The organism is Buttiauxella sp. JUb87, assembly GCF_004361975.1.
Classification (GTDB): Bacteria; Pseudomonadota; Gammaproteobacteria; order Enterobacterales; family Enterobacteriaceae; genus Buttiauxella; species Buttiauxella ferragutiae.
Window position 1 is genome coordinate 1 of record NZ_SNVY01000004.1, and the last position, 230,189, is coordinate 230,189.

Genomic DNA, 230,189 nt, shown 5'->3' on the forward strand with positions numbered 1-230,189 from the left:
AGAGGGTAATCGCGTTGTGTGCGTTTAACATATTGGTTCATCACATTTTCCTCTGCCTGCGAGTTAAATGTGTCAACGCTATTTAGGACGGGTCACAGCAAAGAAAAAGGCCGCATAAGCGGCCTTTTTGGTTTATTCAGGTTACTCGTCTTTTGGCGACGCGTTTTCAACCCTACTCTTCAACTTCTGACCAGGTCGGAAGGTCACTACACGGCGTGCCGTAATAGGAATATCTTCACCAGTCTTCGGGTTACGCCCGGGACGTTGGTTTTTATCGCGTAAGTCAAAATTACCAAAGCCTGATAGTTTAACCTGCTCACCGTTCTCCAGAGCGCGACGGATCTCTTCGAAAAACAGCTCTACCAACTCTTTAGCATCACGTTTGCTAAGCCCTAGCTTATCAAACAGATATTCTGACATTTCAGCTTTTGTAAGCGCCATACGTTCAATCCCTCAATGATGCCTGGAATCGCTCTTTTAATGCCACTACACATTTTGCAACGGTAGCGGCAATCTCCTCTTCTTCGAGTGTACGGCCCGTATCCTGGAGGATAAGGCTTATGGCAAGGCTCTTATAACCTTCGGCTACACCCTTACCACGGTACACATCAAATAAGTTTACGCCAACTACCTGATTTGCGCCAACTTTCTTACATTCGACCAAAATATCTGCTGCGGGAACGTTTTCAGCGACAACAACCGCGATGTCACGACGGTTCGCCGGGAATCGAGAAATCTCTTTCGACTCAGGCACAGCGCGGTCTGCAAGCTTGTTCCACAGTACTTCGAACACCAGTGTACGGCCATTGAGAGAAAGCTTACGCTCAAGCTCAGGATGCACAACACCAATGAAACCAACGTATTCGCCACGTAAATAAATTGCGGCACTTTGACCTGGATGCAAAGCTGGGTTGCTGGCGACTCTAAATTCAATGTCAGAAAGCTGACCAGTCAGATCCAGTACCGCTTCCAGATCGCCCTTCAAATCATAGAAGTCGACGGTGTTACGCGCCAGATCCCAATGCTCTTCGTAGCGATTACCGCAGATGGCACCAGCCAGCATAAGATCCTGACGGATACCCAGGTCTGCCTGTGTATCAGGAACAAAGCGTAAACCTGATTCAAAGATGCGTACGCGGCTCTGCTGGCGGTTTTGGTTGTAAACCACAGTATTGAGCAAGCCGGTCAGCAAGGACAAACGCATCGCTGACATTTCAATGGAAATTGGGCTTGGCAGAATCAGGTGTTCTTCACCAGGGTGCAGCAGTTGCTGAACTTTAGGGTCAACAAAGCTATAGGTGATCACTTCCTGGTAACCTTTATCGACCAGCATGGTTTTCACACGCTTAAGAGAAAGGTCTGCTTCGCGATGGCTGCCCATGATAAGACCCGCTTGTACAGGCTCATCAGGAATGCTGTTATAGCCATAAACGCGCGCCACTTCTTCGACCAGATCTTCTTCAATCTGCATATCAAAGCGCCAGCTTGGTGCCACCGCGGTCCACTGGTTGTCGCCTTCAGTGACTTCACAACCCAGACGACGCAAAATATCGCTAACCTGCGCATCTTCAATATGATGGCCGATCAAACGATCCAGCTTGCTACGACGCAGAGTAATTGTGGCAGCTTTTGGCAAATGTGCTTCGCTGGAAACGTCAATAACCGGACCGGCTTCACCGCCGCAGATGTCAGTCAACAGACGAGTTGCTCGTTCCATTGCTTTGTACTGCAACGCAGAATCCACGCCACGCTCATAACGATGGGATGCGTCAGTATGCAGACCATGACGGCGCGCACGCCCAGTGATAGACAGTGGGCTGAAGAATGCGCACTCCAGCAGCACATTCTGGGTTTCATCATTCACACCAGAATGTTCGCCACCAAAGATACCGCCCATTGCCAGCGCTTTAGTGTGGTCGGCGATTACCAGGGTATCAGCTTTCAACTTCGCTTCATTGCCATCAAGCAGCGTCAGGGTTTCACCTTCTTCTGCCATACGCACCACGATGCCACCGTCAATGCGGTCCATATCGAACGCGTGCATCGGTTGGCCAAGTTCAAGCAATACGTAGTTCGTCACGTCAACGACCGCGTCGATAGAACGAATACCGCAACGACGCAGTTTCTCTTTCATCCACAGTGGGGTTGGCGCTTTAACGTTGATGCCTTTAACCACGCGGCCCAGATAACGCGGGCAAGCTTCTGGCGCATCAACACGAATTGGCAACGTGTCGGTGATTGTCGCAGCAACCGCAACCATTTCTGGCTCATGCAATGGCAGCTTGTTAACGACAGCGACATCACGAGCGACACCGATGATACCGAGACAGTCGGCACGGTTTGGCGTCACGCTAATTTCGATAGTGTTGTCATCAAGCTTCAGGTATTCGCGGATATCGGTGCCAATCGGTGCATCTTGTGGCAGCTCAATAATGCCGTCGTGATCGTCGGAAATACCCAGCTCAGAGAATGAGCACAGCATGCCTTCTGATGGTTCGCCACGCAGTTTGGCCGCTTTAATTTTGAAATCGCCAGGCAGGACAGCGCCAACAGTTGCAACGGCAACTCTCAGGCCCTGACGGCAATTTGGTGCGCCACAAACGATGTCTAACAGGCGTTCGCCACCGACATTCACTTTTGTTACACGCAGTTTGTCAGCATTGGGGTGTTGGCCGCACTCAACCACTTCACCCACAACTACGCCATTAAATGCACCCGCAACGGCATCAACACCATCAACTTCAAGACCAGCCATCGTGATTTGGCTGGAAAGCTCTTCACTGCTGTTGGCTGGATTTACCCATTCGCGTAACCAGAGTTCACTGAATTTCATTGGATATCCCGCCCTTATTTGAACTGTTTGAGGAAACGTAAATCATTTTCGAAGAATGCACGCAAATCGGTAACGCCGTAACGCAGCATGGTCAGACGCTCCATGCCCATACCAAATGCGAAGCCTGAGTAGACTTCTGGGTCAATACCGACATTACGCAGGACATTTGGGTGCACCATGCCACAGCCTAAAACTTCCAGCCATTTGCCGTTTTTGCCCATCACGTCCACTTCTGCGGAAGGCTCAGTGAATGGGAAATAGGACGGACGGAAACGAATCTGCAAATCAGCTTCGAAGAAGTTGTTCAAGAAATCGTGCAATGTGCCTTTCAGGTTGGTGAAGCTGATGTTGGTATCAACAATCAAACCTTCCATCTGATGGAACATTGGCGTGTGCGTCTGGTCGTAGTCGTTACGATACACACGGCCAGGCGCGATAATACGAATCGGCGGCTGCTTATCCTTCATGGTACGAATCTGTACGCCAGAAGTCTGAGTGCGCAGTAGACGGGTTGCATCGAACCAGAAAGTATCGTGGTCAGCACGAGCTGGGTGGTGCCCTGGAATGTTCAGCGCATCGAAGTTGTGGTAGTCATCTTCGATTTCAGGGCCTGTCGCCACGGTGAAGCCCAGTTCACCGAAGAAGCTTTCGATACGGTCAATGGTGCGCGTAACCGGGTGCAAACCGCCGTTTTCAACACGACGTCCAGGCAGAGAGACATCAATGGTTTCTTCTGCCAAACGAGCATTCAGAGCGGCACTTTCCAGTGCATTCTTGCGAGCGTTCAGTGCTTCCTGCACTTTCTCTTTAGCTTCGTTGATCACCGCACCTGCAGCTGGGCGCTCTTCCGGTGGCAATTCACGCAGGGTGGTCATCTGGAGGGTCAGATGGCCCTTCTTCCCTAAATATTCGACGCGTACGTTGTCTAACGCGGCAACATCCGGGGCCTCGTTTATGGCGGCCGTTGCGTTGGCAACCAGCTCTGCGAGATGTGGCATGGTATTCCTCTTATGCCGGCATAATTGCCGGGGTAGTTGATCCGTATACAAAAAGCGGAATGCAAAAAAAAAGCCTCCATAGTGGAGGCTTTCGGCGCTATTTTTCGTTTCTTTTCTTACGCGCAAAGCCCCCTGATTCAGGTGCTAAAGTAAAAAAAGAAACGGAAAATAGCAGCATTCATGCTTGCAGTTACCTTATTTGCTCAGTGTTAAACATTAGAAATTAAAAGAGGGAGACAAGCTCCCTCTAATAACTGGCTTACGCCAGAGCTGCTTTCGCTTTCTCAACCAGTGCAGTAAATGCCACTTTGTCGAATACGGCGATGTCAGCCAGGATCTTACGGTCGATTTCAACAGAAGCTTTTTTCAAGCCATTGATGAATTTGCTGTAAGAGATCCCGTTCTGACGAGCTGCAGCGTTGATACGTGCAATCCACAGCTGACGGAATTGACGCTTACGTTGACGACGGTCACGGTAAGCATATTGGCCAGCTTTGATAACAGCCTGGAAAGCAACGCGGTAAACGCGTGAACGCGCACCGTAGTAGCCTTTGGCTTGTTTAAGGATTTTTTTGTGACGAGCACGTGCGATAACACCACGTTTTACGCGAGCCATATTAGCTCTCCTGTTCTATATTCTGAATTAATTAAAAAAGTGCTACTTATGCGTACGGCAGGCAAGCGATGACCAGGCCCAGATCCCCTTTGGAGACCATACCTTTCGGACGCAGGTGACGTTTACGCTTAGTAGACTTTTTAGTCAGAATATGACGCAGGTTAGCGTGCTTACGCTTAAAACCACCACCGGCGGTCTTTTTGAAGCGCTTAGCGGCGCCGCGTACAGTTTTAATCTTTGGCATTTAATAACTTTCCACTTCGCATTGTTAATAAAACGAACCAGAAGGCGAACAAATCTCACGAGGCCGAAACCTCGCGAGAACTGTTACTTGATGGCCTTACTGTTTCTTCTTCGGAGCGAGCACCATGATCATCTGACGGCCTTCGATCTTCGATGGGAAGGATTCGACGACTGCCAGTTCACTCAGATCGTCACGGACGCGGTTAAGCACTTCCATACCAATCTGTTGGTGAGCCATTTCACGACCGCGGAAACGCAGTGTGATTTTAGCTTTATCACCCTCTTCCAGAAAGCGAACCAGGCTGCGGAGTTTTACCTGATAGTCGCCATCATCGGTACCAGGTCGGAATTTGATTTCCTTGACCTGAATAACTTTTTGCTTTTTCTTCTGTTCCTTAGAAGATTTGCTTTTTTCGTAGAGGAATTTGCCGTAATCCATAATTCGACAAACAGGCGGTTCGGCATTAGGACTGATTTCAACTAAATCAACCCCAGCTTCCTCGGCTTTTTCTAAAGCTTCATTCAGACTGACAATACCTAGCTGCTCGCCTTCAATACCTGTCAGACGAACCTCAGTGGCACGAATTTCTCTGTTTATGCGATTAGGACGCGCCGGTTGAACTCTTTTTCCGCCTTTAATAACTCTATTCCTCTAGTTGATTAAGATTGCGACTGCGAATTTCATTCTGCAGTTTTTCAATCAATTCGTTGACGTCCATGCTACCCAAGTCTTTGCCACGACGGGTACGAACGGCTACTTTGCCTGCTTCGACCTCTTTATCGCCACAAACTAACATGTAAGGGACACGACGCAACGTGTGTTCACGGATTTTAAAGCCAATCTTCTCATTTCTCAAGTCTGCTTTTACACGAATGCCTGCATTTTGCAGTTTACGGGTCAATTCGTTAACGTATTCAGACTGTCCATCAGTGATATTCATCACCACTGCTTGTACTGGCGCAAGCCAGGTTGGGAAGAAACCCGCAAATTCTTCGGTCAGGATACCAATAAAACGTTCCATTGACCCGAGAATTGCACGGTGAATCATTACCGGCACCAGGCGTTCATTACTTTCACCAATATAAGACGCATTCAAACGCGATGGCAAAGAGAAGTCTAACTGTACTGTCCCGCACTGCCATGCACGATCCAGGCAGTCATACAGGGTAAATTCAATTTTAGGGCCATAGAATGCACCCTCTCCCGGTTGATAATCAAACGGAATATTATTTTCTTGCAATGCTACGGCCAAATCCGCCTCTGCACGATCCCACATTTCGTCGGTACCGATGCGTTTTTCAGGGCGAGTTGACAGCTTCACAACGATTTTTTCAAAACCGAAGGTGCTGTACATGTCGTAGACCATGCGGATGCAGCTATTCACTTCGTCACGCACTTGTTCTTCAGTACAGAATACGTGAGCATCATCCTGAGTAAAGCCACGAACGCGCATCAAGCCATGTAACGCACCTGACGGCTCATTACGGTGGCAGCTACCAAACTCAGCCATACGCAATGGCAAGTCACGGTAGGATTTCAGGCCCTGGTTAAAGATCTGCACATGGCCTGGGCAGTTCATTGGTTTGATGCAATATTCACGGTTTTCTGAAGAAGTGGTAAACATCGCATCTTTGTAGTTGTCCCAGTGGCCGGTTTTTTCCCACAGCACACGGTCCATCATGAACGGGCCTTTCACTTCCTGATACTGGTACTCTTTGAGCTTGGAGCGTACAAACACTTCCAGTTCACGGAAGATAGTCCAGCCGTCGTTGTGCCAGAACACCATACCAGGTGCCTCTTCCTGCATATGATACAGGTCGAGTTGCTTACCGATTTTACGGTGGTCACGCTTGGACGCCTCTTCCAGGCGTTGCAAGTAAGCATTCAATTGCTTCTTATCAGCCCAGGCTGTGCCATAAATACGTTGCAACATTTTGTTGCTGCTATCGCCACGCCAGTAAGCACCGGAAGTTTTCTGCAACTTGAAATGATGGCAGAAACGCATGTTCGGTACGTGCGGACCGCGGCACATATCAACGTATTCTTCATGATGATACAAACCAGGCTTATCATCCTGGCTAATGTTTTCATCAAGAATCGCGACTTTGTAGCTTTCACCACGGTTCACGAAGGTTTCGCGGGCTTCATGCCAGCTCACTTTTTTCTTGATGACGTCGTAATCTTTCTCAGCCAACTCGTGCATACGCTTTTCGAGCAGCTCAAGATCTTCCTGCGTCAGCGTGTGGTCAATGTCAACGTCGTAGTAAAAACCGTTATCAATAACCGGGCCAATCGCCATTTTAGTGTGCGGCCACAGTTGTTTGATGGCATGACCCAATAAGTGGGCGCACGAGTGGCGGAGGATCTCCAGGCCAGCTTCATCTTTAACGGTGATAATTGCGAGTTTAGCATCGTGCTCAATAACATCAGACGCATCAACCAGTTCGCCATCTACACGGCCTGCAATACAGGCTTTCGCAAGGCCAGGACCGATGTCCAGAGCGACATCCAATGGGCTAACAGCGTGGTCGTAATGGCGTTGGCTGCCATCAGGAAGAGTAATAACAGGCATTATAAGTCCTTATTCGCAGTGGTGACCCATACGCAAGATCACATGCAACTTTATATAGTTTAAATAAATCAGTAAGTTAGGAGTGGTTGAATGCTTCACCTCGCAAACTGTGTACATGAATCTAAAATGTACCCACTTCAACCTGCTGATTAGACGAGGCAATAGTACACGTCATTGAGGTGAGGATAAAGGCAGAACTTAAGAAGTTGTGGATAACATGCTGAAAAAAAAGGAAGAAAAATGAACAATACGTCTGTACTAAATATTTTTATTAAGATCCATGTATTAATCAAATGTGTTAATCAATAGCGCCATGGCTTTCGCCATGACGCAAATATTTAATTTTCAGTTATTCAGGCGGGTAGAGAATAAGAACTGGAACTATTTAGAACTGATAAACAACACCTACAGCAGCAACATTATCGTTGTTAAGTTGCAAAGCATTATCGTCGCTTAACAGGTTAATTTTGTAATCAATAAAAGCAGACATGTTTTTAGTAAAAAAATAGGTAGCAGAGACATCGACATATTTTACTAACTCCACGTCACCTACGCCCTCAATATCCTTACCCTTCGAGTAAACGTAGCCTATTGAAGGCCGGAAGCCAAAATCGAACAGATATTGTGCAACAAGTTCAAATGCCTGATTCCTATTCGCAAACCCACTAATACTTTGGTTCTCACCATTAATTGTTGCGGTACCAGAAATCGGTGTCATATTGCTCGTCTCAGCATAAATTGCTGCCAGATAAATGTTATTGGCATCATATTTCACTCCCGCATTCCATGCTTCCGCATTATCACCCTGACCATAAGTCAGGTCTCTCTGTGCCAGAGTACGGTTAGAGTTGCTATAGCCCATCCCCATACTCATCCCGGTATCGCTAATGTCATAAGTCAACGATGTCCCTACACCTTCACCGTTTTGCTTACTGGTAGACCGACCGTCATTCTCGTTTTTCCCTTGAAACTGAACGGTCAGTTTTAAGCCATCAACTAAACCGAAGAAAGTAGTATTACGATACGTTGCCACACTATTAGTACGGGTAGTCATGAAATTATCAGTTTTAGCATAAGATTCAGTCGTAAATTCAGGCATGACATCGGTATATGATCCAATATTATAAAGCACACCATAGTTTCGACCGTAATCAAATGACCCAAAATCACCAGCTTTTAGACCTGCGAATGCCAAACGCGTTTTTGCCGTATTGCTATCACCTTCGACTTTGTTGGCTGCAACCTGATACTCCCACTGACCAAAACCAGTGAGTTGACTATTAATTTCAGTCTGGCCTTTAATACCAAATCGAATATAAGACTGATCACCATCAACGCTATTATTGTCGCTCAGATAGATTTCTGGTTTTACTCTTCCATAAATGTCTAATTTATTTCCATCCTTATTATAAACTTCTGCTGCATGCATAGACGTTGATGTCAGCAGTAAACTTAATGTCACTCCTGCGAATGTAAAATTTTTCATGTTTGCTCCTAAACCCCTTTCTAATACGCGATAATTAATCAAGAGACACCTTGTCAAAAACGCAGAGATTATTATCGGCATGAGGTTATAGAAATATTACAGAATGGTTTAAAGTTTAAAAATAAACAAAGAAACTACCAACCCTAATTTAGAAACTAGTTTCATAGATATATCTCAAGCGATGATGACACTTGGTTTTTTAACAGACCAGTAATGACGAGGGAATTAGTTTGCGGGGGTATAAATAAAAAACCGGGCATTATGCTCGGTTTTTTATTTATGTAACTTTTAGCACGAATGATAGGTTATCAAACCTGCGCAGAAATATAATTAAACAATGCACGTGACTATGACCAGTCCCCGGCAACCAGTGTATGGACATTAAAAGCGTCATCCATTGACTGTCCCGTAGACAGCTCGCCCGGTTGAATATTGGAGCCCGCTTCAACATCGGCAACATTCCAGACAGGTGATGGTGCTGTTTGTGTGCCTGTGGTTGCAGAAGATTGTGCAGCAGAGGCACCAAATGAAAGCATGGAAAGAGTAACAACTACAGCGGCATATTTGATATTTTTCATATTCATTTTTCTCTTATTTAATGGATCAGCAAGCTATTAACCTGCCACAAAATAAGAGTAGATCTAGATCACATTTCTGACAAGACCAATACTTTATCAATTCGTGTCAAATATACCAAAAATATGAATAAAGAGAGAATTAAGGAGAGATTGTGAAGAATTTAAAATTCTTAATTAATTTTATTATAAATAAAACTACGGACCAAAATAATATTAGCGACATGGATAAAAATAAAACAATTCGCTCCAAAACATTCCAGTGCAATGAATGATAGCAGCAAAGAAGCACATCAACAGAAGCTAAACTTAAGTAAGTGATGGGTTTAAAGCCGGGAATGACCCGGCTTAATCAATTACATCTTATAACCAAGAGTCACTGCAGTACGTCTGTCGGTATGTTCAGGTGCAGAATCTGGTGGATTTGAGTTCCAGGTGACGTTATAGCCAACCCGCAAACCAAAGTGCTCATTGATTGCAACTTCAAGCGCAGTTTCAGAGTTTACCGTCGTATCTTCGCTACCCAGTACAGACACGCCCTGGATAAATTTGGCGTTATCGGTCAACTGCCAATTATAAATACCTGATGCGTAGCCCAACGGCTGAGTCTTATGACCACCATCGGTATACTCGTCATAACGTACACCAGGACCAAATTCCAAACGCAGACTGTGCACTGGGCCATTAAGGAACTGGCGACCATAACCAGCAGTCAGTACATCCCTTGAGTCATAACCGTTATACCGATCAGTTAACCAACTCGCCTGACCGAACAGGTAATCGCTGTCAGTCATGTTGTAACGGCTACGGCCCCCGATGGAATAAGTCTCAGAAGAGCGTTCATCATTAGACGAGGTATTGTTTGCATTGCCCCACAGTGACCATGCGGTTGCCGTTTGGTACCAGGTCAAGTTGGAGTTAGCGGTCAGCGAGGAGCTGGTGGTGTTACCTGATTGTGCAAGGTAGCCTGCATTCAGATTACCTTCGAACGGTTTCTTTGCGGTGGCTGGGTCATCCATGACAGTGAAAACCGAATTATCTGCAATTGCAAAGTGACTCAATAGCGCACTTCCGGTCAGCAAAATTGCAGCCGGTACTGTCTTAACAAAATTCATTTAATCGTCCGTACAACATAAAAAGAAACCATCAAGGTTCCGGAATCTTTTCTGTGGATCAAATATTTATGAGCCAAGAAAGGTAACAAATTATAAAAAAGCTCGAATAACATAGCAATGAATTCTTCTTTCATTTTTTGAATAAGAGAGCTCTTAAAACATCTTAATTTTCATAAACATAGTGCGTAGGGTTATTTTACAAATTATTTGATAAATCATGGTGTTAATTGACATTCTCTTGTCTAAACAGTGCTACGCTTTATCCCAATGCTAAATTAAGGAGGATATATGACACGCATTTACACACTGACACTTGCCCCTTCTCTGGACAGCGCAACACTGACGGCACAAATTTATCCCGAAGGTAAACTACGTTGCACCGCTCCGGTATTTGAACCAGGCGGTGGTGGAATTAACGTTGCGCGAGCAATTGCCCACCTCGGCGGGCAAGCAACTGCCATTTTTCCTTCCGGTGGTGCGACAGGCGAACACCTTAGCAATCTGCTTTTAGATGAACATGTTGCCATTGATACCGTAGATGCTCACGACTGGACGCGGCAAAACTTGCACGTTCACGCCGAGTCTACCGGTGAGCAGTATCGCTTTGTGATGCCAGGTGCGGCCCTTACCGATGATGAGTTTCGCCGCCTGGAAGAAAAAGTCCTCACTATTGAAGCGGGCTCCATTCTGGTTATCAGCGGCAGTCTTCCACCAGGTATTGATGTTTCGAAACTCTGCGGGTTAGTCAAAGCGGCCCAAAAATCCGGGATACGCTGCATCGTTGATAGTTCAGGCGAAGCGCTCAAAGCGACTCTGGAAATCGGCAATATTGAGTTGGTGAAGCCTAACCAAAAAGAGCTCAGTGCATTAGTCAATCGCGACCTCACACAACCTGACGATGTGCGTAAGGCCGCTCAGGAAATCGTTGATAGCGGCAAAGCCAAACGCGTGGTCGTTTCGCTTGGTCCGCAGGGCGCATTGGGCGTAGATGCTAATGGTTCTGTTCAGGTGGTACCACCGCCAGTGAAAAGCCAAAGTACAGTGGGTGCCGGAGACAGTATGGTTGGGGCGATGACGCTGAAACTAGCTGAAAATGCCCCACTACTTGATATGGTCCGATTCGGTGTCGCCGCCGGGAGTGCCGCCACACTCAATCACGGCACCCGTTTGTGCTCCATGGAAAATACCCAAAAAATCTACGACTACTTATGCAGTTAACAAGACTGAGTTAACAGGCCGCCCTGCTCGGGGCGGTTCGCCACGACGGCAAATGTCGCCATTTTGTGCAGATCAACTATGCTAAAACCTTCGGGATAACAATGGGGTGAACCATGAGTAGCGGAGACATTGAGCGTTATGTTGTCACATTAAAGTTCAAGGAGCACAATCTCACGGACCTTAACGAACTGAATAACACGCTGACTCGTGGAGGTTTTTTACTCACCTTTACCGATGACGAAGGGAAAATTCACGAATTAGGCAGCAACTCATTCGGCTTGATAAGTACATTAGAGCAGACTGAAGTTGAAGAGCTTGCCCGTGGGCTCGCTAAACTGGCGCTGGGAATAGAGCCAGAAGTTTCAATCACCACCTGGGATAGCTGGCGACAAGAGAGTCAATAGCCTGGTTTAAAACTCCTGACCGGGGATGTGCGTTAGTTCGAAGTTTGACCCGGTTAACAGCGATAAACTAATGATCTACCAGATAACCTGGAGAGAAGCATTATGTGGCAAGCCATAAGTCGTCTGTTAAGTGAACAACTCGGTAGCGCTGAAATTGAACAACGCACTGAATTACCCGGAGGGGAAATTCATGCTGCCTGGCGAATTCACTATGCCGGTCAGGAGATTTTTGTCAAAAGCGACACTCGCGAGCTGTTACCCATCTTCACCGCCGAAGCCGATCAACTTGAACTACTCGCACGCAGCAACACAGTGCGCGTACCGAAAGTCTGGGCGGTAGGCAGCGATAGGGATTACAGTTTCCTGCTCCTTGAATATATGCCCGCTAAACCCCTGGATGCCCACAACGCCTTCTTGTTGGGGCAACAACTCGCGCGCCTGCATCAGTGGAGTGAACAGCCGCAATTTGGGCTCGATTTTGATAATGATCTTTCCACCACTCCGCAGCCCAATGCCTGGCAACGCCGCTGGTCAACATTCTTTGCAGAGCAACGCATTGGCTGGCAGCTTGAACTGGCGGCTGAAAAAGGGATTCAGTTTGGCGACATCGACCTGATCGTCGATTTTGTGCATCAGGTTCTTGCCTCCCATCAACCGCAGCCTTCATTACTGCATGGCGATTTGTGGTCAGGAAATTGCGCGATGGGTACCGATGGGCCATTTATCTACGATCCGGCCTGTTACTGGGGTGACAGAGAGTGCGACCTGGCAATGTTACCGTTGCATCCGGATCAACCACCGCAAATCTACGACGGTTACCAGTCAGTTTCCCCTCTTCCTACAGATTTCCTTGAGCGCCAGCCTATTTATCAACTCTATACTTTGCTTAACCGCGCGATTCTATTCGGCGGTCAACATCTAGTCACCGCGCAAAAAGCGCTGGAACGCGTTCTGGCAGCATGAATAATTCGCCACTCCCTATTGGAGTGGCGTTTTTCTAGATGAAGCCGAGCAAAGAAAAGAAGAAATAACCGATAACGATAATAATGATGGGTAAAATATAGAGCGGGAATATTTGCAGGAAAATGGTGTGTCGCGGCACCACGATTTTCGCGTCGATTTGTTCCTTGGTTAACCCTTCGGGGCCTTTGGCTTGTTCCAGTATCAACTGATCCTCTACCCCTTCACGCAAAAACTTCGCCTGGCGGCTCATTCGCGCGCCAGATCCCTGCAATGCCAGACCGACAAAGATCAGCATGTAGATCACCCAAAACAGAATATTGGCCTGTTGATGGAAGTCAGGTTGTGGCGAGTTGTACCAGAAGAAATTTAAGAATGGCGTATTAAAACGCATCATCTCAATCATGACATGTGCGAAGTCCAGCATGACAGCATTAATCCCCGCCTGCTTTTCGCTGTGTTCATACATGAACTTAAGAATTGATATCAGTGTTGAAATCATCGCCGGGATGAAAATTACCCAGCCAGCCACACGTTTGAGTACGGCAATGCGTCCAGCTTGTTGATACGTCATTCGTTCCCCTTGGTTAAGACGTTACTAACTTAGCATGTTGATATACATGCAGTTATTATAAAAAACAATTAGTTAAGTGTATCATTAGTGCAACTGAGTGCTATCACAAACCATCTGGATGGACACTATCTGGACACGTAACCGGCCAATGGATTTAAAGTTACAGCTTCTTCTAAGTGGTCAGGTGCAAAATGGGCATAGCGCATAGTTTCACGAATATTTGAATGCCCAAGTACTTTTTGTAGTACCAAAATATTTCCACCATTCATCATAAAATGACTAGCAAACGTATGTCTTAGTACGTGGGTTTTTTGCCCTTCTACCAGTTGTATATCTGTTAAAGCCAACGCTTTTTTAAATTCATGATAGCAATAACGGAACATCTTGCCCTGCAATGGTGATAGTTCATTATATAACCACTGGGGAATTGGAACTGTTCTGTTCTTCCTGCCTTTGGTTTTGGTAAACGTCAGCTTATGGGGAGAAAGCTGTGACCGTGTGAGCCTAGCCGCCTCACTCCATCTGGCACCAGTAACCAGGCAAACCTTAACGATGCGCGTTAAATTAATATTGCCGTGAGTTTCGCAAGCTTTTAACAGCTCATGGATTTGTGGCAACGTTAACCATGACATTTCTTTTTCTGCTTCTTTAAACACCCTGACGGTTTCTAATGGATTAGGTAACGTCCATTCACCTAAGCGTTTTAATTCATTGAAAACAGCATCAAGGTATTGTTGTTCGCGGTTAACTGTAATCGGCTTGGCTATCCATTTTTGAGGGTCGGTGTGATAACCATTATCAATTTCACCTTTTAGTCTGCGGTCACGATAATGCGCAAAATCCCGGGCCGTCAAATGAGCGGCGACGGGATCATTCAAACCACTACATACAATCTGAAGTTTTGCCAGCCTAGACTTACCAGCCACTAACGCTTGGCCATGGAGGTTATACCAAAGCTCAATCAGTTCACTGAGTTTGCGGCGGTCCTCTTTCTCACCTAACCATGGCTTATTTTTAGCTTCACCACGATAATGTTGCTCGAAAGCAACAGCCTCGCCTTTGGTAGTGAACTTTTTTCGGACACGGCGGCTTTCAGCACCATCAACTCTGAAATCACAGAGCCAATCGCCGGTGGTAAGTTTTTTTATTGCCATTAATGATGCTCTATTTTTGGTGGGTTAAGTCTTTTACGAATTGGTTTAACCCTGGGGTACCAGTGTCAGTAAAACAGCATTCTTTAAACTTACCGTTCCACTCATAGCCATCCTCACCAATTAGCAAATTAGTTTTTGATATTCCTGAATTTTTTTTAGCAAGTGCCATTGCTTGAACCCGATTTATTTTGAAACTAAATTTATATGCTTCCAGATATTCCTTATTCATAGTCTGCATATTTATTGAAAGAGGGATTACTTTAATAGCAACGCTATCATTTGGTGTTTGAAGCAAAATTCTATAAGCTCCATACACGGCTGCTTTATTTGAAGCATTTATTATTGATTCCTCACTATCACCATTCATTACTTTTGGTGAAATTTGGATTGAGAGCGGTTTTTCTTTTAATACTTTAAATGCCCCAAAATCTGACGGATAGTCATTATATTCATCCATCATTGTGGTAACGTTTTCAAACTGCTTTGGTGCAGCAAAAACAAACACAGGAATTGTTAGAGCCATAGACAACATATACTTGAACATTTTATTTGCTCTTATATTAATTTTTTATAATCGTAACAATGACCATGCCAACACATTGAACATCACCCATTGCACATGTGAACTCAGAGGTAGATTCATGGTTTTTAACTATAATTTTATTCCCGGGAATGCGAATGACATCATATACATTATGATCCCCATCAATGCTTAGTAGCCACCGTCCATTGGAAATATCATTGCTACTGAAATCCACAATCCAAGAAAATTTATTATTTGTAACATAATTCAAATCTTCGGTGGGGTCATCTAATAACTCTGTATCAACAACCCATTTTCCACTTTCTATAAGATTGCCAGTATTTATTACAAATTTAGTAAGCTGTTTGAAACTTTCATTACTGTGCTCTTCTTTATACTTATCACCTTGACCTGTAGCCAGCCAAAGCAATGAAACGCCAGTATCAAGCGCACAAGCTACAACCACGTCACCAGGGAAGAAATCCCTTCTTACCCATGCACTCATTGTCCCTGATGAGATATCTAATAAGTCACCAAGCTGCTTTTGTGTAGTGAAGCCGTAAGCGTCAAGAATCCTTCTCAAAACACTCTTTCCACCAGACGACATCATTAAATCAAAGAGGTCTTTTCCTTGAAGTTCGTGCCGCCGAACCGAATCAAAACTTACTTTTTTAAGTTCGCCTTTAACTAGCCAATTAACGTCAGCCCCAGTATCTAAAGCGCACTGAAGAATAACACTGGCAGGAATACTGTTCCGCTGCAGCCAGCCGCTAATATTATTTCTAGCAATATCAAGCTTTTCACTCAACTCTTTTTGCATCGTAAAGCCATAAGAGGAAAGGATTCTTTGTAGCACCGCTTCTGCTCTTTCGTCTTCAGTTCCCATAAAATCACCATTTTCTAAAAATTTATATTTACAGGTAACCAAATCGGATCTAGAGTTCACCCATAAACACCAGTGCACTCCAATGCACCAGAACAACAGCTAACCGGAGATAATCACTTATGACTCCTCAAATTGCAATCCCATCAGGTGCAGACCTGATGACCTATGAAGAGTTCGCATCCCTGTACGGGTATGGTTTACGCACTGTAAAACAAATGGTTGCTGATGGTGACCTGCTTCTGATGCCACGTAAGAAAGATGGTGGTGCTGCTCGTATCAACATGGTGGCCTTTCGTGCCCGTCTCTTAGCTCAAGGCATCAACTGTAAATACGTTGCCGCCTAGTTAACTTAATTATGCAAGTTAAGGGATCTAACTCAATGTTTGATTTTCAAGTTTCCATACATCCTCACTTTGATGAAGCGTGTCGCTTATTCGCCAGTCGCCATAACATGGCTGAACTGGCCAAGCTGGCAAACATTAAAGAGCAGACTCTGCGTAACAAACTGAACCCGGAGCAACCACACCAGTTAACAGCGCCAGAAATCATGGTTCTTACTGACCTGACCGAAGATGCAACGCTGGTTGATGGTTTCCTGGCTCAGATACATTGCCTGCCATGTGTGCCGGTAAACGAACTGGTAACAGAAAAATTGCCTGATTACGTTATGGGTGCAACTGCATCTGTGGGTCAGATTGCTGGCAGCGCTATGTCAAAAGAGCGAATGACGCCAAGCCATAAACATTCACTAGTTGAGAGCGCCAACGCCGGAATGCGTTTCCTTGCGCTGGCTGCTTTATCTGTTGATGCACGTCTGAAAACCAACCCAGCCATGACCAGTGCGGTAGATACCATGACAGGTATCGGCGCAACGTTCGGTTTGCTCTGAGGTGGCCATGCTGAAATGTGAACCTTCTTTTGCATCACTGCTGGTAAAGCAAAGCCCATCCATGCACTTCGGCCACGGCTGGATTGTTGGTGAAGATGGTCAGCGCTGGCATCCATGCAACTCACAAAGTGAATTACTGAATGGGTTGTCCTGCAAAAAACGGAGAACGCTATGGCCATTGAAGGTGCTGCGGCAGCTGTTTCATTGAGTCCAGGTGAACGTGTCCATGGGCTGAACCATATAGCGGAATTAAGAGCGAAGGTATTTGGCGTGAATATTGAACCAGAACTGGAACGCTTTATTTCTGATATGCGGAACCCACGGGACAAAAACCATGAACAGAATACCCGCGCACTGGCGGCAATTTTCTTTATGGCGAATATTCCGGCCAAACGTCAAAGCGTCAATGTTAATGACCTGACGACTGACGAAAAGCGGGAACTGGTTAAAGCAATGAATCATTTTCGTGCAGTCGTGAGTTTATTTCCCAAACGGCTAACCATGCCGGTTTAACCCCCAAACAGAAATTAATGGCGTCAACTCGCCGGGCATTCTTTTGCCCAAATTCAGGAGAAAGACAAATGCGAAATATCGAAAAGCGCAATTTCGAAATTAACCAAACAGCACTGGTTTCATTGCTGAACAAAGCAAAGGTTGAAGAACGCAAAGACCGGGCAATGGACGCTTCAATCCGGATGGAGTCACTGGCCGTTCACATTCTGAATGAAGGGATGAGTGGTGTTGAAGCCGCAGACCTTCTGCGCCGTGAAGCCGCTCGCTACGAAAACGAATCTCAGGAGCTGCACTGATGGCCGATTCAATGGACCTGGTACAGAGGAACAGGCCGCTGTCACCCGTGCACTGGCGCTGGAATCCGATCCGGTGGTGAAGCTGTTACAGGAAAATACCTACCGTGAAATTCTGCTGCGCCAGCGCGTCAATGAAGCCGCGCAGGCGGTAATGGTAGCGTACTCGATGAAGTCTGACCTCGACCAGCTCGCCGCCAATAATAATGTTCAGCGTCTGGTGATAACCCCGGAGGACCTGAACGCGGTACCGCCGGTTGCTGCCGTTATGGAATCTGACAGCGATTTACGCCAGCGTATTCCGGCGGCGATGGAGGGGCTGAGTGTTGCAGGTCCGTCTGCGGCCTATGAATTCCATGCCCGCAGTGCCGATGGCCGTGTGGCTGATGCATCTGCTGTCAGCCCGACACCGGCGAATGTCACCATCACGGTGCTGTCGCGGGAAGGTGACGGCACGGCATCCACGGACCTGATTGCCGCTGTAAATAAGGCGCTCAATGATGAAAGCGTGCGCCCGGTGGCTGACCGGGTGACGGTGCAATCTGCCACCATCGTGAATTACACCATTGAGGCAAAGCTCTATCTCTATCCGGGGCCGGAAGCCGAACCCATCAAAGCGGCGGCCATCGAACGGTTACAGGCGTACATCAAAGCTCAGTCCCGGCTGGGGCGTGATATCCGCATGTCGGCGATTTACGGCGCACTGCATGTTGAAGGGGTGCAGCGGGTGGAGCAAACCGCGCCAGTTGCTGATGTGGTGCTGGACAAATCTAAGGCCGCTTACTGCACCGCCTTCACTGTCACCATCGGCGGTACCGATGAATAGCCTGTTACCGCCGGGGTCGTCAGCGCTTGAGCGTCGGCTGGCGCAGGCCTGTAGCGACATCAGCACGCTTGATGTGCCGCTGCGTGATTTGTGGAACCCGCAGACCTGCCCGGTGAAGTTTCTGCCGTATCTGGCCTGGGCTTTTTCGGTTGACCGCTGGGATGAGGCGTGGACTGAGAACGTCAAGCGCAAGGCCGTCAGCGATGCTTTCTTTATTCACCGTCGTAAAGGCACGCTTGCTGCTATCCGCAGTGCGGTGGGTCCACTTGGTCGGGTTATCGGGATTACGGAGTGGTGGGAAAACAACGCTACGCCCGGCACGTTCGAGCTGGACATCGGGGTGCCTGATGGCGGCATGACTCCGGGCATGAATACCGAAATGGACCGACTCATCAGTGACGCCAGACCCGTCAGTCGTCACTGCTCCATCAACATCGTCCAGGAGGTGCCGGGTTATCTGTACACCGGCGGCATCATTTATGACGGCGACATTATTACGGTTTATCCAGGGTAACTATCATGGCGAAATTTAAAACCATTATCACCACCGCAGGGGCGGCAAAAATTGCCGCCGTGCTGGCGGGCACCGGCAGTATCGTCCTGGACAATACTGCGAAAATGGCCGTGGGTGATGGCAGCGGCACCTTGCCCACACCGAACCCGGCGCAGACCAAACTGGTTAATGAGGTACACCGTGCTTCTATCAACAAAGCCAGTATTGATGCCAGCGACCCGAAAAACATCATTGCCGAACTGGTTATTCCACCGGAAACCGGCGGTTTCTGGCTGCGTGAAATGGCGCTGTATGATGCGGCGGGTACGTTGCTGGCCGTGGGCAATATGGCTGAAACCTACAAGCCGTCATTAAGTGAAGGTGCCGGTCGAAAGATGGTCATTCGCATGGTGATTGCGGTCAGTGAAGTATCAGCGGTCACCATCACCATGGACACCTCAACCGTGATGGCGACACAGGACTATGTCGATACTGAAATTGATAAACATGCCAAATCCCGCAACCATCCCGATGCGACACTGACAGCTAAGGGGTTTACGCAACTTAACAGCGCAACGGACAGCGCCTCTGAAACACAGGCCGCCACACCAAAAGCGGTGAAAACCGTCATGGATGCGACCAGTCTCAAAGCTCCACTGGCCAGTCCCGCGCTGAGTGGTGTGCCTACTGCACCCACCGCGCCACCTGGCACAAATAACCAGCAACTGGCAAATACCCAATTTGTGCTGGCGGCGATTGCCTCCCTGATTAACTCCGCTCCCGGCGTGCTGGATACGCTGGGCGAACTGGCCGCCGCCCTGGGCAATGATGCTAACTTTGCCGCCACAATGACGGCAGCACTTGCCGCAAAAGCGCCGCTGGCCAGTCCTGCACTGAGCGGTTTACCCACTGCGCCGACCGCAGCTCCTGGCACCAGTACGTTACAGCTGGCAAACACCGCATTTGTCATGACCGCCGTTGCCTCGCTGGTTAACTCCTCACCGGCGGCGCTCGATACGCTCAAAGAACTGGCCGATGCCCTGGGCAATGATGCGAATTTTGCCGCCACGATGACGAACGCGCTGGCAGGTAAACAACCCAAAGACACCACGCTGACTAATATCAGCGGGAAAGATGTTGCAGGACTTCTCCAATACCTTGGACTTAAAACAGCAGCACAGCGTGATGTGGGGACGGCTGCGAATCAAATCCCGGACATGTCTTCATTTGCAGGGGCATGGACAGGTGGTGGTGGGGGGCCATTAATCACTGGTGCCGGCTGGCGTAAGGGACCGGATGGGGTTATTGAGCAATGGGGTGTTTTTGGGTTTTCGCCTAATGCTACTGGAACTGACGTGGTATTTCCCACTCCGTTCCCTAGTCGGGTTGAATCAATTGTTCTGACATTTGCTGATATTCAAGAGGCGCAAATATCAACTACTACTATGCCAGCTATCGGGGTTAACTCTGTAGGGACATTGCGTACTGGGTTTACGGCGCGAATGTCAGGTGTTGGCGGCTTTAACTTATTTTATAGGGCAATTGGGAGGTAATATGGGAGTGGTAATCTGTAGTGTATATAGCCCATCAGAAAACGCTATTTATCAATTGACCCTCTACAGTGAGTATATTGCAGCGGGAACGTGGCCGATGGACGGTATTGATATTACCGATGAGGATGCGAATAGATTCAATGGCGGAAATAAACCACTAGGGAAAATGCTTGGTATGGTGAATGGCAATCTGGCATGGATTGATGAACCTCCCATGACGCAGGAACAATTAATCGCTCATGCTGACGTGAAAAAACAATCTCTGATTAACGCTGCAATGCAATCAATCAATGTGCTACAACTGAAATTACAAACTGGGCGAACACTGACTGACGCAGAGAATGTAAAATTAAACACCATTATGGATTATATCGATGCGGTGACAGCGATAGATGTCAGCGATATCCCTAATGTCAACTTGCCAGATTATTGGGCTGAATAGGTCTTCGATGTTGGGTGCTATTGACGATATTTAATAGCACCCAATATATTTTTACTACATAAACCCGCTCAGTCTCAATGGTTGTGGTTTTTACAACCAATCATAAGAAAAAATCACTAATTGGGTGTGTTTTTAGCTATCATTGTTTTGGGTTTGGAGTTCCCATTTATAATTCGTAAGGCTTTGTCACAAATGAGTTTATTGATAATGAACGCAGCTCCATTTGCTATGATGAAAACAAGTGAGGTAGTCGACAGTGAATAAATGACAATATGCTCAGCACTCCAAGATGTATCTAAATGCTTAGTTAATTGCTGAAGTACTAGCACATGAATTAAATACACACCATAAGTATTTGCAGAAAGCCATAGTGTTGTTTTTTTTATTTTATCTCCGACATTAAAGAACTCATTTTTGAATAAAATGCATAAAGAGATTGTAAAAATAAACATATTTAACCCTGCATCATAAACAGGGTAATTTATTTTTACTCCCTTGATTCCATAAAGCTGCATGTAACCAAGTATACATGTGAGTAGATAGCCAGAAAAAACCCCAAAAAGGCTCCAGTGTTTATTAACTTCAGGTAATTTATGAAGTAGTCCGCCAATCATAAAGTACACCAACCACACAGGAAAGTCCGGCACATCAATAAAAGGTATAAAAGGTTTTATGCTTAACGTATATGCCTTTAATGCAATCAAGAAAACAATCGCGAACATAGCTTTGCTTGAATCAATTTTCGATACAAAAAGAGATAGCAAAGGAGCGACCAAGTACAACCCTAACATAGAATATACAAACCAAAAATGCACAGAAATACCTGTGCTACTGGTGAGGTTTTTTAAATATGTAAGTGGGATGTCACTTACATTACTCGTACCATCCTGAAGTTTATTGGCAAGGAAGTGTAAAAATGAATACACCAAAAATGGAATGATGATTGCTGAAATTCTTTTCTTATAGAAAACGATGATGTTATCTATTTTTTCATTAAGTAAAAATATCCCGCTAATAACGAAAAAAACAGGAAGCCCAACCCGAACCAGCGCCTGAATAAGTAAGGATAAAATATTTTCAAGCTGGCTGACCCCTGTGTTTTCATACCACGCAAACATCGGCGTTACATGTATGCCAATAACTAAAAAACAACAAATAACTCTCAATAAATCCAAGGATGTATTTCTTTGCTTGCTCACAATGATTCCATTTTACATTGAAAATTAGATGCGTGATTATACAAAAGTTGGCTGGCTAAATCTAATCTTTAAAAGAATGCAGCTTTATATTTTCATCTGTTCAGTAATAAGGTGGTGTATTCAGGCTTTGACGCTAAAATAATGAAATATCATCTAACCAGATGTACCTCGCAGAGAATCTTAAACGAAAGGCTGTTGGGATTGTTCATCAATGAGGATGACAAGTATCAGTTTGCTGCTTCGGTTGAACCAGAGGTGCCACTACCTGTGGAATCTTGCCAGACGAACCTTTAATCGAGACATAATGTATGATTGTCAGCGGCTGGGCATCAGCAATAGTTCCCACTGATAACCTGACAGAAACTTACGCGAGGTTGTGATGAGTAAAAAGTTTAACGATGAGTTTATTGCTCTTCTCGATGAGTTGATAGAAAACGGTGATTTTTTCACCTCTGCGATTGAAAGCAATAACTATGAATTCGATTGCGAAGAGTGGAAGGCCAGAGCATTAAAGCTTCTTAACGAAGCGAAATCAAATGTCAGCCAGGCTGGAGATGATGCAACCGATGGCGGGTGACAAAACCTGACTAGCTGCATGGCATCGAGTCTGCTAATCCAGCACGGTTCGAAAACCAGCATAGGAACCTTTTGTAGAATTGCCTGACGGCCTCCATTGTGGGGCCGTTTTTTATGGCTGTTGTGTGAGCGCTGACACAATGGCGGGAAAGTGCCTGTTGTTTGCGTTCACTTCATGATGTGGCAGAACCTCATGAGGAGAGCTGCAACATGCAAGATTATCATCATGGTGCCCGCGTCACCGAGATTAACGAAGGTACGCGCACCATCCGCACGATTTCAACGGGCATCATCGGTCTGGTCTGTACCGCTGAAGATGCAGACGCTGAAACATTCCCGTTAAATAAAGTCGCACTGATTACCAATATCCAGAGCGCTATGGCAAAAGCAGGCCGCAGCGGCACGTTGTATAACGCCCTCAGTGCCATTGCGGACCAGACCAGCCCGGTTGTTGTTGTGGTGCGCGTTGAAGAAGGTCAGGACGCTGCCGAAACCACCAGTAATGTGATTGGTGCTGCGGTTTCCGGTGTTGCCACGCCAGCCACATCAGCCTCACTTACTGGTGCAGCATTGACCCCGCAGGAACTGATTCTTGCCAGCTTCAAAGCCGTAAAAAGCGGCATTTTGAAAATCAGCGTTGATGGCCAGACGCAGACCTTTGCGGATGTTGATTTGTCAGGTATTGCTGCCGGAACGGATGCCGCCAACATGGCCGCAGTTGCCGCTGCCATTACGGCAAAACTGTCCGGTGCCACCCTGGCCTGGAACGGGGCCAGTTTTATCATGTCCTCGGCATCAACTGGCATTGCGTCCATGTTGGGTGTGGCCATGGCCGTCAATGTGGTGACCGACGCCGGTCCGTTGCTGGGACTGGACGCCGCACATAATCCGGTAGCCGTGACGGGTGCAGCGATTGATGGTAGCAACCCTGCCACCTCCGGCACGCTGACCAGCCCCGCACTGACCTCAAATGAAAAACTGATCGCCCGGTTCAATGCGGTCAAAAATGGCTCGCTGAAAATCACCATTGATAGCGCACTGAAAAACGTCACCGGGCTGGATTTCTCCGGTGCCGCTGACCTTGTCGCTGTTGCCGCAGCGGTAACCGCCAAACTGACCGGAGCCACCGTATCGTGGGACCAGTCAGCCGGGAAATTCATTGTCACGTCTGTATCCACTGGTGTGAACTCCAAAGTGGCCGCCGCACAGCCGGTGACCAGTGAAACCGATTTAGGCCCGTTACTGGGTCTGGATACTGTACACACGCCGGTCGTGAAAAATGGCACCGCCGCATCGGCAGCCGTCAGTTCACCCACCGGGCTGAAAGCGCTGCTGACCGCCCAGCAAAAACTGGGCGTGAAACCGCGCATTCTGGGTGTGCCGGGTCTGGACAGTCAGCCAGTGGCAGCGGAACTGATTTCTGTCGCCAAAAAACTGCGCGGATTTACCTACATTTCAGCATGGAATTGCGCCAATTTCGTGGAGGCCATGAACTACCGCGATAATTTCGGTGACCGTGAAGCCATGATTATCTGGCCTGACTTCATCAACTGGGATACGGCAAAGAACGCCGAAACCATTGCGTGGGCAACCGCCCGTGCATTGGGGTTGCGTGCGCTGATTGATGAGCAGACCGGATGGCATAAGTGCCTGTCAAACGTCACGGTGCAGGGGGTAACCGGCATTTCCGAAGATGTGTTCTGGGATTTGCAGGACCCGAACACCGACGCCGGTCTGCTCAACGGTAAAGATGTGACCACGCTGATTCGCCGCGACGGTTTCCGCTTCTGGGGTGTGCGCACGCTCAGTGCTGATCCACTTTTCCAGTTTGAGTGTTACACCCGAACTGCGCAGGTGCTGGCAGATACCATGGCCGAGGCCCATTTCTGGGCGATTGACCAGACACTCACCCCATCACTGGCCCGCGACATTATCGAAGGTATCAACGCCAAACTGCGCGAACTGGTCAGCCAGGGTTATCTGCTGGGTGGTCAGGCGTGGATTAGTGATGATGCCAACAGCAAAGACACGCTGAAAGCCGGGAAACTCACCATTGATTATGACTACACGCCGGTTCCACCGCTGGAAAACCTGATGTTACGCCAGCGCATTACCGACTCCTATCTGATGGACTTCACCAGCCAGGCGAAAGGCTAAGGGGGATTAAATGGCACTGCCACGCAAAGTTAAATATCTGAACCTGTTTAATGCAGGCATTAACTGGGTGGGGATTGTGGAATCCCTGACCCTGCCGAAACTGACGGAAAAATTTGAGAAGTACCGGGGCGGCGGGATGCCGGGTGCAGTGGATATCAGCCTGGGTCTGGATGATGGTGCACTGGATACAGAATTCACCATTGGTGGTACCGAAGCGCTGCTGTTTAAGCAGATGGGTACCGTCACCGCTGATGGCGTGATGCTGCGTTTTACCGCATCCATCCAACGTGATGATACCGGTGAAATTCAGGCGCTTGAGCTGGTGACCCGTGGCCGACATAAGGAACTGGATTCCGGTGAGTTTAAACAGGGTGACAGCTCTACCACCAAAGTGTCCGGCACCAACACCTACGCCAAACTGACCATTGATGGTGAGGTGCTCTATGAAGTGGACCTTATCAACATGATCTGGATTGTGGACGGCAAGGACCTGCTGGAAGAACATCGCGCAGCCATTGGCCTGTAATCATCAAAGGCGCGGTTACCGCGCCTGAACCCTTTTTCTACGTAACCGGATAACACCATGAAAGACGACGCTATCACTACCGAAAACACCGAACTGCCAAAAACTGAGTCAACCGTCAAACTGGATAACCCGCTTCTGCGCGGCGCTAACACCATCACTGAAATCATTGTCCGCAAACCGCAGTCAGGCGCATTGCGCGGCACGCGCTTGCAGGCGCTGATGGATATGGATGTGGATTCCATGATGATTGTGCTGCCCCGTGTCACCACGCCGACACTGACCAAAACCGAAATCATGCTGATGGAGCCTGCCGACCTGTTGCAGCTGTCCGTGGAGTTAGTCACTTTTTTGTTGCCGAAGTCGGTGACGTCGGATTCCCCACAGAACTGACGGTTGATGACCTGGTGGCTGACATTGCCACCATCTTTCACTGGCCGCCCGCTGTAACCGGTGAAATGTCACTGACGGAGGTTCTGGCGTGGCGGCACAAAGCCATTATGCGAAGCGGAGCCGCCACAGATGAATGACCGTAACCTGCGCTTGCAGGTCGTGATGAGTGCCATCGACAAACTTACCCGCCCTTTCAAACAGGCACGTGCCAGCACCCAGGAGCTGGCCGCGTCGGTCAAAAAATCCCGTGATGCCTTAACCCAGCTGAACCAGACCAGCGCCAAACTCGACGGCTTCAAAAAACTCCAGGCAGAAAACCAGAAGTTGGGTGACCGCCTCAACTACGCCCGCCAGAAAGCCAGCCTGATGAATCAGGAACTGGGCGCGTCCGGTCCACCTTCACAGCGTCAGGTGCTGGCACTGGAAAAGCAGCGCCTTGCGGTCCAGCGGCTGGAAGAACGTCAGGGCAAACTCCAGACTAAAACCGCGCAGGTGCGTGCCGAGCTTTACCGCGCTGGTATTTCGGCAAACGATGGCGCCAGCGCCACCGCCCGTATAACCCGTGAAACCGAGCGCTATAACCGCCAGTTGTCTGAGCAGGAAGCTCGGCTCAGACGTGCCGGTGAGCAGCAGCGTAAAATGACCAATGCCCGTAACCAGTACAGTAAAACGCTGGAAGTCCGTGACCGTGTAGCCGGTGCAGGTGTTGCTATGACGGGGGCGGGGGCGGCAATGGGTGTGCCGGTCGTGTCAGCGGTGAAAGACTATGCCAGCCTTGAAGATGCCATGAAGGGAGTAGCCAAACAGGTTAATGGCCTGCGCGATAACAACGGCAACCGCACAGCCCAATTTTATGAAATGCAGGCAGCCATTAAAACAGCCAGCGAACAACTGCCGATGCAGAACGGCGCAGTGGATTATGCCGCGCTGGTTGAAGGTGGTGCCCGCATGGGGATCGGCGCTAATGCGACATCGTGGGCCGAGCAGAAAAAACAACTGCTGGATTTTGCCTCCACATCTGCGAAAGCGGCCACGGCATTTGAATTACCCGCAGACCAGCTGGCTGAAAATCTCGGCAAGATTGCCCAGCTGTATCAAGTGCCCATCAGTAACATTGAGCAATTGGGTGACGTTATCAACTATCTGGATGATAACGCCATGTCAAAAGGTGCGGACATTATTGATGTACTGCAACGAATGGGCGATACCGCCAACCGTCTGGACTATCAGAAAGCTGCTGCGCTCGGTTCTACATTCCTGACGTTAGGTTCTGCACCTGAAGTGGCCGCCAGTGCCGCAAAAGCCATGGTGCGTGAATTATCCATTGCATCTATTCAGGGTAAGCGCTTTCAGGAAGGGCTAGCCACGTTAAAACTTGATCCACTCAAGTTGCAGAAATCCATGGTCACCGATTCCATGGGCACCATTATGCAGGTGCTGGAACAAGTTAATAAACTGAAGCCGGAAGAGCAGACACCACTGCTCACGCAACTGTTTGGTAAAGAATACGGCGATGATGCTACTAAGCTGGCGAACAACCTTACTGAGCTGCGCCGCCAACTGGGGCTAACACAGGGATCCGGTGCTAAAGGCTCCATGCAGAAAGAATCCGACATTAATAAAGACTCTCTGTCTGCGCAATATATGCTGGTCAAAGCAGGAACCCAAAACGCCATGAGCGGATTGGGTGAAGCTCTGAGGCCGCAATTAATGGCAATCATGATTAGCGTACAGAAGGTGACGAGAACTATCCGAGGCTGGGTGGAACGCAATCCAGAACTGGCGGGCACCATCATGAAAGTGGTCGCCGCTGTTGCTGCCATTACTACAACATTGGGTGCGCTGGGGCTTGCCGTTGCTGCCATCCTTGGGCCGCTTGCCATCATGCGGTTCGGTTTCAAGTTTCTGGGCGGTGGTGGTATCTCACGATTACTGCCATCACTGGGTGGACTGTCTACAATAATTGCCAAACTGGCACCGGGTCTTGCAGGTGCCGGTGGCGGTATTCAGGCATTCATGGATAGTCTGAAAAATACCGATGCAGCTTCCTTGATAGAGAAAATAAAAACCGCCATCAGTTCGCTGGGTGATAACAACGATGAAGACGAGGGTGGGATTTTAGACTCACTTAAAAGCGGAGCATTAAATAAACTCAAAGAGCAGGCAGAAAATGCAGGTAGTGCAATCGTTACTGCATTCCGCAACCCAGTAACATCATTGTCAGCATTACGTTCACGCGTCGGCAGCCTCGCCGCAACGGGATTTGGCGGGCTGGGGTTAGCGGCGGGAAAGCTCGGCAATGGACTGGTATGGCTTGCAAAGTCACCTTTAACTCTGATGCGCGGAGCGTTGTCTTTTCTGCTATCACCACTCAGCCTGGTTCGCACCGGTTTGATGTTTATCGGTAGCGTCATGGGGGTTTTGTTATCACCTGTCGGTCTGGTTGTCGCCGCTCTGGCTGGTGTGGCACTGGTTATCTGGAAATACTGGCAACCTATCACCGCTTTCCTCGGCGGCGTGGTTGAAGGCTTCAGGGCCGCCGCAGCTCCAATAATGGTTGCTTTTGCGCCGCTACAACCCGTGTTTGGATGGTTAGGCGATAAGGTGAAAGCCCTGTTTGGCTGGTTCGCAGATTTGCTGACACCGGTTAAGTCAACAGCCACAGAACTGGATAATGCCGCAGCCATGGGTAAACGGTTTGGTCAGTTTCTTGCTGATGGTCTGGCTATGGTGATGAGTCCACTGGAGACACTCAAATCTGGTGTGTCCTGGTTACTGGAAAAGTTAGGTATCGTTAATGCACAGGCCGCGTCTGCGAAATTGCCTGATGTGCCAATGGTGGGTGGTGGGGGTGCACCTGTAGCATGGAGTGCGCGACCTTCCGGTATTCCAATGTATGACACTGGCGGTTTTATCCCGCGTGGCCAGCTCGGTATCGTGGGTGAAAATGGCCCGGAACTGGTGAACGGTCCGGCAAATATTACCAGCCGCCGCCGTACAGCTGCGCTGGCCGGAGCCACTGCACTGGCATTTGGCAGCCTGGCAACCCCTGTTGCAGCAAAACCACTGCACCCGTTCAGTCTGCCAGTTCAGGAATATCGTGAAAGTGTACTGCCGTCACGACAGAGCGGTGCGACAGCGGCGGCTGCAATCCCGCCGCCGGCCATTATTAACATTCATCCAGCGCCCAGCCAAAGCCCGGCAGATATTGCCCGTGAAGTGGCTCGCCTGCTGGATGAGCATAACCGCAAAGCGGCGGCACGTACCCGCAGTAGTTTCAAAGACCAGGGGGATTTTGAGTCATGATGATGACACTGGGGATGTTTGTTTTTACCCTGAAAACGGTGCCGTATCAGGAATTGCAGTACCAGCAACAATGGCGACATGCCAGCAACAGCCGGGTGGGTTTACGCCCAACGTTGCAGTTTCTGGGGCCGGATACCGACACCATTACACTTTCAGGCGTGTTAATGCCATTCATTACAGGCGGCAGCATTTCTATGTTGACTCTGCAACTAATGGCTGCAACGGGTAAAGGCTGGCCGCTGATTGAAGGGTCTGGAACCATATATGGAATGTATGTGATCGAAAGCATCAGCCAGACCAAAAGCGAGTTTTTCAGTGATGGTGCGCCCAGGAAGATTGAATTTACTGTCACCCTGAAACGTATAGATGAATCACTGGCTTCCATGCTGGGTGATATGTCAGGGCAACTCACTGAACTGAAAGATAGCGCAATAAATATGACAGGAGGCCTGTTGTCATGACTGATTATAGCTTTGTGACCGGCACAGCCCTGATACCCGCTTTTCGGGTGACGCTTGATGATAAGGACATTACCACTTCACTGGAAGAACGCCTGATTTCGTTGACGCATACCGATAACCGGGGGTTTGAAGCTGACCAGCTGGATCTTGAACTGGATGATACTGACGGTCAGCTACAGCTGCCACGCCGTGGTGCGGTGTTGTCGCTGGCGCTAGGCTGGAAGGATGAACCATTAATCGTAAAAGGTAAATTTACCGTTGATGAGATAGAGCACAGCGGCGCACCGGACAGGTTAACCGTTCGCGCCCGCAGTGCAGATTTCAGAGAAACACTGAACATCAAGCGGGAGCGTTCATGGCATGAAACCACCGTTGGCGCGGTGGTGAATGAAATAGCCACCCGCCATAAACTCACCGCAGCGCTGGGTAAAGAACTGGAAGCGCAGGCGGTGGAACATTTCGACCAGACCAATGAATCTGACGGTAGTTTCCTGATGCGCCTGGCGAAAGAGTATGGCGCCATAGCGGCCATCAAAAATGGCAATCTGCTTTTCATCCGTCAGGGTCAGGGAAAAACGGCCAGTGGTAAACCACTACCGCTAATGACCATTACCCGTTCTGTTGGTGATGGTCATCGTTTCAGCCTGGCCGACCGTGGAGCTTATACTGGGGTTACGGCAAGCTGGTTACATACCCGAGAACCAAAGCAAAAGCCCGAAGTAAAGGTGAAGCGCCACCGCAAGAAAACAACCACTAAACCCACCAGTGCACCGGAACCTAAGCAAGGTGAATACCTGGTGGGTACCGATGAAAACGTGCTGGTATTAAGCCGGACCTATGCGAACCGGGCAAACGCCGAGCGGGCAGCTAAAACAACATGGGAGCGCATTCAGCGTGGTGCGGCGTCGTTCTCAATTCAGCTCGCAAAAGGCCGCGCTGATTTATTCCCGGAATTACCCTTAAGGGTGAACGGTTTCAAAAGTCAGATTGATGAAGTTGACTGGATTATCACTACAGTGACGAACAGCATCAGTGATAACGGATTCACGACATCACTGGAACTTGAGGTGAAAATTACTGATTTAGAAATGGAATGATGATTTTTTTAGTTTTAGTACAACAAAAAGACAATTTTGGTTATGATATCTTAAATATTTAAGATTAAGGTACTGGAAAATGATGAACTGTCCGCTGTGTAGCCATGCTGCCCACACTCGTAGCAGCTATCAGGTTTCAACTAACACAAAAGAGCGTTTCAACCAGTGCCAAAATATTAACTGTGGTCATACTTTCATCACGCATGAAACGTTTGTACGGTCTATTGCTTCCCCAAAAGTTGATTCTCCAGTCCTGCCACACCCTGAAAAATCGGGCCAAGTTCTTTTAGGAATTTAGCCCAGACCATTATGATTGGCTGGGCATAGTTTAAAGAGAAAATTGTCTAATCTTTAGGCGGTAACTTGAAGGGAATGACACTATATTCATGCGTATCTGTAATTGCTGGACGAGTTTTCTCAAAATGATGTAAGAAAAACCGTGCCTCTGTAGAGTCCTCATTCACATTAACATGTTGATTTACGTGAGGATGCAATGCTATTCCTGCATTTAGAGATAATGGGACGTAATTTATAAAAATGTCCTCTTTCTGGAAACCTAATTTTGTAGCCTCTTCTTCAAATTTATCTGCATTAACATAATTACGGATTCGCTCCCTAGCGTCAGGTCTTAACCTAGATTCTGCGCGAGGTAATGAAAGCATGTTATCTATATCGCTCCATGACATATGCACATCAAAACAGTCGCCTCCTTCTTCTTCTGGGGGAGAAGGGAAATCCACATAAAAATAGTTTTTAACAGTTGTCGGGTTCTCGACAACATTCCGATGAAAATTATATAGCGTACGAATCCGGTTCGCCTTGTTGTGATGTCTGGCATTGCGTATGACTAAAAGCATCAAAAGCTGTGGTTCTAAATACCACATGGGGCCAATATCATTTTGAAGCATGTTGTCATAAATATTATGGAACGCGTTTAGCTGTGTGTTCAAACCTGATTCCAAATTTCCAATCGCTTCTGCTCTATCTACTTCCAATAATCTTCGACATGACCACTCCGATTCTAACAATACTCGGAACGCCTGGGCTAAATCCTCAAATGAATGTGTTAACACGAATTTTCCCCTATGTTGAAATTTGTCTTCATTATTATCATGCAAGGGTGTGTCAATTTCTATCTAAGGATCTGACTACCAACTTCACCTAATCTTTTAGATTTACTGAACACTGACCAAGCATCGTCTATAGAACGTGCTTAACTGGAAATAAAAAACATTACCCACATGGTCATTTTGTGGACCGCAAAATACTTAACCTTAATACAAATGAAAGCATGTAGTTGTTTTATAATGGTTTTATTCTTAATCCATATCCTTACACTTAGTAAAGACGTAACTTACACGCACAAAGTTTACCTCTTCCGGGGGGATTTCGCCTGAGCTTTACGGGCGATTCTCACAAAGCAGTGGCAACAAGCGAAAATTCCAGCTATTGATAAGTAATCTTAACTGTAATGCACACCGACAGGAGTCGAAACATGGCTGTGACTCGCCAAATTTTAGCTGCGATTTTTGATATGGACGGTTTACTGATTGATTCTGAACCATTATGGGACAAAGCCGAGCTGGAAGTGTTGGCTAGCGTTGGTGTGGATATTTCCCGCCGCTCTGAACTCCCTGACACGCTGGGTTTGCGTATCGACCTGGTTGTTGACCTGTGGTTTGCCAAACAACCGTGGAACGGCCCATCTCGTGAGGAAGTGACAAACCGCGTGATTACTCGCGCCATTGCCCTGATTGAAGAGACGCGTCCGATTTTGCCTGGTGTGCGTGAAGCTGTCGCTTTATGTAAAGCGCAAGGTCTGAAAGTGGGTTTAGCGTCTGCTTCACCTGCGCATATGCTTGAGCGTGTGCTGGAAATGTTCGACTTACGTTCCCAGTTTGATGCCATCGCCTCGGCAGAACATCTGCCTTACAGCAAGCCCCATCCGCAGGTTTATCTGGATGCCGCTGCTAAATTGGCTGTTGACCCGCTCGCCTGTGTAACGCTTGAAGACTCCGTGAATGGCATGGTTGCCACCAAAGCCGCACGCATGCGTTCTATTGTGGTTCCCGCAGAAGAAAACCGTGACGACGTGCGCTGGAGCCTGGCAAATGTGAAGTTGTCTTCGCTGAGTGAATTACGCGCCGAACACCTGATTGGCTAATTTATTACGATGCGGGGCTCCCCGCATCATTCTCAAAACCATACCGACATCTAATTTTTTAAAACAGTATTTCAAAAATATTTGAGTTTCCCCCCTCCCGTATCTACTCTTTACAGACACGCGCAAATGCGCTTTTCCGGATACCGGAGTAACTATGATTCTCGATGCTTTTAATCTGCAAGGCAAAGTCGCTGTTGTCACGGGATGCGATACAGGACTGGGTCAGGGAATGGCGATTGGCCTTGCCGAGGCTGGTTGTGACATCGTCAGCGTAAACCGCAAAATCCCGCATGAAACGGCGCAAAAAGTGCGAGATTTGGATCGCCGTTTTCTCGCCATCCAGGCAGATTTAAGCCAACAAGACGCGATCCCTGACATCATTGCGCAGGCCGTGGCAGGAATGGGGAAAATAGATATCCTTGTAAATAACGCAGGCACCATTCGCCGGGAAGATGCGCTGGAATTTAGCGAGAAAAACTGGGACGACGTAATGAACCTGAACATTAAATCAGTATTCTTTCTCTCTCAGGCGGTGGCAAAACAGTTCATTAAACAAGGCACTGGCGGCAAGATTATTAATATCGCCTCCATGTTGTCCTTCCAGGGCGGTATCAGAGTCCCGTCTTACACCGCATCTAAAAGTGCCGTGCTTGGCATAACGCGCCTGCTGGCAAATGAATGGGCGCAACATAATATCAATGTCAACGCGATCGCGCCGGGATACATGGCAACCAACAACACTCAACAACTGCGTGATGATGAAGTCCGCAGCCATGAAATCCTCGAGCGAATTCCCGCGGGTCGTTGGGGTGTTCCTGCCGATCTGCAAGGCCCGGTGGTGTTTCTTGCCTCCAGTGCTTCCGATTATGTCAACGGTTACACCATTGCCGTCGACGGAGGCTGGTTAGCCCGCTAAACAACACGCCGCCGGGGAATCCGGCGGTTGCAAAATGTTACGCCGTCACCTCTTCCGTCTACTGTATAAAAACCCTATACTGTATGAATCGACAGTTTTCATCCAGGTAGTATCATGACGGCGGAAGGTCACCTTCTTTTTTCCATTGCCTGTGCAGTATTCGCTAAAAACGCCGAACTCACGCCTGTGCTTGCTCAAGGAGACTGGTGGCATATTGTGCCTTCAGCCATCCTGACCTGTTTGCTGCCTGATATTGACCACCCAAAGTCATTTCTCGGTCAACGCTTGCCGTGGTTTTCCAAACCCATTGCCCGCGCCTGCGGCCATCGGGGCTTTACCCACAGCTTATTTGCCGTCTTCGCAAGCCTTGCACTGTTCTATCTCAAAGTCCCCGAAAGTTGGGTGATTCCCGCCGATGCCCTTCAAGGCATGGTGTTGGGTTACTTAAGCCATATTTTGGCAGATATGCTCACTCCTGCGGGTGTCCCACTCCTTTGGCCCTGCCGTTGGCGCTTTCGCTTTCCCATCATCAGGCCGCAAAAAGGTAATCAACTGGAACGTGCCTTGTGCATGGTGTTGTTTGGTCTGGCCGTGTGGATGCCGCAAAGTGTGCCCGATAACAGCGCGGTGCGCTGGTCATCGCACATGATAATTTCGCTGCAAATGACCTTTAATAGTTTTTTAAATAACCACCTGGAACAATAATTAAACGAAATAGCTCAAATTGTAATAATCAATTCCTTTTGAATATAAGAGTAACTCCAGGGTTCTGGTACGATTTACAGAATAAAGGTGGCAATCAGTCCATCTGTTTAAAATATACTCAGGAGATACGGGGATGAATTTTCCACTCATAGCGAACGTTATCGTGTTCGTTATTCTATTGCTGTTGCTGGCACAAACTCGCCACAAACAGTGGAGTCTGGCAAAAAAAGTACTGCTTGGTCTGGTGATCGGTGTGGTCTTTGGCCTTGCATTACACACCATTTATGGCGAAGACAGTCCGGTACTGAAACAGTCTATTCAGTGGTTTAACGTTGTCGGTAACGGCTATGTTCAATTACTGCAAATGATCGTCATGCCGCTGGTATTTGCCTCTATCCTGAGCGCGGTGGCACGTCTGCATAACGCCTCTTCTCTGGGCAAAATCAGCGTTCTGACCATCGGGACATTGCTGTTTACCACGCTGATTTCAGCGCTGGTCGGCGTGCTAGTCACCAACTTGTTTGGTTTGACGGCTGAAGGCCTGGTGCAAGGCACCGCTGAAACCGCTCGTCTGAGCGCAATCGAAACCACTTATGTGGGTAAAGTGGCTGACCTCAGCGTACCGCAACTGATTCTGTCATTCGTGCCGAAGAACCCGTTTGCTGACCTGACAGGGGCTAACCCAACGTCGATCATCAGCGTGGTGATTTTCGCCGCGTTCCTCGGTGTAGCAGCTCTTAAACTACTGAAAGACGATGCGCCAAAAGGCGAGCGTGTTCTGGTTGCGATTGACACGCTGCAAAGCTGGGTCATGAAACTGGTGCGTCTGGTCATGCAACTGACGCCGTACGGTGTTCTTGCGCTGATGACCAAAGTTGTTGCTGGTTCAAACCTGCAAGACATCATCAAACTCGGTAGTTTCGTGGTGGCCTCTTACCTCGGTCTGGCAATTATGTTCGGCGTGCACGCGGTTCTGTTGGCTGTCAACGGTGTGAGCCCGCTGAAATACTTCCGCAAAGTCTGGCCTGTGCTGACCTTTGCCTTCACCAGCCGCTCCAGTGCAGCCAGTATTCCATTGAACGTTGAAGCTCAAACTCGCCGTCTGGGTGTGCCTGAGTCCATCGCCAGCTTTGCCGCGTCGTTTGGGGCCACTATCGGTCAGAACGGTTGTGCGGGTCTGTATCCAGCGATGCTGGCCGTGATGGTCGCGCCAACCGTCGGTATCAACCCATTGGATCCAGTCTGGATTGCCACACTGGTCGGGATTGTCACCGTAAGCTCCGCAGGCGTTGCGGGTGTCGGTGGTGGTGCAACATTCGCTGCCCTGATTGTCCTGCCAGCCATGGGCTTGCCGGTCACGCTGGTGGCATTGCTGATTTCGGTTGAACCGCTTATCGACATGGGCCGTACCGCGCTGAACGTCAGCGGTTCCATGACGGCAGGTACCATCACCAGCCAGTTGATGAAACAAACCGATAAAGAAATACTCAATAGCGACGAAGAAGCCGAACTGGCACATCGCTAAGCAGTAGCTAAACCACCGTAGAATCTGCGACAATACAACGGCTCCTTGAAAAGGGAGCCGTTTTTTATTGATAAAATAGAGCGCCCCAAAAGGGTGCCAAAATAAAATTGTCTCCTACGGACCCCTTCTTTCTATGAAACGACTCTATTTTTTATTGCTGTTGTGTGTCTCATCGGCGTGGGCTGAAACACCGGACAGCCCCTACCTGCAACATGCGCAGGAAGGTGACAGCCGCGCCCAGTTTTACCTTGCCGATACCCTTTTCAGTGCGGGCGAATATCAGCAAGCGGAAAGCTGGGCGGCAAAATCAGCGGCCCAGGGTGACGCCGATGCTATGGCTCTGCTGGCCCAACTCAAAATCCATGATCCTGCAAATGGCGATTACCAGCAGGCAAAATCGTTAGCCGAACAGGCCGTCGCCCACGGCAGTAAACCAGGAAGCGTGGTTCTGGCGCGTATTCTGGTGAACACCCAGGCGGGCAAGCCCGATTATTCGAAAGCCATGCAGTTACTGGAAAGCGCCTCACAGGACATTGAGAGTGACTCAGCGGTCGATGCCCAAATGTTTTACGGCATGCTGTACGCAAATGGCGTGGGTGTGGTGCAAGACGATGACAAAGCGGCATTCTGGTTCAAGCGCAGCTCGGCACTTTCCCGCACGGGTTATGCCGAATACTGGGCAGGAATGCTGTTTTTAAATGGTGAAAAAGGCTTTATCGCGACCAATAAACAGAAAGCATTGCATTGGCTGAACGTCAGTTGCACGGAAGGGTTTGATACCGGCTGCGAAGAGTTTGAAGAAATCAGTAACGGCGGGTAAAACCGCCGTCATTCGATACCCGTTAGCATTCGAGTTGCAGCCAACACCCCTGCAACTTGAAGGATGATGGATAGATCAGCCTACATCATTCTCACTTCTTACCTGCATCGCCCAACGCTGCGCTGACTCTGGTAATGTAAATGGCGGCGACTGACGGAACGCATCTCCCACCAGCACAAAAGCCACATAGCGATTACGCAGCATCCACACGTCTTTAAATCCTTCAACTCGCCACGCATGAGCCGGTGGTACGGGTTCAACGCGTGGTTGATACGTAAGAACAGGGCGAGTATTCGGTTGGCGCAAAGGTTTCATAGGCAATGGAATCAAAACTAAATTGAGGAGTAACTTCGCTATGATAACGGAGAACGCCCCTCCACGTCTCGCGTTGAGATGACCTTGTTCTATAGTTAAAGCTGTTTTGCCCGACAAAACAGCTTTAACTAAAGGGGTAATATTCAATGTCGACGCACAATAAACATCCTTTAACTCACAGTGCACCAATACATGACGCCAATGAATCAAAGCCCGGTATGGATTCTCTGGCACCTGAAGATGGTTCTCACCGTCCTTCCACCGACCCCAGTTCACCAGGAGCGCAACCTACCGCTGCAGGAAGTTATAAAAGCCCAGATACCTCCAACGAAAAACTGAAATCCCTCGATGTACATCGCAAAGATGGAGAAAACTTCCCGCTTACCACCAATCAAGGTGTGCGCATTGCCGATGACCAAAACTCACTGCGTGCCGGTACGCGCGGGCCTACGCTTCTGGAAGATTTTATCCTGCGGGAAAAAATTACCCACTTCGACCATGAGCGTATCCCCGAGCGCATCGTCCATGCTCGTGGTTCTGCGGCTCACGGTTACTTCCAGCCCTACAAGAATATGGCAGAAATTACCAAAGCAGATTTCCTTTCAGACCCCGACAAAATCACCCCGGTCTTTGTGCGATTTTCTACCGTGCAGGGCGGTGCAGGTTCAGCCGATACCGTGCGTGATATCCGCGGATTCGCCACCAAGTTTTACACCGACGAAGGTATTTTCGATTTAGTCGGCAACAACACGCCGGTATTCTTTATTCAGGATGCACATAAATTCCCCGATTTCGTCCACGCGGTAAAACCAGAGCCACACTGGGCAATCCCGCAAGGTGGCAGCGCCCACGACACCTTCTGGGATTATGTTTCCCTGCAACCTGAAACCCTGCATAACGTCATGTGGGCGATGTCTGACCGCGGCCTGCCGCGCAGCTATCGCACCATGGAAGGTTTCGGGATTCATACTTTCCGCATGATTAATGCCGAAGGCAAAGCGACGTTCGTGCGCTTCCACTGGAAACCGACCGCCGGTAAAGCCTCGCTGGTGTGGGATGAATCGCAAAAACTAACGGGCCGCGACCCTGACTTCCACCGCCGTGATTTATGGGAATCTATTGAAGCCGGCGATTTTCCGGAATACGAACTGGGGCTGCAATTAATCCCTGAAGAAGACGAATTCAAATATGATTTTGACTTGTTAGACCCGACCAAACTAATTCCGGAAGAACTGGTTCCAGTCCATCTGGTGGGCAAAATGACGCTCAACCGTAATCCGGATAACTTCTTTGCCGAAAACGAACAAGCGGCATTCCATCCGGGGCATATCGTTCCGGGGCTTGATTTCAGTAATGACCCGTTGTTGCAGGGGCGCTTATTCTCCTACACCGATACACAAATCAGCCGCCTGGGTGGCCCGAATTTCCATGAAATCCCGATAAACCGCCCCACCTGCCCGTATCACAATTTCCAGCGTGATGGCATGCACCGCATGGATATTGACAGCAATCCTGCCAATTACGAACCGAACTCCATTAACGATAACTGGCCGCGCGAAACGCCTCCGGGGCCGAAACGTGGCGGCTTTGAGAGTTATCAAACGCGGGTTGAAGGACATAAGATTCGCGAACGCAGCCCATCGTTTGGTGAATATTACTCGCAGCCGCGGCTGTTCTGGCAAAGCCAAACGCCAGTCGAACAGCAACATATTATCAGCGCCTTTAGCTTTGAATTGTCCAAAGTGGCAAGACCGTATATCCGCGAAAGAGTGCTGGATCACCTGACGCACATTGATATTTCACTCGCCCAACCGGTTGCTGAAAATCTCGGAATTGAGCTTTCCGACGAGCAAATGCACGTTGCACCACCGAAAGATGTCAACGGCCTGAAGAAAGACCCCAGCCTGAGTCTGTATGCGGTGCCAAGTGGTTCGGTGAAAGGCCGCGTGGTGGCGATTCTACTCAGTGAAAAAGCCAATGCGGCAGATGTTCTGGCGGTGATGCAGGCGCTGAAAGCTCAGGGTGTGCATAGCAAACTGCTGTTCTCGCGCATGGGCGAAGTAAGCGCGGACGACGGTTCTTTACTGCCGATTGGCGCTACCTTTGCCGGTTCGCCATCGGTCAGTGTCGACGCCGTGATAGTGCCGGGAGGCGATCTGCAAACCATTCTGAGCAATGGCGACGCGACATATTATTTACTGGAAGCCTATAAACACTTGAAGGTGATTGGCCTTGCCGGAGATGCCCGCCAGTTTAAAACCAAACTGGGCATTGATAGCCAGGGCGAGGAAGGCGTCATAGAAGGTGACAGTGTCACGAATTTATTTACCGATGAATTCCTGACACTACTCGCCGCACATCGGGTTTGGTCCCGCCATAATAAGGTTGGGCATATTCCGGCTTAACCCAAAAAAAAGGTGGATAACGCTTGCGCTTATCCACCCTACAACTGCATTTCGTAGGTCGGATAAGCGTTAGCGCCATCCGACAAAACTACAATATTATTTCTTGGTCTGTGGGTCAGTATCGTACTCGGCACAAGTCTGATAGCCGGAGTTGATCACATGCCCGGTGTCATCCAATGCAACAAAGTAAGTCTCGGTTTTGCCTGCACGTTCGCCAAGAATATAAGTCTGGCAAGTCCCACGCGCATGAATCATGGTTACTTCTGACGAAGGTTTACCGGCAATCTGCTGCACTTGCTCACGACTCATGCCTTTTTTCACGTCTTTCACGACCGGCGTGGCGACCTGATCTTTGGTACGGTCGTAGGCAGTACAACCCGCAAGCATAGTCATAACCGCTGCTGCACATAAAAAACCCGCAAAATTCTTGTTCATATTTTATCCTCGTTTTTCAGGGAATTGCTTAAACGTGTTAGATAAGCCTGGAATATAAAAGCGGTTTTTTCAACTATTCAGACCAAATGAACAAAATTTAGGATTACCCGACATAACATCAGGTTAGCGCCAAATCGCTCTAAATCGCGTCAAATGATTCCGGAGCGATCGCATGAGTCTTGTCGTTTTACCGACAAACGGGTAGTTTTAACAAATATGACTATGGCTGCCTGCGCGCGCAGGCACACCGCAACCGGAGGGTTAAATGGCTCTGCAACAAGAGATTATCCAGGCACTAGGGGTTAAACCACAGATCGATGCCGAACACGAAATTCGTGTCAGTGTCGATTTTCTGAAATCGTATCTGAAAACCTATCCGTTTATTAAGTCTCTGGTTCTGGGTATTAGCGGCGGCCAGGATTCCACGTTGACCGGCAAACTGTGCCAACTCGCCATTAGCGAATTGCGCCAGGAAACCGCTGACGACAGCTATCAGTTTATCGCCGTCCGTTTGCCATTCGGCGTGCAGGCTGATGAGCAAGACTGCCAGGACGCCATCACCTTTATCCAGCCCGATCGCGTATTAACCGTGAACATTAAAGGTGCGGTGCTGGCAAGCGAACAGGCGCTGCGTGAAGCGGGTATTGAACTGAGCGATTTCATCCGTGGCAACGAAAAAGCCCGTGAGCGCATGAAAGCCCAGTACAGCATTGCGGGAATGACCAAAGGCGTAGTGGTGGGAACGGATCATGGCGCTGAAGCGGTGACCGGTTTCTTCACCAAATACGGCGATGGTGGCACTGACATCAACCCAATTTTCCGCCTCAACAAGCGCCAGGGCAAAGCGCTGCTGAAAACACTCGGTTGCCCGGAACACTTGTATCAGAAAGCGCCAACCGCCGATCTGGAAGACGACCGCCCTTCTCTGCCGGACGAAGCCGCACTGGGCGTGACTTACGAACAGATTGACGATTATCTGGAAGGTAAAACTCTGGACGATGCCACCAGCAAAATCATCGAAGGCTGGTATCTGAAAACCGAACACAAACGCCGCACACCCATCACGGTGTTTGACGATTTCTGGAAATAGCCATTTCTGAAAATAGCGTCGGGTGACGCTGCGATCCGACCTACAACGGGTTTTCCCAGCGCAGCGCCATCCGCCAATACCACTCTGGATACACATGGACAGCTCTGCAAAACGCGCCACCGCCTTTGGGCTGCTGGCGATCCTCCTCTGGAGCACCTCGGTTGGTTTATTACGCAGCATCAGCGAACACTTTGGCCCGGTTGGCGGTGCCGCGCTAATTTATACCGTTAGCGCGGTCTGCTTGTGCCTGGCGCGTGGTTTACCGAAAATCCGCGAAATCCCGACTCGTTATTTGTGGATTGGCGGCGGGTTATTCGTCAGCTATGAAATCTGCCTCGCGCTGGCTATCGGGCTGGCGCACAACCGCAGCCAGTCGCTGGAACTGGGGATGATTAACTATTTGTGGCCGAGCCTGACCATTTTACTGGCGCTGTTTATCAATCAACAACGCAGCAATTTATGGTTATGGCCAGGACTTGCGCTTTCCCTTGCGGGCATCGTTCAGGTGATGAAAGGCGATGGCGACTGGTCGGTGCTACAGATGTGGCACAACATTCTCGACAACCCGCTGGCTTACAGCCTCGCTTTCGCCGCCGCGCTAATCTGGGCGTTGTACTGCAATATTACGCGCCGCTGGAGTGACGGGAAAAATGGCGTGTCGCTGTTTTTCTGCGCCACCGCGCTGGTGCTGTGGGTGAAGTTTGCCTTCGTTAACGAAGCGCCGATTCACTTTACGCTGCCTGCCACGCTGCAATTGCTATTTATGGGTGCATCGACTGCACTGGCCTATTCGGCATGGAACCATGGCATTCAGCGCGGCAATATGACGTTGCTGGCAACCGCATCGTATTTCACGCCAGTGCTTTCGGCGTTAATCGCCAGTTTGTGGTTGGGGTTACATCCGGGTTGGGGATTCTGGCAGGGAGTCATTATGGTGGTTGGCGGGTCACTGCTGTGTTGGCTAGCAACCCGCCGTTATGGTTAACGCGTTATTTCACCATCGGTAGCTTCAAATCATGCTGCTTCGCACACTCAATGGCACTCTCATAACCGGCATCGGCGTGACGCATCACGCCCGTTGCCGGGTCATTCCACAATACGCGACCTAAGCGCACTTCCGCTTCCGGTGTGCCATCAGCAACAATCACCACTCCGGCGTGTTGCGAGAAGCCCATCCCCACGCCACCGCCGTGGTGCAGGCTGACCCATGTCGCACCACCAGCCGTATTTAATAATGCGTTGAGCAACGGCCAGTCGGAAACCGCATCAGAGCCATCTTTCATCGACTCGGTTTCACGGTTTGGTGACGCCACCGAACCGCAGTCCAGATGGTCACGGCCAATCACCACCGGCGCTTTCAACTCACCGTTACGCACCATTTCGTTAAACGCCAGCCCTGCACGATGGCGCTCTCCCAGCCCCAGCCAGCAAATACGCGCCGGTAATCCCTGGAAGGCAATACGCTCTTGCGCCATATCCAGCCAGCGATGCAGATTCTGGTTATCCGGGAACAGCTCTTTGAGTTTGGCATCGGTTTTTGCAATATCTTGCGGATCGCCCGACAGCGCCACCCAGCGGAATGGACCTTTTCCTTCGCAGAACAGCGGGCGAATGTAGGCCGGAACAAAGCCTGGGAAATCAAAGGCATTTTCTACACCTTCATCGAATGCCACCTGACGGATATTGTTGCCGTAATCCACCGTCGGCACGCCCATCTCCCAGAAATCGAGCATGGCCTGAACGTGCACCGCCATCGATTCACGCGCCGCTTTCTCGACCACTTTTGGCTGTGTGGTGCGCTCGCTCTGCCAGCGTTCAACTGTCCAGCCCAGCGGCAAATAGCCGTTGACCGGGTCATGAGCCGAAGTTTGATCGGTGACGATGTCTGGTTTAATGCCGCCCGCCTTGGCGCGTTTAACCAGTTCAGGCACCAGTTCTGCTGCATTACCCAGCAGCCCAACCGAGATCGCTTTTTTCTGCGCATTGGCTTGCTCGATCATTGCCAGCGCTTCGTCAAGATTGGTTGCTTTGTAATCCAGGTAACGGGTACGCAGACGGAAATCAATACGTGACTCCTGGCATTCGATAGCCAGCACCGAAGCGCCCGCTAACACGCCTGCCAGCGGTTGTGCGCCCCCCATACCACCGAGTCCCGCAGTCAAGATCCACTTGCCGCGCAAATCGCCACCGTAATGCTGGCGTCCAGCTTCCGCGAAGGTTTCAAACGTCCCCTGCACGATGCCCTGCGCACCGATGTAAATCCACGAGCCAGCAGTCATCTGGCCGTACATCATCAGCCCGGCTTTATCGAGTTCGTGGAAATGATCCCAGTTCGCCCAGTGTGGCACCAGGTTGGAGTTGGCGATTAGCACACGTGGTGCGTCGGCGTGGGTGCGGAAAATCCCTACCGGTTTCCCGGACTGCACCAACAGCGTTTCATCGGCTTTCAGGCTGCGTAGCGAAGCGAGGATCTGCTCAAAACACTCCCAGTTTCGTGCCGCTTTGCCGATCCCACCGTACACCACCAGATCTTCCGGACGCTCTGCCACATCAGGATCAAGGTTGTTCTGGATCATGCGGTAAGCCGCTTCGATCAACCAGTTTTCGCAATGTAATGTGTTGCCATGTGGAGCGCGTACCGTGCGGGCTACCGCCTGTTTTACAGATTCAGTCATTGTAGTGGCTCCCGGCTTCAGGCCGATGTAGAAGGAAACAGTTGAGTAATCACAGCAGGCAACTCACCGCTGGCACCCCACTGGCGCATGCTTTCAATATCAGGCGCCAGTAAGCGATCTTTCTCGAGGAAGGCGACGCGCTCACGCACACCGTTGAACACCTGCTCCATGAGTGGTGAGCTGCGCAGCGGGCGCGAAAACTCGATGCCCTGCGCGGCTGCCATCGCTTCAATGCCCACCACAGCGGCGGTGTTGAAGCACATGTCACCCAAGCGGCGAGCAGCGTAAGTCGCCATCGAAACGTGGTCTTCCTGGTTGGCCGAGGTTGGCAAGCTGTCAACGCTGCCAGGATGCGCCAGCGATTTGTTTTCCGATGCCAGTGCGGCGGCGGTGACCTGGGCAATCATAAAGCCGGAGTTAATTCCGCCCTCTTTCACCAGGAATGGCGGCAAGCCAGAAAGCCCGGTATCCAGCAACAATGCCAGACGGCGCTCGGAAATCGCGCCGATTTCAGCTACCGCTAGCGCGATAATATCGGCGGCAAAGGCCACCGGCTCGGCGTGGAAATTGCCGCCAGAAATCACTTCACCGGTTTCGCTAAACACCAGCGGGTTATCGGATGCGGCATTGGCTTCGATTTGCAGCACTCGTGCCGCGTGGCGCAGGTTATCGAGGCATGCGCCCATCACTTGCGGCACACAGCGAATGGAATACGGGTCTTGCACACGCCCGCAGTGTTGATGGGAATCGACAATCTCGCTGTCTGCCAGCAACGCTCTGACAGCGGCAGCAACATCAATTTGCCCGGTTTGCCCACGCGCTTCGTGAATGCGCGCATCAAACGGTTTTACCGAACCTTTAATCGCTTCGAGCGATAACGCCCCCGCCACCAGCCCTGCACCAAAGACTTTCTCGCCTTCGAACAAGCCGCGCAGCGCAAGCGCCGTCGAAACCTGGGTGCCGTTGAGTAACGCCAGCCCCTCTTTTGGCCCGAGCACTAACGGCTCGACGCCCGCCATTTTTAGCCCGGCAACGGCTGGTATTTCTTCGCCGTTAATACGCACATTTCCTTCGCCCAGTAACATCAGCGAAAGATGGGCCAGCGGGGCGAGATCGCCCGATGCGCCAACCGAACCCTTTTCCGGAATAACCGGCATCACACCGGCATTAAACAGGCGCAATAAGCTGTCGATAACGTTCATACGCACACCGGAATGGCCGCGCGCCAGGCTGATAATTTTGCTCGCCATCACCAGGCGTACCACGTCATCTGGCAACGGTTTCCCTAACCCAACGCTGTGCGAAAGCACCAGATTGCGTTGCAGTTCAGCCAAATGGTCTTTGGCAATGGTGGTTTGCGCCAGTTTGCCAAAACCCGTATTAATGCCGTAAACCACATCGCCTTGGTTGACGATGGCTTCAACGGTTTGTTGTGACTTCACGACAGCATCAACCGCCTGCGGATCAAGGCTTAGAGTGACGCTTCCGTGGTAGATTTCACGCAGAGTGGCGAGCGTTACGCGCCCTGGAGTAAGACAACACAGCTTTTTTTGCAGTGACATAGCGACATCCTGATGGCATCAATTCATATGAACGTATATGGTTGTATAGACAACCTAACGAATAAACCCAAATGACCGCCAGCAGGTAATAGGTAATTTTTATTGAACAGTGAGCGAGATCCCGCTTTCACCGCAAAATGCCATTTTTAAGGAACCGTTGATGTCAGATACGCAGCCTCTTGCCCAACTACGCGCCGCTATCAGTGATTTGCCCGCGCCGATTTACTTGCGGGTTAAGCAGGCGATTATTAGCCAGATTCGCAGCGGCAGCTGGCTTGCTCATCAGCGCGTGCCGTCGGAAACTGAGTTGGTGAATGCGCTCAATGTCAGCAGAATGACCATCAACCGCGCGCTTCGCGAGCTGACCGGAGAAGGTTGGCTGGTGCGGATGCAGGGCGTCGGGACGTTTGTGGCCGAGCAAAAAGGCCATACCGCAATGCTGGAAGTGGGCAGCATTGCCGAGGAGATCGCCGCGCGCGGTCACCATTATCGCAATCAGGTCGTGGTACTTGAACAAGTGCAAGCCGATGAAAAACTGGCACACGCCTTTTCAGTGAACATTGGCGAGCCGCTGTTTTATTCGCAACTGGTTCATTACGATAACGATATGGCGGTACAGCTTGAAACGCGGTATGTGAATCCGGCGCTGGCCGCAGATTATTTACAGCAAGATTTCCGCACCATCACCCCGCACCATTATTTGAGCAAGGTTGCGCCGTTAACCTCGGGCGAACATATCGTCGAAGCGGTGCTGGCGGATGAAACACAGCAAGGGCTGCTCGAAGTGACTGCCAGCCAGCCTTGCCTGTTGATTCAACGGCGAACCTGGCATCATTCGCAGGTGGTGACGGTGGCCCGGCTGTTGTATCCGGGCACGCGTTATCAGTTAGTGGGGAGTTTCAGCAGTAGTCAGAGGTAAGTGATTTCGCTAAACAGCAATTTCCCTTCGGTTTTCAGCAAGCGCAAAGTGTGGCGGCCATCTTGCCACCACGCGCCTTGCTCCGGCGTCAGCAGTTTGTCACCCAGTTGCCATTCACCACTCAACACATACACAATGCCGCCACGCGGGGCGAAAGTGGTGAATGTGCGGTCGGCAACGCGCACTTTGGCGCGGCAACGGTCACGATGGGTCATGATATTAAAATCCATCGACATCCCCTGTTTCAGCTCGGCTTTTACGGTGTAATCCCCGGCAAAGGCAAACGGCTGAAAGTGCTTAAGGGTGTGACGAAACGCCTTTCCGGCATCCAGAACGACTTCGCCGCCTTCAAGCAAAGTGATAACACGGTCGACCTGCGGGAAAGCCGAAAACTCGCCGCTACTGGCGATTGAGGCAATACTGGCGCGCCAGTTGAAATCACGCGTTGCAGGCGGAAAGCAGCAAATTTCTCGGGTTTCTCCGGCCCCGTTTCGCCACAAGCTGACGGGCACTTTCCGTATATCAAAGAATTCCATCACCACTCCTGAAGGGTGCGCATTACCTGCGCAAACTGTGTGTTGCTTTGTTCATCGAGCGGGTGCTGCCGGTCAGAAATTATCTGTTTTCCAGCCACCCACACATCTCTAATTTGGTCACTGCGTCCAGCAAACAACCAGCGGTTAATCAGCGCGTAATCGGCAATATTTGCCAGCCAGGAATCGCGTTCGAGCACTAACCAGTCGGCACGTTGCCCAGGCGCTATCATCCCCATGGTCACCCCGCATGCTTGCGCTCCGCCTACTGCCGCCTGGCGCCAGAGCACTTCTCCAACCTGCGGTAGTTCCGGCAACACGATGCGATTACGACGTTTGTCGCGCAGACGCTGCGCGTACTCGAGCCAGCGTAATTCTTCCAGCGCATTCACTGAAACATGGCTGTCGGAACCAATCCCCCAATGCCCGCCCTGGGCGATGAAATTCGTCGCCGGGAAGATACCATCGCCGAGATTCGCTTCGGTAGTCGGACACAAGCCCGCCACCGCGCGGCTTTCGACAATTTGGGTCAACTCTTCAGCCGACAAATGCGTGGCGTGAACCAGGCACCAGCGGTCATCGACGGCAAAGCGGTTAAACAGCCATTCCACCGGGCGTTCACCACTCCAGGCCACGCAATCATTCACTTCTTTTTCTTGCTCGGCAATATGGATATGCACCGGCAAGCGATAGTCGCTCGCTTCCAGGACATCTTCCATTTGCTCTTGCGTCACCGCCCGCAACGAGTGGAAACACAGGCCGTGATTAATATGCGGATAGCGACGTAATGCGGTGCCCAGTGCTTGTTGCTGGCGCAAATAACGGTCGACATCCTGAATAAATCTTTTCTGACCGGGTTGTGGTGGCTGCGCCCCAAAGCCCGCATGGCTATACAGCACCGGCAATAGCGTTTGCCCTATTCCGCTGTTATCGGCAGCAAGCAGCAATTGCTGTAGCATCAAATCACCAGACGCGTACGGTTTTCCGTTAATGTCATGATGTAAATAATGAAATTCAGCGACCTGCGTGTAACCGCCCTTGAGCATATCGATATATAAATGCGTGGCAATCGCACCGACTTGCTCTGGGGACAATTTCTGCACCATGCGGTACATCATGTCGCGCCACGTCCAGAAACTGTCCTGCGGGTCGCCCGCCACTTCAGTCAGCCCGGCCATCACCCGCTGAAAAGCGTGCGAATGTAAATTCGAGATAGAAGGAATCACCACGCCCGCCAGCAGCGTGGCATTCTCACCAGACGCGCCAACCTCGACATGAGTAATCGTCCCTTGTTCATTGACGCTAATACGCACGTTGTGCCCCCAACCTTGCGGGAGCATGACCACTGGAGCAAAAAATGCTGGCATAGTTTTAATTCCTTCTTTTGCGATGACAATGATTTAGCGATTAATTCATGCCGACGCAATCCAAATTCATCGTTTGCTAAAAAATTGTGTGACGGACAACAAAATGAGCAGTTGCCCGGTGCTTTAGTCGCAACCTGGTTGCTCAACTTAATATGCTGCGCTAGGTTGTAGTCAATTGTCTATACAACCTGACGTGGAGAATGTCATGACCTACCCTCGCATCTGCGACAGCCTGTGGAGTGGCGCATCGCTTGTCACTATGAAAGACGGGCAGTACCACACGATTGAAGACGGTGTCATCGCGGTGCATCAAGGGAAAATCGTCTGGTTGGGTGCACGTCACGAACTCCTTGCCATTAAGGCGCAGGAACATCACCATTTTGATGGCGGGATTGTGACCCCTGGTTTTATTGATTGTCATACCCATCTGGTGTTCGGTGGCGATCGCAGTGCTGAATTTGAAATGCGTTTAAATGGCGTGAGCTATGCAGAAATTGCCGCAAAAGGTGGTGGGATCCTCTCCACGGTGCGCCACACGCGCGAAGCTGGCGAAGATGAACTGCTGAATTCGGCTCGTCAGCGTTTGCACCAGCTTTTGCAAGAAGGAGTGACGACAGTCGAAATTAAGTCAGGCTATGGGCTGGATATCGACAACGAAATCAAAATGCTGCGCGTGATTCGCAAACTTGGCGAAACATTGCCGGTCGAAGTGTATGCCACTTGTCTTGCCGCACATGCCATTCCACCGGAGTTCAGCGGCGATGGCGACAAATGGGTTGAAGTAGTCTGCGAACAACTTCTGCCGCGAGTCGCCGCCGAAAAGCTGGCGGATGCGGTGGATGCGTTTTGCGAGCATCTGGCTTTTAGCCCCGCGCAAACTGAAACCGTTTTTGCTACCGCCCGCGCTTTAGGCATGCCGGTAAAACTTCATGCCGAACAACTTTCCGCTCTCGCGGGCAGTAGCCTGGCGGCGCGTTACCAGGCGTTATCTGCCGATCATCTGGAATACGCCACCGAGGCTGACGCACAAGCAATGGCCGCAGCCAATACCGTTGCGGTGCTGTTGCCGGGGGCATTTTATCTGTTACGGGAAAAACAGCAGCCACCAGTGGCATCATTTCGAAAATATGGCGTGCCGATGGCGGTCGCCAGTGATATGAATCCAGGCACCTCTCCGGCGCTCTCATTACGTTTAATGTTGAATATGGCCTGCACCCTGTTTGGCTTAACGCCTGAAGAAGCGCTGGCGGGTGTGACGTTGCATGCCGCGCAGGCTTTGGGGATTCGTGAAAGCCACGGCAGTCTTGAGTGCGGGAAAGTTGCTAACTTTGTGCACTGGCCCGTGGCGCGTCCTGCAGAACTGGTCTATTGGTTAGGGGGGCAACTGCCCTGCACCGTGATTTATCAGGGAGAGAAACGTGACAGCACCTTTTAATTTCAGCCGAGGGAAACTGCCGATCCTTATCAGCATTCCTCACGCAGGCACGGCTCTAACGCCAGAAGTTGAGTCGGCGTTAAGCGATGCAGCAAAACCATTGCCAGATACCGACTGGCATATCCCAAAACTTTATGACTTCATCCATACGTTGGGCGGCAGCGTGATTAGCGGTAACTATTCGCGCATGGTTATCGATTTAAACCGCCCCGCCGATGATAAACCGCTCTACACCACCGCCACTACCGGGTTGTATCCTGAAACGTTGTTTGATGGAACGCCGGTTTTTATCCCCGGTAAAGAACCCAGCCAGCAGTCGCGCAAAGCAGCGCTGGACAATATCTGGCAGCCTTATCATCTGCAATTACAAAGCGAGCTGGAAAGAATGAAAGCCGAGCATGGCTACGCGCTGTTGTTTGACGCGCATTCTATTGCCAGCCAGATTCCGCGTTTGTTTGAAGGGAAACTACCGGATCTCAATTTCGGGACCAACGGTGGCAAGAGTTGTGATGAGCTGATTGAAGAGCATCTGGTGGCTTGCGCGGCTTCGCAGAAACAGTTTAGTTGGGTAGCGAATGGGCGTTTCAAAGGGGGCTACATTACCCGTGCTTACGGGCAACCCGCTCAAGGGGTCCACGCGGTGCAACTGGAACTGGCGCAGTGCAATTATATGGATGAACAGCCGCCATTCGCATGGCGCGGCGATCGTGCGCAGCAACTGCAACCGTTGCTCGAACAGCTTATTCGTTCGATGTTGAGTAGTGCGCAGCAAATAGCCTGAGTGGCGAGTCGTTAATGGTGGATGACGCTGCGCTTATCCACCCTACAAAAAATTTGAAGATTAAGATATTTACCCTAAATAATTCGAGTTGCAGGACGGGTAAAAGAAAACCGCCGGTTCTGCCCACTGCGATAACGCTTTGTGGACAAAACCGGCGGTCTTAAGTCAATCGATCAGTTATTCCTGATCTGCAGGCATTTTACCTTCATGTTGAGGGCGTTCTGTCAGACGCTTCTCAAAATTGGCATTAAATTGTTTTTTCTGCTCCGGCGTCAGAATGTTGTAGATCTTATTCTGCGCTTCCATATGAGCCATCATGCGAGCTTTGTTCTGTTCAGCCATTTTATCGACTTGCGCCTGTGCTTTGGCTTTATCGAAGCTGTCGCTGGTGATGATGTTGTGCGCCGCACGACGTTCTTCTACTGAAGGACGCTCCATTTTACCGCGCTGTTCTTTCATGATGTCACGCACTTGCTGTTTCTGCGCGTCGGTCAGGTTCAGGTCCTTAAACATCATATCGTGGTTGCCGCCACGCATACCTTTATGGTGCATCATTGGTGCATCCGTTTTGGCCGCCGTGGTGGTGTCAGCTGCATGAGCCAGATTTGCCGCGCCCAGAGCCAGAGTTGAAGCAACAAAGAGAGCTGTTAGTTTACGCATATTGTTTATTCCTGTTCTGATTTCTATTACGACAAGGTTTGCCGCGTTGACGAAATTAAGTCTACGGTGTTCTGCGTCAAGTAATAGTCCGCATCGGTAAAGCATTGCAAGGGTAAAAAACAAATTTGCAGCAATTATGGAGAGAATAAGGATAAAGCAGGCAGGAATTGCAACAGAATATAACAAAGCGATGATTTTAAAGGAATTATGAAGAGAGTGTAGCGTAATTAGAATGTTGAATAAAGCATCGAATAAGAATTATCTGCATCTTATTGTCAGCAAGGGTGATTATTTATTGGCCTCAGAATTCGAGGCCAGAAATAATCATATCTCGCGCAGCATTAAACCGGCTCGCAATCCAATTGCCACCTTCGGATTCGGGAATAAAACAAACTCGATATCCTCTTTCACGACATAGCGCGTGTCGCCATCTTCAGCCAGCAAAGTGCCTTTTGGGAACCCGGTGAAGTTTTGCGTTTGCGCTGACATATGCAGCGCAAAGTCATCGCTCAGGCGCGTGATCTGCTGCGCCACTTTGTAACGTAGCGGTTTGCTCTCGGCACAAGGAGATGTTTCACCGCTCAACAACGCCTGCAACGCCTGGCGGGTCACTTCAAACTGGCTAAGATCGTTTTCACCAAACGGTTGTGCTTTCCCCAGCTCCAGCGTGCAGCTCTGCGCATTAAAATGCTCGCTACTGAAATGGGTAAATGTGCCGCCCGGTTCCTGATGAAACACCAGCGCTTGCAAACCGGCACAGCCTAACCACGTGAGAAACTCCTCATCGTAAGGCAAAGCGCGCGCCGGTAACACGCCAAAACGCGGGTGGTACGAGCTGCGGATCGCAGTGTGCATATCCAGATGCCAGCAAGTCGTCTCTTCGCACTCGGCCAGAAACAGATCTAACGCATGCTCCAGGCGACAGGCACGCTGCGTTTCCACGCTTTCCGGGAACTGCTGCCAGCCGCCGCCAAACATGCGATTCATATCACTGTGTTGATAACGCTGGTTGCTTCGCAACGCCGCAGGGTTGCCGAGGATCACCAACACCCGCCACTGCAAAGCCATCTTGCCTGCCAGAAGGCTGTCCACTAACTGCGCGAGGATTTCCACCGGTGCAGTTTCGTTACCATGAATGCCCGCCGATAACACCAGCGTTTTTTCCACGCTTTGATGTGGAATAAGGGTCAAAATCCCTTCATCCCACCATTGCCAATGCAGATGAGTATTCTTACCTGCGCTATGAGTTGGCACTTTCCCTGCCAGGGTTTGCGCCAGAAAATCCAACATTGTGCCTCCAGCTATTGCTGAAACGGATAAACAGAACCTAAGTCTAGTATACGCGTCAGTTCATCGAGTGCTTCGCGACCTTCACGCAGTAATTGCGGATCGGCTAAATCGGCCTGCGTTAACTGGTCACGATACCAGCGATCTACCCAGTTATTGAGCGTGACAAACAAAGTGTCGTTCATCATGACCGCAGGATTAACCGCTTGTTGCTCGGCATCGTTGAGCACCACGCGTAAGCGTAAACACGCAGGCCCACCGCCATTCGCCATGCTTTCACGCAGATCAAACACTTTCAGTTCACTGATTGGGTTATCTGCCGCCAGCACTTCATTAAGGTAGCGCCACACACCCGCGTGCTGGCGTGACTCTTCCGGCAACACCAACGTCATGCTGCCATCGTCACGGCTGAGCAACTGGCTGTTAAACAGGTAGGTTGCCACCGCATCCGCCACCGATACTTTATCGCCCGGAACTTCAATGGCGCTAAAACCAGGCACTCTTTCACGCAACTGTTGGTAAAGCGCCTCTTGATGCAAAAATGCCTGCTCGTGGCAGAACAGCACCTCGCGATTAGATACCGCAATTACGTCGTTGTGGAAAACGCCCTGGTCGATAACCGCTGGGTTTTGTTGTGCGTAGACTGCTAATTCAGGTTTGACCTGATTCAGGCGCGCCACCGCCAGGCTTGCTTCTAACGTCTGGCGAGCGGGGTAACGTGCCGGAGCCTGTCCGGCTTTGGCCTCTTCCCTGCCGTAAACAAACAGTTGGGTGGATGGCTCACCATACGCACCGCCAAGGCGGTTATGGTTAGCCGCCCCTTCATCGCCAAACATCGCCACTTGCGGCAATGCAGCGTGTACAGAAAAATGCTGCTGGTTACGGAAGATGGCGCGCAGTACGTTTTCAGTAGTGGGCGCTTCACTGGCACGATGGAATTTGTTGTTAAGATTCGCCACCGTGAAATGCACTTTGCCATCTAAGCTGTCCGCCGACGGGCAAACCGTTGCTGCGTTCGCCACCCACATAGATGAAGCGGAACTGACTGCCGATAACAGTTGCGGCGCTTGCTTTGCCACTCGCTCAATAATTTGCGCGTCAGTGCCGCTAAAACCTAACTGGCGCAGCAAAGGAATATTGGGTCTTTCTTGTGGCGCAATCACCCCTTGTGCAAAACCAGCATCCGCCAGCGCTTTCATCTTCAGCAAGCCTTGTTTCGCGGCAAGCTTCGGGTTGGAGACACGGAACTGGTGCTTCGTGGAAGCTTCGTTGCCGAAAGACAGCCCTGCGTAATGGTGGGTCAAGCCCACCAGTCCATCGAAATTAACTTCACGCGCTTTCATGATTATTCCTTACCGCTAAAATCAAGCCCAGGGCTGAGGGTGGCAGGCAGCGGGAATGACGGGCTTTCCAGTGTAGCCATTGGCCACGCGCAGTAATCTGCCGCATACCAGGCACTGGCACGATGGTTGCCAGATGCACCAACGCCGCCAAAGGGTGCCGCGCTGGAAGCTCCGGTTAACGGTTTATTCCAGTTCACAATCCCGGCTCGCGCTTCCAGTAACAGTTGCTCGAATTGCTCACGATGTGGCGAAATCAACCCGCTCGCCAGCCCATAACGAGTGTCATTGGCCATGGCAATCGCCTGGTCGAAATCGGTATAACGATAAACGGTCAGCAACGGGCCAAACACTTCTTCGTCTGGCACATTGGCGACACCCGTTAGTTCGACAATTCCCGGCGTTAGCAACGAGGTTCCGGCTTTCAGTAGCTTCGGCTCAAGCAACGCTTTGCCGCCGCGCGCGATATGCTCCTGCCAGCCGCTCAGCACGCGTTCAGCGGCCTGAACTGAAATTAGCCCGCCAATAAAGGGTTGCGGTACGGCGTCCCAGGCATCAGGGCGAATACGCGCCGCCACTTCTACCAGACGCTTCAGGAATACATCGCCCTGCGCGCCCTGTTTAACCAGCAAACGGCGCGCACAGGTACAACGCTGCCCGGCGGTGACAAATGCCGACTGAATCACCAGATGAACAGCTCCGTCGATATCCTGAGGATCTTCGACGATCAGCGGATTGTTTCCGCCCATTTCGAGCGCGAGAATTTTCTCCGGCTGCCCGGCAAACTGGCGGTGAAGTTGATAACCGGTATTCGCGCTGCCGGTAAACAACAAACCGTCGAGCGTTGGCTGTTGCGCTAACGCCTGCCCGGTTTCACGCCCGCCCTGCACCAGGTTCAGCACGCCATCCGGCACCCCTGCCTGTTGCCAAAGTTTCATCACCTGTTCGCCAATCAGCGGCGTCAGTTCACTTGGTTTAAAGACAATCGTGTTACCCGCCAACAAACCCGGCACGATATGCCCGTTTGGCAAATGCCCTGGGAAGTTATACGGGCCAAACACCGCTAACACGCCGTGCGGACGGTGGCGTAATGTAGCCGCGCCGTCTGGCATTTCGGTGTGAGTTTCGCCAGTACGCGTGTGGTAAGCCTTAATCGAGATGGCGATTTTGTTGATCATCGCCGTGATTTCGGTGGCCGCTTCCCAGCGCGGTTTGCCGGTTTCCTGAGAAATGGTGACGGTTAATGCTTCTTTGTTGGCCTCAAGCAGCGTGGCAAATTTCTCAACAATTGCCTGACGATGGGAAAACGGGCGTTTCGCCCATGCCGGAAATGCAACACGCGCCGCATCACACGCTTGCCCGACTTGCTGCGCATCCGCAGCAATGCCTTCCCACAGCAACTCGCCATTCACCGGATTATGCTTTTGCAGTGATTCACCCTGCCCGGAAAGCCATTGTCCATTAATCCACTGAGTCATACTTTTTTCTCCTCGGGGCACAAACGCACCAAACGAATCCGATCACCGGAGCTGCATTTCAGGGCATCAGCGGTTTGGGCATCAACAATCAGGCGGTCACCTTTTGGGTTCGCCTTAATCAACATGGCACGAAAATCATTATATTTTTCATTGGCGACCAGACACATTGGCAGCTCTTCGGTTGCCGGTTGTCCAATCACCAGTTCCACCAGGTGGCTTTTACGAATCGCGCGAACCCTGTCGATGTCGCATTCCAGCGTTGGCCCGCCGTCGAAAATATCCACGTAATTGCGGTAGCGGAAACCTTCCGCTTCGAGAACCGCTCGCGCTGGGGCCGTTTGCGGATGCACTTTACCAATCACCGCCCGTGCTTCGGCCGACAGGAAATCGGTATAAATAGGATGCTTTGGCATTAACTCGGCGATAAACGCTTTCTGCCCGGTGCCGCACAAGTAATCTGCACGGCTAAACTCCATTGAGAAGAAGCGGTTGCCGAGGCTTTCCCAAAACGGTGAATGGCCATGTTCATCAATCACGCCGCGCATCTCAGCGACCACTTTGTCGTTAAAACGATCGCGAAACGCTGCCATAAAGAGGAAGCGCGATTTAGACAGTAAGTAACCGTTGCCCTCTTTGCGCCAGTCAGCATCAAGGAATAACGTACAAAGCTCGCTGCTGCCGGTGTGATCGTGGCTGAGAAACAGCGTCGGCAACGCGTTGTAAATGTTCAGCTCTTTGGAAGCGTGAACATGTGTGCCAACGTGGTAATTGTACCAGGGGTCGTTTAACCCGACGGCAACTTCAATGGCGCAAATACCTACCACGCGTTCGGTTGAGGAATCTTCCAGGACGAAAACATAGCCCTGTTCGCCTTTTGGCAGGCCACCCTGCCAGGTATGAATGGAGCGTTCGATACGTGCCGACAGCGTTTTTTCATCCGCAGGCAGCGAGGTCAACCCGCCGCCTGTTTTACCCGCCAACGCCAGCAGCCCGGATATATCACCGCGCTCAACCGGACGGATAACCATCATGATTGCTCTCCCGCTAAGAAGCGTTCACAGGCGCGCTCAAAACGATCCAACCCTTGTTGCACTTCGCCTTCGCTGACAATTAATGCCGGTGCAAAACGCACCACATTCGCGCCAGCGATCAGCATCATCAAACCTTCATTCGCGGCAGCCTGTAAGATAAGTTTAGCTTTTCCGTTGTACTGTGGTTGCAATACGCAGCCAATTAACAACCCCAGGCCGCGCACTTCACTGAACAACTGATGCTTCTGGTTAATGTTGTTTAAACGCTCCACAAACCAGGCGTGACGCTGTTTCACGCCATTAAGCACTTCAGGCGTATTGATGATTTCCATTACTCGCCCGGCAACCGCACCCGCCAGCGGGTTACCGCCGTAAGTGGTGCCGTGGGTGCCCACCACCATCACTTTGGCGAATTTATCAGTCGTCAGCATGGCACCGATCGGGAAGCCGCCACCTAATGCTTTGGCGGTTGAAAGCACATCCGGCGTAATGCCGTAGTGCATGTAAGCGTACAGCTCGCCGGTACGGCCCACACCAGTTTGTACTTCATCGAAAATCAGCACTGCGTTGTGACGATCACACAGTTCGCGCAAGCCTTGCAGGAATGTTGGGTCAGCTGGCACCACGCCGCCTTCACCCTGCATCGGTTCCACAATCACCGCGCAGGTATTTTCATTAATCAGTTCACTGGCAGATTGCAGGTCGTTATAAATCGCGTGGCTGATTTGCGGTGGTAACGGGGCAAAATCTTGTGAATAAGCCGGTTGTCCACCAGCGGAAACAGTAAATAGCGTGCGGCCATGGAAGGCATTTTTGAAAGCAACGATGCCGCTTTTCTGCGGGCCAAAGTTGTCATGTGCGTATTTACGCGCCAGCTTTAAAGCCGCTTCATTGGCTTCAGCGCCGGAGTTGCAGAAGAACACTTTCTCGGCAAAAGTGGCATCAATCAGCTGTTTTGCGAGACGCAAAATCGGCTCGTTAGTGTAGCCATTGCCGGTATGCCAGAATTTTGCCGCCTGTTCTTCCAGCGCTTTGCGCAGTTCAGGATTGGCATGACCGAGAGCGTTCACTGCGATGCCGCCCGCGAAGTCGATGTAATCTTTGCCTTGCTGGTCCCATAACGTCGACCCTTCACCACGTACCGGAATAAAAGAAGCTGGGGCATAAACGGGCATCATCCAATCGTCGAAATTCTGGCGGGTAATTGACTGCGACATAGCGACCTCTTCCGGTAAATAAAAAGTTATTTGAATGTTAAATAATTGGGTGTTTGCGCTGTAAATGTAGATTGCACGCTTCGTGCCAGCCAGCGATATAAATGAATAGCACAGAGGTGTGATTGAAAAATCAATGAGTTACAAATACACACTATTCACATAAAGTGAATAATTAGTGCATAGTTTTATGGCAGTGTATGGATCGCAACACGAAAACAAGAAATATTATGCAGTAGTAAAATTTAATACTGGATTTGTGATCAATGCTGGGGTTTGCACTAAGTTTGTTGCACCAAAAAACCGCATACGCCCTTAAACAGGGCATAGCTGCTCCCGGAAGATTTGTCGGGTGAATGAATACAGCCAACGTGCATGAACTTGAAATATGGCGAGTGGTAGGTGTATTCCCATTTTTTTTATGCGTATGTATAATAAAAACCTAAATGCCCACCATTATAAATATAACATATATATTATTTATATACATGCCGTAAATATATAAACACTACACATCATTGGATGATGAAATAATGTTAACAAGCAAAGAGATAAAAATCGGAGAGAAACTGTTGCGTATAACACGCAACAGATGGTCAAATAAAGCCAGTGAATATATGCTCAGTCGTGGCTCACTATGGTATAGCAATGAGAGTTATCTGGCACAAAAAATGGTTCACGCACTAAGGGTGTCTGCCGGAGTTCGCTTTTCTTCCGCAAGCCATCTCTCTTTAAGTAATTACCATTTTTTACGGGAAATGCTCCACCCATTAAGCAGTCGTGAGAAAGTCTTTTTAAGCTATTTCATGGCTACACCTTTTTATGCTTTGCATGCCACAAACAATAATCGTGTCATTAATGACAAAGGAGATTTAGTCCTTTATTCACGCAAACAACTGATGGCTAAAGGAATCCCCTTCCCCTCAGAAAATAGTCATCCATTAGATGTCCACGGACTGGCAAATACAGACTATGTTTTCTTTTCGCTTGAAGCAGGATGTAGTCTTAAAAAAAACAGAAGCCGTTTTGGTAAAACATTCTTTAAAATTAATTACCAGCACTCACAATTTAGTAACTCATCAATGGTTTTACTTGATCAATTAACACTGGAAACACCGAGTTGTAAAATAAACGATCTCAGTGATTACTGTAAAAGCATGCTCGCCGATCGGGAAATACCCAGGACAGATATATTTTTCCAGGGCAGACAGTTTTCACTGCAAGGGTTAGCTCATTACATTATCGCTACCATTCGCTTATTGCCTGATGAAGATCAAAATATCCTCTTTGAAATGGTTAGCACCAACCAAATGAATAACTTAATCAATAGTTTTTTCCGCCCAGAAATCCGAGTTCCACGCATGGCAGCATTCAAAAAGGGGCAATTTACCGTCTATAAAAACTGATATTTTGTATAAAAATAACATCCCTGTTTTCTTTCCAGTTACAGCATTAGGCATGTAACTGGAATTCCAACAAAATCAATGCCCAAACCACTTGATTCAGCCATCGCGTAAATAATCCAAAGATGTCATCCTGTCCGGCATTTCTATCGATTTTCTGCTACCATCCTGCAACATTGTTAAGTAACCACGGCAGCGACTTATGAAATTCGTCTCTTTTAATATCAACGGCCTGCGCGCCCGTCCGCATCAACTTGAAGCCATTGTTGAACAGCATCAGCCTGACGTTATCGGTTTGCAGGAAACCAAAGTCCATGACGACATGTTCCCGCTCGAAGATGTCGCAAAGCTTGGCTACAACGTCTTTTATCATGGTCAGAAAGGCCATTACGGTGTGGCGCTGCTCACCAAAGAGACACCGATTTCGGTGCGCCGTGGCTTCCCTGGTGACGATGAAGAAGCACAACGCCGCCTGATCATGGCTGAAATCCCTTCGCCATTAGGTAACCTGACAGTGATTAACGGTTACTTCCCGCAGGGCGAAAGCCGCGACCATCCGACCAAATTCCCGGCCAAAGCGAAGTTCTACCAGGATCTGCAAAACTATCTCGACAGTTCTTTGAAGAAAGACAGTCCGGTGCTGATTATGGGTGATGTGAATATCAGCCCAACCGATCTCGACATCGGCATCGGCGAAGAGAATCGCAAACGCTGGTTGCGCACTGGTAAATGTTCCTTCCTGCCGGAAGAACGCGAGTGGATGGACCGCCTGATTAGCTGGGGCCTGGTCGACACCTTCCGTCATGCCAATCCGGATGCACAAGACAAGTTCTCATGGTTTGATTACCGCTCAAAAGGCTTCGATGACAACCGTGGTCTGCGTATCGACCTGCTGCTGGCGAGCCATCCGCTGGCTGAACGCTGTGTTGCGACCGGCATTGATTACGATATTCGTAGCATGGAAAAACCTTCAGACCACGCCCCCGTTTGGGCTGAATTTAAGCTGTAAGGGAAAACACCACATCCGATGCGTAAGTTACTGTTTGCCACGCTGGTTGTGGTTTTTGTCCTGCTCATCTTCTTTTTGCCGCCAGGCAGCCTGGCGGCACTGCAACACTATCAGGCACAGTTTTCTGACTGGCATCAGCAGCACCCGCTACAAACGGCGCTGGCTTTCTTTCTGATTTATGTGCTCGTCACTACCCTTTCAATTCCTGGCGCAACACTCTTAACGCTGTTGGCTGGCTCGCAGTTTGGGCTATTCCAGGGCACCGTACTGGTGGCGCTGGCGGCGACCTGTGGCGCAACGCTTGCCATGCTGATTAGCCGCTATTTATTACGCGCCTGGGTACGCCTTCGTTTCGCCACACCGATGGCTGCAATCAATAGCGGTGTGGAACGCGAAGGCTTGTACTATCTTTTTGCATTACGACTGACGCCCATTTTCCCGTTCTTTCTTATCAATTTGCTGATGGGCCTGACATCGGTCAAAACGCTGGGTTATTTTGCCGTTAGCCTTGTCGGGATGCTGCCGGCGATTGTGGTTTATCTCAATGCTGGCCGCCAATTGAGCCAGTTGCGTAGTCTTAGCGATATTCTTTCACCCGGTATGATGTTGATGTTCGCTCTGCTCGGCTTCCTGCCGTTGTTCTCGCGCTGGATAGTCCGCTTGCTGCGAAAATCATAAGGATCCCATTTTGCGTCTTTTAACGCTTTTGCTGTCGCTGGTTGCGATCGGCTTTTCATGCTTTGCACAGCCTACTGACTGGGATAGCCTGCGCCAGCAGGCAAAAGGCCAGACGGTTTACTTCAACGCCTGGGGCGGCGACCCTGCGGTAAACAGCTATCTCGACTGGGTCGCCGGAGAAATGAAGCAACACTATGGCGTGACGCTCAAAGTCGTGCGCCTGGCGGATGCTGCCGACGCGGTAAAACGTATTCAGAGCGAAGACAGCGCAGGGCGCAAAGATAATGGCTCGGTCGATTTGCTGTGGGTGAATGGTGAAAACTTCCATACTCTGAAACAGGCCGGTTTGCTAAAAGATGGCTGGGCGTGGGAATTACCCAACTGGCGCTATGTCGACCAGAAAAAACCAGTACGTGAGGATTTCTCGCAACCGACTGACGGTGCCGAGGCACCGTGGGGCAGCGCTCAATTGATGTTGATCGGCAATGCGCAAACGGGTGTGAAATTCCCGCGCAGTGCACCTGAACTGCTGGCATTTGCCAAAGCACATCCTGGCAAATTGAGCTACCCTCGCCCACCTGATTTCACTGGCACCGCGTTTATTGAACAACTGCTGATTGTGCTGACTCGAGAGCCGCAAGCGCTGCGCCTGCCGCCTGATCCGGCCACCTTTAAGCAGGTGACTGCGCCACTGTGGGATTATCTCGACCAACTGCATCCGCTATTATGGCGCGGGGGAAAAACCTTCCCACCAACGCCTGCACGCATGGACCGCATGCTGGCGGATGGCGAACTGTTGATGTCGGTAACGTTTAATCCGGCGCATGTCGATAACCTTATTGACCGCAAACAACTGCCGCATACCGCAAGGGCATTTGGCTTTGCGCAAGGCATGCTGGGCAACGTTCACTTTGTGACGATCCCCGCCAATGCCCGCGCGCAGGCTGGTGCACAAGTGGTGGCTAATTTCCTGATGTCACCGCAAGCGCAAATCCGTAAGGCTAATCCGGCAATTTGGGGCGATACCACCATTCTGGATAGCGCAACGCTGCCCGCACCTTTGGGCGAACAACTTGATGCCCAAAAACCTGCCCATCTGCAAGCGGTACCGTATCTGCCAGAGCCGCATGCCGCCTGGGTAAACGCGCTGGAAAAAGAGTGGTTACAACGCTACGGGGCGAAATGAGTCTACGTTTATTAGCCTGGTTTGCCGTGGGTTGCGTTTTTGCCCCACTGCTTCCGGGCTTGCTAATGATGGCAACCCCCGCGCTGGAGCCAGGAATCTGGCAGGCACTATGGGCTGACAACCAATGGTCTGGTGCTTTACTGGCAACACTCAACTCGACGGTGATTAGCGTCGCGGGTTCGCTGGTGTTATGTCTGGTGCTGCTTTGTGGCCTGTGGCCTGGCGCTCGCTGGCGGCGTTATGCCGCGCAACTGCCGCTTTTATTAGCGCTACCGCACGTCGCATTCGCCAGCGGTTTTTTGTTCCTGTTCGCCGATAACGGTTGGCTCGCTCGCTTATGCGGCATCTCATTTCATCTTGATGAATATGGCATGGGTCTGGGTATTTTGCTGGCGCTCAAAGAGAGCTGGTTTTTATTATGGATAGCCAACACCCAGCTCAATTACCAAACCCTTTCCCAACAGCTCACCGTCGCACGCAGCCTGGGCTATGGCCCGCTACAATGCCGCATTCGCGTGCTGGTTCCGTCATTGTTGCCGCGTCTGAAATGGGCATTACTGGCGGTGGTGGCCTACAGCCTGTCCGTGGTGGATGTGTCCATTATTCTCGGTCCGAACAACCCACCGACGCTGGCGGTACTGGCGTGGCAGTGGTTGAACGATGCCGACCCGCAGCGCGTGGCGATGGGCATGTTGACCTCACTGTTATTAGTCGGGCTGTTAGGTTGTTTTATCGTGTTGGGCTGGATTTTATGGCGCGTGTTTCGCCGCGCAGTCGGGCGTTTTTCAGGTCAAAGACATCTACTTAATATCCAGCCACTGGCATCAAGTTTAGGGTTGGTGATGACGGCAACCTGCATCGCGGCGCTGGCAATGCTGGTTATCTGGTCGATGGCCGAGGGTTGGTTTTATCCTGCTATTTTGCCGGATGGCTGGGCGTTTTCAGGATGGCAAGCGGCTGAGTTGTCGCCATTGGGCACCACGCTGCTACTGGCGCTGGCAAGCAGTTTCACTGGCTTGCTGGTGATTATTCTGTGGCTTGAGGGTGGCAATCCCCGTTTTGATCTGTGGCTAGCGCTACCGCTATTTTTGCCTGCTTTACCGCTGGTCGCCGGGCAATATCGTATGCTGTTAATTTTGCAACAAGACGGCGGCTGGCCCGGTGTTATCTGGAGCCATTTACTGTGGGTTGTGCCGTATATGCTTTTGGTAGCGCGGCCCGCCTGGCAGCAGATAGATCCGCGTCTGGTTATCACCGCCCGCACCTTTGGCTGGTCATCGTGGAAAATTGTCTGTTTGGTTAAATTACCGCTGCTGGCACGCCCTCTTCTGGCGGCGCTAGCGGTCGGGTTTTCAGTCAGCATCGCGCAATATTTACCGACGCTGTACGCGGGGGCTGGGCGTTTTACCACTGTCACCACCCAAACTGTGGCACTGAGCAGCGGTGTCGATCCGCAACAACAGGCGATTCAGGCGTTGTTGCAGATGCTGCTGCCATTCATCATGTTTATCATCACGCTTCAGGTTGGCCGCCTGCTCGGGCGTTTTCGACAAGGATTACGCTAATGCTGTGTGTTCAGGATTGCACCATTACCAGGAATTCCCGCTCGCTGATTCACGCGCTTAATTTCACCGTTTCTGCGGGGGAAGTGCTGACGCTGATGGGACCATCAGGAGCGGGTAAATCAACGTTTTTAAGTTGGATAATTGGCGCATTACCCGCTGAATTTACGGTGACCGGCGAGTTATGGCTAAACCAACAGCGTCGCGATACGCTGCCGACCGAACGGCGAAACATCGGTATTCTGTTTCAGGATGCGCTGTTATTTGACCATCTTAATGTCGGGCAAAATCTGGCAATGGCGATTCCGGCCGCGGTTAAAAGTCGCGAACAACGGCAGCATTGCGTTGAACAAGCGCTGGAAAATGCGCAGTTAGCGGGCTTTTCACGTCGTGACCCGGCGACTCTTTCTGGCGGGGAACATGCACGGATTAGTGTGTTAAGGGCATTGTTAGCGAAGCCAGAAGCTCTGTTGCTCGACGAGCCTTTCTCGCGCCTTGATCAAACCTTGCGCGAGCAATTTCGCCAGTTCGTCTGGCAACAGGTTGAGCAACAAGCTATTCCGGTGGTGCTGGTCACCCATGACCCGCAGGATATTCCGCCTGATGGGCAGATTATTACGCTGTGAATCAAATATGCGGTAACGCAAGGAATCACTCACGTGAATGGCGCAAGATAGCGCCTCTTTTTTCTCTCTTTTTCAGGTTATAAGATGAAACGTGTTTCTCAACTAACCGCCGCCTTGATGTTATCTGGGTTGGCGCACATGGCAATCGCTGCAGACAAGCCTTCCCAAATGACTTTATCCAACCTTCAGGCGCAGCACGGCGTGGTGATTGATACCCGTCCCAGTGCTTTTTATAACGGCTGGCCGCAAACCCTGAACGGTGTTGGTGGCCACGAGCCTGCCGCGCTTAATTTATCGGCCAGTTGGTTAGGCATGATGAATGACGAGCAACTGCAACTGTGGGCAAAACAACACAATCTGGCATCAGATAGTTTGATTGCGCTGTACGGTCAAAGTGATGAGACAAAAGCGGTAAAAGTGCGGCTGTCCAAACTGGGTTATCAGCACATCGCTCTGCTGTCTGATGCCCTGCAACAACCGGCACGTTTGCAGAAAATGGCCCACTTCGAGCAGCTTGTTTATCCGCAGTGGCTACATAACCTGATGCAGAATAAAGACGTTGTGGCAAAACCTGCGGGCGAAGTCAAAATCATCGAAGCCGCCTGGGGTGCACCGAAACAGTATCTGTTAAGCCATATTCCTGGTGCGGATTACATCGATACCAACGATATCGAAAGCGAGCCGTTATGGAATAAAGTGTCTGACGACCAACTCAAAGCTTTGCTGGCAAAACACGGTATCCGTCATGACACCACGGTGGTGATGTACGGACGTGATGTCTATGCTGCAGCGCGTGTCGCACAAATACTGCTGTATGCCGGCGTGAAAGACGTGCGTTTGCTGGATGGTGGCTGGCAGAGTTGGGCTGACGCCAAATTACCTGTAGAGCGCGGTTTGCCAAACGAGGTTAAACCGGCAGCCGATTTTGGTGCGCCATTCCCAGGCCAACCACAGCTGATGCTCGACACCGAGCAAGCGCGCGGGTTGTTAGGCCGCAAAGATGCCTCGCTGGTCAGTATCCGTTCGTGGCCGGAGTTTATCGGCACTACCAGTGGTTATAGCTACATCAAGCCAAAAGGTGAGATTGCCGGTGCGCGCTGGGGCCATGCGGGTTCTGACTCGACGCATATGGAAGATTTCCATAATCCGGACGGCACCATGCGTTCTGCTGATGACATCGCCGCCATGTGGAAGAGCTGGAATATTACGCCGGATCAGCAAGTGGCCTTTTACTGTGGTACTGGCTGGCGCGCATCAGAAACCTTCATGTATGCCCGTGCGATGGGCTGGAAGAATGTCGGCGTGTACGACGGCGGCTGGTATGAGTGGAGTAGTAATCCGCAGAATCCGGTAGCTACGGGTGAGCGTAAGCCTCTGTAAGATGTTTTAAGTTTTCCCCTCACCCCGACCCTCTCCCTCAGGAGAGGGGGAAAACACGCGCGGTGAGGGAGAAACCGCTCTATCCCCTCTCCTTGTGGGAGAGGGTTAGGGTGAGGGCTCTTCTTCAACCACCCACGCGCTTTAACGTCTGATAGCCACTCCACACCCGCGTCAATGTCGTCATCCAGCACAATGCTCCAAACACCCACGCAAACCAAACGAACCACTGCGGGAACAGGCAACTCAGCACAAACAACGCGATAGTTTCCGTGCCTTCCGTCAAGCCGCCGAGGTAATAAAACGATTTGTGCGCATAGCCGGGGTTATCAAGTTGATGCTTTTGCGCCACCGCAGCAAAGGCCAGGAAACTGCTGCCGGTGCCAATAAATGCGAACAGTAGCCAACCACCCGCCAGCGCATTTTGTGCAGGGTCGGCAAGAATAAAACCAAACGGCACCAGCGCGTAAAACAGAAAATCCAGCGCAATATCCAGAAACCCGCCCGCATCGGTCAGGCCGCGTCGTCGCGCCAGCGCACCGTCTAAACCATCAAACAAGCGGTTGAGCACAATCGCCACCAGTGCTGCGCTATACCACTGCAATGCCAGAAACGGTAATGCCAGCACGCCGATAGCAAAACCAAACAGCGTCAGCCCGTCTGGCGTGATAGTCGGTTTATCCAGGGTTTGCGCCACACGCTCAAGCAACGGTTTAACACGGGGATGAAGGTAACTATCAAACATGTGGCGGCTTCTCAGTCGGGGTGACGCATAACCCTTGCGCCGGAATATCCAGTGCAGCATTAAAGCGGGCTGACAGGTTTTGAAACGCAACTAGTGCTGTTAATTCAGTGATAGCTTTGTCATCGAAATGGACTTTCAATTCATCTTTCAACGCATCACTGATATTCGGCGGAGTGGCTGTCATCGCATCTGCGTAGGCCAGTGCTGCCTGTTCTTTGGCAGTGAATAACGTTTCTTCACGCCAGTTGGCGACCGCCAGCACTTTGTCCATCGAACCGCTGCGTTCAGCCAGTCGCAGGCTATTGGCATCAATACAGAATTCGCAGCAGCATTGTTGGGAAACGCGCGTCATCACCAGCGAACGGACGATGGGATCGATGCCGGAACGCCGTCTTTCAAGGAACCCGACAAACAGTGCCACCAGCCAGAATAAATACGGGAAACGTCCCCACCAGCGTGTGGGGTTCAGCACCGAGCCGAAATGTTTTTTTTGCATGGCAACAATGGGCCGTAAACTGGCGGGCAGCGCATCAAGTGGCGGTACCCATGGGGATCTGTTTTTATTCATCATTCGGGAAGAGCTTCAGATAATCTTTGGTGGCGCGTATTATGCCACGCCCATAGATAAAGAACGGACCGGTATCATGAAAACCATTGATGTTGTTGCGGCAATCATCGAGCAGGACGGTAAAATTTTGCTCGCACGTCGCCCGGAAAGTGGCGACCAAGCCGGTTTATGGGAATTTCCTGGCGGCAAGGTGGATGCCAATGAATCACAACCGGCGGCGCTTGCGCGGGAACTGGAAGAAGAGTTGGCGATTAAAGCGGTGGTGGGCAATTACGTTGCCAGCCACCAGCGAGAAGTGTCCGGGCGAATCATTCATCTTCATGCGTGGCATGTAAGCGAATTCAGCGGTGAATTGACCGCGCTTTGCCACAGTGAACTGGTCTGGTGTTTACCTGCCGAGGCGTTTGATTACCCGCTTGCCCCGGCAGATATCCCATTACTTAAAGCGTTTATGGCCTTACGCGATGCCAGACTAAAGGATTCGTGCTAAGCGTTTTTTCATCACGCTGGCATTGCAGTAAAACGCCGCCCTCGGCTTTTACCACCGCCCCTTCAGAATAATTTTGATCCTGGTAGATGCAGCACTGGCTGCACGGTGCTGCTCGTTGGCCCTGAGTACTGAAGACTTCCGGAGGTACCGAGATATCTACCTGTGGATCAAGACGCTGCGCCATCCCCGGCAGGCTTATCATCAGCAGCACGGCGGCGGCGAGCAGGCTTTTTAGTCGCATCATCACTTCCCTCTTTTTTCGCCCATTGTTTACGCGGTTTTTTCTGCTCGTCAGGGGCTTTAACCCCTTTAAAAGCATGATGCACTGGTTTGGTTCGCGCCTGATGAATCAGGTCATATAGCGTTTGCACCAGCGGCTGCATGAAGTCCTGGTAACGACACTGTTTTTCACTGATTTGCGTCAGCGTCGATTCCCACTGCGCCGTCATATCTGGCCGTGCCGCCAGTTCAGGGAGCGAGTGAATCAAGGCCCGTCCGGCATCCGAAGAGTGGATATAACGCCCTTTCTTCACCAGGAAGGTGCGTTTAAACAGCAATTCGATAATCCCCGCACGGGTCGCTTCAGTGCCTAGTCCGTCCGTCGCGCGCAGGATCTTTTTAAGATCTTTATCCTGCACAAAACGAGCAATCCCGGTCATCGCTGAGAGCAACGTCGCATCCGTGAAATGGCGCGGCGGTTGAGTCTGGCGTTCTATCACTTCGCCTTTTTCACACAGCAATTCATCGCCTTTAGCGACCACTGGCAACGGCGTACCGTCGTTCTCTTCATCGCGCTCTTTACCACCCAGCAACGTGCGCCAGCCAGCTTCCGCCAGGAAACGCGCTTTGGCGTTAAACTTGCCGCCAGCAATATCGAGATCGATAGTGCATTTGCGGAACACCGCATCGGCACAGAACTGCATTAAGTATTGTCGGGCGATCAGGTTGTAAACTTTAGCTTCATTTTCAGAAAGCGAAATTTTGGAGCTGCGCGCGGTGGGAATAATCGCGTGGTGCGCGTCGACTTTTTTGTCGTCCCAGCAGCGGTTGCGCAGGTCAGTATTCAGCGCTGGTTGCGGCAGCAAATCGGGCTGATGAATGCTTATCGCATTCAGTACCGCATGGCGGCCAGCAAAATGCTCTTCCGGTAAGTAGCGGCAATCCGAACGCGGATAAGTGATAAGTTTGTGCGTTTCGTAGAGTTTCTGGCAGATATCCAGCACGTTCTGCGCACTGACACCAAACCGTTTGGCCGCCTCAATTTGCAAGGTCGAGAGCGAAAACGGTAACGGGGCGACTTCTGATTCCCGTTTATCATTATACGCCGTGACGATGGCTGGCTGTCCGCCGATGCGGTTGACCACATGATCTGCCAGCGGGCGATGCAGCAAGCGCCCTTCTTCATCCTGATAGGGTTCACAAGACTCGCTCGGCTGCCATGTCGCGACAAAACGTTCATCGGCTGGCGTGACGATGTGCGCTTTCACTTCAAAGAAGTCTTTGGCGACGAAATTCTCGATTTCTTCATCACGACGCACCACTAAACCCAGTACTGGGGTTTGTACACGCCCGACCGAAAGCACGCCTTGATAACCCGCGTTACGCCCCAGAATGGTGTAGGCGCGGGTCATATTGATGCCGTAAAGCCAGTCAGCTCGTGCTCGCGCCAGTGCTGAAACACACAGCGGGATGAACTCGCTATTGGAACGCAGGCGAGTAATTGCACGTTCAACTGCCTGCGGGTTAAGGTCGTTAATCAGGCAGCGCTGTACTTGCTGGCGCTTTTCCGGCGCCAGTTGCAAGTAGTCGAGAACCTCATCCACCAGCAGTTGCCCTTCGCGATCCGGGTCACCTGCGTGAACCACTTCGTCGGCTTGCACCAACAGTTTTTTGATAGCGTTGAGCTGTTTGGTGACCGATGGGCGCGGCTGCAATTGCCATTTTTCCGGCACAATCGGCAAGTCAGCCAGATTCCAGCGTGCGTAACGCCCGTCGTAAGCATCCGGCTGAGCCTGTTCCAACAAGTGACCGATGCACCAGGTCACGACTTGCCCATTACCACACTCAATGAAGCCATCACCCCGACGATGAGGTTTAGGCAGCACGTCAGCAATAGCGCGAGCGAGGCTGGGTTTTTCGGCAATAAACAGACGCATCCGACTAGCAAATCTCAATCATCGGGCGGCCGCCACGAGCGGTTTTTAGCTCGCCAATGGCAGTCAGCGTGATGCCATTTTTTTCAGCAACTGCCGCCACCGCAGCTTCAGCATCCGCCTCAACAGCCAGCAACAAGCCACCGGAAGTTTGCGGGTCACAAAGCAAATCACGCTGCGCTTCGCTCATTTCACCCATTAAGTAGCCATAGCTGGCGAAGTTACGCGAGGTGCCACCGGGTACGCAGCCCTGGGCGATATAGGCTTCAACGTCTGGCAATTTAGGGACTTTATCGAACCAGATTTCGGCCTGGACACCCGCACCACGGCACATTTCGCTCAGGTGGCCCAGCAGGCCAAAACCCGTGACGTCAGTCATCGCCGTGACGCCTTCGATATCAGCAAACTCAGCGCCAGGTTTGTTGAGCTGGCACATGATTTCTGCCGCGAGGCCGTAATGTTCTGGTTTGAGCAGCGATTTTTTCTCAGCGGTAGTCAACACGCCGATGCCGAGTGGCTTGGTGAGGAAGAGTTTGCAACCTGGTGTCGCGGAGCTGTTTTTCTTCACACGATCGGTTGGCACAATGCCGGTGACGGCAAGGCCAAAGATAGGTTCTGGCGCGTCGATTGAGTGGCCGCCCGCCAGAGAAATCCCGGCTTGCTGGCAAACAAAACGCCCGCCTTCAATCACTTTACGGGCGATTTCAGGAGCCAGGGTGTTGATCGGCCAGCCCAGAATAGCGATAGCCATAATCGGTTTGCCGCCCATCGCGTAGATGTCGCTAATAGCGTTAGTGGCGGCAATGCGCCCAAAGTCAAAAGGATCGTCGACGATCGGCATAAAGAAGTCGGTGGTGCTGATGACACAAGTGCCGTTGCCGAGATCGTAAACCGCCGCGTCATCACTGGTTTCGTTTCCAACCAGCAAGTTTGGGTCGACAAATTTGCTCTGCTCAGATTGCAGAATAGTTTGCAGGACTTTCGGGGAAATTTTGCAGCCGCAACCAGCTCCGTGGCTGTACTGCGTCAAACGAACGGTTTGCTCACTCATAGACTACTCCTGTCATTGGCAATCGCTCTATGGTAGCGCTCAATTCAACGAGTAGTAAGACCGCATGTCTGAATTGCCCCATTCCTGGTCACAATCCAGACAGGTTTTGATTGTTTGCTTAGAATTTGCGCACAAACGGAGTGATGTCTGGCACGCTGACCGTAGTAGAGGCTTTGAGTTGCGGGGTACCCAAATACAAGAAACCGACCACTTCATCTTGCTCACGGCAATGAAGTGCTTCACGAACCGCTTCGCTTTCAGTCCAGATACCGGTGCGCCAGATGCCGTTGTAGCCCTGAGCGACTGCTGCCATCTGCATTGCCATCACCGCGCAACCCGCAGAAACCACTTGCTCCCAGACCGGGACTTTATGGTTGTCATCACAATATGCCACCACAGCGATAATCATCGGTGCGCGGAATGGTGCGGTACGTGCCTTTTCAATGCCCTTCTCGTCAAGCTCTTCAGCAATAGCGGCTTGTTCCAGCACGTGGCTGAAGCGGTCGCGGCCTTCGCCTTCAATCACAATGAAGCGCCACGGCTGCAAGGTTCCGTGGTCAGGCGCGCGCATACCGGCACGAATAATGTTTTCCAGAATTTCGCCCGCAGGAGCGGGTTCCACCAGGCGCGAAGCACTGCGACGGTGAAGAAGTAGTTCAAGTGCATCCATTTGATAACTCCTGTCATGATTTTAATCAGCGAAACTAACACGACTGTAGATTTTGTTACAGCACACGGCAGATTTCCTACTGACATTTGCCCTGGGGGTATTTAGGATAGCAATCACTTTAGCTATACCTCAGCTAAAACTGGGTAATTCGGAGAATACATGCGCACTATCGGGCGGTTTATTGCCGGTTTCTTTAAGTGGACCTGGCGTCTGCTTAACTTTATTCGAGAGTTTATTCTCAATCTCTTTTTTGTACTGCTGGTGTTGGTTGGCGTTGGGATCTGGGCACAGATTAATAGTGCCCCAGCAGAGCCTGCACGCGGCGCGTTATTGATGGATATCACCGGTGTGGTGGTCGATAAGCCGTCGGTCAGTAATAAATTAGGTGTCATTGGCCGTCAGTTGCTCGGCGCCAGTTCTGACCGCTTGCAAGAAAACTCGCTGTTTGATGTGGTCGATACCATTCGTCAGGCGAAAGACGACCGCAATATCACTGGTATTGTGCTGGATTTAAAAGATTTTGCCGGTGGTGATCAGCCGTCTATGCAGTACATCGGTAAGGCGCTGCGCGAATTCCGCGACAGTGGTAAGCCGGTTTATGCCGTAGGTGATAGCTACAACCAGGGGCAATATTATCTGGCAAGCTTCGCTAATAAAATCTGGATGTCGCCACAAGGCGTGGTGGATTTACACGGCTTTGCTACGAATTCGCTGTATTACAAAACGCTGCTCGATAAGCTGAAAGTGTCCACGCATATCTTCCGCGTTGGGACTTATAAGTCTGCTGTCGAACCGTTTATTCGTGACGATATGTCCCCTGCGGCGCGTGAAGCCGATAGCCGCTGGATTGGTGAACTTTGGCAAAACTACCTGGGCACCATTGCGGCTAACCGCCAGATTACGGCACAGCAGGTGTTCCCTGGGGCGCAAGGTTTGCTCGATAACCTGCAAAAACTCGGCGGCGACACCGCAAAATACGCGCTGGATAACAAACTGGTTGATCAACTGGCGAGTAGCGCGGCGGTAGATAAAGCGATGATCAAGCAGTTCGGCTGGAACAAAGAAAGCAAAGATTTCAGCTACACCAGCATGTATGACTATGTGGTGAAAAAGCCTGAGGATAAAGGTGACGCGATTGCGGTGATCCTCGCAGATGGCGCCATCATGGACGGCCAGGAAACTCCGGGTCAGGTCGGCGGTGATACCACGGCGTTGCAAATCCGCGAAGCGCGTCTTGATCCTAAAGTGAAGGCGATTGTACTGCGCGTCAACAGCCCTGGTGGCAGTGTGAGCGCGTCAGAAGTGATTCGTGATGAACTGGAAGCCGCACGTGAAGCCGGTAAGCCGATTGTCGTTTCGATGGGCGGTATGGCGGCATCTGGCGGTTACTGGATTTCCACGCCAGCCAATTATATTGTCGCAAGCCCCAATACCTTGACCGGTTCAATCGGTATCTTTGGGGTGATTAATACCGTGGAAAACAGCCTGGATTCGATTGGTGTTCACACGGATGGCGTGGCGACTTCGGCCCTGGCCGACGTTGCGGTGACGAAGTCGTTACCACCGGAAGTCCAGCAGATGATGCAGTTGACCATCGAGAATGGCTATAAGCGTTTTATCAATCTGGTGGCTGATTCTCGTAAGAAAACGCCAGAGCAAATTGATGAAATCGCGCAGGGTCATGTCTGGACTGGGCAGGATGCCAAAGCTAACGGCCTGGTCGATAGCCTGGGTGATTTCGACGATGCGGTGGCAAAAGCCGCTGAACTGGCGAAGCTGAAAACCTGGCATCTGGATTTCTGGAAAGATGATCCAAGCTTCCTGGATATGGTGTTCGAGAGCATGAGCGGCTCGGTACGCGCCATGTTGCCGCAAGCGTTACAAGCGTATTTGCCTGCACCACTGGCGGATGCGGCTCTGGCGGTGAAAGCGCAAAACGATAAGTTTGGCACCATGAATGATCCGCAGAATCGCTATGCCTTCTGCCTCACCTGTGGTGATGTGCGATAATAATATCAACATCAGCCCGGTATTCACCGGGCTGATTTTTTTGCCCTGCCGTCTTATACTGCGCCCCATTGTGTAAAAGCCCTGAGTTCACTCATGCAAAAGAAATCCATCTACGTTGCCTACACCGGCGGTACTATCGGTATGCAGCGCTCAGAACACGGTTACATTCCTGTCTCCGGTCACTTACAACGCCAGCTGGCTTTGATGCCAGAATTCCATCGCCCGGAAATGCCTGATTTCACCATTCATGAATATCAGCCGCTAATGGACTCTTCCGATATGACACCGGAAGACTGGCAGCACATTGCTGATGACATCAAAGCACATTACGACGAGTACGATGGTTTCGTGATCCTTCATGGTACCGACACCATGGCATTCACCGCCTCGGCGTTGTCGTTTATGCTGGAAAACCTCGGTAAACCGGTCATTGTAACTGGCTCACAGATTCCATTGGCCGAGCTGCGTTCTGATGGGCAAATTAACCTGCTCAACTCACTTTATGTTGCGGCAAACTTCCCGATAAACGAAGTGACGCTGTTCTTCAACAATCGTCTGTACCGTGGCAACCGCACCACCAAAGCCCATGCAGACGGTTTTGATGCATTCGCCTCACCGAATCTTGCACCGTTGCTTGAAGCCGGGATTCACATTCGCCGTCTGAATACTCCTGCCGCACCACACGGTGAAGGCGAGTTAATCGTTCATCCGATCACTCCACAACCGATTGGCGTGGTGACGATTTACCCGGGTATTTCTGCGGATGTGGTCGGTAATTTCTTACGCCAGCCTGTGAAAGCGTTGATTCTGCGCTCTTATGGTGTGGGCAATGCTCCACAACACGGGGCGTTCCTCAAAGAGTTACAAGAGGCCTGTTCACGCGGCATTGTGGTGGTCAACCTGACGCAATGTATGTCCGGTAAAGTGAATATGGGTGGCTACGCGACCGGTAATGCATTGGCTCAAGCAGGTGTTATTAGCGGCTACGATATGACGGTAGAGGCGACACTGACTAAACTGCACTATCTACTCAGCCAAAATCTGGATGCTCAGACTATTCGTGAGGCGATGTCACGCAACTTACGCGGCGAACTCACCCCTGACGAGTAAGGAGAAGCCATGCAACGCGCGTTAGTGATAGTCGATTTACAAAATGATTTTTGCGCCGGTGGGGCGCTTGCTGTGCCTGAGGGTGACAGCACGATTGATGTGGCGAACGCGTTAATCGCGCATTGTAAAGCCCGTGGTGACGCGGTGCTTGCCACACAAGACTGGCATCCGGCAGATCACGGTAGTTTTGCCAGCGTGCAAAAAGCTGAGCCTTATACGCAGGGGAAACTCGACGGGCTGAAACAAACCTGGTGGCCGGATCATTGTGTTCAGAACAGTGAAGGCGCGGAACTTCACCCCTTGCTTAATGCGCAGGAAATCGACGCTATTTTTCAAAAGGGCGAAAATCACCTCGTTGATAGCTACAGTGGTTTTTTCGACAATGGACATCGCCAGAAAACCCAGCTCGACGATTGGTTATTCCGCCACGAGATTAAACAGCTGATTGTGGTTGGGCTAGCGACGGATTATTGCGTCAAGTTCACGGTGCTGGATGCGTTGTCGTTGGGTTATGAAGTTACGGTTATCACTGATGGTTGCCGTGGCGTGAATCTGCATCCGCAAGACAGCCTGCGGGCGTTCCAGGATATGTCGGCGGCTGGCGCTACGCTGATGACACTCGCTGATTTTACTTACTAATTTTCTCCAGGGCGTAAACGCGCCCTTTCCCCTTTTTTCGATTCCGCTCTCATTCTGAACTTTTAGTGCTCGCTCATTTATGAGAGCGCTCTCATAATAAAGTTGCTTATTTATACAGCATTTTAGCTGTATTTCTTATTTGTCCGTCAAAGAGGAACTCCCCAATGGTTTTCACGCGTAAGCTGCTGCCGTTGCTGGCAGTGATGCAAATCGCTTGTGCTGGTGTGGCTCAGGCAAGCTCTTACCTCTCGGTAGGTTATTTCAACGGTGGCGGTGATGTCACTGCCGGGCCCGGTGGTGATATCGATAAACTCGATGTCCGCCAGATTACCCATCTCAACTACTCGTTTGGCCTGATCTATAACGATGAAAAAGATGAGACTAATCCTGCGTTAAAAGATGCCTCTAAACTTCACCAAATCTGGCTTTCACCAAAAGTGATGTCTGACCTTGAGAAAATCCCTGCGCTGCGTAAACAGAATCCACAACTGAAAGTCCTGCTTTCGGTCGGCGGCTGGGGCGCGCGTGGTTTCTCTGGGGCGGCGGCTACACCTGAAAATCGCACCGTTTTTATCCGTTCGGTACAGGATGTGATCAAGCGTTACGGTCTGGATGGTATCGATCTGGACTGGGAGTATCCGGTGAATGGCGCGTGGGGGCTGGTGGCAAGCCTTCCAGAAGATCGCGCTAATTTCACCGCATTGCTAAATGAACTGCGTGCAGCACTTGGCAAAGAGAAACTGCTGACAATTGCTGTCGGCGCGAACGTGAAAAGCCCAACCGAATGGGTGGATGTGAAAGCCATTGCGCCTGCGCTGGATTACATCAACCTGATGACTTACGACATGGCGTATGGCACTCAGTACTTCAACGCCAATCTGTATGATTCGAAAACCTGGCCAACCGTGGCGGCTGCTGACAAATATAACGTGAATTTCGTGGTCGATAATTATATTAAAGCTGGCTTAAAACCCGCGCAGATGAACCTCGGCATCGGTTTCTATGGCCGCATTCCTAAACGCGCCACCGAGCCAGGTATTGACTGGGATAAACCAGACGCGGCTAAAAACCCGGTCACTCAACCCTATTTCGGCGATAGCGAGAAAGCGCTGTTTATGTCCTTAGGCGTTGACCTGACTAAAGACAGTTACATGAAATATAACGATATTGTTAGCAAAATGCTTAACGACCCGCAAAAGCGCTTCACTGAAAACTGGGATGATGACGCGCATGTCCCCTACTTGACCGTCAAGTCAGCCGAAGGGAAGCCGTTGTTCGCCATCTCTTATGAGAACCCACGTTCTGTGGCAATCAAAGCAGAGTACATCAAAGCGAAAGGCTTAGGTGGCGCGATGTTCTGGGAGTATGGCGCGGATGACAACAACCGCCTGGCAAAAGAGTTAGCCAAAGATTTAGGGATTAAAACGGAGCATTAACGTCGTTATTCGGTGGGTGACGCAAGCTTACCCACCCTACTCGCTCTGTCCCCTCTCCCATTGGGAGAGGGTCAGGGAGAGGGAGAAAAAACAACTCGTTACAGCTTCACGGTCAAAATCGGCGCGGGTTCGATACCAAACTCGGCTTTCAGTTGCTGCTTACTCTTCATCACGATATTGCCATCGGTGCCGATGGTCATATGTTGCGGGTCAGTGTTATGACGCGTCTGCCACATCATCACTAATTGCAAACTGTTCTCTTTTTGGTCGGGTGTCAGTGCCACACCGTCTGGCCATTTCCCCAGCTCAACGGCGGTCACCAGACGTTGATAAACTTCCGGTGTCATTGCTTCTAACATTTCATCCAGGTTCATCATGCGGCAAGTTCCTGTGGAATAATTTGCTGAATCGATTTTTCAGCCTTCGATTTGCTCACCGTTTTTATCATCGGTGAAGTTCAACGAAGCTGAATTTACGCAGTATCGCTCACCCGTTGGCTGAGGGCCATCCGGGAAGACATGACCTAAATGGGCTTCGCAATTGTTACAACGGATTTCTACCCGCTCCATGCCGTGTGAAAAGTCCTTGATATAACGGATTGCGTTGTCACTCACCGGCTCATAGAAGCTAGGCCAGCCGCAGCCTGAGTCATACTTGGACTCTGACATAAACAACGGTGCGTCGCAGACCAGACAGTGATAGACACCTTCCCGCTTGTTATGCAGCAGACGACCGGAAAACGGTGGCTCAGTGCCATGCTTCTGGGTGACATACAACTGCATCTCAGAAAGGTTTTTTTTCGATAAATCAGGAGGTAATTGGTTAGCCATATGCGTACATCTCGGGCAGTGGGTACTGTAACTGATAACAGCATGATTCTAACAAAAAATTAACAACACCGTGCGGTTTTTTGTTCTAAACTTAGCCCTGAATTTCTGGCTCAGTGCCATTTGTGATCGGTGTCACATTCTTGTTGGAATTGATCTTTAAAATTCCTTGTATCATCCCCATTTGGATATAGAGCCAAAAGGGGAGCGCGAGGCGGTTCAGTCGTTCAAATGATGTCCATAGGATTGATTTGTCGCAATGATTGACACGATTCCGCTTGACGCTGAGTAAGGTTTTTGTAATTTTACAGGCAACTTTTATTCACTAACAAATAGCTGGTGGAATATATGACTATCAAAGTAGGTATCAACGGTTTTGGCCGTATCGGCCGTATTGTTTTCCGTGCTGCTCAGGAACGTTCTGACATCGAGATCGTTGCAATCAACGACCTGTTAGACGCTGAATACATGGCTTACATGCTGAAGTACGACTCAACTCACGGTCGTTTCAACGGCACTGTAGAAGTCAAAGACGGCCACCTGGTTGTTAACGGCAAAACTATCCGTGTTACCGCAGAACGTGACCCGGCTAACCTGAAGTGGAACGAAGTCAACGTTGATGTAGTTGCTGAAGCAACTGGTCTGTTCCTGACTGACGAAACCGCTCGTAAGCACATCACTGCTGGCGCGAAAAAGGTTGTTCTGACTGGTCCTTCTAAAGACAGCACTCCTATGTTCGTTCGTGGTGCTAACTTCGAAAAATATGCTGGCCAGGATATCGTTTCTAACGCATCTTGCACCACTAACTGCCTGGCTCCACTGGCTAAAGTTATCAACGACAACTTCGGTATCGTTGAAGGCCTGATGACCACTGTTCACGCAACTACTGCTACTCAGAAAACTGTTGATGGCCCGTCTCATAAAGACTGGCGCGGCGGTCGTGGCGCAGCTCAGAACATCATCCCTTCTTCTACCGGTGCTGCTAAAGCTGTAGGCGTTGTACTGCCAGAGCTGAACGGTAAAATCACTGGTATGGCGTTCCGTGTTCCAACTCCAAACGTGTCTGTTGTTGACCTGACCGTTCGTCTGGAAAAAGCGGCTACCTACGAAGAAATCAAGAAAGCAATGAAAGCGGCTTCTGAAGGCGCAATGAAAGGCGTTCTGGGTTACACCGAAGACGACGTTGTTTCTACTGATTTCAACGGCGAAATCTGCACTTCCGTGTTCGATGCTAAAGCTGGTATCGCACTGAACGACAAATTTGTGAAACTGGTTTCCTGGTACGACAACGAAACTGGCTACTCTCACAAAGTACTGGATCTGATTGCTCACATCTCCAAATAAGTTGAGATGAGTGATTAATCCTGAAGGGCGACTGTGGTCGCCCTTTTTTTTCGCCTTTGATCGATAGGTTGAACAAATGATTAATAAAATTTTTGCCCTTCCGGTTATTGAACAAATCACCTCTTCTGTGTCTCGCCGCCAAATTGACGAGCTGGAAGTTATCGTTGTTGACCATCCACAAGCTCGCGGTTCTGTGACATTGCAAGGCGCGCACCTGCTGTCATGGAAACCTGCTGGTGAAGAAGAAGTGCTTTGGCTGAGCGACAACACCCCATTCCAGGACGGTAAAGCCATTCGTGGTGGTGTGCCAATCTGCTGGCCATGGTTTGGCCCTGCCGCGCAATCAGACTTACCCGCGCACGGTTTTGCCCGTAACTTGCCATGGGCTTTGAGCGCACATAACGAAGATGAAAGCGGCGTTTCTCTGACTTTCGAATTACAAAGCAGCGATGCAACTCGTAAATTCTGGCCACACGATTTCACCCTGTATGCACGTTACAAACTCGGTAAAACCTGTGAGATGGAACTGGAAGCGCACGGCGAATTCGAGGTTAACTCCGCACTACACACTTACTTTAATGTTGGCGATATTGCTGATGTGAAAGTGAGCGGGCTGGGTAAAAAATATATCGATAAAGTGCTTAATGCTTCTGAAGGCCAGTTAACTGACGGCGTGCAGACCTTCCCGGACCGTACTGACCGTGTGTATCTGGAACCAGAAGAGTGCAGCGTTATCCATGATGCAAGCCTGAACCGCGCTATCAATGTTGTACATCACCATCACGTTAACGTGGTTGGCTGGAACCCTGGCCCGGCATTGTCTGCTTCTATGGCAGATATGCCAGACGATGGTTACAAGACTTTCGTTTGTGTCGAAACGGCCTGCGCAAGCGCACCGCAGAAAGCAGCTGCAGATAAACCTGCACGCTTAGCGGCGACACTGAGCGTCGCGAAAAAAGCTTAAACCATATCTAAAGGCGTTTTGCGGCCCGGTGCCGGGAACGCCTTTTCCATCAAAGTGATTTCTTCCTGCTTCAATGTAATCTCAAGCGCCAGGGCATTTTCTTTGACATGCGCCACACTGCCTGCTTTTGGAATTGCGACCACACCTTCATGATGAATGACCCACGCCAGCAGTAACTGCGCAACCGTCACCCCTTTTTGCTGTGCAAGATCATTAAGCACAGGATGGTTCATCAACCCGCTACGCAACCGGCCTGCTTGTGCTAACGGGCAATAAGCCATCACCGGCATTTTTTGCTGCTGGCACCAGGGAAGTAAATCATGCTCAACGCCACGTGAGGCAAGATGATAAAGCACCTGATTGGTGGCACATTCGCGCCCACCCGTAACACTCCACAACTCCTGCATATCTGCATAGTCGAGGTTTGAAACACCCCAACGACGAATTTTGCCCTGTTGCACCAGTTGCTGCATAACGCTGACCGTATCTTCCAGTGCAATATCCCCGCGCCAGTGCAGCAAATAAAGATCGAGATAATCCGTTTTTAGCCGTTTCAGGCTCTGCTCGCAGGCCTGAATAGCGCTCGGCCCAGCGGCATTCCAGGGGTAGACTTTCGAAACGAGGTAAACCTCATCACGCCTGCCGCTAATAGCTTCACCCACAACTTTTTCTGCCCCACCATTGGCATACATTTCTGCCGTGTCGATGAGAGTCAGGCCGAGATCGATGCCCGCTCTTAGTGCATTCACCTCTTCGACATATTGCGCAGACTTTTCCCCCATATACCAGGTGCCTTGCCCAATTGCCGGTAACGGTTGTGTTCCAGAAAAGATTATTTGTTTTGCCATCACATCCCCCTTAACTCGTTGCACCACCATAATGCAAACGGGGCGCAAGCGCCCCGGATAAGTGCATAAATTGCACTGCGTTAGTGCGCGACTAAAAACTATACGTAATGCCTGTCATCAAAATTCCCGTCCACTCTTTATCAATCATCGGGCTATCAGTGACTTCATTAGCCAGGTGCACGTAGCGACCCATACCGAAGACGTTCCAGCTATCTGTCAGCCTATAGTTTACAGACAGTTCAACGTACGGTGCCCAGCTGCTATCCGGGTCATAGGAATCTAAACCGCTGCGCTGCGACTCACTCTTAGTGATGCCATAGTAATATTCATTCTGGTTTTCGCTGCTCAAGGTTATCCCGATACCCGGCGTAAACGTCAATCTGTCGCTGTTGTAGCGATACAACCAGGCGGTATCCCAGTTTACGCCGTTGCTATTGCCCAACGTGTCACCCGCCAGCACAGTGCGCAAGAAACCATATTGCGTGTTATGTACATAAGAAAGCCCGGCCATCAGAGTCGCTTTGCGATTATCCAACTGGCGCATGCTTTTAGAGTCGCTGTCTTTCGCTCGGAAGAAGATAGGCGAATAGTAGGTAATGATGGAAAGCTTGTCAGCCTGGTCATTCCACAAGTAGTAACCTGCGGTTAAGCCACGCAGGTAGAAACTCTCCCCCTCATAACCCACCATTGGGATCGGATACAAACGGTCTTGATCGCCTTTGTACATGTTAGGCGTTACCAGAGCTGCCGCCCCTACAGACCAGGGGCCATCTGCTGCTTGCGCCGCAGGAAAAGTTGATGCAATGAGTACACCCAATGTAATAATTTTGAATTTGCTCACAATCCTTTAAGTCCTTTAATCAAATAATTAGCAATTAGAGTGTAACTCCCTTGCTTTCTCACCCCAACTTTTTTACCAATTTGATACATCAGAGCAACTGAACAACATCTCGCAAACAGGTTTCATCTTCTTTTCAGTTTTATGAATCACATGTGATACCAACCACTTCCCTTTACAACAAAAGGAGAATTATTTGGATGAGTTATTGATATGTCATTGAAATTGGCTTGTGGCCGTATGCAAGTTTTGCAAATGCCATCTACGCTTTATTTTAGGAAGATGAAATACGCTGAACGCGGCAATGAAAATGCCACGCTACCCTGAAACATTCGAGTTGCAGTAAACGCGCTTACAACTTGAATATTGACGGGTAAGAGAAGTTGGCATAAGGGTTGCTCGAGATTCAGGAGACGTCTTCCGGGAGCCTCCATTACTCATACGAACGGCTCTCTAACCTGTGCTAAATACGAAAGGACGGCATACCATGAATATATTCGATCACTATCGCCAGCGTTATGAAGCTGCCAAGGACGAAGAGTTCACACTGCAGGAGTTTCTTGCAATCTGTAAGCAAGATCGCAGTGCCTATGCCAATGCGGCAGAACGGCTATTGATGGCCATTGGTGAGCCAGTGATGGTGGATACTGCCACAGAGCCCCGGCTGTCCCGTCTCTTTTCGAATCGGGTAATTTCCCGTTATCCGGCGTTTGAAGAGTTCTATGGCATGGAAGAAGCCATTGAACAAATTGTTGCCTACCTGAAACACGCAGCCCAGGGACTGGAAGAGAAGAAACAGATTCTCTATTTATTGGGGCCTGTGGGTGGTGGTAAATCATCACTCGCTGAACGCCTGAAAGCGTTAATGCAGCGCGTACCAATTTACACGCTGAGTGCTAATGGCGAACGCAGCCCGGTGAATGACCACCCGCTGTGCCTGTTTAATCCACAAGAAGATGCTTCTATTCTTGAAAAAGAGTACGGCGTCCCTACCCGCTATCTGGGCACTATTATGTCGCCGTGGGCGGCAAAACGTCTGCATGAGTTTGGCGGCGACATCACAAAATTCCGTGTAGTGAAAGTCTGGCCATCGATTCTGGCGCAGATTGCGATTGCCAAAACTGAACCGGGTGATGAGAACAACCAGGATATCTCAGCGCTGGTCGGTAAAGTGGATATTCGTAAACTGGAAAACCACGCGCAAAACGATCCTGATGCTTATGGCTATTCTGGTGCACTGTGCCGTGCAAACCAGGGCATCATGGAATTTGTCGAGATGTTCAAAGCACCGATTAAAGTGCTCCACCCGTTGCTGACCGCAACCCAGGAAGGCAACTATAACGGGACCGAAGGCATCTCTGCCCTGCCGTTTAACGGTATTATTCTTGCGCACTCCAACGAATCTGAGTGGGTGACGTTCCGTAACAACAAAAATAACGAGGCCTTCCTTGACCGTGTTTACATTGTCAAAGTGCCTTATTGCCTGCGGATTTCCGAAGAGATAAAAATCTACGAAAAACTGCTCACGCACAGTGAATTGTTACATGCACCATGCGCCCCGGGTACCCTGGAAACGCTGGCACGCTTCTCGATCCTTTCGCGTTTGAAAGAGCCAGAAAACTCAAGCATGTACTCCAAAATGCGGGTGTACGATGGTGAAAGTTTGAAAGACACCGATCCAAAAGCGAAATCGTACCAGGAGTACCGCGATTACGCTGGTGTAGACGAAGGCATGAACGGGCTGTCTACACGTTTTGCATTCAAAATCCTCTCTCGCGTGTTCAACTTTGACCACGTTGAAGTGGCAGCAAACCCGGTGCATTTGTTCTATGTGCTGGAGCAGCAGATCGAACGAGAGCAGTTCCCGCAGGAGATGGCCGAGAAATACCTTGAGCATCTGAAAGGCTACCTGATCCCGAAATACGCTGAATTTATCGGTAAAGAGATTCAGACCGCGTATCTCGAATCTTACTCAGAGTACGGGCAAAACATTTTCGACCGTTATGTTACCTACGCTGACTTCTGGATTCAGGATCAGGAATACCGCGACCCGGATACCGGCCAGCTGTTTGACCGTGAATCCCTGAATGCGGAGCTGGAAAAAATTGAAAAACCTGCTGGCATCAGCAATCCGAAAGATTTCCGTAATGAAATCGTCAACTTTGTACTGCGTGCCCGCGCCCATAACAATGGTCGTAATCCTAACTGGACGAGCTACGAGAAGCTGCGCACGGTTATCGAGAAGAAAATGTTCTCGAACACCGAGGAATTGCTGCCGGTTATTTCGTTCAATGCCAAAACCTCTACCGACGAGCAGAAAAAACACGATGACTTTGTCGATCGTATGATGGAGAAAGGCTATACGCGCAAACAAGTTCGCCTGCTGTGCGAATGGTATCTGCGGGTACGTAAATCTTCATAACGGCTGAGTCAAAGATGGGGCCACACAGTGTGGCCCCCCTGCGCAGTTGGCAAAGAAGTTTGGGGGAACTATGGCCTATTTTATTGACAGGCGACTGAACGGCAAAAATAAAAGTGCGGTTAACCGCCAGCGCTTTTTGCGCCGATATAAGGCACAGATTAAACAGTCGATTTCCGAGGCCATCAACAAGCGTTCGGTCACCGACGTGGATAGCGGCGAATCGGTCTCGATCCCAAGTGAAGATATCAGCGAACCGATGTTTCATCAGGGTCGTGGCGGTCTGCGCCATCGTGTTCATCCGGGCAACGATCACTTCGTGCAAAATGACCGCATTGAACGCCCGCAAGGGGGTGGCGGAGGGGGCGGTGCGGGTCAAGGCCAGGCAAGCCAGGATGGTGAAGGCCAGGATGAGTTCGTCTTTCAAATTTCGAAAGACGAATATCTCGACTTATTGTTTGAAGATTTAGCCTTGCCGAATCTGAAGAAGAATCAGCATCGCCAAATTACTGAGTTTAAATCCCATCGAGCGGGTTACACATCGAATGGCGTACCCGCCAATATCAGCGTGGTTCGTTCGTTACAAAACTCGCTGGCCCGCCGCACCGCGATGACTGCGGGTAAACGTCGTCAGTTACATGAGTTAGAAGACTGTCTTGAAACGGTAAGCAACAGCGAACCTGCGCAGTTGCTTGAAGAAGAACGCTTGCGCAAAGAGATTGCTGAACTGCGCGAGAAAATTGCCCGCGTACCGTTTATCGATACCTTCGATTTACGCTACAAAAATTATGAAAAACGCCCTGAGCCTTCAAGCCAGGCAGTTATGTTCTGCTTAATGGATGTCTCCGGTTCGATGGACCAGGCCACCAAAGATATGGCTAAACGCTTTTATATTCTGCTCTATTTGTTCCTGAGTCGGACGTATAAAAACGTGGATGTGGTTTATATCCGCCACCACACCCAGGCCAAGGAAGTCGATGAGCACGAGTTCTTTTACTCACAGGAAACCGGTGGCACGATTGTTTCAAGCGCCCTGAAATTGATGGATGAAGTGGTGAAAGAGCGCTACGACCCGGCATTGTGGAATATCTATGCTGCACAGGCTTCAGATGGTGATAACTGGGCAGACGATTCGCCGTTGTGTCATGAATTACTGGCGAAGAAATTACTGCCGATGGTGCGTTATTACAGCTACATTGAAATCACCCGCCGCGCCCACCAGACTCTGTGGCGCGAATACGAAGACTTACAGTCAACGTTTGATAACTTCGCCATGCAGCATATTCGCGATCAGGATGATATTTATCCGGTATTCCGTGAGCTGTTCCATAAGCAGGCGAGTAATAGTTTCAGCTAACACCACAAGTCAGCCAGTTTTATTCTGGCTGACTTTTTAATCCCTCCCGCTTAATTGCAAAATCTTAATTTTTATCATGCAATTGCACAAAATCCTCTGTATCGACTTAAAAAGGCTGACGTCACAGCACACCTGCGCGTAAAGTTATTAATAACAATAAAAACAGCCTTCTCTTTATATTTCGCAAGGAACAGCTATGATCTTCGACTCTACGCTATTAATCCTGTTGGCGCTTGCCGGACTGGGTTTTGTCAGCCATAACACTACCGTTGCGGTATCCATTCTGGTGCTCATTATTGTCCGAGTTACCCCACTGAGTCAGTTTTTCCCGTGGATTGAAAAGCAGGGGCTGACCGTGGGGATTATTATTCTGACCATTGGCGTTATGGCTCCGATTGCTAGCGGTACTTTACCTGCAAGTACACTGTTGCACTCGTTTACCAACTGGAAATCACTGGTTGCGATCGCAGTCGGCGTGTTCGTCTCATGGCTCGGCGGTCGTGGTGTGACCTTAATGAGCAGCCAGCCGAGTTTAGTCGCCGGTTTGCTGGTAGGAACGGTTTTAGGTGTCGCATTATTCCGCGGAGTGCCCGTCGGCCCGCTGATTGCCGCAGGGCTTGTGTCGCTCGTCATTGGTAAACAGTGAATCAGCTACTGTGGTTCTAGCGAGGCTAGATAGCGCCCAGGTGTATTACCGAGCGCTTTTTTGAACATCGTAATAAACGCATTGGTCGAGTCATAGCCGAGTTCGCTGGCCACCTTTTGCACCGAAGCACCACCAATTAATAGCTGCAGCGCGACAATCAGTTGTAACTGTTGTCGCCAACGGCGAAAACTGAGCCCCGTTTCTTTCACCACCAGCCGGGCAAGGTTGCGCTCGCTCATCGCCAGTTGTGAAGCCCATTGCTCCAGCGTCTGACGTTGCTGTGGATCCGCAGCCATTCGTTCAGCAATAAAGCGAATTTTAGGATGCCCCGACATCGGCAAATGCAATTGCTCTACAGCCTGGCGCGGCAATTCATCGAACAAAACCTGAACCAGCCGGTGCGTCTCCGGTTGCGCTAAATTGCGTTCATTTTGCTGTGTCAGATGCAGGATCAATTCACGCACTAGCGGAGTAATTCGCAACGTGCAGCATTGTGATGGCATCTCCACAACATCGGGTTCGATAAACAGAAAACAAAGTCTGGCGTTCGCGGTCGCACGATTACTGTGTGGCATTTCACCGGGGATCCAGACTGCATGCTGTGTGGGAACCATCCACCTCGCCTGTTCAACTTCACAAGTAATCCCGCCATGCAAAGCCAGAATCAGTTGGCCTTTGCGATGCTGATGGAAGGCAATTTCGTTCTCACTTTCAGAAACCAGGATGCTAAACGCCTGAGCAGGATGTCGATTGCTATCAGGGTCGAATCCTTCCAGGGCTAAGCCACGCTCCATAATATTGTCCGATTTTAGGGATAAGCTGGCATTTTACGTTGATTTCTTCCATTCCCAAAACATGTATCTTGTGCGCATCGTCTTACGAGGTATGTGTATGTCTTCAATTTCAACTTCAAATGTGAAAAAAAACGGTCTGCTGCTGCTCGGCATTTTAATGATAGCCACCACGCTGCGCGTGACGTTTACCGGCACGGCGCCATTGCTGGATATGATTCGCGCATCCTTCAGCCTCACAACTGCACAAACGGGCGTGCTTACCACCCTGCCACTTTTAGCCTTTGCGATTGTTTCTCCACTGGCGGCAGGGATTGCACGCCGGTTCGGTATCGAACGTAGCTTGTTTGCAGCTATGCTGATTATCTGTGTAGGAATTGCTGTACGTTCGATGGGAAACACGGTGCTGCTCTATAGTGGCACCGCGATTATTGGCTGTGGGATCGCCATGGGGAATGTGCTTTTGCCCGGATTGATTAAGCGCGATTTCCCAGGGCAAGTGGCGCGACTCACTGGTGCGTATTCACTGACCATGGGCGTTGCTGCAGCTATCGGCTCAATGATGGTGGTTCCCATCGCGCAACACGGTTACGGCTGGCCTGGCGCACTGATGGCGCTGATGGTTTTCCCCGTGGTGGCATTGCTAGTTTGGCTGCCGCAGTTGTCGAATCACAACATATCGACCTTAAGCAACAGTAATGCCTTACATAACCGGGGGATCTGGAAATCTGCGCTTGCCTGGCAAGTGACTCTGTTTTTGGGGATCAACTCGCTCATTTATTATGTGGTGATTGGCTGGCTGCCTTCGATACTGATAAGTCACGGTTATAGTGAAGCGCAGGCAGGTTCGTTGCATGGCCTGATGCAATTAGCCACCGCCGCCCCCGGTTTATTTATCGGCATGATTTTAGGCCGAATGAAAGACCATCGCGGCATCGCCATCCTCATGGCCTTGTTGTGTGGACTGAGCGCAATTGGTTTACTGTTAATTCCAGACTTCGCCAGTGTTTGGGTCGTGATATTTGGCTTTGGCTCTGGTGCGACGATGATTCTTGGCCTGACGTTTATCGGCCTGCGGGCAAATAGTGCGCATCAGGCCGCCGCATTGTCTGGTATGGCGCAATGTATGGGATATTTATTAGCGGCTTTCGGGCCGCCGATGATGGGGAAAGTACACGATCTCTCTGGCCAGTGGAGCTTGCCACTGCTTGGGTGCGCAGTGTTGGCGTGCGTGATGGCGGTATTTGGTGGTTTTGCCGGGCGTGATGCACAGATCATCAGCCCAGCACAACCTGGCCACCCTTCCTGATTAACGCTGCGCCGCTTTTAGCAACGCTTCAACTAGCGGCGCAGGTTTATCCTTCAATGCATTACGTTCGTGCTGGAAAAGTGTTCCGACAAAAAAAGGATGTCCACGAAGCTCAACTACGCGGATTTCACCTTGATTATCCCACCCGGTTGGCTGCAATTGAGATGTCTCCAGTTGCCCGGCAAAAAAGTCGGCAATACCGTAATTGCAATGGTAGCCTTCTTCAATTATCGAACGCCCATAGGCCTCAGCGATCAGTGACCCAGGTTTTAGCTCAATAGCATCGGATTTCTCCACCAGTGAGCAACTCAATGGCCCAATGACCAGGCTTCCCTGTTGACTCGTTTCTGCATGAACCGCATCTCCCAAATCCAGGACATTGCGCGCATATTCAATAACGGCGTGCTGGAAGCCACCGCATGTGCCAAGAAACGGAATTTGGTTCTCACGAGCGTAACGGATTGCCAGAAAGGCACCGTCTTCATTTTGATAGGGGCTAGCAGGAACACACCAGATGGCGTCATACCCCACCAGATCCTCCGGACTTGTTACTTCAGGTGTAGGCAGCCAGTCATAGTCAACAGTTACGTCAAGGTATTCAGCTGCATTATCTAAAGCCAGAGGAATTGCCTTGTGTGCGATCACCGCAGGGTTGTAATCACCCACCAGCGCAACACGCAGCGTTTCTTTCAAAGGTAATGGAGGCATTTATTTGATTATCCTTATGTTTAACAGCAGCTACTACATAAGGAATAATAGAGTATGCCACTACCTTTTGCCTTGCAACGCCCAAAATTAGCAGGGTGGCGCAGCACCATCACAGTAGTGTACCGTACTTTTCTCACCCGACTTTACGTGGCGAAATGAAAACAAAAATACTGATTAGTGCTTGCCTGATGGGCTTTAAAGTTCGCTATAACGGGCAGGATAAACCTCTCATAAATAGTGTGTTAGCACGCTGGCAACAAGAACAACGGCTCATCGTCCATTGCCCTGAATTGGCCGCAGGCCTCACGACGCCGCGTTTGCCTGCCGAACTAGTGGGTGGTAGTGGCCCTGCTGCGCTTAATGGCGATGCAAAAATTCAGGAAAGTGATGGTTCAGATGTGAGTCAGGCATATCTATTGGCAGCTTTCCTGGCATTAAAAACGGCTCAAGACTCTGGATGTCGCCTGGCATTAATGACCGATGGCAGCCCAACTTGCGGCAGTACGAAGATTTACCACGGAACTTTTCAGGGAGTCACACAACCTGGAATGGGAGTGGCTGCGGCATTACTACGACAAAATGGTATCGAGGTTTACGCTGAAGGTGAGCTTCCTGCGTTAATTGCCCGCATTGAGGCTTTAGACGGAGAGTTAACGCATGAAGAAGATAGCTATCGCGAATGAAGCCCAACAGTCGATCACTGCACAACCTGCTGTTGTTCGCTCTCTGGCAATAATGTCTTGTCGAGTGGCATCAGATATTCTGCCCGAACAAAGGTATAACCTTCGCGCCCATCGAACGCCACCACATTACCCGTCACCAACCATAGCGGATGATTTGCATCATGAGGAAGTTGCGTTACTACACCAGTAACCGGATTAACAAAACTTTCGCCAGGCTCGCACAGGCCAAAAAGCTCGACTGATTTACCGATGTTCACACGCCCTGCGGCAGTACGGGAACCAATAATCATTGCCAGCATTCCCGGCTTTAACTGAAACATAAAACGACTCTGTAGCTCATCAAATAATTGGCTATATCAGAACATTCTTAGGTGTAAAAGTAAACAGAGGGCAGATAAATCCAGCCGGGCACCTCTGGCGAGCGACTCATGTTGTCACCCGCCCCGCCAGCTTTTAAACAATGAATAGGTTTTATTTTATTAATCGCGGGTTTGCACCCAAAACGCGTGGATTAATCCAGGAATATAGCCCAACAGTGTCAGTACAATATTCAGAATAAATGCCCAACCGAATCCTTTAGCCAGCAATACACCAAGCGGTGGTAAAATAATCGTAAAAACAATACGCCAAAAGCCCATAAAAAAACTCCAGTTATTAATGTTATATACATATAAAAAAGTATATTCCGCTACAAGCATAGTCTACTCAGCGTAAACCAACTGAAGGTATATCGTTAATTAATGTAAAGAACAGCGATAACCTTATTAATATTATGTGATTAATAATAAGGAAAAAAGCGGGGTTTAGTGGATTTTAGATAACAAAAAACCCGCACATGGCGGGTTTATTCACTTTGACTTCCGGCTCGGGTTATTCACCGTCTTCGCATGCGTCAGTCGCAGTTATGCGTTAGCAGTCTTACAGAGCAACAACGTTAGTTGCTGATGGACCTTTAGCGCCGTTCTCAACAGAGAACTCAACTTTCTGACCTTCGTCCAGAGTTTTGAAATCATTGCTCTGAATGGCAGAGAAGTGAACGAACACATCTTTGCTACCATTGTCAGGAGTGATGAAACCAAAACCTTTTTCTGGGTTGAACCATTTTACTAAACCAGTCATTTTAGACATAGATACTTCCTCAATATTTTATAGCCATTTTATATGGCGAACGTGGTCTGTATTGCAGAACGTTTCTTATTTAGGCACTTAGGAGGAGACTCACGAAGAAGGGTATCTGATGACTTGATAGCGCTTGAACTGAGGACTGCTTTACTAAAACTGCTTTCATAAGGTCTGTCTTCCAAACCGATGACGCATTAACGCACGGCAGCGTTCTGGAAGCAAGAATTATTTTCAAATAATAATTTTCTCATTAACATAAACCCCCTTCCGTACCCATTTCTGTAACGCTGCATATGGAGTATTTTTCAATCAAAACATCATCGCGCGAGCTATAGTTAAACGGTACGCAACCAGAATTTTTAGGTGATGTCACCATGGTGCGCTTAATGTGGGTGTTACTCTTACTTTCCTCATTTTTGCCGATGACGCATGCAGCCACCGATGACCAGCCTTTGAAGTTTGATACTCAAATCAATACGGTTTTTGGTGACTATGATGTGATGAAACAGCGGCGCATCATTCGCGTTTTGATTCCTTATAGTAAAACTTTTTACTTTATTGATAACAATGGGACTCAGCGGGGCATCATGTTGGAGTTGATGCAACAGTTTGATAAACAAATCAATAAAGGTCTTAAACCTTCACAAAAAACACATCTTGTTTTTATACCAACAGCACGGGACCAACTTATTCCTCAGCTTATCGCCGGACGTGGCGATGTCATCGCTGCTAACTTGACGATCACTCCTGAACGCGAAAAACTGGTCGATTTCAGTACGCCGTTAGTAACCAATGTCCCTGAGTTGGTCATTGCGAGTAATAAGGCACCCGAGCTCAAAAATGCCGATTCGCTTTCGGGGCAATCCGTGTTTGTCAATCCGTCGACGAGTTATGTCTCCAGCATTGAAACACTGAATAAGAGCCTGGCCGAGAAAAAACTGCCACCCGTAGTCGTTATCAAAGCCCCTGGTAATTTCGAGCCGGAAGACATTCTGGAGATGGTGAATGCCAATCTTGCCGATTACACCGTAGTCGATCGTTACCTGGCCATATTGTGGACACAGATTTATCCAAACCTGGTCGTTTATGAAAATATTACACTCCGTGATGATAGCTCTATCGCATTGGCAATGCGTAAGAACTCCCCTCTTCTGAAAGCACAGCTCGATGAATTTACTGCCGCGCATAAAATTGGCACTTCTTTTGGTAATCAGCAGGTTTATAAATATTTGCGCAACACCAAATGGGTAAAAGATGCACGTTCACAAGCTGAATTAGAGAAGTTTCATCAGGTTACAGAAATTTTCCGCAAATACGGCGAGCAATACAATGTCGACTGGCTGATGATGGCCGCACAAGGGTATCAAGAGTCACGCCTTGACCAAACAGTTCGTAGCAAAAGTGGCGCAATTGGAGTGATGCAGGTACTGCCAACAACCGGCAAAGAGTTAAAAGTCGGCGATATTAGGTTGATCGACCCTAATATTAATGCAGGGGTAAAATATATCCGTTTTATGCGTGATCGTTATTTTGCTGATGAGAAAATGACCGATCTAAATAAATTACTTTTCACTTTCGCCTCTTATAATGCTGGCCCAGCCAAAATAGCCCGTCTACGCAAAGAGGCAGCAACCAAAGGACTTGACCCTAATATCTGGTTTAACAATGTCGAACGTATTGCACAACTACGTATCGGCAATGAAACTGTTCAATATGTAAGCAACATCTTCAAGTATTACGTAGCCTACCAACTCATAATGGAACAGGCGAAAGCACGTAAGGCTGACACCCCACCTGATGCCAGTAAAGTGGAATAGGCAGCGCAATTTTTTTATTGAGTTTCTTTTTTGGGTAACTCCACTTGCCTTGAATGCAGAGATTTATTACTGTACAAAAACACAGCTTTAAGAGGGTAGTATTAATGTTCGTTGAATTGGTTTACGACAAACGAAATGTGGCGGGACTTCCCGGTGCAAATGAAAAGATTCTTGCAGAATTAACAAGGCGAGTTCACGGCCTCTTCCCTGATGCGCAAGTCAGGGTGAAACCAATGCAAGCTAATGCAGTAAACAGTGATTGCACCAAGAATGAAAAAGAGAAAATTAACCGTCTGGTTGAAGAAATGTTCGACGAAGCAGATTTTTGGCTGGTTTCTGAAGAGTAAATATCATCCGAGGTATTGCTGAAACGAGGATTTTCACGAGTTTTCTCCTGTTCTGAGCTACGCAATACTATGCCCAAAATCTTTTAAACAGGTCGAGAAAGCATGAGAAAAACAACGGTGATATTAATTGTGGTGGCAATTGTAGTTTGGTTTGCAAGCCATCAGGGGTGGATCTAACCCCAGAGTCATTGAGGAAGTGTTTGCCGTTAAGCTTCCTCTCAATCACTTCACATTGGCTAAGGCACAGACGAAAAAAAACCACCTGAAAGGTGGTTTTTTTAAATATGGTGCCGACTACCGGAATCGAACTGGTGACCTACTGATTACAAGTCAGTTGCTCTACCTACTGAGCTAAGTCGGCGTGGAGAACACTCTACACAAAGCCGATCAGCTATGCAATTCCCTGCGAATCGTTCGCTTAAAAATTCAACTTATTGTTTTTAAAACAACCAGCCATAAATGAAAATTCGCGATTTTGCATAAATTTTAACCAACAATCACCCAAGGTTAAGTTCTTTGGTAAGACATGTTACCCTTGCATTACAATACATTACAAAATGAGGTGTTTTATGAAACTCATTCTCTTCATTAGCCTTTTAGGCTTCATTCAATCATCCGCCTTTGCCGCCACTGCGACCAAACTGTCATGCCCAATGCGCGAAAATGTTGTCATATCACGGTTTAGCCATAACCTTTCGACAATGAAGTGGGATGATCACTTTCTGGTTGCTTCAGGCGTGAAGAAAACCAAAACAAGGAATGACGTTCCTTTTCGTGTCACCAGTTTTCAGAATGGAGATGACCTGGTTTTCTTCCCTGAAAAGCAGCAGTACTACTTGTTTTATTCGGGGAACCCGAATCCAGATCGCTGCACCATACAAAGCACAAGCACTTATGAGATAACCCAATTACCACGGTATGAAAAACCTGACACGTAATCTGGCTAAAGGCCGCAGGCAGGATATGGCAAATCGGTGAGTGTTAAGAAGGGCTTGTCATCCACCAATAAAAGCGGGGGTAGAATCTTCCCGCTCTTACGTATTTTAGGTAAACACAATCTAATAAATATTTCACGCCCTCTCTTTTTCCCTTTCTCAACTCAAATCAATTGATTCCCACCTTCAACATTGTCCTTCTTTTCCGTGCTACATCATTTTGGTTATATTCTCATGACGATATATTTACGGTTTATTAACACCACAACTCTTGAGCAACTCCAATGCTGTAGAAAAAATCAATAATTATTTTATTTAATAACGAACAAAACAATTGAAACATGATTTCATTTTCTTGATCAAACTATCTCTTTCTGAAAGCAAAATTAATTAGCATCGTCACCAGTCCGATGACTGATTTTTTAATTCACAACAGGGAAAGACTAAATGAAATGTCTCTTTAAACTTAGTGCTTTAGCTACATTATTAGTTTCAGTTTCTTCAGGTGCGGTTACACTGGATTATCGTCATGAATTTAAACCAGAAAGCGGCACCAACGCTGACAGGATTAAAATAGGCCACACTACTGAAGATGGCTATTTTGCGAGCGTTGAAGGCAAAGTATCTGAAAAAACAGAAGTTGATAAAGAAGGCTACAAAAACGGCATTGAGAAATACAGTGGCAATGGTAGCGAATTTGAATTTGGTAAGAACTTCATCATCAATGATCAGTTAACAATTGCGCCAGCAGTTAACCTTGATGTTGGTGATACCTATATTGGTTACCGCGTGCAGGTTAAAGCCATCTACAATATTAACGATAACTGGATGACATCTCTGCGTTGGCGTCCAGGTATTGAGGTGAGTGAAAACGCCGGTGTTGAGGACAAAAACTATAACCAATTTAACTGGGAACTTGGTTATACCTATCAACAATTCTCTATTGTCGGTGATTTTGAATATCGCTTCACAAATTATGAAGATTATGAAGGCGAGCATAATTATTGGCTCTATAACGTTGTAGCCAGCTATAGCATTGATAAACACTGGAAACCATATACTGAAATCGGATATGTTCCACGTTACAATCAAGACCATGAGAAAGACGAAATGGAAGTTCGTTATCGTATGGGTATCAAATATACTTTCTAAATCCAGATAATAAAAATCCCGCTGACATGGCGGGATTTTTACTGCACTAACCAGGAGTAACTCTTACCCCTTATTGATATCAGTGTTTGATATCACGCTTTTCCTGACGGCAATCGGCATTGCCAACAAGACCGTCACGACATTCTTGCTTGGCTTCGCGCCCATCTTGGCGCTCTTGAGCCTGCTCCGTTGCCAGTACAGATACTGAAGCCATCAGAGTGGAAGCTGCAAGCAGCATTAAAGCATATTTTTTCATGGGAAATTCCTTACGTGGGTTAGCACACCATTATGGCGGGCACAAATCATACACTTCAGTTGCTTAGCCCGTCGTGCCAGAATAAATACAATTTTAAACTAATATTTATGCACTAATCCCTTCTCAGCACACCTCAGTACTTGATATCACGAGCTTTATCACGACCTTCCTGCTTATGTTGACGGTGGTCCTGTCGGCAATCAGCATTACCAACAAGGCCATCGCGACACTCCTGCTTGACGTTACGTGATGCCTCGCGAGTGGTCTGCCTTACATCACGGCCATCCTGGCGCTGCCGTGACTGCTCAGTGGCCTGTGCGGGTATTGTGGCTATCAGGGTAGAAGCGGCCAGCAGGATCAATGCGTATTTCTTCATAGTAGGTCCCCAGAATTGGCAAGTCGCGCCAATATGACGTAGCTAAATTATAGACCCCTCGGGGGTTGCTGCTTAAATCAATACACATTTTCGATTAGGCTGTTGATAAGCCAATCAATATGAACCACCGTGTATTCGTTTCATATAGTTTATTTTTAATGTAAACAAAGACTCCAGTCGATTTTCGCTCCGGCATATCGATATATTTTTTAGATTACCTCTTAAAGAAACACCATGAGAAATCGTTCATAAATCGATAATTTATCCACTGTTTATCTTCTCCCTGCATCTACACTTTAAAGTGCCGATAGATTTCGAACGCTCATCCACTTGAGAGTTACGAGGATGTGAAGATGAAAAGATTGATCTATTTATCTATGACGGCGGCTCTTCTGGTACTTCCTGTAACCGCCATAGCAGCGGCCATAGAGACTCCAGCCCAAGAGTTAGCTCATGGAACGACACATCTACAAGAGATGGGTACCATCTCTGCCTGGGGAGATTCCGCTAATGATGTAAAGGTTTTCCTTGGTACAGAGGCAACTCAAAAAGGGGCGACCCGTTATAAAATAATTTCTGAACGCGATATTGAAGGGCAAGTATACGGAACAGCAATACTCTACAAATAGTATTCATCCGCATGCTTTATATGTAACGGCTCCTCCGCAAGGAGCCGTATTAGTAAGGTCAGCAGTTGTTTTTTTTAATCTAAAAGTATCTCTCAGACTGTAATTTCGCACTAACTTCTCACATGGTGATATAGCTCAGTTGATAGAGCAGCACTACAATTTGAATATGCTGATTTCTTATTCAGCACATCCAGTTCCGATCCACTCTTTGTGTTAACCATAAAGTGAGTGCTGTCAATGAACCAATCCCGTTTCTCCCCGTTAGACCCAATATCCCGTCACTCCGAGATCCTATTCGGTCTGCTGATGGTGCTCACCTTCACGGGCTGTTTTAACGCCTTCGAAGCGGGAAAAGCAGAGGTCAAGGATCTGCTTATCGCCGGTATCGGCTGTAACATCGCATGGGGGATAATCGATGCCATTGTTTACCTCATCACAACTCTGGCTGAGCGAGGACGTTTAGTGCGCCTGGAGAAAAAACTACGCCAGTTACCGGAAGGTGATTCAGCCGCACTGGAAGCCATGCGCGATGCCCTGCCCCCATTTCTGGCAGAGAATTGCTCTGATGCTGAACTTAAAAGCTGGCAGACGCGATTTAAAGAGTCCCATAGTGTGACGATGGGTCGCATGCTCACCTGGAACGATCTGCGTAACTGCCTGGGGGTTTTCTTACTGGTGTTTCTCTCCACTTTTCCCGTTTTACTGCCATTTATGTTCCTCGACGACACCGTACTGGCTTTGCGTCTTTCCCACGCTATCGCTCTCCTGATGCTGGTGTTACTCGGTCGTGGCCTGGCTCGCTATGCCAGTTCAAGCCGTCCCTGGTTTATCGGCTTTATCTTCGCAGCGGTGGGTACTGTGATCGTCGCCATCACGATTGCTCTGGGGGGGTGAACTCCACCTGCCTGCAACAAGGAAAGAAGAGGTTGCTGAATGATTGGCGCTAAATGTGTAAAGGCCCACCGAAGTGAGCCTTTTCACATTTATTGCTGATAAGTTAGACAGCGTTATGAGTTCGTCGGAGTAAAAAAACGGCCCATTATCATGAGCCAACGACTCATTGCTATCACTCTTATTATGGTAAATCTATTACCTGTCACCCTGGTGATGGCTGACGGAGAGAAGGATAAACAGTTACCTTGCGTGATTATTAGGTTTTTGTGCCAAATCACCTAACTTACCAAAAACACGAATGAAAAAGTCCCGGCTCATGCCGAGGCTAAGTGATCTCAGACACTTCAAGTCTATAGTTTGAAATCTAATGGCACATTTTTGAAAACTTCACACACAGCCTTACTTGGCTGTGCGGGTATATGAACCTGTTTGGCTGCAGCCAGTCAGTTGCTTAACTGACTGGCATTACTGCATAAACAACTCAGCTTTTTCTAAAACTATTTGCTTTTTAGTGTTGAAATATAATGCTTAACCACTTCATAAACATAATCCTGGTTTCCTTCCGCTGTTGCCGGGTTATATTTACCACCATTGCTTTTATTATTGGACAGAACTCTTATACCCAAGAATTTCACACCATAAGCGCTTGCAATTTGTGCACCTGCAGCACCTTCCATTTCTTCTACAGATGAACCGTAATTCACATGAAACCAATTAATTCGATCAATTTCATCATTCCAAAAATCTGATGAAGCAATAGTCCCTTCCACAACCTTACCTTTTGTATAGGTATTTTTCACCGCAATAGCAGATGCCAGTAAGTCCTTATCACCTTCGTAATAACGAATTTTTTTAGCATTAGGATCTGATCCACTACCTTCAGAAGCCATTAAGTCCATTGGCCCCCAGGTCATTGGGTTGCTTCCCTGATTTTTACCTAAATCACCTGATTTCAGAGAACCCGTATTTACCGTTCTTTTTCCCAGGACAATGTCACCCACATTTAAATCAGGATCATGCCCACCGGATGTCCCCTGGTTAATAATAGCAATAGGGTGATATTTCTCAATTGCTATAGCGGTATTAGCAGCTGTATTCTCCATCCCTTTACCGGTTTTAGAAACTATAACTGGGTAATTATCCAGCGTACCTATATAAAATACAAAGCTCCCTGATTTCTCAATTTTTACATCAGTTAATTTTTTGGCGAATTTTTCAGCTTCAATAGGCATTGGCCCTTGAATAAGGATTGGCCTTTCCTCAATTTTTTCTTTTTCTGCCGCTAACACCGTTGCAGGAACCCATCCAGCAATACATGCGACGACTAAGCCAGATGTCGCAAACGAAGCTATTTTCTTAACATACTCTCTCATAAATTAATATCCGTTAGTTGTTATTTAATTACCTAAATACTGTCCCACTGAAAAACCTGGTAACCCTGGCTGAAACTCAATGTCATAGCTTTCATTAACGAAACAATGCGCATCCGCATTGTAGAAATATTTTAGCCGCACTCAACTGGAGATTCGTTTTTTAATAAATATAATTTCACAACAGGAACCGGTTGCCGCCATTTTCAGCTAACCCCCATTGATATAGTAATATTACTCTGAGGGGAATTATTTCGTTATGCCATAGTGTGTTGGTCAGTAGAAATATGGTGCAGTTTGGGGTTCTTGTGAAAGCATAAAAAACGGGAGCACCAGGCTCCCGTTTTGAAATCAGAGAAATCGTAAGTTACGGTCTTAGCGTTAATCGCGCCTTCCATACCTTTAACGATCAGGTCAGCCGCTTCGAACCATTCCATATGACTGAACATTACATTCAGGGAAATAACTCAACTATTTGAAAATATTGAAAAATACAATCTCAAGTTTGTACTCTGCTTACTAAAACCACCCTTCGTTAAGTTACTGTTTCTCAAATAGTTAATTTTAGTTTTGGGGATGATTGGTCGTGGAGCGCTTTTATCATGAACATGAAGACGGGGAGTTATTGTCATTGATACGGATACAGTTGACCTCTGCACTCATCAATCCGGCATCGACTGTAGTAATTGGACCACCCGATTTTGTACTTCCGAGCGACGGAGAGTTGATCAATGCCCGCCATGCCAACCCATTCTTAACACGGAAAGCCTCTGCATCCATACCGTTGCCACTAATTAATATGGCAAAGAGAAATGTTCTTGCAAACCGGACACTACTTTGGCAAGGAACGGACTGTTCAGTGCGCTTTTGTTGTACACCATATATATCGGCACTGATGGCAGGAGAAATTCAGTTTCCAGCATCTTTAGGTTGTAACACTCTTTATATTTATTGAACGCGCTTAAAGGGGCAAAAGTCACCGCATCCGACTGCTCAACAAAACTCAGGGCAGCCATAGTGGATGTAGCCTGAAAACGAAATTTTCTCTGCATATTAATCGCATTTTCTATTTCGGTTTTAGCCGCGCTTATTTCGGTGCTATCCGATGTGATACTGACAAATCGTTCGTTGGGTACATCACTGAACATGAGTGTACTTTTAAGCCGGGGATGCGATTGCGAACAGACAGCGACAAATTGTTCCTCGTAAATCTTGTAAGTATTTCGTGACATATTACTATGCGGGCTGACATCAAAAACAATATCCGCCTTTCTGAAAGTCAACACATCATCTACCGACTCTACAGAATTATTATTATTGTCATGAACCAAATGACTTTCTGGGGATATTTTATCCATGATTTTTATTAACGGACCGAGAATTCTTGTTGCTAAAAAAAGAGAACAGTTGATCACCAACTTGTTCTTATTCTCGTTATCATTCTCATTTTTTAAATCGTGAAACTGAGAAACCAAATCGTCATAGGTCCCACCCAATTTTTCATGAATATAGGTAGCATTTATGGTGGGTTTCAACCCTTGACCCTGGCGAATAAAAAGCGGGTCGCCAAAATAAACGCGTAATCGACCTAAAGCCTGGCTTATGGCCGCAGGGGTAGTGCTCAGCACATTTGCGGTGGTGGTCACACTGCCATACAAATAAACAGCTTCAAAAACATTCAGGAGGTTAAGGTCGAATCCCTTCATGGTGATAAAACCATCAACAGCATGACTTTTTTTCATGGAAAAGCTCTCATCTTAGAATATTCCTTAAGTATAGCTTTGATATTGAAACCATAGTGTAAACCCGCATTTGTACGCGAGTTTACACATTTATGCTGTTACCCAAAGCTCTTAAAGATAAATCAAGCTAAAAGTCAGCTGACCATCAATCGGCGTATTATCGATAAGTCCAAGAGTATCCGTTGCCTGAATCCCCGCAGTGACCCCCATCGGGAATTCTGCTGTTGTAAATGCAATAGGGTCCAGGCCAGTCCCTACCGTCATAATACGCCAGTTGTCTTGCTGAAGTGACTGCGCATAGAAGCCACCGCAATCTGTCCATGATCTATCAGGGTTCGAGAAGTTATCTTTCTGTATATAAATTAGATTCGCATTCACGCCATCTGCAGTTACTGCGCTGTTATTAAGCTGCACGGCATAAGATCCAATATTCACGCCCGTGGCTGTTTTTCCCAGACCAAAATTATAGGCGGGGTCAACATTAATGTTATACAATGCCGCATCACTATCCTGACGATCGTCATTAGAGCTGAATCCTACTTTCGTCGGAGAAACACAATTTATGGTTAGTGTGATGTTTTTCGTCTCAAGCTTAGTTGCAGAAGTAGGGTTTAAAGTACTGGCAACTATATTCCCGTAATCAATAACGCCACCGTTACTGAATGTGGGTGTGCAAGACGCGGTTAATATTTTCCCCTCAACCTTAAGCGGAATGCTCCCTGCAGCATAAGAAGAATTAGCCAGGCTAAGAATGACACTGGCCATCATTATGTTCCGCATAAATATCCTTTCATTTTGTTAATTAATAAAAAAAACGTGATTCGTTTTTCGTACCACTAGAGGTAAAAGAGGCTAATTGTCATTTCACCATCCAACGATGTTGTGTCAGTAATAGCCAGTGTATCAGTCGGCTGCACCGTCGCTGCAACTTCCAGAGAAAATGTTGCGCTGTTAAAAGCTACTGGTTCATTAAAACTGCCGAAAGAGGTCACTATGGAGTCACTGCCCCTTAAGACACCCATACTTGTATTCCAGTCACCTGGATTACTGCCAGTCCCCCTGGACATCAGCTGTGCTGTCGAACCATCAACGTTTATTGAAGAGGCGTCAACCCACACACCATAAGAACCGATTCCGATATTCTCTGCGGTTTTTCCTAAACCAAAGAGGTTGTCGTGGTTGGTCACAACATTTCCATTGCTGAACTCGACACTATTATAAGGATTACCCTCTTCATGATTGGAGATAACGGTAAAACCAACCTTGGTGGCTGAATCACACGTAATACTGAGGCTAATATCTTTTTGGCCCAAACTATTGGGTTGCGTCGAGCTTAGGGAGCTAACTTGAATCGTGCCAAAATCCACAATCCCGCCATTGCTCAGCGTGGGAGTGCAGGCTGAAGTGGTCAATGTCCCCTGCACCTTAAGAGTGGTGCTGGTTTCACCCGCAAAAGCGGAGCTGGTTGCCATGGTAAGTAAAGTGGCGAAAAGTAATTTATTCATTTCGATGATCTTCAATTTGGAATGGAGCTAAGTGAGAAATACCCTTTAAAAGAAAACGAGAATTCCTCTCCCGCCGCAGTCATTTATTGATCGTCGATCATCACCAGACCGATATCCGAAGTCAGTGTTGTACGGTCAGACACCTTAAACTCACTCTCTTTCAATACCGGAGTTAGTGTCAGCCTGAAATTCATTTGCTGCCCTTGCACCGCAGAGTTGCCATTAACGGCCATAATCCCTTCACGGTTATGAACCAGCAGTTCTTCCGCGGCGCTGCCGTCCGGCAAAAAGCTGCCGGGATTAACGGTTTTCGCCATCGGGTAGTGTTGCCCGTCAACCATCAGCTGCGACACTTTGCCGCTAAGGCCGCTCTGGCTGCCAAACCTGAAATAGCCTTTATCCCCTGCGTTACCGTGGAAGAACACCGCCATTTTGCGAGGCGTGGTACAGAACACGTTGACGTTAATGTCCTTCTCCTGCATCACGCTCCAGCCTTGCCCGGTCTTTACCGCCTCGTCCTGGCGCAATACCTGTAAATCCACTTCGGGTTGCGAAAGCGTCATCTGGCAATCGCTGTTTGCAAAGCTGGCGGGTACGGCCATAAAGCTACTGATAACCGCCAGCGCGCCGATCGTTGTGATTCGGGAAAATGTTCTCATCGGCATACGCCCTCTGTTTCTTCGTAAAAGGCTTCCTTGTCCTGTTTGTCTGCCAGCTTCCAGTCGATTTGGCACTGTCGTTTACCGTCATCATTGGTGACATAAAGTGCAGAAATCCCTTCTACATCGTTCAGGAAGACATGACCATCATCCACCACGGTAACCACGTAATTGCCCTTCTCATCCACCACTGAGCTCCCTTTACTTAACAACTGACCATCCGGATGTTTCACCTGAATCATGACCCTGCGCGAGTTCATCACTTTGAAACCGACTTTCCCGACCGAACCATGCCCCGCTGCAACCATCTTGGTGCCGTTTGCCAGATCCATGCTCTGAGGCAATGTGTTGCCGTTAATTTCGATACGCGCATTGCGATACAGCGGCATACCCGGTATTACCGCCTGCCCCCAGGCATCCGTCCAGACCGTGCCTTGTGGGGTGGAAATTTCAATGCCGCTCACAGGCTCGCTCAAGCTGGCAATCGCAAAGGTGTCTTTCACCGCATAAGGCGAGAAGGTTACACCGTCGTCGTGCATCACGATTCCCCCGCTGAGGCTCATGTTGTAATTGCTTTGATGATCGTTACTGCCACCCGCCCCGACACTCAGTTGCGTGTAGTGGAGGTTGGAATTGATGTTGCCATTGAAGCTGGTGTTGTTGTCGTTCTGATCTTGATCGACGGAAATCGAGTAATTGCTGTTCTTCGTGATCTCGCCGCTGGTGGAGACACCGTACGAGGTGTCATCCCCTTGTTTACGCATGTGCGTACTAATGCTTTGCGAGCCAATCGGGATACTGACGTTGACATAAAAGAGATCTTCATCTTCCTGGTCTTCATCGGTACTCCCCACCTGGCTTTGCCAGTTAACCTGGACCGAGGCGTATTTGAACGTCTTTCCCCAGGAGGCATTCACATAGCGGGAATCTTCATTATCATCAGTGCCTTTGTTCAGGCTGTAACCGAGGGAAAATGTCCCGAGCGGCCCCTGGCTCCAGCTCACGGAGGAGCTGTAGCTGCTCTGATAACTGTTGTAATCGTCATTCATGGCATCAGTAAGCTCGCGGTAATCCGCGGAATATTTTGCCGCAGCAAACGACACCGACAACGAATCCACCGGCGAAAAGCTGGTCGATAGCTCGCTTTTTGTCCCCTGGCTTGAATCACCAAAAGACTCTTTACTGGCAAGCAAACTGGCACCCACCGTCCAGTTGTTCGACGGCAGATAATCGAGCATGGCACCCGCCGCCTGGTAATCAGCGGCCAACACACCCGACGCGGTCAGGTTAAACTGGGGGCTCAGGCTCCAGCCATCTGACAAATTAACTACCGTCGGGTCACTGTAATCAGAATCGGTATCCCTGACTCTCCCCATCGACATCGAAAAACCCAATGGTCGGGAAAGCCGCTTTGCGTTCAGGCTCGATGAAGGAATAACGAAATGGTTAGTGGAGCCGTCAGTCTCCACCACGGTAATGTCCAGATCGGTATTGGTGCGCACAATCGGCACGTTATCCAGCGAGAACGGACCTGCCGGGACCAGCGTTGAGTAAATCAGCTGGCCCGTCTGGCGGATTTCAACACGCGCCTGAGGCATACGCGCAATCCCGCTTACCGTCACACCAGAATCACCGGCAATTAAGGCGCTTTCCGGCGTTAACAGGAAACCGTTAATTGGCGCTCCGGCAAACAGACCGGAATTAGCGTTAACCTGCCCTATCTGCAACTGCATTTTTTGGTCGACAAAAGTGTGCGCTGCGTAGGTGTACAGGCTGTTGGCAGAAACGTTGCCATCGCTATCGGTAAAGACATAATTGCTGCGTACAAACCAGTCGGCGATATTCACGCCCGCTTCCAGCTGTGCCTGGCTGTAATCAGAACGGCCACCGTCATAACGGCTAGTGGTGCTGAACAAGTTGTAGTTCAACATCCCTGCCGTGCCGCCGTGAATAACATTCGCCGGCGTATTATCCAGCGAGTCATTCACCGCTTCCGGGGGGACCACCAGATCCAGCCTTTCCGCATTTGGTACAGGCGTTATCGTGGCACCTGGATATTCTTCGTGATAATCATGACAAGACTGCGGGTTGGGATCTTTTATGGTTTGCAGCCCGGCTGCCGATAAAAATTCATTATCAACACACAGCTCGCCCTGCGGTCCAAAACGGACCGCCAGCGTGCCTTTATCTTTACCATTAACTTTCAGAGAAACCGAATGCATACCCGGTAAGAATTTTGCTTCATTAGCAAAATAGTTATTAACACTGGAATCGACTCCACGTTGTTTCAGGATATTGGTATCAAAAGTATATTCTCGTGCGTAAGCATGCGTACTTATTAATATCACCACGGGTAGCGCACTTTTAAGCAATGCGTTTACGTAGAGAGATACTGTTGATAATTTAAGCATTGAGTTTTCTCAGTAGGTCAATTATTTATTAAGTGGCGCGGTATAACTCGGCACATCAATGCCGTAACGGCTGGCCGGAGTGAATTTCAACTGGTTGTCACTGCCTGGTGATTTATTCAGTGTGGCGGTCATCGTTTCGCCAGGCAGAATATAACTTTTCGCCAGTTTCGCGCGGGAAGAAGAAGGCAGTGTTTCAACGCCTTGCCCCATGCGCACGACATATGGGCTCGGGTTTTTCACCGTCAACGTGTTGCCTGCAGTGGACCATTTAAGCAACGTCCAGGCATCTTTCACTACCGGCAAGTTTTTCGGATGGATCAGAACCGGAATATCCTGGCGCAGGTTAAAACCTATCTTCATATTTTTAGACGGGTCTTTCGGCGGAATACCCTCAAATACCACGCGTTTTAAATGCTCGGTGGTCAGCGGTGCATCCGTGCGCAAAATAAAGCGCAGTTGCTGAGTCTGGCCGGGTTCAACACGCACAACGGGCTGCGTCACCGTCAGATGTGTGCCTTTATCGTCCGGTAAATCGTTAATCGTGGTGTAAAGCAAATTAGGTAAAGAGTCGGTATTGGTGAGGTTAATTGTTCCGCCATTCTCAGACTCTTCAATCAGCAGCAACGATGTTTCAGGCACCAAACCTGCTGCTATTGTCGGAGTCATATGCGTTGCGGCAAAAAACAAAGGCAGACTCAACATCACAGCACGAGATAATTTAGAAGGTGAAAACATATTCAGTTAATCCTGTAATAATGCCCAGAATGTTGGGCAATTAGTTGGTTACTGAAGCAAATAACAATGAGTCGCTTCAGACTGGGAATAAAATAAAACCACTTTTATCAGCCTTATTTTCACAAAAATAAATACCAGCCAGTCCGTGCGGCAGTAACAAAGTCATTTTTAATTAATGGTGTTTGTCAGATGAAAATATATGCTGCTTATAAATCAATATTAAAACTAGCAGGGGCTGATTGCCCCCGCTAAAGCTTGAGAAACAACGGTGTTATTAGAGGTAAACCAAGCTAAATGTCATTTCACCATCCAACGCAGTTTCATCAGTCAAACTCAGTGTTTCGGTTGGCTGAATTGCTGCTGCTATCGTCATAGGGAAAACACCAGTGATGAAAGCTTTAGGTGTTGTAGGGTCACCAACGGTGATCGTACGGAAATCACTGTCCTGCAAAGTACCAGCACTCACGGTCCATCCTGCTCCATCCGCATGATCCTTTTGCTGATAAATAATCGGTGTCACAATGCCATCGGCGGTAACGTTATTTGAATCAACGCGAATACCATAAGAGCCAATGCCTACACCCTCTGCTGTCTGACCCAGGCCGAAGATATTACCTGGATTACCCAGAACAACACCGTTATCAAATTTCACTGAGATATTCGGGTCGATATCTTTACGGGTATCTTCATTGGTAAAACCAACTTTGGTAGCTGAATCACACTCAATAGTCAGCGTAATATGCTTGTCACCCATTTGGTTTACTTCTGTTGCGCTCAGTGCACTTACAGAGATATCGCCGTAATCAACCGCACCACCATCACTTAAAGAAGGGGTACAGGCTGCAGCAACCAATTTACCCTGTACTTTAAGCTGGGTTGTTTCCGCCGCATAAGAAGAGCAAGTAGCAGCTGCCACTAATGTAGCCAGAATTATTTTCTTCATGTAAAACCTCATTTTGAATGTGAATATTAGAGGGTGGCTAATACGAACCTTAAATTAAGGCTCTATCCTTCCATCATAATTTTTAACATAGAGGGCATTAAGCCCTCTGAAATACGTAGATTAAATAACTAATGAATATCAGAGGTAAACCAGGCTGATAGTTGTCTGGCCATCCAGAATGGTTTCATCAGTAATGGCCAGGTTAGTACTGTTATCAACCGCAGCGGTCACTAACAATGGGAATGAAGCCTGGGTGAAGGCGACTGGAGCCAGTGAACCACTCTCAGCCACAGTCATATTACGGATAAAGCCGCCGTTGCCATTCAACATGCTACCGGTTGCTGATTTGCTCCATACGGTGCCGTCATCGGTGCTGATTGCGTCTTTAGCTGCGCCGTCAGCCGTCACAGAAGGGACGTTTACAGTAACTGCATAAGCACCGATATTCACGCCTTCTGCGGTTTTGCCCAGGCCATATTGCGCTGCTGCTTCAGCAGTATTCCCGCCGATGGCATCAGCATTCACAATTTCAATATTGTTGAGAGAATCATTTCTGTCATCAGATGTTGTCCATGCAACTTTAGCCGCAGAATCACAAGTGATAGAAAGGGTAATATTTTTCTGACCCAATTGAGTCACGTCAGTAGCAGATAATTCGCCAAGGCTAATTGCGCCAAAATCTACAACGCCGCCATTGCTCAGGTTTGGCGTACAGGCAGCGGTAATGATCTTGCCTTGTACTTTAAGTGTTGTAGTTTCTGCAGCATAAGAGGAAGATGCCGCAGCAGCAATCAAACTCGCCAGAATAATTTTTTTCATGAGTAGTCCTTTCATTCATATTGGTGGGGAATTTAAAAAGGTAGTTAAATAAAACATTCATATATTCGCTGCCTTTCGATGGGAAGCATTATCCCCACAAATGAATGAACAGAATAGCACCCTGGACGATAATCAGGTTTTAATGCTTTCTTAATTATCTATGCATGTTGTTGTTTTTTAACAAAAAAATCACCATTCATTATTTGAAAATCCAAATAAACGACTCTATTTAAAGAATATAAATAACACCAATTATTTGAGTTAATGCACATATATCATTTATCACGCTGGCGTATTGAGATATAACTCATTCGAGATCCAGACTGACTAAAAAACCCTGATTCATCAGGTCTATGTTTAATCGCGAGATATGCCAGTCTTTGTCTTCCGTGCTGCCAAATCCCTGTGTCGTAATCAGGTTCATTAGCTCGGGTGTCGCGACCAAACCAATATTCATGCCCATCAACCTCTTTTTACTAGCTGTCGAAAAACCTGCTGCGATTTCACGGACAGACTGTAGATCTGGCTGCGGCCAGGAATACTGGACCACTGGCTCTCCACTGCCAATTCTGAGTATTTTGGTTTTACCGCCGACCGTCGTGACAGATTCACGTGGAATGATAACCCAGCGGTCGTGTGTCACTTTACTCAGCGCACCGTAGCGCTCTGCCAGTCGCGTTAGCAGATTCATATCGCTCCCACCCAACTGATCAATGTGCTCAATCCGGATGTTGGCCAGCTCCTCAGGTATACCCACCGTTAACTGGTGCTCAGCGGAAATGGATTTGACGATATCCCCAGGCTGACGCCTGACCAGGATCGCGTTTTTTGAGACGGCAGCGTACTGTGGCCACGGGAATTGGTTTTTGAATAGGCGCGCGCCGTGACCTTAAAAATATGAGGCGAAGTGGCTGAACCGCCAGAAGCCAACGCGTCCACAATGTAGGTCCCTTTACCCAAAGACTGCTTGGCCACCGCTCCAGGAAAATGACTGATAAATACAACGATGATCGCGGCAAAGACTGGACCATAGTAGAGGTAAAAACAGGATAAAAAAGCCGGAGTTTGGGGAAAAGTTTTGGGGAATGTTTTGGGGAAGATATTTTGTGAAGGTATAAAAAACGGGAGCACCAGGCTCCCGCTTCGAAATCAGCGAAATCGCTAATTACATATGTTCGATCATCGCGTCGCCAAACTCTGAACATTTCAGCAGCTTAGCGCCATCCATCAGGCGTTCGAAATCGTAAGTTACGGTTTTGGCGTTAATCGCGCCTTCCATACCTTTAACAATTAAGTCAGCCGCTTCGAACCATTCCATATGACGGAGCAGCAGAGAAAAAAATTAACCATATTTGATTGAATTAACTAATAAATATCATCACTACTACGAGTATTTTACTATCAAATATCAGCTTTTTAACTAACTGAATTTATTGAAAAATAAATGAGTTTTGCAGAAGCGTTTTCAGTCACATTTTTAGTTTGCTACCAATCATGGGGTGTCAGGTGCGGAAGTTCATATCCTGTCATGGCTGTTCTTTATGTCTGCAAATTGAACAAGTAAACGATGGGAATTACGAGGAGAAAACGTTGTCATTCTGTCGTCATCTATACTTTCAGTTTTACTGGAGGTGACCATGTGTGGACGCTTCACCCAGATCAAATCTCGTGACGACTATTTGGCGTTTCTGGTCGAAGAGGCCGAAAACGACATCCCGTACGACCCTGAGCCCATTAGCCGCTACAACGTTGCGCCTGGCACCAAAGTTCTTCTGCTAAATAACCGCGATAATTCATTACACCTCGACCCGGTGCTCTGGTCATATTCACCAGGATGGTGGGACAAACCACCATTGATAAACGCCAGGGTAGAAACTGCGGCCACCAGCCGAATGTTTCAGTCACTATGGAATCATGGCCGGGCGATTGTGTTCGCAGATGGATGGTTTGAGTGGAAGAAGGAAGGAGATATAAAACAGCCGTACTACATCTACCTGAAGAACAGGAAGCCACTGTTCTTTGCAACTGTTGGCAAACAGCCGTTTGATATGGGAGATGAAGCTGAGGGATTTTTGATTGTGACGGCGGCGGCTGACTCTGGCCTGGCCGATATTCACGACCGTAGACCTCTAGTTTTTACGCCCGAAGCAGCCATGGAATGGATGAATCCAGAAACCACCGGTGCTCAGGCCAGCGAGCTGGCCCGTGATATAGTATTTCCAGCAGACGACTTTACCTGGCACCCAGTTGGCCAGGAGGTTGGTAATGTGAACAACCAAAGCCCTGAGCTGATAAGAAATATCGATATTTAAATATGCACTTCAGCTTAGAGCTCAACCGAGAGATGAGAGAATAAATGCAAGTTATAATGAAGTCTTATGTCAAATTATCTGATTTGATTATTGCCATAAAAAACACTAATTTTAACCAAGGCTCCTATTTTTGCTTATACTCTAAGGACTCTATGGAGCCACTTGCTTCCAGTTCAGTTTGTTTTGTTGATGAGTATCCAAAAGAGAGGGGGGGAGAGGATGTTTTTCCAGAGGACGTTGTCAATAATGATCTGGAGTTATGTTATTATGGCGAACAGTTCGTTGATGTCATAAATAATGTGGTTTCACAAGTCAATGACCCTCCAATATCTGTTTTCATAGATGCCCTTAATTATTACATGGACAATGATGATTTCCTAGATACCAAATAATAAAGGCAATGTGTACATGTCTAGTTTGTACAGATCTAGTTATCACCTTACACCGGCATACAGTCGGTGTTTTTTTGTTCAGTTGAAATTTCACGATTCTGGCAAGTTAAAGAGGATGGTAGTAACTCAAGGCAATCATCGCGCCGATGCGGTGCCACAACTGCTCATACGCTTCCTAGGGGATGCTCCAACGAAGAGACCGACTGCGAGCTGCGCTATCCCTACAACCGGCACCGTTACTTTAACCCTGCGTTGGGGCTAAGTCAGAAACGAAGATCAATTCAGGTAAAGATGCGCCTTCTGATAGTGGTATATATAGGTTTACTGATACAAACGGTAATGTATACACTGGATCGATAAATGACTACAGTACACGTATGAATCTACATAGCGCGGATGGTAGTTGGCTCCTGGATCCAAAGTAGAATTTACCCCGATTGATGCGCCAGGAAGAAGCTAAAACAGTGCTAGACGCGTAAGACGCTTTTAGGGCATCGGCTTCGATAGTAATCGTATACCGCTACCGAATAAGTCATCAGGGGTTAGAGCTGTTTCTCTGGAAAAATGGAAAAATATACCGGAAGTGATGGACCTCCTGGCTTCAATAACCCATATTTTAAGTAAGTGATAGCATGGATATCTCATCTTTTAAAAAATATATAAAATTGGCGCCAGAAAATGTATCAGAGTGGCAGCGGTGGGAAGATTCATTGCCTACCTTCGATTCTATATTGCCGGCTTTGGATTGTGTTTATAACTCTGAGTGGCAGCGTGATGATTGGAAAGCCATAAGAGCATTCATTCGTAAAGGTTATTTAGAACAAAATAAATCATCTGAATTAGTTGATGGAGTTAAGCATGTTAATATATTCAACTCTAAAATAAATAATGTAAGAGTAGATGTGGCTATTTCATTGAACTGCTCCATCGTTCGTTCATTGGAGTCAATAGATTTATGTTCGAATTCAGTAGAGTCATTAAGTGTGACCCATGCAAGAAAACTCTCTGAGATTACCGGGAATATCCAGGGCTTAAGCTATTTATCTTTAAATAAATGTCAGAAATTAGATGTTGGCCCTATCATTACAATGCTTGATAGCGTAAGAATTCTAGATCTCAGTGGGAACCCACAGTTGTCCAGTATTAGCGAGTTACGTGGAAATAGAAATATTTTTGCGTTATATCTAGTTGAAACGAATGTAATTAAGGCTGAAGAAACAGTAGATGTCTTGGCTTCGATGCCAAACTTGAAAAAACTTTGGATTAAAGCAAACAAAAAAGAGTTGGAGATTTTGAGAGAAGCTCTACCAGGGATTGTAAATTAAGCATGGAAAAAGGAAGGGGACAAAAAGCTGCCGTATTACATCTACAGGAAAGATAGGAAGCCGCTCTACTTTGCCGCGATTGGCAAACAGCCGTTTGATTCAGGGGATGAAGCAGAGGGATTTTTGATTGTGACTGCGGCGGCCGATAAAGGTCTGGTCGATATTCACGACCGCAGGCCGCTGGTATTTACACCAGAAGCTGCACTGGAATGGATGAATCCTGAAACAACAGCGGCACAGGCCAGCGAACTTGCGCTTGATACAGCTGTGCCATCAGATGAATTTACCTGGCATCCTGTAACTCGAGCTGTGGGTAATGTGAAAAATCAGAGTAAGGATTTGATCAGTAATATTGACCATTAATAAGGGCTGTCAGCTGCGAGCGATCAGCGGAAATTAGCCTCGCACGCACAAAATCAGTTTGTCGGAAGGTCTCTAAAAGTGAATGGTCCGGAATTCAGGAAGGAGTGTCAGTTAAACTCAGGCTATCCGCGTCAGACACAATACACCTGTTGTCTTTGTCCTGTTTTATTAAACACAGCGTCATAAATTTACTGGCTTCTAAAATAATGAGTGGGTACGTACTATTCAGTTAGCAACTCGCTTACATTTTACGGAGCAATAAATCTCAACATTTAATCTAAAACCTTCGCTCAGTGAATTGTCGGTGCATTGTTCATCGCATTCTGATTATGCCTCAGCCTAAGAATCAAAAATAAGCACAGGAGTTTAAATGAGCACTCAACTATCAAATGTCATTACGGCAACGACGCACCCGGTAGGTACAGGGTGCACCATCACCCAATTTCGACATGATTTGTTCCCTGCTGCAATGATGTCACCTTTTGTTATGGTTGATCATTTTCACATGTGGGAACCTACGTTTGAGGTTCACCCCCACGCAGGTTTCTCTGCCGTAACGCTGGTTTTTGAAGATGCGAAAGGCACGATGGTGAGCCAGGATTCTCTTGGCAATAATGCGATATTTGGTGCAGGTGACCTCCACTGGACCATGGCTGGTCGGGGAATTATGCACACACAGATTCCTGTTGGAACGCAATCCCATATTCATGCCCTGCAAATTTTTGTCAATTTACCGGCAGCACAGAAAAATTTGCCCGCAGATTCCTTCCACATCAGCAGCGATAAGATGCCGATCATCGAAAACGAAGGGAGTCGAGTGCGTGTCGTAGCCGGGGACTTTCAGGGACATCGTTCTTTAACCCGGGCTCCCCGTCCAATACTGATGCTTGACGTACAATTTCAAAAAAAGAATGTCGATATTGAAGTGCCTATGCCGGGTAAATGGAATGCGTGGATTCATGTGATTAAGGGGCATATCACAATTGATAACAACCGTGAAATTGGAGTAGATCAGGCGATCTGCATCAGTGCCGATGACCAGGGTGGCACTATCAAGCTGAAGGGAAGTGAAGGTGCTCATTGTGTTATTTTGTCTGCTGAACGGATCGATGAACCGGTAATTGCCCGCGGCCCGTTTGTCTTCGAAAGCGAAACTTCACTTGAGAAAGCGGTGAATGATTTTCACGCTGGTAAGTTCGGTTCTGTTGTCTCTAAACCGTATTGATCGAGTAACAGGCCCCATTAAATGGGGTCCCTGCGACTGGCGAGGGCATGAGGTAACGCATCAACCAAATAATCTAATAACTCGCGAACCGATGACAACCACCCCTGTTGAACAGGAGCCACGGCTGTCAGTTGTGAATCACCTGCACACCATAGCGGTAATACGCGGGCCAACCTGCCTTCAGCCATATCTTCACGGCACACATAATCCGGCAGGGCGACCAACCCCAAACCCGCTTCAGCGAACTGTTTAAGCGCAACCATGTTGTTGCTCACAAAGCGTGCGGTATAAGGCACGATAACCGCTGATCCGTCCTGGTGTCGCAGTGACCAACGCTGAGCCGTGCCGCGGCCAAAAGCGATGGCATTGTGAGCCAAAAGATCATCGGGATGTTGTGGTGCCCCTTTCTGCGTTAGGTAGCTCTCAGAAGCAAATAAATGCCAGGAAACCTTCACCAGGGGACGTTGTATCAGCGACGAATCAGGAAGAGGCCCCGAATGACCACGAATGGCCAGATCATACCCCTCACCAATGATATCTGTAATGATATCTGTAGCATGATGTTCAATACTGACTTTCGGAAATTTGTCCATAAAACCGGGAAGTACTGTGCGTAACGCAAATTGTGCCACTGTTACGGACGATGTGATCCGAATGGTACCACTGGGTTCCGATTGTCGTTGACGGCCCACATTTTCTGCCGCCTCAACCTCCCGAAGCAAGGACTGCGCTTGATGATAAAACTCGCCACCTACATTCGTGAGTCCAAGCTTTCGTGTGTTTCGGTTAAGCAACTGCACCCCAAGCTCACTCTCAAGCTGTTGAACACGCAGACTTAACGTTGACTTTGATATATGTAGAACCCGTGCTGCGGCAGTAAAACCCTCATGGTTCACCACCTGTACGAAAGAGAATACATTGATCAGATTTAACATTTGAGAGGCTCCCCTGGATACCCAAACAAGCTCAGGCAGCGACAACGGTTAACGTGCGACGTCACAAACATCCGACGCGCAGCTATCCCACACGCGCATAACCTGGCTGATAGCCGCATTCAGTTGGGAAAGCGGCACGCCATCCCGTGCCTGCATGGAAATCCCGGTCAGGAAGGTATAGAACACCGCGCCAAGCACGGCCGGATCAGTTGCAGGAGCCAACTCGCCCGCAGTGATGGCGCGCTGCACGCAAGCGTTCAGACCCGCTCGTGACCTGGAGCGCTCGTTGGCCATCGCTTTCTGGATATGTCTATTTTCTGGTGAACAGGTGCTGGCTGAAAGCACCAGCAGGCAACCCAGAGGGTGGCTGCGGTCTGTCTGCATCCTTGCCGAACGCCGCAATGATTGCTCAATGGCCTCTTTCGGTGGCAACGATTCATCCCAAAGGCTGGCAACAACCTGCCCATACATCCCGATATAACGCCCCACCACTTCCTGGAACAACAACTCCTTTGAGCCGAAGGCCGCATAAAAACTCGGCGCGGAAATTCCCCCCATCCCCTCCTTAAGCAGGGTGAGCGTGGTGGATTCGTAGCCGTGTTCCCAAAAGAGAAGCATGGCTTGATTGATCGCTTCATCTCGATCGAAGTTGCGGGGGCGCCCCATTTTTGCCATGGAAGTTTCTTTCTAAGACAGAATACTTAAATACTAACCGATACAAAAGTGATTGACCAGTCGGGACGAATATCATTATATTTATACCAATCGATATAAATGTGTATAAGAGATCGACAATGAATAAAACGGTTTCATCGCCAGTTCCGGGCATCGTTTGCGCTCCTACAGCCGAAAAGCTTCCCCGTGCGGGTTTGCTCGCTCTGGCAATGACCGGTTTCGTGGCTATGCTGACCGAAATCCTTCCGGCTGGCTTGCTACCACAGATAAGTGAGGGGCTACGCGTGTCAGATGCCATGGGAGGGCAACTCATGACCGTCTTCTCCCTCGGGTCACTTCTGACAGCCATCCCGTTGACCGCCGCAACCAGAGGCTGGCGTAGACGGTCAGTTCTGCTGCTGGCAATCATCGGCTTTCTCATTTTCAACACTGTAACCGCGCTATCAACCAGCTATCCATTGACATTAATCGCACGTTTCCTGGCGGGTGTCGCTGCAGGGCTGGCGTGGGGGTTGCTGGCTGGATATGCACGACGCATGGTGAATGCCCCCTTGCAAGGACAGGCCATGGCGATTGCGATGGTGGGAGTGCCTTTGGCGCTGTCGTTGGGTATGCCTTTAGGGACCTCGGTTGGAACGATGGTTGGTTGGCGCTGCACCTTCGGGATCATCTCGGGCCTGACGTTAGCGCTGGTGTTTTGGGTACTGCTCAAGGTACCTGATTATCCGGGGCAAGAAGCAGACCAACGCATGCCAATACGCGAGGTCTTCACAACCCCAGGCGTGCGTCCAGTACTGATTGTGATTCTGGCATGGATGCTGGCGCATAACATTCTCTACACCTATATCGTGCCCTTCCTGGCATCTGCCGGACTTTCCAGTCGAGTGGATGTTGTACTGCTGGTGTTCGGCATCGCCTCGTTGCTTGGAATTTGGCTCGTGGGCTTGTTGGTCAATCGATGGCTACGCTTACTGGTGATGAGCAGCTTAGGCACTTTTGCTCTCGTCGCTGCGGTACTCCAGATCGGCGGCACGGTGCCGATGGTGGTTTACCTTAGCGTTGCAGTTTGGGGGCTGACTTTTGGTGGTGCGCCGACATTATTACAGACGGCTTCAGCCGATACGGCTGGAGAGAATTCTGATGTTGCGCAGTCGATGGTAGTGACGGCCTGGAACCTGGCTATCGCTGGCGGCGGTTTAGTTGGCGGGCTATTGCTCGAAACAAACGGCGTTGCATCTTTTCCATGGATATTGTTGGCCTTACTTCTGGCCGCTCTTGTCGTGGTCTGGCTTGCCAAAGAGCACGGTTTTAGATTAGGACCGCGAGACTCAACAAGATGACTTTTTACCTACCCACACCGGCAAATTGTTGCCCGGTATTTTTCAAAAACGTGATGACAAAGGAGTACAAATGAACACAGGTTCTCTCAACGGAAAAAATGCCCTGGTCACTGGAGCCGGTTCTGGTATCGGTCGACATGTTGCCATTGCTTTAGCGGCGGAAGGCGCCCGCGTGGTACTAGTTGGTCGGCGTATCGCCGAACTTCAGCAAACCGGCGTGGAAATCGAGCGTAAGGGAGGAAGCTATTTGGCGGTAGAAGCTGATATCACGAATGAAGTGAGCGTGCAGACACTTCTGGATAAAGCGCTCGCTGGCCGCGAGCGACTGGACATCGCGGTCAACGGTGCAGGTATGTTTAGTGCCGGTACCATTGACGAGACAGAGCTTGATACCTTCCAGAAAATCCTGACAACCAATACTGTCGGTACATGGCTATGTCTGAAGCATGAAATCCTCGCAATGAAGCGTCAAGGCGGTAACGGCGTCATTATCAACATTGCCTCGAATGTCGGTTATCACCTCACTCGACCAGGAACAGGTGCCTATGCCGCCTCCAAAGCAGCAGTGACCGTCCTTACGCGAACCGCAGCGCTGGAAGCTATTAGTCATGGTATCCGTATTAACAGTGTCAGCCCCGGCCCTGTTGATACATCGATGTCTTACCGCGTGGGAGAAGACAAAGCGGCACGCGATACGCGCGTCGCAGCGACCAATCCGTCCAGGCGTGTCGCAAGCCTGGACGAAGTTTCTTCTGCCGTACTTTGGTTGTGCTCCGACGGAGCCGCCTACACGGTCGGCCAGGATCTGGTCGTGGACGGGGGCGCCTCAGTCTAACGGGTGACTTAATAAGAACGACTGTGTTTGCCATGCCGCTTCTCAGTCAGCCATGAGTGGCTACTTTTGGCTGACCGGGAGTGGAGTGTTGTGACTGTCAACACCAAAAGCTGGGCGTACTGTAACTGGCTCTGTTGCAAACAGGATCGCAAACCAGGTGTTCTCATTGAAAAAAAGACCTAAATCCCAAATACTTTGTTCACCAGACGCTCCTCTCCCTGGGGATGTCCATAATAAAATGACGCAGCCTGTCCTTTACGCAACATGGGTGATGTAAGCTGCAGAGCAGCTAAAGGGCTTTACTGATGAAAGGATTACTCGCTGTGTAAATTTTTCGGGATTAGCCTCCCGAATAGTTTGTGATTACTTCTTCAGTTCGATACTTACCAACATTCCCTCATAGGGTGACAAAATAAAAGCAACATTATCGACAACCCACCTGCAGTCTGCCTGTGGATCAAAACCCTCAGTGGTGACGGTGCACTCCGGGGTCAGTGCCAGTAGTTCAGGCGTGGCAGGCTGCGTGATGGACATCGACATAAGGTAGTCAGGTTCGGGCTTTGACTTTGTCTGGCTGGTGTTCGCGGCGACTCGCTCTGCATCTTGCTGTCGTGACCGTATAAACGCCTCTGCAGCCTGACGACTTGGCTGAGTAAAACCAGACGGTATTTCGGGCATCCCGGAGCCATGCCTCAGTACTTTGTGTTCGCCTGTCTGCGCATCGATATAAGGTACCAGCAGAGTGCCACCATTTCCTGCCGCCGTCTTTGAAGGAGTACTGGCTTTACTGCGGTGCGCAAACTGCCAGTATGTCCTCCCTGAGGGTGTTACGGTCACTTCTGGTAGTGGGTTACCACTGGCTGACCTTCCTGTCCCCTGCACCATAAAGACCTGATATCCGCCAGTCGCTTTACTGATGGCGTTGTATTGCCGCGCCAGTTTTGCCAGGAATTCAGCATCGTTTTCATAGAGCTGATCAAGATGCCCGGGCATCAGGTTGTTAAGCTCCGGTGATATGCTGGATAAAAGTCCATTTTCTGCCGCAATGGTTCTGACAATCTCACCAATACTGACATTCTCCCATGAGCGAGTTTTCTGGCTCTGCATATTATACGGATGCAGTGTGTTGCTACTGGGCACAGCCAGCGCGCTGATAGTGATGGCTCGCGGCGGTCCCTGTAGAGAGACTGAATCAACAACAAAAGTCCCCTTTTCCACCAGAAACTCATCGAACCCGATAGCCAGTTTTAATTTTGCACCTTTTGATGGCAGCATCATCGTCGGCGAAACCAGGTTGATAGTCAGCTTGTCTGATTGAGGATCGTCTCCGGTTGCCCCGTAATCAGTCAATGTCAGGTCGGTGAGATATTTTGCGACCTCTTGAGTAATATTTTTATCTTCAGCGACTAATGAAAATGTGGGCAAACTGGGATTAACGTTATTCATGGGATCACCATAACGACGGGGTATATATTGTGGGTTCTTCAGCAATGACAGGGAGTTTTATTTCAATGCCAGCCTCGTAATAATTACCGAGCTCAGAAAGTCCGGGGTTAGCATTGAATACATCAATTAAGTTTTTCGTATCGCCGTAAAACCGCCAGCATATTTCATCAAGAATATCACCATCACGGGTTATATATATTGTCACCATAATATTTTATCGCCATCGTAAATTGCTGATGTTTTGGTATTCCGGCCATTAAAAACCTGTCTGCCGTATCGGAGAACTCAGATACCACCCAATACCCCAGAATCTCACCTGTACCGGATATCAGGAGTTTTGGTGTGGTCACATCACCCAGCAGGCTCAGTTCATTGACCGGTTGAGTACCTACAAACATCTTACTTACTTTGGGGGATATCCGGCGATTATCCGTATACACCTCACCTGAAAAAGAGATTGTCGGTGTGGACTTTCCTGTGTATTGAAGGCTGTCACGCTGGCCAAAACGCTGCTGCTCCACCCAGCGCCAGGACAATGACCGCTGGATGCTCTGATAGGTCGCATCATCGATATTGAAATTAAAATCACCGAGGGTCATCATCGTCTTAAAATTATGCTTTACGCCAATATCAAGAAGGGCAAAAGCGTCACCGGTCGCGACCTTTGCCAGGCCAAAAATATCCATCAAAAACCCTCCCCGATCAAATCAGATAGCGTCAAATTCCTGAAGTCGATGCCATCAATACCGCCAGGAACTGAACTCAGATAAACCATTAATGAAACGATATTAAGCGTATCGATCCCATTTATCCGCCTTACGCCTTCGCCTGGTATTAACAGTACCTTCTCTTTTCCGTTTACTGAGCGCCTGTAATAACTAAGTGCTATTTCTATTGAGGTTGATTTATTCGCACGCCCAGCACTTCCCGTTGGGTCGGAAGAACTTCTTGATATAAATCCCTCGACTTCATCTTCAATACCCGAAACCCCGCCGGAACCAAGATAACCTTCACGAATAACAAGTCTTGTGCTGATAAAAAGTCTGAATCCTATGGCGGCAAGATCATCAAAATTAGCGCCACGGATCTTCAGGCCGGCGATTAATGGCTGTATACCATCATCAGTAATTCGTGGGCCGTCCATGTGACCCGCAAAATACTCCGATGTTTTAATCACTAAATCGGGTGCCCGATATTCCACGGCATTAGTGATATGCCGTCCACGATGCCAGACAGACCAGCTTTTTAATTGTGACGACATATCACCCTCCGAGGGTTGGTGGTGTCATGATGCCGCTGTCACCAAGGCTTAATTTGAAGACATTAATGGCAGCCTCTCCCACTTTTTTCCCGATGGTCATGGCATCATCGCCTGATGCAGCCTGAACGGTGATGTTGAAGGGGAATTGTTGAAGAGTAGGCATCCCGCGTTCAGCATTCTTCGATGCATTGGCATCATTTAAAATATTCAGAAGAGCGCTATCTGCCGCGTTTTGGGTCCTTTCTTGACCATTCAGATCATAGTTTTCATATGCCGTACCCATACCTGTCTGTTGTGCTGATTGTTTAGTAATTTGCGCAGCCTGCCAGCGAGCTGTTTCCTTCTTCGCAAAATTTTGCACAAACTCATCGGTATCCAGCCAATTAATTCCCTGTTTTTCGGCTAGTCTTTCTCCCTCTTCAACTGCCGCCCTTCCTACTTCTGTGAGATTATTCGCCTTTTCAAACTTAGTTTCATAATCAGCAAAATATTCACCGATGAAATCAGCGAGCACCTGAAGTCCACGCCATAAGGCAGACAGAACCGGTTTTAACTGACTTTCCCAAAAATCACTGATTGATGTTGCGAAACCAGAAATCCCTTCAACCAGAATGTCTTTCCCGCCAGTCCTAAACCAACTGGAAAACTCATCAGCATATTTCGTGATGGATGGTGCCAGGTCACCAGCCAGTGTGCCTATAACTTCTTGTGCTGCACTGCTTAATGCTGTCCACATACTGGACATAGCCATCTGGCCACGAACAGCTCCTTCTTCACCCTTTTTGGTCGTCAGGATGTACTTTTCCTGTGCAGACATCAGCTCTTCGTACGTTTTGCCTGACATTTTCATGTACGCGAGTATTTTGTTGCCCTCACCACCCATTACCATGTCAATCATTGAGCGGGCGACCTGCTCATCCTTCACTTCGAGCGCCCGGTTCAGGATGAGCGCCATCTGCTCTTCGTTTGTCTTTCCAGTGAGTGAACTACTGGTTATCCCCAACCCTGTAAAAGCGTCACTGACGGAAGACTGCTCACCGAGAGCCTTGAATTCACCGATTTTATTGGATAGCTCTTCAGCAAGATCGCCGAATGCCTCTCCATTCATCCCAATCTGTTTTCCTACCGCATCCCAGGCTTTGAACTTATTCAGGCTGACGCCATATCCCTTCGCCACACCAGCCTGTTCTGCTGTAGTAGCATTGATGGCCAGCGCTCCTCCGACTAATCCTGTAGCTACCCCGAAAAGTGGACCAGCCCCAGACATGGCTGCTCCAAGCCCTGCTTTACCAATTCCGGCAGCACCTCTCAGCGGCGCGGTCAAGACCTGACGAATTCTCAGCGTACGATTGAGCTGTTCCGCATCCCTGTTCGCCTCTTCAATACTTTTTCCAAGCTCTGTATATTCTCTTTTCAGCCGGCTCACATCCTTGCCTGCCAGCGTGCCTTTTTTGATTTTCTGTGCCAGGACTTCTTGCTTTTTAGTCAGTCTGGCAACTGCCATTTCAGCGTCAGTGATCCCTTCCGTGAGCGTTTTTGAAGAACTTTTGAAACTATTTGAGACGACACCACCGAAAGTCACGGTAGCTTTGAAATTACTCGACACTACACCCATATTACTTTTTCCTTGTCAGAGATAAGAAATCAACAAATACGCGGAAAGGTAAATTGCTAATTTCAGAGGGTTGCCATCCCTGCATGGTCAGGGACAATTTAATTATTGCCCGCTGGATTTCTCTTTCTGATATCCCATTTTTTTCAGCAATGCCGCCCGTTTTTGTGGCGGAACCATAAAAACGACAAACTGATCCTCAAGCTGTTTGTAATCGGCAATCGTCAATCCTTTTAGAACATCCACGTCCTGTCCGCATAAATCAGAAATCATGATTAAATCCTTTTCATCTTCGGAGCATGTCAGATAGCTGAACTTCAGACGGTCAAATACTTTCGGCTCACGCATAGAAAGGCATTTCAGTTCATTTCCCTGTTGATCCTTGATGGGGGTATACAGCGTAATAATTTTCACTTCTGCCGGATATGTCATTAAAAAACCCTTAAATATAAAAAGGGCGCCTGAGCGCCCATTAATTATTGATAGCTGGAATGAATTACAGGTTTTTGCCCATTACAAAATCGGTAATTTCTTTAAACTGATCGACACCGTTAATGCGCCGCACGCCATTGATAGCATCAATATAAACCACTTCTTTCCCGTCAATGGTTCGTGAATATAATGAGGGGCGCAGTGTTATGGTTACACCGCTTTTGGCACGATCAGTCTCCGTTCTGGCATCGGATTCATATCGCGTAATTAACCCCTCCATCTTGTCCTCGATGAGATTTTTATTTTTTCCTGAGACATACCCTTCACGGACAACAAAACGAGGATTGCCACCAGACTGGAAGCCAAACAATGACAGGATTCGCTCATCAGCCCCCACCAGCTTTATCGCGACGCTCATCGCCTCCATGCCATCATCGAGAACCAATGGCATATCCATGTGGCCAGCGCGAAACTCAGCTTCAGTGATACCGAGTGCCGGCGGTGTGTATTCGGACGCATTGGCTACGTGAGAGCCCTCAGAATAAAGCGCCCAGCGGGTTAAAAATGTTTTTGTCATTGCGCGCCACCTTTAGCGTAATTAGTGTTCAGACGGACACGGCAGGTAATACGCTCAGTCGGCGATTTGAAACCGTAGTCATAATCGATATACAAATGACCCGCCACGATGGTTTCCGCCGTATTAATTTCTTCATCGAGCCACGCCTTGCCGCCATGAATCGCCCCAAGATCTGTCTGTTCCTTCAAATAGGCACTCACAGATGCCACAGCATCATTGGCGAGCATGATGTCCAGCGGTCTATCAAGGTATGGGAATAACCCAGACTGGATGGAATCGCGCAGGATGTCATCGGTTCGCACCGCCACCTCAAACCAGCGTAATGGATCAATGCTGCAATTTCGGTTACCCCAGTGCCGGAATCCGCCGTAATTGATGATGGTGCTGACGCCGTTCATGTTGAGCTGGTTGGCGACGGTGTTTTCATCACCGATTGACCAGCTGTCAATTTGCTCAAGCCCTTCAAAACCATACATCGCCTGGTTTGACTTTGACCACCACCAACCCAGAACATCATCAATACGCGATCGAAGTCCGGCGGCGTAAGCTGAAGCGGGACGATAAATTTTCTCACCTTTTTCATTTGTGACTTTTACGCGTGGCCGCAGAATTTCAACTCGTTCGCCATAAAGTGTATGACGCTGAATGACATCGGCTGGCGTGGCCATCGAGAGGCTGTCCAGATAAGTCACCGCACGAAGTTGCGTGGCCACGGATTCCAGCTTCTTACCCACGCCATCATCTTCAGAAAATTCAGGTGTGATTAAAATTTTCGGCGTTACTGAAACCGCAGCCTGTGCAGACAGTAGAATATCAATGCCCGCGATGATGTTGGCCAACCTCAGCAGCTGTTGATGTTGATGCGCCGCTTGTGGCCACGAGCGTAATCGTCAATTCCTGGTTCGCAAATGTCGCGGCGACTGTTGTCACAGAGTCATCACCCAGCACGGCCACCACACTTAACGCATTCCCCTGCATGCCAGGAAAGAGCTCAGTGGCAGAATAAGTAATAACGTTATCGAGAATCGACGTTCCCGTGACAAGTGATGCCGCCACCGTTCCCGCTGAATCCGGCGCGGTACCCACGATACCAATCGCCGCCGTTTGCACTGTTGCAATCGGGTAGATATTGCCACCCGTTGTTTGCATATCGATGCCATGCAATCCCATATTTTCCCCTTATAAAAAAACCACCCGAAGGTGGTTGTGGTTAATTCATGCCTTGCGGCGGCGAATGCCTTTGGTTTGCTGTTTCTTAAATCATTTTTTTCTAATCATGGCCTTTAGCTCTGCAACTTCTTCTCGTAGAGCTTCAACATCTGTTTTTTTATGCTGCACTGGTGCGGGAATGACTGTTATGTTCTCGCCGTCAAATTTAAAAGCACCCACTTTAAAGCCAGGTGGAAGCGCTTCAACCTCTGCCACGCTCTTTCCCAATGGATTAAACATTGATACGGCAAAGATATTGCCGCGCTGTGGTACAGGAGCATCTACGACGGAAACAATCACACCGTTTTTGTCATACATGATTTTTATTGTATCGTCCGCAAATAGCTCCTGGCATTCATACCAATCCTGGCCATCCTCAGAAATAAGAAATGGAATTGAATTAACGTTCTCACCGAATTTTTTTGCATCCACTGCAAATGGCAGTGTCGATTTGAAATTTTTAATATTTTGCATTATTCATCCCACCACGTTTACCCAGGCACCACTAATGAATTTTTGCTGCGGCTTGTAATAAATGCCCGTAACAGTATCAGAACTGTCAAAGGGGCTTGTTGCCAGCCCAGCTTGCACACAACCAGACGGCACTTGTTGGTCACTTCCGCTATCATCGCCAGTTGTACGGGGTTGCCAGACCATTGCACCAAATTGAATATCATTAACCAGGCTATCTAAATGCGATACCAGGTTCCCGCTCCTGAATACCCCACCAAGTATATTTCCGTTGGATGTGAATCTTGTTGTGTTGGTTCCTATCGCGTAATTAGGGTCAAAAATCCATTGATGAACTTCACCTCTGTCATTAACCGAAGTGATGCATGGTGAAGGCCACTTATCCGCACCATCGACCAATACACCGAAATCACTTGATGCCAGATAACCAATCCCAGTTGTTTGCACTACCGCTTTTGTCAGCGGTAAATACATATTTCCAGCTGCTGAATAGATATGGCTAACAAATGGTGCCATTCCGCTAGTTAACTGGCTCGCTGTCGACCCGCCACCAGGCCAACCAGTGGTATTAAATTCCATCCCCAGCGCACCTGTCATGGTGTCGCCAGTTTTGGATACTACGTTCAATTCTCCTGCCGTTGGCTTGTTTAATGGGCCATATAGGTTTTGTGCATTTCGCAATACTATTGCACCCGTCGCCTTGTCAATTATCAGCCATTCAGCTGTTAAATGACCTGCACTAGAAACAAACATATTTGCCGTGTGTACAACGGTAGCGTCACTACCGTATAAAATGTGAGTTCCCGCACCAAACGCGCCAAAATGAGAATCGGGAGCGCCACCACCCTGTTTAAATAGCGCGGTTTGCATTCCTAATGGGCTAAGAATCTCACCATCAGTCATATCAATGGCAATACTACCCAAGCCCCAACCGCCATTTATCAGCAATCTGCCAGGTGTGGCGTCAATTACCGTTTCTTGAGCGTCATGCGTTGAGCCACTACCCAGCCCAAGATGATCGCGGGATAACTGCTGTGCCTCTGCACCGGCTGCGGCTATTTCTGAAAGATTGTTACCAATTCGCAAATAAAGCGTATTAGCCCGCTCTTCCGTTAAATAATCCTGGGGGCTAACTATCAATGTGATATCGCTAGTGCTTGAGACTTGCAGTAAATATTCGATACCCAATTTTGCTGCATAACCACTATCAGGCGCAGGTTTGACCTGGTCGGGATAATTACTGACGCTATATCGTTTCTTTCGCGGAGACAGCATTCTCAAAAGTCACTTTACCTTTAAAAACCCAGCCATCAGGCGACGCGGTCAAGCTTATTTCACCGCCTGCCAGCTCGATGGCCAGTACGGTAACTGTTTTTCCGTAAACGCTGGCTCCCTTGATTGGGATGACGCGAAAGATGCCATGCTTGCGTGAGCGTTTATGGACAATGGAGGGGTCAATGCCACCCGTATCCCAGCAAGTACGCCCAATGGTCATTTACCTGAGTTCTATTCCGTAGCGCAACACTCAGTATTGTGCAGTCAATTGGTAGCGCCTGAATTCGCATTTGAAGCGTTGATGCATGATGCGGCTGAGGCATATTGCCAGGACATTCCCGCGCCACTTAAAACCCTGCTGCCAGACTACCAACGGATCGAAACTTTCGTAGATGGGCTTATCCGCTTTAAGTACAACTTGCCGCCGAAACAGTCCGCCGTTGTGAAATATGCCGACCTGACAATGCTGGCCACTGAACGTCGAGATCTGGACATTGATGACGGTATGGCAGAGAACGCAATACTGCGTGAGGGAAAAGCTCATGAACACTAAACCCAACGTGCCACCTTCAATTATTGACATGTGCTGCGGGTCTCGCATGTTCTGGTTCGATAAGCAGGATGAACGCGCTTTATTCAGCGATGTCCGCACCGAGCAGCACACCCTTTGTGATGGCCGTAAGCTGATTATCACCCCAGATTTGATTGCCGACTTCCGCGCGCTGCCATTCGCCAGTGACTCGTTCCCAGTTGTCGTGTTTGACCCGCCACACCTTGAGCGTGTCGGTGAAAATGCGTGGATGCGCAAAAAGTATGGTGCCCTGAACAAAAATACATGGCGCGATGACCTGCGCGCTGGTTTCCATGAAGCATTCCGAGTGCTACGGCCACAAGGAGTTCTCATCTTCAAATGGAACGAAACGCAGGTGCCGGTTAGCCATATTCTTGCGCTAACCGACGAGAAGCCGATTATCTGGCAACGTACTGGAAAATCCGACAAAACCTACTGGATTATTTTTGTGAAGAGAGCTGTGTAATGGCGAATACATTACAACCACTCGCAGACTCAGCTCGCTGGATGATACTAAACACTAGGCTAAATACGTGTCTGCTATCTGGAGGATAATTAATCCAGACCACTAATACTGACTAGTAAACGCGCCCTGGTGCAGCCGGGTGTATGGAGGACTTATGGCCAGAACATTAACGTTAGATGCATGGGCTCTTGATGAATTTACCGCTCCTGTACCCAGCAAACCTACACTGCTGAAGTATGCGAAAAACGGCATGATATCTCCCCCACCTTTTAAAGCTGGGCGATGCTGGCGTGTTGAAGCTACGGCTCGCTTTATTGGCATGACAGATAAACCAGTGATAAAGAAAGATGACAATCCACGTTTAATGAGGATTCTCGAAGATGGCGCGCCCCCGTAAATACAACGTGAATATCCCCGGTCTGTCCTGCTACACCGACGCCAGAACCAAAAAAGTTTACTGGCGTTATAAGCATCCTGTAACCGGAAAATTTCACGGTTTAGGTGATAACGAAGAGGAAGCTAGAGGTATTGCCATCGAAGCCAACACTCGCTTGGCTGAGCAAAAGATGAAGCAACTGTTCTCTATACGCGAAAAAATCAGCACTAAACTCGGACTTTCAATCACGGTAACCAGTTGGCTCGATAGCTACATGAAATTTCAAAACGAAAGGCTGAGTGCTGGAGAAATTAAACTCAACACCTTTAAACAAAAATCAGCGCCCGTAGAAGTATTCCGCCGAGAATGCGGCTCAATGGAATTGCAGTCAGTTGGTGCTCGAGATATCGCGACCATTATTGAAGAGTATAAAATTCGCGGACAACGGCGTATGGCCCAGATTGTTCGAATGGTTCTGGTCGATGTTTATAAAGAAGCTCAGCATGCCGGTGAGGTCGAACCGGGTTATAACCCGGCGCTGGCCACAAGAAAACCAATCAATAAAGTTCAGCGTGAGAGGTTTAGCATTGATGAGTGGCGGATAATATTCAACACCGCCGAAAACAGTCAAAACTATGTACAGAATTCTATGCTGCTTGCCGTCGTAACAGGGCAACGCCTGGGGGATATTTCTCGGATGAGGTTTTCAGATATCTGGGATGATCACCTGCATGTAGAACAGGAGAAAACAGGGATGAAACTAGCAATCCCCCTTTCTTTACGCTGCAACGAACTGGATATAACGCTGCGCGAAGTGATAGCCAGATGCCGTGACATGATTATCAGTCCGCATATTTTGCATATTCATCACACAACAGGGAAAGCTAAGCGTGGCGGACCAGTTTCAACTGCATCGATAACCACTTCTTTTTCTCGCGTCAGGGATAACAGTGGTCTGAAATGGAAAGAAGGAACGCCCCCCACCTTCCATGAACAACGATCCTTATCAGAACGACTTTACCGGGCACAAGGAATCGACACACAAAAATTATTGGGCCATAAAAATCAGGCAATGACTGATCGGTATAACGATGATCGAGGAAAAGACTGGATTGTTTTAGCTATTTAACCAGTACAAATTTCACCCAGTTTTGCAGAAGAGTTTTGCAGGGGTTTTGCAGAGAGCTTTTCAGAGTGACCATAAAAAACGGGAGCACCAGGCTCCCGCTTCGAAATCAGCGAAATCGCTAATTACATATGCTTGATCATTGCATCGCCAAACTCTGAACATTTCAGCAGCTTAGCGCCATCCATCAGGCGTTCGAAATCGTAAGTTACGGTTTTAGCGTTAATCGCGCCTTCCATACCTTTAACAATTAAGTCAGCCGCTTCGAACCATTCCATATGACGGAGCATCATTTCTGCGGAAAGGATGATGGAACCTGGGTTCACTTTATCCTGGCCAGCATATTTTGGTGCAGTGCCGTGGGTCGCTTCGAACAGTGCGCATTCGTCACCGATGTTAGCGCCTGGTGCAATACCGATACCGCCAACCTGAGCTGCCAGGGCGTCGGAGATGTAGTCACCGTTCAGGTTCATACAAGCGATAACATCATATTCAGCAGGGCGCAGCAGGATCTGTTGCAGGAACGCATCGGCGATCACGTCTTTCACAACGATCTCTTTGCCGGTGTTAGGGTTTTTCAGTTTCACCCATGGGCCGCCATCAATCAGTTCGCCGCCGAACTCTTCACGCGCCAGTTGGTAGCCCCAGTCTTTGAAAGCACCTTCGGTGAATTTCATGATGTTGCCTTTGTGAACCAGGGTCACAGAATCACGGTCGTTGGTGATTGCGTATTCGATGGCTGCACGAACCAGACGTTTGGTGCCTTCTTCTGAGCACGGCTTGATGCCGATACCGCAATGTTCAGGGAAACGAATTTTCGTTACGCCCATTTCATCACGCAGGAATTTGATGACTTTTTCAGCTTCAGCGCTGTCAGCCTTCCACTCGATACCGGCATAAATATCTTCTGAGTTTTCACGGAAGATAACCATGTTGGTCAGCTCTGGGTGTTTAACCGGGCTAGGAGTGCCCTGGTAGTAACGCACCGGGCGCAGGCACACGTACAGGTCAAGCTGCTGACGCAGAGCAACGTTCAGGGAACGAATGCCGCCGCCAACTGGCGTGGTCAGTGGCCCTTTAATCGCCACGCGGTAATCACGAATCAGGTCCAGAGTTTCTTCTGGCAGCCAGACATCCTGGCCATAAAGTTGGGTAGATTTTTCGCCGGTATAGATTTCCATCCAGGAAATTTTCCGCTCGCCTTTGTAGGCCTTCTGCACGGCAGCATCAACCACCTTAATCATCGCTGGCGTCACGTCCACACCGATACCATCACCTTCAATGAAAGGAATGATTGGGTTGTGAGGAACATTCAGTTTGCCATCTTGCAGGGTGATCTTTTTACCTTCCGCCGGAACAACTACTTTGCTTTCCATTAACCTTCTCCTTCGAGCGCTTCTTTTTGTTAATGATTTGTAATGTGCGTGTCAATACTACTTGAATATCAGGCCCGCGCCAATCACTGGTGATTTCCGTTATAATGCGTTAATCCCTGACGTCTGAAAACACTATGAATAAAACTTCTTTTAGAAATCCAACAGTTAAACGATTCAGCACGCGACGCCCAGTCAAAAAGCCCGCAACAAGTGGACCGAAGCGGCTGGTTATCTTCAATAAACCCTACGATGTGCTACCGCAATTTACCGATGAAGCGGGTCGCAGCACGCTGAAAGATTACATACCGTTACAAGGAATTTACGCGGCAGGTCGTTTAGATCGCGATAGCGAAGGTTTGCTGGTATTAACCAACGATGGCGCATTACAGGCGCAACTGACTCAGCCTGGCAAGCGCACCGGTAAGATTTATTTCGTGCAGGTTGAAGGTTTACCGACGCAAGAAGCACTGGAATCACTGCGTAACGGAATCACGCTAAACGACGGTCCTACCCTGCCCGCTGGCGCTGAACTGGTTTGCGAGCCGGAGTGGATATGGGCGAGAAATCCGCCTATTCGTGAGCGTAAAGCGATTCCAACAAGTTGGTTGAAAATCACCTTATACGAAGGGCGAAACAGACAGGTGCGAAGGATGACGGCGCATGTCGGATATCCAACGCTACGCCTGATACGTTTTTCTATGGGCAATCTTGAGCTTGCCGGTTTGGCACCGGGTGAATGGCGGGAGATTCCGCTGGATTCGCTATAAAAGCTGCTGCGTATTAACACCATGTTGCGTAACGTGAGAAACCCGGCTGCTGAGGAAAGCATCACCATCCGGGACGGTAATTTCCAGAGCTTGTTCAAATAAAGATGAATGAATCAGGAAGTTCGCGCTACAGGCATTGCTGGCAATCGGTATATTCCAGGCCGTTGCCAGCCGCATTAACGCTTTTACGTCAGAGTGATGGGGCACGGCACTCAGCGGGTCCCAGAAGAAGATAAGCACATCAATCTGGCCCGAGGCAATCAAGTAACCAAGCTGTTGATCGCCGCCAATTGAACCGCTCATTAATGCCAGAACGGACAAACGAGTGTGGGATTGCAACAGGTTCCCCGTGGTACCGGTTGCATAAATGATATGGTTGCTAAGCGCCATTTGGTTATCAACGGCCCAGTTGAGAAGGTCAGGTTTGCAAGGATCGTGTGCCACTAAAGCGATACGTTTGCTCTGCGGCATAATGCGCGTGGTAAGTTGCATCGAAGTACCCTCGTGGAAAGTGCCAAACCTCACGAGTATATGGCACAAGACAAAAATGTGATCCAGATCACTTTAAAATGATCATGCTAATGAATTTGAGACAGGGAGAATAACGATGTTTAAACCGCACGTTACCGTCGCTTGCGTCGTTCAGGCGCAGGGGAAATTTTTAGTTGTTGAAGAAACAATCAATGGCAAAGCCACGTGGAATCAGCCTGCCGGGCATCTGGAAGCTGACGAAACGTTAGTTGAAGCCGCTACGCGCGAATTATATGAAGAAACCGGTATTTCTGCGCAACCGCAAACGTTTATCCGCATGCACCAATGGATAGCCCCGGATAACACCCCTTTTCTGCGATTTCTGTTTGCCATCGATCTTGAAGAACAACTCCCTACCTCGCCGCATGACAGCGACATCGATCGTTGTTTATGGCTGGATCCGCAACAAATTGTTAACGCTGAAAATTTACGCTCACCTTTAGTCGCTGAGAGTATTCGCTGCTATCAACGCGCTGAACGTTATCCGCTCAGCATGCTGGGTGCATTTAATTGGCCCTTTAGTTAAGGGTGCCAGGCCCGGTGATGCGTGCTAGAATACGCCGCCTTTAAGTTCAATGTCGTGAGTGACTCCATGTCTGATAACAGCCAGAAAAAAGTGATCGTCGGGATGTCCGGCGGTGTCGATTCCTCCGTTTCCGCTTACTTGTTACAACAACAGGGTTACAAGGTGGAAGGCCTGTTCATGAAGAACTGGGAAGAGGACGATGGCGAGGAGTACTGCACCGCAGCCGCTGATTTAGCAGACGCACAAGCCGTTTGTGACAAACTCGGCATTGAACTGCACACCGTAAACTTTGCCGCAGAATACTGGGATAACGTGTTTGAACACTTCCTGGAAGAGTACAAAGCCGGGCGCACACCCAACCCGGATATTCTGTGCAACAAAGAAATCAAATTTAAAGCCTTCCTCGAATTTGCCGCTGAAGATTTAGGTGCCGACTACATCGCCACCGGTCACTACGTGCGTCGCGAAGACGTGGACGGAAAAAGCCGCCTGCTGCGCGGTTTAGACAGCAATAAAGATCAAAGCTACTTCCTCTATACACTTGGCCATGAACAAATTGCGCAAAGCCTGTTCCCGGTCGGCGAACTGGAAAAGCCAGAAGTGCGCCGTATTGCGGAAGAGTTAGACTTGATCACCGCGAAGAAAAAAGACTCTACCGGTATCTGCTTTATTGGCGAGCGCAAATTCCGCGAATTCCTCGGCCGTTACTTGCCTGCACAGCCGGGTAAAATCATCACCGTTGATGGTGAAGCTATTGGTGAGCATCAGGGGTTGATGTACCACACGCTGGGTCAGCGTAAAGGTCTGGGCATCGGTGGTACCAAAGAAGGTAGCGAAGATCCGTGGTATGTGGTCGATAAAGACGTTGAGAACAATATTCTGGTGGTCGCCCAGGGTCACGAGCACCCGCGCTTGATGTCCGTGGGTCTGATTGCCCAGCAGCTGCATTGGGTTGACCGTGAAACGATAACTGAACCGCTGAAATGCACGGTGAAAACGCGTTATCGTCAGACCGATCTTCCTTGCACCATTACGCCGCTTGATGCGGATCGTATTGAAGTGCGTTTTGACGAGCCCGTTGCCGCCGTCACCCCAGGCCAGTCAGCCGTGTTCTATCTCGGTGAAGTGTGCCTCGGTGGTGGTGTTATTGAGCAGCGTCTGCCGCTTGTTGTTTAATCGCAAAGTTTAATCGCAAACATCGCAAACAAGGACGAATACCTTCGTGGCCAAAAATTACTATGACATCACTATCGCGCTGGCAGGGATCTGCCAGTCTGCCCGTCTGGTTCAGCAATTGGCTCACCAGGGGCATTGTGATAACGATGCGCTGCATGTTTCGTTGAACAGCGTTATCGACCAAAACCCAAGCTCCACGCTGGACGTTTTTGGTGGAAATGAAGCCAACCTGAAATTGGGCCTCGAAACCTTGCTGGGCGTGTTGAACGCCAGCAATCGCCAGGGCATGAACGCTGAATTAACGCGTTATACCCTGAGCCTGATGGTGCTGGAGCGTAAACTTCACGGCAGCAAAGGCGCGATGGATAAGCTCGGTTCCAGTATTTCTGGCTTACAACGTCAGCTTGAACATTTTGATCTTGAGTCCGATACGCTGCTGAGCGCCATGGCGGGTATTTATGTTGATGTCATCAGCCCACTAGGCCCACGGATTCAGGTCACCGGTTCCCCTGCCGTGCTGCAAAGCCCGCAGGTACAAAGCAAAGTCCGCGCCTCGTTGCTGGCCGGTATTCGCGCCGCTGTGCTCTGGCACCAGGTTGGCGGTGGACGTTTGCAGTTAATGTTTTCTCGTAGTCGCCTGTGTGCTCAGGCCAAACAAATTCTTGCTCATTGTTAACCTCTTTGGAGTTGTAACTTATGGAATTATCCTCACTGACCGCCGTATCCCCCGTTGATGGACGTTACGGTGACAAAGTCAGCGCTCTGCGCGCTATTTTCAGCGAATTTGGTCTGCTGAAATTTCGCGTACAAGTCGAAGTACGTTGGCTGCAAAAACTGGCCACGCACACAGCGATCAAGGAAGTTCCTGCTTTTGACGCAGACGCAATCGGTTACCTTGATAAAATTGTCGCTGAGTTTAGTGTAGAAGATGCCGCACGCATCAAAACCATTGAACGCACCACCAATCACGACGTAAAAGCCGTTGAGTACTTTCTGAAAGAAAAAGTAGCGGCTATCCCTGCCCTGCATGCGGTATCTGAATTTATCCACTTCGCCTGTACTTCAGAAGACATCAACAACCTGTCCCATGCTTTGATGCTGGAAACAGCCCGCAAAGATGTGGTACTGCCGTACTGGCGTAAAGTTATCGATGCGGTGAAAGACCTGTCGGTTCAGTATCGCGACATCCCACTGCTTTCCCGTACCCACGGCCAGCCTGCTACCCCATCGACCATGGGTAAAGAGATGGCAAACGTGGCATACCGTATGGAGCGCCAGTTCCGTCAGTTAGAGAAAGTGGACATCCTCGGTAAAATCAACGGTGCGGTCGGCAACTATAACGCGCACATGGTGGCTTACCCGGAAGTTGACTGGCACCAGTTCAGCGAGGAGTTCGTGACTTCTCTGGGCATCCAGTGGAACCCGTACACCACGCAGATCGAACCACACGATTACATCGCTGAATTGTTCGACTGCATCGCGCGTTTCAACACCATTCTGATCGACTTTGATCGTGATGTTTGGGGTTACATCGCCCTGAATCACTTCAAGCAGAAAACCATAGCAGGCGAAATCGGTTCTTCCACCATGCCGCACAAGGTTAACCCAATTGACTTCGAAAACTCCGAAGGCAACCTGGGCTTGTCCAACGCAATGCTGCAACACCTGGCGAGCAAACTGCCGGTTTCCCGCTGGCAGCGTGACCTGACTGACTCCACCGTACTGCGTAACCTGGGCGTGGGTATTGGCTATGCGCTGATTGCCTACCAGTCCACCCTGAAAGGTGTGAGTAAACTGGAAGTGAACCGCGACCGTCTGCTGGCAGAGCTGGATCTCAACTGGGAAGTGCTGGCTGAGCCGATTCAAACCGTGATGCGCCGTTACGGAATTGAAAAGCCGTACGAGAAACTGAAAGAGCTGACTCGCGGTAAACGCGTCGATGCTGAAGGCATGAAACAGTTTATCGACAGCCTCGAACTGCCAGAAGAAGAGAAAGTTCGCCTGAAAGAGCTGACGCCAGCTAACTATATTGGCCGCGCTATTACTATGGTTGATGAGTTGAAATAATTGTAAGCCTGGACGCCCTCACCCTAACCCTCTCCCCCTGGAGAGGGTTAGGGTGAGGGCGTCCTAAACTCAACACCAATCCAACTGTTTACCCAAGGTTTATCCCCTCCCCGTCATAATTAGCGTTAAACTATCAATGCCATTTATAGACTGGGGAAATCGAATGCGTGTACTCGTTGTGGAAGATAATGCTCTGTTACGCCACCACCTCAAGGTTCAGTTGCGTGAGTCCGGCCATCAGGTTGATGCCGCTGAAGATGCCAAAGAAGCAGACTATTTCCTGAGTGAACATACCCCCGATATTGCCATTGTCGATTTAGGGCTGCCCGATGAAGATGGCCTGAGCCTGATTCGCCGCTGGCGCAGTCACGACGTGACGATTCCTATTCTGGTGCTTACCGCGCGTGAAGGCTGGCAGGATAAGGTCGAAGTGCTGGGTGCCGGTGCCGATGATTACGTGACCAAACCGTTTCATCTTGAAGAAGTGGTTGCCCGCATGCAGGTGTTAATGCGCCGCAACAGTGGCCTGGCTTCACAGGTAATTTCTCTGCCCCCCTTCCAGGTTGATTTGTCACGCCGCGAACTGCTCATTAATGACAACCTCATCAAGCTGACCGCGTTCGAATACACCATTATGGAAACGCTGATTCGCAACCATGGCAAAGTCGTCAGCAAAGATTCATTAATGCTCCAGCTTTACCCCGATGCCGAACTGCGCGAAAGCCACACCATTGATGTGCTGATGGGCCGCCTGCGCAAAAAGATTCTGGCTGAGTATCAGCATGAAGCTATCACCACAGTACGTGGTCAGGGCTACCGTTTCGACCTGCGTTAACCATGAAATTAAGCCGACATTTTTTACCGTTATCGCTACGGGTTCGCTTTTTACTGGCGACCGCCGTGGTCGTCATGGTGCTGTCACTGGCCTACGGTTTAGTGGCGCTGGTGGGTTACAACATCAGTTTTGATAAAACAACTTTCCGTTTACTGCGCGGGGAGAGCAACCTGTTTTATACCCTCTCAACCTACGAGAACGGTAAAATTAATGTCGTTATTCCTGAAAATCTTAATCTGAAAACCCCGACGATGGCCCTTATCTATGATGAAAAAGGTAACCTGATGTGGGCTCAACGTGATTTGCCGCATGTGGTGCAACAGATAAAGAAAGAGTGGCTGGTCAGCGATGGTTTTCACGATCTGGACGCGAATTTTGATACCAGTCACGCCTTGCTGGGTAACGATGAAAAGCTCCAGAACCAACTCAAAGATTTTTATGATGGCGATTACAGCGATGAAGTCAGCCACTCAGTTGCAGTCAACAAATACCCAGCCATGGGTAAAATGCCCGCCTTAACCATTGTGGTTGTCGACACCATTCCTATCGAATTAAAACGTTCGTATACGGTGTGGAGCCTGTTTACCTGCGTTTTCCTCGCCAACCTGTTGTTAGTGATCCCGTTGCTTTGGTTCGCCGCGCGCTGGAGTTTGCGCCCAATTGAAGCGCTGGCGAAAGAAGTGCGCGAGCTTGAAAAACATGACCGCGACAGCCTGAACCCCGAAACGACTCGCGAGTTGACCAGCCTTGTGCGCAATCTTAATCGCCTGTTGCGTACCGAGCGCGACCGCTATGACAAATACCGCACCACATTGACGGATTTAACCCACAGCCTGAAAACACCGTTGGCGGTACTGCAAACCACCCTGCGTTCGTTACGAACCAATAAACAGAATATCGAAGAAGCGGAGCCGGTAATGCTTGAGCAAATCAGCCGTATTTCGCAGCAAATTGGCTACTATTTGCATCGCGCCAGTATGCGTGGCGACAGCCCGTTACTTAGCCGGGAGCTTCATTCCGTCGCCCCATTACTCGACAGCCTCTGTTCGGCGCTCAATAAGGTGTATCAGCGTAAAGGCGTGAATATCACGCTGGATATCTCGCCGGAGATCACCTTCGTCGGTGAGAAAAATGACTTCATGGAAGTGATGGGCAACGTGCTGGATAACGCCTGTAAATACTGCCTTGAGTTTGTTGAGATTTCAGGCCGCCAACTGGACGACACGCTGCATTTATTCGTTGATGACGATGGCCCGGGCATCCCGGAAAGCAAACGCAGCCTGGTGTTTGACCGTGGGCAACGTGCCGATACCTTACGGCCGGGCCAGGGTGTGGGTTTATCGGTCGCTCGCGAAATCGTCGAACAGTACGATGGTCAAATCAAGGCCTCGAGCTGCGAACTGGGCGGCACACGGATGGAAGTGATTTTTGCGCGCCAGCGTCCAGACCGAGAAGAAGATTGAAAATACTCCCGTAACCGGCAGCACCATCCGTTATAATCCTCGGCAGGCTCCTTCACCTGCCGGATAATAATATGGACTATCAACTCGACCTAAATTGGCCCGATTTCATCGCGAACTACTGGCAAAAACGCCCGGTGGTTCTAAAACGTGGCTTCAAAAACTTCATCGACCCAATCTCCCCGGATGAACTGGCAGGCCTTGCCATGGAAAACGAGGTGGACAGCCGCCTGGTCAGCCATAACGACGGCAGATGGCAAGTCAGCCACGGCCCATTCCAGAGCTACGATCATCTGGGCGAAAACAACTGGTCTTTACTGGTGCAGGCGGTTAACCACTGGCACGAACAAAGTGCGCGGTTAATGCGCCCGTTCCGCGCGCTGCCGGACTGGCGAATTGACGATTTAATGATTTCGTTCTCGGTGCCTGGCGGCGGCGTTGGCCCGCATTACGACCAGTACGACGTATTTATCATTCAGGGTGTTGGCCGCCGTCGCTGGCGTGTCGGGGAAAAAGTCGCCCTGAAACAGCACTGCCCGCATCCTGATTTGCTGCAAGTTGAACCGTTCGACGCCATCATCGACGAAGAGATGGAGCCGGGCGATATTCTCTATATCCCACCAGGTTTCCCACACGAAGGCTACTCGCTGGAAAACTCGATGAACTACTCTGTCGGTTTCCGCGCGCCAAGTGGCCGCGAGCTGATCAGTGGTTTTGCCGATTATGTGCTGCAACGTGAACTGGGCAGCCAGCGTTATACCGACCCTGACGTGCCTGCGCGCCAGCATCCTGCGGATGTTCTGCCGCAGGAAATGGATAAGTTACGCGAGATGATGCTTGAACTGATCAATCAGCCTGAGCACTTCAAAACCTGGTTCGGTGAGTTCGTATCCCAGTCACGACATGAACTGGATGTGGCTCCGCCAGAACCGCCATATCAGCCCGATGAGATTTACGACGCGCTGAAACAGGGTGACGCGATTACTCGTTTGGGTGGCTTACGCGTGCTGCGCATTGCCGATGAGATTTACGTCAACGGCGAGAAAATTGACAGCCCACACCGCCCGGCTCTTGAAGCACTGGCGAGCAATATCACTCTCAAAGCAGAAATGTTTGGTGATGCACTGGAAGACCCGTCGTTCCTGGCGATGTTAGCCGCGCTGGTCAACAGCGGATACTGGTACTTCGAGGATTGATCCCTCTCTTCTAGCTCTCAGCCACTTTCTGGCTGAGAGCCAGGAACACCGGGTGGTAATACCCAAGCTACTTCAAGATGCAGGTAGGCGGCAATCGAGTAAATCCCGATGAGCTTACTCAAGTAAGTGATTCGGGTGAATGAGAGCAGCCAACAACCCTGCATCTTGAAGGGCGACGGGTATTTAATGAATGCCTGGTATAGCCTCACCATCTATCATTGCCAGCCCTGTCGTCGTACGAATAAAACGCGGCACCTTCAAATCCTCAGCCAGCATAGTCAGTAATTCAAATAACAATTCGCTGATCTGTTCCTGCTGCTCAGGCATTATTTGCTGGTTCAATAAAACCATGGTTAATGCGGAACAATATTCACAGGTGGTCTCTGAATCTGTTGAAAGTGGATTGCGACATTCAGCAAAATTATTTTCATTCACCGTTAATTGTTCAATTAGATGTTTTGGCAACGGCGACTTTAAAACTACTTTCAGTACATTCAACCCCGCCAGTAAACGCCCGCACAACGCTATATATTCAGCGTGATTATGAACTTCGATTAATTCATCAGCATAACGTTGGCAAATATCCACTACCTGAAATAAATCATGCGTGACACCCAACGGTATTTTTAATAAAGCTGCGATATCTCCCGCAATAATGGATTGAGTAGCAGTGATTTCAGGACGAGCGAATGTGTTACTATCGGCGATAGCCATAACGTTAGTCTCCATAACGATTGTGGTTAGCCCTCGTTTGGTGTTACAGCACCAGGCGGGGGCGATTCATTTAATACCCTTCATACTTCGAACTGCACCGGTGTTGGCTTGCCACCTCAATGCAACTCGAATTATTTTGGATAATATCTTTCCATCTGCTTACTCTCTGCCAAAAGCACTGTACAAGTCAACAGTGGAACTGTGCTTAATTATTGGAAACCGAAAATTTTCGGCGTGGGTCACAATTAAATGAAAACTGGCATTTGGGATTTCAAGAGTTATTAGCAGTTACTTTAAACGTTATTTATTTTATATAAATACTGAGTTACTGAATTATATTTAGTTATGGTGTAATTATTTTTTGATGGTGGCTATTTAGAATGTATTTTTTAATTATGGTGAAAAAATACATAGCTCTAGCCACTACCAAGATTTATTGCCAAAGGGAATACTATATGTATGGAAGGCGTTTTAGTGGCCTGGAGTTCGCCTAAGCGAGACTTCCTGAAAGCCATGAACGAACGTCAGCTATGAGCGAAGAGTGGAAATTATATTGCTCGCCTGAATAACGTCTCATGCCCCAAAAAGCATCTATCTTTCTAGTTTCAATAGATGTGTAGAAATTCCCCATCGAAGCCCTGTACATTTCCCGTCAACGAGTTCAAAAACAGAGTAACTCGCGTTTGGTTGGGCATAACGAGGAAAATTATCGATAACCCCTTCTTTTAGCTGCGCCAGAACACCTTGGCTAACATGCCCATGAGAAACAATACATACCGTCTGATATTCTTTAGCTTCTTGCAGATTATGTAAGAAATGTATTATTCGGTGAGAAGCCTGAGCCAGTGTCTCCCCCGCTGGGGGGCAATAATTTGCATCGCGCTCGAATAACGCATTTGCATCATCCGGATTACAGCGTGTTAGTCGCTCTGATGCGATCCCTTCAAAAAGACCAAAAGCCTGTTCTTTAAGGGACGGTTCCATGATTAATGGGCAGTGAAGACCTTCCGCCAAACTCACGCCCATCAGCCATGCACGCTCAAGTGGTGAACTGTAAATACACTCTATTGGATATGCTCTTTCAACAAGCGTTGTCACTAATGCAGATGTTTCTCTCATACCCCGAGGAGTTATGATGCTATCGCTATGCCCCTGAATAATCCTGTTCAGATTCCACTCGGTTTCTGCATGCCTCACCAGTATCACTTTCATCGTAATTTTAATCCGTAAGCTCTCATGATTACTCGCACGCCTGATTTCGCAAAATACTTGTATCAATTCTGGGCAAAGTGTATGCGAATAAGGTTGTTATGATGAAATCTAGAGATGGTGACAATCGAGTTACATCGTTAGATAACGTCCGCACCTGGCACTAAACAGACTGTCATATTATTCATAAGCTAATAATAAAGGGGCTTCCGCCCCTTTATTATCTACCGCCCCACCAGCAATTGGTTATATCACCCCTGCTCTGCCGTCAGCTCCGCAATCCTGACAATCACCGCTACCGCTTTTTCCATCCCTTCCAGCGTCACAAACTCGTGTTTGCCGTGGTAGTTATAGCCGCCGGTAAACAGGTTCGGGCAAGGCAAACCTTTAAATGACAACTGTGCGCCATCGGTGCCGCCGCGAATTGGTTTCAGAATAGGTTCTATATCGCAATCGCGCATCGCCTGCTGTGCCACGTCCACAATGTAAGGGTGCTCAGCAACTTTCTCGCGCATGTTGTAATAACTGTCGTCGATAACCAACTCAATGTAACAATCCGGATGTAATCCTTTACCCACTTTTTTGGCGATATCCATCATCTTGCGTTTACGCGCTTCGAACTGTTCGCGGTCAAAATCGCGGATGATGTAGTGCATTTCTGCGCGGTCAACCGACCCTTTCATGCCATGAAGATGATAAAAACCTTCGTAGCCTTCAGTGCATTCAGGGCTTTCATTAGCCGGCACTTCAGCATGAATGCGGGCGGCAAGCGAAAGCGCGTTGACCATCACCCCTTTCGCAGAACCAGGGTGAACATTGTTGCCGACGATCTTGATAGTCACTGAGGCTGCGTTGAAGTTCTCACACTCCAGCTCACCGACTCCACCGCCATCTACGGTATATGCCCACTGAGCATCGAATGCTTCAACGTCAAAGTGTTTAGCACCTTTGCCGACTTCTTCATCTGGCGTGAAAGCCACTCGAATATCACCGTGCGGAACATTTTTCTCTTTCATTACCGCAAGTGCCGTCATGATTTCGGCAACACCGGCTTTATCGTCAGCGCCAAGTAGCGTTTTACCATCGGTGGTAATCAGCGTTTGCCCCAGCAACTGGTGCAGCACAGGGAACATCACTGGTGACAGCACTTCATCACCAATCCCCAGCGCGATGTCGCCACCGCGATAATTTTCTACAATTTGTGGATTGACGTTTTTACCTGAAAAATCAGGCGCGGTATCTACGTGGGAGATAAAGCCGATGGCAGGGACTTTTTTATCCACATTAGACGGTAGCGTCCCCATCACGGTGCCATGATCGCCTAGCGTCACATTCACCAAACCCATCTCTTCCATTTGCTCTTTCAGTAACCGCAACAACTTCCACTGCCCTTCGGTGCTGGGAACTTGTTTTACGCCGGATTTGGACTGTGTATCCAAAGAGACATAATGTAAGAATCGGTCAAGTAATTTATCCATGTCGCTATCCTCAATTTTTGTGACTTCATTATCAGTAAGCCACAAATGCAAATATTGCGTCAGGTCACTTTTAACCTACCAGAGATGAAAATAGTCACGAATGTAATGCAATGCGAGCGGATTTGGTGTTTGCTGCTTGAATACCAATCAAATTCAAACGGCTGAAAGGCAGCAAGCATTGGCGATTTCAATGCTTTGCCGTAGAATGCTTGCCCTTACTCAACGTGCAAAAACCGCAAGGTGGTTAATCACAAACCCCGCATCAGCCCGAAATTTGATGCGTCTTATATGGGACAGCGTAAAAAATTGAAGACACTGCAATGTTCGCTCTCGCCGCTGGTAGAACTGGCAGGCGTAGATAAGAGCTTTGAGGGTAAAACCGTTATTTCTGATTTATCCCTCACCATCAATAATGGTGAATTTCTGACACTCCTTGGCCCTTCCGGCTGCGGCAAAACCACGGTGCTGCGCATCATCGCCGGACTGGAAAGCGCGGATTCTGGCACGATCTCACTTGATGGCCAGGATATCACGCAGGTTCCAGCCGAGCACCGCCACGTCAATACCGTCTTCCAGAGCTACGCGCTGTTTCCTCATATGACCGTTTTTGAAAACGTCGCTTTCGGTTTACGGATGCAGAAAACACCCGCCGCCGAGATTACCCCACGCGTGACCGAAGCGTTGAAAATGGTGCAGTTAGAGGAATATGCACGACGTTTACCGCATCAGCTTTCTGGTGGCCAGCAACAGCGTGTGGCCATTGCGCGGGCGGTGGTCAATAAACCGCGTCTATTATTGCTTGATGAGTCGCTTTCCGCGCTTGATTACAAATTACGCAAGCAGATGCAGAACGAATTAAAAGCGCTGCAACGCAAACTCGGCATTACTTTCGTATTCGTCACTCACGACCAGGAAGAAGCGTTAACTATGTCCGACCGGATTGTGGTGATGCGTAATGGCCGCATTGAGCAAGACGGCACGCCACGCGAAATTTACGAAGAACCGAAAAACCTGTTCGTGGCGAGCTTTATCGGTGAAATCAACATTTTTGATGCGACTGTTATCGAACGAGTCGATGAACAGCGCGTTCGGGCCTTCGTTGAAGGTCGCGAATGCCACATTTACGCGAGCATGCCGGTTACGGTCGGCCAGCATTTGAAAGTGTTGTTGCGCCCTGAAGATCTGCGTGTGGAAGAAATAAACGAGAATCATGTGGCCGATGGTTTAATCGGCTATGTGCGAGAACGTAACTATAAAGGCATGACGCTGGAATCTAATGTCGAGCTGGAAAACGGCAAAATGGTGATGGTCAGCGAATTCTTCAATGAAGATGACCCTGATTTTGACCACACGCTCGACCAGAAAATGTCGATAAACTGGGTTGAAAGTTGGGAGGTCGTGCTGGCAGATGAAGAGCTCGCGTAAATTCCAGAACGTTGTGATCGCCACTGTCGTCGGTTGGCTGGTGCTGTTCGTGTTCCTGCCCAATCTGATGATCATCGGCACCAGTTTCCTGACCCGTGATGACGCTAATTTCGTCAGCATGGTTTTCACTCTGGATAATTACACCCGGCTTGCTGACCCTTTATATGCACAGGTGTTGCTGCACTCGCTCAATATGGCGGTGATTGCTACCCTCGCCTGCCTGGTGTTGGGTTATCCGTTTGCCTGGTTCCTTGCGCGATTACCGGAACGTGTGCGCCCTTTATTGTTGTTTTTGCTGATCGTTCCCTTCTGGACCAACTCATTAATTCGTATCTACGGGCTGAAAATTTTCCTCAGCACCAAAGGGGTTATGAATGAGTTTTTGCTGTGGCTTGGGGTGATTGATACGCCGATTCGTATCATGTACACCGAAAGCGCCGTCATCCTTGGCCTGGTGTATATCCTGCTACCATTTATGGTAATGCCACTGTACTCGAGCATTGAAAAGCTCGATAAACCGCTGCTGGAAGCGGCGCGTGATTTAGGTGCCAGCAAACTACAAACCTTTATCCGCATTATTATTCCGCTCACCATGCCGGGCATTATTGCCGGGTGCTTGTTAGTGATGCTGCCCGCGATGGGGCTGTTTTACGTTTCCGACTTAATGGGTGGCGCGAAAAACCTGCTGATTGGTAACGTCATAAAAAGCCAGTTCCTGAACATCCGCGACTGGCCATTTGGCGCGGCGACCAGCATTACCCTCACGCTGGTGATGGGCCTGATGCTGCTGATTTACTGGCGTGCCGCCAGTTTGCTGAATAAGAAGGTGGAATTAGAATGATCGGTCGCCTGCTCCGTGGCGGCTTTATGAGCGCCATCTACGCGTATTTGTACATCCCGATTATCATTTTGATCGTCAATTCGTTTAACAGTTCGCGTTTCGGTATTAACTGGCAAGGCTTTACGGGCAAGTGGTATAGCCTGCTGATGAACAACGACAGTCTGCTGCAAGCCGCTCAACACTCGCTGACGATGGCGGTGGTTTCCGCCACGGTGGCAACGCTGATTGGCTCGCTGACTGCCGTGGCGCTGTATCGCTACCGTTTTCGCGGCAAGCCATTCGTCAGCGGTATGCTATTTGTGGTGATGATGTCGCCTGATATCGTGATGGCGATTTCACTGCTGGTGTTGTTTATGCTGCTCGGCGTTTCGCTTGGCTTTTGGTCGCTGCTGTTTTCACACATCACTTTCTGCCTGCCATTTGTGGTTGTCACCGTCTATTCGCGACTCAAAGGGTTTGATGTACGGATGCTGGAAGCTGCGAAAGATTTAGGTGCCAGCGAAATTACGATTTTGCGCAAGATCCTGATGCCGCTGGCGATGCCTGCGGTAGCCGCGGGTTGGTTGCTTAGTTTTACCCTGTCGATGGATGATGTGGTGGTTTCCTCATTCGTCACTGGGCCAAGTTATGAAATTTTGCCATTGAAAATTTACTCAATGGTGAAGGTCGGCGTTTCACCTGAGGTGAACGCGCTGGCTACTATTCTGTTGGTACTCTCGCTGGTCCTGGTGGTTGCCAGTCAGCTTATTCTTCGTGATAAAACCAAAATTCAGGGGACGTTAAAATGACCAAATGGCCACGCCACCTGCTAGCTGCTAGCGCACTGGTACTGAGTTTCGGCGCTGCACATGCCGATGACAGCAAGACGCTCTATTTCTATAACTGGACCGAGTATGTGCCGCCAGGCCTGCTTGAACAGTTCACTAAAGAAACCGGCATCAAAGTGATTTATTCGACTTACGAGTCGAATGAAACCATGTACGCCAAGCTCAAAACTTATAAAGACGGTGCCTATGATTTAGTGGTGCCATCAACTTACTTTGTGGCGAAAATGCGCAAAGAAGGCATGATCCAAAAGATCGATAAAAGCAAGCTGAGCAATTTCAAAAATCTCGCCCCTGAGATGCTCAACAAGCCGTTCGATCCCAATAACGATTACTCCATTCCCTACATCTGGGGTGCTACGGCAATTGGCGTAAACAGCGATGCCATCGACCCGAAAACGGTCACCAGTTGGGCAGATTTGTGGAAGCCAGAATACAAACAAAGTTTGCTGTTGACTGATGATGCACGTGAAGTGTTCCAGGTCGCATTACGCAAACTGGGTTATTCCGGCAACACCACTGACCCGAAAGAGATTGAAGCGGCTTATCACGAACTGCAAAAGCTGATGCCAAACGTGGCAGCTTTCAACTCGGATAACCCAGCCAACCCATTTATGGAAGGCGAAGTGAATCTCGGCATGGTGTGGAATGGTTCTGCGTTTGTTGCCCGCCAGGCTGGCACGCCGCTGGAAATCGTCTGGCCGAAAGAAGGTGGGATTTTCTGGATGGATAACCTTTCCATTCCGGCCAATGCCAAAAACGTCGACGGTGCGCTGAAACTGATTAACTTCCTGCTGCGCCCGGATGTGGCAAAACAGGTCGCAGAAACGATCGGTTACCCGACGCCAAACCTCGAAGCACGTAAGCTGCTGCCAAAAGAAATATCAGGCGATAAGACGCTCTATCCGGATGAAGCAGTGTTGAAAAATGGCGAGTGGCAGAACGATGTCGGCGATGCCAGTGCGATTTATGAGAATTACTTTCAGAAGTTGAAGGCGGGACGCTGAGTTTAGCGTTGATGTATCCCCTCACCCCGGCCCTCTCCCAAAGGAGAGGGAGCACACCCGACGGTCCCACCGGAGTATCCCCTCTCCTTCAAGGCTGTCTCTTATACATAACTCACCCGGGCATTTTGTCAGGGTGAGACCTGTATGCCTCGTTGATTTTCCGTTCACGCGTGCGTTCTGTTATCTCTGTAATTCCCGAAAACGGTGAACGTATCAAGGGGTTAACGCCAACCCCTTGATAATCCAGGCACCCGGTCATTAAATTGCCGCTGCGCGGTAAACCCCAGCTTATCCCCAACATCAGCGTCGTTCGCGACTCCCGGCAGCTCAACCCTGACTTATGGGGAACACTGGGGCAATTTATACCGGGAACAAGGTCAAAACCGGCTCGGTGTGGTCTTTGGGTTTTGACGTTGACCTTGTGTTCCGGCTTCAATCGCGCCGTTTTTTACCCTTCAGTTGGGGTCACGTGGTCGGGAACCACGTGAGAGAGCGATCGTCGGGAACGCGTCGCGAACGACCCCGAATGTTGGGTGAAAAACGGTGTTTACCGCTTGCGGCGATTGATTTGCCGGGAGTCCGGGTTCTTAGGGTGACGACGGTGGTCACCCTAAGACGTTCACCGGTTCAGTGGCGACATTAACACGCTGTCGCCTGGTGAACGGAACCGTCTCCGAATCGGCAGGAACCGTCTCACAAAGATGTGACTAAGAGACAGCCCAAAGGAGAGGGTTAGGGTGAGGATGGTTTTAAGAAAGCCCTTTCAACAATCTATCCACATACTCCGGCACCACTTCACTGGCTAAACCATAAAACTTCTCTTCGAACTCGCTGCCAACCTGGCTCGGTTCAAGATTCAGTTCAACGGTATGAGCGCCTTGCAAGCGGGCTTCGTGGACAAAACCGGCAGCCGGATAGACGTGCCCGGACGTGCCGATGGCAATAAAGTAATCTGCCGTCGCCAGCGCCTGATAAATGTTATCCATACCGAGCGGCATTTCACCAAACCAGACAACATGTGGGCGCAGCGGCGCAGAAAGCTGGCAGCAATGGCAGCGATCCTGCGGGGTGATGTCACCTTTCCACTCAATAACTTGTCCGCTTTGCGCACAACGTACTTTCAGCAGCTCGCCATGCATATGGATAATATTTTTATTACCGGCACGCTCATGCAGGTTATCGATATTTTGCGTCACTAACAGGAAGTGGTCGCCTAGCTCTTCCTCAAGCCGCGCCAATGCAAGATGAGCCGCATTAGGTTTAATTTCTGCCTGCTGAAGCTGCTGGCGGCGCGCATTATAAAACGCTTGCACTAATTGCGGGTCACGGGCGAAGCCTTCCGGCGTTGCCACGTCTTCTACCCGATGTTCTTCCCACAAGCCATCGGTTGCACGGAAAGTCCTAATCCCTGACTCGGCGGAAATACCCGCGCCGGTCAGTACCACTACTCTGGGTTTTTCCATCGCTTCAGGTCCAGGAATGTCTCTGAAAAAAGCACGCTGACGCAAACGCTGCCTGAGCAAGCGTTTGGTTTTTCTGAACCGGCTGAGCCGATGTTGACGACGCGATAACATAAGTTACTCCGTGAGATGGAGGAATGCCGCACCACGCATGCCACCGGCATCACCATGACGAGCCGGTTCAATGCGCGGTACTTTTGCTACGGGCAAAAGATACTTAGGTAAACGCTCAGGCAGTAGCTGGTACAGCTCAGTAAAGTTAGATAACCCACCGCCGATGACCACCAGATGCGCATCGATTGCCGTTAACAGGCTGCCCAGGCAGCAAGCCAACAGCTCTACGAAACGTTCGACGTGCGCCACAGCGTTCTCATCACCCGCACGATAGCGAGCAACGATTTCTTTGGAATCCAGTGCTTCAGAGTAGAAGTGTTGGTAAACCCACGCAAATCCACGGCCTGAAAGATAGTTTTCGATACAGCCATGCTGACCACAACCACAACGCGTAAGCGGAATATCACGCCCCAGCACGTTGAGCGCATCAACCGGCAGACGGGTATGGCCGAACTCGCCAGTAATGTAGTTACGCCCGGTAATGGATTTGCCGTTGACGATGATGCCACCACCGACACCAGTGCCGAGGATTAAGCCCATCACCACCGGATAATCACGGAACTCGTCATCCCAGGCTTCGGACAGCGCAAAGCAGTTAGCGTCGTTATCCATCCGCACGTCACGCTCAAGCATCGCGCTCAAGTCGGCCTGCACAGGTTTGCCGCTGGCTGCGGGCACGTTTGCCGCATACAACGTGCCATCGTCGGTGACCGGCATACCCGGAATACCGATGCCTACCGACCCTTTAGTACCAAAACGGCTATCGGCTTCCTGTACCATGGAAACGATAGCCGCCAGGAAGTTCTCGTAGCTATCGTGTGGCGTAGGAACGCGCTTTTCCCACTGTAACCGGCGTTCAGTATCATAAACTCCAAGAGCCATTTTCGTGCCGCCAATGTCAAATCCGTAGTACATCGATTTGCCGCTCCCCTCAGTTTTTAGAATTTATTGTCCGCTTAATACCCGAGCTGGATCGATATTACTGGCACGGCGAGCCGGATACCAACTGGCGAGCAAACTCAGTAACAAGGCTGTGATCAGTACATAGAATACGTCCAGCCAGTGAAGTTCTGATGGCAAGAAATCAATAAAGTAGATATCGCCTGACAGGAATTGATGGCCGATTAGTTTTTCAATCACGCGGATAATATTGGTTAATTGCCAGGAGGCTAACACGCCGACAATCACCCCGCTTACGCTACCGAACAACCCCGCTAGCAGACCGTACCAGACGAAAATCGCGCGAATCAAACCGTCTTTCGCCCCCAACGTTCGCAACACGGCGATATCACTACTTTTGTCTTTCACCGCCATCACCAGCGTAGAGACGATATTAAAACAGGCCACGCCGATCACCAGCACCATCGCCAGATACATGATGGCGCGAATCATCTGGATATCGCGGTACATGTAACCGTAGGTGCCAATCCAGCTTTTGATGTACACGTAAGCGTTGGTCACTTCACCGGCATCACGCACCAGTTGGTTGGCGTTAAACACATCATTCACTTTGATGGCAATACCTGTGACGCTGTCGCCCATATCTAAATAGCTCTGCGCATCCGCCATGGGCACCATCGCAAAACTATGATCAAGCTGGCCGCTGAGCGCCAAAATACCTGCAACTTGCAGGCGCACACGCTTCGGTTGCAGCAGTTTGGTGCCACCATCGCTGTTCGGGATCATGATCGAGATCCAGTCGCCCTGTTTCACTTTCAGGGCATCGGCAACACCTTTACCGATAATAATCTGTTGCTGACCGGCTTTAAAATTCTGCCACGCGTTGTTTTGCACATATTGAGGCAAAGCACTAAGGCGAACTTCCTGAGCGGGATCAACACCTTTTACCTGAATAGCGCGCAGATTCGGCCCGTTTTCTACCAGGCCTGTAAAGTTGATATACGGTGCCGCTGCTGCAATGCCTTTCACTTTCTCAACGCGCTGTAATACGCCGCTCCAGTCATGGAATGGCTGATTAACCGGCTCGATTTCACCGTGCGGCACCACCGCCAGAATGCGGTTGTTCAGCTCACGCTCAAAACCATTCATCGCACTTAAACCGACAATCAGCACCGCCACACCCAAAGCAATACCCAGAGTAGAGATGACAGAAATCAATGACACCATGCCGCTGCGACGACGCCCGCGGCTAAAACGCAAACCAATAAGCAGTGACAGTGGCGAAGCCATTAATGGGCTCCCATCAAAGTCAGTTCGCTGGTCAAGCGGCCATCGCGCATTTCAAGCTGACGAGACATTCGACGTGCCAGTTGCAAGTCGTGGGTCACCACCAGGAATGCAGTTCCCTGGCGCACATTCAATTCGCCAAGCAGTTCAAAAATGCTGTCTGCGTTACGCGCATCGAGGTTACCCGTCGGCTCATCCGCCAGCACCAGGCGTGGGTTATTCACCAGCGCGCGGGCAATCGCTACACGCTGGCGCTCACCGCCGGACAGCTCGGAAGGACGGTGATTACTGCGATGGTCAAGCCCCACAGCTTTGAGCATTTCCAGCGCGCGTTGCTTTGTTTCATCAGGGTATTTTTTGCCGATAAGCAGCGGCATGGCGACGTTTTCCATCGCGGTAAAATCAGGCAGCAAATGGTGGAACTGGTAGATGAAACCGAGTTCGCGGTTACGCAATTCTGCTTTGGCGGCAGACGACATCGCACTCATCGCCTTGCCATTGAAAATCACATCGCCAGAAGTGGGGGTATCCAGCCCGCCCAGCAGATGCAGCAAGGTACTTTTGCCGGAACCAGAGCTACCGACAATCGCCATTAACTCGCCGGTATTGATGCTGAAGCTGACATCATGCAACACGTCCGTTTGCACTTTGCCTTCCTGATAGCGTTTGCACAGCTTGTCACACTGCAACAGGACAGAATTACTCATAACGTAAAGCCTCAGCGGGAAGTGTAGCGGCAGCGCGCCACGAAGGATAAAGCGTGGATAACAGAGCGACCGCCATAGCGATAATCGCAATCACAATAACTTGTACAGGGTCGATGGCGACGGGCAGCGCGGCACCATCCAGCAACGCGCCAATAATCGGCATTAAATTGTTCAACTGGCTGGCAAGTAACGCGCCTAATAGCGCCCCCAGCAGAGCGCCAATCACGCCCGCACTCGCCCCTTGCACCATAAACACCGCCATAATTTGGCGACGTGTTAGCCCCTGAGTCTGAAGAATGGCAACTTCACCTTGTTTCTCCATCACCAGCAAACCGAGCGACGTAATGATGTTAAAGGCGGCAACCGCCACAATCAGGCTTAATAGCAACCCCATCATATTTTTTTCCATGCGCACCGCCTGGAACAGCTCGCCTTTACGTTCGCGCCAGTCTTTCCATTCGGTGCCTTGCGGCAAGGTTTGTTGGCTCAGCACATCAACTTTCAGCGGTTCGGCCAGCCATAAACGCCAGCCGGTAATATTGCCCGCCGGATAACGCATCAGGCGCGAGGCGTCTTGCTGGTTGACCAACATTTGGTAACCGTCGACTTCACTGTTTGCCGCGAAGGTGCCAATCACGGTGAACAGACGCTGGCTTGGCAAGCGCCCCATCGGCGTAAACTGGCTGGCAGATGGCACCATAACGCGGATGCTGTCACCACGTTTTATACCCAGTTGCCCGGCAAGTTGTTCGCCCAGAATGATGTTGTACTTCCCGGCGACCAGGTCGGTCTGCTTAACGTTGACCAGAAATGGCGAAAGTGGATCTTTCTCTTCTGGCTTCACGCCCAGCATCACCCCGACGGCGACGCTACGTGCGCTTTGCAGCACTACATCACCCGTGGTAATGGGGGCAACTCGCGTGACGCCTTCAAGGTTGAGGTCTTTTGCTGGAAGCGTTTCAGGATTAATCGAGCCGCCAGGCGAGGTGATGATCGCTTGCGGCATTAGCCCAAGAATGTTGTTTTGCAGCTCACGCTCAAAACCGTTCATCACGGAAAGCACGGTGACTAACGCCATCACGCCAAGCGTAATGCCGATAGTTGACAGCCAGGAGACGAAGCGACCGAAGCGGTCAGCTGCTCGCCCACGCATGTAGCGCAGGCCTATAAATAACGCGACAGGTTGATACATGTATTCCGTCTTGTTGCAGTTGCGGATGCAAAGTTGCCGAGAAGTATATAAGCGATAACGTATCAAGTAAATGAAACATAACGTTTTTTTGTTTTTTCAGAACAAGTGAAATACCTTTTAAATCAATCTCCTAACATCTTGTTTTCGCAGCAATGCTGCGCAGAAATGGTCATTAATTGTCCCTGCGGAATTTCCGAAATTTTCCAGATTATTACAAAAACAGACAAATCAGATAATAAAAAGCCCGCCATTCTTCCACCCTAAAAACAAATAAAAGCCAACTGAAGGTATTCCTGGCACATGAAAGACAAACAATTGTGGATCAACCATATCAAGGGATTGTGCATCTGCCTTGTCGTTATATATCACTCGGTCATCACCTTTTACCCGCATCTGGTGCAGCAACAGACCGGGCTTGCGGAGGTCATCGCCAAAAGCTGGATTTACCTGAATTTATATCTCGCCCCTTTCCGCATGCCGGTTTTCTTCTTTATTTCCGGCTTTCTCATCACCCGCTACATTGAGAAGGTAAAATGGCGCGACTGCATTGATAAACGCATCTGGAATATCTTTTATGTCCTGCTGTTATGGGGCGTGTTGCAGTGGCTGGGCATCTCGTTAATTAACCAATGGCTGGCACCGGAACTGGTGCGTAACCCGGCGTCCAACGCGGTCTACTCAGAAAATCTGCTGCAATTTGCCACCAGCATGGCAAAAGCCAGTACCAGCCTTTGGTATCTCTACGCGCTACTGCTCTATTTTGTGATTTTCAAAAGCCTGCGCCGCTACAAAGTCCCGGTCATCATGTTGCTGCTGGCAGTGAATGTGGTGATTAGCTTTATGCCGCTACCGTGGTGGGGAATGAACAGCGTGGTGCGCAATATGTGTTACTACGGGCTTGGCGCGTGGTTTGGCCCGCAACTGATGAGCGCAATGAAAGCGTTTAATCTTCGCCAGCATCCTTTGATGTTCGCAGCCACTGCCCTGCTCTCTGCTGCGTTGTATCTGGTTAACATTCCAGTGATGATTTCCGTATTGTCGATTTTTGTCATTATGAAGCTGTTTTATCTACTGGATAGCTGGCGTGAATGCCGTTCCGATGCATTTCTGAATATTGTAGGTTCCAATACCATCGCGATTTACACCACTCACCGCATCGTGATTGAAGCGTTGAGCTTGTTTATGCTGGGGCAAATTAGCGCAGGGCGAATTTCGGGTAACCTGTTGCTCGCCATCTTGTTGGTTTATCCGTTTGCCAGCCTGGCGATATGTACCTTGTTGGGCTTAGGATTCAGAAAATTATCGCGCACCCTGTGCGGTGATATGTTCTTTTCACCGCCAGCGAAAATGGTGGTAGCGACCGACACACGTTAAGCGAGCTTTGGCTGGAAGGACGAAATCTCCGCAGGCTTTGCGATTGGCTAAACGATCGCGGATAATACAAGGCAACTTCTTGACGCGTCTGCGAACTATAGCCCCACAAAAAAGATGCAACCTGAGAGATATTGATATCTTCTATGCCTGAAAATTATCGCTATTCCTTACCTGTTAAAGCTGGCGATCAACGCCAGCTTGGTGAACTCACCGGTTCTGCCTGTGCAACTGAAGTAGCCGAAATCGTCGAGCGCCATAATGGCCCGGTAGTGCTTATCGCGCCGGATATGCAGAACGCCTTGCGCCTGCATGACGAGATAACTCAGTTTACGGAAAGCCTGGTGGTGAATCTTGCCGACTGGGAAACGCTGCCGTACGACAGTTTCTCGCCGCATCAGGAAATTATTTCTTCGCGTTTATCCACGCTCTATCAGTTGCCAACCATGCAGCGCGGCGTGTTGATTCTGCCGGTGAACACCCTGATGCAGCGCGTTTGCCCGCACAATTTTTTGCACGGCCATGCGCTAGTGATGAACAAAGGGCAGCAATTATCACGTGATAATTTGCGCAGCCAGTTAGAACAAGCAGGTTATCGCAGCGTCGATCAGGTAATGGAACACGGTGAATTTGCCACCCGTGGCGCGTTGCTTGATCTCTACCCGATGGGTAGTGACCAGCCTTATCGCATCGACTTCTTTGATGACGAAATCGACAGTCTGCGCGTGTTTGATGTCGACACCCAGCGCACGCTCGAAGAAGTCGACGCCATTAATTTACTTCCCGCACACGAATTCCCGACCGATAAAAACGCCATCGAGCTGTTCCGTAGCCAGTGGCGCGACAAGTTTGACGTGAAGCGTGAACCTGAGCATATCTATCAGCAAGTCAGCAAAGGCACGCTCCCGGCGGGGATTGAGTACTGGCAGCCGTTATTCTTTAGCGAGCCATTACCAGCGCTGTTTAGTTACTTCCCCAAAAATACTCTGCTGATTAATACCGGCGATATCGAAACCAGCGCCGATCGTTTCTGGCAGGATACGTTTGCCCGTTTCGAAAATCGCGGCGTCGACCCGATGCGCCCGTTGCTGCCGCCAGAAAGCCTGTGGCTGCGCGTGGACGAACTGTTCAGCGAGTTAAAAGCCTGGCCGCGTATTCAGCTCAAAACCGAATCGTTAGCGGACAAAGCCGCGTTCACCAATCTGGGTTATCGCGCCCTGCCTGACCTTTCTGTTCAGGCACAGCAAAAAGCCCCGCTCGATAACCTGCGTAGATTCCTTGAGTCGTTCGCCGGCCCGGTGGTGTTTTCCGTAGAAAGTGAAGGCCGACGTGAAGCACTGGGTGAGCTGCTATCACGGATAAAAGTGGCGCCAAAGCGCATCTATCGTCTTGATGAAGCCGCCGATAATGGCCGTTATTTGATGCAGGGTTCCAGCGAGCATGGGTTTATCGATACCCTGCGCAACCGTGCATTGATTTGCGAAAGCGACCTGTTGGGTGAACGCGTCAGCCGCCGCCGTCAGGATAGCCGCCGTACCATCAACCCGGATACCTTGATTCGTAACCTGGCTGAGCTACATACCGGCCAGCCGGTGGTGCATCTTGAACATGGCGTTGGGCGTTATGCTGGATTAACCACGCTTGAAGCGGGCGGCATAACAGCTGAATACCTGATGCTGACCTATCACGGCGACGCCAAACTTTACGTGCCGGTTTCATCGCTGCATTTGATCAGCCGCTATGCGGGCGGTGCCGAAGAAAATGCGCCGCTGCATAAACTTGGCAGCGATGCCTGGTCACGCGCCCGTCAAAAAGCCGCCGAGAAAGTGCGCGATGTGGCTGCAGAATTACTGGATATTTATGCGCAGCGTGCCGCAAAACAAGGTTTTGCGTTTAAGCATGACCGCGAACAGTATCAGCTGTTCTGTGATGCTTTCCCGTTTGAAACCACACCGGATCAGGCCCAGGCTATTAATGCGGTATTGAGCGACATGTGCCAGCCGCTGGCAATGGACAGACTGGTGTGCGGTGATGTGGGCTTTGGTAAAACCGAAGTGGCGATGCGCGCCGCCTTCCTCGCGGTGGAAAACCACAAACAAGTTGCTGTGTTAGTGCCGACCACCCTGCTCGCTCAACAGCATCTGGATAACTTCCGTGACCGCTTCGCCAACTGGCCTGTGCGTATCGAAATGTTATCGCGTTTCCGCACGGCCAAAGAGCAAGCGCAAATTCTGCAGGAAGCCAGCGAAGGGAAAGTCGATATTCTTATCGGCACCCATAAGCTGCTGCAAAATGATGTGAAGATGAAAGATCTCGGCCTGCTGATTGTCGATGAAGAGCATCGTTTTGGCGTGCGCCATAAAGAACGGATTAAAGCGATGCGCGCCGATGTCGACATCCTGACGCTAACTGCAACACCGATTCCACGCACGCTGAATATGGCAATGAGCGGAATGCGCGATTTGTCGATTATCGCCACCCCTCCGGCACGCCGCCTGGCGGTGAAAACCTTCGTTCGCCAGTACGATGAACTGGTCGTCCGTGAAGCCATACTGCGTGAAGTGCTGCGTGGCGGCCAGGTTTACTATCTTTATAACGATGTGGAAAACATCCAGAAGGCGGCAGACCGCCTCGCGGTATTAGTGCCTGAAGCACGTATCACCATTGGTCACGGGCAAATGCGTGAACGCGAACTGGAACGAGTGATGAACGACTTCCACCACCAGCGTTTTAACGTGTTGGTGTGTACCACGATTATTGAAACGGGTATCGATATTCCGACTGCCAATACCATTATCATCGAACGTGCCGATCATTTCGGCCTTGCGCAGTTACACCAGTTACGTGGCCGCGTCGGGCGTTCGCATCACCAGGCTTACGCATGGTTGTTAACCCCGCACCCAAAAGCAATGACCACCGACGCACAGAAACGCCTGGAGGCTATCGCTTCTCTCGAAGATTTAGGTGCCGGTTTTGCGCTTGCGACTCATGACCTGGAGATTCGTGGTGCGGGTGAGTTACTTGGCGAAGGCCAAAGCGGCTCGATGGAAACCATCGGTTTCTCGCTGTATATGGAGATGCTGGAAAATGCGGTCGATGCGCTTAAAGATGGCCGCGAGCCGTCACTGGAAGATTTGACCAGCAGCCAGACCGAAGTTGAACTGCGCATGCCTGCCCTGTTGCCTGATGATTTTATCCCGGACGTCAATACCCGACTGTCATTCTATAAACGCATTGCCAGTGCAAAAACCGGGCATGAACTGGACGAGTTAAAAGTCGAGTTAATTGACCGCTTTGGCCTGCTGCCGGATCCCGCACGTAACCTGCTGGATATTGCCGCGTTGCGCCAGCAGGCGCAGAAACTCGGGGTGCGTAAAATTGAAGGCAACGAAAAAGGTGGCGTGATTGAGTTTGCCGAGAAGAACCATGTCAATCCGGTTTGGCTGATTGGCTTGCTGCAAAAACAGCCTCAGCACTACCGTCTGGATGGGCCAACTCGCCTGAAATTTATTGAAGATCTCGCCGACCGCAAAGCCCGGATGGAATGGGTGCGTAACTTTATGCAGCAGCTCGCGCAGAACGCAGCGGCTTAATCTGCCAGCAGTGCCTTAGAGCTTTCTATCTAAGGCACTCTCTTTGTAACATTTACACATCCTTTCAATCCGCCAGGACTTCCCTACACGCACTCCCGTCATAATCATCAATTAACCTTTTTATAACATGCATACTATTCATAGGGTTTATTGTGATTACCTCTCAGAGCATTTCATCATCTCGCAAAGCACGCGTCGTTCGCTGGCTGGCGTCGATCATGCTGGTTAGCGCAACGCTGGTCTCATTTCAGGCAGTAGCCAACTCTTATCCTTTGCCACCAGAAGGAAGCCGATTAATCGGCAAGAACTTTTTCCATGTCGTGAAGGATGACGGCGGTTCGCTGGAAGAGATTGCGAAAAAATACAATGTCGGCTTCCTGGCTTTGCTCCAGGCAAACCCTGGGGTTGACCCTTATGTCCCTCGCGCTGGAAGTGTGCTGACAATTCCGCGCCAAATGCTGTTACCTGATGCACCACGCCAGGGGTTGGTACTCAACCTGGCTGAATTGCGTGTTTATTATTATCCGGCAGGAAAAAACAGCGTGACCGTTTACCCGATTGGTATTGGCCAACTCGGTGGAGATACCGTGACGCCAACCATGGTGACAACCGTTTCAGACAAACGCGCCAACCCAACCTGGACACCAACCGCCAATATTCGCGCACGCTACCTGGCAAATGGCATTAAACTCCCGGCGGTAGTGCCTGCCGGCCCGGATAACCCGATGGGCCACCATGCGATTCGCCTTGCGGCCTATGGCGGGGTCTACTTGTTACACGGCACAAATGCTGATTTTGGTATCGGTATGCGCGTCAGTTCTGGCTGTATTCGTCTGCGCGATGGCGACATCAAAGCTCTGTATAAAGAGATGCCGGTCGGGACGCAGGTGCGCATCATTAATACCGCGATTAAGACCTCAATTGAACCCGACGGCAGCCGTTTAGTTGAAGTCCATCAGCCGCTGTCGAAAGATATTAATGACAATCCGCAAGTGCTGCCGATTGTGCTCAATGAGCAGATGAAACAGTTCCAGTCCGCACCAGAAACGGACGCGGTGGTGATGGAAAAAGCCATGCAGCACCGTTCTGGCATGCCGGTAATGGTCAATGCAGACCCTGCGACAACGACCGAAATTTAGATTTTCCCCAATAGAAAAGGCCCTGTGTTTCAACAGGGCCTGAGACTGATGACAAACTTCTTCGTAGGTCGGATAAGCGCAGCGTCATCCGACACCACTGGCGTAAATGGTGGATGACGCTAACGCTTATCCACCCTACAAAACACATTTATCACCCTTTGTCAGCAATCTGAGGCCCTGGTTTTCAACAGGGCCCGAGACTGATGACAAACTTCTTCGTAGGTCGGATAAGCGCAGCGTCATCCGACACAACGGGCGTAAATGGTGGATGACGCTAACGCTTATCCACCCTACAAAACACATTTATCACCCTTTGTCAGCAATCTGAGGCCCTGGTTTTCAACAGGGTCTGAGACTGATGACAAACTTCTTCGTAGGTCGGATAAGCGCAGCGTCATCCGACACCACTGGCGTAAATGGTGGATGACGCTAACGCTTAGCCACCCTACAAAACACATTTATCACCCTTTGTCAGCAATCTGAGGCCCTGTTTTCCAACAGGGCCTTTTTTTTAGATTCGGAGTTAATGCTCAGAGGGCAGCGTCTTATTTATAAATAACCGCGGTACCGTGCAAAGTGTTTGGACCGGTGACTGAAGTAATACGGTATGAGCTTGCACCCATTTGATCTGCTTTTTCTGCCAGTTGATCTTCCAGAGAACCCAGGTTTGTCCCCCCAGTTGCCGTGATGGTACCGACTTTCTGTTGGCCATTTGGTGTTGCCTGAACTTCAACAGCGGCAAAGCTTGCGAAAGAGATTGAACTAAGAACCACAGCAGCGATGAGAGTTTTAACGTTTTTCATGATTTTTTACCTTGAGCAGATGATTTGTAAGGTCGTTAAGTTATTTACTTAACGATCGATAGGTAAATCATAAACGTGATCTTCATCACACGTCAAATTATTTTTATAACGCTCGTTAATTATTTTATAAACATACTATTTTTCATTACGATAGGATTAATTTATTTTTATCCTAAATGCCTATAGCTACTGAGTGTTATTATTTTTATAATGATCGTTCATTAAACAGACAAAGGTTAAACGGCACATATGTCATCTGATATAAGTTGCATCAAAAAAAGCCGTGGCCGTCCGAAGGTGTTTGACAGGGAAGCAGCACTCGACAAGGCCATGGCTTTGTTCTGGCAACACGGCTACGAAGCCACTTCTATGGCGCATTTAGTGGAAGCTACCGGCGCGAAAGCCCCGACGCTGTACGCCGAATTCACCAATAAAGAGGGGTTATTTCGCGCCGTGCTGGATCGTTATATCGCCCGTTTTGCGCAAAAACACGAAGCGTGTTTATTCTGCGAAGAACGCAGTCTCGAAGAGGCTCTGGAAGATTATCTGTCTCATGTTGCGAAACTTTTCACCGACAAAGACACACCTGCGGGCTGCTTTATCATCTGTACTTCATCAGTGCTGGCGACCTCTTCGGATGATATTTCAGCCGTGATCAAAGCCCGCCATGCCATGCAGGAAGAAACGCTGATACGTTTTCTGAGCAAACGCCAGGCAAGAGGCGAGATTCCGTCTGAAAGCTGTGTCCGAAAACTGGCGAAGTATCTGTGTTGTATCGTTCAGGGGATGTCAGTCAGTGCGCGTGAAAATGCCAGTTATGAAGAGCTGTTGCAGATAGTGAATACCACGATGCGGCTGCTGCCAGAATTGAAGAAAGTTTAAACTGCGCAAAGGCGGATAACGCAAACTTATCCGCCTTAGCTAAAACACTGCTTTACCGTTGCCGCCCTTTACTCCAGTAAGCCATAAAGTTGATAGCATCATGGTTCACGCCACATTCTCCTATCAAATATCGCCGCAGCATTTTCACCACCGTCGACTCTGCCGCAACCCAGCCATAAAACGTATTGCTGGCGGTCGTGGCTTTATCCCACAGTAATTCACCTTCGGCTTCCTCATTGACCGTTTCAGCAACGCCCGCCGTTTTAGGCAGTTGTGCGTCGGCTCTGACTGCTTTTAGCAAGCACTCCCCGTGTCTCGCGTTAGAGGTTTTACGCGGCAACCAGTGAATGCTGGCAAAGCTATATGCGCTTAAATCCACACAATCGCCCTGCTCTGGCACCTCGAAAAATGCCTGTATTTGTGGTGGATTTGGCTGCGTCGCCAGCAGTTCAAGAATGCCTCGTGCCGCAGGCAATGCGGTTTCATCGGCAATAATCAGTGCCTGACGCAGGCCCTGAGGCGGCGTCCATTCATATCCACCACTGTCACCAGAATAAGCAGCATTCGGGGCGACAATTTGTATTTTGTCGCCAGCTTCAGCGGCAATCGCCCACGCAGAAGCCGGGCCTTCGGTACCATGGCTGACGAATTCAACCGTCACTTCCTGGCGCGCAGCATCGACGTGGCGCAAGGTATAAGTGCGCACAATCGGCCGCTTCTCTTTGGGCAATTCTTGCAGTAGCTGATACCACTGTGCTTGCTCTGGCAACGTTGGGATTGAACCGTCCTCTGACGGAAAAAGCATTTTGATGCGCTGATCGGGTGCATCACATTTCATGTTTGCAATGTCCGGACCGCCAAACACCAGGCTCAACAACGAAGGTGAAACTTGTGATTTATGCACTAGCTGCACATTAAACAATCGATAGCCTTGCCCCCCTGCCATTTCGACTCCTCTGCCGTCTCCGGCTACATCCACAAAAAGTAAACCACAGAAATCATGTGATTATTCATGAGATTAATTTGAGAAATACTATCAATTGAGATTGATAATGAGAACCGTTATCGGCAAAATCCAGCTCGTTCTTATTTCAAAACATTTATAAATGTTAATATTTTCCATCTAAGGAATGATGATGATGCATAAAAACGCGCGCTGGGTGCTTAACCCGTTGCTTCTGGCGATGATGGCTCCGGCTGTCGCGCAGCAAACTTCCGAAGAAAACATTCTGGTTTCTGCCAACCGTACACACCGTACTGTGGCTGAAATGGCACAGACCACCTGGGTCATAGAAGGCGCTGAGCTTGAACAGCAGATTCAGGGAGGAAAGGAGCTGAAAGACGCACTTGCACAGTTAATTCCCGGTCTGGATGTCAGCAGCCAAAGCCGCACCAACTACGGCATGAATATGCGTGGCCGCTCTATCGTGGTGTTAGTGGATGGCGTGCGCATGAACTCGTCCCGTACCGATAGCCGCCAGCTAGATTCCATTGACCCGTTTAACATCGAGCATATTGAAGTGATCTCCGGTGCGACATCACTGTATGGCGGCGGCAGTACCGGCGGCTTGATTAATATCGTGACGAAGAAAGGCCAGCCTGAAACACAGCTGGAATTTGAAAGCGGGATTAAATCAGGTTTCAACAGTAGCAAAGATCACGACGAGCGCGTCGCAGGCGCGATTTCTGGCGGTAACGATCATGCATCAGGGCGTTTATCGGTGGCGTATCAAAAATTTGGTGGCTGGTATGACGGCAACGGCGACCAAACCCTGCTCGACAATACACAGACCGGTTTGCAGTATTCTGACCGTCTGGATGTCATGGGTACGGGCACATTAAATATTGATGAAACCCAACAGCTGCAACTGGTGACACAGTATTACAAAAGCCAGGGTGATGATGATTACGGCCTGGATTTAGGGAATAATTTCTCGGCGGTAACCGGCAATGGCAAGGCGTATGTCAGTGACCAGCTTAATTCAGACCGTATTCCTGGCACCGAGCGCCATCTCATTAGCCTGCAATATTCCAACAGCGATTTCCTCGGGCAGGAATTGGTGGGGCAGATTTATTATCGCGATGAGTCCCTGACGTTCTATCCGTTCCCGACGCTGACACGTAACACAGTCACCAGTTTCTCCGCCTCGCAACAAGATACCGATCAGTACGGTGCGAAACTGGCAATGACCAGCCAACCGCTCGACGGCTGGCAGATTACCTATGGTGTGGACGCCGATCACGAGAGCTTTACCTCGAACCAAATGTTCTTTGATTTAGCAAAAGCGAACGCCTCAGGTGGCCTGAATAACCAAAGCATTTACACCACCGGTCGCTACCCTGGCTACACCATTACTAACCTCGCGCCGTTCTTGCAAACCAGCTATGACATCAACGACCTGTTTACCGTAAGCGGCGGTGTGCGCTACCAGTGGACCGAGAATAAAGTTGATGACTTTGTTGGGTTTACTCAGCAGCAAGGTATTGCGAACGGTATCGCAAAATCGGCCGATGCCATCCCTGGTGGCAGCACCGATTACGACAACGCGTTATTCAATGCTGGCTTACTGATGCACATTACCGAGCGCCAACAAGCGTGGTTCAACTTCTCGCAAGGCGTTGAATTGCCTGATCCTGGCAAATATTACGGCAACGGGACTTACCGCCTGGTTAATGGCCATTACCAGCTCGTGAACAGCGTTAACGTTGGGCAGTCAAAACTTCAGGGCATTAAGGTCGATTCTTATGAGTTAGGCTGGCGCTATACCGGTGATAGCCTGCGCAGCCAGATTGCGGCGTATTACTCGTTGTCCGACAAATCTATCGCCATCAACCGTGCAGATATGACCATCAATGTTCAGGATGATAAGCGTCGTATTTACGGTGTTGAAGGTGCGGTGGATTACTTCATTCCGGATTCAACCTGGAGCACCGGGATTAACTTCAACGTGCTGAAATCCGAAACCAAAGTTGACGGAAAATGGCAGAAATGGGACGTGATTTACGCCAGCCCATCGAAAGCCACCGCCTACGTTGGCTGGGCGCCAGATCCATGGAGCCTGCGTGTTCAAAGCCAGCAGACGTTTGATTTGACTGATGCCAGCGACAATAAAATCAACGGTTACAACACTATCGACTTTATTGGTAGCTATGCGTTACCCGTGGGTAAACTCAGCTTCAGCATCGAAAACTTACTGGATAAAGATTACACCACCGTATGGGGCCAGCGCGCACCACTGCTGTATAGCCCAACTTACGGCAGCCCATCGCTGTATGAATACAAGGGCCGTGGACGCACTTACGGTGTGAACTACTCTCTGCTGTTCTAAGGTGGTTTCTACAGGCCGGTCAAAAACCGGTCTGTTTTTACGCCCACAAACAAATTGGTACTCGACCCGAAATCGATAGTCATTTAAAACATAGGGACTCTAATTATAGGTACTATGAATATGTTGGCAGGTATCATTGGTTTAGGTTCGGTCATCGAAACCGCTTATCTTCCGGCTTTACGCCGTATGTCCCTTCCCGCTCTCGAACTTTATGGTTATGACGCTGACCCAGCGCGCCAGCTTGAGGGAATTAGCCGTTGTGATTCGCTTGATACGCTGCTGGCTAAACCGCTCGACGTGGTGCTAATCACCACTTCTTCGCTTCATCATTTACCCGTGCTCGAAAGGGTTTTGCAAAGCCGTGTTCCCGCAATCGTCGTTGAAAAGCCGGTTGCCGCCACGCTCACGCAACTTAAGAAACTCGAAACATTACTCGAGCAACCGCAAGCTGCCGCTCGTGTTCTGGCGCTGGATCACTGGATGATTCGCACTCAAGCTAGCGACTGCATTCACAACATCAGTGAAATAAGCCGCATCGAAGGTTTTTTGCAGGAACCCAGTGGGTTTAATGCCGCTGGTGAGCCTGCCGCGTTGAATTTTGCCACCGGTGAGGCGGATACCCGCCAGCTACGTCATCCTGACGGCGTGATTGTTGATATCGGCACGCATGTCCTCGCCATGATGCGCGAAACACTCTATCAGTTAGGTGGTAACCATCGGTTAGAGATTGAGTTGAGCTACGCACGTGACCGTCTGGGAAATGAGATTGCAGCAAGCGATTTTACCACCGCAGAAGGTGAAGCCCTGCTGACCGGCACCCTCAGCGATATTCCGTTCACTCTCCATCTTAATAAATATGCTGGCCCTGCGGGTGGGCAAAAAGGCATGCGTATCTATCTGCATGATGGGCGAGTCATCAATATCGACCGTGAAGGCCAGAATGAAGTGATTGAACGGACGACTGAGCACGAAACCAGGCGTCAAACCCTTGCAGGGCCGTTATATGACCGTTGTTTACATGACGTTGTGTTTGGTGAGAACAGGCTGTTTTTACGCTTACCCGAGGAGATCCCTGCTTACACTCAGCGACGGATAGCCGAAGTGACGGCGCTGCTGGAATTACAGCAGCAGTTACGTGGCCGCCATTAACAAAAAACCCATCTTTGCAGATGGGTTTACATTTTTTGGTGGATGACGCTATCGCTTATCCACCCTATGATACCGGCATGTTATCGGTTAGATTTTAGTCAAAACCAACTGGCCATTGTTATCCAGCGGGATCTGGTTGCCAGGGTCTTTATCCATGCGGATTTTCCCTTGCTGATCGCCGATGCGGTATGTGACGTCATAACCGAGCATTTTTTCTGACTTCTCGTACACGGTTTTACATTTTTGCTGTGTCGTGGTGTAGGTGTCGCGGTCCTGCATATTGCCTTGCACCTGGTTACCTGCGTAACCCCCACCTAATGCGCCCACCACTGTGGCAACATCTTTACCGCGTCCGCCGCCAAACTGATGACCAATCACGCCACCGGCAACCGCACCCAGTGCTGAACCGATGATACGGTTTTCATCTTGTACCGGTCGGCGATGAGTCACCGCGACGTTCTGGCACTCTTTACGTGGCGTTTTTACCGTTTCCTTAATAGGTGTCGCTGACACCACCTGTGCGAACTGAGGACCACGGTCGAAAACGTTCATGCTGGCAACCGCCGCCACACCCAGTGCTGCGGCCACACCGATACCTATACCCGCTAACATTGATTTATTCACAGGACATCCTCCTGACTTTGCTATTGCTTACAATTTTGCAACCAGAGTAGGACCAGGCAAATCAGACAACGGATGAAAAACGCAGATTCTTACGGAGAAAACAGCTGTTTGAGAGAATTCCTAAGCAAGAAAAACCCGACGCGTGGTCGGGTTTGAATTTCATGCTGGCCAGACGATTAGTGCAGTTTCAGACGCGGACGGATCACGCGGTTGATGCTACCCACCAGCATCATCAGGCCGGTTTTGAAGTAACCATGAAGTGCAACCTGGTGCATACGGTACAGCGAGATATAGACGAAACGCGCCATGCGCCCTTCTACCATCATCGAGCCACGCATCAGGTTACCCATCAGGCTGCCAACGGTGGAAAACTTAGACAGCGACACCAGCGAACCGTGGTCTTTATAGATGTAAGATTTCAGAGGCTTATCTTTCATCTGCGCAAGAATGTTGGTTAAAACCAGTGACGCCATCTGGTGCGCCGCTTGCGCACGTGGCGGCACAAAGCCACCTTCAGGGCGCGCACATGAAGCACAGTCGCCAATCGCGTAAATATCAGGGTCACGCGTGGTTTGCAGCGTAGGCTCAGTCACTAACTGATTGATACGGTTAGTTTCAAGGCCACCGATATCTTTCATAAAGTCTGGTGCTTTAATCCCTGCCGCCCAGACCATCAAATCCGCTGCGATGTATTCGCCGTCTTTGGTATTCAGGCCGCCCGCGTCTGCGGAAGTCACCATGGTTTGCGTCAGAACACGCACGCCCAGTTTGGTCAGCTCGCTGTGTGCCGCCGCAGAAATACGTGGCGGCAATGCAGGCAGAATTCGTTCACCGGCTTCGACCAGCGTTACGTTTAGCGCTTCGTTAGTCAGGCCTTTATAACCGTAACTGTGCAGTTGTTTCACCGCGTTATGCAGCTCAGCAGACAGCTCAACCCCCGTCGCCCCACCGCCAACAATAGCGATGTTAACTTTGCCGCTGGCACCGAGGTTTGCAGAATACTTGAGGAACAGATTCAGCATTTCGGAATGGAAACGGCGCGCCTGATGCGGGTTATCGAGGAAGATACAGTTGTCTTTAACGCCTGGGGTGTTGAAGTCGTTGGAGGTACTACCCAACGCTATCACCAGCGTGTCATAAGGAATTTTACGTTCAGGGACCAGCAGCTCGCCTTTGTCGTCACGCAGTTCTGCGAGCGTCAGAGTTTTGCTTTCGCGGTTAATGTCGACCACGGAACCGAGCTGGAACTGGAAATGATGGTTACGAGCATGTGCCAGATAGCTCAGCGCGTCTACACCTTCGTCCAGTGAACCGGTTGCCACTTCGTGCAGCAGCGGTTTCCATAAATGGCTGTGGTTACGGTCGATAAGCGTAACCTTAGCTTTTTTACCACGACCCAGTTTTTTACCTAACTGAGTGGCCAGTTCAAGTCCGCCAGCACCACCACCGACAATGACAATCTTTCTTAATGGCGTAGTCAAAGTGACCCCCTTAAAATATTAACCAATTGTTAATTAAAGGTTATGTAAATAACATTTAATTAACAACAAGTTAGCTAAACAAACTCACGAATATGACCAAAGAATAACATGGATGGTGTATTGGTCATACCAAAATTGATGTGCGTCAAATTTTTATGCCGAAAAGATAAACAAAAAGGGCCAGCACCTGGCTGACCCTTTCACTTTTTGCTTATTTAGCCCGCGGCTAGCCGAGAGTCTTGAACGCTTTAATCCGCTGCAAATGTGGTGAGATATTTTTGAATTTATGGGTCTGTTCCTGATCCCATACGATCTCATAGTAATGGTGCAGCAGTTCTGCGGCTCGTGCGTTATCCAGCGCTTCGTCATTACGCGACAAAATGGCCAGGCAACGGTCACGGTTTTTCTCGCGGAAATTCTGCACGCACTTGGTGGCAATATCGGTGTATTCCTCAGGACGGTCGATTTTCCCTTCCATATTCTCTTGCGGGAACAGATTTGGGTTAAAAATCACCTGGCGAATATCACACAAGAAACCAATACGCTCGGCCCAGAAACCGCCAAGCCCGACACCGCAAATCAGTGGCCGCTCATCGACACTGAGTTGCAACATTTTGTCTACTTCTTTGAGCAGATGCTGCATATCGTGTTTCGGATGCCGCGTGCTGTAACTGATAAGGCGGACGTCCGGATCGATAAACTGGAGTTGCAGCACCTTTTCATGGTTACCAGGACTATTAGAGTCGAAACCGTGTAAATAGATAATCATTGCATCCTCACCACACGAATTCAGGCCATTTGGCCTGATGAGTTAAAGACCCGCCTTGTGGGCTTCCCACTGCTCATGCAGCGCCTCAAGTTGCTGGTTTGCTTGCTTCCAGCGCGCTGACGACATCAGCTCCTGGCGGGTAAATGAACCTTTATGATACAAACCTGTAACACGCTCTGCTTTGACCGGAGACAGGTTATCTAACACGCTAACCGCACCATTACGATTATTGCAGACCAGGATCATATCGCAACCTGCATCCAAAGAAGCTTGCCCGCGTTCAGCGTAGCTCCCCATGATGGCAGCGCCTTCCATCGATAAATCATCCGAGAAAATAACGCCATTAAAGCCCAGTTCACCACGCAAAACGGTTTTCAGCCAGTGCGGAGAACCACTCGCCGGAAGCGGATCGACGTCGGTATAGATAACGTGCGCCGGCATAATGGCGTCGAGTTTGTTATCAGTAATCAGAGTGCGGAAAATCTGCATGTCGTGTTCACGGATCAGCGCTTCATCACGCGGGTCACGCGGGGTTTCTTTATGGGAATCAGCCGTTACCGCACCGTGGCCTGGGAAATGTTTACCGGTGGTTTTCATACCTGCGGCGTGCATGCCGTCGATAAAGCGAGTCGCCATCGCCAGCGCTTTACGCGGTTCTTCATGGTAGGAACGCTCGCCGATGGCGGCACTGATATGGCCGATATCCAATACTGGCGCGAAACTGATGTCGATATCCATGGCAATCATTTCGCTGGCCATCAACCAGCCAGCTTCTTGTGCCAGTTTCCCACCCAACTCCAGGCCATGTATTGCGGCAAAAGATTGTGCTGCTGGCAAACGGGTAAAGCCTTCACGGAAACGTTGAACTCGCCCACCTTCCTGGTCAACCGCAACCACCAGACGATTGTGAGAAGCTTCACGGATTTGACGAACCAGCTCACGGAGTTGCTCAGGATCGTGATAGTTGCGGGTAAAAATAATCAGCCCACCGACCAGTGGGTGCTTTAGAATTTCACGCTCTTCGGCATCCAGCTCAAAGCCTGCCACATCTAACATTACCGGACCCACATCAACCTCTCTTAATTAATCAAACGCTCGCAGACGGCACCATGCTTCGTCTGCAAGGGTTATAAATGTTCTGTCTTGCGTTTGTTGCCAGCGGCATTCATACCAGGATGCCATCAGCAAAATAACCCACGGTTGCCAGCGGCTGACCTGTCGGCGTAATTTATCCACCTGAATATGGTTCAATTGAGCATAAGCGCGAACCAAAGACTCGCCATCAATATTATTGGCCGCAATAATAGCCGCCAGCTCCAGCGCCACATCCCCATCACCGGCGTATTCCCAGTCGATGAGTTTGATACTTTGCGCCTGATGCACCAGGTTACCGGCATGAATATCCATATGCAGCGCAGCAAGGCGCAGCGGTTTTGGCTCGCCCTGCTTGTTCATCTTTTTAAGCCAACGCAACCAGGCCAGGCTTCTTCGCTCAGGCCCGGCCATTTGCCAATAGTGTTCCAGTAAAGGCAACAAATTGATTCGCCAGCCGAAACAAGGTTGATGATGTAAATCATACAGTAAGGAATTGAGCGAATGCAGTGAGGGCAGTTCCGATTTTACCTCCCCAGCCAGCCATTCGACGATTAACCAGCCATTCGCGAAGCAAACTGGACGTGACCCGATTCCTTGCGATATTCGAGTTAACGCCCGATATTGCCGGGCGAGAGAAACACCCGGCATCGGGGTTTCAAGCTGTTGTCGCGCGACATACTCCCGCGTGCCAATGGTGAAATGCAGGCTCCCGCCGCTCAATCCTTCAAGAGGAGAAAAGCAACCGGCGGCCTGAGCCGCCGGAAGATACTTTTCAATCACACTTTGCAGTGTCGAATTATTGGGTTTGTTGAACAGCACTGCTGCCTGACCAAATAATTTCGCCGGTCTGTACCAGCATCAACTGCATTTTCAGCGTTGGTGCATTCACGTTGCCACTGGCATTGCTATACAGCACATATTGCGCACCAACGTTACGGGCAATACCAATCGCTTTAGTACGAGAACCCAGGCTGTCTTGTGGCGATAACCCGAGTTGTTGTTTTGCCAGCGAAAGCTGTTGTGGCGACACAAGGGTAAATTTGCCGTTGTTTGCCAACGCACCGTGCAGCGCTTCGGTCGCTTTACCAGTTTGCAGCGAACCATTGGTGTGATTGTTCACGCTATCCACCAGCAGAACGCCGCCGGCTGTCACGCCATCGGCTTGTAACATTTTGCCAACCATCGGCTGCATCGCGCTGCCCCAATCGTAGCTACGAACTTTAGGTGTGGCAGGAATAGTCGGCTGTGGCTGTTCAATTGGGCCTGGCTGAGTTGGCACAGTCGGCACCGTTGGAACAGTCGGTGGCGGTTCAACTGGCTGCTGCGGAACTGGCTTCACTTCTTCCACAGGAGCAGGAGCTTCACCACGGTTAATACACCCGGATAAAATCATCGCCGCGGCGATAATTACCAGGTAACGATGGATTCCCTTAATCAAAATTCACCCCTTATAAAGAGAGAGATAGACGAACTTGACGTGCGTCTGGATAACTGGCTATGGATGACACCGAAACGCTAGATTTTGCAGGTATCGTAATCGTGCGCGGCTGCTCGAGAGGATGAATTTCCAGCCCTTTGTCGTCATACCAATAAAAACGATAGCTGATGATGACTGGTTTAGACTGCTCATTATACAACTGGCTACGTGAAACAGTGGCACCGCTATCACTTGAAATATCAGGTTTTTCAGCACTAATCCCCGCCGCAAGCACCGAGGTTTCCATCACCAGCGTTTGATCATCGCTGACAGGAATCGCGGGTTTGGAACTGCATCCCACCATAAAAATGATGGCCAGTAGCGTTAACAGCGAGTTCGCTTTCATCAATTTATCCTTTATGCGCCAGCATCGGCCCAAGCACACGGCCACCCAGCAGGTGCATGTGAATGTGGTAAACCTCCTGTCCACCATGGCGATTGCAGTTCATGATCAGACGATAGCCGTCTTCTGCAATCCCTTCTTGTTCAGCAATTTTTGCTGCTGCGATCAACATGCGCCCTAGTGCCAGTTCATGCTCAGTAGTTACGTCGTTAACCGTTGGGATCAGCACATTAGGAATGATAAGGATGTGGGTTGGAGCCTGTGGCGATATGTCACGGAATGCAGTGACTAACTCATCTTGATAAACGATATCAGCCGGAATTTCCCGGCGGATAATTTTACTGAAAATGGTTTCTTCGGCCATGACGTTACCTTTTATTCATGTGTGGCGAACTTTATGTGACATAGCCCAAGAGTATGAGCGAGTTACACCTACTCTTTCAACCTTAACCTGTGAATTGTAGACGTAAAAAAGGGAGGCCAATGGCCTCCCTCAGTCTCCCCAACTTCTTATTAGCTGTTACGGATCCACTCATCCATTTCAGTTTTCAGGTTATCGGATTTAGTACCGAAGATTGCCTGAACACCTGAACCAGCTACAACTACACCTGCTGCACCCAATTTCTTCAGGCCAGCCTGGTCGACTTTAGAAATGTCGGCCACGCTAACACGCAGACGGGTAATACACGCATCCAGGTTAGTGATGTTTTCTTTACCGCCGAAAGCGCTAACCAGAGCTGGTGCCATTTCGCTTGTGGAAGTGGTAGTCGTCTCAGATGTTGCGTCTTCACGACCTGGAGTTTTCAGGTCAAGCGCTTTAATCAGCACACGGAACACGGTGTAGTAAATCGCCGCGTAGCACAGGCCAACAATTGGGAACAACCACAATTTGCTGCTGTTACCGCTCAGCACGATGAAGTCAATCAGACCGTGAGAGAAGGAAGTCCCGTCACGCATACCCAGAAGGATACAGATTGGGAATGCCAGGCCTGCCAACACCGCGTGGATGATGTACAGGATTGGAGCAACGAACATGAAGGAGAACTCGATTGGCTCGGTAATACCGGTCAGGAACGAGGTCAACGCAGCGGAGATCATGATACCGCCGACTTTTGCACGGTTCTCAGGTTTAGCTGAGTGCCAGATTGCGATAGCCGCAGCAGGCAGACCGTACATTTTAAACAGGAAGCCACCAGACAGTTTGCCCGCAGTTGGGTCACCTGCCATGTAACGTGGGATATCGCCGTGGAAGACCTGACCTGCAGCGTTGGTGTATTCACCAATTTGCATCTGGAATGGAACGTTCCAGATGTGGTGCAGACCGAATGGTACCAGGCAGCGCTCTACGAAACCGTAGATGCCGAATGCCACAACCGGGTTCTGGTAAGCAGCCCACTGAGAGAAGGTCTGAATAGCCGTACCGATTGGAGGCCAGATGAAGGACAGCACAACACCCATGAAGATCGCAGCCAGACCGGAGATGATCGGTACGAAACGTTTACCCGCGAAGAAGCCCAGGTATTCTGGCAACTTGATGCGGTAGAAACGGTTAAACATGTAGGCTGCAATGGCACCAGAGATGATACCGCCCAGAACACCGGTATCAGCCAGGTGTTTTGCCGCGATCTCTTCAGCAGGAATATGCAGAACCAAAGGTGCAACAACCGCCATGGTCTTAACCATGATGCCGTATGCAACCACAGAGGCTAATGCAGAAACGCCATCGTTATTCGTGAAGCCTAATGCCACACCGATAGCAAAAATCAGCGGCATATTGGCGAATACTGAACCGCCCGCTTCCGCCATTACATGAGAAACGACTGCTGGCAGCCAGCTGAAGTTTGCAGAACCGACGCCCAGCAGGATACCTGCGATTGGCAGTACGGATACTGGCAGCATCAGCGATTTACCCACCTTTTGCAGGTTAGCAAATGCATTCTTAAACATATTGAGAGTGCTCCTGAGTATTTGTGCTTTTTTTACGCGTTATGCGCATCGGACTGGGGGGAGATCCGGTCCATATACAGGCATCTTAAGTGCCCTTTGATTTATTACGCAGAGTAAAATAAATCGAAGATTTTTTGTTTGACGGCTATCACGTTTCTCTAAAAGCCATATGAAAAACTTTCATTAATTTACAAAACACGTTTCTAAACGTTACAAAAAGAGTCTGCACCACCTTTTTTGGGGTGGTGCACTGTACTCGCTTCGATCATTAATTACGAGCTTTAAAATAACTTAGACTTATCAAACGGATTGCAGGCGGGAGTCAGGAATATGGAACAAAGTGGCGAAGTTTTTTGTCGTCACAACGGCCAATTCCTCAAGTGAAACACCTTTCAGTACCGCCATATATTCCGCCACATCACGCGTCATTGCCGGTTGGTTTTCCTTACCACGATGCGGCACCGGAGCAAGATAAGGTGAGTCGGTTTCCACCAGTATGCGATCCAGTGGCACATAGCGCGCCGCTTCCCTGAGTTGTTCGGCATTGCGGAAAGTCACAATACCGGAGAAAGAGATGTAAAAACCCATATCGAGCAATTTTGCAGCAGTTTCTCTGTCTTCTGTAAAACAGTGTAGTACCCCACCGCAGTCTGTCACTTTCTCTTCATGCAGAATGGCCAGGGTATCGGCGCGTGCATCTCGGGTATGAACAATCACCGGTTTGTTAAGTTCACGACCAATCTGGATATGATGGCGGAAAGATTCCTGCTGGCGGGGTTTGGTTTCCGGGGTATAGAAGTAATCTAATCCCGTTTCCCCCAGCGCGACGACGCCAGGATCGGCGGCCAGGCGGCGAAGTTCCTCGACGTCATATTCTTCGTCCTGATTCAGCGGGTGTACACCGCATGAATAAGCGACATTCTGACGCTCACCAACTAATTGGCGCATATTGCGATAACCGTCGAGCGTAGTGGCAACCGCAAGGCAGAATTTCACATCACGTGCCGCCGCTTTTTCCAGGACGTCATCGACGCTTTTATGCAGGGATTGATAATCCAGGCCATCAAGATGGCAATGTGAGTCAACCAGGAACATACAGATACTCTTAAAGATGGAAGGAAGGAAGGACAGCACCTGGTTGCATTAAACGCTCCCAGGTGAGCAATTGTTCAGTCAGTAATAATTCGCGGTTCACACCTACGACACTCAGCAATGCTTCGCGGCAGGAAAACCAGCTATGCAAAATAGCTTGTAGCATCGCGGGGCTTGCGCTGTTGGCAATATTTGCCACCAATGTATGTTGATCATCATTGGTCAACCACGGCGTAGCACCCTGCTGCCATTTTAGTGCATCAACCAACAGTGAGCATAACCAATGGACGCGAACGGTCGCATCATCACTGTTCAAAGCAGGCAATAACGCCAGCATGTTCTTTGTGGCGCAAGCTTCGTTGAGTTTCTGGCACAGTGTCTGGCGGTGCTTCCACTGCTCAGGTTGCAACAGAGCCAGCGCACCGGCGGGAGCGCCAGAACTCAGGCGCAATGCGGCGCGCAGCTGCGCGTTATCCAGCGTGATTTCCCGGGCCAGCCAGGCGAGAGCAAAGTTTTCGTCTGGGGGAGTCAGATACCAGTACAGGCAGCGACTACGCAGTGTGGCGGGTAAACGCGCAGGTTCACGGCACCCCAGAAAGAACCAGGTATTGGATGGCGGTTCTTCGAGTGTTTTCAACAACGCATTGGCCGCCGCCTCGGTAAGTAAACCGGCATCTTCCAGCCAGACCACTTTTGCTCCACCCTGCTGAGCGTGGCTGTAAAGCTTTTCAGTTATTTCACGAATAGCATCAATGCCAAGACTGGATTTGCCCTTTTCTGGCGCGACCACGTAGCTGTCAGGATGTGTTCCCGCCTGCATCAACTGGCAACTGCGGCACTGGCCACAGCTTTTCGTTCCTTGCGGTTTCTGGCACATCAACCAGCGTGTGAGAGCGTAGATTAATGCGTCGTCCCCCATGCCAGACAATGAATGTAACAACAGTGCATGGTGCCCGCGCCCAGCCTGATACTGGCTGAGGATTTGCTCAAACGGCGCGCGTAACCATGGATACCATTTCATTACGCCAGCCCCTTAGCCCACTCAAGCACGGCGTTACGCACGTCTAGTGAAACTTTATCCAGGGTTTGTGTCGCATCAATGGTACGGATACGGCTGTCGCTTGCAGCGAGTTCCAGATAACGGGCGCGGGTGCGGTTAAAGAAGTCGATAGACTCCTGTTCGATGCGATCCAGTTCACCACGCGCACGGGCGCGAGTCAGGCCAACTTCCGGCGTGACATCAAGATAAATGGTCAGATCAGGATAAAAATCACCCAGCACGGTATTACGCAGTGCCATCAGTAATTGCTGGTCAATACAACGGCCACCGCCCTGATATGCTTGCGTCGAGAGGTCATGACGGTCGCCAATTACCCACGCGCCGCGTGACAGCGCCGGTTTGATGACCGTTTCAACAAGCTGTACGCGTGCTGCGTAGAACATCAACACTTCAGCTTTATCCGTTACGATCTCATCGCCGATACCTTTGTTGTTCAGCGTCAACTCACGCAATCTTTCCGCAAGAGGCGTGCCGCCGGGTTCACGCGTGAAGACCAGATCGGTCACCCCCAGCTCTTTTAAAGTCGCAACCACCACATTATGTGCGTTAGTTTTCCCTGCCCCTTCGAGCCCTTCGATGACGATAAATTTACTGACCATTCTTGTCCTTCAGTGCTTTGAGATACACCTGCACAGCCTGATTATGGCCTGCAAGGTTGGTATTAAATGTATGACCGCCCTTTCCATCAGCGACAAAATAGAGATACGGTGTTTTCGCGGGGTTTGCCGCGGCTTGCAACGAAGCGTTACCAGGAATCGCGATTGGGCCTGGCGGCATGCCACTAATCACATAGGTGTTATATGGCGTCGGCGTTTCCAGATCTTTGCGCGACAGCTTACCATTATAGCTCTCACCCATACCGTAAATTACCGTTGGGTCGGTTTGCAAACGCATGCCGATGCGTAAACGGTTGATGAACACCGAGGCGACTTGATCTCTTTCTGCTGCCACAGCGGTTTCTTTCTCGATTATCGAGGCCATGGTGACCAAATCGTTTTGCGTTTTGTACGGCAATCCGTCTTTTTTGCCATCCCATGCAGTCTGAACGGCTTTGACCATGCGCTCATGGGCGCGTTTTAACAGCGCAATATCGGTGGTGTTAGCAGTGTAAAGCCAGGTATCGGGGAAGAACCACCCTTCAACCCAATCTGGATGCTCAAGCTTTAAAGCTTCGGCAACGGTGGCGTAGTTATCGTCTTTAAGGGTGTGCTGAATGAACGGTGCTTCGCGCAATTGTTTTAGCCAGTCACTTAAACGAGTCCCTTCGACAAATCGAATAGGAAATTGAGCTTCTTTGCCACTGGCTAACAGTTTGAGCATATCTCGAACCGTCATTTGCGGGGTAAAGCGATAAGTGCCCGCTTTAAATTTAGCGAGGTCTGGCTCAACTTTTAACAGCCACTGGAATACTCGTGGGCGATTCAGTAATTTTTCTTCATATAACTGCTTACCCAACGCCAGGCGACCCGTGCCCGGCTTGAGCATAAATATGGTGTCTTGCTTGATGGTCAGATGGCTGTCGGCGAGTTGACGGACTTTATATAAGCCAACACCTGCCGCCACGCCAAGCACCACTAACAACAGCAGGAAGAAACGTAGCATCTTTTTCATTGATAATTGGTTACTCACAAAGTGGTGCTAAAAATTGATAAAGCTCATGCGATTTATATCGCCAGGATTCAGCCTGGTTCACAGGGATAATCGGCATCAATGCGTTACAAATTAGCACTTCATCAGCCGTCGCCAGGCTGTCTAATCTTTCGCGCACTTCAGTCACCTGCCATGATGAATCAGCCAGACAGGCGATAATATGCTGACGCATGGTGCCGTTCACACCAGATTTATCTACATACGGCGTAAATACCTGTGTTCCTTTACGCCAGAATAAATTTGCGGCACAGCATTCCGTAAGCCACCCATCGCTGTCAAGAACCAGCGCCTCCTGGGCTGGCATCTGTTCAAGATGCGTACGAATCATTACTTGTTCGAGCCGATTCAGGTGTTTAATTCCGGCGAGATGTGGGTTGATACCCATCCGAATTGGGCTAAGCGCCAGGGAGATACCGTGTGCGCGCCACTGAGGATAAAAAGCAGGGTAAGCAGAAACCGACAATAAGCGAGTCGGCTGCACGCAATTTGCGGCGCTATAACCACGCCCACCGCTGCCTCTGGTAATGATCACCTTCAACACGGCTTGTTGTTCAACCGCCGCCATTTGCTGCATTTCATTTTCCAGCAGTGACCAATCGACAAATGGAATCAGGAGTTTTTCACAGGCTTGCTGCAATCGAGCGAGGTGTTGTTCTAAAAAACGAATGCTGCCGTTGCAAGCACGCGCCGTGGTGAAGCAGCCATCACCAAACTGCACAGCGCGATCGTTCGCCGCCAGACTTTCCGTTAACTCACCATTGATTAAATACATTACAACTCCTCAATGTTCTGTGAGTTAAGAGTGCCAGTGCGAAGGGTTTGCAGCAAGAGGGGACATTTCAGATGTATAAAGGGCCCGCAAGCGAGCCCTTTATAAGTAACGACTTAGATCTTTTTAAAGATCAATGAGCCGTTGGTACCACCAAACCCGAATGAATTACACAGAGTGTATTCCATCCCTTTCACCTGGCGAGCAACATGAGGAACAAAGTCCAAATCGCAACCTTCGTCAGGGTTATCAAGGTTAATTGTTGGTGGAATCGCCTGATCGCGCAGTGCGAGGACGGAGTAGATTGACTCTACAGCCCCTGCAGCACCTAACAGGTGACCGGTCATAGACTTAGTTGAGCTCACCAGAACACGCCTGGCATCTTCACCAAAAATAGTCTTAACCGCTTGTGTTTCAGCTTTATCGCCAGCTGGCGTTGAAGTGCCATGCGCATTCACATAGCCCACCATACCAGGGGTAATACCTGCATCACGCAGAGCATTTTCCATCGCCAGTGCAGCACCTGCACCTGACTCCGGCGGAGAAGTCATGTGATAAGCATCGCTGCTCATACCAAAACCAACGACTTCTGCATAGATTTTCGCGCCACGTTTCTTAGCATGTTCGTACTCTTCGAGTACCATCATGCCTGCGCCATCACCCAGTACAAAACCATCACGGTCTTTATCCCACGGACGGCTTGCCGCTTGTGGGTTTTCGTTACGGGTAGAAAGTGCACGTGCCGCACCAAAGCCACCCACGCCCAGCGGAGTACTCGCCTTCTCTGCGCCACCTGCCAGCATAGCGTCTGCATCGCCGTAAGCGATCATACGTGCTGCCTGACCGATGTTATGCACACCAGAAGTACAAGCTGTAGCAATGGAAATGCTTGGGCCGCGCAGGCCAAACATAATGGTCAAATGACCTGCTACCATATTCACAATAGTGGATGGTACAAAGAATGGGCTGATCTTACGTGGACCACCGTTGACCAACGAGGAGTGGTTCTCTTCGATAAGACCCAGACCACCAATACCAGAACCAATTGCGGCACCGATACGGATTGCATTCTCTTCTGTTACTTCCAGACCAGAATCCAGCATGGCCTGGTGGCCAGCAACAATTCCATATTGAATGAAGGCATCCATTTTGCGCTGTTCTTTGCGCGAAATGATGTCGTCACAGTTAAAATCCTTTACTAAGCCAGCAAATTTCGTTGCATAGGCGGTAGTATCGAAATGGTCGATTAGGCTGATGCCACTCTGACCGGCAAGGAGAGCTTTCCAGCTAGACTCTACGGTATTGCCGACAGGAGACAACATGCCCAGTCCGGTCACAACTACACGACGCTTAGACACGTTTGTCCTCCAGGGAGGGAAAAAATAATACTAGTGGGACAATTAGATAAAACTCAGGCGGTCGAATGACCGCCTGGAGATGTTCACTTACGCCTGGTGACCGTTGATGTAATCAATGGCAGCCTGAACAGTGGTGATTTTCTCAGCTTCTTCGTCCGGAATCTCAGTATCAAACTCTTCTTCCAGAGCCATTACCAGCTCAACGGTGTCAAGAGAATCAGCGCCCAGGTCCTCTACGAAGGAAGCGGAGTTGATAACTTCTTCCTGCTTAACGCCCAGTTGTTCGCCAATAATTTTCTTAACGCGTTCTTCGATAGTGCTCATACTCTTAAATTTCCTATCAAAACTCGCTTTCGCGATGGTTTTCGTAGTGTATAAAATGTTGAAAAAGATGCAACTAAATCCCGGCAGGTCATACCACGATTTTACGCTATTTTGCGGGCATTCGCCCAAATAACGCAAATATTTTGTATCGTGGTTAAACCATATACATTCCGCCATTGACGTGCAGGGTTTCACCAGAGATGTAACCCGCCTCGTCAGAGGCTAAAAATGCAACAGCACTGGCGATTTCTTTTGCGTCGCCTAAACGACCCGCTGGAACTTCCGCCAGTATACCCGCACGCTGTTCTTCAGAAAGCGCACGCGTCATGTCCGTTTCAATAAAGCCCGGAGCAACAACGTTTACAGTAATACCACGAGACGCAACTTCACGCGCCAGTGATTTACTGAAACCAATCAGACCCGCTTTCGCCGCAGCGTAGTTTGCCTGACCAGCATTTCCCATGGTACCAACCACGGAACCAATAGTGATAATACGACCATGACGCTTTTTCATCATAGCGCGCATTACCGCTTTTGACAGACGGAAAACTGATGACAGATTGGTTTCGATGATATCGTTCCATTCGTCATCTTTCATGCGCATTAACAGATTATCACGAGTGATACCGGCATTATTGACCAGAATGTCAACTTCACCAAATTCTGCGCGAATATTTCCTAAAACAGCTTCAATCGAAGCAGGATCGGTCACATTCAGCATATAGCCTTTGCCGTTATCGCCCAGATAATCACTGATCGCCTGCGCACCGCTTTCGCTGGTCGCAGTACCGATAACTTTCGCACCACGGGCCACTAGGGTTTCCGCGATTGCGCGGCCAATACCGCGGCTTGCACCGGTTACCAGCGCAATTTTTCCTTCAAAACTCATGGTCATCCTCGTCTTATTGCTCGAGCGCCGCTGACAGAGCTACCGGCTCGTTAATCGCCGATGCTGTCAGTGTGTCAACAATACGCTTTGTCAGGCCAGTCAATACTTTACCAGGCCCTACTTCCAGCAACTGGGTCACACCCTGTGCTGCCATAAATTCAACTGATTTAGTCCATTGTACTGGGCTGTACAATTGGCGCACCAGCGCGCTACGAATAGCTTCTGGTGATGTTTCGCACTTCACGTCCACATTGTTCACAACCGGAACAGTTGGCGCATTGAAAGTAATATTTTCCAGCGCGACTGCCAGTTTATCTGCCGCTGGTTTCATCAGCGCACAGTGAGAAGGCACACTGACAGGCAATGGCAGTGCACGTTTTGCACCGGCGGCTTTACAAGCTGCACCTGCACGCTCAACTGCGTCTTTATTACCCGCGATCACGACCTGGCCTGGTGAGTTATAGTTCACCGGAGAGACTACTTCGCCTTGAGCCGCTTCTTCACAAGCTTTGGCAATTGATACATCATCAAGACCGATGATGGCATACATTGCACCTGTGCCAGCAGGAACCGCTTCCTGCATCAATTTGCCACGTAATTCAACCAGACGCACAGCGTCAGCAAAATCAATCACACCAGCACAAACCAGAGCAGAATATTCGCCCAGACTGTGGCCTGCCATCATAACAGGCGTTTTGCCACCTTGCTGCTGCCAGACACGCCATAAAGCAACAGATGCGGTAAGCAAAGCAGGTTGAGTCTGCCAGGTTTTGTTCAACTCTTCCGCAGGACCTTGTTGGGTCAATGCCCACAAATCATAGCCCAGAGCAGCAGAAGCTTCACGGAAGGTCGCTTCTACAACAGGGTTTGCTGCTGCGATTTCTGCCAGCATACCTGGTGCTTGCGAACCCTGGCCTGGGAAAACAAAAGCAAATTGAGTCATGGTTAAATCCCTAATAATCAAAAACGAACCAGTGCTGAACCCCAGGTAAAGCCGCCACCGAAGGCTTCGAGCAATACCAGTTGGCCACGTTGAATTCGACCATCACGAACAGCTTCGTCAAACGCTGCCGGTACAGAGGCCGCAGAGGTGTTGCCGTGGCGATCAAGAGTCACAACCACATTATCTAATGACATGCCAAGTTTCTTGGCCGTGGCACTGATAATGCGTAAGTTAGCCTGATGCGGCACCAACCAATCGAGATCCGAACGATCCAGATTATTCGCCTCAAGGGTCTCATCAACAATGTGTGCAAGCTCTGTAACCGCGACTTTAAAGACTTCATTGCCGGCCATCGACAGGTGAATCGAATTTTCAGGATTCACGCGATCGACATTCGGTAGCATCAGCAGTTCACCATAGCGACCGTCAGCATGCAGGTGGGTTGAAATGATACCAGGCTCTTCAGAAGCACTCAGTACAACCGCCCCTGCACCATCACCAAAAATAATAATTGTGCCACGATCGGTAGGATCGCAAGTACGAGCCAGCACATCAGAACCAATAACCAGCGCATGTTTTACTGCACCAGACTTCACATATAGGTCTGCCACGCTCAGGGCGTAGGTAAAACCTGCGCAAGCGGCTGCAACATCAAATGCAGGGCAGCCTTTAATCCCTAACATTGCCTGCACCTGGCAGGCAGCACTTGGGAAAGCGTGCGTTGAAGAAGTTGTGGCAACGATAATCAGCCCAATTTCAGACTTATCGATTTCTGCCATTTCAAGCGCACGCGTAGCCGCAGCAAAAGCCATTGTTGCAACGGTTTCATCTGGCCCAGCAATTCGACGTTCACGAATACCTGTACGGGTGACAATCCACTCGTCAGAAGTATCCACCATTTTTTCCAGGTCGGCGTTGGTACGCACGTGTTCGGGCAAATAGCTGCCCGTACCAATAATCTTCGTATACATGTACGTCAGTCACTCTTGGGTAATACAGATTCCAGGCGGGCAGCAATCCGTGTAGGGACTTGCCGCACCACCGCCTGCACTGCCTGTTCAATAGCGACAACAAACGCTCGCTGATTGGCCGCTCCGTGACTCTTAATCACTGTGCCGCGCAATCCTAACAGACAGGCGCCATTATACTGGTCGGGGTTGAGGTGACTGAATCGCCTGGTCAGGCTCTTTTGTAACCAATGCTTCAATATAATTAGCCACCACGACCTTTTTTTCCCTTCACCTTGAGATTTCAAAAGCGAAAGGAACATTCTGGCAACCCCTTCCATCGTCTTGAGGGTGACGTTACCGACAAAGCCATCACACACCAGCACATCGGTTTTTCCCGTCAACAGCTCGTTCGCTTCAAGATAGCCAATATAGTTGATAGAAGGCATTGTTTTTAATAAAGCTGAGGCATCACGAATACTATCGAGACCTTTAGTCTCCTCTTCGCCGATGTTCAGCAAAGCGACTCGCGGGGAGTTGATGCCGAGTACTTCTTCAGCCATCACAGAACCCATTATCGCGAATTGCACCAACATATTACTGTCACAATCAACGTTCGCACCGAGATCCAGCACGACAGTTTTACCCTTTTGTTGATGCGGTAAAACCGTCATCAACGCTGGGCGCTCAATCCCTTCAATCGGTTTGAGCAATAATTTAGCCAGGCCCATCAGCGCACCAGTATTTCCTGCACTGACACAAGCCTCCGCTCGCCCTTCTTTTACTAACTCAAGCGCCACTCGCATTGAGGTTCCGCGACTGTTACGAATCGCTTGCGAAACTCTTGCATCACTGGCAATAACCGATTCCGCAGGAACTATCTGCGCTCGTGAACGTTTTTCAAAATCAGCTTTGGCAAGTAATGGCGTGATGGCGTCGGGGTCGCCGACTAATAGAAGGTTTAGCTGAGAGTTAGAGTCCAGTGCCTGCAAAGCTGCAGGCACTGTCACGGAAGGACCGAAGTCCCCACCCATGGCATCTAACGCAAGGGTTAGACGTCTCAAGGTATCGCCAATTACTTAGCGATAACCTTGCGACCGCGGTAGAAACCGTCGGCGGTGATGTGGTGACGCAGATGAGTTTCGCCAGAAACTTTGTCCACGGACACTGCTGCTGTGGTCAGCGCGTCATGGGAACGACGCATGCCACGTTTAGAACGGGTTGGTTTATTCTGTTGTACGGCCATGGACCTTACTCCTCAATTACTTATGCTTTAAACTGGCTAATACGGCAAATGGGTTTGGTTTCTCCGCCTCGGAAGGCAGTTTGCCAAATACCATGTCCGCCTCGGACACTTCACAGTGTTCAGAATCATGCACCGGAACAACTGGCAAGGAGAGGATAATTTCATCTTCAACCAACGCCAGAAGATCGATTTCACCAAATTCGTTGACCTGAACTGGTTCATATCCTTCCGGGAGTGCTTCAGCCTGCTCGTCTTTGACGATCGGGCTAAAACAATACTGTGTGTAGACCTGATGGGCAAACGGCTTTCCGCAACGCTGACATGCCAATGTTACCGAAACCTTCGCATCACCGGTAAGAACCGCGAGGCGTTGGTTATCGATGGCAAATGACATATCGCATTCCACATCACTGTCTACACTGACTACAAATTCGGCGACACGCTCAACCTGAATAGGGGTGTAAACACCCGTGTAATCAAGGCGTTTTTGAGCCGTACGAACCGGATCGAGAGTCAGGGGTAATTTTACTTTTTGCATAGGGCGCGCATATTAACTTTGTAACGTCATAGAGTCAAAGAAAAAGCCTGTAAACAGCGCCTTTTCTACTTATTCGCACACATTGCGGTGGCATAGTTTAAAATGCCTTTTCTCGGATCGCTATCATTAATGAAAAAAATATGACGCAAATTGTTCTGGCTTCAACTTCGCCGTACCGTCGAGAGCTACTAGAAAAGCTCGGTATCCCCTTTACTACCGCGTCTCCACAGGTCGATGAAACGCCGATTCCCGGTGAGAATGCCCGCCAACTGGTCGTGCGACTGGCGCAAGCAAAAGCACAGGCGTTGAGCAAGGAATATCCAAATCATCTGATTATCGGTTCAGATCAGGTCTGCGTTTTAGAGGGAAAAATCGTCGGAAAGCCGCACACCGAAGAAAAAGCAGTGGAACAATTGCTGACTGCCCGCAACAGTATTGTCACTTTTTATACCGGGTTGGCGCTGTATAATTCAGCATCAGGAAATTTACAGGTGATTTGCGAACCTTTTGATGTTCATTTTCGTCATCTGAGTGAACAAGAAATCCGCAATTACGTGCGAAAAGAACAGCCGTTACAGTGCGCTGGAAGTTTTAAGAGTGAAGGTTTGGGGATCACATTATTCGACAGACTGTCCGGTAAGGATCCGAACACCCTGGTTGGGCTGCCGTTAATTAGCTTGTGCGAGATGCTCAACAACGAGGGATGTAACCCTTTACTCATATAGCTGACTTAGAGTGGAGACACCTTCGCGCCTCCACTCTAAACGGTTAGCCCGCGTTGCGTAACACCGTAAGACAGCGTTTCAATTGCTCATCCAGCGGCGCTTCAACACGCATAATTTCACCGGTATTGGGATGGGTGAAACGCAATGCTGCGGCATGCAAGAACAAGCGATTCAGGCCAGTGCCTGCGAGTTGCTTATCAAATTCGCGATCGCCATAGCGATCATCGAACGCAATGGGATGCCCGGCATGCAGCGTGTGCACGCGAATCTGATGGGTTCGCCCGGTGATTGGGCTGCAACGTACTAATGTGGCAAAAGCATAACGCTCTTCCACTTTAAAACGTGTTTCTGACGGTTTGCCTTCACTGTTGACGCGTACAATACGCTCACCGCTCTGCAAAATATTTTTTAGCAACGGAGCCTGCACCGCTTTGACATGCGACTGCCATTGGCCACGTACCAGCGCCAGGTAATCCTTCTGCATACCCTTTTCACGCAACTGCTCGTGCAGTGAACGCAGGGCGGAGCGTTTCTTCGCCACCAGCAAAATGCCCGATGTATCACGGTCAAGACGATGCACAAGTTCAAGGAAACGCGCTTCCGGGCGCAACGCACGCAAGCCTTCAATCACACCAAAGCTCAAGCCACTGCCACCGTGAACCGCAGTACCTGAAGGTTTATTCAATACCAGGATGTGATCATCTTCATAAATAATCGCATCCGTCAGCGCGGCGACTTTTTGTAGATGTGGCGATACGGCTTGTTCTTCACGTTCGGCGACGCGAACCGGCGGAATACGAATTTCGTCGCCATCCTGGATTTTATATTCAGGCTTAATGCGTTTTTTATTCACGCGCACTTCGCCTTTACGCAAAATGCGATAAATCATACTTTTCGGCACGCCCTTCAGGCGGGAGAGCAAAAAGTTATCGATACGCTGCCCAGCTTCATCAGAAGAAATGGCAACGATTTGTACTGAAGGTGTCGGAGTTTTCATGGTCGGCGATTCTAAATAGCGTGCGCGCATAGCGCCACTCATTTTTATGTGCTTAACTGAGAATCTGCCTGGTTTTAAGTCGCCTGACTGCCCTTTTTCAGATTTCTGCGACATGCAGCGAAAAAGTGAGTTAAAAAACTGTAAGAAACGAGGCATCAAAGGCAAAAGTCATCTTGCTATAATAAGGTTAGCAATGGAATAATGTTGCGGTTTTCCGTGTTGATACTTGTTAGAACAAGGAATTTTGCGGAATTACCAGTTTTGCCTGAACGTCCATCCACGCAGCAATGGCGTAAGACGTATTGTACCTTCAGGCAGTTAGCGGGCTGCGGGTTGCAGCCTGACCGGTAAATTGGAATCAACTCTTAAGAAATATTCTAAGGTTATTCCCACGATAATTGCGCTGTATTTCCGTATGAAATACAGGCTACCGACACTTTGCGCCTCTCAGCAAGCGACAACCGTGAGGTTGGCGACTTAGCGTTTAGTCACGAGGCCATCGGTTCACTCCCGGTCAGCGTCACCATGCCCGTAGCTTTGTCACCAATGTAAGAATAATGAGTAAGTTACGATGAAAAGAATGCTAATAAACGCGACTCAGCAAGAAGAGTTGCGTGTCGCCCTTGTAGATGGGCAACGTCTGTACGATCTGGATATTGAAAGTCCTGGACACGAACAGAAAAAAGCCAACATCTATAAAGGCAAAATCACCCGTATTGAACCAAGTCTGGAAGCGGCATTTGTAGATTACGGCGCGGAACGTCATGGTTTCCTTCCTCTTAAAGAAATTGCCCGCGAATACTTCCCGTCTAATTATTCATCACATGGTCGTCCGAACATTAAAGATGTTCTGCGTGAAGGCCAGGAAGTGATTGTCCAGATTGATAAAGAAGAACGTGGTAATAAAGGCGCAGCCTTAACCACCTTTATTAGTCTGGCAGGAAGTTATTTAGTACTGATGCCAAATAACCCACGTGCTGGTGGTATTTCCCGCCGCATCGAAGGTGACGATCGTACTGAATTGAAAGAAGCCCTTTCCTCTCTGGAACTACCAGATGGCATGGGTCTGATTGTACGTACTGCTGGCGTGGGTAAATCCGCTGAAGCACTGCAATGGGATTTAAGCTTCCGTCTGAAGCACTGGGAAGCGATTCAAAAAGCGGCAGAAAATCGCCCTGCTCCATTCCTTATCCATCAGGAAAGCAACGTTATTGTACGTGCTTTCCGCGATTACCTGCGTCAGGACATCGGTGAAATTCTTATCGATAACCCGAAAGTACTCGAACTGGCTCGCCAGCATATCGGTGCTCTGGGTCGCCCTGATTTCAGCAGCAAAATTAAGCTCTACACCGGTGAAATCCCGCTGTTTAGCCACTACCAAATTGAGTCGCAGATTGAATCCGCTTTCCAGCGCGAAGTTCGTCTGCCATCCGGTGGTTCGATTGTTATCGACTCCACTGAAGCGTTAACCGCCATCGACATCAACTCCGCGCGCGCAACTCGCGGTGGTGACATCGAAGAAACGGCGTTCAATACCAACCTTGAAGCGGCTGATGAAATCGCGCGCCAACTGCGTCTTCGTGACCTCGGTGGTTTGATTGTTATCGACTTCATCGACATGACGCCTGTGCGCCACCAGCGTGCGGTAGAAAACCGTCTGCGTGAAGCTGTTCGTCAGGACAGGGCTCGTATCCAGATTAGCCATATCTCTCGCTTTGGCCTGCTGGAAATGTCACGTCAGCGTCTCTCCCCTTCTCTGGGCGAGTCCAGCCACCACGTCTGCCCGCGTTGTAGCGGCACAGGTACGGTGCGTGACAACGAATCCATGGCACTCTCCATTCTGCGTCTGATTGAAGAAGAAGCGCTGAAAGAGAATACCCAGGAAGTTCATGCGATTGTTCCGGTGCCGATTGCTTCTTACCTGCTGAACGAAAAACGTGATGCGGTAAGCGCGATTGAAACCCGTCAGGGCGGCGTGAAAGCCATCATCGTTCCTAACGATCAGATGGAAACTCCCCACTACTCTGTACTGCGCGTGCGCAAAGGCGAAGAAACTAAAACTCTGAGCTACATGCTGCCTAAGCTGCATGAAGAAGAGATGGCGATGCCTTCTGATGAAGAGTACGCCGAGCGTAAACGCCCAGAGCAACCTGCGCTCGCGACCTTCGTGATGCCAGACGTGCCGCCAGCACCGCCAGAATCTGCACCGGTAGCCACACCAGCTCCTGCTGCTAAACCTGCGGTCGCGAAAACGGCAACAGCCGAGCAACCTGGCTTGATTAGCCGCTTCTTCGGTGCGCTGAAAAACCTGTTCGCAGGCGAAGCGACTACTGAAAGCAAAGAAGTTCAGGAAGCGAAACCGGCTGAGACTGAAGGCCAGCGTCAGGGTCAGGATCGTCGTAATAACCGTCGCCAGAACAACCGTCGTGACCGTAACGATCGTGGCGATCGCAACAACCGCGATCGTGATAACCGTGGCGAAAGCCGTGGTGAAAGCCGTGGTGAAAGCCGTGGTGAAAATCGCAGCGAAAATCGTGATAATCGTGATAATCGTGAGCCGCGCGAAAACCGCGATCGCGACGATAACCGCCGTAATCGCCGCCAGGGTCAGCAGCAAAATGCTGAAGTCCGTGAAAACCGCCCGGCCGTTGCTGAAGAAGCTGAAAAGCCTAAAGCACGCGACGAGCAGCAGCCACGTCGTGAACGCAACCGTCGTCGTAGCGATGACAAACGCCAGGCACAGCAGGAAGTTAAAGTTCTGCAGCGCGATGAACCGGTAGAAGTTGAAGCTGATACCGAGCAGGAAGAACGCGTCCAGGTGATGCCTCGCCGTAAGCAACGTCAATTGAGCCAGAAAATTCGTTTCGAATCTGCAGCAGATTCCGTAACTGAAACTGTGGCAACTCCAGACGTAGCCGAAGTGACCGCTGCACCTGCTGCACGTACCGAACTGGCGACGATTCCGTTACCAGCAGTTATCGAGAAACCCGTTGTTGAGCATGATGACAACAACGATTCACGTAACGATTCTAACGGTATGCCGCGTCGCTCTCGCCGTTCCCCACGTCACTTGCGTGTCAGTGGTCAACGTCGCCGTCGTTATCGTGATGAGCGTTACCCAACGCAGTCACCGATGCCATTGATCGTTGCTTGTGCTTCTCCTGAACTTGCTTCTGGTAAAGCCTGGATCAGCTACCCGGTTGCCCGTTCCCAGGAAGATTCGCAGTACGAGAATCACGTTGATCATGCTCCAGTCTTTGTTTCTCACGAGCAAGAGCCTGTAGAAGTGGTTATTGTTCCGCCAGTCGTTCAGGCAGCAGCGCAACCTGTAGCGGTTGAACCGGCACACGTTGAAACCACTCATCCAGAAGTGATTGCGGCTTCGGTCACTGAGCAGCCACATCTGATTGCCACTGAAGACGACGTTGTTGCTGAACAAGTGATTGACGAAGTTACGCCAGCTCAGGATGACGTTGCCGTTGAAACGCATCAACAGCAGGCAGCAGCAGTGGCTGAAGTTGCTCCAGTCGTAGTTGAAGAAACTACGCCAGAGGCTCCGGTAGAAGAAGTTAAGCCGGCAGTGACAGAGACTAAAGCTGAAGAGACTCCTGTTGCAGAAACCAAAGCTGAAGAGACGCCAGTTGAGAAAACTGTTGTAGCAGAAACTGTGGTTCCTGAAGTGAAAGCTGCACAGCCTGTTGTTGCTCATGTGACTAAACATGCAGCCGCGCCGATGACTAAAGCTCCGGCACCGGAATATACTCCGGAAGCACCACGCCAGAGCGATTGGGTACGCCCAACATATGAGTTCAGTGGCCGCGGTTCTGCTGGCGGAAACAGCGCAACTCACCAGGCAACAGCTCCAGCTACACGCCCGCAAAGCGCTGAATAATCGCTAAGCGTTGCGAAAAAGCCGGTCAGGAAACTGACCGGCTTTTTTATTTCTGAGAGTCTGGTCGGATAAGGCAAAAAAAAACCCACTTCGGGGTGATGAAGTGGGCACATAAAGCGCACCCAGTTTCATGGCACGCCCCAAACGGTAAAGCTACTATTTATTCAGCTGGAACAAAGACATCCCCTGCATATCACTGAATGCTTTGTAAGACGCCTGAAGTGCTGCCTGCTGCATCACATAGGAAGAGATCGCCGAGTTCCAGTCTACATCCACCAAATCACTCATTTGCTGCGACTGTCCCAACGCACGGTCATTACCTAAATCATCAAGCTTATCCAGCTCATTAAGCTGTGTGCCTAACTCTGCACGCACGGTCAGAACGTTATTAAGGGAGTTTTTCAGCCCACGGTTGGTTTTATCGATAGCCGCGGTTAAAAGATCTTTGTCGGCATCATCCAGGCCTTCAGCGGGTTTTCTCAGAGTGGCAATCGCAGAGTCAAGCATGTTGAACAAATTGGTTTCCGAGTCACTGCCATCGGGTTCCGGCACCGCATTACTGGTCAGTGAGTTGAACACTTGCGTGCCTGTGTGGCCAATCGTCATGCTGCGTGCGGCATCAACAGACTGGGTCACAGCAGTACCACCGCCCGTATAAACGATGCTGTTTGCCCCACCGCTAAACGGTGCAGAATCCGTTTTATAGCCCGCAAAAATAAAACGCCCGTTGCCATCTGTGCTGTTGGCAAGGTTGAGGATCTGATTGCGGACACCTTCCAGATCGGTAGCCAGTGAAGCACGATCGTCATCGCTTAACGTACCGTTACCGGCGTTAACGATTTTCTCCTGCGCAGACTGAATCGCCGTGGTCACCTGCCCCAGTACGTTCTCTTCCAGCGACACTTTCTGTGTCGCAAAAGTACGAGCCAGCGCGTACTGGCTGTTTTGAGCCTGAGCCTGAGACAACACCACCGCTTGCGATGCGGCAATCGGGTCATCAGAAGGTTTAGTGACACGTTTACCCGTCGACATTTGCTCGCCGTAGCGCAGCCACTCACTTTGTGCGTTGGTCACGCCACGCATGTTTTGCTGGTACATCATTGCGGTACTGATACGCATACGCCAGATTCCTTAATTAACGGATGGACAGTAACGCATCAAACAGAGTTGATGCCGTCTGAAGAACCTGGGCATTCGCCAGGTAATACTGTTGGAAACGCTGCAAGTTACCGTACTCTTCGTCAAGGTTGACACCAGAGATGGACTGCTGTTGGTTACTCAACTGCGTGACCACATTATCTTGCGTGGTACTGGTGACTTTCAGCGTGCTGGTTTTGTTACCCACATCACTCACCAGGCTGGCATAGGCATCGTTAAACGATTTGTTGCCGTTGACGACTTTACTGCTCTGCAAATCCAACAGCGCCTGAGCATTACGGTTGTCGCTATCGCCACCCGAAGGATTGGCCGCTAATGCCAATTCACTTTCGTCGCTAATTAAGACGTTCATATTCACCACAACATCTGAAACCGGCTTAATAACGAAACTGTCATTCTTGGTCGCTGGCGTACCGCTAATGTCGATTTTTAAGCCGTCGAAACTCAGGCTCTTGTTGCCACTGCCATCAACGGCCTCGGTTGCGGTGAATTTCTTATTGTCCGACAAGCGAGTGATTTCCCAGTCAGGATCGTTAAACACAGCTTTATAGTCGCTGGCCTGAACCGCTTTGCTGTCAGTGACTTGTGCAGTCAGTACTGTCGATTGAGAGGCATTTTTACTGTTGCTTAAAACAGACGGGCCGCCGTAATCAAAGAAATCTTTCCCCACCGCGCCATTGGCATCAATGCCCGCGCTGTGCTGCTGATTAATCGCATCAGAGAACGCTAAAGCTAACTGCCCGAGGCGGTTACGCGCGCTGTCCAAATCCTGAGAACGGAAAGTCAACATGCCGCCAAGCGAGCCATTCTTCAGCTGGCTTTCAGGGATTTCAGTGGTGCCAGAAACCGGGTCAACATATGCAACAGTAATGCGTGACGGGTCAGAACTGGAGCCGACAGCCGCCAGTTGATTAGCTTTGTCGCCTTGCACCAGGGTTAAACCGTTGGCGATCGACACGTTATACGAGCCACCGTCCTGCACACTGACTTCAACACCGACAATCTGGTTAAGCTGGCTGACCAACTGGTCGCGCTGATCGAGCAAATCGTTTGGTGATGCGCCCGCGCCCACACCGGTAAGGCGTGAAATCTGATTATTCAGATTCGCAATCTGGCTTGCGTAATTATTGATTTGTTCCACGCTGCTCTGGATAGCGGTATTCACCTGCTTATCCTGGTCGCGCAGATACTGATCCGTCACCTTAAACTGGTTTACCAGGCCGCTGGCATTGCCAAGCAACGCCTGGCGAGCAGCCGGGTCTTCAGAATTACTGACCAGCGTTTGCAGGCCAGTAAAGAAACTTTGCATGGTGGTGGCGAGGGTGTTGGTGCTACCCGACAGCATATTGTCGATTTTCGACATTTGCTGATACTGAGTACTCAGACCACTGCTTTGCGTCTGTGCCGCGCGCAGTTGGTTAGTGATGAACGCATCATATTCACGTTGCACACCGCTGACTTGCACACCGTTGCCAATCCATCCTCCAGCACCCAGCGTACTTTTCGACTGAGATAACACGGTAGTCTGGCGGGTATAGCCTGTGACGTTGTAGTTAGAAATGTTGTTACTGACAGTATTCAGTGCCGCCTGGGCAGCACCCAGGCCACTCATGGCACTGTTAATCAGGCTACTGGACATGAAATTTCCTTAGCGCATTAATCACGGTTCCTGTCAGTAAGTATCGGCAGTTCCCGGCAGGACTTGAGTATTTAATAGTGAGAACTTAGAAGAGATTAGACAGGTCGTTGCTATACGCTTTCGCCACTTTCTCACCCATCGCTTTCATCTGCTGAATCATGCCCGTCAGCTTACGGGCATAGTTCGGATCGGTGGCGTACCCCGCATTTTGCAACGCTTGTGCGCCCTGTTCTGCGGTATTGGCATTAGTCACGGCGGCGTAACGCGGGTTGCGCGTCAACAAGCCGACGTAATCAGAAAGCGCCTCCAGATAAGAGCTATACACGCGGAACTTGGCTTTTACCTTTTTCGCTTCACCGTTTTCATATTCGGTGGTGGTGATTTCAGTCACCTCACCTTTCCAGCTACTGCTGGCTTTGACGCCAAACAGGTTAAAACTCGGCTCACCTTTTTCAGTCAGAATTTGCCGTTGCCCCCAGCCTGACTCCAGCGCCGCTTGCGCCAGAATCAAGTGATGAGGAATGCCGCTCTGTTCACTGGCAAGGCGTGCGGGTAACGAAAGCTGCGCCAGGAAGTCTTTGCTATCACCGGTTAGCGGTTCTTCGTTAGACGGTGCTTTCGGGATGGCCTGGCGCACCATTTGTGTGATGGTCTGGTTCTGGAAGCTGGTCACCGTCTGCATATCAAACTTCATCGGCATTTTGCCAGCCTCTTCCGATGGGTCAGCATTGCCGCCCATTTGCTCCACCATCATGTCCGCCAGCCCAAGGCCTTTTGCGCTGAGCTGTTGGGCAATTTGCTGATCATAGATGCTGGTGTACATCCGCGTTTGCTCGCTGCTGAACAAGCCATCTTTCGGCAGCGCCTCGCGCATGCTTTTCAGCATCATCTGCACGAACATCCCTTCCACCTGGCGGGCAACCGACTTCATGTTGCCTTTCGGATCTTGCCCGGTTTTGGCTTTTAACTCGTTAAGAGAGTTAGCATCCCACGCCGCATTCGCCAGTGATTGGGACTCGTTAAGCATCAGATAATTTCCACTTTGGCCCGCAAACAACCCGCGGTTTGCATAGATTGCAGAATCGACATCAACTCCATTGGTGATGCGCCCAGCGTGTTCAAAGCACGAACCACGGTGTTCAGGTTGGCACTGGCGTTAACCCGTTGCAGCGCCCCGCCATTCTGGCGCAAGTCGATTTGCGTTTGCGGGGTGACAACAGTTTGACCGCCACCAAATGGTGTATCCGGCTGGCTCACCTGTGCCTGGCGGTTGACCGTCACCGACAAGTTGCCCTGCGCCACCGCACAAGTATTCAGTGTCACTTCCTGGTTCATCACCACCGAACCGGTACGTGAGTTGATAATCACTTTGGCGTCCTGTGCTGGCAGGTTCACTTCCAGGTTCTGAATATCGGCCAGCAAACGCACTTGCGAGCTGTTGCCGGTTGGGACACGAATCTGGATGGTGCGAGCATCAATCGCCGACGCGCTGCCAAAGCCACGCGAACGGTTAATGGTGTCGGTAATTTGCTGCGCCAGCGTGAAATCATCATTGTTCAGTTGCAGGCTGATGAGATTGCCTGAACCAAACGTTCCCGGTAATTCACGTTCGATGATCGCGCCATTGGTGATACGCCCGCCATTCAGTTGGTTCACCTGAACGCTGCTGCCACCCGCAGAAGCCCCCGCACCGCCGACCAGAATATTGCCTTGCGCCAGGGCATAAACCTGGTTGTCGACCCCTTTCATTGGCGTCATCAGCAATGTGCCGCCGCGCAAGCTTTTGGCGTTACCCATTGAAGAAACCACCACATCAATATTTTGCCCCGAGCGAGCAAACGCCGGGTACTTAGCCGTCACCATGACCGCAGCCACGTTTTTGAGCTGCATATTGGTGCCCGCAGGAACGGTAATCCCCAACTGCGAAAGCATGTTGTTCATGGTTTGCGTGGTGAACGGCGTTTGTGTGGTCTGGTCACCCGTTCCGTCAAGGCCAACCACCAGGCCATAACCAATCAGGGAGTTTTCACGCACACCCTGAACCGTGGTCAGGTCGCGGATACGGTCAGCCTGCGCTAGCGTTGCCACCAGCATCAGCAATCCGAATAAATATCTGGTCATAAATCCCTCGCTTACATCGGCGATAAATTAAGGAAGAAGCGTTGCATCCAGCCCATGTTCTGCGCTTCGTTGATATAGCCGTTACCGACATATTCGATGCGCGCATCCGCCACTTGTGTGGACGGCACGGTGTTGGAGCCACTGATGGTGCGAGGATTGACCACACCGGAGAAACGAATAAATTCGGTGCCCTGGTTAATGGCTATCTGTTTTTCACCCACGACGTGCAGGTTGCCGTTTGCCAGCACCTGATCGACCGTCACGGTTAAGGTTCCGCTAAAGGTGTTACTGGCATTCGCCCCACCTTTACCGTTGAAACTGTTGCCGCCTTCCACATCCACATCGGCGCGGTTATTACCGAACAGACCTTCGAGATAGCGCGGCGTGACGTTAAAGCCAAAATTAGTTTTGCCATCACGGCTGGCATTCGCCGACGAACTCTTACTGGCACTGACATTTTCCTGAAGCTGGATCGTCAACGTATCGCCAACGTTACGTGGGCGGCGGTCTTCAAACAGCGGTTGGTAGCCATAGTTCAGCGGTTGCGCCGTCTGGAAAATAGAGCCATTAACCACAGGTGCTGGGCCAGGCACAGGTTGGGCCGATGTTGCCCCTTCCACCAGCGGTTTAGTTGGCACCAGTGCACAGCCACTTGTGGAGAGCACCAGAAACATCACGATAGGACGAAGAACCATTGGGTTTTGCATTGCTTTCATCTTCAGGTCATTCAGATAACGACAGCCGGTGCAAAACACTCACACCGGCAAACGTCTTACAACTGCGTCAGCTTTTGCAGCATCTGGTCAGTGGTTGAAACGGCTTTAGAGTTGATTTCGTAAGCGCGCTGAACCTGGATCATATTCACCAGTTCTTCAGCCACGTTCACGTTAGAGGTCTCAACATACCCCTGATACAAAAGCCCTGCGCCATTCAGCCCAGGTGTGCTTTCGTTTGGCGTACCGGAAGACTGGGTTTCGGCATACAAGTTTTCACCCAGGCTTTCCAGACCCGTGTCATTCATAAAGGTGGTCAAATTCAGCTGCCCCACCTGAACCGGCTGTGCCTGCCCTTGTTGCGTCACGCTGACAATACCGTCACGTCCAACGGTAATGGTGAGTGCATTAGCAGGGATAGTGATCGCTGGCTGAACCTGGAAACCGCCCGCGGTGACCAACTGGCCGTTCTGGTCGACCTGGAAAGAACCATCGCGAGTATAGGCGCTGGTGCCGTCCGGCAATTGCACCTGGAAAAAGCCCTGGCCTTTAATCGCCACATCTTTGCTGTTGTTGGTCTGCGACAGGTTGCCCTGGCTGTGCAGGCGTTCGGTAGCCACCGGACGCACACCTGTACCAATCTGCAAACCGGACGGTAATGTGGTCTGTTCAGAAGATTGCGCACCAGGCTGGCGAATCGTCTGGTAAAGCAAGTCTTCAAACACCGCGCGTTGACGCTTAAAACCATTGGTGGAGACGTTTGCCAGGTTGTTGGCAATCACATCCATGTTGGTTTGCTGGGCATCAAGACCGGTTTTAGCGATCCATAAAGAACTGATCATTTTTGATTCCTGTTAGATCTGTATTTCGTTTGTCGGATGAGGCTTCGCTTATCCGACCTACAAAAACCGTTCGGCTATCAGCTCATCGCCAACAACTGATTGGCGCGCTGCTCGTTTTCATCAACGCTTGAAATAATCTTCATTTGCATCTCAAAACGGCGGGCGTTCTCAATCATGTCGGTCATGGCTTCGACGGGCTTAACGTTGCTGCCTTCCAGCACGCCAGGCATCAACGAGATGCTGGCATCCGCCTGCAACGTGGCACCACGCGTAGCTTGCGCCAGCGCACTCGGGCGGAAGAAACCGTCATCACCGCGCACCACTTCCTGGCCGGTGGCTTTCACCAGTTTCAGGCGGCCAATCGGTGCCACAGTATTCGGCTGGTCACCCGCGTTCAGTGCAGAAATAGTGCCATCTGCCGCGATAGTCAGTTGCGCGCCCTGAGGCACAGCAATCGGGCCACCTTCTCCCATCACCGGTTGCCCACCGATGGTCAGTTGCCCGGCAGGGCTAACCTGCATATTGCCGTTACGGGTATAAGCTTCAGTACCATCAGCACTTTGTACCGCCAGCCAGCCATCTTGTTGCAAGGCAACATCCAGCGGGCGTTGGGTGTAATCAAGCTGACCTTGCGACATATCCACGCCAGGCGTTGAAGCCGTCACCAGGGTGCGCGTCGGCAACGAAAGCCCTTCTATTGGCACCGAACGCAATGCGGTTAGCTGTGCGCGAAAGCCCGGTGTTGAAGCATTTGCCAGGTTGCTGGCAGTCACCGCTTGTTGGTTCAGCGTCTGACTGGCCGCACCCATGGCGGTATAAATTGCGTGATCCATTAAGCTATCCCGTCAGTGCTTAACGCAGGTTAACCAGGGTGTTGAGGATCTGATCCTGGGTTTTGATGGTCTGCGCATTCGACTGGTAGTTACGCTGCGCGACAATCATGTTGACCAGTTCTTTACTCAGGTCGACGTTCGAAGACTCCAGCGCACCGTTGGTCAGGGTGCCGAAGTTACCGGAACCCGCCGTTCCCAGCAGCGCCACGCCAGAAGAATTGGACGCAGACCACACGTTGTTGCCCTCAGAGGACAAACCTTCCGGGTTGGCAAAATTCGATAGCACAATCTGGCCTAACAATTGGGTTTGCTCGTTGGAGTAATTGCCAACAAGGGTGCCGTCTTCGTTAATCTGGTAGCTCACCAGGTCGCCTGGCTTATAGCCATTTTGATTCGCGGCAACAATGTTGTTGGAGCCGGTGTTTTGCTGCATCGAGTTCAGGAAGCTCAGATCAAATGTCGCCGGAGTCGCACCATTGATAGTCCCGGTGGTCAGGGAGTTAGTGCCACCTGAAATCAGCGTGCCATTTGGGCTAAATACCATCGATGCGCCTTTGGTCGCTGGGCTACCCGCCACGCTGCTATCCTGGGTATATACATCCCAGGTGTTCGCCGTCGTCGATTTCACAAAAAAGACGTTCATATCATGGGCGTTACCCTGGCTGTCATAGACAGTGATAGAACCTTTCTTGTTGTAGGTATCGGAATCTGTCGCGCTGAACGGGGTTTTCGTTGGCGTTGGGTCGGTAGAGTTCAGGTTGATCTGCATCGACGCCGTGGTGGTGGTTTTCGCCGCCATCAAGGTATTTGGCACAGCCAGCCCAACTGGGTTTGCGCCTTCCTGAATCGTTGGCGGCGTACCGGTTGCCGGGTAACCGGTCAACTGCATCCCCTGCATGTTCACCAGATTGCGATTCTCGTCCAGTTTGAACTGGCCGTTACGGCTGTAATACACCGAGCCATTGGTATCGACCAGGCGGAAGAAACCATTCTGGCTAATCGCCACATCCAGGCCACGGCCGGTGTTAGTGGTGGTGCCGTCGTTAAAGTCCTGGGTAATGCCCGCAACTTTTACGCCGAGGCCCACTTTGGAGCCGGCAAACATATCGGCAAAAGAAACGGTGCCGGATTTAAAACCGTAAGTGGCGGAGTTGGCAATGTTGTTACCAATCACGTCGAGGTTGGTGGCCGCAGCATTCAAGCCGCTGACCGCTTGAGAAAAGCCCATGTTTTACTCCTGCAAGGGTTGAAGGCTTAAATAATCTGCCTGATGTCGTCGAGGGTGGAGGTGCCGTAAGTTCCGAGGTCGAGCAAGGTCGTACCATTACTGAGTGTCACTCCATTGACCAACGCAAAATTCAGCGGTTGAGCCACCAGTTGTGTCCCGCCATTACTGGCGTTGATAGCGACGTTATAGGCCCCGTCCGGTGCGGTGGTGCCGTCCGTCATGCTGCCATCCCAGGTAAAGGTATGGACGCCTGCGCTAAGCGCCCCCACATCGAGAGTACGCACCACTTTGCCGCTACTGTCGGTAATGGTGGCGGTGACTTTATCGGCGGCCTGTTGCAGCTCAACACCAAATGGCGTGGTCGCTTCGCTGCCTGCCAGAATTTTGCTGCCAGGGATCATCACTCCGTGGCCAATCAAGGCGCTGGCCTGCACAGACTGGTTATTGGTCAACTGACCGGAAACCGAACCGAGCGTGGTATTGAGTTTTTCAATGCCGCTCACGGTGCTGATTTGCGCCAGTTGCGTAGTCAATTCATTGTTTTGCAGAGGGTTGGTTGGGTCCTGGTTTTTCAGCTGCGCGACCAACAGCGTCAAAAAACTACTTTGCAGGTCAGCGGCGTTGCTGCCTGTCAGATTATTGTTACCCGAAGTCGCACTGACACCACTGGTGGTGGTGTCATTCATATTAACGGCGATGCCCATCAATCACTCCTTATTGACCCAGCGTCAGGGTTTTCAACATCATGCTTTTCACGGTGTTGAGGACTTCGACGTTGGCCTGATAGCTGCGTGACGCCGACATGCTGTTGACCATTTCAGCCACCACATCCACATTCGGCATCCGCACATAACCTTTGGCATCAGCCAACGGGTTACCCGGCTGGAACACCAGTTTGTCCGGTGCCTGGCTCTCTTCAACGCCCGTCACTTTTACGCCACCCGTTTCAGCCCCCGGAGCGGCATCAACCTGGAAAATAACCTGCTTAGCGCGATAAGGCTGTCCGTCAGGGCCGGTGGCACTATCGGCGTTAGCCAGGTTACTCGCCGCCACGTTCATCCGCTTGGATTGGGCCGTCATCGCAGAGCCTGCGATATCAAAAATATTCAGTAATGCCATCTATTAGCCACCCTGTTGCAGCACCGACATCATGCCCTTGATTTGGCCACCGAGAACCGTAAGGTCGGACTGGTATTTCAGGCTGTTATCGGCAAATTGTGTACGCTCGCGGTCCATATCGACGGTGTTACCATCCATCGATGGCTGGTCCGGAACGCGGTAAAGAAGATCAAGCGAAGGTGCTGAGTGTGTTGCCGCAGGGATATGGCGCGCGGACGTGAGCGCAAGCGCAACACCGCTGCCTTCGGCACGACCCCGTTCCATCACTTTTTTCATTTCACTGGCAAAATCAATATCGCGAGCCTGATAGCCCGGGGTATCCGCATTGGCGATATTTGCTGCCAGAATTTCCTGACGCTGGGCGCGCAAATTTATCGCTTCTTGCTGAAATCGCAGCGCGGCATCCAGTTTGTCTAGCATGTTCCCTCCGCATAATTAGGATTTGTCCGACAGCTTAAAGCTCCTTACGCGTGCGTTATCGTTGGAATAGACGCAAAATGCGTCGCTATTTGTCGCCTTGATCATTTCGCTGTGCAGTTAAAATCACTGCCACCTGAACAAGGAGAAACGTCATGACCGGTCTGAAAACCTGGAGCACCATTGCCCTTTTGCTGGCTTGCCCGCAGGCATTAGCCAGCATTCTGGATGCGCCGTTGAGCCAGTTTTTCCAGCAGCGCCTGGCGGGCATGAGTGATGAAGTGTCGGTAATAGTCAAAACGCCTGATGCGCAATTACCTCCCTGCCCACTCCCTGATTTTTCTATGCCGGGGAATAGCCGCCTGTGGGGAAACGTGAGCGTGATGGCGCGCTGCGGTAACGACAAACGCTACATACAGGCCCAGGTGCAGGCCACCGGAAATTACGTTGTAGCCGCGCAGCCATTACCGCGCGGTAGCGTCATAGATGCAGGCCAGCTTCAGCTCAAACGTGGGCGGCTCGATCAACTGCCACCACGCGCTATGCTCGATATCAACCAGGCCAGCAGTGCCGTGACGCTGCGCGACATCGCCGCAGATCAACCGATTCTGCTGTCAATGGTGCGCCAGACATGGCGAGTCAAAGCCGGGCAGCAGGTGCAAGTGGTCGCCGCTGGTGAAGGATTTAGCGTCAATAGCCAGGGCAAGGCACTGAATAATGCCGCCGTGGCACAGAATGCACGGGTACGAATGAGTTCGGGTCAGATAGTCAGCGGAGTCGTCGACACGGATGGGAATATTCTGATTAACTTATAAAATTCCGTTAGGGATTAAGAAGGTTTTAAAGGTTCCGTGATGTCTGCCGATAGTGTATTAACAGATGATAGATATTACCCCTCGATGAGGAATTAATAATGAGCATTGATCGCACGTCGCCTTTGAAACCGGTAAGCACTGTACAACCACGCGAAACGCCAGAAGCGCCGATTCAAAAGAGCCAACTGGAAAAAAGCACCACCCCGAAAAGCACCAATGTGACACTCAGTGACGCACAGGCTAAGTTAATTCAGCCGGGTAGCGGGGATATCAATATGGAACGCGTTGAAGCACTCAAAACAGCGATCCGTAACGGTGAGCTGAAAATGGATACCGGCAAGATCGCCGATGCGTTAATCCAGGAAGCTCAAAGCTCTATCTTGAGTAAATAATGGCATGAATCGTCTGTTAGAAGTGATGGATCAAATGACTGCGGTACTCAACTCTCTTAAAGAGGTGATGGACGCTGAGCAACAACAATTATCAGCAGGCCATGTGAATGGCAGTGCATTACAACGTATCACTGAAGATAAAAGCTCATTGTTAGCGACGCTTGATTATCTTGAGCAGCAGCGTCGTGCCGCACAGAAAGTCGAAAGTATCGGCAGCACTGATATTAGCCAACGTTGGCAGACGATTACGCAAAAAACACAGCACTTACGTGATATTAACCAGCATAACGGTTGGTTATTAGAGGACCAGTTAGCGCGCAATGAACAAGCGCTTGCGGTACTCAAACCACATCAGGAACCGAACCTCTACGGTGCCGATGGACAAGCAACGACAGTCAGTCGCGGTGGCAAAAAAATAACGATTTAGCCCCGGTCAAAATTTGAGTGATGGACTGCCAGAAAGGTGAGTCCACACTAAACATATCGTCGATTTATCATAATGATCATTACCTATCATTGTGAGAAAAAAATTTCTTCTTCCTGGCACCATCCCCTTCCTGAACAACAGCTTATTTTCCGATGACTATCACAGTTTGATGATAAGAAATGGCCATTAGCGATGACTGGCGTACATCTTGCTTCACTCAGGAGCTAAACGAAGCGTGACCTTATTCCTGAGGATGGAGACAAAACCATGTCAGAAAGAATGGGTAAAGCACCATTAGGATTGCCCTGCTTGCGGGTGGATGCGCTTGCCAAAATCACCGGGCAAGCCAGATATACCGACGATATACTGATGGCTGGCATGTGCTATGCCAAATACGTTCGCAGCCCAATCGCCCACGGATATGCCCGTGCCATTGATTACCGCGCCACGCTTGAAATTCCCGGTGTTGTCGCCGTCTTTACCTGGGAAGATGTGCCGGATACCCTCTTTGCCACCGCAGGACATGCCTGGACGCTCGACCCCACAAAACAGGATATTGCCGACCGCCGTTTGCTGACGCAACATGTCCGGCATTTCGGCGATGCTGTGGCAATTGTCGTGGCACGAGATGAACTCACGGCGGAAAAAGCTGCTGAAACGGTGGTGGTCACCTGGGAAGAGTTACCCGTTATCACCTCACCCGAAGCCGCCCTCACCGCTGATGCCACCGCGATTCATGAAGGGGGCAATCTGCTCAAACGCAGCGAAGCCGCCACCAACAACCCCATCGCAGCGATGCAAGCGGCAGATCACCAGTACTCCGGGCGCTTTAAAACCCCTGTCGTGCAGCACTGCCATATGGAAGGCGTCACCTGCTTTGCCTGGATGGAACAACCCGGCCGCATCACCATAATTTCCAGCACCCAAATTCCGCACATCGTGCGCCGCGTGACTGCGCAAGCGCTCAATATGTCCTGGTCAAAAATCCGCGTGATAAAGCCATATATTGGCGGCGGTTTTGGCAATAAACAGGATGTGCTGGAAGAGCCGATGGCGGCCTTTCTGACGCTGAAACTGGGCGGTATTCCGGTCAAAGTGTTAATCAGTCGTGAAGAGTGTTTCTACGCCTCACGCACCCGTCATGCCTTCCAGATTGATGCGCAATTGGGTATCTCGTCTGAAGGTGAGTTAAAAGGGTTTCAGCTCGATATTCTCTCCAACACGGGCGCTTACGCCTCGCACGGGCATTCGATTGCCGCCGCCGCGGGCAGTAAAATTTCCTGGCTCTATCCGCGCAGTGCCTATGGCTTCAAGGCGACTACCGCCTACACCAACCTTCCTTCAGCGGGGGCGATGCGCGGCTACGGCGCGCCACAAGTGATCTTTGCGCTGGAATCATTACTGGATGATGCCGCCGTTGCTTTAAACATCGACCCGGTAGACATCCGTTTACTCAATGCCGCCCGCGAAGGCGATATCAACAGCTTGTACAACAGGCCAATATACAGCGCCGGTTTACTTGAATGCCTGAAACAAGGGCGCGAAAGTTTCGGCTGGGATGAACGTAAAGCGCTCTGTTTACAAACTCAGGGCGACGTTCGTCGTGGCGTAGGTGTCGCCTGTTTTAGCTATACCTCAAACACCTGGCCAGTTGGCGTCGAAATTGCCAGCGTGCGCCTGGTGCTCAACCAGGACGGAATCATCAATCTGCAAAGCGGCGCCACCGAAGTCGGGCAAGGTGCCGATACCGTGTTTGCACAAATGGTCGCACAAACCATCGGCATGCCTTTCGAGATGGTCCATACCATTTCCACGCAGGACACCGACATCACGCCTTTTGACCCCGGTGCATTTGCCTCGCGCCAAAGCTATGTCACCGCACCGGCTTTGCGCGAAGCCGCGCAAATTTTACGGCAAAAAATCCTCCAGCACGCGGCACTAATGCTACATCTTCCCGAAATGAACCTGACGATTATCAATGGCAATATCGTACTGGAAACTCGTCCTGAACAGGTGCTACTGAGCGTGGCTGAGCTTGCGATGCACACTTTCTACCATCCAGAGTTGGGCGGGCAACTTTCGGCAGAAACTTCCTTTAAAACCCAGACCAACCCGCCGACTTACGGCTGCACATTTGTGGATGTCACCGTGGATATACCGCTGTGCAAAGTCACCATCAACCGTATCTTAAATCTGCATGATTCGGGGCAAATCCTTAACCCTACGCTGGCTGAAGGGCAAGTTCATGGCGGTATGGGAATGGGCATTGGCTGGGCATTGTTTGAAGAAATCATTGTCGATGAGCAAAGCGGCGTGGTGCGTAACCCTAACCTGCTGGATTACAAAATGCCGACCATGCCCGACCTGCCGACGCTGGAGTGCGCCTTTGTGGAAACTGACGAACCGCAGTCAGCCTACGGTCACAAAGCGCTGGGCGAACCGCCGATTATCTCCCCTGCCGCAGCGATTCGCAACGCGGTGCGCATGGCGACAGGTGTTGCCATCAACACGCTTCCCCTGACGCCAAAACGCCTGTACCAGGAGTTTGTCGAGGCCGGGCTGATAAAAGGATAATGCTATGTATGACATTGAACGTTACCACCATGCCGAGAGCGTCGCGCACGCGGTCGCCCTGCTGATGGAAGATGACCAGGCCCGCTTGCTGGCGGGTGGAACCGACGTATTAATTCAGCTCCATCATCTCAACCCACGTTTTCGCCATATCGTCGACATTCATGATTTAGCCGAATTGCGCGGCGTGACATGCAACGCCCACGGCGCAATTCGCATCGGCTCCGGCACCACCTTTAGCGAACTTATCGAACATCCGCTAGTGCAGCAACACCTTCCGGCGCTGGCAGCATCCGCTGCCGTCATCGCCGGGCCGCAAATCCGTAATGTCGCCACTTACGGCGGTAATATTTGCAATGGCGCAACCAGTGCCGACTCTGCCTGCCCGTCGCTGATTTACGAAGCCGAGCTGGAAATTGCCACCCCGCAGGGGACGCGCTTTACCTCGATTAACGGTTTCCACACCGGGCCAGGTAAAGTGGCATTAACCGCCGGAGAAGTGCTGGTAGCCTTCCATTTCAAGCCAGAAAATTACCGTAATAAAGGAGCTGCGAGTTTCAAATACGCGATGCGCGATGCGATGGATATTTCCACCATTGGTTGTAGCGCATTATGTGAATTAGATGCGGGCCGCTTCCGGGAAATCAAACTCGCCTTCGGGGTTGCCGCCCCCACGCCGGTACGTTGTGCTCATGCCGAACAAGCCGCGGCTGGGCAGCCTTTAACCCGACAAACCCTGGCGGCAATTGCGGAAGCGGTCGCGCAGGATGTGTCACCCAGAACGTCCTGGCGTGCTGAAAAATCGTTCCGTTTGCACCTGATCAGCACGCTAACCAAACGCGTTATCGAACAGGCGGTGAAACAGGCTGGAGGGGAAATTAATGAATAGCGACATCGCAATGAACAGCAAAACCATCAACTGCCGGATTAATGGCGCCAACTATCAGTTGAATGTCTCCCCGGCGATGCCGTTATCCGATGTATTACGCGCCCAGGGTTTTCTCAGTATTAAACAGGGTTGCTGCGTCGGGGAATGCGGAGCCTGCACGGTGCTGGTTGACGGCACCGCGATTGATAGCTGCCTTTATCTGGCGGTATGGGCGCACGGTAAAACGATTCGTACCAGCGAAGGGGAATCATTGCACGGGAAGCCGTCCGCCATTCAGCAAGCCTTTGCCGAAAGCGGCGCGGTACAATGCGGGTTTTGCACCCCTGGGTTTATCATGGCCACCAGCGCATTACTGGCAAAACCGCGCAGCCAGCCCATGACAGTGCTACAAATTCGCCAGGGATTGGCGGGCAATTTATGCCGCTGCACCGGTTACCAGATGATTGTCGATGCGGTGCGCAAATGTGATGCCGGGAGCAGCCATTAGCCACAGGTGTCGGATGACGCTAACGCTTATCCGACCCGTGAATGGGTTTTGTAGGGGGGATAAGCCGCAGGCGTCATCCACCTTTTGCGTCATCCGACCTGTGATTGGGTTTTGTAGGGGGGATAAGCCGCAGGCGTCATCCACCTTTTACGTCATCCGACCTGTGATTGGGTTTTGTTGGGGGGATAAGCCGCAGGCGTCATCCACCTTTTGCGTCATCCGACCCGTGAATGGGTTTTGTAGGGGGGATAAGCCGCAGGCGTCATCCACCTTTTGCGTCATCCGATCTACGAAAGAGGCTTATCGTCAGTACCATACTTCTTTATTTTGCGGTACAGGGTCGCAATCCCTATCCCCAATTCATCCGCCGCCAGTTTCTTATTACCGTGGCGCACCAACGCTTCGGCAATAAGCTGCTTTTCCATCTCCTCTAGCGCATGTGCGCCATGTTCAGGTAATTCGCTGATTTCTTGAGGTTGCTCGGTACGCGCACGGCTGAAATCAACCACAATATGCCGCTGATTGACGATGTTCGGCGGCAACAGCGACGTGGTGATCACTTCGCCGGAAGGAACCACATTCACCAAATACTCCATCATGTTGCTTAACTCACGCAGATTTCCCGGCCATTGATACGCTGCCAGCAGCGCCATAACATCAGCTGCAATCCCCGGATAAACCAGCCCAATACGCTTAGTGTGCAAATTGAGAAAATAGTGGATCAGTAAAGACAAATCCTCTTTGCGATCGCGCAGCGGCGGCAGTATCACCGGAATGACATTCAGACGGTAATAGAGATCTTCGCGAAACTTCCCTTCGGAAACATACTTTTCCAGATTCTGATTGGTGGCAGAAATAATGCGGATATCAACCGGGATGGGGCGGCTTGAGCCAATAGGCTGAACTTCGCGTGCTTCAATGGCACGCAGCAATTTAGCCTGAATGACTAATGGCATATCACCAATTTCATCAAGGAACAGCGTCCCCTGATCGGCGGCCTGAATCAACCCTTGCTTACCGTTGGTCGACGCACCTGTAAATGCACCTTTGACGTAACCAAACAGTTCGCTTTCCAGCAGTTGTTCAGGGATGGCGGCGCAGTTAATCGCGATAAAGGGTTTGTCATTACGGTTGCTAAGTTTATGAATCGCCCAGGCGACCACCTCTTTACCCGTGCCACTTTCACCGGTAATCATCACACTCGACGGGCCAGGTGCGATGCGGCCTATCAAACGCTTTAACGCCTGCATAGGCTGGCATTCGCCAATAAGATGTTCGATCTGCGGAACTTCGTTACTTGAATCAGTATTAATAACCGTGTGTGATTGATGAAATGCCATTAAAAAAATCTGGTTTTCCTGCACCGTAAGCAACTGGCCAATAATTATTTCGCTACGATTATCGAGGGAAATAATATATTGCATATTTCCGCTAGTAAAAGAATTCTGAAAAGTCAGCGCGCGTGCAGAAATCGTTTTCCCCAGCAACTGCTCGTGATTGGATTTTAATATTTTTAATGCGACGGGGTTCGCAAATTTCAGCTGATTATTTTTATCAAAGATCAACACCCCCTGATCCATATTATCGATCAGGCTTAACAGTATCCCGCTGGCGTTACTCTCACCGCTTTGGTCTTCGAGGAGTTTGGATATAAAGATATTGGAAATATGCTGCACGTAATCTGAAAATTCGCGCAAATTGTCTTTTATGCGTTCTTGCTGTTCGCAATTAAGTGCCACCAGGCTAATCACACCAACGCAGGAGTTCTGAAACATGACCGGTGTACCAAGGAAGGCTTTTTCCCGGCAATTTTGCTTATCTGTACATCCTTCACAAATAGGGTCAACACCAGACTGGGTGACGACTTTTTCCTTCTTTGATTCAATGACATGTTTCAACAAACGTGAATTAGCATTTAGCTTGCGTCCCAAAGACTTAGCATAAGGGCCGGTGCCTGCTACACGAACCAGGTTGATATCAACAATCTCAATTTCCAGTTGCAACACACTTGCCAGCATCTTCGCAAAACGGATGATCGTCGGTTGAATCTGCATCAGCACCGACTGAGTATTCACAGCCATCATGATCGATAATTTCCCTTTGCAATTATTGATAGTCTAACTATCCCTTACTGAACTCCTGGTGACCTTAAAACAAGGTTCATAATACTAATCTGGCAAATGAAAACAGTGATAATAATCGGCCTATTTTCATTTACTCACAAATTAACACCCCGATGCTTTCACCGTTAATTTATCAAATTGATAATCCACCATGTGCTGTTATCAATTTGGGGAGTGAGCTTATGATAATCCTGCAATGTGCCGTCAGCCCGCTAAATTTTATTTTTATTTGATTTATCCCGACATGAAATAATCGACACTCAATTCATTAAGAAAGCATGATTTTAGCGATTGCGTTCACACATTTAATTCACCTGTCCCGCTCAATCGGCCATTTCCCCGCACCTGGCATAATTATTGTTAATCAATAAATAGCTCACACATACCCGTTAGCATTCAAGTTGCAGATAGGCGGCAAGGGAGCAAGTCCCCAGGAGCTTATTTAGGTAAGTGACTGGGGTTTGTTAGTGCAGCCAACACCCCAGTAGCTTGAAGGATGACGAGTATAGATTTGTTGGGTTAATCCTGCACAGTGCAGCCGTCCTGTGACCAGTCATAACAAAGGGTGTTTTGATGAAAACGATTAATGATTTAATTAAAGATCTCAGCAAACTTAACTCTCATCTTCATGAAAAGGATTTCCTGTTAACCTGGGAACAGAGTCCGGATGAGCTTAAACAAGTCCTCGACGTCGCGGCCGCACTGAAATCCATGCGTGCCGATAACATTGCCACCAACGTCTTTACCAATGGTTTAGGCATCTCCGTTTTCCGTGATAACTCGACCCGTACCCGTTTCTCTTACGCATCTGCTTTAAACATGCTGGGCCTGGCGCAACAAGACCTCGACGAAGGCAAATCACAAATTGCCCACGGCGAAACGGTGCGCGAAACCGCCAATATGATCTCCTTCTGTGCTGACGCCATCGGTATTCGCGATGACATGTTCCTTGGTGCAGGCAATGCTTATATGCGTGAAGTGGGGGCCGCGCTGGACGAAGGTTACGAAGAAGGTGTTCTGCCGCAACGCCCTGCGCTGGTCAACCTGCAATGCGACATTGACCACCCAACGCAATCTATGGCCGATCTGGCCTGGCTGCGTGAGCATTTCGGTTCGCTGGAAAATCTAAAAGGCAAAAAAATCGCCATGACCTGGGCCTATTCACCAAGCTACGGCAAACCGCTGTCCGTACCGCAAGGCATCATTGGCCTGATGACCCGCTTTGGAATGGACGTCACGCTGGCATATCCCGACGGTTATGAGTTGATTCCTGATGTCGTGGAAGTAGCAAAAAACAATGCCAAATCTTCCGGCGGCAGCTTCCGCCAGGTTAACTCAATGGAAGAGGCATTTAAAGACGCCGATATCGTCTATCCAAAATCCTGGGCGCCTTACAAAGTCATGGAAGAGCGCACCACCCTGCTGCGCGCCAATGACCACGACGGCCTGAAAGCGCTGGAAAAACAGTGCCTGGCACAAAACGCTAACCACAAAAATTGGCACTGCACCGAAGAGATGATGAAGCTGACCCGCGACGGCGAAGCCCTTTATATGCACTGCCTGCCTGCGGATATTTCCGGCGTGTCTTGTAAAGAAGGTGAAGTCACCGAAGGCGTGTTCGAAAAATACCGCATCGAAACCTACAAAGAAGCCAGCTGGAAGCCGTACATCATCGCCGCAATGATCCTGTCGCGTAAATATGCGAACCCGGGTCAAATCCTTGAAAAACTGCTTAAAGATGCTGTGAAACGTGTCAAATAAAAGGGTCTCTGGCCTACAGGCCAGAGCCTCCTTCAGCAAAACATCTTTTGCTAAATGAGGTTGGGTTATGTCTGTTTTCTCATTGAAGTTAGCTATCGAACAAAACCGTTTATTCAATGGTGAAATATCTCCGCTGTTCACCAGCGAACAAACCCGCAAAGCCCGCGCTTTTCACCAGAAGATTGCCGGTTACCAACCGACCCCGTTGTGTGAGCTTAATGAGCTCGCCAGCTTGTTCGGTATTGGCAAAATTCTGGTGAAAGATGAGTCCCAGCGTTTTGGCCTCAATGCCTTCAAAATGCTGGGTGGCACCTACGCCATTGCACAGTTGCTGTGTGAAAAATACCAGATGGATATCAACGATTTCTCGTTTGAGAAAATCAAAAACACCATCAAAGAAAAAATGACCTTCGCCACCACCACCGATGGCAACCACGGGCGCGGCGTGGCCTGGGCTGCGCGGCAATTAGGGCAGCATGCGGTGGTTTATATGCCGAAAGGGTCGGCGCAAGAACGTGTAGACCACATTTTGAATCTCGGCGCGGAATGTATCGTCACCGACATGAATTACGACGACACCGTGCGTATGACCATGCAAACCGCCAAAGAACGCGGCTGGGAAGTGGTGCAGGACACCGCCTGGGAAGGTTACACCAAAATCCCGACCTGGATTATGCAGGGTTATTCGACTCTGGCCGACGAAGCCGTTGAACAGATGAAACAGCTGGGCATCAAGCGGCCAACACACGTCTTTTTACAGGCGGGTGTCGGCGCAATGGCCGGTGGCGTGCTCGGTTATCTGGCCGATGTTTATGGGGCGCAGCACTTGCACTCCGTAGTGGTTGAGCCAGAACTGGCTGACTGCATTTACCGCTCGGGTGTGAAAGGCGACATCGTCAACGTTGGCGGTGATATGGCCACCATCATGGCAGGTCTTGCCTGTGGTGAACCTAACCCGCTCGGCTGGACGGTGCTGCGCAACTGCGCCACGCAATTTATCTCCTGCCAGGACTCGGTTGCCGCACTTGGGATGCGCGTGCTGGGCAACCCGTTAGGCAACGATCCGCGCATTATTTCTGGCGAATCGGGAGCCGTTGGCCTCGGCGTGCTGGCCGCCGTTCATTACCACCCACAACGCGAAACACTGATGGCAAAACTGGGGCTGAACCGCGATTCCGTCGTACTGGTTATCAGTACCGAAGGTGATACCGACGTGAAGCACTACCGCGAAGTGGTCTGGGAAGGCGCGTACCCGACAACTGCGTGAACCCTGGCGGTTCACAGATGAGTTTCATTAAGGGAGTTAAAGAAATGACTAAGCAGGTTCCATTCAAATTAGTATTAGAAAAAGCAGAACACTACAAAGCCGATATGACACGCTTCCTGCGCGACATGATTGCCATCCCAAGCGAAAGCTGCGACGAAAAACGCGTCGTGCATCGCATCAAAGAAGAGATGGAAAAAGTCGGCTTCGATAAAATCGTCATCGACCCGATGGGCAATATTCTTGGTTACATCGGCCACGGCCCACACCTGATTGCCATGGACGCCCACATTGATACCGTTGGTGTCGGCAACATGAAAAACTGGTCATTCGACCCGTATCAGGGCATGGAAACCGAGGAGTTGATTGGTGGACGTGGCGCATCGGACCAGGAAGGTGGCATGGCTTCAATGGTCTACGCCGGTAAAATTATCAAAGATTTAGGGCTGGAAGATCAGTACACCCTGCTGGTGACCGGCACCGTTCAGGAAGAAGACTGCGATGGGCTGTGCTGGCAGTACATCATTGAACAATCCGGCATTCGCCCGGAATTCGTGGTCAGTACCGAACCGACTGATTGCCAGATTTATCGCGGCCAACGCGGGCGCATGGAAATCCGCATTGATGTGCAGGGCGTGAGCTGCCACGGTTCCGCACCAGAGCGCGGCGATAACGCCATCTTCAAAATGGGGCCAATCCTCAACGAGTTGCAGCAACTGGCCACCCGTCTGGGTAATGACGACTTCCTCGGCAAAGGGACGCTAACCGTTTCGGAAATTTTCTTCACCTCGCCAAGCCGTTGCGCAGTGGCAGACAGTTGCGCGGTTTCCATTGACCGACGCTTAACCTGGGGCGAATCCTGGGAAGGTGCGCTGGAAGAGATCCGCGCACTCGACTCGGTCAAAGCCGTTAACGCCACGGTGTCGATGTACGAATATGACCGCCCATCATGGACCGGCCTGGTGTATCCAACCGAATGTTACTTCCCGACCTGGAAAGTGGAAGAAGACCACATCACGGTGAAAACCCTCAGCAAAGCCTACCAGGGCTTGTTCCACAAAGATCCGGTGGTGGATAAGTGGACGTTCTCGACCAACGGCGTTTCCATCATGGGCCGCCACGGTATTCCGGTGATCGGCTTTGGCCCAGGTAAAGAGCCTGAAGCCCACGCGCCGAACGAAAAAACCTGGAAAGACCATCTGGTGACTTGTGCTGCGCTGTATGCCTCGATTCCTTTGGCCTACCTGTCTGAACTGAAAAAATAATTGTTACTGGCGATGCTCCGTTGGGCCACCAACGGAGCCTGTTGTTGACGGAGTTTCCAACATGATTCCTTCCCAAATGCCGCCTAAAAAAGTGCTGATTAAAAACGGCTGCGTGGTGAATACCACAGGCCAGGCACAACATGACGTACTCATCGCCAACGGTTTGTTCGAACGCATTGCTGCGGATATTCCCGTGCCAGACAACTGCGAAGTTATTGATGCCGCTGGCTGCTACGTGATGCCAGGTGGAGTCGATGTGCACACGCATTTTAATATTGATGTCGGAATAGCCCGTAGCTGTGATGATTTTTTTACCGGCACCCGCGCCGCCGCGTGTGGCGGTACAACAACCATTATTGACCATATGGGATTTGGCCCGGCAGGTTGCAACCTGCACCACCAGCTCGAGGCTTATCACGGTTATGCGCGTGGCAAAGCGGTTGTCGACTATAGCTTTCATGGTGTTATCCAGCACATTGATGATGCCATCATCGACGAGATCCCCTCGATGGTCGATGCGGGTATCAGCAGTTTTAAACTCTATCTGACCTATCTCTACAAGCTGAACGACAGCGATGTGCTGCGTGCTTTGCAACGGCTTAACGAAGCCGGGGCGCTGACCACCGTCCACCCGGAAAATGATGCGGTGATTGCCCAACGGCGTGCTGATTTCCTGGCAGCCAACCTCACCGCCCCGCTCTACCACGCCCGCAGCCGCCCGCCAGAATGTGAAGCCGAGGCCATCGCACGCATGATTAACCTCGCGCGGCTTTCGGGTAATGCACCGCTGTATATCGTCCATCTTTCTAATGGCCTTGGGCTTGACTACCTACGGCTGGCAAAAGCGCGCCATCAGCCGGTGTGGGTGGAAACCTGCCCGCAATATTTAATGCTGGATGAACGTCTGTATTCACGCGAAGACGCATTGAAATTTATTCTCAGCCCACCGTTGCGTGATGTCCGCGAACAAGACGCCTTGTGGTGTGGAATCAACGACGGTGCGATTGATGTCGTCGCGACCGACCACTGCACTTTCCCTTACCAACAACGGGTAGCACTTTCCGGCGGTGATTTCAGCCGCTGCCCGAACGGGCTTCCGGGTGTGGAAAACCGCTTACTGCTGCTGTTTTCCGCCGCGGTCATGAGCGGGCGTATTTCACCCGAACGCTTTGTTTCACTGACCAGTGCCATGCCCGCGCAGCTATTCGGGCTATGGCCACAAAAAGGCTGTATTGCCCCAGGCTTCGACGCGGATGTGGTGATTATCGACCCCAAAACCCGCACCACGATTCTCCACAGCGAACTGCACGACAATGCCGATTACAGCCCGTATGAAGGCATGGTTTGCGAGGGGCAAATACGCCACACCTTGTCACGCGGCAAAAAGGTTTTCAGTCTCGGAAAATTTACCGGAATAGCAGGAGATGGACGTTTCCTGAAGCGCCAGCCTTTTAACTATTCAGATACTTAACAATAAGTTGCTGATGTCGGATGACGCTACGCTTATCCGACCTACCCGTTCCAGACAGCTCTGGTTTTGTAGGGTGGATAAGCCGCAGGCGTCATCCACCATTGAGGTTTGTCACTAATCTACGAATAAGGTAAGGATGATGAAAAAGACAATTGTACTGGCTCTGGGGGGTAACGCTTTAGGCGATGGCCTGGCAGAGCAAATGGTCGCTGTGAAAATCACCGCTCGCGCTATTGTCGATTTGGTTGAACAGGGACATAAAGTTGTCCTGACGCACGGCAACGGCCCACAGGTTGGTATGATCAACCGGGCGTTTGAGGCAGCCGCCAAAACCGAAGCCCATACACCGATGTTGCCGATGTCGGTCTGTGTGGCGTTAAGCCAGGGTTATATCGGTTATGACCTGCAAAACGCCCTTCGTGAGGAGCTTCATCTGCGCGGGCTGGCAACGCCCGTGGCGACGATTATCACCCAGGTGGAAGTCGACAAAAACGACCCTGCGTTCCTCTCCCCGACTAAACCTATTGGCTCGTTCTTCACCCACGAAGAAGCCAGAGTGCTGATGGCTAACGGGCATCAAATGATGGAAGACGCCGGACGCGGCTGGCGGCGCGTGGTCGCCTCACCGAAACCGGTTGATATTATCGAAAAAGAGACAGTGAAAGCGATGCTCAGTGCCGGACAACTGGTGATCACCGTTGGCGGCGGCGGCATCCCGGTGACTCGCGAAGGAAGCCACCTACGCGGCGCTAACGCGGTTATTGATAAAGACTGGGCCAGCGCCAAACTCGCCGAGATGATCAACGCCGATATGTTAATTATTCTCACCGCGGTGGAAAAAGTGGCGATTAACTACGGCAAGCCGGCCGAACAATGGCTGGATAACCTGAGCCTGAGCGATGCTGAGCGTTTTATTGCCGAGGGGCATTTTGCCAAAGGCTCAATGTTACCGAAAGTGGAAGCCGCCGTGGCGTTTGCCGCCAGCCGCCCAGGGCGTAAGACGCTGATTACGGTGCTGGAAAAAGCCAAAGAAGGTATTGAGGGGAAAACGGGGACGGTGATTTGCCAGTAGCCAATGGTGGATGACGCCTGCGAAACCAAACCGCCCAATCGGTTTTCGTAGGGCGGATAAGCGAAGCGTCATCCGCCAAAACCCTAATCCACCAGATCAACTTCACGCACTGGCTTCTGCTGCATTTGTTGCGGCTTTTTTGGTAACGCCATCATCGCTTCCAGCACCGCACCGCCAATTGCGCGGGCTTTATCCGACACCGTGGTAAAATCTGCCGCCAGTCCTCGCGGGTCTACATCACCAATTTTAAAACCGACGGTGACGCTTAACCCCTCATTGAGCAGCCCGCGCACCATGCCGCCTAACGGCGCAATCACCGGTGTGTCATCAATCCACGCCACCGTGTCCCCTTCATTCACCACATCACCGAGCTTCACACAACAGCGTATTTTCCCGGCGACCGTCGCACGCATCACCCGACGGGTGGTTTCGCCCTTAATATTCCCCGGTATGCCGGTGTTAGCCTGAGCTTCCCCCTGGTAAATCACCCGCCCCAGATAATGCCCACGATTGGTTTCAATCACTGCGTCACAATCTTTTCCGGCCTCAAACCCTGGCCCGAGAGCGATGGTGACCGGAGCCATTGCGCGATGGGTACCTTTGTTCACTTTTGCCAGAATGGCATCCACTACGCCATTAGGTTGCAATACCGACAACAAACTCGCCTTTTCATCGGCTAACACCGGAATAATCCCCGCTTGTAACACCGCCGGGACTTCATCAACATCCGCGACATAGCGCGCTTTAACCCCTTCGACCGTCACTTCGCCGTCAAACATCGCCTGAGCAAAAGCGACCGAACAGCGGATCACCGTAGGTTTTGCCATTTCCAGCATCACCACGCGGAAACCGGAGTGCCAGAGGCGCAATGCCACGCCGGTCGCAATATCCCCCGCACCGCGAATAACCACCAACCGCCCCGCTGTTTCCTGCGTTTTCATTGGGCCACCGGGCGCCTGATGACGGTGCTGGACGATTTCTGCCAGAATACTGATGGCAATTTCTTGCGGTGTTTCAGCGCCAATATTAAAACCAATCGGCGCATGTAAACGCGCAAGCTTCGCTTCGGGGATTCGATGGCTACGCAATTGCTGGAGGAAAGTCTGCGTTTTGCGGCGGCTGGCTAGCAGACCCAGATATTTCACCGGTCGTTGAATCAGGCAATCCAGCGCTTCTTTGTCCTGGCTATTGGTGGCAATCACCACATAATCTTCAGCGTCGATTTGCAGGGCTTCGATGGCTTCAGTGAAGCTTGCCGCCTGGAGCAAACGGGTCGCTGGCGGAAAATAGTCAGGATTAAGATTGTCGGCATACACATCTGCCACGTGGATATTAAAATCCAGCGCTGCCGCCGCTTTGGCAATCGCCTGGTTAACATGCCCTGCGCCCACCAGAACCAGGCGCGGGCTGTGACCATGAACATCAATATAAACGGTCATCGCCCCGCCGCAGTCGGAACCGACCGCATCTTCACCGTTACGCGCCATGCGGCCATGAAATAAACGCGGTTTACGTTCGGCGAGCGCCAGTAACGCCTCTTCAATCACCCGACGCTCCATCATGCCGCCGCCAATCGTGCCCATCACGCTGCCATCGTTGCGCACCAGCATTTGCGCACAATGGCGTGGTGTCGAGCCCCGGCTATCAACAATCTGAGCCAGCGCGAAGGGGCTGTTTTGCTGCTCCAGTCTTGCTGCTTCTGCGAATATTTTCATGATTGCCTCTACAGATTTTTATCCGTCACCGCACCTTCATCGCGCAGTAACACGTGTGTAATCGGTGGAAACTCTCTGACCGCGCCCAGCCAAATGGCATCAAGCCCGCCACTGGCGAGAAGTTCTGGCAGGACGCCGGTGATATTCTCAATATGAGAACATTGATTAATCAGCCAGATACGTTTGGCCTGCGGCGGAGCCTGTTTAAACATGCCGTGCGGATGGTTAATAAACTGCTTCAGGGCTTCAATACCTAACTTGCCCCCCTGCCGCAGCCCTGTGATGGCGCTAAACAATGGCCAGCGATGGACATTTTGCGGCTCTATCGGCTGGTTTATTGCCTGCCCGCCCATCACAGCAATAACGAAATCACTGCTTTGAGCTATGCAAGGTTCGTGCAAGGCCGGCGCTTTAAGTGGAAAACCGTGCGCTCCGTCAGCCTCCACCAGCAGCACATCGGCAAGATGGCGTTTTGCCAGTGCATCAATTTCTGCGGGCGAAAACCCGCGCACTTTACCCAATTCCTGGTTCCAGCCCGCAAAGCAGGCAATGGCAGGCGGGGTAAAAACCGCACCCGGAAGCTTTTCAGGGGAGCGACAAAATAGCACTGGAATATTCTCTTCCGGCAAATACATCTGCGTAGTGGTGGTGGCAATGACTCGCTTACCGATGCGGGCAAACTCACGGGCCAGCCAGAATAAGGTGCTGGTTTTCCCCCCGGCTCCGACAATGCTAATCACTGCAGTTTTTTGATTAAATAAATTCTTATTTTCACCGAAAGAGTTCAGAGGGGCCGGAATATTTGCATGAGTCATTATTTCCCCACCTCATCTTTAATAAAACCACTGGAAAATTGGAATGACTTTATATCAGGATGTGTCGGATGACGCTAACACCCATCCGACCTACGTTTATATTCTTCTAAAAATTACCACACCAGCCATTACAAAATAATGTGACTTTACAGACTTCTTTCGTTTAATCGATTGCGTTCAAACAACCGCGCCAGACGCCCTCTTGTTATTATCAAAATGATATTTTATCTCTACTTATGAGAATCAACACAAACTCGATAAACCCCACTTGAAACAGTTATTTATTAATGAAAATCATTCTCAAAAAGACAGATGTGAAGTCTTTCACAAAGAAGTATGAATATTAGAGGCCGCTCGCATTTATTATTCCCCATAAGCTCAATTAATTTCTCTGGCGCGATATTTGCACAAACCCATTAACTATTTCTGTGGTCAGGCCACACGCGCTATTACCCTTTAATTTGTCGCAAGGAGAATGTCATGGGAGATATTATGCGTCCGGTTCCGTTCGAAGAACTTTTGACGCGCATTTTCGATGAGTATCAGCAGAGCAATTCTATCTTTGGAATTCCGGCTCAACAGTTTTATCGGGCGGACACGCCTTCCACATTTAATGTGTTTGGTGAAACCTGTGAAACGCCGATTGGCCCTGCTGCTGGCCCTCATACTCAATTAGCCCAGAATATTGTCGTCTCCTGGTTAACGGGTGGCCGTTTTATCGAACTGAAAACCGTGCAGATCCTTGACCGCCTGGAGCTTGAAAAACCGTGTATTGATGCGCAAGACGAAGCCTTTAATACCGAGTGGTCTAGCGAATTTACGCTACCAAAAGCCTACGACGAATATCTCAAAGCCTGGTTCATTCTCCATTTGCTGGAAAAGGTCTTTACGCCGCAACCGCGAGACGCGCAAAAGTCATTTATCTTCAACATGAGTGTCGGATACAACCTCGACGGTATTCGCCAGCCGCCGATGCAGCAATTTATCCATTCCATGATGGATTCCTCGGCGCACCCAGATTTCGCGCGTTACCGTAAAACGTTGCAAAAATGGCTGCAAAACGAGTCGTTCATTAACCGCTTTGCATTACTGGCAGAACGCAAATCTGAACTGGCGGTACTGGCTGAATCCATCCCCGCCACGCTGGTCACCGGGGTTACGCTGTCGACCATGCACGGCTGCCCGCCAGATGAAATCGAAGCCATTTGCCGCTACATGCTGGAGGAAAAACACTTAAATACTTTCGTCAAACTCAACCCGACGCTGCTCGGTTATCCGCGCGTCAGAGAGATTCTGGACAGTTGCGGCTTCGACTACATCGGCCTGAAAGAAGAGTCCTTCGGCCATGATTTGAAACTCCAGCAAGCACTGGACATGCTGCAACGTTTAATGGCACTGGCGAAAGAAAAACAGCTCGGATTTGGCGTTAAGTTAACCAACACCCTCGGCACCATTAATCACAAAGGCGCGTTACCGGGTGAAGAGATGTATATGTCGGGGCGCGCACTGTTCCCCCTGTCGATCAACGTCGCGGCGGTACTCTCACGCGCCTTTGATGGCCTGCTGCCTATCTCCTATTCCGGCGGTGCCAGCAAATTCACCATTCGCGATATTTTTGAACCCGGGATTCGCCCGATCACCATGGCTACGGATTTGCTCAAGCCTGGCGGTTACCTGCGTATGCTCGACTGTATGCGCGAGCTGGAAAAATCCAGCGCCGCTGCGCTCACGCGTGTTGACGTTGAACGCCTGGAAGCGCTGGCAAAACGCGCCATCAGCATGGAATACACCCAAAAACACTGGAAATCAGAAGACCAGATTGATGCTGGCGGCCCGTTGCCGCTCACCGATTGCTACGTCGCCCCTTGCGTCACGGCCTGCGCGGTGAAGCAAGATATTCCTGAATACATTCGCCTGATGGGTGAAGGCCGTTATACCGATGCGCTGGAAGTGATTTACCAGCGCAACGCGCTGCCTGCCATCACCGGCCATATTTGTGACCACCAGTGCCAAAGCAACTGTACGCGCCTGGATTACGACAGTGCACTTAACATTCGCGAACTCAAAAAGGTGGCGCTGGAAAAAGGTTGGGAAGGCTATAAACAGCGCTGGCATAAGCCTGCTGGCTCAGGTAGCCGCCATCCGGTAGCGGTGATTGGCGCGGGCCCAGCCGGGCTTTCCGCCGGTTACTTCCTCGCACGGGCGGGTCACCAGGTCACGCTATTTGAACGCGAAGCCAACGCAGGCGGCGTGGTAAAAAACGTGATACCTCAGTTCCGTATTCCGGCTGAACTTATCCAGCATGACATTGATTTTATCGCTGCCCATGGCGTGAAGTTTGAATACAACTGCTCGCCGGATCTGACCTTTGAACAACTGCAAAAAGACGGCTTCCACTATGTGCTGGTCGGCACCGGGACCGATAAAAACAGCGGTGTGAAACTGGCGGGTGATAACCGCAATGTCTACAAATCGCTGCCCTTCCTGCGTGATTACAATCGCGGTGTGAACCTGAATCTTGGTAAGCACGTTGCCGTAGTGGGTGCTGGCAACACGGCGATGGACTGCGCGCGTGCCGCCCTGCGTGTGCCTGGCGTCACCGATGTCACCGTGTTGTATCGCCGCACCGCCAGCGAAATGCCCGCCTGGCGCGAGGAGTATGAAGAAGCGCTGGAAGATGGCGTGAAGTTTATGTTCCTGACCAACCCAGAGCACTTTGCCGCAGACGGCAGCTTAACGGTACGTAAGATGGAATTAGGTGAGCCAGACAGTTCAGGCCGCCGCCGCCCTGTGGCTTCTGAGCAAAGCGAAACGCTGCAATTCTCCGCCTTAATTACCGCCATCGGCGAACAGCAAGATTGTGCAGCGCTGGCCGCAATGGGCGTGCCACTGGATGAACAAGGCTGGCCTGCGGTGGCGTCGGCCACTGGCGAAACCACCAAACCAGGCCTGTTCCTGATTGGTGACGTGCAAAGCGGCCCGTCTTCCATTGTGGCGGCTATCGGCACCGCACGACGGGCGACGGATGCCATTTTGTGGCGCGAAAACATTCAATCGAGCCACGGTGACAAGCACTGGAACAACGTCGACCCGCAGCATGTTTATCAACGCAAAGGCAATATTGCCGTCAACCTGGTGAGTAAAAACGACCGCAACAACTTTGTGAAACAGGAGGCTGAACGCTGCCTGGAATGTAACTACATCTGTAGTAAATGCGTCGATGTCTGCCCGAACCGCGCCAACGTTTCGATTGCCGTTCCTGGTTTCCAGAACCGCTTCCAGACGCTGCACCTTGATGCTTTCTGCAATGAATGCGGCAACTGCGCCCAGTTCTGCCCGTGGCAAGGCAAACCGTATACCGACAAATTGACGGTATTCAGCCTGCCAGAAGACTTCACCAACAGCAGCAACCCAGGCTTTTACGCTGACGGCAACGACGTCAGCATCCGCCTGCACCAAAAACTGTGGAAGTTAACGCTTGACGATGACAGCCAGTTCCACCAGCCGCCGCACGAGCTTGGCGAGATCTGCAAAATTATCAGCCACGTGCATAAACATCATCGTTACCTGTTAGGAAAAGTGGAGGCCTGATTATGTTGATTCTGAAAAATGTCACCGCCGTACAGTTTTCTCCGGCGCAAGTACAACACAACGTTGATATTGCGATTGAAGGTAGCGAAATCGTCAACGTTGGTCCTGGGCTGGCGACAGATTACCCGCAGGCCACGGTAAAAGAGATGCACGGGCGCATCGTGATGCCGGGCATGGTCTGCGCACATAACCATTTTTACTCGGGGTTATCGCGCGGCATCATGGCGCAAATCCCGCCCAGCCCGGACTTTATCTCGACGCTCAAAAACCTGTGGTGGCGACTTGACCGCGTACTTGACGAAGAATCGCTCTACTACAGCGGGCTGATTTGCTCACTGGAAGCGATTAAAAGCGGCTGTACTTCGGTGATTGATCACCACGCGTCACCGCATTACATCGCCGGTTCGCTCAGCACCTTACGCAACGCCTTCCTGAAAGCCGGGCTGCGCGGCATGACCTGTTTTGAAACCACCGACCGCAACGGCGGGATGGAGGAACTGGAAGCTGGCGTCGAAGAAAACGTTAATTTTGCGCGGCTGATTGATAACGCGCGAAGTGCCGGAAAAGAGCGTTATCTGGTTGAAGCTCATATTGGCGCTCACGCTCCCTTTACCGTGCCGGATGCCGGGCTGGCGATGCTTTCAGGCGCGGTTAAATCCACGGGCCGTGGCCTGCATATTCACGCCGCCGAAGATCGCTACGATGTTTCTTATAGCCATGACAAATACGGCAAAGATCTGCTGGTGCGCCTCGCAGAGTTCGACTTGCTCAACAGCAAAACGTTGATTGCCCACGGCCTTTACCTGTCGAAAGAAGATATTCGCCTGCTCAATGAGAAAGACGGGTTCCTCGTCCACAACGCCCGCTCCAACATGAATAACCATGTGGGCTACAACCATCAGCTTGCCGAATACCACAACCTGGCGCTGGGCACCGACGGTATCGGGTCGGATATGTTCGAAGAGCTGAAGTTCGCCTTCTTCAAACACCGTGATGCCGGCGGCCCACTGTGGCCAGACAGTTTCACCCGCTATTTGTGGAGCGGTAACGAACTGCTGGTGCGCAACTTTAATGCCAAATTTGGCAGCCTGGCGGCAGGTTATAAAGCCGACCTCACCATTTGTGATTACTTATCGCCAACGCCGCTACAGGCCGAAAATATCGGCGGCCATCTGGCGTTTGGCCTCGGCTCATCGAGCGTTCATAGCGTGATGATTGACGGCGTGATGGTTTATGAAGACCGCGAGTTCGCCTTCGATTGTGAGCCGATTTACGCCGAAGCCAGAAAGGTGGCAGCAAAAATGTGGCGACGTATGGATTCGACAAAATAATCACGCCTGGCGGACACCAGTCTGACCGAAGAGAGGAACATATGATTAAGCAATTTTTCCGTGTCACGACCATTGAGCAAGCGATGGAACTGAAGGAACACTACAAAGATAGCGCGGTGTGGATGGCGGGCGGCAGCAAACTCAATGCCACGCCAACGCGCACTGAATGCAGCGTGGCGATTTCTTTGCAAGGTTTGCCACTCGACGAAGTGGACTGGGACAACGGCACGCTGCGCATTGGTTCGCTGATCACTTTGCAAAAACTGCGCGACACCGTTTTTATCCCGCAAGCCCTGAACGATGCGCTGGGTTTTGTCTATTCACGCCATGTGCGTAACCAGGCAACTTTGGGCGGTGAAATTGCCGCCCGCCAGGCCGAATCGGTGATCATTCCTATCTTACTGGCGCTGGAAACCGTGTTGCTGTTTGCCGATGGTGAAACCTTAACGCTGGAAGAGTATTTGCAGGCTCCGGGCGACCGCTTATTGGTCGAAGTGATTATTCACGACCCATACCGCCGCTGTGCGACGCGTAAATTCAGCCGTTCCGCTGCCGGTTGGTCGGTGGTCACCGCCGCCGTTGCCATCACCGAAAACGAAGAGATCCGTATCGCGCTGGATGGCGTGGCGGAAAAACCGCTGCGCTTGCGCGACGTAGAGTCGCTGGCTCTAGAAGGCGAAGCACTGGAAAAGGCGGTGGGTGCGGCAATTTATCCACGTGCAGACTTATCGGGCAGCGAAGCGTTTAAACGCCATATTGCCGGTGTGCTGGTCGCTGACCTGCTGACCGACTGCCAGCAGCAAGATGAGGTAACAAAATGATGATTCACTTTACGCTGAACGGAACACCCCGCGAAATTGACTGCGTGGCCGGGGAAAATGTGCAAAAACTGTTGTTCGGGCTGGGTTTACACTCGGTGCGCAACAGCGACGACGGCTTTGGTTTTGCCGGTTCAGATGCCATTTGGTGCAACGGAATCATCGTTAACGCCTCTTTACTGATTGCCGGGCAACTTGAAGGCGGCGAGATAAAAACCGCCGAATCACTTGGCAGTTGGAACCAGTTAAGCCTGGTACAACAGGCGATGGTCGATACAGGCGTAGTGCAATCAGGCTACAACGACCCTGCCGCCGCGCTGATTCTCACCGATTTACTGCAACGAATTGCGTCACCGACTCGCGAAGATATTGATGATGCATTGTCAGGGTTGTTCAGCCGTGATGCCGGTTACCAGCAGTTTTATCAAGTGGTCGATCTGGCAAAAACACGTCTGACCGACCCCACTTACCAGCCCACCGTCACCCCAACCTTTCGCCATGACCTCGCGGTTATCGGCAAGCGTCATCCGAAAACCGATGCGGCGATGATGGTGCAGGCCAAACCGTGTTATGTCGAAGACCGCGTTCCTGCGGATGCCTGTGTGGTGAAGATGTTACGCAGCCCGCACCCGCACGCGCTGATTACCCGTCTGGATGTCAGCAAAGCGGAAGCCTTGCCCGGCGTGGTTCATGTGATCACGCATAAAAACTGCCCGGATATTTATTACACTCCAGGCGGGCAAAGCGCGCCCGAACCTTCGCCGCTTGACCGCCGCATGTTTGGCCTAAAAATGCGCCACGTCGGCGATCGCGTTGCGGCGGTGGTCGCAGAAAGTGCCGAGATTGCCCTGGCAGCACTTAAGCTTATCGAGGTTGAATACCAGGTTTTAAAACCTGTGTTGTCGATTGACGAAGCGATGGCGGCTGATGCCCCACGCGTGCATGACGAAAAAGTGGTTTACGTCAACGGTGCGCCAGCGGACCTCGAAGCGCAAAACAGCCAGGCTGCCGATCGTGACGAGCACATGATTATCAATTTCCCGATTGGCGCTCGCCCGGAAAAAAACATCGCCGCCGGTATTCATGGGCGCATTGGTGACGTAGACAAAGGCTTTGCCGACGCCGAAGTGGTTATCGAGCGCACCTACGAATCCAAACAGGTACAACAGTGCCCGACTGAAACCCACGTTTGCTTCACCCGCTGGGTGGGTGACCGTTTGGTTATCCATGCTTCAACCCAGGTTCCGTGGCACTTGCGCCGCCAGGTCGCGCGTTTAGTGGGGCTCAAACAACATAAAGTCCATGTCATCAAAGAGCGCGTCGGCGGCGGTTTTGGTTCCAAGCAGGATATTTTGCTGGAAGAAGTTTGCGCCTGGGCGACCTGCGTAACCGGACGCCCGGTCTATTTCCACTACACCCGCGAAGAGGAGTTTATCGCTAACACCTCGCGCCACGTCGCCAAAGTGACGGTAAAAATCGGTGCCAAAAAAGATGGCCGTCTGACCGCCATCAAGATGGATTTCCGCGCCAATACTGGCCCGTATGGCAACCACGCCCTCACGGTGCCGTGTAATGGCCCTGCGTTGTCGCTGCCGCTTTATCCTTGCGATAACGTCGATTTCCAGGTCACCACTTACTACAGCAATATCTGCCCAACCGGCGCATACCAGGGCTACGGCGCACCCAAAGGGAACTTTGCGCTGACCATGGCAATGGCTGAGCTGGCGGAAAAACTGGGTATCGACCAGTTAGATATGGTGGAAATTAACCGCGTCCGTGAAGGCCAGGAGTTGAAAATCCTCGGGGCGATTGGCGAAGGGAAAATGCCCACCTCAATTCCTGGCGCAGCCAGTTGCGCGTTAGAACCGATATTGCGCAAAGGCCGTCAGCTAATCGACTGGGATGCACCCAAACCGGTAGAGGGCGACTGGCATACCGGGCGTGGCGTCGCCATCATCATGCAGAAATCGGGAATCCCGGATATTGACCAGGCCAACTGCATGATCAAACTGGAATCTGACGGGACGTTTATCGTCCACTCCGGTGGTGCCGATATAGGTACTGGCCTTGATACCGTGGTCGGGAAGTTGTCGGCTGAAGTGCTGTGCTGCCCGCTGTCTGATATCCACGTGATTTCGGGTGACACCGACCACGCGCTGTTCGACAAAGGCGCTTACGCCTCCTCTGGCACCTGTTTCTCCGGTAACGCGGCGAAAAATGCCGCGGAGAATTTACGCGATAAAATTCTCTTCCACGGCGCGCAAATGCTCGGCGAACCGCTGGAAGATGTGCAACTGGCCGCACCAGGTATTGTGCGCGGCAAGCAAGGCGAAGTGAGCTTTGCGCAAATTGCCCACAAGGCCGAAACCGGCACCGGATTCGGGACGTTAGTTGCCACCGCCAGTTATATCACCCCGAATTTCGCCTTCCCGTTTGGGGCAAACTTTGCCGAAGTGGCGGTGAATACGCGTACTGGCGAAATCAAGCTCAACAAGTTCTACGCCCTGCTCGATTGTGGTACGCCGATAAACCCAGACCTCGCATTGGGGCAAATCTATGGCGCATCGATGCGCGCCATCGGGCATAGCCTGACTGAAGAAATTCAGTATGACGCACACGGCATCCCACTGACGCGCGACCTGCGTACCTATGGTGCGCCGATGATTGGCGATATTCCCCGTGATTTCCGCGCATTTCTCGTTCCCAGCGAGGACCATGTTGGGCCGTACGGTGCCAAGTCTATTTCAGAAATTGGCGTCAACGGCGCGGCTCCCGCTATTGCGACAGCGATCCACGATGCCTGCAAAGTGTGGCTGCGAGAGTGGCATTTCACCCCTGAGAAAATCCTCCATGCCTTAGGGAAACTGTAAACCGGTAATGGGGTCGGGTGGCGCTCGCGCTTATCCGGCCTACGAAAATCGTGGATGACGGGCTTTTGTAGGATGGATAAGCGCAAGCGACATCCACCATTACTGGTAGGTACAGGAGTGTCCAGATGTCTGATTTCAGCAATGCCGATTCTGAACTGGTTTATGCCCTGGAAGACAAACCACCGTTTTACCAGTCTTTAGTGGGCGCTATCACCCACCTGTTAGCTATCTTTGTGCCGATGGTTACGCCTGCGCTGATCGTTGGTACTTCGCTGCAACTCTCAACCGCCACCACCACTTACCTGGTTTCGATGGCAATGATCGCCTCAGGTATTGGCACCTGGTTGCAGGTCAATCGTTATGGCCCGATTGGTTCGGGTTTGTTATCGATTCAGTCAGTTAATTTTTCTTTTGTAACCGTGATGATTGCCCTTGGCGGTGCGATGAAGAAAGACGGTTTTCATGAAGAACTGATCCTTTCTTCGATGATGGCGGTTTCTTTTGTCGGCGCTTTTCTGGTGGTCGGTTCGTCATTTATTCTGCCCGCGTTGCGCCGCGTCATCACCCCGACGGTGAGCGGAGTGGTGGTGTTGATGATTGGCCTGAGCCTGATAAAAGTCGGCATTATTGATTTTGGCGGCGGGTTCTCGGCCAAACACAGCGGCACCTTTGGTAACTATGAAAACATTGGTGTCGGGTTGTTGGTGTTGGTCGTAGTGATTGGCTTCAACTGTTGCCGCAGCCCGCTGTTGCGCATGGTCGGGATTGCCGTGGGTTTGATTGTCGGCTATCTCACCGCGCTGTGCCTCGGAATGGTGGATTTCAGCAGTATGCGTAATCTGCCGCTGATCACCATGCCCGTCCCCTTCAAGTTCGGTTTTACCTTTGATATCACTCAATTTCTGGTGGTCGGCACCATTTATCTGCTCAGTGTGCTGGAAGCGGTGGGTTCGATTACCGCCACCGCCATGGTGTCAAACCAGCCGATTGAAGGTGATGAATACCAGTCGCGCCTGAAAGGTGGCGTGCTAGCCGACGGTTTGGTGTCGGTTATCGCCTCGGCACTCGGTTCACTGCCGCTGACCACCTTTTCGCAAAATAACGGCGTTATTCAGATGACGGGGGTGGCGTCACGCCATGTTGGCCGTCTTATCGCTGTGATTCTTGTCCTCCTCGGGTTTTTCCCGGTTATCGGGCGCTTCTTTACCACCATTCCCGCGCCGGTACTGGGCGGAGCAATGACCCTGATGTTCTCGATGATCGCCATTGCCGGGATTCGCATCATCATATCTAACGGCCTACGGCGGCGTGAAACCCTGATTGTGGCCACATCACTAGGGCTGGGGCTTGGCGTTTCATACGATCCGGATGTGTTCCGCATTTTGCCCGCTTCGTTATTCGTGCTGGTGGAGAACCCCATCTGCGCCGGAGGCCTGACGGCCATCATCCTGAATTTGCTTATCCCGTTAAGACAAAAAGAGACCAGTGCAACCCCGGTGGCGACCGAAGAACCGGAGTGAGTGCTGTGAATCACTGAGGATTAAAACATGACTGGTGTACAAAACCTGAAGGCCGTGCGCGGGAACTTCCTGGATGTGACACGCGTAATTTCGCACCCTGAAGAAATCGAGTCAGCGTTGCGCTTTGTTGAAGATGGATTGCTGTTAATCAGTGAAGGTAAAGTGGTGTGGTTTGGCTCGTGGGAAGAAGGGAAATCACGGGTACCGGATGCTATCCGCGTGCGTGATTATCGCGGCAAGCTCATCGTTCCTGGCTTTGTCGACACCCATATTCACTATCCACAAAGTGAAATGGTGGGCGCATATGGCGAGCAGTTGCTCGAGTGGCTAAACAAGCACACCTTCCCCACCGAGCGGCGCTATAAAGACCCCGAATATGCCCGTGAAATGGCCTCGTTTTTCCTTAAACAGTTGCTGCGCAACGGCACCACCACGGCGCTGGTGTTTGGCACCGTTCACCCGGAATCGGCCAACGCGTTGTTTGAAGCGGCGAGCAATATCAATATGCGCATGATTGCCGGTAAAGTGATGATGGACCGCAATGCGCCTGAATGGTTGCTGGATACGGCAGAAAGTAGCTACCTGGAAAGTAAGGCGCTAATTGAGCGCTGGCACAAAAACCGCCGCTTGCTGTATGCCATCACGCCACGTTTTGCACCGACCTCAACGCCTGAACAACTGGCGATGGCGCAGCGTCTGCGCCAGGAATATCCCGATACCTGGGTTCACACCCATTTGTGCGAAAACAAGGAAGAAATTGCCTGGGTAAAAGAGTTGTTCCCGGAGCGCAAAAACTATCTCGATGTTTACCATCACTACGGTTTGACCGGCAAAAACAGTGTCTTTGCCCACTGTATTCATCTGGAGGAAGACGAGTGGGATTGCCTGCATCACACCGATTCCACCATCGCCTTTTGCCCAACATCCAATCTTTATCTCGGCAGCGGCTTATTCAATCTGCAAAAAGCCTGGCGCAAGAAAATCAAGGTCGGGATTGGCACCGACATTGGCGCGGGCACCACCTTCAATATGCTGCAAACCCTGAATGAAGCCTACAAAGTGATGCAGCTTCAGGGCTACCGGCTGTCGGCTTATGAAGCCTTCTATCTTGCCACCCTGGGCGGGGCGCACTCATTAGGACTTGATAGTTATATCGGCAATTTCGACATCGGCAAAGAGGCTGACTTTGTGGTTCTTGAGCCAACCGCCACGCCGTTGCAACAACTGCGCTATGACAATTCGGTGTCGCTGATGGACAAGCTGTTTGTGATGATAACGCTGGGCGATGACCGCTCGATTTATCGCACTTACGTCGATGGCCAACTGGTGTACGAAAGAACATAGCAAACAGGAAAAACCGTCACTTCATCGTTGATAAGGACAGAATTATGTCGACCGATTCATCGCATGTGCCTGCCACAGTGCAGGGAAAAGGGGCGCTCGACCGCTATTTCAGTATTACGAAACGCGGCAGCAGCGTTCGCCAGGAAGTCCTCGCTGGCATTACCACATTTTTAGCCATGGTTTACTCCGTGATCGTGGTGCCAGGTATGTTAGGGAAAGCCGGATTTCCGCCCGGTGCCGTCTTTGTTGCAACCTGTCTGATAGCGGGCTTCGGCTCATTACTGATGGGGCTGTGGGCCAATTTACCGATGGCAATTGGCTGTGCTATTTCACTCACTGCCTTTACCGCCTTCAGCCTGGTGTTAGGGCAGCACATCAGCATTCCCGTGGCTTTAGGCGCGGTGTTCCTGATGGGGGTGCTGTTTACCGCCATTTCGGTAACCGGCGTGCGAACCTGGATATTGCGTAATTTGCCAATGGGGATCGCCCACGGTACCGGCATCGGGATTGGTCTGTTTTTGTTATTAATTGCCGCAAGTGGCGTGGGGCTGGTTATCAAGAACCCAATTGAAGGGTTGCCGGTAGCGCTCGGTGGCTTCACCACCTTCCCTGTCATCATGACGTTATTAGGTTTAGCCGTCATTTTGGGGCTGGAAAAACTGCGTGTCCCTGGGGGGATTTTACTGGTCATTATTGCCATTTCGATTATCGGCCTGATTTTCGACCCCAATGTGCAGTATCACGGACTGGTGGCGTTACCGAGTCTGAGCGGAGAAGACGGCAAATCACTTATTTTCAGCCTCGATATTATGGGCGCGTTACAGCCAATGGTGTTGCCAAGCGTACTGGCGCTGGTAATGACGGCAGTTTTTGATGCCACCGGGACAATACGTGCCGTTGCTGGCCAGGCGAATCTGCTGGATGAAAACAACCAAATTATCAATGGCGGCAAAGCGTTAACCGCCGACTCGGTGAGTTCGATTTTATCCGGCCTGGTCGGTGCGTCTCCTGCGGCGGTTTATATCGAATCCGCAGCGGGAACCGCGGCGGGTGGGAAAACGGGCTTAACCGCAGTGGTGGTCGGCGCACTGTTTTTAGTGGTGCTGTTCCTGTCGCCGCTGGCTTTCCTGATCCCCGGTTATGCCACCGCCCCAGCACTGATGTATGTCGGGTTATTGATGCTCAGCAACGTGGCAAAACTCGATTTCGATGACTTTGTGGATACGATGGCCGGCCTAGTGTGCGCGGTATTTATCGTGCTGACCTGCAATATTGTCACCGGCATTATGCTGGGTTTTGTGACACTGGTGGTGGGGCGTGTGTTCTCAAATGATTGGCGTCGGTTGAATATCGGCACAGTGCTGATTGCCCTGGTATTGGTCATTTTCTACGCGGGTGGTTGGGCGATTTGACGTAAGCAATACGGCCCGATAATCGGGCCGTATTGTTGGCTATTTCAACGAGAAATACACACTCTGCAAAGCCGCACTGCGGCGGCGTAGGGTGGCTTGTTGCTTCACCGAATGACTATCATTTTTCTCCAGCGCCGCGGTCGGGCATACCCTTACACATTCGGGGCCGCTTTGGTCCTGCTGGCAAAGATCACATTTCACGATTTGGATGTTTTTTTCAGGCGTCAGAGCTATATCGATGACGCCAAAGGGACAAGCCATCACACAGTTTTTACAGCCAATACACAACGACTCGTTGAGCTGCACACATCTCTCATCCTGCACCAGCGCACGCACCGGGCAAACCGCCACGCAAGGGGCATTCTCACACTGATGGCACATCACGGGCTGAGTGGATGAATGCAGTTTCATCACCTGTAACCTGGGGCGAAAATCGCTGTCACTGTGTGCCTGCCCACAGGCAATTTCGCAAGTGCGACACCCGATGCAGCGATCGGGGTTAACGTGAATAAACTGTGTCATCGCAACGGCTCCTGACTGTGTGAGCACTGAATGGGGGATGAATCACCCAACATCACCAGAATGTCCCGTGCCGCCTGCCGCCCGGCGACCATTGCCGTGACCACTAAATCAGCACCATGAACCGCATCACCGCCCGCGAATATTTTCGGGTGCTGCGTTTGAGTGGATAAGCGCCCCGCTTTACCGGTTTCAATCAGGCCGTATTTGTCGAAAGTGACCTGGTGAGTTTCCAGCCACGGCATCGCATGTGGCTGGAAACCAAAGGCCATCACCAGAACATCGGCGGGCAGTACAAACTCTGAGCCGACGACAGGCTGCGGACGCCGTCGTCCATCGCTGCCAGGTTCGCCCAAAAGCGTGCGAATCAGGCCAATTCCTGTCACCGCGCCATTGTCATTACGTTCAATGAATTGCGGCTGCGCATTGAAAAGGAACTCCACACCCTCTTCCCTGGCATTCACCACTTCTTTCTTTGAACCCGGCATGCTGGCTTCATCGCGACGATAAGCACAGGTCACGCTTGCCGCCCCCAGGCGTATCGCGGTGCGCAAGCAGTCCATCGCCGTATCACCGCCGCCAAGTACCACAACGTGTTTCCCAGCTAGCTCAATCCAGGGCGTGGCGGCATCATCAGCAAGGTTCATCACTCTGCGCGCACTAGCGGTCAGTAATGGTAGCGCCTGCACGACCCCCGGCGAGTCTTCGTGCTTCAGCCCGGCACGCATTAAATCGTAGGTGCCAACACCCAGAAATACCGCCTGATAGCTGGACAGCAATTCGCTAAAGGCGATGTCGCGCCCGATTTCGCAGTTGAGATGAAACTCGATGCCCATCGAATTGAAGATTTCGCGCCGCATGGCAAGCAACTGTTTATCAAGCTTGAAGGGAGGAATACCGAAGGTCAGCAGCCCGCCGATTTCAGGATAGCGGTCATAGACATCGACCTGAATACCACGGCGCGCCAGAATATCTGCACATCCTAATCCAGCCGGACCGGCACCAATAACCGCCACTCGCTCTTTGCGTGTTGCGATATCTGGCGACACTTTAGGCCACCAGCCCTGAGCCAGTGCGGTGTCCGTGATGTAACGTTCGATATTCCCGATAGCCACCGCGCCGCTGTGCGGTTTTAAGGTACAAGCCCCTTCACACAAGCGTTCTTGCGGGCAGACTCGCCCACAAATTTCAGGCAGTGAACTGCTTTGGTGGCTTAATTCCGCCGCTTCAATAATCTTACCTTCGGCAACCAAACGCAGCAGTTCAGGAATAGCGTTATGCAGCGGGCAAGTCCAGTTGCAGCGCGCTTTTTGCGCACAATGGATGCAGCGTTGGCTTTCATTAACCGCATGCAAAGAGGACAAGCCCTGATAAATCTCTTCGAAGTGCATTTTGCGTTGTATCGCCGGGAGTTTTTCAGCGCCATTGCGGGCGGGTTTGTCCAATAAACTCTGGCGACGAACCGGAGCCGACGCGCCACTGAGCGCCATTTTCTGCCGCCGCAGGCGTAAGTCGTTTAACTCACGGTCATCCATTAGTTTGAGTGCATCCGCAGGGCAATGGGCCACACAGGCGGGGTGACCGCTTTCACTCTGTTCACAGAGGTCACATTTTTGCGCCAGCCAGATAGCATCCTGGCCGGCATTCACCATTTCTATCGCCCCAAATGGGCAGGCCAGCACGCAGTTTTTACAGCCAATGCAGCGCGCTTCGTTCAGGTGAACCTGCTCGTTCCGGTAGGTTAATGCCCCCACCGGACAACTGGTGACACAAGGGGCATTGTTACAGTGATGGCAGGTGACCGTGACATGGTTTTGCTGGTGGGAAATAACTTCAATGCGTGGATGAAAAGCGGCAATAGACTCTGGCCAACTCTGTCGATTGTGAGCCACTGCGCAGGCAATTTCGCAGACGTGACAATCGATGCATTCTTGCGCATCTACAGCGATAAATTTATTCATTCGCATCCCTTTTTGAAAGCCAGAACTCACTTGCAGCAATGCAAAAACAGGGACAATTTGTTCAGCGTAAGCAGACTAAATCTAAATTTGTGAGCCACTGCAAAGAATGTTGCCCAAAATTGAGGTTATGCAAAGTTCCGGCCTGCTCGCCGCCGCTCAAAAGTGAGAGTGGGCTTATCAAACTGAGAAGATAAACCTCAAACTGATAAAACTCCCCAGACAAAATATTTTCCCCTTCGCTGTCAATACAATCAGTTACGTGATGTTTTTCACACTTCTTCAATCAATTTAGCGCAATGCATGGAACTGGCATCAGTTACGCATGCATTCCCTGAACTCATTTTTTGGAAAAACAGGATTGCCAATACCGCCGCCATTAAAGGAGATAGATATGGACAATAGTGCCTCTGAAATTTCACCCGCGACCACGCCAAATGAAGTCGACCGAATACTGCCGCCAGGGCAATTATTGATCCTCGGCCTTCAGCATGTGCTGGTGATGTATGCCGGGGCCGTAGCCGTACCACTGATGATTGGTGACCGTTTAGGGTTAAGCAAAGAAGTCATCTCTTTATTGATTAGCGCCGATCTGTTCTGTTGTGGCGTCGTCACGCTGATTCAGTGTCTGGGGGTCGGTAAATTTATGGGGATTCGCTTACCGGTGATTATGTCGGTGACCTTTGCGGCGGTCACGCCAATGGTGGCCATTGGCTCTAATCCCGAGATTGGCCTGACCGGTATTTTTGGCGCGACCATCGCCGCCGGGTTGATTACCACCCTGCTGGCGCCGGTAGTGGGCAGGTTAATGCCGCTGTTCCCCCCGCTGGTCACCGGGATTGTGATTACCTCGATTGGGCTGAGTATTATCCAGGTCGGTATCGACTGGGCGGCAGGTGGTGCGGGCAACCCGAATTACGGCGACCCCGTTTATATCTGCGTCGCCTCAGCCGTGTTGCTGTTTATCTTGCTGATTACCCGTTATGCCACAGGCTTTTTATCAAATGTCGCGGTGCTGCTGGGTATCGCTTTTGGTTTTGCGTTGGCTTACATGATGGGCGAAGTTAATTTGTCCGGGCTGGCTGATGCAAAATGGTTCGCCATCGTGACGCCAATGGCGCTGGGTACCCCGACGTTCGATCCCGTTGCCATCCTGACGCTGACCGCGGTGCTGATTATTGTCTTTATTGAGTCGATGGGGATGTTTCTGGCGCTCGGCGATATTGTCGGCCATAAATTAACCGAA

Annotated in this window: 224 protein-coding genes, 1 tRNA gene, 9 pseudogenes and 1 other annotated feature (1 of these 235 running past the window's edge); of the genes and pseudogenes, 109 read left to right on the forward strand and 125 right to left on the reverse strand. The window is 50.2% G+C overall.

The window, feature by feature from the left end:
* Window positions 1-141: 141 nt before the first annotated feature.
* The 11 genes from ihfA to EC843_RS15830 all read right to left on the reverse strand — a co-directional run bounded on the left by ihfA (window position 142) and on the right by EC843_RS15830 (window position 10,439).
* Complete coding sequence (gene ihfA / locus EC843_RS15780; protein WP_001229265.1) at window positions 142-441, reverse strand: integration host factor subunit alpha; 300 nt, start codon at window positions 439-441, stop codon at window positions 142-144.
* A 4-nt stretch (window positions 442-445) separates the two neighbouring features.
* On the reverse strand, window positions 446-2,833 hold the full coding sequence (gene pheT / locus EC843_RS15785) for a phenylalanine--tRNA ligase subunit beta (RefSeq protein WP_133522563.1): 2,388 nt from the start codon (window positions 2,831-2,833) through the stop codon (window positions 446-448).
* Window positions 2,834-2,847: 14 nt separating this feature from the next.
* On the reverse strand, window positions 2,848-3,831 hold the full coding sequence (pheS, locus tag EC843_RS15790) for a phenylalanine--tRNA ligase subunit alpha (protein WP_064547527.1): 984 nt from the start codon (window positions 3,829-3,831) through the stop codon (window positions 2,848-2,850).
* Window positions 3,832-3,894: 63 nt separating this feature from the next.
* Window positions 3,895-4,018: a sequence feature (Phe leader region), on the reverse strand.
* A complete protein-coding gene (pheM, locus tag EC843_RS15795; protein WP_001386830.1) occupies window positions 3,969-4,013 on the reverse strand; it encodes a pheST operon leader peptide PheM in 45 nt (14 codons plus the stop codon). Its footprint overlaps the feature before it by 45 nt.
* A 72-nt stretch (window positions 4,019-4,090) precedes the next feature.
* Window positions 4,091-4,447 (reverse strand): 50S ribosomal protein L20, encoded by a 357-nt coding sequence (gene rplT / locus EC843_RS15800; RefSeq protein WP_000124850.1) that lies wholly within the window; start codon window positions 4,445-4,447, stop codon window positions 4,091-4,093.
* A 46-nt stretch (window positions 4,448-4,493) separates the two neighbouring features.
* A complete protein-coding gene (gene rpmI / locus EC843_RS15805; protein ID WP_005968897.1) occupies window positions 4,494-4,691 on the reverse strand; it encodes a 50S ribosomal protein L35 in 198 nt (65 codons plus the stop codon).
* A 96-nt stretch (window positions 4,692-4,787) separates the two neighbouring features.
* On the reverse strand, window positions 4,788-5,330 hold the full coding sequence (gene infC / locus EC843_RS15810; RefSeq protein WP_074388328.1) for a translation initiation factor IF-3: 543 nt from the start codon (window positions 5,328-5,330) through the stop codon (window positions 4,788-4,790).
* Window positions 5,331-5,334: 4 nt separating this feature from the next.
* Entirely contained in the window at window positions 5,335-7,263 is a 1,929-nt protein-coding gene (thrS, locus tag EC843_RS15815; protein ID WP_064547530.1) for a threonine--tRNA ligase, read from the reverse strand.
* A 385-nt stretch (window positions 7,264-7,648) separates the two neighbouring features.
* Window positions 7,649-8,749 (reverse strand): porin, encoded by a 1,101-nt coding sequence (locus EC843_RS15820; protein ID WP_064547532.1) that lies wholly within the window; start codon window positions 8,747-8,749, stop codon window positions 7,649-7,651.
* 347 nt (window positions 8,750-9,096) lie between these two features.
* Entirely contained in the window at window positions 9,097-9,327 is a 231-nt protein-coding gene (locus EC843_RS15825; protein ID WP_064547534.1) for a hypothetical protein, read from the reverse strand.
* A 353-nt stretch (window positions 9,328-9,680) separates the two neighbouring features.
* Window positions 9,681-10,439 carry a DUF481 domain-containing protein gene (locus EC843_RS15830; RefSeq protein WP_121815504.1) on the reverse strand — a complete coding sequence of 253 codons (759 nt, stop codon included), beginning with the start codon at window positions 10,437-10,439 and terminating at the stop codon, window positions 9,681-9,683.
* A gap of 288 nt (window positions 10,440-10,727) precedes the next feature.
* Here EC843_RS15830 and pfkB point away from each other — a divergent pair, with 288 nt between their 5' ends.
* The 3 genes from pfkB to EC843_RS15845 all read left to right on the forward strand — a co-directional run bounded on the left by pfkB (window position 10,728) and on the right by EC843_RS15845 (window position 13,024).
* Window positions 10,728-11,657, forward strand: a complete 930-nt coding sequence (pfkB, locus tag EC843_RS15835) for a 6-phosphofructokinase II (RefSeq protein WP_064547538.1) — start codon at window positions 10,728-10,730, stop codon at window positions 11,655-11,657.
* Window positions 11,658-11,770: 113 nt separating this feature from the next.
* Window positions 11,771-12,061, forward strand: coding sequence for a type V toxin-antitoxin system endoribonuclease antitoxin GhoS (gene ghoS, locus EC843_RS15840; RefSeq protein ID WP_133522564.1), 291 nt, complete (start codon window positions 11,771-11,773; stop codon window positions 12,059-12,061).
* Between the two features lie 102 nt (window positions 12,062-12,163).
* On the forward strand, window positions 12,164-13,024 hold the full coding sequence (locus EC843_RS15845; RefSeq protein WP_133522565.1) for a fructosamine kinase family protein: 861 nt from the start codon (window positions 12,164-12,166) through the stop codon (window positions 13,022-13,024).
* Between the two features lie 34 nt (window positions 13,025-13,058).
* Here EC843_RS15845 and EC843_RS15850 read toward each other — a convergent pair whose 3' ends face one another.
* The 4 genes from EC843_RS15850 to EC843_RS15865 all read right to left on the reverse strand — a co-directional run bounded on the left by EC843_RS15850 (window position 13,059) and on the right by EC843_RS15865 (window position 16,158).
* Complete coding sequence (locus tag EC843_RS15850) at window positions 13,059-13,595, reverse strand: YniB family protein (protein ID WP_064547543.1); 537 nt, start codon at window positions 13,593-13,595, stop codon at window positions 13,059-13,061.
* 125 nt (window positions 13,596-13,720) lie between these two features.
* Window positions 13,721-14,749, reverse strand: a complete 1,029-nt coding sequence (locus EC843_RS15855; RefSeq protein WP_133522566.1) for a tyrosine-type recombinase/integrase — start codon at window positions 14,747-14,749, stop codon at window positions 13,721-13,723.
* A gap of 10 nt (window positions 14,750-14,759) precedes the next feature.
* Window positions 14,760-15,272: a hypothetical protein gene (locus EC843_RS15860; RefSeq protein ID WP_133522567.1), complete on the reverse strand. Its 513-nt coding sequence runs from the start codon at window positions 15,270-15,272 to the stop codon at window positions 14,760-14,762.
* Window positions 15,273-15,309: 37 nt separating this feature from the next.
* Window positions 15,310-16,158: a phage repressor protein CI gene (locus EC843_RS15865; RefSeq protein ID WP_133522568.1), complete on the reverse strand. Its 849-nt coding sequence runs from the start codon at window positions 16,156-16,158 to the stop codon at window positions 15,310-15,312.
* 119 nt (window positions 16,159-16,277) lie between these two features.
* Between EC843_RS15865 and EC843_RS15870 the strand changes: the two genes are divergently transcribed.
* The 9 genes from EC843_RS15870 (at window position 16,278) to EC843_RS15910 (ending at window position 21,167) form a co-directional block, all read left to right on the forward strand.
* Entirely contained in the window at window positions 16,278-16,502 is a 225-nt protein-coding gene (locus EC843_RS15870) for a hypothetical protein (RefSeq protein ID WP_133522569.1), read from the forward strand.
* Between the two features lie 35 nt (window positions 16,503-16,537).
* On the forward strand, window positions 16,538-17,047 hold the full coding sequence (locus EC843_RS15875; protein ID WP_133522570.1) for a phage regulatory CII family protein: 510 nt from the start codon (window positions 16,538-16,540) through the stop codon (window positions 17,045-17,047).
* 7 nt (window positions 17,048-17,054) lie between these two features.
* Complete coding sequence (locus EC843_RS15880; RefSeq protein WP_133522571.1) at window positions 17,055-17,255, forward strand: phage filamentation protein Fil family protein; 201 nt, start codon at window positions 17,055-17,057, stop codon at window positions 17,253-17,255.
* Entirely contained in the window at window positions 17,219-17,560 is a 342-nt protein-coding gene (locus tag EC843_RS15885) for a DUF5347 family protein (RefSeq protein WP_133522572.1), read from the forward strand. Before EC843_RS15880 ends, EC843_RS15885 begins: the two co-directional genes overlap by 37 nt.
* 68 nt (window positions 17,561-17,628) lie before the next feature.
* Window positions 17,629-17,856 carry a DUF2732 family protein gene (locus tag EC843_RS15890; protein ID WP_133522573.1) on the forward strand — a complete coding sequence of 76 codons (228 nt, stop codon included), beginning with the start codon at window positions 17,629-17,631 and terminating at the stop codon, window positions 17,854-17,856.
* Window positions 17,786-18,679: a baseplate J/gp47 family protein gene (locus EC843_RS15895; protein WP_243739148.1), complete on the forward strand. Its 894-nt coding sequence runs from the start codon at window positions 17,786-17,788 to the stop codon at window positions 18,677-18,679. The genes EC843_RS15890 and EC843_RS15895 overlap by 71 nt, the downstream gene beginning before the upstream one ends.
* Window positions 18,672-19,193 (forward strand): phage tail protein I, encoded by a 522-nt coding sequence (locus EC843_RS15900; RefSeq protein ID WP_133522575.1) that lies wholly within the window; start codon window positions 18,672-18,674, stop codon window positions 19,191-19,193. Before EC843_RS15895 ends, EC843_RS15900 begins: the two co-directional genes overlap by 8 nt.
* Before the next feature lie 5 nt (window positions 19,194-19,198).
* The gene (locus EC843_RS15905) at window positions 19,199-20,725 is read left to right on the forward strand and encodes a phage tail protein (RefSeq protein ID WP_243739149.1); all 1,527 of its coding nucleotides are present in this window, start codon (window positions 19,199-19,201) and stop codon (window positions 20,723-20,725) included.
* Window position 20,726: 1 nt separating this feature from the next.
* Window positions 20,727-21,167, forward strand: coding sequence for a tail fiber assembly protein (locus EC843_RS15910; RefSeq protein WP_133522577.1), 441 nt, complete (start codon window positions 20,727-20,729; stop codon window positions 21,165-21,167).
* A 116-nt stretch (window positions 21,168-21,283) separates the two neighbouring features.
* Here the strand turns inward: EC843_RS15910 and EC843_RS15915 are convergent, their stop codons facing one another.
* A complete protein-coding gene (locus EC843_RS15915) occupies window positions 21,284-22,366 on the reverse strand; it encodes an acyltransferase (RefSeq protein WP_166642066.1) in 1,083 nt (360 codons plus the stop codon).
* Between the two features lie 379 nt (window positions 22,367-22,745).
* Here EC843_RS15915 and EC843_RS15920 point away from each other — a divergent pair, with 379 nt between their 5' ends.
* From EC843_RS15920 to EC843_RS15960, 10 genes and pseudogenes are all read left to right on the forward strand, one after another.
* Window positions 22,746-22,943, forward strand: a complete 198-nt coding sequence (locus EC843_RS15920; protein ID WP_133522579.1) for a hypothetical protein — start codon at window positions 22,746-22,748, stop codon at window positions 22,941-22,943.
* A 209-nt stretch (window positions 22,944-23,152) separates the two neighbouring features.
* A pseudogene (locus tag EC843_RS24840) lies at window positions 23,153-23,839 on the forward strand (DUF3383 family protein); the annotation flags it as partial.
* On the forward strand, window positions 23,840-25,099 hold the full coding sequence (locus tag EC843_RS15925) for a phage tail sheath subtilisin-like domain-containing protein (protein WP_279535814.1): 1,260 nt from the start codon (window positions 23,840-23,842) through the stop codon (window positions 25,097-25,099).
* A gap of 10 nt (window positions 25,100-25,109) precedes the next feature.
* The gene (locus EC843_RS15930; protein ID WP_133522581.1) at window positions 25,110-25,625 is read left to right on the forward strand and encodes a phage major tail tube protein; all 516 of its coding nucleotides are present in this window, start codon (window positions 25,110-25,112) and stop codon (window positions 25,623-25,625) included.
* Window positions 25,626-25,682: 57 nt separating this feature from the next.
* On the forward strand, window positions 25,683-26,015 hold the full coding sequence (locus EC843_RS15935) for a phage tail assembly protein (protein WP_133522582.1): 333 nt from the start codon (window positions 25,683-25,685) through the stop codon (window positions 26,013-26,015).
* 14 nt (window positions 26,016-26,029) lie between these two features.
* Complete coding sequence (locus EC843_RS15940) at window positions 26,030-26,152, forward strand: GpE family phage tail protein (protein WP_074388356.1); 123 nt, start codon at window positions 26,030-26,032, stop codon at window positions 26,150-26,152.
* On the forward strand, window positions 26,145-29,321 hold the full coding sequence (locus EC843_RS15945) for a phage tail tape measure protein (RefSeq protein WP_133522583.1): 3,177 nt from the start codon (window positions 26,145-26,147) through the stop codon (window positions 29,319-29,321). Before EC843_RS15940 ends, EC843_RS15945 begins: the two co-directional genes overlap by 8 nt.
* Complete coding sequence (locus EC843_RS15950; RefSeq protein ID WP_133522584.1) at window positions 29,318-29,782, forward strand: phage tail protein; 465 nt, start codon at window positions 29,318-29,320, stop codon at window positions 29,780-29,782. The genes EC843_RS15945 and EC843_RS15950 overlap by 4 nt, the downstream gene beginning before the upstream one ends.
* The gene (locus EC843_RS15955; RefSeq protein WP_133522585.1) at window positions 29,779-30,879 is read left to right on the forward strand and encodes a phage late control D family protein; all 1,101 of its coding nucleotides are present in this window, start codon (window positions 29,779-29,781) and stop codon (window positions 30,877-30,879) included. The genes EC843_RS15950 and EC843_RS15955 overlap by 4 nt, the downstream gene beginning before the upstream one ends.
* 79 nt (window positions 30,880-30,958) lie before the next feature.
* The gene (locus EC843_RS15960; RefSeq protein WP_133522586.1) at window positions 30,959-31,177 is read left to right on the forward strand and encodes an ogr/Delta-like zinc finger family protein; all 219 of its coding nucleotides are present in this window, start codon (window positions 30,959-30,961) and stop codon (window positions 31,175-31,177) included.
* Between the two features lie 46 nt (window positions 31,178-31,223).
* Here EC843_RS15960 and EC843_RS15965 read toward each other — a convergent pair whose 3' ends face one another.
* Window positions 31,224-31,952, reverse strand: coding sequence for a hypothetical protein (locus tag EC843_RS15965; protein WP_133522587.1), 729 nt, complete (start codon window positions 31,950-31,952; stop codon window positions 31,224-31,226).
* Between the two features lie 422 nt (window positions 31,953-32,374).
* On the opposite strand from EC843_RS15965, the gene hxpB reads away from it, so the two are divergent.
* The 5 genes from hxpB to EC843_RS15990 all read left to right on the forward strand — a co-directional run bounded on the left by hxpB (window position 32,375) and on the right by EC843_RS15990 (window position 37,009).
* On the forward strand, window positions 32,375-33,043 hold the full coding sequence (gene hxpB / locus EC843_RS15970) for a hexitol phosphatase HxpB (RefSeq protein WP_121815443.1): 669 nt from the start codon (window positions 32,375-32,377) through the stop codon (window positions 33,041-33,043).
* Window positions 33,044-33,197: 154 nt separating this feature from the next.
* Window positions 33,198-33,959, forward strand: a complete 762-nt coding sequence (gene kduD, locus EC843_RS15975) for a 2-dehydro-3-deoxy-D-gluconate 5-dehydrogenase KduD (RefSeq protein ID WP_064547548.1) — start codon at window positions 33,198-33,200, stop codon at window positions 33,957-33,959.
* Window positions 33,960-34,073: 114 nt separating this feature from the next.
* Window positions 34,074-34,664 carry a metal-dependent hydrolase gene (locus EC843_RS15980; RefSeq protein WP_064547550.1) on the forward strand — a complete coding sequence of 197 codons (591 nt, stop codon included), beginning with the start codon at window positions 34,074-34,076 and terminating at the stop codon, window positions 34,662-34,664.
* A gap of 133 nt (window positions 34,665-34,797) precedes the next feature.
* A complete protein-coding gene (locus EC843_RS15985) occupies window positions 34,798-36,189 on the forward strand; it encodes an L-cystine transporter (RefSeq protein WP_064547552.1) in 1,392 nt (463 codons plus the stop codon).
* A gap of 133 nt (window positions 36,190-36,322) precedes the next feature.
* Complete coding sequence (locus EC843_RS15990) at window positions 36,323-37,009, forward strand: tetratricopeptide repeat protein (RefSeq protein ID WP_133522588.1); 687 nt, start codon at window positions 36,323-36,325, stop codon at window positions 37,007-37,009.
* 75 nt (window positions 37,010-37,084) lie between these two features.
* Here EC843_RS15990 and cedA read toward each other — a convergent pair whose 3' ends face one another.
* On the reverse strand, window positions 37,085-37,324 hold the full coding sequence (gene cedA / locus EC843_RS15995; RefSeq protein ID WP_064547621.1) for a cell division activator CedA: 240 nt from the start codon (window positions 37,322-37,324) through the stop codon (window positions 37,085-37,087).
* 146 nt (window positions 37,325-37,470) lie between these two features.
* Between cedA and katE the strand changes: the two genes are divergently transcribed.
* Window positions 37,471-39,729 (forward strand): catalase HPII, encoded by a 2,259-nt coding sequence (gene katE / locus EC843_RS16000; RefSeq protein WP_133522589.1) that lies wholly within the window; start codon window positions 37,471-37,473, stop codon window positions 39,727-39,729.
* A 96-nt stretch (window positions 39,730-39,825) separates the two neighbouring features.
* Here the strand turns inward: katE and osmE are convergent, their stop codons facing one another.
* Window positions 39,826-40,164, reverse strand: a complete 339-nt coding sequence (gene osmE, locus EC843_RS16005; RefSeq protein WP_064547558.1) for an osmotically-inducible lipoprotein OsmE — start codon at window positions 40,162-40,164, stop codon at window positions 39,826-39,828.
* Between the two features lie 265 nt (window positions 40,165-40,429).
* On the opposite strand from osmE, the gene nadE reads away from it, so the two are divergent.
* Window positions 40,430-41,254, forward strand: a complete 825-nt coding sequence (nadE, locus tag EC843_RS16010) for an ammonia-dependent NAD(+) synthetase (RefSeq protein WP_064547560.1) — start codon at window positions 40,430-40,432, stop codon at window positions 41,252-41,254.
* Window positions 41,255-41,348: 94 nt separating this feature from the next.
* Window positions 41,349-42,239 carry an aromatic amino acid DMT transporter YddG gene (yddG, locus tag EC843_RS16015; RefSeq protein WP_064547562.1) on the forward strand — a complete coding sequence of 297 codons (891 nt, stop codon included), beginning with the start codon at window positions 41,349-41,351 and terminating at the stop codon, window positions 42,237-42,239.
* A 4-nt stretch (window positions 42,240-42,243) separates the two neighbouring features.
* Here yddG and hutU read toward each other — a convergent pair whose 3' ends face one another.
* Window positions 42,244-43,929, reverse strand: a complete 1,686-nt coding sequence (gene hutU, locus EC843_RS16020; protein WP_064547564.1) for a urocanate hydratase — start codon at window positions 43,927-43,929, stop codon at window positions 42,244-42,246.
* A 17-nt stretch (window positions 43,930-43,946) separates the two neighbouring features.
* Window positions 43,947-45,491: a histidine ammonia-lyase gene (hutH, locus tag EC843_RS16025; RefSeq protein WP_121815437.1), complete on the reverse strand. Its 1,545-nt coding sequence runs from the start codon at window positions 45,489-45,491 to the stop codon at window positions 43,947-43,949.
* A gap of 160 nt (window positions 45,492-45,651) precedes the next feature.
* Between hutH and hutC the strand changes: the two genes are divergently transcribed.
* The gene (gene hutC / locus EC843_RS16030; RefSeq protein ID WP_064547568.1) at window positions 45,652-46,410 is read left to right on the forward strand and encodes a histidine utilization repressor; all 759 of its coding nucleotides are present in this window, start codon (window positions 45,652-45,654) and stop codon (window positions 46,408-46,410) included.
* On the opposite strand, the gene ves is transcribed toward hutC, so the two are convergent.
* Together ves and EC843_RS16040 are read right to left on the reverse strand one after the other, a co-directional pair.
* Window positions 46,401-46,946, reverse strand: coding sequence for an environmental stress-induced protein Ves (gene ves / locus EC843_RS16035; protein WP_064547570.1), 546 nt, complete (start codon window positions 46,944-46,946; stop codon window positions 46,401-46,403). The genes hutC and ves overlap by 10 nt on opposite strands.
* Entirely contained in the window at window positions 46,946-48,310 is a 1,365-nt protein-coding gene (locus EC843_RS16040) for a formimidoylglutamate deiminase (protein WP_133522590.1), read from the reverse strand. Before EC843_RS16040 ends, ves begins: the two co-directional genes overlap by 1 nt.
* Window positions 48,311-48,515: 205 nt before the next feature.
* On the opposite strand from EC843_RS16040, the gene hutI reads away from it, so the two are divergent.
* Together hutI and hutG are read left to right on the forward strand one after the other, a co-directional pair.
* Window positions 48,516-49,745 carry an imidazolonepropionase gene (hutI, locus tag EC843_RS16045; RefSeq protein ID WP_133522591.1) on the forward strand — a complete coding sequence of 410 codons (1,230 nt, stop codon included), beginning with the start codon at window positions 48,516-48,518 and terminating at the stop codon, window positions 49,743-49,745.
* On the forward strand, window positions 49,729-50,526 hold the full coding sequence (gene hutG / locus EC843_RS16050) for an N-formylglutamate deformylase (protein WP_121815434.1): 798 nt from the start codon (window positions 49,729-49,731) through the stop codon (window positions 50,524-50,526). Before hutI ends, hutG begins: the two co-directional genes overlap by 17 nt.
* Before the next feature lie 177 nt (window positions 50,527-50,703).
* Here hutG and spy read toward each other — a convergent pair whose 3' ends face one another.
* The 6 genes from spy to EC843_RS16080 form a co-directional block, all read right to left on the reverse strand.
* Window positions 50,704-51,186, reverse strand: coding sequence for an ATP-independent periplasmic protein-refolding chaperone Spy (spy, locus tag EC843_RS16055; protein WP_064547577.1), 483 nt, complete (start codon window positions 51,184-51,186; stop codon window positions 50,704-50,706).
* Between the two features lie 324 nt (window positions 51,187-51,510).
* Window positions 51,511-52,476, reverse strand: coding sequence for a succinylglutamate desuccinylase (gene astE / locus EC843_RS16060; protein ID WP_133522592.1), 966 nt, complete (start codon window positions 52,474-52,476; stop codon window positions 51,511-51,513).
* An 11-nt stretch (window positions 52,477-52,487) separates the two neighbouring features.
* Window positions 52,488-53,816 carry an N-succinylarginine dihydrolase gene (gene astB / locus EC843_RS16065; RefSeq protein ID WP_133522593.1) on the reverse strand — a complete coding sequence of 443 codons (1,329 nt, stop codon included), beginning with the start codon at window positions 53,814-53,816 and terminating at the stop codon, window positions 52,488-52,490.
* A 2-nt stretch (window positions 53,817-53,818) separates the two neighbouring features.
* Window positions 53,819-55,291 carry a succinylglutamate-semialdehyde dehydrogenase gene (astD, locus tag EC843_RS16070; protein WP_133522594.1) on the reverse strand — a complete coding sequence of 491 codons (1,473 nt, stop codon included), beginning with the start codon at window positions 55,289-55,291 and terminating at the stop codon, window positions 53,819-53,821.
* Window positions 55,288-56,322 (reverse strand): arginine N-succinyltransferase, encoded by a 1,035-nt coding sequence (astA, locus tag EC843_RS16075; RefSeq protein WP_064547585.1) that lies wholly within the window; start codon window positions 56,320-56,322, stop codon window positions 55,288-55,290. The genes astD and astA overlap by 4 nt, the downstream gene beginning before the upstream one ends.
* On the reverse strand, window positions 56,319-57,539 hold the full coding sequence (locus EC843_RS16080; protein ID WP_064547587.1) for an aspartate aminotransferase family protein: 1,221 nt from the start codon (window positions 57,537-57,539) through the stop codon (window positions 56,319-56,321). The genes astA and EC843_RS16080 overlap by 4 nt, the downstream gene beginning before the upstream one ends.
* Before the next feature lie 530 nt (window positions 57,540-58,069).
* Here EC843_RS16080 and EC843_RS16085 point away from each other — a divergent pair.
* From EC843_RS16085 to EC843_RS16115, 7 genes are all read left to right on the forward strand, one after another.
* Window positions 58,070-58,942 (forward strand): hypothetical protein, encoded by an 873-nt coding sequence (locus tag EC843_RS16085; protein ID WP_133522595.1) that lies wholly within the window; start codon window positions 58,070-58,072, stop codon window positions 58,940-58,942.
* 199 nt (window positions 58,943-59,141) lie between these two features.
* Window positions 59,142-59,948 carry an exodeoxyribonuclease III gene (gene xthA / locus EC843_RS16090; RefSeq protein WP_064547592.1) on the forward strand — a complete coding sequence of 269 codons (807 nt, stop codon included), beginning with the start codon at window positions 59,142-59,144 and terminating at the stop codon, window positions 59,946-59,948.
* A gap of 18 nt (window positions 59,949-59,966) precedes the next feature.
* A complete protein-coding gene (locus EC843_RS16095) occupies window positions 59,967-60,626 on the forward strand; it encodes a TVP38/TMEM64 family protein (RefSeq protein WP_121815431.1) in 660 nt (219 codons plus the stop codon).
* A gap of 28 nt (window positions 60,627-60,654) precedes the next feature.
* Complete coding sequence (locus EC843_RS16100) at window positions 60,655-61,812, forward strand: ABC transporter substrate-binding protein (RefSeq protein WP_133522699.1); 1,158 nt, start codon at window positions 60,655-60,657, stop codon at window positions 61,810-61,812.
* Window positions 61,809-63,377: an ABC transporter permease subunit gene (locus tag EC843_RS16105; RefSeq protein ID WP_133522596.1), complete on the forward strand. Its 1,569-nt coding sequence runs from the start codon at window positions 61,809-61,811 to the stop codon at window positions 63,375-63,377. The genes EC843_RS16100 and EC843_RS16105 overlap by 4 nt, the downstream gene beginning before the upstream one ends.
* Entirely contained in the window at window positions 63,377-64,000 is a 624-nt protein-coding gene (locus tag EC843_RS16110; RefSeq protein ID WP_121815429.1) for an ATP-binding cassette domain-containing protein, read from the forward strand. The genes EC843_RS16105 and EC843_RS16110 overlap by 1 nt, the downstream gene beginning before the upstream one ends.
* Before the next feature lie 84 nt (window positions 64,001-64,084).
* Complete coding sequence (locus EC843_RS16115) at window positions 64,085-65,380, forward strand: rhodanese-like domain-containing protein (RefSeq protein WP_064547603.1); 1,296 nt, start codon at window positions 64,085-64,087, stop codon at window positions 65,378-65,380.
* A 124-nt stretch (window positions 65,381-65,504) separates the two neighbouring features.
* Here EC843_RS16115 and EC843_RS16120 read toward each other — a convergent pair whose 3' ends face one another.
* Window positions 65,505-66,122, reverse strand: coding sequence for a CDP-alcohol phosphatidyltransferase family protein (locus EC843_RS16120; protein ID WP_133522597.1), 618 nt, complete (start codon window positions 66,120-66,122; stop codon window positions 65,505-65,507).
* On the reverse strand, window positions 66,115-66,690 hold the full coding sequence (locus EC843_RS16125) for a carboxymuconolactone decarboxylase family protein (RefSeq protein ID WP_202914408.1): 576 nt from the start codon (window positions 66,688-66,690) through the stop codon (window positions 66,115-66,117). The genes EC843_RS16120 and EC843_RS16125 overlap by 8 nt, the downstream gene beginning before the upstream one ends.
* A 76-nt stretch (window positions 66,691-66,766) precedes the next feature.
* Between EC843_RS16125 and EC843_RS16130 the strand changes: the two genes are divergently transcribed.
* Entirely contained in the window at window positions 66,767-67,180 is a 414-nt protein-coding gene (locus EC843_RS16130; RefSeq protein WP_133522598.1) for a pyrimidine (deoxy)nucleoside triphosphate diphosphatase, read from the forward strand.
* Here the strand turns inward: EC843_RS16130 and EC843_RS16135 are convergent.
* From EC843_RS16135 to EC843_RS16150, 4 genes are all read right to left on the reverse strand, one after another.
* Window positions 67,140-67,421 carry a DUF1496 domain-containing protein gene (locus EC843_RS16135; protein ID WP_074388582.1) on the reverse strand — a complete coding sequence of 94 codons (282 nt, stop codon included), beginning with the start codon at window positions 67,419-67,421 and terminating at the stop codon, window positions 67,140-67,142. The genes EC843_RS16130 and EC843_RS16135 overlap by 41 nt on opposite strands.
* Window positions 67,348-69,336, reverse strand: a complete 1,989-nt coding sequence (locus EC843_RS16140) for a DNA topoisomerase III (RefSeq protein ID WP_064547629.1) — start codon at window positions 69,334-69,336, stop codon at window positions 67,348-67,350. The genes EC843_RS16135 and EC843_RS16140 overlap by 74 nt, the downstream gene beginning before the upstream one ends.
* 4 nt (window positions 69,337-69,340) lie before the next feature.
* Window positions 69,341-70,384 (reverse strand): selenide, water dikinase SelD, encoded by a 1,044-nt coding sequence (selD, locus tag EC843_RS16145; protein ID WP_133522599.1) that lies wholly within the window; start codon window positions 70,382-70,384, stop codon window positions 69,341-69,343.
* A 118-nt stretch (window positions 70,385-70,502) separates the two neighbouring features.
* Window positions 70,503-71,054, reverse strand: a complete 552-nt coding sequence (locus EC843_RS16150) for an NAD(P)H nitroreductase (RefSeq protein ID WP_121815424.1) — start codon at window positions 71,052-71,054, stop codon at window positions 70,503-70,505.
* 159 nt (window positions 71,055-71,213) lie between these two features.
* Between EC843_RS16150 and sppA the strand changes: the two genes are divergently transcribed.
* From sppA to EC843_RS16170, 4 genes are all read left to right on the forward strand, one after another.
* Window positions 71,214-73,064: a signal peptide peptidase SppA gene (gene sppA, locus EC843_RS16155; RefSeq protein ID WP_133522600.1), complete on the forward strand. Its 1,851-nt coding sequence runs from the start codon at window positions 71,214-71,216 to the stop codon at window positions 73,062-73,064.
* Between the two features lie 93 nt (window positions 73,065-73,157).
* The gene (gene ansA, locus EC843_RS16160) at window positions 73,158-74,174 is read left to right on the forward strand and encodes an asparaginase (RefSeq protein WP_064547638.1); all 1,017 of its coding nucleotides are present in this window, start codon (window positions 73,158-73,160) and stop codon (window positions 74,172-74,174) included.
* A 9-nt stretch (window positions 74,175-74,183) separates the two neighbouring features.
* Window positions 74,184-74,813 (forward strand): bifunctional nicotinamidase/pyrazinamidase, encoded by a 630-nt coding sequence (pncA, locus tag EC843_RS16165; RefSeq protein ID WP_133522601.1) that lies wholly within the window; start codon window positions 74,184-74,186, stop codon window positions 74,811-74,813.
* A 164-nt stretch (window positions 74,814-74,977) separates the two neighbouring features.
* Window positions 74,978-76,249: a glycoside hydrolase family 18 protein gene (locus EC843_RS16170; RefSeq protein ID WP_133522602.1), complete on the forward strand. Its 1,272-nt coding sequence runs from the start codon at window positions 74,978-74,980 to the stop codon at window positions 76,247-76,249.
* Window positions 76,250-76,347: 98 nt separating this feature from the next.
* On the opposite strand, the gene EC843_RS16175 is transcribed toward EC843_RS16170, so the two are convergent.
* Window positions 76,348-76,623 carry a YeaC family protein gene (locus EC843_RS16175; protein WP_121815777.1) on the reverse strand — a complete coding sequence of 92 codons (276 nt, stop codon included), beginning with the start codon at window positions 76,621-76,623 and terminating at the stop codon, window positions 76,348-76,350.
* A gap of 42 nt (window positions 76,624-76,665) precedes the next feature.
* Window positions 76,666-77,079, reverse strand: a complete 414-nt coding sequence (gene msrB / locus EC843_RS16180; protein ID WP_064547646.1) for a peptide-methionine (R)-S-oxide reductase MsrB — start codon at window positions 77,077-77,079, stop codon at window positions 76,666-76,668.
* Between the two features lie 345 nt (window positions 77,080-77,424).
* Between msrB and gapA the strand changes: the two genes are divergently transcribed.
* Window positions 77,425-78,420, forward strand: a complete 996-nt coding sequence (gene gapA / locus EC843_RS16185; RefSeq protein ID WP_064547648.1) for a glyceraldehyde-3-phosphate dehydrogenase — start codon at window positions 77,425-77,427, stop codon at window positions 78,418-78,420.
* A 76-nt stretch (window positions 78,421-78,496) separates the two neighbouring features.
* Complete coding sequence (locus EC843_RS16190; protein ID WP_133522603.1) at window positions 78,497-79,384, forward strand: D-hexose-6-phosphate mutarotase; 888 nt, start codon at window positions 78,497-78,499, stop codon at window positions 79,382-79,384.
* Here the strand turns inward: EC843_RS16190 and EC843_RS16195 are convergent.
* Together EC843_RS16195 and EC843_RS16200 are read right to left on the reverse strand one after the other, a co-directional pair.
* On the reverse strand, window positions 79,381-80,232 hold the full coding sequence (locus EC843_RS16195) for an aldo/keto reductase (protein ID WP_133522604.1): 852 nt from the start codon (window positions 80,230-80,232) through the stop codon (window positions 79,381-79,383). The two genes, EC843_RS16190 and EC843_RS16195, sit on opposite strands and share 4 nt — an antisense overlap.
* 91 nt (window positions 80,233-80,323) lie before the next feature.
* Entirely contained in the window at window positions 80,324-81,073 is a 750-nt protein-coding gene (locus tag EC843_RS16200; protein WP_133522605.1) for a MipA/OmpV family protein, read from the reverse strand.
* A 484-nt stretch (window positions 81,074-81,557) separates the two neighbouring features.
* On the opposite strand from EC843_RS16200, the gene yeaG reads away from it, so the two are divergent.
* The 3 genes from yeaG to EC843_RS16215 all read left to right on the forward strand — a co-directional run bounded on the left by yeaG (window position 81,558) and on the right by EC843_RS16215 (window position 85,492).
* A complete protein-coding gene (gene yeaG / locus EC843_RS16205) occupies window positions 81,558-83,492 on the forward strand; it encodes a protein kinase YeaG (protein ID WP_064547656.1) in 1,935 nt (644 codons plus the stop codon).
* A gap of 70 nt (window positions 83,493-83,562) precedes the next feature.
* Window positions 83,563-84,846: a YeaH/YhbH family protein gene (locus tag EC843_RS16210; protein WP_133522606.1), complete on the forward strand. Its 1,284-nt coding sequence runs from the start codon at window positions 83,563-83,565 to the stop codon at window positions 84,844-84,846.
* A gap of 199 nt (window positions 84,847-85,045) precedes the next feature.
* Window positions 85,046-85,492: a DUF441 domain-containing protein gene (locus EC843_RS16215; RefSeq protein ID WP_064547727.1), complete on the forward strand. Its 447-nt coding sequence runs from the start codon at window positions 85,046-85,048 to the stop codon at window positions 85,490-85,492.
* Window positions 85,493-85,497: 5 nt separating this feature from the next.
* Here EC843_RS16215 and EC843_RS16220 read toward each other — a convergent pair whose 3' ends face one another.
* A complete protein-coding gene (locus EC843_RS16220) occupies window positions 85,498-86,286 on the reverse strand; it encodes a helix-turn-helix transcriptional regulator (protein ID WP_133522607.1) in 789 nt (262 codons plus the stop codon).
* Window positions 86,287-86,383: 97 nt separating this feature from the next.
* Here EC843_RS16220 and EC843_RS16225 point away from each other — a divergent pair, with 97 nt between their 5' ends.
* A complete protein-coding gene (locus EC843_RS16225) occupies window positions 86,384-87,592 on the forward strand; it encodes a CynX/NimT family MFS transporter (protein WP_133522608.1) in 1,209 nt (402 codons plus the stop codon).
* Here EC843_RS16225 and EC843_RS16230 read toward each other — a convergent pair whose 3' ends face one another.
* Window positions 87,593-88,300 (reverse strand): CTP synthase, encoded by a 708-nt coding sequence (locus EC843_RS16230; RefSeq protein ID WP_133522609.1) that lies wholly within the window; start codon window positions 88,298-88,300, stop codon window positions 87,593-87,595. It abuts the gene before it with no gap.
* Window positions 88,301-88,455: 155 nt separating this feature from the next.
* Here EC843_RS16230 and EC843_RS16235 point away from each other — a divergent pair, with 155 nt between their 5' ends.
* Window positions 88,456-88,983 carry a DUF523 domain-containing protein gene (locus EC843_RS16235; protein WP_133522610.1) on the forward strand — a complete coding sequence of 176 codons (528 nt, stop codon included), beginning with the start codon at window positions 88,456-88,458 and terminating at the stop codon, window positions 88,981-88,983.
* A 14-nt stretch (window positions 88,984-88,997) separates the two neighbouring features.
* On the opposite strand, the gene EC843_RS16240 is transcribed toward EC843_RS16235, so the two are convergent.
* The 3 genes from EC843_RS16240 to EC843_RS16250 all read right to left on the reverse strand — a co-directional run bounded on the left by EC843_RS16240 (window position 88,998) and on the right by EC843_RS16250 (window position 90,111).
* A complete protein-coding gene (locus EC843_RS16240) occupies window positions 88,998-89,303 on the reverse strand; it encodes a hypothetical protein (RefSeq protein ID WP_064547669.1) in 306 nt (101 codons plus the stop codon).
* Window positions 89,304-89,462: 159 nt separating this feature from the next.
* Entirely contained in the window at window positions 89,463-89,621 is a 159-nt protein-coding gene (locus EC843_RS16245; RefSeq protein WP_064547671.1) for a YqaE/Pmp3 family membrane protein, read from the reverse strand.
* Between the two features lie 280 nt (window positions 89,622-89,901).
* A complete protein-coding gene (locus EC843_RS16250) occupies window positions 89,902-90,111 on the reverse strand; it encodes a cold-shock protein (protein WP_034456078.1) in 210 nt (69 codons plus the stop codon).
* Between the two features lie 380 nt (window positions 90,112-90,491).
* On the opposite strand from EC843_RS16250, the gene EC843_RS16255 reads away from it, so the two are divergent.
* A complete protein-coding gene (locus EC843_RS16255; RefSeq protein WP_232886923.1) occupies window positions 90,492-91,922 on the forward strand; it encodes a lytic transglycosylase F in 1,431 nt (476 codons plus the stop codon).
* Between the two features lie 104 nt (window positions 91,923-92,026).
* A complete protein-coding gene (locus tag EC843_RS16260) occupies window positions 92,027-92,269 on the forward strand; it encodes a DinI family protein (RefSeq protein WP_074388583.1) in 243 nt (80 codons plus the stop codon).
* 285 nt (window positions 92,270-92,554) lie between these two features.
* On the opposite strand, the gene EC843_RS16265 is transcribed toward EC843_RS16260, so the two are convergent.
* A tRNA-Thr gene (locus EC843_RS16265) sits at window positions 92,555-92,630 on the reverse strand.
* 208 nt (window positions 92,631-92,838) lie between these two features.
* On the opposite strand from EC843_RS16265, the gene EC843_RS24845 reads away from it, so the two are divergent.
* On the forward strand, window positions 92,839-93,207 hold the full coding sequence (locus EC843_RS24845) for a hypothetical protein (RefSeq protein ID WP_064547677.1): 369 nt from the start codon (window positions 92,839-92,841) through the stop codon (window positions 93,205-93,207).
* Window positions 93,208-93,651: 444 nt separating this feature from the next.
* Window positions 93,652-94,356: an oligogalacturonate-specific porin KdgM family protein gene (locus EC843_RS16275; RefSeq protein WP_064547679.1), complete on the forward strand. Its 705-nt coding sequence runs from the start codon at window positions 93,652-93,654 to the stop codon at window positions 94,354-94,356.
* A gap of 79 nt (window positions 94,357-94,435) precedes the next feature.
* Here the strand turns inward: EC843_RS16275 and EC843_RS24580 are convergent, their stop codons facing one another.
* Entirely contained in the window at window positions 94,436-94,612 is a 177-nt protein-coding gene (locus EC843_RS24580; RefSeq protein ID WP_166642068.1) for a hypothetical protein, read from the reverse strand.
* Window positions 94,613-94,745: 133 nt separating this feature from the next.
* Window positions 94,746-94,988, reverse strand: coding sequence for a hypothetical protein (locus tag EC843_RS16280; RefSeq protein WP_064547681.1), 243 nt, complete (start codon window positions 94,986-94,988; stop codon window positions 94,746-94,748).
* Between the two features lie 353 nt (window positions 94,989-95,341).
* Between EC843_RS16280 and EC843_RS16285 the strand changes: the two genes are divergently transcribed.
* Window positions 95,342-95,617 carry a DUF1471 domain-containing protein gene (locus EC843_RS16285; protein ID WP_133522611.1) on the forward strand — a complete coding sequence of 92 codons (276 nt, stop codon included), beginning with the start codon at window positions 95,342-95,344 and terminating at the stop codon, window positions 95,615-95,617.
* A 237-nt stretch (window positions 95,618-95,854) separates the two neighbouring features.
* A complete protein-coding gene (locus tag EC843_RS16290; protein WP_064547685.1) occupies window positions 95,855-96,511 on the forward strand; it encodes a VIT1/CCC1 transporter family protein in 657 nt (218 codons plus the stop codon).
* Between the two features lie 497 nt (window positions 96,512-97,008).
* Here EC843_RS16290 and EC843_RS16300 read toward each other — a convergent pair whose 3' ends face one another.
* From EC843_RS16300 to EC843_RS16350, 11 genes and pseudogenes are all read right to left on the reverse strand, one after another.
* Entirely contained in the window at window positions 97,009-97,884 is an 876-nt protein-coding gene (locus EC843_RS16300; protein ID WP_121815414.1) for a 5'-methylthioadenosine/S-adenosylhomocysteine nucleosidase, read from the reverse strand.
* A 353-nt stretch (window positions 97,885-98,237) separates the two neighbouring features.
* Window positions 98,238-98,354: pseudogene (locus EC843_RS24850) on the reverse strand (hypothetical protein); the annotation flags it as partial.
* A gap of 321 nt (window positions 98,355-98,675) precedes the next feature.
* Window positions 98,676-99,623 (reverse strand): LysR family transcriptional regulator, encoded by a 948-nt coding sequence (locus EC843_RS16310; RefSeq protein ID WP_133522612.1) that lies wholly within the window; start codon window positions 99,621-99,623, stop codon window positions 98,676-98,678.
* A 111-nt stretch (window positions 99,624-99,734) separates the two neighbouring features.
* Window positions 99,735-100,388, reverse strand: coding sequence for a DUF1120 domain-containing protein (locus EC843_RS16315; protein ID WP_166642069.1), 654 nt, complete (start codon window positions 100,386-100,388; stop codon window positions 99,735-99,737).
* Window positions 100,389-100,459: 71 nt separating this feature from the next.
* Window positions 100,460-101,128 carry a DUF1120 domain-containing protein gene (locus EC843_RS16320; RefSeq protein ID WP_064547694.1) on the reverse strand — a complete coding sequence of 223 codons (669 nt, stop codon included), beginning with the start codon at window positions 101,126-101,128 and terminating at the stop codon, window positions 100,460-100,462.
* Window positions 101,129-101,211: 83 nt separating this feature from the next.
* Window positions 101,212-101,787 carry a hypothetical protein gene (locus EC843_RS16325; protein WP_121815412.1) on the reverse strand — a complete coding sequence of 192 codons (576 nt, stop codon included), beginning with the start codon at window positions 101,785-101,787 and terminating at the stop codon, window positions 101,212-101,214.
* Window positions 101,784-104,198 (reverse strand): fimbrial biogenesis usher protein, encoded by a 2,415-nt coding sequence (locus EC843_RS16330; protein WP_133522613.1) that lies wholly within the window; start codon window positions 104,196-104,198, stop codon window positions 101,784-101,786. The genes EC843_RS16325 and EC843_RS16330 overlap by 4 nt, the downstream gene beginning before the upstream one ends.
* Window positions 104,199-104,219: 21 nt before the next feature.
* Window positions 104,220-104,900, reverse strand: a complete 681-nt coding sequence (locus EC843_RS16335) for a fimbria/pilus chaperone family protein (protein ID WP_269811570.1) — start codon at window positions 104,898-104,900, stop codon at window positions 104,220-104,222.
* Between the two features lie 307 nt (window positions 104,901-105,207).
* Window positions 105,208-105,876 carry a DUF1120 domain-containing protein gene (locus tag EC843_RS16340; protein WP_166642070.1) on the reverse strand — a complete coding sequence of 223 codons (669 nt, stop codon included), beginning with the start codon at window positions 105,874-105,876 and terminating at the stop codon, window positions 105,208-105,210.
* Between the two features lie 138 nt (window positions 105,877-106,014).
* Complete coding sequence (locus EC843_RS16345) at window positions 106,015-106,695, reverse strand: DUF1120 domain-containing protein (RefSeq protein ID WP_064547701.1); 681 nt, start codon at window positions 106,693-106,695, stop codon at window positions 106,015-106,017.
* A 307-nt stretch (window positions 106,696-107,002) separates the two neighbouring features.
* The gene (locus EC843_RS16350; RefSeq protein ID WP_243739150.1) at window positions 107,003-107,386 is read right to left on the reverse strand and encodes a hypothetical protein; all 384 of its coding nucleotides are present in this window, start codon (window positions 107,384-107,386) and stop codon (window positions 107,003-107,005) included.
* Between the two features lie 227 nt (window positions 107,387-107,613).
* On the opposite strand from EC843_RS16350, the pseudogene EC843_RS24855 reads away from it, so the two are divergent.
* Window positions 107,614-107,748: pseudogene (locus EC843_RS24855) on the forward strand (integrase); the annotation flags it as partial.
* 112 nt (window positions 107,749-107,860) lie between these two features.
* Here the strand turns inward: EC843_RS24855 and EC843_RS16360 are convergent.
* Window positions 107,861-108,028 (reverse strand): annotated as a pseudogene (locus EC843_RS16360) (NADP-dependent isocitrate dehydrogenase); the annotation flags it as partial.
* 304 nt (window positions 108,029-108,332) lie between these two features.
* On the opposite strand from EC843_RS16360, the gene EC843_RS16365 reads away from it, so the two are divergent.
* The 5 genes and pseudogenes from EC843_RS16365 to EC843_RS16385 all read left to right on the forward strand — a co-directional run bounded on the left by EC843_RS16365 (window position 108,333) and on the right by EC843_RS16385 (window position 112,312).
* A complete protein-coding gene (locus tag EC843_RS16365) occupies window positions 108,333-109,007 on the forward strand; it encodes an SOS response-associated peptidase family protein (RefSeq protein WP_133522618.1) in 675 nt (224 codons plus the stop codon).
* Between the two features lie 44 nt (window positions 109,008-109,051).
* Window positions 109,052-109,399 (forward strand): hypothetical protein, encoded by a 348-nt coding sequence (locus EC843_RS16370; RefSeq protein WP_133522619.1) that lies wholly within the window; start codon window positions 109,052-109,054, stop codon window positions 109,397-109,399.
* A gap of 632 nt (window positions 109,400-110,031) precedes the next feature.
* On the forward strand, window positions 110,032-110,724 hold the full coding sequence (locus EC843_RS16375; RefSeq protein ID WP_133522620.1) for a hypothetical protein: 693 nt from the start codon (window positions 110,032-110,034) through the stop codon (window positions 110,722-110,724).
* A 3-nt stretch (window positions 110,725-110,727) separates the two neighbouring features.
* Window positions 110,728-111,087, forward strand: a pseudogene (locus tag EC843_RS16380) (SOS response-associated peptidase family protein); the annotation flags it as partial.
* A gap of 370 nt (window positions 111,088-111,457) precedes the next feature.
* Window positions 111,458-112,312: a pirin-like C-terminal cupin domain-containing protein gene (locus EC843_RS16385; protein WP_133522622.1), complete on the forward strand. Its 855-nt coding sequence runs from the start codon at window positions 111,458-111,460 to the stop codon at window positions 112,310-112,312.
* Window positions 112,313-112,329: 17 nt separating this feature from the next.
* Here the strand turns inward: EC843_RS16385 and EC843_RS16390 are convergent, their stop codons facing one another.
* Together EC843_RS16390 and EC843_RS16395 are read right to left on the reverse strand one after the other, a co-directional pair.
* Window positions 112,330-113,247 carry a LysR substrate-binding domain-containing protein gene (locus EC843_RS16390; protein ID WP_133522623.1) on the reverse strand — a complete coding sequence of 306 codons (918 nt, stop codon included), beginning with the start codon at window positions 113,245-113,247 and terminating at the stop codon, window positions 112,330-112,332.
* A 48-nt stretch (window positions 113,248-113,295) separates the two neighbouring features.
* Complete coding sequence (locus EC843_RS16395) at window positions 113,296-113,922, reverse strand: TetR/AcrR family transcriptional regulator (RefSeq protein WP_133522624.1); 627 nt, start codon at window positions 113,920-113,922, stop codon at window positions 113,296-113,298.
* A gap of 119 nt (window positions 113,923-114,041) precedes the next feature.
* On the opposite strand from EC843_RS16395, the gene EC843_RS16400 reads away from it, so the two are divergent.
* Both EC843_RS16400 and EC843_RS16405 read left to right on the forward strand, forming a co-directional pair.
* Window positions 114,042-115,262: an MFS transporter gene (locus EC843_RS16400; RefSeq protein ID WP_133522625.1), complete on the forward strand. Its 1,221-nt coding sequence runs from the start codon at window positions 114,042-114,044 to the stop codon at window positions 115,260-115,262.
* 70 nt (window positions 115,263-115,332) lie between these two features.
* On the forward strand, window positions 115,333-116,097 hold the full coding sequence (locus EC843_RS16405; protein WP_133522626.1) for an SDR family oxidoreductase: 765 nt from the start codon (window positions 115,333-115,335) through the stop codon (window positions 116,095-116,097).
* A gap of 179 nt (window positions 116,098-116,276) precedes the next feature.
* On the opposite strand, the pseudogene EC843_RS16410 reads toward EC843_RS16405, so the two are convergent.
* From EC843_RS16410 to EC843_RS16465, 13 genes and pseudogenes are all read right to left on the reverse strand, one after another.
* Window positions 116,277-116,360: pseudogene (locus EC843_RS16410) on the reverse strand (IS6 family transposase); the annotation flags it as partial.
* A gap of 100 nt (window positions 116,361-116,460) precedes the next feature.
* Window positions 116,461-117,543 (reverse strand): hypothetical protein, encoded by a 1,083-nt coding sequence (locus EC843_RS16415; protein ID WP_133522627.1) that lies wholly within the window; start codon window positions 117,541-117,543, stop codon window positions 116,461-116,463.
* Between the two features lie 4 nt (window positions 117,544-117,547).
* Window positions 117,548-117,751 carry a tail protein X gene (locus EC843_RS16420; RefSeq protein ID WP_133522628.1) on the reverse strand — a complete coding sequence of 68 codons (204 nt, stop codon included), beginning with the start codon at window positions 117,749-117,751 and terminating at the stop codon, window positions 117,548-117,550.
* Window positions 117,726-118,229: a phage tail protein gene (locus EC843_RS16425; RefSeq protein ID WP_083963352.1), complete on the reverse strand. Its 504-nt coding sequence runs from the start codon at window positions 118,227-118,229 to the stop codon at window positions 117,726-117,728. Before EC843_RS16425 ends, EC843_RS16420 begins: the two co-directional genes overlap by 26 nt.
* On the reverse strand, window positions 118,229-118,804 hold the full coding sequence (locus EC843_RS16430; RefSeq protein ID WP_133522629.1) for a phage major tail tube protein: 576 nt from the start codon (window positions 118,802-118,804) through the stop codon (window positions 118,229-118,231). The genes EC843_RS16425 and EC843_RS16430 overlap by 1 nt, the downstream gene beginning before the upstream one ends.
* A gap of 1 nt (window position 118,805) precedes the next feature.
* Window positions 118,806-120,419 carry a hypothetical protein gene (locus EC843_RS16435; RefSeq protein WP_133522630.1) on the reverse strand — a complete coding sequence of 538 codons (1,614 nt, stop codon included), beginning with the start codon at window positions 120,417-120,419 and terminating at the stop codon, window positions 118,806-118,808.
* 102 nt (window positions 120,420-120,521) lie between these two features.
* Window positions 120,522-120,848 (reverse strand): phage tail assembly protein, encoded by a 327-nt coding sequence (locus EC843_RS16440; RefSeq protein ID WP_133522631.1) that lies wholly within the window; start codon window positions 120,846-120,848, stop codon window positions 120,522-120,524.
* 64 nt (window positions 120,849-120,912) lie between these two features.
* Entirely contained in the window at window positions 120,913-121,425 is a 513-nt protein-coding gene (locus EC843_RS16445) for a phage major tail tube protein (RefSeq protein WP_133522632.1), read from the reverse strand.
* Entirely contained in the window at window positions 121,422-122,264 is an 843-nt protein-coding gene (locus EC843_RS16450) for a phage tail sheath subtilisin-like domain-containing protein (RefSeq protein ID WP_243739151.1), read from the reverse strand. Before EC843_RS16450 ends, EC843_RS16445 begins: the two co-directional genes overlap by 4 nt.
* Entirely contained in the window at window positions 122,239-122,595 is a 357-nt protein-coding gene (locus EC843_RS24860) for a hypothetical protein (RefSeq protein WP_243739152.1), read from the reverse strand. The genes EC843_RS16450 and EC843_RS24860 overlap by 26 nt, the downstream gene beginning before the upstream one ends.
* Before the next feature lie 90 nt (window positions 122,596-122,685).
* Window positions 122,686-123,108: a hypothetical protein gene (locus EC843_RS16455; protein ID WP_133522633.1), complete on the reverse strand. Its 423-nt coding sequence runs from the start codon at window positions 123,106-123,108 to the stop codon at window positions 122,686-122,688.
* Between the two features lie 3 nt (window positions 123,109-123,111).
* A complete protein-coding gene (locus EC843_RS16460; RefSeq protein WP_133522634.1) occupies window positions 123,112-124,380 on the reverse strand; it encodes a hypothetical protein in 1,269 nt (422 codons plus the stop codon).
* Between the two features lie 91 nt (window positions 124,381-124,471).
* Window positions 124,472-124,600, reverse strand: a pseudogene (locus EC843_RS16465) (hypothetical protein); the annotation flags it as partial.
* On the opposite strand from EC843_RS16465, the pseudogene EC843_RS16470 reads away from it, so the two are divergent.
* From EC843_RS16470 to EC843_RS16485, 4 genes and pseudogenes are all read left to right on the forward strand, one after another.
* Window positions 124,544-124,885, forward strand: a pseudogene (locus tag EC843_RS16470) (hypothetical protein); the annotation flags it as partial. The pseudogenes EC843_RS16465 and EC843_RS16470 sit on opposite strands and share 57 nt — an antisense overlap.
* A gap of 37 nt (window positions 124,886-124,922) precedes the next feature.
* Window positions 124,923-125,417 (forward strand): class I SAM-dependent methyltransferase, encoded by a 495-nt coding sequence (locus EC843_RS16475; protein WP_133522635.1) that lies wholly within the window; start codon window positions 124,923-124,925, stop codon window positions 125,415-125,417.
* Between the two features lie 154 nt (window positions 125,418-125,571).
* Window positions 125,572-125,814 (forward strand): excisionase, encoded by a 243-nt coding sequence (locus tag EC843_RS16480; RefSeq protein ID WP_133522636.1) that lies wholly within the window; start codon window positions 125,572-125,574, stop codon window positions 125,812-125,814.
* Window positions 125,798-126,922 (forward strand): phage integrase Arm DNA-binding domain-containing protein, encoded by a 1,125-nt coding sequence (locus EC843_RS16485; RefSeq protein ID WP_133522637.1) that lies wholly within the window; start codon window positions 125,798-125,800, stop codon window positions 126,920-126,922. The genes EC843_RS16480 and EC843_RS16485 overlap by 17 nt, the downstream gene beginning before the upstream one ends.
* A gap of 122 nt (window positions 126,923-127,044) precedes the next feature.
* Here the strand turns inward: EC843_RS16485 and icd are convergent, their stop codons facing one another.
* Window positions 127,045-128,295 carry an NADP-dependent isocitrate dehydrogenase gene (icd, locus tag EC843_RS16490; protein ID WP_133522638.1) on the reverse strand — a complete coding sequence of 417 codons (1,251 nt, stop codon included), beginning with the start codon at window positions 128,293-128,295 and terminating at the stop codon, window positions 127,045-127,047.
* A gap of 134 nt (window positions 128,296-128,429) precedes the next feature.
* Here icd and rluE point away from each other — a divergent pair, with 134 nt between their 5' ends.
* Window positions 128,430-129,062, forward strand: a complete 633-nt coding sequence (gene rluE / locus EC843_RS16495) for a 23S rRNA pseudouridine(2457) synthase RluE (RefSeq protein WP_133522639.1) — start codon at window positions 128,430-128,432, stop codon at window positions 129,060-129,062.
* Here rluE and EC843_RS16500 read toward each other — a convergent pair.
* Window positions 129,057-129,554 (reverse strand): methylglyoxal synthase, encoded by a 498-nt coding sequence (locus tag EC843_RS16500; RefSeq protein ID WP_064547709.1) that lies wholly within the window; start codon window positions 129,552-129,554, stop codon window positions 129,057-129,059. The genes rluE and EC843_RS16500 overlap by 6 nt on opposite strands.
* A 115-nt stretch (window positions 129,555-129,669) precedes the next feature.
* Between EC843_RS16500 and EC843_RS16505 the strand changes: the two genes are divergently transcribed.
* From EC843_RS16505 to EC843_RS16535, 7 genes are all read left to right on the forward strand, one after another.
* Window positions 129,670-130,119: an NUDIX hydrolase gene (locus tag EC843_RS16505; RefSeq protein WP_064547710.1), complete on the forward strand. Its 450-nt coding sequence runs from the start codon at window positions 129,670-129,672 to the stop codon at window positions 130,117-130,119.
* Between the two features lie 54 nt (window positions 130,120-130,173).
* Window positions 130,174-131,295 (forward strand): tRNA 2-thiouridine(34) synthase MnmA, encoded by a 1,122-nt coding sequence (gene mnmA, locus EC843_RS16510; protein WP_279535815.1) that lies wholly within the window; start codon window positions 130,174-130,176, stop codon window positions 131,293-131,295.
* A gap of 46 nt (window positions 131,296-131,341) precedes the next feature.
* On the forward strand, window positions 131,342-131,971 hold the full coding sequence (gene hflD, locus EC843_RS16515; protein WP_133522641.1) for a high frequency lysogenization protein HflD: 630 nt from the start codon (window positions 131,342-131,344) through the stop codon (window positions 131,969-131,971).
* Window positions 131,972-131,991: 20 nt separating this feature from the next.
* Entirely contained in the window at window positions 131,992-133,362 is a 1,371-nt protein-coding gene (gene purB, locus EC843_RS16520; protein WP_064547716.1) for an adenylosuccinate lyase, read from the forward strand.
* Between the two features lie 163 nt (window positions 133,363-133,525).
* Window positions 133,526-134,197, forward strand: a complete 672-nt coding sequence (gene phoP / locus EC843_RS16525) for a two-component system response regulator PhoP (RefSeq protein WP_064547718.1) — start codon at window positions 133,526-133,528, stop codon at window positions 134,195-134,197.
* Between the two features lie 2 nt (window positions 134,198-134,199).
* The gene (gene phoQ, locus EC843_RS16530; RefSeq protein ID WP_133522642.1) at window positions 134,200-135,660 is read left to right on the forward strand and encodes a two-component system sensor histidine kinase PhoQ; all 1,461 of its coding nucleotides are present in this window, start codon (window positions 134,200-134,202) and stop codon (window positions 135,658-135,660) included.
* A gap of 71 nt (window positions 135,661-135,731) precedes the next feature.
* A complete protein-coding gene (locus EC843_RS16535) occupies window positions 135,732-136,853 on the forward strand; it encodes a cupin domain-containing protein (protein ID WP_064547722.1) in 1,122 nt (373 codons plus the stop codon).
* A gap of 183 nt (window positions 136,854-137,036) precedes the next feature.
* Here EC843_RS16535 and EC843_RS16540 read toward each other — a convergent pair whose 3' ends face one another.
* The 3 genes from EC843_RS16540 to pepT form a co-directional block, all read right to left on the reverse strand.
* Complete coding sequence (locus tag EC843_RS16540; protein WP_133522643.1) at window positions 137,037-137,567, reverse strand: hypothetical protein; 531 nt, start codon at window positions 137,565-137,567, stop codon at window positions 137,037-137,039.
* A 591-nt stretch (window positions 137,568-138,158) separates the two neighbouring features.
* Entirely contained in the window at window positions 138,159-138,779 is a 621-nt protein-coding gene (locus EC843_RS16545; protein WP_133522644.1) for a histidine phosphatase family protein, read from the reverse strand.
* Window positions 138,780-139,027: 248 nt separating this feature from the next.
* Complete coding sequence (gene pepT, locus EC843_RS16550) at window positions 139,028-140,254, reverse strand: peptidase T (protein ID WP_133522645.1); 1,227 nt, start codon at window positions 140,252-140,254, stop codon at window positions 139,028-139,030.
* Window positions 140,255-140,542: 288 nt separating this feature from the next.
* Here pepT and potA point away from each other — a divergent pair, with 288 nt between their 5' ends.
* The 4 genes from potA to potD are packed head-to-tail and all read left to right on the forward strand — an operon-like array spanning window position 140,543 to window position 144,351.
* A complete protein-coding gene (potA, locus tag EC843_RS16555) occupies window positions 140,543-141,679 on the forward strand; it encodes a spermidine/putrescine ABC transporter ATP-binding protein PotA (RefSeq protein ID WP_133522646.1) in 1,137 nt (378 codons plus the stop codon).
* Complete coding sequence (gene potB / locus EC843_RS16560) at window positions 141,663-142,520, forward strand: spermidine/putrescine ABC transporter permease PotB (RefSeq protein WP_064547746.1); 858 nt, start codon at window positions 141,663-141,665, stop codon at window positions 142,518-142,520. Before potA ends, potB begins: the two co-directional genes overlap by 17 nt.
* Window positions 142,517-143,308, forward strand: a complete 792-nt coding sequence (potC, locus tag EC843_RS16565) for a spermidine/putrescine ABC transporter permease PotC (RefSeq protein ID WP_133522647.1) — start codon at window positions 142,517-142,519, stop codon at window positions 143,306-143,308. The genes potB and potC overlap by 4 nt, the downstream gene beginning before the upstream one ends.
* Entirely contained in the window at window positions 143,305-144,351 is a 1,047-nt protein-coding gene (gene potD, locus EC843_RS16570; RefSeq protein WP_133522648.1) for a spermidine/putrescine ABC transporter substrate-binding protein PotD, read from the forward strand. Before potC ends, potD begins: the two co-directional genes overlap by 4 nt.
* 749 nt (window positions 144,352-145,100) lie before the next feature.
* On the opposite strand, the gene cobB is transcribed toward potD, so the two are convergent.
* The 5 genes from cobB to lolC are packed head-to-tail and all read right to left on the reverse strand — an operon-like array spanning window position 145,101 to window position 150,011.
* Window positions 145,101-145,925 (reverse strand): Sir2 family NAD+-dependent deacetylase, encoded by an 825-nt coding sequence (gene cobB, locus EC843_RS16575; RefSeq protein ID WP_133522649.1) that lies wholly within the window; start codon window positions 145,923-145,925, stop codon window positions 145,101-145,103.
* Between the two features lie 3 nt (window positions 145,926-145,928).
* Window positions 145,929-146,840, reverse strand: coding sequence for an N-acetylglucosamine kinase (gene nagK, locus EC843_RS16580; RefSeq protein WP_133522650.1), 912 nt, complete (start codon window positions 146,838-146,840; stop codon window positions 145,929-145,931).
* A 30-nt stretch (window positions 146,841-146,870) separates the two neighbouring features.
* A complete protein-coding gene (gene lolE / locus EC843_RS16585; protein ID WP_064547765.1) occupies window positions 146,871-148,115 on the reverse strand; it encodes a lipoprotein-releasing ABC transporter permease subunit LolE in 1,245 nt (414 codons plus the stop codon).
* On the reverse strand, window positions 148,115-148,819 hold the full coding sequence (lolD, locus tag EC843_RS16590; protein ID WP_133522651.1) for a lipoprotein-releasing ABC transporter ATP-binding protein LolD: 705 nt from the start codon (window positions 148,817-148,819) through the stop codon (window positions 148,115-148,117). Before lolD ends, lolE begins: the two co-directional genes overlap by 1 nt.
* Window positions 148,812-150,011 (reverse strand): lipoprotein-releasing ABC transporter permease subunit LolC, encoded by a 1,200-nt coding sequence (gene lolC, locus EC843_RS16595; RefSeq protein ID WP_121815384.1) that lies wholly within the window; start codon window positions 150,009-150,011, stop codon window positions 148,812-148,814. Before lolC ends, lolD begins: the two co-directional genes overlap by 8 nt.
* Window positions 150,012-150,311: 300 nt before the next feature.
* Here lolC and EC843_RS16600 point away from each other — a divergent pair, with 300 nt between their 5' ends.
* The 3 genes from EC843_RS16600 (at window position 150,312) to EC843_RS16610 (ending at window position 156,114) form a co-directional block, all read left to right on the forward strand.
* Window positions 150,312-151,385 carry an acyltransferase family protein gene (locus EC843_RS16600; protein WP_133522652.1) on the forward strand — a complete coding sequence of 358 codons (1,074 nt, stop codon included), beginning with the start codon at window positions 150,312-150,314 and terminating at the stop codon, window positions 151,383-151,385.
* Between the two features lie 143 nt (window positions 151,386-151,528).
* The gene (gene mfd, locus EC843_RS16605; protein ID WP_133522653.1) at window positions 151,529-154,975 is read left to right on the forward strand and encodes a transcription-repair coupling factor; all 3,447 of its coding nucleotides are present in this window, start codon (window positions 151,529-151,531) and stop codon (window positions 154,973-154,975) included.
* A gap of 218 nt (window positions 154,976-155,193) precedes the next feature.
* Entirely contained in the window at window positions 155,194-156,114 is a 921-nt protein-coding gene (locus EC843_RS16610; RefSeq protein WP_064547775.1) for a L,D-transpeptidase family protein, read from the forward strand.
* Between the two features lie 545 nt (window positions 156,115-156,659).
* Here the strand turns inward: EC843_RS16610 and bhsA are convergent.
* Window positions 156,660-156,917, reverse strand: a complete 258-nt coding sequence (bhsA, locus tag EC843_RS16615; protein WP_064547777.1) for a multiple stress resistance protein BhsA — start codon at window positions 156,915-156,917, stop codon at window positions 156,660-156,662.
* Between the two features lie 249 nt (window positions 156,918-157,166).
* Here bhsA and EC843_RS16620 point away from each other — a divergent pair, with 249 nt between their 5' ends.
* Window positions 157,167-157,799: a TetR/AcrR family transcriptional regulator gene (locus EC843_RS16620; RefSeq protein WP_121813853.1), complete on the forward strand. Its 633-nt coding sequence runs from the start codon at window positions 157,167-157,169 to the stop codon at window positions 157,797-157,799.
* 52 nt (window positions 157,800-157,851) lie between these two features.
* Here the strand turns inward: EC843_RS16620 and EC843_RS16625 are convergent, their stop codons facing one another.
* The gene (locus EC843_RS16625; RefSeq protein WP_133522654.1) at window positions 157,852-158,745 is read right to left on the reverse strand and encodes a siderophore-interacting protein; all 894 of its coding nucleotides are present in this window, start codon (window positions 158,743-158,745) and stop codon (window positions 157,852-157,854) included.
* Window positions 158,746-158,938: 193 nt separating this feature from the next.
* On the opposite strand from EC843_RS16625, the gene iutA reads away from it, so the two are divergent.
* Both iutA and EC843_RS16635 read left to right on the forward strand, forming a co-directional pair.
* On the forward strand, window positions 158,939-161,128 hold the full coding sequence (iutA, locus tag EC843_RS16630) for a ferric aerobactin receptor IutA (protein WP_064547996.1): 2,190 nt from the start codon (window positions 158,939-158,941) through the stop codon (window positions 161,126-161,128).
* Window positions 161,129-161,248: 120 nt separating this feature from the next.
* A complete protein-coding gene (locus tag EC843_RS16635; RefSeq protein WP_133522655.1) occupies window positions 161,249-162,277 on the forward strand; it encodes a Gfo/Idh/MocA family oxidoreductase in 1,029 nt (342 codons plus the stop codon).
* Window positions 162,278-162,364: 87 nt separating this feature from the next.
* Here EC843_RS16635 and EC843_RS16640 read toward each other — a convergent pair whose 3' ends face one another.
* The 22 genes from EC843_RS16640 to yceD all read right to left on the reverse strand — a co-directional run bounded on the left by EC843_RS16640 (window position 162,365) and on the right by yceD (window position 180,829).
* Window positions 162,365-162,901 (reverse strand): glycine zipper 2TM domain-containing protein, encoded by a 537-nt coding sequence (locus EC843_RS16640; RefSeq protein WP_133522656.1) that lies wholly within the window; start codon window positions 162,899-162,901, stop codon window positions 162,365-162,367.
* Between the two features lie 176 nt (window positions 162,902-163,077).
* Window positions 163,078-164,382 (reverse strand): NAD(P)/FAD-dependent oxidoreductase, encoded by a 1,305-nt coding sequence (locus EC843_RS16645; RefSeq protein WP_133522657.1) that lies wholly within the window; start codon window positions 164,380-164,382, stop codon window positions 163,078-163,080.
* A 226-nt stretch (window positions 164,383-164,608) separates the two neighbouring features.
* On the reverse strand, window positions 164,609-165,151 hold the full coding sequence (gene ycfP / locus EC843_RS16650; protein WP_064547789.1) for an alpha/beta hydrolase YcfP: 543 nt from the start codon (window positions 165,149-165,151) through the stop codon (window positions 164,609-164,611).
* A 42-nt stretch (window positions 165,152-165,193) separates the two neighbouring features.
* Entirely contained in the window at window positions 165,194-166,219 is a 1,026-nt protein-coding gene (gene nagZ, locus EC843_RS16655; protein ID WP_133522658.1) for a beta-N-acetylhexosaminidase, read from the reverse strand.
* Window positions 166,220-166,234: 15 nt separating this feature from the next.
* Window positions 166,235-167,065, reverse strand: coding sequence for a thiamine kinase (thiK, locus tag EC843_RS16660; protein WP_133522659.1), 831 nt, complete (start codon window positions 167,063-167,065; stop codon window positions 166,235-166,237).
* Window positions 167,043-167,639 carry a penicillin-binding protein activator LpoB gene (gene lpoB / locus EC843_RS16665; protein ID WP_232886550.1) on the reverse strand — a complete coding sequence of 199 codons (597 nt, stop codon included), beginning with the start codon at window positions 167,637-167,639 and terminating at the stop codon, window positions 167,043-167,045. The genes thiK and lpoB overlap by 23 nt, the downstream gene beginning before the upstream one ends.
* Before the next feature lie 55 nt (window positions 167,640-167,694).
* The gene (locus EC843_RS16670; protein ID WP_064547798.1) at window positions 167,695-168,069 is read right to left on the reverse strand and encodes a DUF1425 domain-containing protein; all 375 of its coding nucleotides are present in this window, start codon (window positions 168,067-168,069) and stop codon (window positions 167,695-167,697) included.
* A 4-nt stretch (window positions 168,070-168,073) separates the two neighbouring features.
* The gene (gene hinT / locus EC843_RS16675; protein WP_064547800.1) at window positions 168,074-168,430 is read right to left on the reverse strand and encodes a purine nucleoside phosphoramidase; all 357 of its coding nucleotides are present in this window, start codon (window positions 168,428-168,430) and stop codon (window positions 168,074-168,076) included.
* 149 nt (window positions 168,431-168,579) lie between these two features.
* The gene (gene ptsG / locus EC843_RS16680; protein ID WP_064547802.1) at window positions 168,580-170,013 is read right to left on the reverse strand and encodes a PTS glucose transporter subunit IIBC; all 1,434 of its coding nucleotides are present in this window, start codon (window positions 170,011-170,013) and stop codon (window positions 168,580-168,582) included.
* A gap of 300 nt (window positions 170,014-170,313) precedes the next feature.
* Window positions 170,314-171,108 (reverse strand): metal-dependent hydrolase, encoded by a 795-nt coding sequence (locus tag EC843_RS16685; RefSeq protein WP_064547804.1) that lies wholly within the window; start codon window positions 171,106-171,108, stop codon window positions 170,314-170,316.
* A gap of 10 nt (window positions 171,109-171,118) precedes the next feature.
* Window positions 171,119-172,126: a DNA polymerase III subunit delta' gene (gene holB, locus EC843_RS16690; RefSeq protein WP_064547806.1), complete on the reverse strand. Its 1,008-nt coding sequence runs from the start codon at window positions 172,124-172,126 to the stop codon at window positions 171,119-171,121.
* Window positions 172,126-172,764 (reverse strand): dTMP kinase, encoded by a 639-nt coding sequence (gene tmk / locus EC843_RS16695; RefSeq protein WP_064547808.1) that lies wholly within the window; start codon window positions 172,762-172,764, stop codon window positions 172,126-172,128. The genes holB and tmk overlap by 1 nt, the downstream gene beginning before the upstream one ends.
* On the reverse strand, window positions 172,754-173,776 hold the full coding sequence (gene yceG, locus EC843_RS16700; RefSeq protein ID WP_133522660.1) for a cell division protein YceG: 1,023 nt from the start codon (window positions 173,774-173,776) through the stop codon (window positions 172,754-172,756). Before yceG ends, tmk begins: the two co-directional genes overlap by 11 nt.
* A gap of 10 nt (window positions 173,777-173,786) precedes the next feature.
* Window positions 173,787-174,587 carry an aminodeoxychorismate lyase gene (pabC, locus tag EC843_RS16705; RefSeq protein ID WP_133522661.1) on the reverse strand — a complete coding sequence of 267 codons (801 nt, stop codon included), beginning with the start codon at window positions 174,585-174,587 and terminating at the stop codon, window positions 173,787-173,789.
* 113 nt (window positions 174,588-174,700) lie between these two features.
* Window positions 174,701-175,942, reverse strand: coding sequence for a beta-ketoacyl-ACP synthase II (gene fabF, locus EC843_RS16710; RefSeq protein ID WP_064547812.1), 1,242 nt, complete (start codon window positions 175,940-175,942; stop codon window positions 174,701-174,703).
* A gap of 87 nt (window positions 175,943-176,029) precedes the next feature.
* Window positions 176,030-176,266, reverse strand: coding sequence for an acyl carrier protein (gene acpP / locus EC843_RS16715; protein WP_034456161.1), 237 nt, complete (start codon window positions 176,264-176,266; stop codon window positions 176,030-176,032).
* A gap of 154 nt (window positions 176,267-176,420) precedes the next feature.
* Complete coding sequence (fabG, locus tag EC843_RS16720) at window positions 176,421-177,155, reverse strand: 3-oxoacyl-ACP reductase FabG (protein WP_064547814.1); 735 nt, start codon at window positions 177,153-177,155, stop codon at window positions 176,421-176,423.
* A 13-nt stretch (window positions 177,156-177,168) separates the two neighbouring features.
* On the reverse strand, window positions 177,169-178,098 hold the full coding sequence (gene fabD / locus EC843_RS16725) for an ACP S-malonyltransferase (protein WP_133522662.1): 930 nt from the start codon (window positions 178,096-178,098) through the stop codon (window positions 177,169-177,171).
* A 17-nt stretch (window positions 178,099-178,115) separates the two neighbouring features.
* Complete coding sequence (locus EC843_RS16730) at window positions 178,116-179,069, reverse strand: beta-ketoacyl-ACP synthase III (protein ID WP_064547819.1); 954 nt, start codon at window positions 179,067-179,069, stop codon at window positions 178,116-178,118.
* Between the two features lie 5 nt (window positions 179,070-179,074).
* Complete coding sequence (gene plsX / locus EC843_RS16735; protein WP_133522663.1) at window positions 179,075-180,109, reverse strand: phosphate acyltransferase PlsX; 1,035 nt, start codon at window positions 180,107-180,109, stop codon at window positions 179,075-179,077.
* Between the two features lie 11 nt (window positions 180,110-180,120).
* Entirely contained in the window at window positions 180,121-180,291 is a 171-nt protein-coding gene (gene rpmF, locus EC843_RS16740; protein WP_034456167.1) for a 50S ribosomal protein L32, read from the reverse strand.
* Between the two features lie 16 nt (window positions 180,292-180,307).
* Window positions 180,308-180,829: a 23S rRNA accumulation protein YceD gene (gene yceD / locus EC843_RS16745; protein WP_034456169.1), complete on the reverse strand. Its 522-nt coding sequence runs from the start codon at window positions 180,827-180,829 to the stop codon at window positions 180,308-180,310.
* A gap of 140 nt (window positions 180,830-180,969) precedes the next feature.
* On the opposite strand from yceD, the gene EC843_RS16750 reads away from it, so the two are divergent.
* The gene (locus EC843_RS16750; RefSeq protein ID WP_121813862.1) at window positions 180,970-181,554 is read left to right on the forward strand and encodes a nucleoside triphosphate pyrophosphatase; all 585 of its coding nucleotides are present in this window, start codon (window positions 180,970-180,972) and stop codon (window positions 181,552-181,554) included.
* Between the two features lie 43 nt (window positions 181,555-181,597).
* Here the strand turns inward: EC843_RS16750 and rluC are convergent, their stop codons facing one another.
* Window positions 181,598-182,551 (reverse strand): 23S rRNA pseudouridine(955/2504/2580) synthase RluC, encoded by a 954-nt coding sequence (rluC, locus tag EC843_RS16755; RefSeq protein ID WP_166642073.1) that lies wholly within the window; start codon window positions 182,549-182,551, stop codon window positions 181,598-181,600.
* Window positions 182,552-183,122: 571 nt separating this feature from the next.
* On the opposite strand from rluC, the gene rne reads away from it, so the two are divergent.
* The gene (gene rne, locus EC843_RS16765; protein ID WP_133522665.1) at window positions 183,123-186,443 is read left to right on the forward strand and encodes a ribonuclease E; all 3,321 of its coding nucleotides are present in this window, start codon (window positions 183,123-183,125) and stop codon (window positions 186,441-186,443) included.
* A 156-nt stretch (window positions 186,444-186,599) separates the two neighbouring features.
* On the opposite strand, the gene flgL is transcribed toward rne, so the two are convergent.
* The 11 genes from flgL to flgB all read right to left on the reverse strand — a co-directional run bounded on the left by flgL (window position 186,600) and on the right by flgB (window position 196,516).
* The gene (gene flgL / locus EC843_RS16770; RefSeq protein WP_064547830.1) at window positions 186,600-187,562 is read right to left on the reverse strand and encodes a flagellar hook-associated protein FlgL; all 963 of its coding nucleotides are present in this window, start codon (window positions 187,560-187,562) and stop codon (window positions 186,600-186,602) included.
* Between the two features lie 16 nt (window positions 187,563-187,578).
* A complete protein-coding gene (gene flgK / locus EC843_RS16775; RefSeq protein ID WP_064547832.1) occupies window positions 187,579-189,240 on the reverse strand; it encodes a flagellar hook-associated protein FlgK in 1,662 nt (553 codons plus the stop codon).
* Window positions 189,241-189,325: 85 nt separating this feature from the next.
* Window positions 189,326-190,267 carry a flagellar assembly peptidoglycan hydrolase FlgJ gene (gene flgJ, locus EC843_RS16780; protein WP_133522666.1) on the reverse strand — a complete coding sequence of 314 codons (942 nt, stop codon included), beginning with the start codon at window positions 190,265-190,267 and terminating at the stop codon, window positions 189,326-189,328.
* On the reverse strand, window positions 190,267-191,361 hold the full coding sequence (locus EC843_RS16785) for a flagellar basal body P-ring protein FlgI (RefSeq protein ID WP_064547836.1): 1,095 nt from the start codon (window positions 191,359-191,361) through the stop codon (window positions 190,267-190,269). The genes flgJ and EC843_RS16785 overlap by 1 nt, the downstream gene beginning before the upstream one ends.
* 11 nt (window positions 191,362-191,372) lie before the next feature.
* A complete protein-coding gene (locus EC843_RS16790) occupies window positions 191,373-192,068 on the reverse strand; it encodes a flagellar basal body L-ring protein FlgH (RefSeq protein WP_121815654.1) in 696 nt (231 codons plus the stop codon).
* Between the two features lie 65 nt (window positions 192,069-192,133).
* Window positions 192,134-192,916 (reverse strand): flagellar basal-body rod protein FlgG, encoded by a 783-nt coding sequence (gene flgG, locus EC843_RS16795; protein WP_064517889.1) that lies wholly within the window; start codon window positions 192,914-192,916, stop codon window positions 192,134-192,136.
* Between the two features lie 77 nt (window positions 192,917-192,993).
* Entirely contained in the window at window positions 192,994-193,749 is a 756-nt protein-coding gene (locus EC843_RS16800; RefSeq protein ID WP_064547838.1) for a flagellar basal body rod protein FlgF, read from the reverse strand.
* 19 nt (window positions 193,750-193,768) lie between these two features.
* Window positions 193,769-194,977: a flagellar hook protein FlgE gene (gene flgE / locus EC843_RS16805; protein ID WP_121813865.1), complete on the reverse strand. Its 1,209-nt coding sequence runs from the start codon at window positions 194,975-194,977 to the stop codon at window positions 193,769-193,771.
* 26 nt (window positions 194,978-195,003) lie between these two features.
* A complete protein-coding gene (gene flgD / locus EC843_RS16810) occupies window positions 195,004-195,681 on the reverse strand; it encodes a flagellar hook assembly protein FlgD (protein ID WP_064547842.1) in 678 nt (225 codons plus the stop codon).
* A gap of 10 nt (window positions 195,682-195,691) precedes the next feature.
* Window positions 195,692-196,096, reverse strand: a complete 405-nt coding sequence (gene flgC, locus EC843_RS16815; protein ID WP_133522667.1) for a flagellar basal body rod protein FlgC — start codon at window positions 196,094-196,096, stop codon at window positions 195,692-195,694.
* Window positions 196,097-196,099: 3 nt separating this feature from the next.
* On the reverse strand, window positions 196,100-196,516 hold the full coding sequence (gene flgB, locus EC843_RS16820) for a flagellar basal body rod protein FlgB (RefSeq protein WP_064547847.1): 417 nt from the start codon (window positions 196,514-196,516) through the stop codon (window positions 196,100-196,102).
* Window positions 196,517-196,668: 152 nt separating this feature from the next.
* On the opposite strand from flgB, the gene flgA reads away from it, so the two are divergent.
* From flgA to xdhC, 6 genes are all read left to right on the forward strand, one after another.
* Window positions 196,669-197,328: a flagellar basal body P-ring formation chaperone FlgA gene (gene flgA / locus EC843_RS16825; protein WP_064547850.1), complete on the forward strand. Its 660-nt coding sequence runs from the start codon at window positions 196,669-196,671 to the stop codon at window positions 197,326-197,328.
* A gap of 98 nt (window positions 197,329-197,426) precedes the next feature.
* On the forward strand, window positions 197,427-197,720 hold the full coding sequence (gene flgM / locus EC843_RS16830) for a flagellar biosynthesis anti-sigma factor FlgM (RefSeq protein WP_064547852.1): 294 nt from the start codon (window positions 197,427-197,429) through the stop codon (window positions 197,718-197,720).
* 4 nt (window positions 197,721-197,724) lie between these two features.
* Window positions 197,725-198,147: a flagella biosynthesis chaperone FlgN gene (gene flgN / locus EC843_RS16835; RefSeq protein ID WP_064547854.1), complete on the forward strand. Its 423-nt coding sequence runs from the start codon at window positions 197,725-197,727 to the stop codon at window positions 198,145-198,147.
* A gap of 279 nt (window positions 198,148-198,426) precedes the next feature.
* The gene (gene xdhA, locus EC843_RS16840; protein WP_243739156.1) at window positions 198,427-200,721 is read left to right on the forward strand and encodes a xanthine dehydrogenase molybdenum-binding subunit XdhA; all 2,295 of its coding nucleotides are present in this window, start codon (window positions 198,427-198,429) and stop codon (window positions 200,719-200,721) included.
* A 4-nt stretch (window positions 200,722-200,725) separates the two neighbouring features.
* Window positions 200,726-201,607, forward strand: coding sequence for a xanthine dehydrogenase FAD-binding subunit XdhB (xdhB, locus tag EC843_RS16845; protein WP_064547858.1), 882 nt, complete (start codon window positions 200,726-200,728; stop codon window positions 201,605-201,607).
* A gap of 10 nt (window positions 201,608-201,617) precedes the next feature.
* Entirely contained in the window at window positions 201,618-202,094 is a 477-nt protein-coding gene (xdhC, locus tag EC843_RS16850; RefSeq protein ID WP_064548002.1) for a xanthine dehydrogenase iron sulfur-binding subunit XdhC, read from the forward strand.
* A gap of 287 nt (window positions 202,095-202,381) precedes the next feature.
* Here the strand turns inward: xdhC and EC843_RS16855 are convergent, their stop codons facing one another.
* A complete protein-coding gene (locus EC843_RS16855) occupies window positions 202,382-204,178 on the reverse strand; it encodes a sigma 54-interacting transcriptional regulator (protein WP_133522669.1) in 1,797 nt (598 codons plus the stop codon).
* Window positions 204,179-204,790: 612 nt separating this feature from the next.
* Between EC843_RS16855 and ygeW the strand changes: the two genes are divergently transcribed.
* The 5 genes from ygeW to arcC all read left to right on the forward strand — a co-directional run bounded on the left by ygeW (window position 204,791) and on the right by arcC (window position 211,050).
* Window positions 204,791-205,978 (forward strand): knotted carbamoyltransferase YgeW, encoded by a 1,188-nt coding sequence (gene ygeW / locus EC843_RS16860; RefSeq protein WP_133522670.1) that lies wholly within the window; start codon window positions 204,791-204,793, stop codon window positions 205,976-205,978.
* A 67-nt stretch (window positions 205,979-206,045) separates the two neighbouring features.
* Window positions 206,046-207,245, forward strand: a complete 1,200-nt coding sequence (gene dpaL / locus EC843_RS16865) for a diaminopropionate ammonia-lyase (RefSeq protein ID WP_064547865.1) — start codon at window positions 206,046-206,048, stop codon at window positions 207,243-207,245.
* Between the two features lie 44 nt (window positions 207,246-207,289).
* The gene (locus EC843_RS16870; RefSeq protein ID WP_064548004.1) at window positions 207,290-208,507 is read left to right on the forward strand and encodes a YgeY family selenium metabolism-linked hydrolase; all 1,218 of its coding nucleotides are present in this window, start codon (window positions 207,290-207,292) and stop codon (window positions 208,505-208,507) included.
* A gap of 61 nt (window positions 208,508-208,568) precedes the next feature.
* Complete coding sequence (gene hydA, locus EC843_RS16875; RefSeq protein WP_279535812.1) at window positions 208,569-209,978, forward strand: dihydropyrimidinase; 1,410 nt, start codon at window positions 208,569-208,571, stop codon at window positions 209,976-209,978.
* 139 nt (window positions 209,979-210,117) lie between these two features.
* Complete coding sequence (gene arcC, locus EC843_RS16880; protein WP_064547867.1) at window positions 210,118-211,050, forward strand: carbamate kinase; 933 nt, start codon at window positions 210,118-210,120, stop codon at window positions 211,048-211,050.
* A gap of 83 nt (window positions 211,051-211,133) precedes the next feature.
* On the opposite strand, the gene yqeB is transcribed toward arcC, so the two are convergent.
* Both yqeB and yqeC read right to left on the reverse strand, forming a co-directional pair.
* A complete protein-coding gene (gene yqeB / locus EC843_RS16885; RefSeq protein WP_133522671.1) occupies window positions 211,134-212,765 on the reverse strand; it encodes a selenium-dependent molybdenum cofactor biosynthesis protein YqeB in 1,632 nt (543 codons plus the stop codon).
* A gap of 8 nt (window positions 212,766-212,773) precedes the next feature.
* The gene (gene yqeC, locus EC843_RS16890) at window positions 212,774-213,580 is read right to left on the reverse strand and encodes a selenium cofactor biosynthesis protein YqeC (RefSeq protein WP_083963422.1); all 807 of its coding nucleotides are present in this window, start codon (window positions 213,578-213,580) and stop codon (window positions 212,774-212,776) included.
* 480 nt (window positions 213,581-214,060) lie between these two features.
* Between yqeC and ygfK the strand changes: the two genes are divergently transcribed.
* The 7 genes from ygfK to EC843_RS16925 all read left to right on the forward strand — a co-directional run bounded on the left by ygfK (window position 214,061) and on the right by EC843_RS16925 (window position 226,466).
* On the forward strand, window positions 214,061-217,171 hold the full coding sequence (gene ygfK, locus EC843_RS16895) for a putative selenate reductase subunit YgfK (protein ID WP_133522672.1): 3,111 nt from the start codon (window positions 214,061-214,063) through the stop codon (window positions 217,169-217,171).
* Window positions 217,172-217,173: 2 nt separating this feature from the next.
* Entirely contained in the window at window positions 217,174-218,502 is a 1,329-nt protein-coding gene (gene ssnA / locus EC843_RS16900) for a putative aminohydrolase SsnA (protein WP_133522673.1), read from the forward strand.
* 41 nt (window positions 218,503-218,543) lie between these two features.
* Entirely contained in the window at window positions 218,544-219,323 is a 780-nt protein-coding gene (gene ygfM / locus EC843_RS16905; protein ID WP_064547876.1) for a molybdopterin-dependent oxidoreductase FAD-binding subunit, read from the forward strand.
* Window positions 219,320-222,190: a molybdopterin-dependent oxidoreductase Mo/Fe-S-binding subunit gene (locus EC843_RS16910; protein WP_133522674.1), complete on the forward strand. Its 2,871-nt coding sequence runs from the start codon at window positions 219,320-219,322 to the stop codon at window positions 222,188-222,190. The genes ygfM and EC843_RS16910 overlap by 4 nt, the downstream gene beginning before the upstream one ends.
* A 125-nt stretch (window positions 222,191-222,315) precedes the next feature.
* On the forward strand, window positions 222,316-223,710 hold the full coding sequence (locus tag EC843_RS16915) for a nucleobase:cation symporter-2 family protein (RefSeq protein ID WP_133522675.1): 1,395 nt from the start codon (window positions 222,316-222,318) through the stop codon (window positions 223,708-223,710).
* A 27-nt stretch (window positions 223,711-223,737) separates the two neighbouring features.
* Window positions 223,738-225,054 (forward strand): guanine deaminase, encoded by a 1,317-nt coding sequence (gene guaD, locus EC843_RS16920; protein WP_133522676.1) that lies wholly within the window; start codon window positions 223,738-223,740, stop codon window positions 225,052-225,054.
* A 44-nt stretch (window positions 225,055-225,098) separates the two neighbouring features.
* On the forward strand, window positions 225,099-226,466 hold the full coding sequence (locus tag EC843_RS16925; protein WP_133522677.1) for an NCS2 family permease: 1,368 nt from the start codon (window positions 225,099-225,101) through the stop codon (window positions 226,464-226,466).
* Between the two features lie 39 nt (window positions 226,467-226,505).
* Here EC843_RS16925 and EC843_RS16930 read toward each other — a convergent pair whose 3' ends face one another.
* The gene (locus EC843_RS16930; protein ID WP_133522678.1) at window positions 226,506-226,988 is read right to left on the reverse strand and encodes a 4Fe-4S dicluster domain-containing protein; all 483 of its coding nucleotides are present in this window, start codon (window positions 226,986-226,988) and stop codon (window positions 226,506-226,508) included.
* Entirely contained in the window at window positions 226,985-228,946 is a 1,962-nt protein-coding gene (locus tag EC843_RS16935) for an FAD-dependent oxidoreductase (protein WP_133522679.1), read from the reverse strand. The genes EC843_RS16930 and EC843_RS16935 overlap by 4 nt, the downstream gene beginning before the upstream one ends.
* Window positions 228,947-229,337: 391 nt before the next feature.
* On the opposite strand from EC843_RS16935, the pseudogene EC843_RS16940 reads away from it, so the two are divergent.
* Window positions 229,338-230,189, forward strand: a pseudogene (locus EC843_RS16940) (nucleobase:cation symporter-2 family protein) (its annotated part continues 471 nt past the right edge of the window); the annotation flags it as partial.

What these genes read in the sequence shown, in the direction of transcription:
- flgG (WP_064517889.1), bottom strand. Translation starts at nt 192,916, where the DNA reads ATGATCAGTTCTTTATGGATCGCTAAAACCGGTCTTGATGCCCAGCAA.
- EC843_RS16930 (WP_133522678.1), bottom strand. Translation starts at nt 226,988, where the DNA reads ATGACACAGTTTATTCACGTTAACCCCGATCGCTGCATCGGGTGTCGC.
- EC843_RS15855 (WP_133522566.1), bottom strand. Translation starts at nt 14,749, where the DNA reads ATGGCAATAAAAAAACTTACCACCGGCGATTGGCTCTGTGATTTCAGA.
- icd (WP_133522638.1), bottom strand. Translation starts at nt 128,295, where the DNA reads ATGGAAAGCAAAGTAGTTGTTCCGGCGGAAGGTAAAAAGATCACCCTG.
- potC (WP_133522647.1), top strand. Translation starts at nt 142,517, where the DNA reads ATGATCGGTCGCCTGCTCCGTGGCGGCTTTATGAGCGCCATCTACGCG.
- EC843_RS16240 (WP_064547669.1), bottom strand. Translation starts at nt 89,303, where the DNA reads ATGTTTCAGTTAAAGCCGGGAATGCTGGCAATGATTATTGGTTCCCGT.
- hutI (WP_133522591.1), top strand. Translation starts at nt 48,516, where the DNA reads ATGACCTACCCTCGCATCTGCGACAGCCTGTGGAGTGGCGCATCGCTT.
- EC843_RS15980 (WP_064547550.1), top strand. Translation starts at nt 34,074, where the DNA reads ATGACGGCGGAAGGTCACCTTCTTTTTTCCATTGCCTGTGCAGTATTC.
- EC843_RS16345 (WP_064547701.1), bottom strand. Translation starts at nt 106,695, where the DNA reads ATGAAAAAAATTATTCTGGCGAGTTTGATTGCTGCTGCGGCATCTTCC.
- EC843_RS16400 (WP_133522625.1), top strand. Translation starts at nt 114,042, where the DNA reads ATGAATAAAACGGTTTCATCGCCAGTTCCGGGCATCGTTTGCGCTCCT.
- EC843_RS15930 (WP_133522581.1), top strand. Translation starts at nt 25,110, where the DNA reads ATGGCACTGCCACGCAAAGTTAAATATCTGAACCTGTTTAATGCAGGC.
- EC843_RS16475 (WP_133522635.1), top strand. Translation starts at nt 124,923, where the DNA reads ATGAACACTAAACCCAACGTGCCACCTTCAATTATTGACATGTGCTGC.
- EC843_RS16405 (WP_133522626.1), top strand. Translation starts at nt 115,333, where the DNA reads ATGAACACAGGTTCTCTCAACGGAAAAAATGCCCTGGTCACTGGAGCC.
- rpmI (WP_005968897.1), bottom strand. Translation starts at nt 4,691, where the DNA reads ATGCCAAAGATTAAAACTGTACGCGGCGCCGCTAAGCGCTTCAAAAAG.
- EC843_RS16425 (WP_083963352.1), bottom strand. Translation starts at nt 118,229, where the DNA reads ATGGATATTTTTGGCCTGGCAAAGGTCGCGACCGGTGACGCTTTTGCC.
- EC843_RS16225 (WP_133522608.1), top strand. Translation starts at nt 86,384, where the DNA reads ATGTCTTCAATTTCAACTTCAAATGTGAAAAAAAACGGTCTGCTGCTG.
- msrB (WP_064547646.1), bottom strand. Translation starts at nt 77,079, where the DNA reads ATGGCTAACCAATTACCTCCTGATTTATCGAAAAAAAACCTTTCTGAG.
- EC843_RS16350 (WP_243739150.1), bottom strand. Translation starts at nt 107,386, where the DNA reads ATGAATCTGCTAACGCGACTGGCAGAGCGCTACGGTGCGCTGAGTAAA.
- pheS (WP_064547527.1), bottom strand. Translation starts at nt 3,831, where the DNA reads ATGCCACATCTCGCAGAGCTGGTTGCCAACGCAACGGCCGCCATAAAC.
- EC843_RS16600 (WP_133522652.1), top strand. Translation starts at nt 150,312, where the DNA reads ATGAAAGACAAACAATTGTGGATCAACCATATCAAGGGATTGTGCATC.
- EC843_RS16245 (WP_064547671.1), bottom strand. Translation starts at nt 89,621, where the DNA reads ATGGGCTTTTGGCGTATTGTTTTTACGATTATTTTACCACCGCTTGGT.
- EC843_RS16260 (WP_074388583.1), top strand. Translation starts at nt 92,027, where the DNA reads ATGTTCGTTGAATTGGTTTACGACAAACGAAATGTGGCGGGACTTCCC.
- EC843_RS15875 (WP_133522570.1), top strand. Translation starts at nt 16,538, where the DNA reads ATGTTTGATTTTCAAGTTTCCATACATCCTCACTTTGATGAAGCGTGT.
- EC843_RS16505 (WP_064547710.1), top strand. Translation starts at nt 129,670, where the DNA reads ATGTTTAAACCGCACGTTACCGTCGCTTGCGTCGTTCAGGCGCAGGGG.
- arcC (WP_064547867.1), top strand. Translation starts at nt 210,118, where the DNA reads ATGAAAAAGACAATTGTACTGGCTCTGGGGGGTAACGCTTTAGGCGAT.
- EC843_RS16625 (WP_133522654.1), bottom strand. Translation starts at nt 158,745, where the DNA reads ATGGCAGGGGGGCAAGGCTATCGATTGTTTAATGTGCAGCTAGTGCAT.
- kduD (WP_064547548.1), top strand. Translation starts at nt 33,198, where the DNA reads ATGATTCTCGATGCTTTTAATCTGCAAGGCAAAGTCGCTGTTGTCACG.
- EC843_RS15905 (WP_243739149.1), top strand. Translation starts at nt 19,199, where the DNA reads ATGGCGAAATTTAAAACCATTATCACCACCGCAGGGGCGGCAAAAATT.
- yceG (WP_133522660.1), bottom strand. Translation starts at nt 173,776, where the DNA reads ATGAAAAAGATGCTACGTTTCTTCCTGCTGTTGTTAGTGGTGCTTGGC.
- hinT (WP_064547800.1), bottom strand. Translation starts at nt 168,430, where the DNA reads ATGGCCGAAGAAACCATTTTCAGTAAAATTATCCGCCGGGAAATTCCG.
- EC843_RS16455 (WP_133522633.1), bottom strand. Translation starts at nt 123,108, where the DNA reads ATGCAAAATATTAAAAATTTCAAATCGACACTGCCATTTGCAGTGGAT.
- rluE (WP_133522639.1), top strand. Translation starts at nt 128,430, where the DNA reads ATGAATAAAACTTCTTTTAGAAATCCAACAGTTAAACGATTCAGCACG.
- EC843_RS16430 (WP_133522629.1), bottom strand. Translation starts at nt 118,804, where the DNA reads ATGTCGTCACAATTAAAAAGCTGGTCTGTCTGGCATCGTGGACGGCAT.
- EC843_RS16500 (WP_064547709.1), bottom strand. Translation starts at nt 129,554, where the DNA reads ATGCAACTTACCACGCGCATTATGCCGCAGAGCAAACGTATCGCTTTA.
- lolD (WP_133522651.1), bottom strand. Translation starts at nt 148,819, where the DNA reads ATGAGTAATTCTGTCCTGTTGCAGTGTGACAAGCTGTGCAAACGCTAT.
- phoQ (WP_133522642.1), top strand. Translation starts at nt 134,200, where the DNA reads ATGAAATTAAGCCGACATTTTTTACCGTTATCGCTACGGGTTCGCTTT.
- spy (WP_064547577.1), bottom strand. Translation starts at nt 51,186, where the DNA reads ATGCGTAAACTAACAGCTCTCTTTGTTGCTTCAACTCTGGCTCTGGGC.
- ptsG (WP_064547802.1), bottom strand. Translation starts at nt 170,013, where the DNA reads ATGTTTAAGAATGCATTTGCTAACCTGCAAAAGGTGGGTAAATCGCTG.
- EC843_RS15825 (WP_064547534.1), bottom strand. Translation starts at nt 9,327, where the DNA reads ATGAAAAATATCAAATATGCCGCTGTAGTTGTTACTCTTTCCATGCTT.
- ihfA (WP_001229265.1), bottom strand. Translation starts at nt 441, where the DNA reads ATGGCGCTTACAAAAGCTGAAATGTCAGAATATCTGTTTGATAAGCTA.
- EC843_RS16135 (WP_074388582.1), bottom strand. Translation starts at nt 67,421, where the DNA reads ATGCGACTAAAAAGCCTGCTCGCCGCCGCCGTGCTGCTGATGATAAGC.
- EC843_RS16150 (WP_121815424.1), bottom strand. Translation starts at nt 71,054, where the DNA reads ATGGATGCACTTGAACTACTTCTTCACCGTCGCAGTGCTTCGCGCCTG.
- EC843_RS16730 (WP_064547819.1), bottom strand. Translation starts at nt 179,069, where the DNA reads ATGTATACGAAGATTATTGGTACGGGCAGCTATTTGCCCGAACACGTG.
- fabD (WP_133522662.1), bottom strand. Translation starts at nt 178,098, where the DNA reads ATGACTCAATTTGCTTTTGTTTTCCCAGGCCAGGGTTCGCAAGCACCA.
- EC843_RS16170 (WP_133522602.1), top strand. Translation starts at nt 74,978, where the DNA reads ATGGTTTTCACGCGTAAGCTGCTGCCGTTGCTGGCAGTGATGCAAATC.
- EC843_RS16255 (WP_232886923.1), top strand. Translation starts at nt 90,492, where the DNA reads ATGTGGGTGTTACTCTTACTTTCCTCATTTTTGCCGATGACGCATGCA.
- EC843_RS15885 (WP_133522572.1), top strand. Translation starts at nt 17,219, where the DNA reads ATGGCCATTGAAGGTGCTGCGGCAGCTGTTTCATTGAGTCCAGGTGAA.
- EC843_RS16080 (WP_064547587.1), bottom strand. Translation starts at nt 57,539, where the DNA reads ATGTCGCAGTCAATTACCCGCCAGAATTTCGACGATTGGATGATGCCC.
- EC843_RS16685 (WP_064547804.1), bottom strand. Translation starts at nt 171,108, where the DNA reads ATGTTCCTGGTTGACTCACATTGCCATCTTGATGGCCTGGATTATCAA.
- pfkB (WP_064547538.1), top strand. Translation starts at nt 10,728, where the DNA reads ATGACACGCATTTACACACTGACACTTGCCCCTTCTCTGGACAGCGCA.
- EC843_RS15845 (WP_133522565.1), top strand. Translation starts at nt 12,164, where the DNA reads ATGTGGCAAGCCATAAGTCGTCTGTTAAGTGAACAACTCGGTAGCGCT.
- EC843_RS16785 (WP_064547836.1), bottom strand. Translation starts at nt 191,361, where the DNA reads ATGACCAGATATTTATTCGGATTGCTGATGCTGGTGGCAACGCTAGCG.
- EC843_RS16610 (WP_064547775.1), top strand. Translation starts at nt 155,194, where the DNA reads ATGCTGGTTAGCGCAACGCTGGTCTCATTTCAGGCAGTAGCCAACTCT.
- EC843_RS16460 (WP_133522634.1), bottom strand. Translation starts at nt 124,380, where the DNA reads ATGCTGTCTCCGCGAAAGAAACGATATAGCGTCAGTAATTATCCCGAC.
- fabG (WP_064547814.1), bottom strand. Translation starts at nt 177,155, where the DNA reads ATGAGTTTTGAAGGAAAAATTGCGCTGGTAACCGGTGCAAGCCGCGGT.
- EC843_RS15865 (WP_133522568.1), bottom strand. Translation starts at nt 16,158, where the DNA reads ATGGGAACTGAAGACGAAAGAGCAGAAGCGGTGCTACAAAGAATCCTT.
- EC843_RS16175 (WP_121815777.1), bottom strand. Translation starts at nt 76,623, where the DNA reads ATGAACCTGGATGAAATGTTAGAAGCAATGACACCGGAAGTTTATCAA.
- EC843_RS15850 (WP_064547543.1), bottom strand. Translation starts at nt 13,595, where the DNA reads ATGACGTATCAACAAGCTGGACGCATTGCCGTACTCAAACGTGTGGCT.
- ves (WP_064547570.1), bottom strand. Translation starts at nt 46,946, where the DNA reads ATGGAATTCTTTGATATACGGAAAGTGCCCGTCAGCTTGTGGCGAAAC.
- EC843_RS15880 (WP_133522571.1), top strand. Translation starts at nt 17,055, where the DNA reads ATGCTGAAATGTGAACCTTCTTTTGCATCACTGCTGGTAAAGCAAAGC.
- flgK (WP_064547832.1), bottom strand. Translation starts at nt 189,240, where the DNA reads ATGTCCAGTAGCCTGATTAACAGTGCCATGAGTGGCCTGGGTGCTGCC.
- katE (WP_133522589.1), top strand. Translation starts at nt 37,471, where the DNA reads ATGTCGACGCACAATAAACATCCTTTAACTCACAGTGCACCAATACAT.
- EC843_RS16445 (WP_133522632.1), bottom strand. Translation starts at nt 121,425, where the DNA reads ATGACAAAAACATTTTTAACCCGCTGGGCGCTTTATTCTGAGGGCTCT.
- EC843_RS16415 (WP_133522627.1), bottom strand. Translation starts at nt 117,543, where the DNA reads ATGAATAACGTTAATCCCAGTTTGCCCACATTTTCATTAGTCGCTGAA.
- EC843_RS16310 (WP_133522612.1), bottom strand. Translation starts at nt 99,623, where the DNA reads ATGAAAAAAAGTCATGCTGTTGATGGTTTTATCACCATGAAGGGATTC.
- gapA (WP_064547648.1), top strand. Translation starts at nt 77,425, where the DNA reads ATGACTATCAAAGTAGGTATCAACGGTTTTGGCCGTATCGGCCGTATT.
- bhsA (WP_064547777.1), bottom strand. Translation starts at nt 156,917, where the DNA reads ATGAAAAACGTTAAAACTCTCATCGCTGCTGTGGTTCTTAGTTCAATC.
- EC843_RS15860 (WP_133522567.1), bottom strand. Translation starts at nt 15,272, where the DNA reads ATGGCTCTAACAATTCCTGTGTTTGTTTTTGCTGCACCAAAGCAGTTT.
- EC843_RS16335 (WP_269811570.1), bottom strand. Translation starts at nt 104,900, where the DNA reads ATGTTGAGTCTGCCTTTGTTTTTTGCCGCAACGCATATGACTCCGACA.
- flgJ (WP_133522666.1), bottom strand. Translation starts at nt 190,267, where the DNA reads ATGCTTAACGAGTCCCAATCACTGGCGAATGCGGCGTGGGATGCTAAC.
- astB (WP_133522593.1), bottom strand. Translation starts at nt 53,816, where the DNA reads ATGAAAGCGCGTGAAGTTAATTTCGATGGACTGGTGGGCTTGACCCAC.
- acpP (WP_034456161.1), bottom strand. Translation starts at nt 176,266, where the DNA reads ATGAGCACTATCGAAGAACGCGTTAAGAAAATTATTGGCGAACAACTG.
- rpmF (WP_034456167.1), bottom strand. Translation starts at nt 180,291, where the DNA reads ATGGCCGTACAACAGAATAAACCAACCCGTTCTAAACGTGGCATGCGT.
- yeaG (WP_064547656.1), top strand. Translation starts at nt 81,558, where the DNA reads ATGAATATATTCGATCACTATCGCCAGCGTTATGAAGCTGCCAAGGAC.
- lolE (WP_064547765.1), bottom strand. Translation starts at nt 148,115, where the DNA reads ATGGCTTCGCCACTGTCACTGCTTATTGGTTTGCGTTTTAGCCGCGGG.
- hutU (WP_064547564.1), bottom strand. Translation starts at nt 43,929, where the DNA reads ATGACTGAATCTGTAAAACAGGCGGTAGCCCGCACGGTACGCGCTCCA.
- EC843_RS16280 (WP_064547681.1), bottom strand. Translation starts at nt 94,988, where the DNA reads ATGAAGAAATACGCATTGATCCTGCTGGCCGCTTCTACCCTGATAGCC.
- EC843_RS16390 (WP_133522623.1), bottom strand. Translation starts at nt 113,247, where the DNA reads ATGTTAAATCTGATCAATGTATTCTCTTTCGTACAGGTGGTGAACCAT.
- EC843_RS16330 (WP_133522613.1), bottom strand. Translation starts at nt 104,198, where the DNA reads ATGCTTAAATTATCAACAGTATCTCTCTACGTAAACGCATTGCTTAAA.
- pncA (WP_133522601.1), top strand. Translation starts at nt 74,184, where the DNA reads ATGCAACGCGCGTTAGTGATAGTCGATTTACAAAATGATTTTTGCGCC.
- astD (WP_133522594.1), bottom strand. Translation starts at nt 55,291, where the DNA reads ATGACTCAGTGGATTAATGGACAATGGCTTTCCGGGCAGGGTGAATCA.
- ygfM (WP_064547876.1), top strand. Translation starts at nt 218,544, where the DNA reads ATGATTAAGCAATTTTTCCGTGTCACGACCATTGAGCAAGCGATGGAA.
- rplT (WP_000124850.1), bottom strand. Translation starts at nt 4,447, where the DNA reads ATGGCTCGCGTAAAACGTGGTGTTATCGCACGTGCTCGTCACAAAAAA.
- EC843_RS16540 (WP_133522643.1), bottom strand. Translation starts at nt 137,567, where the DNA reads ATGGCTATCGCCGATAGTAACACATTCGCTCGTCCTGAAATCACTGCT.
- cedA (WP_064547621.1), bottom strand. Translation starts at nt 37,324, where the DNA reads ATGAAACCTTTGCGCCAACCGAATACTCGCCCTGTTCTTACGTATCAA.
- EC843_RS16320 (WP_064547694.1), bottom strand. Translation starts at nt 101,128, where the DNA reads ATGAATAAATTACTTTTCGCCACTTTACTTACCATGGCAACCAGCTCC.
- EC843_RS16365 (WP_133522618.1), top strand. Translation starts at nt 108,333, where the DNA reads ATGTGTGGACGCTTCACCCAGATCAAATCTCGTGACGACTATTTGGCG.
- rne (WP_133522665.1), top strand. Translation starts at nt 183,123, where the DNA reads ATGAAAAGAATGCTAATAAACGCGACTCAGCAAGAAGAGTTGCGTGTC.
- EC843_RS15870 (WP_133522569.1), top strand. Translation starts at nt 16,278, where the DNA reads ATGACTCCTCAAATTGCAATCCCATCAGGTGCAGACCTGATGACCTAT.
- EC843_RS16290 (WP_064547685.1), top strand. Translation starts at nt 95,855, where the DNA reads ATGAACCAATCCCGTTTCTCCCCGTTAGACCCAATATCCCGTCACTCC.
- flgN (WP_064547854.1), top strand. Translation starts at nt 197,725, where the DNA reads ATGAATCGTCTGTTAGAAGTGATGGATCAAATGACTGCGGTACTCAAC.
- EC843_RS16790 (WP_121815654.1), bottom strand. Translation starts at nt 192,068, where the DNA reads ATGCAAAACCCAATGGTTCTTCGTCCTATCGTGATGTTTCTGGTGCTC.
- EC843_RS16235 (WP_133522610.1), top strand. Translation starts at nt 88,456, where the DNA reads ATGAAAACAAAAATACTGATTAGTGCTTGCCTGATGGGCTTTAAAGTT.
- EC843_RS24845 (WP_064547677.1), top strand. Translation starts at nt 92,839, where the DNA reads ATGAAACTCATTCTCTTCATTAGCCTTTTAGGCTTCATTCAATCATCC.
- EC843_RS16115 (WP_064547603.1), top strand. Translation starts at nt 64,085, where the DNA reads ATGAAACGTGTTTCTCAACTAACCGCCGCCTTGATGTTATCTGGGTTG.
- EC843_RS16670 (WP_064547798.1), bottom strand. Translation starts at nt 168,069, where the DNA reads ATGAAAGCGAACTCGCTGTTAACGCTACTGGCCATCATTTTTATGGTG.
- EC843_RS16340 (WP_166642070.1), bottom strand. Translation starts at nt 105,876, where the DNA reads ATGAAGAAAATAATTCTGGCTACATTAGTGGCAGCTGCTACTTGCTCT.
- pabC (WP_133522661.1), bottom strand. Translation starts at nt 174,587, where the DNA reads ATGTATTTAATCAATGGTGAGTTAACGGAAAGTCTGGCGGCGAACGAT.
- flgA (WP_064547850.1), top strand. Translation starts at nt 196,669, where the DNA reads ATGACCGGTCTGAAAACCTGGAGCACCATTGCCCTTTTGCTGGCTTGC.
- EC843_RS16635 (WP_133522655.1), top strand. Translation starts at nt 161,249, where the DNA reads ATGTTGGCAGGTATCATTGGTTTAGGTTCGGTCATCGAAACCGCTTAT.
- nagK (WP_133522650.1), bottom strand. Translation starts at nt 146,840, where the DNA reads ATGTACTACGGATTTGACATTGGCGGCACGAAAATGGCTCTTGGAGTT.
- potD (WP_133522648.1), top strand. Translation starts at nt 143,305, where the DNA reads ATGACCAAATGGCCACGCCACCTGCTAGCTGCTAGCGCACTGGTACTG.
- EC843_RS16485 (WP_133522637.1), top strand. Translation starts at nt 125,798, where the DNA reads ATGGCGCGCCCCCGTAAATACAACGTGAATATCCCCGGTCTGTCCTGC.
- hxpB (WP_121815443.1), top strand. Translation starts at nt 32,375, where the DNA reads ATGGCTGTGACTCGCCAAATTTTAGCTGCGATTTTTGATATGGACGGT.
- EC843_RS16195 (WP_133522604.1), bottom strand. Translation starts at nt 80,232, where the DNA reads ATGGCAAAACAAATAATCTTTTCTGGAACACAACCGTTACCGGCAATT.
- EC843_RS15820 (WP_064547532.1), bottom strand. Translation starts at nt 8,749, where the DNA reads ATGAAAAATTTTACATTCGCAGGAGTGACATTAAGTTTACTGCTGACA.
- EC843_RS16545 (WP_133522644.1), bottom strand. Translation starts at nt 138,779, where the DNA reads ATGAAAGTGATACTGGTGAGGCATGCAGAAACCGAGTGGAATCTGAAC.
- ygfK (WP_133522672.1), top strand. Translation starts at nt 214,061, where the DNA reads ATGGGAGATATTATGCGTCCGGTTCCGTTCGAAGAACTTTTGACGCGC.
- EC843_RS16140 (WP_064547629.1), bottom strand. Translation starts at nt 69,336, where the DNA reads ATGCGTCTGTTTATTGCCGAAAAACCCAGCCTCGCTCGCGCTATTGCT.
- EC843_RS15955 (WP_133522585.1), top strand. Translation starts at nt 29,779, where the DNA reads ATGACTGATTATAGCTTTGTGACCGGCACAGCCCTGATACCCGCTTTT.
- EC843_RS15990 (WP_133522588.1), top strand. Translation starts at nt 36,323, where the DNA reads ATGAAACGACTCTATTTTTTATTGCTGTTGTGTGTCTCATCGGCGTGG.
- astA (WP_064547585.1), bottom strand. Translation starts at nt 56,322, where the DNA reads ATGATGGTTATCCGTCCGGTTGAGCGCGGTGATATATCCGGGCTGCTG.
- thrS (WP_064547530.1), bottom strand. Translation starts at nt 7,263, where the DNA reads ATGCCTGTTATTACTCTTCCTGATGGCAGCCAACGCCATTACGACCAC.
- yqeB (WP_133522671.1), bottom strand. Translation starts at nt 212,765, where the DNA reads ATGAAAATATTCGCAGAAGCAGCAAGACTGGAGCAGCAAAACAGCCCC.
- mfd (WP_133522653.1), top strand. Translation starts at nt 151,529, where the DNA reads ATGCCTGAAAATTATCGCTATTCCTTACCTGTTAAAGCTGGCGATCAA.
- EC843_RS16130 (WP_133522598.1), top strand. Translation starts at nt 66,767, where the DNA reads ATGAAAACCATTGATGTTGTTGCGGCAATCATCGAGCAGGACGGTAAA.
- potB (WP_064547746.1), top strand. Translation starts at nt 141,663, where the DNA reads ATGAAGAGCTCGCGTAAATTCCAGAACGTTGTGATCGCCACTGTCGTC.
- sppA (WP_133522600.1), top strand. Translation starts at nt 71,214, where the DNA reads ATGCGCACTATCGGGCGGTTTATTGCCGGTTTCTTTAAGTGGACCTGG.
- ssnA (WP_133522673.1), top strand. Translation starts at nt 217,174, where the DNA reads ATGTTGATTCTGAAAAATGTCACCGCCGTACAGTTTTCTCCGGCGCAA.
- EC843_RS16535 (WP_064547722.1), top strand. Translation starts at nt 135,732, where the DNA reads ATGGACTATCAACTCGACCTAAATTGGCCCGATTTCATCGCGAACTAC.
- tmk (WP_064547808.1), bottom strand. Translation starts at nt 172,764, where the DNA reads ATGGTCAGTAAATTTATCGTCATCGAAGGGCTCGAAGGGGCAGGGAAA.
- osmE (WP_064547558.1), bottom strand. Translation starts at nt 40,164, where the DNA reads ATGAACAAGAATTTTGCGGGTTTTTTATGTGCAGCAGCGGTTATGACT.
- EC843_RS16095 (WP_121815431.1), top strand. Translation starts at nt 59,967, where the DNA reads ATGCGTAAGTTACTGTTTGCCACGCTGGTTGTGGTTTTTGTCCTGCTC.
- guaD (WP_133522676.1), top strand. Translation starts at nt 223,738, where the DNA reads ATGACTGGTGTACAAAACCTGAAGGCCGTGCGCGGGAACTTCCTGGAT.
- EC843_RS16120 (WP_133522597.1), bottom strand. Translation starts at nt 66,122, where the DNA reads ATGTTTGATAGTTACCTTCATCCCCGTGTTAAACCGTTGCTTGAGCGT.
- flgE (WP_121813865.1), bottom strand. Translation starts at nt 194,977, where the DNA reads ATGGGCTTTTCTCAAGCGGTCAGCGGCTTGAATGCTGCGGCCACCAAC.
- EC843_RS16480 (WP_133522636.1), top strand. Translation starts at nt 125,572, where the DNA reads ATGGCCAGAACATTAACGTTAGATGCATGGGCTCTTGATGAATTTACC.
- EC843_RS15960 (WP_133522586.1), top strand. Translation starts at nt 30,959, where the DNA reads ATGATGAACTGTCCGCTGTGTAGCCATGCTGCCCACACTCGTAGCAGC.
- EC843_RS16375 (WP_133522620.1), top strand. Translation starts at nt 110,032, where the DNA reads ATGGATATCTCATCTTTTAAAAAATATATAAAATTGGCGCCAGAAAAT.
- EC843_RS16275 (WP_064547679.1), top strand. Translation starts at nt 93,652, where the DNA reads ATGAAATGTCTCTTTAAACTTAGTGCTTTAGCTACATTATTAGTTTCA.
- EC843_RS16935 (WP_133522679.1), bottom strand. Translation starts at nt 228,946, where the DNA reads ATGAATAAATTTATCGCTGTAGATGCGCAAGAATGCATCGATTGTCAC.
- xthA (WP_064547592.1), top strand. Translation starts at nt 59,142, where the DNA reads ATGAAATTCGTCTCTTTTAATATCAACGGCCTGCGCGCCCGTCCGCAT.
- EC843_RS15985 (WP_064547552.1), top strand. Translation starts at nt 34,798, where the DNA reads ATGAATTTTCCACTCATAGCGAACGTTATCGTGTTCGTTATTCTATTG.
- hydA (WP_279535812.1), top strand. Translation starts at nt 208,569, where the DNA reads ATGATTCCTTCCCAAATGCCGCCTAAAAAAGTGCTGATTAAAAACGGC.
- EC843_RS16190 (WP_133522603.1), top strand. Translation starts at nt 78,497, where the DNA reads ATGATTAATAAAATTTTTGCCCTTCCGGTTATTGAACAAATCACCTCT.
- iutA (WP_064547996.1), top strand. Translation starts at nt 158,939, where the DNA reads ATGCATAAAAACGCGCGCTGGGTGCTTAACCCGTTGCTTCTGGCGATG.
- phoP (WP_064547718.1), top strand. Translation starts at nt 133,526, where the DNA reads ATGCGTGTACTCGTTGTGGAAGATAATGCTCTGTTACGCCACCACCTC.
- EC843_RS16325 (WP_121815412.1), bottom strand. Translation starts at nt 101,787, where the DNA reads ATGAGAACATTTTCCCGAATCACAACGATCGGCGCGCTGGCGGTTATC.
- ghoS (WP_133522564.1), top strand. Translation starts at nt 11,771, where the DNA reads ATGAGTAGCGGAGACATTGAGCGTTATGTTGTCACATTAAAGTTCAAG.
- ansA (WP_064547638.1), top strand. Translation starts at nt 73,158, where the DNA reads ATGCAAAAGAAATCCATCTACGTTGCCTACACCGGCGGTACTATCGGT.
- EC843_RS16800 (WP_064547838.1), bottom strand. Translation starts at nt 193,749, where the DNA reads ATGGATCACGCAATTTATACCGCCATGGGTGCGGCCAGTCAGACGCTG.
- EC843_RS15950 (WP_133522584.1), top strand. Translation starts at nt 29,318, where the DNA reads ATGATGATGACACTGGGGATGTTTGTTTTTACCCTGAAAACGGTGCCG.
- EC843_RS16040 (WP_133522590.1), bottom strand. Translation starts at nt 48,310, where the DNA reads ATGCCAGCATTTTTTGCTCCAGTGGTCATGCTCCCGCAAGGTTGGGGG.
- EC843_RS24580 (WP_166642068.1), bottom strand. Translation starts at nt 94,612, where the DNA reads ATGAAAAAATATGCTTTAATGCTGCTTGCAGCTTCCACTCTGATGGCT.
- xdhC (WP_064548002.1), top strand. Translation starts at nt 201,618, where the DNA reads ATGAACAGCAAAACCATCAACTGCCGGATTAATGGCGCCAACTATCAG.
- pepT (WP_133522645.1), bottom strand. Translation starts at nt 140,254, where the DNA reads ATGGATAAATTACTTGACCGATTCTTACATTATGTCTCTTTGGATACA.
- EC843_RS16220 (WP_133522607.1), bottom strand. Translation starts at nt 86,286, where the DNA reads ATGGAGCGTGGCTTAGCCCTGGAAGGATTCGACCCTGATAGCAATCGA.
- lolC (WP_121815384.1), bottom strand. Translation starts at nt 150,011, where the DNA reads ATGTATCAACCTGTCGCGTTATTTATAGGCCTGCGCTACATGCGTGGG.
- EC843_RS24860 (WP_243739152.1), bottom strand. Translation starts at nt 122,595, where the DNA reads ATGGGATTGCATGGCATCGATATGCAAACAACGGGTGGCAATATCTAC.
- ycfP (WP_064547789.1), bottom strand. Translation starts at nt 165,151, where the DNA reads ATGATTATCTATTTACACGGTTTCGACTCTAATAGTCCTGGTAACCAT.
- EC843_RS15890 (WP_133522573.1), top strand. Translation starts at nt 17,629, where the DNA reads ATGCGAAATATCGAAAAGCGCAATTTCGAAATTAACCAAACAGCACTG.
- EC843_RS16925 (WP_133522677.1), top strand. Translation starts at nt 225,099, where the DNA reads ATGTCGACCGATTCATCGCATGTGCCTGCCACAGTGCAGGGAAAAGGG.
- flgB (WP_064547847.1), bottom strand. Translation starts at nt 196,516, where the DNA reads ATGCTAGACAAACTGGATGCCGCGCTGCGATTTCAGCAAGAAGCGATA.
- flgC (WP_133522667.1), bottom strand. Translation starts at nt 196,096, where the DNA reads ATGGCATTACTGAATATTTTTGATATCGCAGGCTCTGCGATGACGGCC.
- EC843_RS16385 (WP_133522622.1), top strand. Translation starts at nt 111,458, where the DNA reads ATGAGCACTCAACTATCAAATGTCATTACGGCAACGACGCACCCGGTA.
- EC843_RS15935 (WP_133522582.1), top strand. Translation starts at nt 25,683, where the DNA reads ATGAAAGACGACGCTATCACTACCGAAAACACCGAACTGCCAAAAACT.
- hutC (WP_064547568.1), top strand. Translation starts at nt 45,652, where the DNA reads ATGTCAGATACGCAGCCTCTTGCCCAACTACGCGCCGCTATCAGTGAT.
- EC843_RS15900 (WP_133522575.1), top strand. Translation starts at nt 18,672, where the DNA reads ATGAATAGCCTGTTACCGCCGGGGTCGTCAGCGCTTGAGCGTCGGCTG.
- flgM (WP_064547852.1), top strand. Translation starts at nt 197,427, where the DNA reads ATGAGCATTGATCGCACGTCGCCTTTGAAACCGGTAAGCACTGTACAA.
- yddG (WP_064547562.1), top strand. Translation starts at nt 41,349, where the DNA reads ATGGACAGCTCTGCAAAACGCGCCACCGCCTTTGGGCTGCTGGCGATC.
- yceD (WP_034456169.1), bottom strand. Translation starts at nt 180,829, where the DNA reads ATGCAAAAAGTAAAATTACCCCTGACTCTCGATCCGGTTCGTACGGCT.
- EC843_RS16870 (WP_064548004.1), top strand. Translation starts at nt 207,290, where the DNA reads ATGACTAAGCAGGTTCCATTCAAATTAGTATTAGAAAAAGCAGAACAC.
- flgL (WP_064547830.1), bottom strand. Translation starts at nt 187,562, where the DNA reads ATGCGTATCAGTACCGCAATGATGTACCAGCAAAACATGCGTGGCGTG.
- EC843_RS16915 (WP_133522675.1), top strand. Translation starts at nt 222,316, where the DNA reads ATGTCTGATTTCAGCAATGCCGATTCTGAACTGGTTTATGCCCTGGAA.
- EC843_RS16230 (WP_133522609.1), bottom strand. Translation starts at nt 88,300, where the DNA reads ATGCCTCCATTACCTTTGAAAGAAACGCTGCGTGTTGCGCTGGTGGGT.
- EC843_RS16910 (WP_133522674.1), top strand. Translation starts at nt 219,320, where the DNA reads ATGATGATTCACTTTACGCTGAACGGAACACCCCGCGAAATTGACTGC.
- rluC (WP_166642073.1), bottom strand. Translation starts at nt 182,551, where the DNA reads ATGAAAACTCCGACACCTTCAGTACAAATCGTTGCCATTTCTTCTGAT.
- EC843_RS16105 (WP_133522596.1), top strand. Translation starts at nt 61,809, where the DNA reads ATGAGTCTACGTTTATTAGCCTGGTTTGCCGTGGGTTGCGTTTTTGCC.
- EC843_RS16315 (WP_166642069.1), bottom strand. Translation starts at nt 100,388, where the DNA reads ATGGCCAGTGTCATTCTTAGCCTGGCTAATTCTTCTTATGCTGCAGGG.
- EC843_RS16370 (WP_133522619.1), top strand. Translation starts at nt 109,052, where the DNA reads ATGCAAGTTATAATGAAGTCTTATGTCAAATTATCTGATTTGATTATT.
- flgD (WP_064547842.1), bottom strand. Translation starts at nt 195,681, where the DNA reads ATGGGCATCGCCGTTAATATGAATGACACCACCACCAGTGGTGTCAGT.
- EC843_RS15920 (WP_133522579.1), top strand. Translation starts at nt 22,746, where the DNA reads ATGAGTAAAAAGTTTAACGATGAGTTTATTGCTCTTCTCGATGAGTTG.
- yqeC (WP_083963422.1), bottom strand. Translation starts at nt 213,580, where the DNA reads ATGACTCATGCAAATATTCCGGCCCCTCTGAACTCTTTCGGTGAAAAT.
- selD (WP_133522599.1), bottom strand. Translation starts at nt 70,384, where the DNA reads ATGAGTGAGCAAACCGTTCGTTTGACGCAGTACAGCCACGGAGCTGGT.
- EC843_RS16750 (WP_121813862.1), top strand. Translation starts at nt 180,970, where the DNA reads ATGACGCAAATTGTTCTGGCTTCAACTTCGCCGTACCGTCGAGAGCTA.
- cobB (WP_133522649.1), bottom strand. Translation starts at nt 145,925, where the DNA reads ATGTTATCGCGTCGTCAACATCGGCTCAGCCGGTTCAGAAAAACCAAA.
- EC843_RS16435 (WP_133522630.1), bottom strand. Translation starts at nt 120,419, where the DNA reads ATGGGTGTAGTGTCGAGTAATTTCAAAGCTACCGTGACTTTCGGTGGT.
- pheT (WP_133522563.1), bottom strand. Translation starts at nt 2,833, where the DNA reads ATGAAATTCAGTGAACTCTGGTTACGCGAATGGGTAAATCCAGCCAAC.
- EC843_RS16420 (WP_133522628.1), bottom strand. Translation starts at nt 117,751, where the DNA reads ATGGTGACAATATATATAACCCGTGATGGTGATATTCTTGATGAAATA.
- nadE (WP_064547560.1), top strand. Translation starts at nt 40,430, where the DNA reads ATGGCTCTGCAACAAGAGATTATCCAGGCACTAGGGGTTAAACCACAG.
- astE (WP_133522592.1), bottom strand. Translation starts at nt 52,476, where the DNA reads ATGTTGGATTTTCTGGCGCAAACCCTGGCAGGGAAAGTGCCAACTCAT.
- EC843_RS16620 (WP_121813853.1), top strand. Translation starts at nt 157,167, where the DNA reads ATGTCATCTGATATAAGTTGCATCAAAAAAAGCCGTGGCCGTCCGAAG.
- EC843_RS16300 (WP_121815414.1), bottom strand. Translation starts at nt 97,884, where the DNA reads ATGAGAGAGTATGTTAAGAAAATAGCTTCGTTTGCGACATCTGGCTTA.
- EC843_RS16855 (WP_133522669.1), bottom strand. Translation starts at nt 204,178, where the DNA reads ATGATGGCTGTGAATACTCAGTCGGTGCTGATGCAGATTCAACCGACG.
- EC843_RS16110 (WP_121815429.1), top strand. Translation starts at nt 63,377, where the DNA reads ATGCTGTGTGTTCAGGATTGCACCATTACCAGGAATTCCCGCTCGCTG.
- holB (WP_064547806.1), bottom strand. Translation starts at nt 172,126, where the DNA reads ATGAAATGGTATCCATGGTTACGCGCGCCGTTTGAGCAAATCCTCAGC.
- EC843_RS15945 (WP_133522583.1), top strand. Translation starts at nt 26,145, where the DNA reads ATGAATGACCGTAACCTGCGCTTGCAGGTCGTGATGAGTGCCATCGAC.
- EC843_RS15910 (WP_133522577.1), top strand. Translation starts at nt 20,727, where the DNA reads ATGGGAGTGGTAATCTGTAGTGTATATAGCCCATCAGAAAACGCTATT.
- dpaL (WP_064547865.1), top strand. Translation starts at nt 206,046, where the DNA reads ATGTCTGTTTTCTCATTGAAGTTAGCTATCGAACAAAACCGTTTATTC.
- xdhA (WP_243739156.1), top strand. Translation starts at nt 198,427, where the DNA reads ATGGGTAAAGCACCATTAGGATTGCCCTGCTTGCGGGTGGATGCGCTT.
- EC843_RS16125 (WP_202914408.1), bottom strand. Translation starts at nt 66,690, where the DNA reads ATGAATAAAAACAGATCCCCATGGGTACCGCCACTTGATGCGCTGCCC.
- EC843_RS16250 (WP_034456078.1), bottom strand. Translation starts at nt 90,111, where the DNA reads ATGTCTAAAATGACTGGTTTAGTAAAATGGTTCAACCCAGAAAAAGGT.
- ygeW (WP_133522670.1), top strand. Translation starts at nt 204,791, where the DNA reads ATGAAAACGATTAATGATTTAATTAAAGATCTCAGCAAACTTAACTCT.
- EC843_RS16440 (WP_133522631.1), bottom strand. Translation starts at nt 120,848, where the DNA reads ATGACATATCCGGCAGAAGTGAAAATTATTACGCTGTATACCCCCATC.
- lpoB (WP_232886550.1), bottom strand. Translation starts at nt 167,639, where the DNA reads ATGATTTTATCCGGGTGTATTAACCGTGGTGAAGCTCCTGCTCCTGTG.
- EC843_RS15830 (WP_121815504.1), bottom strand. Translation starts at nt 10,439, where the DNA reads ATGAATTTTGTTAAGACAGTACCGGCTGCAATTTTGCTGACCGGAAGT.
- EC843_RS16085 (WP_133522595.1), top strand. Translation starts at nt 58,070, where the DNA reads ATGTTAACAAGCAAAGAGATAAAAATCGGAGAGAAACTGTTGCGTATA.
- EC843_RS16395 (WP_133522624.1), bottom strand. Translation starts at nt 113,922, where the DNA reads ATGGCAAAAATGGGGCGCCCCCGCAACTTCGATCGAGATGAAGCGATC.
- purB (WP_064547716.1), top strand. Translation starts at nt 131,992, where the DNA reads ATGGAATTATCCTCACTGACCGCCGTATCCCCCGTTGATGGACGTTAC.
- EC843_RS16285 (WP_133522611.1), top strand. Translation starts at nt 95,342, where the DNA reads ATGAAAAGATTGATCTATTTATCTATGACGGCGGCTCTTCTGGTACTT.
- EC843_RS16210 (WP_133522606.1), top strand. Translation starts at nt 83,563, where the DNA reads ATGGCCTATTTTATTGACAGGCGACTGAACGGCAAAAATAAAAGTGCG.
- potA (WP_133522646.1), top strand. Translation starts at nt 140,543, where the DNA reads ATGGGACAGCGTAAAAAATTGAAGACACTGCAATGTTCGCTCTCGCCG.
- hutH (WP_121815437.1), bottom strand. Translation starts at nt 45,491, where the DNA reads ATGTCACTGCAAAAAAAGCTGTGTTGTCTTACTCCAGGGCGCGTAACG.
- xdhB (WP_064547858.1), top strand. Translation starts at nt 200,726, where the DNA reads ATGTATGACATTGAACGTTACCACCATGCCGAGAGCGTCGCGCACGCG.